This is a genomic window from Serratia sp. TMDUHS_CL, assembly GCF_037137105.1.
Taxonomy (GTDB): Bacteria; Pseudomonadota; Gammaproteobacteria; order Enterobacterales; family Enterobacteriaceae; genus Serratia; species Serratia nevei.
In genome coordinates this window covers 1-228,245 of sequence record NZ_JBBBDV010000005.1, presented here as the reverse complement: position 1 = coordinate 228,245, position 228,245 = coordinate 1, and the positions used below count along the sequence as shown (strand labels likewise).

At 60.7% G+C, this 228,245-nt stretch carries 212 protein-coding genes, 2 tRNA genes, 1 other RNA gene and 1 riboswitch (1 of these 216 running past the window's edge); of the genes, 114 read left to right on the top strand and 101 right to left on the bottom strand.

Annotated features, from left to right (window positions below; genetic code table 11):
• The 5 genes in view from proC to hemW are tightly spaced (at most 31 nt apart) and all read left to right on the top strand, a layout consistent with a single transcriptional unit that may run on beyond the window.
• Positions 1–103, top strand: the end of a protein-coding gene (proC, locus tag WCL58_RS12470; RefSeq protein WP_087762574.1) for a pyrroline-5-carboxylate reductase. 719 nt of this gene lie to the left of the window's left edge; 103 of the gene's 822 nt are visible here — the last part of the coding sequence; its start codon lies beyond the left edge, outside the window; its stop codon occupies positions 101–103.
• A 31-nt stretch (positions 104–134) separates the two neighbouring features.
• Complete coding sequence (locus WCL58_RS12465; RefSeq protein ID WP_019456092.1) at positions 135–689, top strand: YggT family protein; 555 nt, start codon at positions 135–137, stop codon at positions 687–689.
• Positions 686–976, top strand: coding sequence for a DUF167 family protein YggU (gene yggU, locus WCL58_RS12460; protein ID WP_033649585.1), 291 nt, complete (start codon positions 686–688; stop codon positions 974–976). The genes WCL58_RS12465 and yggU overlap by 4 nt, the downstream gene beginning before the upstream one ends.
• A 17-nt stretch (positions 977–993) precedes the next feature.
• A complete protein-coding gene (locus WCL58_RS12455) occupies positions 994–1,587 on the top strand; it encodes an XTP/dITP diphosphatase (protein WP_060422645.1) in 594 nt (197 codons plus the stop codon).
• On the top strand, positions 1,580–2,722 hold the full coding sequence (gene hemW, locus WCL58_RS12450) for a radical SAM family heme chaperone HemW (protein WP_033635947.1): 1,143 nt from the start codon (positions 1,580–1,582) through the stop codon (positions 2,720–2,722). The genes WCL58_RS12455 and hemW overlap by 8 nt, the downstream gene beginning before the upstream one ends.
• 37 nt (positions 2,723–2,759) lie before the next feature.
• Here hemW and WCL58_RS12445 read toward each other — a convergent pair whose 3' ends face one another.
• The 5 genes from WCL58_RS12445 to trmB form a co-directional block, all read right to left on the bottom strand.
• Positions 2,760–3,194 carry a DUF29 domain-containing protein gene (locus tag WCL58_RS12445; RefSeq protein ID WP_016930094.1) on the bottom strand — a complete coding sequence of 145 codons (435 nt, stop codon included), beginning with the start codon at positions 3,192–3,194 and terminating at the stop codon, positions 2,760–2,762.
• A gap of 100 nt (positions 3,195–3,294) precedes the next feature.
• The gene (locus WCL58_RS12440) at positions 3,295–4,017 is read right to left on the bottom strand and encodes a DUF2884 domain-containing protein (protein WP_046687803.1); all 723 of its coding nucleotides are present in this window, start codon (positions 4,015–4,017) and stop codon (positions 3,295–3,297) included.
• Between the two features lie 30 nt (positions 4,018–4,047).
• Positions 4,048–4,971 carry a glutaminase B gene (glsB, locus tag WCL58_RS12435; protein WP_033649631.1) on the bottom strand — a complete coding sequence of 308 codons (924 nt, stop codon included), beginning with the start codon at positions 4,969–4,971 and terminating at the stop codon, positions 4,048–4,050.
• Positions 4,972–5,066: 95 nt separating this feature from the next.
• Positions 5,067–5,393, bottom strand: coding sequence for a YggL family protein (locus WCL58_RS12430; protein ID WP_019456098.1), 327 nt, complete (start codon positions 5,391–5,393; stop codon positions 5,067–5,069).
• Positions 5,393–6,112 carry a tRNA (guanosine(46)-N7)-methyltransferase TrmB gene (gene trmB / locus WCL58_RS12425; RefSeq protein ID WP_033654659.1) on the bottom strand — a complete coding sequence of 240 codons (720 nt, stop codon included), beginning with the start codon at positions 6,110–6,112 and terminating at the stop codon, positions 5,393–5,395. Before trmB ends, WCL58_RS12430 begins: the two co-directional genes overlap by 1 nt.
• A gap of 177 nt (positions 6,113–6,289) precedes the next feature.
• On the opposite strand from trmB, the gene mutY reads away from it, so the two are divergent.
• From mutY to mltC, 3 genes are all read left to right on the top strand, one after another.
• Positions 6,290–7,390 carry an A/G-specific adenine glycosylase gene (gene mutY, locus WCL58_RS12420; RefSeq protein WP_336851223.1) on the top strand — a complete coding sequence of 367 codons (1,101 nt, stop codon included), beginning with the start codon at positions 6,290–6,292 and terminating at the stop codon, positions 7,388–7,390.
• On the top strand, positions 7,387–7,659 hold the full coding sequence (locus WCL58_RS12415) for an oxidative damage protection protein (protein WP_004937404.1): 273 nt from the start codon (positions 7,387–7,389) through the stop codon (positions 7,657–7,659). Before mutY ends, WCL58_RS12415 begins: the two co-directional genes overlap by 4 nt.
• A 63-nt stretch (positions 7,660–7,722) precedes the next feature.
• Positions 7,723–8,799 carry a membrane-bound lytic murein transglycosylase MltC gene (mltC, locus tag WCL58_RS12410; RefSeq protein ID WP_004937402.1) on the top strand — a complete coding sequence of 359 codons (1,077 nt, stop codon included), beginning with the start codon at positions 7,723–7,725 and terminating at the stop codon, positions 8,797–8,799.
• Positions 8,800–8,849: 50 nt separating this feature from the next.
• Here mltC and speF read toward each other — a convergent pair whose 3' ends face one another.
• Positions 8,850–11,015, bottom strand: a complete 2,166-nt coding sequence (gene speF / locus WCL58_RS12405; RefSeq protein WP_048234788.1) for an ornithine decarboxylase SpeF — start codon at positions 11,013–11,015, stop codon at positions 8,850–8,852.
• Positions 11,016–11,719: 704 nt separating this feature from the next.
• Between speF and WCL58_RS12400 the strand changes: the two genes are divergently transcribed.
• The 18 genes from WCL58_RS12400 (at position 11,720) to WCL58_RS12315 (ending at position 35,479) form a co-directional block, all read left to right on the top strand.
• Positions 11,720–11,795 (top strand) — tRNA-Phe (locus WCL58_RS12400).
• 1,772 nt (positions 11,796–13,567) lie between these two features.
• Positions 13,568–14,863: a lysine N(6)-hydroxylase/L-ornithine N(5)-oxygenase family protein gene (locus WCL58_RS12395; RefSeq protein WP_142110513.1), complete on the top strand. Its 1,296-nt coding sequence runs from the start codon at positions 13,568–13,570 to the stop codon at positions 14,861–14,863.
• 50 nt (positions 14,864–14,913) lie between these two features.
• Positions 14,914–15,798, top strand: a complete 885-nt coding sequence (locus WCL58_RS12390; protein ID WP_336851220.1) for an ATP-grasp fold amidoligase family protein — start codon at positions 14,914–14,916, stop codon at positions 15,796–15,798.
• 625 nt (positions 15,799–16,423) lie between these two features.
• Positions 16,424–17,338, top strand: a complete 915-nt coding sequence (locus WCL58_RS12385; protein WP_084827921.1) for an alpha/beta hydrolase — start codon at positions 16,424–16,426, stop codon at positions 17,336–17,338.
• A gap of 427 nt (positions 17,339–17,765) precedes the next feature.
• Entirely contained in the window at positions 17,766–18,176 is a 411-nt protein-coding gene (locus WCL58_RS12380; RefSeq protein ID WP_100395904.1) for a GNAT family N-acetyltransferase, read from the top strand.
• Positions 18,177–18,203: 27 nt separating this feature from the next.
• Positions 18,204–18,893, top strand: coding sequence for a helix-turn-helix transcriptional regulator (locus WCL58_RS12375; protein ID WP_033636032.1), 690 nt, complete (start codon positions 18,204–18,206; stop codon positions 18,891–18,893).
• A 20-nt stretch (positions 18,894–18,913) separates the two neighbouring features.
• Positions 18,914–20,215 (top strand): cytosine permease, encoded by a 1,302-nt coding sequence (locus WCL58_RS12370; RefSeq protein WP_047730842.1) that lies wholly within the window; start codon positions 18,914–18,916, stop codon positions 20,213–20,215.
• A 529-nt stretch (positions 20,216–20,744) separates the two neighbouring features.
• The gene (locus WCL58_RS12365; protein ID WP_004937341.1) at positions 20,745–21,359 is read left to right on the top strand and encodes a helix-turn-helix domain-containing protein; all 615 of its coding nucleotides are present in this window, start codon (positions 20,745–20,747) and stop codon (positions 21,357–21,359) included.
• Positions 21,360–22,256 carry a queuosine precursor transporter gene (locus WCL58_RS12360; protein ID WP_019453032.1) on the top strand — a complete coding sequence of 299 codons (897 nt, stop codon included), beginning with the start codon at positions 21,360–21,362 and terminating at the stop codon, positions 22,254–22,256. It begins immediately after the preceding gene.
• The gene (gene queF, locus WCL58_RS12355; protein ID WP_336851247.1) at positions 22,234–23,073 is read left to right on the top strand and encodes an NADPH-dependent 7-cyano-7-deazaguanine reductase QueF; all 840 of its coding nucleotides are present in this window, start codon (positions 22,234–22,236) and stop codon (positions 23,071–23,073) included. The genes WCL58_RS12360 and queF overlap by 23 nt, the downstream gene beginning before the upstream one ends.
• Positions 23,074–23,197: 124 nt before the next feature.
• Positions 23,198–25,345, top strand: a complete 2,148-nt coding sequence (locus WCL58_RS12350; RefSeq protein WP_336851218.1) for a phosphocholine-specific phospholipase C — start codon at positions 23,198–23,200, stop codon at positions 25,343–25,345.
• Between the two features lie 86 nt (positions 25,346–25,431).
• Positions 25,432–26,568, top strand: coding sequence for an ABC transporter substrate-binding protein (locus tag WCL58_RS12345; RefSeq protein ID WP_336851216.1), 1,137 nt, complete (start codon positions 25,432–25,434; stop codon positions 26,566–26,568).
• A gap of 160 nt (positions 26,569–26,728) precedes the next feature.
• On the top strand, positions 26,729–28,852 hold the full coding sequence (locus WCL58_RS12340) for a TonB-dependent receptor family protein (RefSeq protein ID WP_141960270.1): 2,124 nt from the start codon (positions 26,729–26,731) through the stop codon (positions 28,850–28,852).
• A 196-nt stretch (positions 28,853–29,048) separates the two neighbouring features.
• Positions 29,049–29,975 (top strand): aminoimidazole riboside kinase, encoded by a 927-nt coding sequence (locus WCL58_RS12335; protein ID WP_100395901.1) that lies wholly within the window; start codon positions 29,049–29,051, stop codon positions 29,973–29,975.
• A 195-nt stretch (positions 29,976–30,170) separates the two neighbouring features.
• On the top strand, positions 30,171–31,571 hold the full coding sequence (locus WCL58_RS12330; protein ID WP_336851246.1) for a carbohydrate porin: 1,401 nt from the start codon (positions 30,171–30,173) through the stop codon (positions 31,569–31,571).
• A gap of 63 nt (positions 31,572–31,634) precedes the next feature.
• The gene (locus WCL58_RS12325; RefSeq protein ID WP_049198446.1) at positions 31,635–33,005 is read left to right on the top strand and encodes a sucrose-specific PTS transporter subunit IIBC; all 1,371 of its coding nucleotides are present in this window, start codon (positions 31,635–31,637) and stop codon (positions 33,003–33,005) included.
• Entirely contained in the window at positions 33,005–34,414 is a 1,410-nt protein-coding gene (locus tag WCL58_RS12320) for a sucrose-6-phosphate hydrolase (protein WP_336851245.1), read from the top strand. The genes WCL58_RS12325 and WCL58_RS12320 overlap by 1 nt, the downstream gene beginning before the upstream one ends.
• A 21-nt stretch (positions 34,415–34,435) precedes the next feature.
• Positions 34,436–35,479: a substrate-binding domain-containing protein gene (locus tag WCL58_RS12315; RefSeq protein WP_187321766.1), complete on the top strand. Its 1,044-nt coding sequence runs from the start codon at positions 34,436–34,438 to the stop codon at positions 35,477–35,479.
• Between the two features lie 55 nt (positions 35,480–35,534).
• On the opposite strand, the gene exbD is transcribed toward WCL58_RS12315, so the two are convergent.
• Together exbD and exbB are read right to left on the bottom strand one after the other, a co-directional pair.
• Entirely contained in the window at positions 35,535–35,957 is a 423-nt protein-coding gene (gene exbD, locus WCL58_RS12310; protein WP_004937307.1) for a TonB system transport protein ExbD, read from the bottom strand.
• A gap of 3 nt (positions 35,958–35,960) precedes the next feature.
• Positions 35,961–36,941, bottom strand: a complete 981-nt coding sequence (exbB, locus tag WCL58_RS12305; protein ID WP_072265379.1) for a tol-pal system-associated acyl-CoA thioesterase — start codon at positions 36,939–36,941, stop codon at positions 35,961–35,963.
• 431 nt (positions 36,942–37,372) lie between these two features.
• On the opposite strand from exbB, the gene metC reads away from it, so the two are divergent.
• Both metC and WCL58_RS12295 read left to right on the top strand, forming a co-directional pair.
• On the top strand, positions 37,373–38,569 hold the full coding sequence (metC, locus tag WCL58_RS12300; RefSeq protein WP_193158408.1) for a cystathionine beta-lyase: 1,197 nt from the start codon (positions 37,373–37,375) through the stop codon (positions 38,567–38,569).
• Between the two features lie 145 nt (positions 38,570–38,714).
• Positions 38,715–39,374: a DedA family protein gene (locus WCL58_RS12295; protein WP_038879412.1), complete on the top strand. Its 660-nt coding sequence runs from the start codon at positions 38,715–38,717 to the stop codon at positions 39,372–39,374.
• 10 nt (positions 39,375–39,384) lie between these two features.
• On the opposite strand, the gene WCL58_RS12290 is transcribed toward WCL58_RS12295, so the two are convergent.
• Positions 39,385–40,305: a LysR family transcriptional regulator gene (locus WCL58_RS12290; protein WP_336851213.1), complete on the bottom strand. Its 921-nt coding sequence runs from the start codon at positions 40,303–40,305 to the stop codon at positions 39,385–39,387.
• A gap of 107 nt (positions 40,306–40,412) precedes the next feature.
• Here WCL58_RS12290 and WCL58_RS12285 point away from each other — a divergent pair, with 107 nt between their 5' ends.
• Positions 40,413–41,441: a zinc-dependent alcohol dehydrogenase family protein gene (locus tag WCL58_RS12285; RefSeq protein ID WP_336851211.1), complete on the top strand. Its 1,029-nt coding sequence runs from the start codon at positions 40,413–40,415 to the stop codon at positions 41,439–41,441.
• A 7-nt stretch (positions 41,442–41,448) separates the two neighbouring features.
• Here WCL58_RS12285 and WCL58_RS12280 read toward each other — a convergent pair whose 3' ends face one another.
• Positions 41,449–42,336, bottom strand: coding sequence for an AraC family transcriptional regulator (locus WCL58_RS12280; RefSeq protein ID WP_194243114.1), 888 nt, complete (start codon positions 42,334–42,336; stop codon positions 41,449–41,451).
• Between the two features lie 226 nt (positions 42,337–42,562).
• Here WCL58_RS12280 and yqhD point away from each other — a divergent pair, with 226 nt between their 5' ends.
• From yqhD to WCL58_RS12265, 3 genes are all read left to right on the top strand, one after another.
• Complete coding sequence (gene yqhD / locus WCL58_RS12275; protein ID WP_193158410.1) at positions 42,563–43,726, top strand: alcohol dehydrogenase; 1,164 nt, start codon at positions 42,563–42,565, stop codon at positions 43,724–43,726.
• Between the two features lie 287 nt (positions 43,727–44,013).
• Positions 44,014–44,838: a 2,5-didehydrogluconate reductase DkgA gene (dkgA, locus tag WCL58_RS12270; RefSeq protein WP_060424784.1), complete on the top strand. Its 825-nt coding sequence runs from the start codon at positions 44,014–44,016 to the stop codon at positions 44,836–44,838.
• Between the two features lie 143 nt (positions 44,839–44,981).
• Entirely contained in the window at positions 44,982–45,587 is a 606-nt protein-coding gene (locus tag WCL58_RS12265; protein ID WP_336851209.1) for a transglycosylase SLT domain-containing protein, read from the top strand.
• A 63-nt stretch (positions 45,588–45,650) separates the two neighbouring features.
• On the opposite strand, the gene WCL58_RS12260 is transcribed toward WCL58_RS12265, so the two are convergent.
• The gene (locus WCL58_RS12260; RefSeq protein ID WP_060424780.1) at positions 45,651–47,819 is read right to left on the bottom strand and encodes a YgiQ family radical SAM protein; all 2,169 of its coding nucleotides are present in this window, start codon (positions 47,817–47,819) and stop codon (positions 45,651–45,653) included.
• 80 nt (positions 47,820–47,899) lie between these two features.
• The gene (locus tag WCL58_RS12255; protein WP_060424777.1) at positions 47,900–48,634 is read right to left on the bottom strand and encodes a GntR family transcriptional regulator; all 735 of its coding nucleotides are present in this window, start codon (positions 48,632–48,634) and stop codon (positions 47,900–47,902) included.
• Between the two features lie 658 nt (positions 48,635–49,292).
• Between WCL58_RS12255 and WCL58_RS12250 the strand changes: the two genes are divergently transcribed.
• Positions 49,293–50,690 carry a purine-cytosine permease family protein gene (locus WCL58_RS12250; RefSeq protein WP_100395895.1) on the top strand — a complete coding sequence of 466 codons (1,398 nt, stop codon included), beginning with the start codon at positions 49,293–49,295 and terminating at the stop codon, positions 50,688–50,690.
• Positions 50,687–51,619, top strand: a complete 933-nt coding sequence (locus WCL58_RS12245) for a PfkB family carbohydrate kinase (RefSeq protein ID WP_100395894.1) — start codon at positions 50,687–50,689, stop codon at positions 51,617–51,619. The genes WCL58_RS12250 and WCL58_RS12245 overlap by 4 nt, the downstream gene beginning before the upstream one ends.
• 34 nt (positions 51,620–51,653) lie before the next feature.
• On the opposite strand, the gene WCL58_RS12240 is transcribed toward WCL58_RS12245, so the two are convergent.
• Positions 51,654–52,904 (bottom strand): nucleoside permease, encoded by a 1,251-nt coding sequence (locus WCL58_RS12240; protein ID WP_100396073.1) that lies wholly within the window; start codon positions 52,902–52,904, stop codon positions 51,654–51,656.
• 81 nt (positions 52,905–52,985) lie between these two features.
• Entirely contained in the window at positions 52,986–53,807 is an 822-nt protein-coding gene (gene xapA, locus WCL58_RS12235; protein ID WP_060441014.1) for a xanthosine phosphorylase, read from the bottom strand.
• A gap of 137 nt (positions 53,808–53,944) precedes the next feature.
• Here xapA and WCL58_RS12230 point away from each other — a divergent pair, with 137 nt between their 5' ends.
• Complete coding sequence (locus tag WCL58_RS12230; protein WP_049198459.1) at positions 53,945–54,856, top strand: LysR family transcriptional regulator; 912 nt, start codon at positions 53,945–53,947, stop codon at positions 54,854–54,856.
• 17 nt (positions 54,857–54,873) lie between these two features.
• On the opposite strand, the gene ftsP is transcribed toward WCL58_RS12230, so the two are convergent.
• From ftsP to parC, 3 genes are all read right to left on the bottom strand, one after another.
• Entirely contained in the window at positions 54,874–56,289 is a 1,416-nt protein-coding gene (gene ftsP, locus WCL58_RS12225; RefSeq protein ID WP_049198460.1) for a cell division protein FtsP, read from the bottom strand.
• 132 nt (positions 56,290–56,421) lie between these two features.
• A complete protein-coding gene (locus WCL58_RS12220; RefSeq protein ID WP_004937266.1) occupies positions 56,422–57,156 on the bottom strand; it encodes a 1-acylglycerol-3-phosphate O-acyltransferase in 735 nt (244 codons plus the stop codon).
• A gap of 246 nt (positions 57,157–57,402) precedes the next feature.
• A complete protein-coding gene (parC, locus tag WCL58_RS12215; protein ID WP_025304301.1) occupies positions 57,403–59,676 on the bottom strand; it encodes a DNA topoisomerase IV subunit A in 2,274 nt (757 codons plus the stop codon).
• A gap of 315 nt (positions 59,677–59,991) precedes the next feature.
• On the opposite strand from parC, the gene WCL58_RS12210 reads away from it, so the two are divergent.
• Both WCL58_RS12210 and WCL58_RS12205 read left to right on the top strand, forming a co-directional pair.
• A complete protein-coding gene (locus tag WCL58_RS12210) occupies positions 59,992–60,573 on the top strand; it encodes an NAD(P)H-dependent oxidoreductase (protein ID WP_038879461.1) in 582 nt (193 codons plus the stop codon).
• A gap of 33 nt (positions 60,574–60,606) precedes the next feature.
• Positions 60,607–60,915, top strand: coding sequence for a putative quinol monooxygenase (locus tag WCL58_RS12205; RefSeq protein ID WP_033638602.1), 309 nt, complete (start codon positions 60,607–60,609; stop codon positions 60,913–60,915).
• 5 nt (positions 60,916–60,920) lie between these two features.
• On the opposite strand, the gene WCL58_RS12200 is transcribed toward WCL58_RS12205, so the two are convergent.
• The 6 genes from WCL58_RS12200 to nudF all read right to left on the bottom strand — a co-directional run bounded on the left by WCL58_RS12200 (position 60,921) and on the right by nudF (position 66,357).
• Positions 60,921–61,835 carry a LysR substrate-binding domain-containing protein gene (locus tag WCL58_RS12200; protein ID WP_087763612.1) on the bottom strand — a complete coding sequence of 305 codons (915 nt, stop codon included), beginning with the start codon at positions 61,833–61,835 and terminating at the stop codon, positions 60,921–60,923.
• A gap of 83 nt (positions 61,836–61,918) precedes the next feature.
• On the bottom strand, positions 61,919–63,814 hold the full coding sequence (gene parE / locus WCL58_RS12195; RefSeq protein ID WP_025304305.1) for a DNA topoisomerase IV subunit B: 1,896 nt from the start codon (positions 63,812–63,814) through the stop codon (positions 61,919–61,921).
• Between the two features lie 46 nt (positions 63,815–63,860).
• Positions 63,861–64,445 carry an esterase YqiA gene (yqiA, locus tag WCL58_RS12190; RefSeq protein WP_038879469.1) on the bottom strand — a complete coding sequence of 195 codons (585 nt, stop codon included), beginning with the start codon at positions 64,443–64,445 and terminating at the stop codon, positions 63,861–63,863.
• Positions 64,445–65,272 carry a 3',5'-cyclic-AMP phosphodiesterase gene (cpdA, locus tag WCL58_RS12185; RefSeq protein ID WP_004937250.1) on the bottom strand — a complete coding sequence of 276 codons (828 nt, stop codon included), beginning with the start codon at positions 65,270–65,272 and terminating at the stop codon, positions 64,445–64,447. The genes yqiA and cpdA overlap by 1 nt, the downstream gene beginning before the upstream one ends.
• A 27-nt stretch (positions 65,273–65,299) precedes the next feature.
• Entirely contained in the window at positions 65,300–65,725 is a 426-nt protein-coding gene (locus WCL58_RS12180) for a DUF1249 family protein (protein ID WP_197796866.1), read from the bottom strand.
• A complete protein-coding gene (gene nudF, locus WCL58_RS12175; RefSeq protein ID WP_004937242.1) occupies positions 65,725–66,357 on the bottom strand; it encodes an ADP-ribose diphosphatase in 633 nt (210 codons plus the stop codon). Before nudF ends, WCL58_RS12180 begins: the two co-directional genes overlap by 1 nt.
• 346 nt (positions 66,358–66,703) lie before the next feature.
• Between nudF and tolC the strand changes: the two genes are divergently transcribed.
• Together tolC and dhaR are read left to right on the top strand one after the other, a co-directional pair.
• Positions 66,704–68,218, top strand: coding sequence for an outer membrane channel protein TolC (gene tolC / locus WCL58_RS12170; RefSeq protein ID WP_060424764.1), 1,515 nt, complete (start codon positions 66,704–66,706; stop codon positions 68,216–68,218).
• A gap of 150 nt (positions 68,219–68,368) precedes the next feature.
• Complete coding sequence (dhaR, locus tag WCL58_RS12165; RefSeq protein ID WP_193158416.1) at positions 68,369–70,318, top strand: dihydroxyacetone kinase operon transcriptional regulator DhaR; 1,950 nt, start codon at positions 68,369–68,371, stop codon at positions 70,316–70,318.
• Here dhaR and dhaM read toward each other — a convergent pair.
• The 4 genes from dhaM to WCL58_RS12145 are packed head-to-tail and all read right to left on the bottom strand — an operon-like array spanning position 70,315 to position 74,627.
• Positions 70,315–71,745, bottom strand: coding sequence for a dihydroxyacetone kinase phosphoryl donor subunit DhaM (gene dhaM, locus WCL58_RS12160; protein WP_193158417.1), 1,431 nt, complete (start codon positions 71,743–71,745; stop codon positions 70,315–70,317). The two genes, dhaR and dhaM, sit on opposite strands and share 4 nt — an antisense overlap.
• Before the next feature lie 17 nt (positions 71,746–71,762).
• On the bottom strand, positions 71,763–72,395 hold the full coding sequence (gene dhaL / locus WCL58_RS12155; protein ID WP_070915380.1) for a dihydroxyacetone kinase subunit DhaL: 633 nt from the start codon (positions 72,393–72,395) through the stop codon (positions 71,763–71,765).
• A gap of 9 nt (positions 72,396–72,404) precedes the next feature.
• Positions 72,405–73,475: a dihydroxyacetone kinase subunit DhaK gene (gene dhaK / locus WCL58_RS12150; protein ID WP_336851203.1), complete on the bottom strand. Its 1,071-nt coding sequence runs from the start codon at positions 73,473–73,475 to the stop codon at positions 72,405–72,407.
• A gap of 51 nt (positions 73,476–73,526) precedes the next feature.
• Complete coding sequence (locus WCL58_RS12145; RefSeq protein ID WP_336851202.1) at positions 73,527–74,627, bottom strand: glycerol dehydrogenase; 1,101 nt, start codon at positions 74,625–74,627, stop codon at positions 73,527–73,529.
• A gap of 353 nt (positions 74,628–74,980) precedes the next feature.
• Between WCL58_RS12145 and WCL58_RS12140 the strand changes: the two genes are divergently transcribed.
• Together WCL58_RS12140 and WCL58_RS12135 are read left to right on the top strand one after the other, a co-directional pair.
• Positions 74,981–75,649, top strand: a complete 669-nt coding sequence (locus tag WCL58_RS12140; RefSeq protein WP_033644601.1) for a DUF1190 family protein — start codon at positions 74,981–74,983, stop codon at positions 75,647–75,649.
• Positions 75,650–75,652: 3 nt separating this feature from the next.
• Positions 75,653–76,813 (top strand): glutathionylspermidine synthase family protein, encoded by a 1,161-nt coding sequence (locus WCL58_RS12135; RefSeq protein ID WP_087763609.1) that lies wholly within the window; start codon positions 75,653–75,655, stop codon positions 76,811–76,813.
• A gap of 47 nt (positions 76,814–76,860) precedes the next feature.
• On the opposite strand, the gene ygiD is transcribed toward WCL58_RS12135, so the two are convergent.
• Positions 76,861–77,643, bottom strand: a complete 783-nt coding sequence (ygiD, locus tag WCL58_RS12130) for a 4,5-DOPA dioxygenase extradiol (RefSeq protein WP_033636069.1) — start codon at positions 77,641–77,643, stop codon at positions 76,861–76,863.
• 322 nt (positions 77,644–77,965) lie between these two features.
• Here ygiD and WCL58_RS12125 point away from each other — a divergent pair, with 322 nt between their 5' ends.
• Positions 77,966–79,498 carry an alkaline phosphatase gene (locus WCL58_RS12125; RefSeq protein WP_102985310.1) on the top strand — a complete coding sequence of 511 codons (1,533 nt, stop codon included), beginning with the start codon at positions 77,966–77,968 and terminating at the stop codon, positions 79,496–79,498.
• A gap of 53 nt (positions 79,499–79,551) precedes the next feature.
• Here the strand turns inward: WCL58_RS12125 and ribB are convergent, their stop codons facing one another.
• Complete coding sequence (gene ribB / locus WCL58_RS12120) at positions 79,552–80,205, bottom strand: 3,4-dihydroxy-2-butanone-4-phosphate synthase (protein WP_033636071.1); 654 nt, start codon at positions 80,203–80,205, stop codon at positions 79,552–79,554.
• 109 nt (positions 80,206–80,314) lie between these two features.
• Positions 80,315–80,475, bottom strand: a riboswitch (FMN riboswitch).
• 145 nt (positions 80,476–80,620) lie between these two features.
• Here ribB and ubiK point away from each other — a divergent pair.
• Positions 80,621–80,896: a ubiquinone biosynthesis accessory factor UbiK gene (ubiK, locus tag WCL58_RS12115; protein WP_004937216.1), complete on the top strand. Its 276-nt coding sequence runs from the start codon at positions 80,621–80,623 to the stop codon at positions 80,894–80,896.
• Positions 80,897–80,948: 52 nt separating this feature from the next.
• Here ubiK and hldE read toward each other — a convergent pair whose 3' ends face one another.
• The 3 genes from hldE to WCL58_RS12100 form a co-directional block, all read right to left on the bottom strand.
• Positions 80,949–82,379: a bifunctional D-glycero-beta-D-manno-heptose-7-phosphate kinase/D-glycero-beta-D-manno-heptose 1-phosphate adenylyltransferase HldE gene (hldE, locus tag WCL58_RS12110; RefSeq protein ID WP_336851201.1), complete on the bottom strand. Its 1,431-nt coding sequence runs from the start codon at positions 82,377–82,379 to the stop codon at positions 80,949–80,951.
• A gap of 77 nt (positions 82,380–82,456) precedes the next feature.
• A complete protein-coding gene (gene glnE / locus WCL58_RS12105) occupies positions 82,457–85,294 on the bottom strand; it encodes a bifunctional [glutamate--ammonia ligase]-adenylyl-L-tyrosine phosphorylase/[glutamate--ammonia-ligase] adenylyltransferase (RefSeq protein ID WP_336851199.1) in 2,838 nt (945 codons plus the stop codon).
• Between the two features lie 45 nt (positions 85,295–85,339).
• Positions 85,340–86,647 carry a CYTH domain-containing protein gene (locus WCL58_RS12100; protein ID WP_330113078.1) on the bottom strand — a complete coding sequence of 436 codons (1,308 nt, stop codon included), beginning with the start codon at positions 86,645–86,647 and terminating at the stop codon, positions 85,340–85,342.
• Between the two features lie 278 nt (positions 86,648–86,925).
• Here WCL58_RS12100 and WCL58_RS12095 point away from each other — a divergent pair, with 278 nt between their 5' ends.
• The gene (locus WCL58_RS12095) at positions 86,926–87,546 is read left to right on the top strand and encodes a TIGR04211 family SH3 domain-containing protein (RefSeq protein WP_019453078.1); all 621 of its coding nucleotides are present in this window, start codon (positions 86,926–86,928) and stop codon (positions 87,544–87,546) included.
• Positions 87,547–87,668: 122 nt separating this feature from the next.
• Positions 87,669–88,913, top strand: coding sequence for a multifunctional CCA addition/repair protein (locus WCL58_RS12090; RefSeq protein WP_060424743.1), 1,245 nt, complete (start codon positions 87,669–87,671; stop codon positions 88,911–88,913).
• Between the two features lie 39 nt (positions 88,914–88,952).
• On the opposite strand, the gene bacA is transcribed toward WCL58_RS12090, so the two are convergent.
• Both bacA and folB read right to left on the bottom strand, forming a co-directional pair.
• Positions 88,953–89,777, bottom strand: a complete 825-nt coding sequence (gene bacA, locus WCL58_RS12085; protein WP_025160107.1) for an undecaprenyl-diphosphate phosphatase — start codon at positions 89,775–89,777, stop codon at positions 88,953–88,955.
• A gap of 132 nt (positions 89,778–89,909) precedes the next feature.
• Positions 89,910–90,269 carry a bifunctional dihydroneopterin aldolase/7,8-dihydroneopterin epimerase gene (folB, locus tag WCL58_RS12080; protein WP_019453081.1) on the bottom strand — a complete coding sequence of 120 codons (360 nt, stop codon included), beginning with the start codon at positions 90,267–90,269 and terminating at the stop codon, positions 89,910–89,912.
• Between the two features lie 107 nt (positions 90,270–90,376).
• Between folB and plsY the strand changes: the two genes are divergently transcribed.
• Positions 90,377–91,021, top strand: a complete 645-nt coding sequence (gene plsY, locus WCL58_RS12075; RefSeq protein WP_049198480.1) for a glycerol-3-phosphate 1-O-acyltransferase PlsY — start codon at positions 90,377–90,379, stop codon at positions 91,019–91,021.
• A 30-nt stretch (positions 91,022–91,051) separates the two neighbouring features.
• Here plsY and tsaD read toward each other — a convergent pair whose 3' ends face one another.
• The gene (tsaD, locus tag WCL58_RS12070) at positions 91,052–92,065 is read right to left on the bottom strand and encodes a tRNA (adenosine(37)-N6)-threonylcarbamoyltransferase complex transferase subunit TsaD (RefSeq protein ID WP_049198481.1); all 1,014 of its coding nucleotides are present in this window, start codon (positions 92,063–92,065) and stop codon (positions 91,052–91,054) included.
• A 325-nt stretch (positions 92,066–92,390) separates the two neighbouring features.
• Between tsaD and rpsU the strand changes: the two genes are divergently transcribed.
• The 3 genes from rpsU to rpoD all read left to right on the top strand — a co-directional run bounded on the left by rpsU (position 92,391) and on the right by rpoD (position 96,490).
• A complete protein-coding gene (rpsU, locus tag WCL58_RS12065) occupies positions 92,391–92,606 on the top strand; it encodes a 30S ribosomal protein S21 (RefSeq protein ID WP_001144069.1) in 216 nt (71 codons plus the stop codon).
• Between the two features lie 136 nt (positions 92,607–92,742).
• Positions 92,743–94,491, top strand: a complete 1,749-nt coding sequence (gene dnaG / locus WCL58_RS12060; protein ID WP_025304325.1) for a DNA primase — start codon at positions 92,743–92,745, stop codon at positions 94,489–94,491.
• Positions 94,492–94,648: 157 nt separating this feature from the next.
• Entirely contained in the window at positions 94,649–96,490 is a 1,842-nt protein-coding gene (gene rpoD, locus WCL58_RS12055) for an RNA polymerase sigma factor RpoD (protein WP_004937194.1), read from the top strand.
• Positions 96,491–96,564: 74 nt separating this feature from the next.
• Here the strand turns inward: rpoD and mug are convergent, their stop codons facing one another.
• Positions 96,565–97,053 (bottom strand): G/U mismatch-specific DNA glycosylase, encoded by a 489-nt coding sequence (gene mug / locus WCL58_RS12050; RefSeq protein WP_336851196.1) that lies wholly within the window; start codon positions 97,051–97,053, stop codon positions 96,565–96,567.
• Positions 97,054–97,199: 146 nt separating this feature from the next.
• Between mug and WCL58_RS12045 the strand changes: the two genes are divergently transcribed.
• Positions 97,200–97,275 (top strand) — tRNA-Ile (locus tag WCL58_RS12045).
• 122 nt (positions 97,276–97,397) lie between these two features.
• Complete coding sequence (aac(6'), locus tag WCL58_RS12040) at positions 97,398–97,838, top strand: aminoglycoside 6'-N-acetyltransferase (RefSeq protein ID WP_060422871.1); 441 nt, start codon at positions 97,398–97,400, stop codon at positions 97,836–97,838.
• On the opposite strand, the gene WCL58_RS12035 is transcribed toward aac(6'), so the two are convergent.
• Entirely contained in the window at positions 97,839–98,555 is a 717-nt protein-coding gene (locus WCL58_RS12035) for an HPP family protein (protein ID WP_060441001.1), read from the bottom strand.
• Positions 98,556–98,726: 171 nt separating this feature from the next.
• On the opposite strand from WCL58_RS12035, the gene yfcF reads away from it, so the two are divergent.
• Positions 98,727–99,362 (top strand): glutathione transferase, encoded by a 636-nt coding sequence (gene yfcF, locus WCL58_RS12030; protein ID WP_033644542.1) that lies wholly within the window; start codon positions 98,727–98,729, stop codon positions 99,360–99,362.
• A gap of 73 nt (positions 99,363–99,435) precedes the next feature.
• Here yfcF and WCL58_RS12025 read toward each other — a convergent pair whose 3' ends face one another.
• From WCL58_RS12025 to WCL58_RS12015, 3 genes are read right to left on the bottom strand one after another with little or no spacing between them, the layout of a single operon-like run.
• Entirely contained in the window at positions 99,436–100,677 is a 1,242-nt protein-coding gene (locus tag WCL58_RS12025; protein WP_043142048.1) for an aromatic amino acid transport family protein, read from the bottom strand.
• A gap of 58 nt (positions 100,678–100,735) precedes the next feature.
• Positions 100,736–102,190, bottom strand: coding sequence for an NAD-dependent succinate-semialdehyde dehydrogenase (locus WCL58_RS12020; RefSeq protein ID WP_336851192.1), 1,455 nt, complete (start codon positions 102,188–102,190; stop codon positions 100,736–100,738).
• Positions 102,191–102,202: 12 nt separating this feature from the next.
• Positions 102,203–103,468 carry a 4-aminobutyrate--2-oxoglutarate transaminase gene (locus tag WCL58_RS12015; protein WP_084827513.1) on the bottom strand — a complete coding sequence of 422 codons (1,266 nt, stop codon included), beginning with the start codon at positions 103,466–103,468 and terminating at the stop codon, positions 102,203–102,205.
• 121 nt (positions 103,469–103,589) lie between these two features.
• Here WCL58_RS12015 and pdxR point away from each other — a divergent pair, with 121 nt between their 5' ends.
• A complete protein-coding gene (gene pdxR, locus WCL58_RS12010; RefSeq protein WP_060440999.1) occupies positions 103,590–105,080 on the top strand; it encodes a MocR-like pyridoxine biosynthesis transcription factor PdxR in 1,491 nt (496 codons plus the stop codon).
• Positions 105,081–105,095: 15 nt separating this feature from the next.
• Here pdxR and WCL58_RS12005 read toward each other — a convergent pair whose 3' ends face one another.
• The gene (locus tag WCL58_RS12005; protein ID WP_141960312.1) at positions 105,096–106,715 is read right to left on the bottom strand and encodes an ABC-F family ATP-binding cassette domain-containing protein; all 1,620 of its coding nucleotides are present in this window, start codon (positions 106,713–106,715) and stop codon (positions 105,096–105,098) included.
• Between the two features lie 424 nt (positions 106,716–107,139).
• Between WCL58_RS12005 and WCL58_RS12000 the strand changes: the two genes are divergently transcribed.
• The gene (locus tag WCL58_RS12000) at positions 107,140–109,161 is read left to right on the top strand and encodes an oxidoreductase (protein WP_060424720.1); all 2,022 of its coding nucleotides are present in this window, start codon (positions 107,140–107,142) and stop codon (positions 109,159–109,161) included.
• Positions 109,162–109,195: 34 nt separating this feature from the next.
• On the opposite strand, the gene rlmG is transcribed toward WCL58_RS12000, so the two are convergent.
• Entirely contained in the window at positions 109,196–110,335 is a 1,140-nt protein-coding gene (gene rlmG / locus WCL58_RS11995; protein ID WP_084827511.1) for a 23S rRNA (guanine(1835)-N(2))-methyltransferase RlmG, read from the bottom strand.
• A 149-nt stretch (positions 110,336–110,484) separates the two neighbouring features.
• On the opposite strand from rlmG, the gene WCL58_RS11990 reads away from it, so the two are divergent.
• The 5 genes from WCL58_RS11990 to sstT all read left to right on the top strand — a co-directional run bounded on the left by WCL58_RS11990 (position 110,485) and on the right by sstT (position 115,474).
• Positions 110,485–110,991 carry a M48 metallopeptidase family protein gene (locus tag WCL58_RS11990; RefSeq protein WP_004937154.1) on the top strand — a complete coding sequence of 169 codons (507 nt, stop codon included), beginning with the start codon at positions 110,485–110,487 and terminating at the stop codon, positions 110,989–110,991.
• Positions 110,992–111,041: 50 nt separating this feature from the next.
• Positions 111,042–112,022 (top strand): Gfo/Idh/MocA family protein, encoded by a 981-nt coding sequence (locus WCL58_RS11985; protein ID WP_060424718.1) that lies wholly within the window; start codon positions 111,042–111,044, stop codon positions 112,020–112,022.
• Between the two features lies 1 nt (position 112,023).
• The gene (locus WCL58_RS11980) at positions 112,024–112,755 is read left to right on the top strand and encodes a glutamine amidotransferase (protein ID WP_060424716.1); all 732 of its coding nucleotides are present in this window, start codon (positions 112,024–112,026) and stop codon (positions 112,753–112,755) included.
• A 252-nt stretch (positions 112,756–113,007) separates the two neighbouring features.
• A complete protein-coding gene (locus tag WCL58_RS11975) occupies positions 113,008–113,976 on the top strand; it encodes a TerC family protein (protein ID WP_060424713.1) in 969 nt (322 codons plus the stop codon).
• Positions 113,977–114,238: 262 nt separating this feature from the next.
• The gene (gene sstT / locus WCL58_RS11970) at positions 114,239–115,474 is read left to right on the top strand and encodes a serine/threonine transporter SstT (protein WP_336851187.1); all 1,236 of its coding nucleotides are present in this window, start codon (positions 114,239–114,241) and stop codon (positions 115,472–115,474) included.
• A gap of 52 nt (positions 115,475–115,526) precedes the next feature.
• On the opposite strand, the gene WCL58_RS11965 is transcribed toward sstT, so the two are convergent.
• The 3 genes from WCL58_RS11965 to WCL58_RS11955 are packed head-to-tail and all read right to left on the bottom strand — an operon-like array spanning position 115,527 to position 118,670.
• Positions 115,527–117,014 (bottom strand): UxaA family hydrolase, encoded by a 1,488-nt coding sequence (locus WCL58_RS11965; RefSeq protein WP_193158428.1) that lies wholly within the window; start codon positions 117,012–117,014, stop codon positions 115,527–115,529.
• 20 nt (positions 117,015–117,034) lie between these two features.
• The gene (uxaC, locus tag WCL58_RS11960; RefSeq protein WP_060424706.1) at positions 117,035–118,447 is read right to left on the bottom strand and encodes a glucuronate isomerase; all 1,413 of its coding nucleotides are present in this window, start codon (positions 118,445–118,447) and stop codon (positions 117,035–117,037) included.
• A gap of 55 nt (positions 118,448–118,502) precedes the next feature.
• Complete coding sequence (locus tag WCL58_RS11955) at positions 118,503–118,670, bottom strand: hypothetical protein (protein ID WP_185741756.1); 168 nt, start codon at positions 118,668–118,670, stop codon at positions 118,503–118,505.
• Between the two features lie 77 nt (positions 118,671–118,747).
• On the opposite strand from WCL58_RS11955, the gene WCL58_RS11950 reads away from it, so the two are divergent.
• From WCL58_RS11950 to WCL58_RS11900, 11 genes are all read left to right on the top strand, one after another.
• Positions 118,748–120,046: an MFS transporter gene (locus tag WCL58_RS11950; protein ID WP_070915401.1), complete on the top strand. Its 1,299-nt coding sequence runs from the start codon at positions 118,748–118,750 to the stop codon at positions 120,044–120,046.
• A gap of 119 nt (positions 120,047–120,165) precedes the next feature.
• Positions 120,166–120,942: a transcriptional regulator ExuR gene (exuR, locus tag WCL58_RS11945; RefSeq protein ID WP_033636102.1), complete on the top strand. Its 777-nt coding sequence runs from the start codon at positions 120,166–120,168 to the stop codon at positions 120,940–120,942.
• 186 nt (positions 120,943–121,128) lie between these two features.
• Positions 121,129–121,575 carry a hypothetical protein gene (locus WCL58_RS11940; protein WP_060424701.1) on the top strand — a complete coding sequence of 149 codons (447 nt, stop codon included), beginning with the start codon at positions 121,129–121,131 and terminating at the stop codon, positions 121,573–121,575.
• A 136-nt stretch (positions 121,576–121,711) separates the two neighbouring features.
• The gene (locus WCL58_RS11935; RefSeq protein WP_049198505.1) at positions 121,712–122,392 is read left to right on the top strand and encodes a DedA family protein; all 681 of its coding nucleotides are present in this window, start codon (positions 121,712–121,714) and stop codon (positions 122,390–122,392) included.
• Positions 122,389–122,763: an EnvZ/OmpR regulon moderator MzrA gene (gene mzrA / locus WCL58_RS11930; protein WP_004937130.1), complete on the top strand. Its 375-nt coding sequence runs from the start codon at positions 122,389–122,391 to the stop codon at positions 122,761–122,763. The genes WCL58_RS11935 and mzrA overlap by 4 nt, the downstream gene beginning before the upstream one ends.
• Before the next feature lie 241 nt (positions 122,764–123,004).
• On the top strand, positions 123,005–123,376 hold the full coding sequence (locus WCL58_RS11925) for a DUF1090 domain-containing protein (RefSeq protein ID WP_033636105.1): 372 nt from the start codon (positions 123,005–123,007) through the stop codon (positions 123,374–123,376).
• Between the two features lie 164 nt (positions 123,377–123,540).
• Positions 123,541–123,846, top strand: coding sequence for a DUF883 family protein (locus tag WCL58_RS11920; protein WP_060424699.1), 306 nt, complete (start codon positions 123,541–123,543; stop codon positions 123,844–123,846).
• 2 nt (positions 123,847–123,848) lie between these two features.
• Entirely contained in the window at positions 123,849–124,250 is a 402-nt protein-coding gene (locus WCL58_RS11915) for a phage holin family protein (protein ID WP_015379160.1), read from the top strand.
• The gene (locus WCL58_RS11910) at positions 124,247–124,534 is read left to right on the top strand and encodes a YqjK family protein (RefSeq protein WP_197808378.1); all 288 of its coding nucleotides are present in this window, start codon (positions 124,247–124,249) and stop codon (positions 124,532–124,534) included. The genes WCL58_RS11915 and WCL58_RS11910 overlap by 4 nt, the downstream gene beginning before the upstream one ends.
• 294 nt (positions 124,535–124,828) lie before the next feature.
• The gene (locus WCL58_RS11905) at positions 124,829–125,224 is read left to right on the top strand and encodes a DoxX family protein (protein ID WP_004937119.1); all 396 of its coding nucleotides are present in this window, start codon (positions 124,829–124,831) and stop codon (positions 125,222–125,224) included.
• 70 nt (positions 125,225–125,294) lie between these two features.
• Entirely contained in the window at positions 125,295–126,281 is a 987-nt protein-coding gene (locus tag WCL58_RS11900; protein WP_180547826.1) for a glutathione S-transferase family protein, read from the top strand.
• A gap of 50 nt (positions 126,282–126,331) precedes the next feature.
• On the opposite strand, the gene WCL58_RS11895 is transcribed toward WCL58_RS11900, so the two are convergent.
• A complete protein-coding gene (locus WCL58_RS11895) occupies positions 126,332–127,228 on the bottom strand; it encodes a LysR family transcriptional regulator (protein WP_004937113.1) in 897 nt (298 codons plus the stop codon).
• Between the two features lie 107 nt (positions 127,229–127,335).
• Here WCL58_RS11895 and WCL58_RS11890 point away from each other — a divergent pair, with 107 nt between their 5' ends.
• Positions 127,336–128,037, top strand: coding sequence for a pirin family protein (locus WCL58_RS11890; protein WP_060424694.1), 702 nt, complete (start codon positions 127,336–127,338; stop codon positions 128,035–128,037).
• Between the two features lie 57 nt (positions 128,038–128,094).
• Here WCL58_RS11890 and rnpB read toward each other — a convergent pair.
• Both rnpB and rsmI read right to left on the bottom strand, forming a co-directional pair.
• Positions 128,095–128,472: RNase P RNA component class A (gene rnpB / locus WCL58_RS11885), an RNA gene on the bottom strand.
• Between the two features lie 41 nt (positions 128,473–128,513).
• Entirely contained in the window at positions 128,514–129,377 is an 864-nt protein-coding gene (rsmI, locus tag WCL58_RS11880) for a 16S rRNA (cytidine(1402)-2'-O)-methyltransferase (protein ID WP_004937108.1), read from the bottom strand.
• A gap of 62 nt (positions 129,378–129,439) precedes the next feature.
• On the opposite strand from rsmI, the gene WCL58_RS11875 reads away from it, so the two are divergent.
• Genes WCL58_RS11875 through dolP form a run of 4 tightly spaced genes read left to right on the top strand, consistent with a single transcriptional unit; the run spans position 129,440 to position 133,056 of the window.
• Entirely contained in the window at positions 129,440–131,479 is a 2,040-nt protein-coding gene (locus tag WCL58_RS11875) for a penicillin-binding protein activator (protein WP_060424690.1), read from the top strand.
• Positions 131,476–131,829: a YraN family protein gene (locus WCL58_RS11870; protein WP_094300729.1), complete on the top strand. Its 354-nt coding sequence runs from the start codon at positions 131,476–131,478 to the stop codon at positions 131,827–131,829. The genes WCL58_RS11875 and WCL58_RS11870 overlap by 4 nt, the downstream gene beginning before the upstream one ends.
• Before the next feature lie 51 nt (positions 131,830–131,880).
• Positions 131,881–132,471: a DnaA initiator-associating protein DiaA gene (gene diaA / locus WCL58_RS11865; RefSeq protein ID WP_004937103.1), complete on the top strand. Its 591-nt coding sequence runs from the start codon at positions 131,881–131,883 to the stop codon at positions 132,469–132,471.
• Between the two features lie 9 nt (positions 132,472–132,480).
• Entirely contained in the window at positions 132,481–133,056 is a 576-nt protein-coding gene (gene dolP / locus WCL58_RS11860) for a division/outer membrane stress-associated lipid-binding lipoprotein (RefSeq protein ID WP_004937101.1), read from the top strand.
• A 40-nt stretch (positions 133,057–133,096) separates the two neighbouring features.
• Here dolP and mtgA read toward each other — a convergent pair whose 3' ends face one another.
• From mtgA to WCL58_RS11840, 4 genes are all read right to left on the bottom strand, one after another.
• Positions 133,097–133,828, bottom strand: a complete 732-nt coding sequence (mtgA, locus tag WCL58_RS11855) for a monofunctional biosynthetic peptidoglycan transglycosylase (RefSeq protein WP_049198512.1) — start codon at positions 133,826–133,828, stop codon at positions 133,097–133,099.
• Complete coding sequence (elbB, locus tag WCL58_RS11850) at positions 133,825–134,478, bottom strand: isoprenoid biosynthesis glyoxalase ElbB (RefSeq protein WP_070915403.1); 654 nt, start codon at positions 134,476–134,478, stop codon at positions 133,825–133,827. The genes mtgA and elbB overlap by 4 nt, the downstream gene beginning before the upstream one ends.
• 237 nt (positions 134,479–134,715) lie before the next feature.
• Entirely contained in the window at positions 134,716–137,055 is a 2,340-nt protein-coding gene (gene arcB, locus WCL58_RS11845) for an aerobic respiration two-component sensor histidine kinase ArcB (RefSeq protein WP_087763593.1), read from the bottom strand.
• A 92-nt stretch (positions 137,056–137,147) separates the two neighbouring features.
• The gene (locus tag WCL58_RS11840; RefSeq protein WP_060424679.1) at positions 137,148–138,086 is read right to left on the bottom strand and encodes a TIGR01212 family radical SAM protein; all 939 of its coding nucleotides are present in this window, start codon (positions 138,084–138,086) and stop codon (positions 137,148–137,150) included.
• Between the two features lie 692 nt (positions 138,087–138,778).
• Here WCL58_RS11840 and gltB point away from each other — a divergent pair.
• The 3 genes from gltB to WCL58_RS11825 all read left to right on the top strand — a co-directional run bounded on the left by gltB (position 138,779) and on the right by WCL58_RS11825 (position 145,317).
• Positions 138,779–143,239 carry a glutamate synthase large subunit gene (gene gltB, locus WCL58_RS11835; RefSeq protein ID WP_084827504.1) on the top strand — a complete coding sequence of 1,487 codons (4,461 nt, stop codon included), beginning with the start codon at positions 138,779–138,781 and terminating at the stop codon, positions 143,237–143,239.
• A 14-nt stretch (positions 143,240–143,253) separates the two neighbouring features.
• On the top strand, positions 143,254–144,672 hold the full coding sequence (locus WCL58_RS11830) for a glutamate synthase small subunit (RefSeq protein WP_038879621.1): 1,419 nt from the start codon (positions 143,254–143,256) through the stop codon (positions 144,670–144,672).
• 165 nt (positions 144,673–144,837) lie between these two features.
• Positions 144,838–145,317 carry a hypothetical protein gene (locus WCL58_RS11825; RefSeq protein ID WP_084827503.1) on the top strand — a complete coding sequence of 160 codons (480 nt, stop codon included), beginning with the start codon at positions 144,838–144,840 and terminating at the stop codon, positions 145,315–145,317.
• Positions 145,318–145,381: 64 nt separating this feature from the next.
• Here the strand turns inward: WCL58_RS11825 and sspB are convergent, their stop codons facing one another.
• The 5 genes from sspB to zapE form a co-directional block, all read right to left on the bottom strand.
• Entirely contained in the window at positions 145,382–145,882 is a 501-nt protein-coding gene (gene sspB / locus WCL58_RS11820; RefSeq protein WP_336851184.1) for a ClpXP protease specificity-enhancing factor, read from the bottom strand.
• Between the two features lie 5 nt (positions 145,883–145,887).
• On the bottom strand, positions 145,888–146,529 hold the full coding sequence (sspA, locus tag WCL58_RS11815) for a stringent starvation protein SspA (protein ID WP_004937082.1): 642 nt from the start codon (positions 146,527–146,529) through the stop codon (positions 145,888–145,890).
• Positions 146,530–146,854: 325 nt separating this feature from the next.
• The gene (gene rpsI / locus WCL58_RS11810; RefSeq protein WP_004937080.1) at positions 146,855–147,247 is read right to left on the bottom strand and encodes a 30S ribosomal protein S9; all 393 of its coding nucleotides are present in this window, start codon (positions 147,245–147,247) and stop codon (positions 146,855–146,857) included.
• A 15-nt stretch (positions 147,248–147,262) separates the two neighbouring features.
• Entirely contained in the window at positions 147,263–147,691 is a 429-nt protein-coding gene (gene rplM, locus WCL58_RS11805) for a 50S ribosomal protein L13 (RefSeq protein WP_004937079.1), read from the bottom strand.
• Positions 147,692–147,955: 264 nt separating this feature from the next.
• Complete coding sequence (gene zapE / locus WCL58_RS11800) at positions 147,956–149,083, bottom strand: cell division protein ZapE (protein ID WP_060424675.1); 1,128 nt, start codon at positions 149,081–149,083, stop codon at positions 147,956–147,958.
• 231 nt (positions 149,084–149,314) lie between these two features.
• On the opposite strand from zapE, the gene zapG reads away from it, so the two are divergent.
• The 3 genes from zapG to degS all read left to right on the top strand — a co-directional run bounded on the left by zapG (position 149,315) and on the right by degS (position 152,415).
• Positions 149,315–149,716 (top strand): Z-ring associated protein ZapG, encoded by a 402-nt coding sequence (gene zapG, locus WCL58_RS11795; RefSeq protein ID WP_004937074.1) that lies wholly within the window; start codon positions 149,315–149,317, stop codon positions 149,714–149,716.
• Positions 149,717–149,897: 181 nt separating this feature from the next.
• Entirely contained in the window at positions 149,898–151,268 is a 1,371-nt protein-coding gene (gene degQ / locus WCL58_RS11790; RefSeq protein ID WP_060440980.1) for a serine endoprotease DegQ, read from the top strand.
• 88 nt (positions 151,269–151,356) lie between these two features.
• Positions 151,357–152,415, top strand: a complete 1,059-nt coding sequence (degS, locus tag WCL58_RS11785) for an outer membrane-stress sensor serine endopeptidase DegS (protein WP_019453130.1) — start codon at positions 151,357–151,359, stop codon at positions 152,413–152,415.
• Between the two features lie 72 nt (positions 152,416–152,487).
• Here the strand turns inward: degS and murA are convergent, their stop codons facing one another.
• The 7 genes from murA to mlaF all read right to left on the bottom strand — a co-directional run bounded on the left by murA (position 152,488) and on the right by mlaF (position 157,299).
• Positions 152,488–153,747: a UDP-N-acetylglucosamine 1-carboxyvinyltransferase gene (gene murA, locus WCL58_RS11780; RefSeq protein WP_004937068.1), complete on the bottom strand. Its 1,260-nt coding sequence runs from the start codon at positions 153,745–153,747 to the stop codon at positions 152,488–152,490.
• A gap of 55 nt (positions 153,748–153,802) precedes the next feature.
• Entirely contained in the window at positions 153,803–154,057 is a 255-nt protein-coding gene (gene ibaG, locus WCL58_RS11775; protein ID WP_004937066.1) for a BolA family iron metabolism protein IbaG, read from the bottom strand.
• A 140-nt stretch (positions 154,058–154,197) separates the two neighbouring features.
• Positions 154,198–154,500, bottom strand: a complete 303-nt coding sequence (mlaB, locus tag WCL58_RS11770) for a lipid asymmetry maintenance protein MlaB (RefSeq protein WP_060424671.1) — start codon at positions 154,498–154,500, stop codon at positions 154,198–154,200.
• A complete protein-coding gene (mlaC, locus tag WCL58_RS11765; RefSeq protein ID WP_038879639.1) occupies positions 154,500–155,129 on the bottom strand; it encodes a phospholipid-binding protein MlaC in 630 nt (209 codons plus the stop codon). Before mlaC ends, mlaB begins: the two co-directional genes overlap by 1 nt.
• A gap of 14 nt (positions 155,130–155,143) precedes the next feature.
• The gene (gene mlaD / locus WCL58_RS11760) at positions 155,144–155,692 is read right to left on the bottom strand and encodes an outer membrane lipid asymmetry maintenance protein MlaD (protein ID WP_102985328.1); all 549 of its coding nucleotides are present in this window, start codon (positions 155,690–155,692) and stop codon (positions 155,144–155,146) included.
• 4 nt (positions 155,693–155,696) lie between these two features.
• Entirely contained in the window at positions 155,697–156,479 is a 783-nt protein-coding gene (gene mlaE / locus WCL58_RS11755) for a lipid asymmetry maintenance ABC transporter permease subunit MlaE (protein WP_004937059.1), read from the bottom strand.
• Positions 156,480–156,483: 4 nt separating this feature from the next.
• Positions 156,484–157,299 (bottom strand): phospholipid ABC transporter ATP-binding protein MlaF, encoded by an 816-nt coding sequence (mlaF, locus tag WCL58_RS11750; RefSeq protein ID WP_060424665.1) that lies wholly within the window; start codon positions 157,297–157,299, stop codon positions 156,484–156,486.
• A 303-nt stretch (positions 157,300–157,602) separates the two neighbouring features.
• Here mlaF and WCL58_RS11745 point away from each other — a divergent pair, with 303 nt between their 5' ends.
• The 13 genes from WCL58_RS11745 (at position 157,603) to WCL58_RS11685 (ending at position 166,664) form a co-directional block, all read left to right on the top strand.
• The gene (locus WCL58_RS11745) at positions 157,603–158,580 is read left to right on the top strand and encodes a calcium/sodium antiporter (protein ID WP_197786485.1); all 978 of its coding nucleotides are present in this window, start codon (positions 157,603–157,605) and stop codon (positions 158,578–158,580) included.
• A gap of 16 nt (positions 158,581–158,596) precedes the next feature.
• Entirely contained in the window at positions 158,597–159,583 is a 987-nt protein-coding gene (gene kdsD, locus WCL58_RS11740; protein ID WP_038879650.1) for an arabinose-5-phosphate isomerase KdsD, read from the top strand.
• A gap of 17 nt (positions 159,584–159,600) precedes the next feature.
• Positions 159,601–160,155 (top strand): 3-deoxy-manno-octulosonate-8-phosphatase KdsC, encoded by a 555-nt coding sequence (kdsC, locus tag WCL58_RS11735; protein WP_021505108.1) that lies wholly within the window; start codon positions 159,601–159,603, stop codon positions 160,153–160,155.
• Positions 160,152–160,730 (top strand): LPS export ABC transporter periplasmic protein LptC, encoded by a 579-nt coding sequence (gene lptC / locus WCL58_RS11730; protein WP_038879652.1) that lies wholly within the window; start codon positions 160,152–160,154, stop codon positions 160,728–160,730. The genes kdsC and lptC overlap by 4 nt, the downstream gene beginning before the upstream one ends.
• Entirely contained in the window at positions 160,699–161,238 is a 540-nt protein-coding gene (gene lptA / locus WCL58_RS11725; protein ID WP_025304377.1) for a lipopolysaccharide ABC transporter substrate-binding protein LptA, read from the top strand. The genes lptC and lptA overlap by 32 nt, the downstream gene beginning before the upstream one ends.
• Positions 161,239–161,244: 6 nt before the next feature.
• A complete protein-coding gene (gene lptB / locus WCL58_RS11720) occupies positions 161,245–161,970 on the top strand; it encodes an LPS export ABC transporter ATP-binding protein (RefSeq protein WP_004937040.1) in 726 nt (241 codons plus the stop codon).
• Positions 161,971–162,022: 52 nt separating this feature from the next.
• Positions 162,023–163,456: an RNA polymerase factor sigma-54 gene (gene rpoN / locus WCL58_RS11715; protein ID WP_336851183.1), complete on the top strand. Its 1,434-nt coding sequence runs from the start codon at positions 162,023–162,025 to the stop codon at positions 163,454–163,456.
• 23 nt (positions 163,457–163,479) lie between these two features.
• Positions 163,480–163,767, top strand: coding sequence for a ribosome hibernation promoting factor (hpf, locus tag WCL58_RS11710; RefSeq protein WP_004937038.1), 288 nt, complete (start codon positions 163,480–163,482; stop codon positions 163,765–163,767).
• A 155-nt stretch (positions 163,768–163,922) separates the two neighbouring features.
• Positions 163,923–164,384: a PTS IIA-like nitrogen regulatory protein PtsN gene (gene ptsN / locus WCL58_RS11705; protein WP_016930212.1), complete on the top strand. Its 462-nt coding sequence runs from the start codon at positions 163,923–163,925 to the stop codon at positions 164,382–164,384.
• A 129-nt stretch (positions 164,385–164,513) separates the two neighbouring features.
• The gene (gene rapZ, locus WCL58_RS11700) at positions 164,514–165,368 is read left to right on the top strand and encodes an RNase adapter RapZ (protein WP_015379177.1); all 855 of its coding nucleotides are present in this window, start codon (positions 164,514–164,516) and stop codon (positions 165,366–165,368) included.
• On the top strand, positions 165,365–165,637 hold the full coding sequence (npr, locus tag WCL58_RS11695; RefSeq protein ID WP_004937034.1) for a PTS phosphocarrier protein NPr: 273 nt from the start codon (positions 165,365–165,367) through the stop codon (positions 165,635–165,637). Before rapZ ends, npr begins: the two co-directional genes overlap by 4 nt.
• Before the next feature lie 296 nt (positions 165,638–165,933).
• Positions 165,934–166,245, top strand: a complete 312-nt coding sequence (locus tag WCL58_RS11690) for a type II toxin-antitoxin system HigB family toxin (RefSeq protein ID WP_336851182.1) — start codon at positions 165,934–165,936, stop codon at positions 166,243–166,245.
• A complete protein-coding gene (locus tag WCL58_RS11685) occupies positions 166,242–166,664 on the top strand; it encodes a helix-turn-helix domain-containing protein (protein ID WP_060424657.1) in 423 nt (140 codons plus the stop codon). Before WCL58_RS11690 ends, WCL58_RS11685 begins: the two co-directional genes overlap by 4 nt.
• Before the next feature lie 4 nt (positions 166,665–166,668).
• On the opposite strand, the gene WCL58_RS11680 is transcribed toward WCL58_RS11685, so the two are convergent.
• The 10 genes from WCL58_RS11680 to WCL58_RS11635 form a co-directional block, all read right to left on the bottom strand.
• Positions 166,669–168,585: a BglG family transcription antiterminator gene (locus tag WCL58_RS11680; protein WP_060424654.1), complete on the bottom strand. Its 1,917-nt coding sequence runs from the start codon at positions 168,583–168,585 to the stop codon at positions 166,669–166,671.
• Positions 168,586–168,636: 51 nt separating this feature from the next.
• On the bottom strand, positions 168,637–169,851 hold the full coding sequence (locus tag WCL58_RS11675; RefSeq protein WP_336851181.1) for a lactonase family protein: 1,215 nt from the start codon (positions 169,849–169,851) through the stop codon (positions 168,637–168,639).
• A 285-nt stretch (positions 169,852–170,136) separates the two neighbouring features.
• The gene (gene dagF / locus WCL58_RS11670; protein WP_336851180.1) at positions 170,137–170,877 is read right to left on the bottom strand and encodes a 2-dehydro-3-deoxy-phosphogluconate aldolase; all 741 of its coding nucleotides are present in this window, start codon (positions 170,875–170,877) and stop codon (positions 170,137–170,139) included.
• A complete protein-coding gene (locus tag WCL58_RS11665) occupies positions 170,874–171,992 on the bottom strand; it encodes a DgaE family pyridoxal phosphate-dependent ammonia lyase (protein ID WP_049273708.1) in 1,119 nt (372 codons plus the stop codon). Before WCL58_RS11665 ends, dagF begins: the two co-directional genes overlap by 4 nt.
• Entirely contained in the window at positions 171,976–173,115 is a 1,140-nt protein-coding gene (locus tag WCL58_RS11660; protein WP_060440973.1) for an amidohydrolase/deacetylase family metallohydrolase, read from the bottom strand. Before WCL58_RS11660 ends, WCL58_RS11665 begins: the two co-directional genes overlap by 17 nt.
• A 63-nt stretch (positions 173,116–173,178) precedes the next feature.
• The gene (locus WCL58_RS11655) at positions 173,179–173,829 is read right to left on the bottom strand and encodes a DUF4310 family protein (RefSeq protein ID WP_004937013.1); all 651 of its coding nucleotides are present in this window, start codon (positions 173,827–173,829) and stop codon (positions 173,179–173,181) included.
• 11 nt (positions 173,830–173,840) lie between these two features.
• A complete protein-coding gene (locus WCL58_RS11650) occupies positions 173,841–174,617 on the bottom strand; it encodes a DUF4311 domain-containing protein (protein WP_004937006.1) in 777 nt (258 codons plus the stop codon).
• 30 nt (positions 174,618–174,647) lie between these two features.
• Entirely contained in the window at positions 174,648–174,944 is a 297-nt protein-coding gene (locus WCL58_RS11645) for a DUF4312 family protein (RefSeq protein WP_004937003.1), read from the bottom strand.
• Positions 174,944–175,309, bottom strand: a complete 366-nt coding sequence (locus WCL58_RS11640; RefSeq protein WP_019453148.1) for a glycine-rich SFCGS family protein — start codon at positions 175,307–175,309, stop codon at positions 174,944–174,946. The genes WCL58_RS11645 and WCL58_RS11640 overlap by 1 nt, the downstream gene beginning before the upstream one ends.
• Positions 175,310–175,345: 36 nt before the next feature.
• The gene (locus WCL58_RS11635) at positions 175,346–175,672 is read right to left on the bottom strand and encodes a glycine dehydrogenase (protein ID WP_369803947.1); all 327 of its coding nucleotides are present in this window, start codon (positions 175,670–175,672) and stop codon (positions 175,346–175,348) included.
• Positions 175,673–176,116: 444 nt separating this feature from the next.
• Between WCL58_RS11635 and rnk the strand changes: the two genes are divergently transcribed.
• Entirely contained in the window at positions 176,117–176,527 is a 411-nt protein-coding gene (gene rnk, locus WCL58_RS11630) for a nucleoside diphosphate kinase regulator (RefSeq protein ID WP_004936993.1), read from the top strand.
• A 37-nt stretch (positions 176,528–176,564) separates the two neighbouring features.
• Here the strand turns inward: rnk and WCL58_RS11625 are convergent, their stop codons facing one another.
• The 3 genes from WCL58_RS11625 to WCL58_RS11615 are packed head-to-tail and all read right to left on the bottom strand — an operon-like array spanning position 176,565 to position 179,678.
• Positions 176,565–177,353 carry a sulfite exporter TauE/SafE family protein gene (locus tag WCL58_RS11625; protein WP_060424644.1) on the bottom strand — a complete coding sequence of 263 codons (789 nt, stop codon included), beginning with the start codon at positions 177,351–177,353 and terminating at the stop codon, positions 176,565–176,567.
• A complete protein-coding gene (locus tag WCL58_RS11620; protein ID WP_047729780.1) occupies positions 177,346–178,227 on the bottom strand; it encodes a formyltransferase family protein in 882 nt (293 codons plus the stop codon). The genes WCL58_RS11625 and WCL58_RS11620 overlap by 8 nt, the downstream gene beginning before the upstream one ends.
• Positions 178,224–179,678, bottom strand: a complete 1,455-nt coding sequence (locus WCL58_RS11615; RefSeq protein WP_049273715.1) for an FAD/NAD(P)-binding protein — start codon at positions 179,676–179,678, stop codon at positions 178,224–178,226. Before WCL58_RS11615 ends, WCL58_RS11620 begins: the two co-directional genes overlap by 4 nt.
• Before the next feature lie 283 nt (positions 179,679–179,961).
• On the opposite strand from WCL58_RS11615, the gene WCL58_RS11610 reads away from it, so the two are divergent.
• Positions 179,962–180,744: an AraC family transcriptional regulator gene (locus WCL58_RS11610; protein WP_336851178.1), complete on the top strand. Its 783-nt coding sequence runs from the start codon at positions 179,962–179,964 to the stop codon at positions 180,742–180,744.
• Between the two features lie 4 nt (positions 180,745–180,748).
• On the opposite strand, the gene cybC is transcribed toward WCL58_RS11610, so the two are convergent.
• The 4 genes from cybC to WCL58_RS11590 form a co-directional block, all read right to left on the bottom strand.
• Positions 180,749–181,135 (bottom strand): cytochrome b562, encoded by a 387-nt coding sequence (gene cybC, locus WCL58_RS11605; RefSeq protein ID WP_060440969.1) that lies wholly within the window; start codon positions 181,133–181,135, stop codon positions 180,749–180,751.
• Positions 181,136–181,273: 138 nt separating this feature from the next.
• Positions 181,274–182,614 (bottom strand): metalloprotease PmbA, encoded by a 1,341-nt coding sequence (pmbA, locus tag WCL58_RS11600; RefSeq protein ID WP_308344844.1) that lies wholly within the window; start codon positions 182,612–182,614, stop codon positions 181,274–181,276.
• Positions 182,615–182,789: 175 nt separating this feature from the next.
• A complete protein-coding gene (locus WCL58_RS11595; RefSeq protein WP_033636158.1) occupies positions 182,790–183,128 on the bottom strand; it encodes a helix-turn-helix domain-containing protein in 339 nt (112 codons plus the stop codon).
• Entirely contained in the window at positions 183,112–183,474 is a 363-nt protein-coding gene (locus WCL58_RS11590) for a type II toxin-antitoxin system RelE/ParE family toxin (protein WP_033636159.1), read from the bottom strand. Before WCL58_RS11590 ends, WCL58_RS11595 begins: the two co-directional genes overlap by 17 nt.
• 190 nt (positions 183,475–183,664) lie before the next feature.
• Between WCL58_RS11590 and yjgA the strand changes: the two genes are divergently transcribed.
• Positions 183,665–184,213 carry a ribosome biogenesis factor YjgA gene (yjgA, locus tag WCL58_RS11585; RefSeq protein ID WP_004936968.1) on the top strand — a complete coding sequence of 183 codons (549 nt, stop codon included), beginning with the start codon at positions 183,665–183,667 and terminating at the stop codon, positions 184,211–184,213.
• 30 nt (positions 184,214–184,243) lie between these two features.
• Here yjgA and WCL58_RS11580 read toward each other — a convergent pair whose 3' ends face one another.
• The 5 genes from WCL58_RS11580 to aaeX form a co-directional block, all read right to left on the bottom strand.
• On the bottom strand, positions 184,244–184,543 hold the full coding sequence (locus tag WCL58_RS11580) for a barstar family protein (protein WP_047730838.1): 300 nt from the start codon (positions 184,541–184,543) through the stop codon (positions 184,244–184,246).
• 5 nt (positions 184,544–184,548) lie between these two features.
• Positions 184,549–185,016 carry a ribonuclease gene (locus tag WCL58_RS11575; protein WP_141960343.1) on the bottom strand — a complete coding sequence of 156 codons (468 nt, stop codon included), beginning with the start codon at positions 185,014–185,016 and terminating at the stop codon, positions 184,549–184,551.
• Between the two features lie 279 nt (positions 185,017–185,295).
• A complete protein-coding gene (gene aaeB / locus WCL58_RS11570; RefSeq protein WP_060424633.1) occupies positions 185,296–187,263 on the bottom strand; it encodes a p-hydroxybenzoic acid efflux pump subunit AaeB in 1,968 nt (655 codons plus the stop codon).
• Complete coding sequence (gene aaeA, locus WCL58_RS11565) at positions 187,263–188,198, bottom strand: p-hydroxybenzoic acid efflux pump subunit AaeA (protein ID WP_084827489.1); 936 nt, start codon at positions 188,196–188,198, stop codon at positions 187,263–187,265. The genes aaeB and aaeA overlap by 1 nt, the downstream gene beginning before the upstream one ends.
• Before the next feature lie 7 nt (positions 188,199–188,205).
• Positions 188,206–188,409: a p-hydroxybenzoic acid efflux pump operon protein AaeX gene (gene aaeX / locus WCL58_RS11560; protein ID WP_004936952.1), complete on the bottom strand. Its 204-nt coding sequence runs from the start codon at positions 188,407–188,409 to the stop codon at positions 188,206–188,208.
• A gap of 314 nt (positions 188,410–188,723) precedes the next feature.
• Here aaeX and aaeR point away from each other — a divergent pair, with 314 nt between their 5' ends.
• Positions 188,724–189,635: an HTH-type transcriptional activator AaeR gene (aaeR, locus tag WCL58_RS11555; protein ID WP_004936950.1), complete on the top strand. Its 912-nt coding sequence runs from the start codon at positions 188,724–188,726 to the stop codon at positions 189,633–189,635.
• On the opposite strand, the gene WCL58_RS11550 is transcribed toward aaeR, so the two are convergent.
• Together WCL58_RS11550 and WCL58_RS11545 are read right to left on the bottom strand one after the other, a co-directional pair.
• Complete coding sequence (locus WCL58_RS11550) at positions 189,626–189,970, bottom strand: hypothetical protein (protein ID WP_060424629.1); 345 nt, start codon at positions 189,968–189,970, stop codon at positions 189,626–189,628. The genes aaeR and WCL58_RS11550 overlap by 10 nt on opposite strands.
• Complete coding sequence (locus WCL58_RS11545; protein ID WP_048234874.1) at positions 189,967–190,242, bottom strand: zinc ribbon domain-containing protein; 276 nt, start codon at positions 190,240–190,242, stop codon at positions 189,967–189,969. Before WCL58_RS11545 ends, WCL58_RS11550 begins: the two co-directional genes overlap by 4 nt.
• Positions 190,243–190,449: 207 nt before the next feature.
• Between WCL58_RS11545 and uriH the strand changes: the two genes are divergently transcribed.
• Together uriH and WCL58_RS11535 are read left to right on the top strand one after the other, a co-directional pair.
• A complete protein-coding gene (gene uriH / locus WCL58_RS11540; RefSeq protein WP_060424624.1) occupies positions 190,450–191,391 on the top strand; it encodes a uridine-preferring nucleoside hydrolase UriH in 942 nt (313 codons plus the stop codon).
• A 684-nt stretch (positions 191,392–192,075) separates the two neighbouring features.
• Positions 192,076–193,755, top strand: a complete 1,680-nt coding sequence (locus tag WCL58_RS11535; RefSeq protein WP_336851175.1) for a PglL family O-oligosaccharyltransferase — start codon at positions 192,076–192,078, stop codon at positions 193,753–193,755.
• Between the two features lie 45 nt (positions 193,756–193,800).
• Here the strand turns inward: WCL58_RS11535 and WCL58_RS11530 are convergent, their stop codons facing one another.
• The 10 genes from WCL58_RS11530 to csrD all read right to left on the bottom strand — a co-directional run bounded on the left by WCL58_RS11530 (position 193,801) and on the right by csrD (position 207,972).
• Complete coding sequence (locus WCL58_RS11530) at positions 193,801–194,565, bottom strand: CDP-diacylglycerol diphosphatase (protein WP_336851174.1); 765 nt, start codon at positions 194,563–194,565, stop codon at positions 193,801–193,803.
• 107 nt (positions 194,566–194,672) lie between these two features.
• Positions 194,673–196,118 (bottom strand): metalloprotease TldD, encoded by a 1,446-nt coding sequence (gene tldD, locus WCL58_RS11525; RefSeq protein WP_049273727.1) that lies wholly within the window; start codon positions 196,116–196,118, stop codon positions 194,673–194,675.
• 7 nt (positions 196,119–196,125) lie between these two features.
• Entirely contained in the window at positions 196,126–196,986 is an 861-nt protein-coding gene (nit1, locus tag WCL58_RS11520) for a deaminated glutathione amidase (protein ID WP_004936930.1), read from the bottom strand.
• A complete protein-coding gene (gene yhdP / locus WCL58_RS11515) occupies positions 196,983–200,786 on the bottom strand; it encodes an AsmA2 domain-containing protein YhdP (protein WP_336851173.1) in 3,804 nt (1,267 codons plus the stop codon). The genes nit1 and yhdP overlap by 4 nt, the downstream gene beginning before the upstream one ends.
• 86 nt (positions 200,787–200,872) lie before the next feature.
• Positions 200,873–202,342 (bottom strand): ribonuclease G, encoded by a 1,470-nt coding sequence (gene rng / locus WCL58_RS11510; protein WP_025304418.1) that lies wholly within the window; start codon positions 202,340–202,342, stop codon positions 200,873–200,875.
• 38 nt (positions 202,343–202,380) lie between these two features.
• Complete coding sequence (locus WCL58_RS11505) at positions 202,381–202,965, bottom strand: Maf family protein (RefSeq protein WP_004936921.1); 585 nt, start codon at positions 202,963–202,965, stop codon at positions 202,381–202,383.
• Positions 202,966–202,975: 10 nt separating this feature from the next.
• On the bottom strand, positions 202,976–203,464 hold the full coding sequence (gene mreD / locus WCL58_RS11500; protein WP_004936918.1) for a rod shape-determining protein MreD: 489 nt from the start codon (positions 203,462–203,464) through the stop codon (positions 202,976–202,978).
• Positions 203,461–204,486, bottom strand: a complete 1,026-nt coding sequence (gene mreC, locus WCL58_RS11495; protein ID WP_060440962.1) for a rod shape-determining protein MreC — start codon at positions 204,484–204,486, stop codon at positions 203,461–203,463. Before mreC ends, mreD begins: the two co-directional genes overlap by 4 nt.
• Before the next feature lie 94 nt (positions 204,487–204,580).
• Positions 204,581–205,624 (bottom strand): rod shape-determining protein MreB, encoded by a 1,044-nt coding sequence (gene mreB / locus WCL58_RS11490; RefSeq protein WP_003855260.1) that lies wholly within the window; start codon positions 205,622–205,624, stop codon positions 204,581–204,583.
• Between the two features lie 413 nt (positions 205,625–206,037).
• The gene (gene csrD / locus WCL58_RS11485) at positions 206,038–207,972 is read right to left on the bottom strand and encodes an RNase E specificity factor CsrD (protein ID WP_060440961.1); all 1,935 of its coding nucleotides are present in this window, start codon (positions 207,970–207,972) and stop codon (positions 206,038–206,040) included.
• A 204-nt stretch (positions 207,973–208,176) separates the two neighbouring features.
• Here csrD and acuI point away from each other — a divergent pair, with 204 nt between their 5' ends.
• From acuI to fis, 11 genes are all read left to right on the top strand, one after another.
• Complete coding sequence (gene acuI / locus WCL58_RS11480) at positions 208,177–209,154, top strand: acrylyl-CoA reductase (NADPH) (protein ID WP_047729768.1); 978 nt, start codon at positions 208,177–208,179, stop codon at positions 209,152–209,154.
• A 155-nt stretch (positions 209,155–209,309) separates the two neighbouring features.
• A complete protein-coding gene (gene msrP, locus WCL58_RS11475) occupies positions 209,310–210,311 on the top strand; it encodes a protein-methionine-sulfoxide reductase catalytic subunit MsrP (protein ID WP_047729767.1) in 1,002 nt (333 codons plus the stop codon).
• Entirely contained in the window at positions 210,312–210,911 is a 600-nt protein-coding gene (msrQ, locus tag WCL58_RS11470) for a protein-methionine-sulfoxide reductase heme-binding subunit MsrQ (RefSeq protein ID WP_047729766.1), read from the top strand. It abuts the gene before it with no gap.
• A gap of 287 nt (positions 210,912–211,198) precedes the next feature.
• The gene (gene aroQ / locus WCL58_RS11465; protein ID WP_004936891.1) at positions 211,199–211,651 is read left to right on the top strand and encodes a type II 3-dehydroquinate dehydratase; all 453 of its coding nucleotides are present in this window, start codon (positions 211,199–211,201) and stop codon (positions 211,649–211,651) included.
• Positions 211,652–211,683: 32 nt separating this feature from the next.
• Positions 211,684–212,151 carry an acetyl-CoA carboxylase biotin carboxyl carrier protein gene (gene accB, locus WCL58_RS11460; RefSeq protein ID WP_038879746.1) on the top strand — a complete coding sequence of 156 codons (468 nt, stop codon included), beginning with the start codon at positions 211,684–211,686 and terminating at the stop codon, positions 212,149–212,151.
• 12 nt (positions 212,152–212,163) lie between these two features.
• Complete coding sequence (gene accC / locus WCL58_RS11455) at positions 212,164–213,513, top strand: acetyl-CoA carboxylase biotin carboxylase subunit (RefSeq protein WP_004936886.1); 1,350 nt, start codon at positions 212,164–212,166, stop codon at positions 213,511–213,513.
• 151 nt (positions 213,514–213,664) lie between these two features.
• Positions 213,665–213,907, top strand: coding sequence for a YhdT family protein (locus tag WCL58_RS11450; protein ID WP_141972330.1), 243 nt, complete (start codon positions 213,665–213,667; stop codon positions 213,905–213,907).
• Positions 213,897–215,342 (top strand): sodium/pantothenate symporter, encoded by a 1,446-nt coding sequence (gene panF / locus WCL58_RS11445; protein WP_084827484.1) that lies wholly within the window; start codon positions 213,897–213,899, stop codon positions 215,340–215,342. Before WCL58_RS11450 ends, panF begins: the two co-directional genes overlap by 11 nt.
• Before the next feature lie 11 nt (positions 215,343–215,353).
• Positions 215,354–216,235 carry a 50S ribosomal protein L11 methyltransferase gene (gene prmA, locus WCL58_RS11440; RefSeq protein ID WP_033636181.1) on the top strand — a complete coding sequence of 294 codons (882 nt, stop codon included), beginning with the start codon at positions 215,354–215,356 and terminating at the stop codon, positions 216,233–216,235.
• A gap of 393 nt (positions 216,236–216,628) precedes the next feature.
• Positions 216,629–217,633, top strand: a complete 1,005-nt coding sequence (dusB, locus tag WCL58_RS11435; RefSeq protein ID WP_025304426.1) for a tRNA dihydrouridine synthase DusB — start codon at positions 216,629–216,631, stop codon at positions 217,631–217,633.
• Positions 217,615–217,911 carry a DNA-binding transcriptional regulator Fis gene (fis, locus tag WCL58_RS11430; RefSeq protein ID WP_000462905.1) on the top strand — a complete coding sequence of 99 codons (297 nt, stop codon included), beginning with the start codon at positions 217,615–217,617 and terminating at the stop codon, positions 217,909–217,911. Before dusB ends, fis begins: the two co-directional genes overlap by 19 nt.
• 74 nt (positions 217,912–217,985) lie before the next feature.
• Here fis and WCL58_RS11425 read toward each other — a convergent pair whose 3' ends face one another.
• Positions 217,986–218,216 carry a hypothetical protein gene (locus WCL58_RS11425; protein ID WP_127554754.1) on the bottom strand — a complete coding sequence of 77 codons (231 nt, stop codon included), beginning with the start codon at positions 218,214–218,216 and terminating at the stop codon, positions 217,986–217,988.
• Positions 218,217–218,366: 150 nt separating this feature from the next.
• The gene (locus WCL58_RS11420; RefSeq protein ID WP_016930249.1) at positions 218,367–218,708 is read right to left on the bottom strand and encodes a hypothetical protein; all 342 of its coding nucleotides are present in this window, start codon (positions 218,706–218,708) and stop codon (positions 218,367–218,369) included.
• Positions 218,709–218,955: 247 nt separating this feature from the next.
• Here WCL58_RS11420 and lpxO point away from each other — a divergent pair, with 247 nt between their 5' ends.
• From lpxO to WCL58_RS11405, 3 genes are all read left to right on the top strand, one after another.
• A complete protein-coding gene (gene lpxO / locus WCL58_RS11415) occupies positions 218,956–219,861 on the top strand; it encodes a lipid A hydroxylase LpxO (RefSeq protein ID WP_060424607.1) in 906 nt (301 codons plus the stop codon).
• A gap of 296 nt (positions 219,862–220,157) precedes the next feature.
• The gene (gene lpxP / locus WCL58_RS11410; protein ID WP_141960368.1) at positions 220,158–221,078 is read left to right on the top strand and encodes a kdo(2)-lipid IV(A) palmitoleoyltransferase; all 921 of its coding nucleotides are present in this window, start codon (positions 220,158–220,160) and stop codon (positions 221,076–221,078) included.
• A gap of 117 nt (positions 221,079–221,195) precedes the next feature.
• A complete protein-coding gene (locus WCL58_RS11405; RefSeq protein WP_443005004.1) occupies positions 221,196–221,894 on the top strand; it encodes a CTP synthase C-terminal region-related (seleno)protein in 699 nt (232 codons plus the stop codon).
• Between the two features lie 50 nt (positions 221,895–221,944).
• On the opposite strand, the gene WCL58_RS11400 is transcribed toward WCL58_RS11405, so the two are convergent.
• Positions 221,945–228,245 (bottom strand): amino acid adenylation domain-containing protein (locus WCL58_RS11400; protein ID WP_336851168.1); only part of this gene is annotated, 6,301 nt, incomplete at its 5' end.

The following is a 228,245-nucleotide window of genomic DNA, read 5'->3' as shown; positions in this document are numbered from 1 at the left end:
CGAAGCGCTGCGGGTGTTCAACGAACGCCAACTGCCGGAAACCGTGGCGCAAGCGATGCAGGCCGCCGTTTCCCGTGCGCAAGAGATGGAAAAATTATTTTAAATAACCGCGAGTTAAGGAGAAGGACCACTTCATGCTAACGCTGACTTTCCTGGTCAAGACCGTTGTTGATCTGTACGTGATGGTGCTGTTGCTGCGCATTTGGATGCAGTGGGCGCGCACCGATTTTTACAACCCGTTCTCGCAGTTTGTGGTGAAGATCACCCAACCCGTGGTCGGCCCGCTGCGCCGCATCCTCCCGTCGCTGGGGCCTATCGACAGCGCTTCGCTGCTGCTGGCGTTCCTGCTGATGACTATCAAGTACCCGTTGCTGCTGCTGATCCAGGACGGCGCGATATCGCTCAGCCCCTATAACCTGCTGTTCGGCCTGATCTCGCTGGTGAAGTCCGTCGGCTACCTGATCTTCTGGGTAATGATCATTCGTGCGCTGATGAGCTGGGTAAGCCAGGGCCGCAGCCCGATCGACTACGTGATGTACCAGCTGACCGAACCCTTGATGGCGCCGATCCGTCGCATCATCCCGGCGATGGGCGGCATCGACTTTTCCGCCATGGTGGTAATCCTGATCCTCTATCTGCTCAACTACCTGGGCATGGATCTGTTCCCCCAACTTTGGTTCCTGCTGTGAGTGCAGTCACTCCGGTGCTGGACGGGCTGGCGATCAGGCTATATATTCAGCCGAAAGCCAGCCGCGACCAAATTATCGGCTTACATGGCGACGAACTGAAAGTCGCCATCACCGCCCCGCCGGTCGACGGCCAAGCCAACGCCCATTTGATCAAGTTTATCGCCAAGCAGTTCAAAGTGGCGAAAAGCAGCGTCACCATCGAGAAAGGCGAACTGGGGCGGCATAAACAGTTACGCATCGTGAATCCGCAACAGATCCCCGCCGTGGTCGCGGCGCTCATCGAATAATTTTCAAGGTAGTCATTATGCAAAAAGTCGTTCTTGCCACCGGTAACCCGGGCAAAGTGCGCGAACTTGCCGACCTGTTGGCCGATTTCGGCCTAGACGTGGTCGCGCAAACCGATCTCGGCGTGGAATCCGCCGAAGAGACCGGGCTGACGTTTATCGAAAACGCCATTCTGAAAGCGCGCCATGCGGCACAGGTCACCGGCCTGCCGGCGATCGCCGACGACTCCGGCCTGGCAGTCGACGCGCTGGGCGGCGCGCCGGGCATCTACTCCGCACGCTATGCCGGTGAAGATGCCGACGATCGGCAGAACCTCGATAAGCTGCTGGCGGCGCTGAAAGACGTAGCGCCGGGCCGGCGCGGCGCGCAATTCCACTGCGTGCTGGTCTATCTGCGCCATGCAGAAGATCCGACGCCGCTGGTGTTCCACGGCAGCTGGGCCGGTGAGATCACCGAGCAGGCCGCCGGCGAAGGCGGCTTCGGTTACGATCCTGTCTTCTACGTGCCGGAGCTGGGCCGCACCGCCGCCGAGCTGAGCCGCGACGAGAAGCGGGCGATTTCGCACCGCGGCAAGGCGCTGACGCTGATGTTGGAAGCCATGCGCAATGCTTAAGCTGCCCCCGCTGAGTCTCTACATTCACATCCCGTGGTGCGTGCAGAAATGCCCGTACTGCGACTTCAACTCCCATGCGCTGAAGGGTGACGTGCCGCATCAGGAGTACGTCGATCATCTGTTGGCGGATCTGGATGCCGATCTGCCGCTGGCCGGCGGCCGGGAGATAAGCACCATCTTCATCGGCGGCGGCACCCCCAGCCTGCTGAGCGCAGAGGCGATGCAAGCCTTGCTGGACGGCGTGCGGGCGCGCATTCGCGTCGCCGACGACGCCGAAATCACCATGGAGGCCAACCCCGGCACCGTGGAGGCCGATCGCTTCAGCGGCTACCAGCGCGCCGGCGTCAACCGCATCTCCATCGGGGTGCAAAGCTTCAGCGCCGAGAAGCTGACCCGCTTAGGGCGCATCCACGGCCCGGAAGAGGCCAAGCGCGCGGCAACGCTGGCGACCGGCCTCGGCCTGCGCAGCTTCAACCTCGATCTGATGCACGGCCTGCCGGATCAGTCGCTGGAAGAGGCGCTGGACGATCTGCGCCAGGCTATCGCCCTGAACCCGCCGCACCTGTCGTGGTATCAGCTGACCATCGAGCCGAACACCCTGTTCAGCTCGCGCCCGCCGGTTTTGCCGGACGACGACGCGCTGTGGGATATCTTCGAACGCGGCCACCAGCTGCTGAGCGCCGCCGGCTATCAGCAGTATGAAACTTCGGCCTATGCCAAACCGGGCTACCAATGCCAGCACAACCTCAACTACTGGCGCTTCGGCGACTATCTGGGGATCGGCTGCGGCGCGCACGGCAAGGTGACCTTCAGCGACGGGCGCATCCTGCGCACCGCCAAGACCAAGCACCCGCGCGGCTTTATGCGCGGCGACTACATGGACAAGCAGCATGAGGTGGCGGCGGCGGATCGGCCGTTCGAATTCTTCATGAACCGCTTCCGCCTGCTGGAAGCTGCGCCGCGCGCCGACTTCGTCAACTACACCGGGCTGGCGGAAAGCGTCATTCGCCCGCAGCTGGACGAAGCGCTGGCCAAAGGCTATCTGGAAGAAACCGCGGAGCACTGGCAAATCACCGAGAAGGGCAAACTGTTCCTCAACTCGCTGCTGGAACTGTTCCTGGCGGACGACGAGTAAAAAAAAGCGCTGAATAATCAGCGCTTTTTTATTGGTGTTAATCTGGGTAAAACGTCTGAGACAGAATCTGCTGAGTTTCCCAGATGCCGTTTTCCGGATATACATCCAGCCCAGTTTCGGCCGTAGCGAGCGCAACGGCCTTCGACCAGACGACATCCAGCCAATCAGCATCGCTCAGTTTACCTTTTAGGCTGGGCGACTCTTTCAAGCTGTAAAGCACCTCTTTGCGCTGCGCTTTAATCGTTCTCTCCCAGCTGGTTCCGCGCCTGGCCGGCTGATATTTCCATTTAAGCAAATGTGCAATCAGCACCGTCATCCGGCTAGCAAGTTCCCTTTGCTCGCTCTTCCCCACGTCCTCAATCTCCTCGGCGATCTTTTCAATATCGATCTCAGACAATTTTCCGGAGCGCAAAAGAGCGGCCTGTTCATTTGCCCAGGCAACAACATCGGTTTCGTAACGTGTATGGCTCATAGCGTCCTCCGTAAACATCCATAAGTCTGTACGTAGTTTGACCAGTCTGTCAGATAAGCTTCAGAAGGTCAAAAAACATACTGCCGAGAAGGTTCTTAAATCACTTCAACGCATTAAGCAGATCCTTGCGCTGGGTTTCCAGTGCGGTGACGCGGTTGCAAACGTCGTGACCGAAGTTCTGGAAGTCCTGCTCCTGGTTGTTCCACTCGTTCTGGATCGCCTTCTGCAAGCCGCCCAGGTTGCCCATGATCGCCTGCAGCGGGTTGCCGCCACTGTTGGCGGCCTGTTTGACGCCCATCTCGTTCAGGCTGTCCTGCAGCACGCCGCCCATGCTCTGCTGCACGATGTTGCGGCCATCCTGTTCCACCTGGTCAATCGCCTTGTGGTGGAAGGTCAGGCCGTCGCTGCGGTGCTCGATGATGCGGTTCATCTGCTGTTTCAGCTGGCCGTTGAGGGTGGTCAGCCGGTTGCGCACGTTGCTGTTGCTGCCCAGCTCTTTGACGATCACCTTATCCAGCGCTGCGCGGGCTTTCTCCAGGTGTTTCTGCGCGCCGTCGTCGATCCACGGCAGCTGCTTGCGCAGCGCGCTCTGGTAACTGAAGGCTTTCTGCCGCTGGCTGTCGCTCAGGCTCAGCGCCTGACCGTTGCGGATCACGTCACCATCCGGCGAAATTTGCAGGTCGCCGCTGGCACCTTTCACCTGCACGCTCTGCGGGCTGATGATCACATCGTCCTGGGGTTTAACGCTGCATTGGTACTCGGCGTGGGCCTGCGCGGCAGTCGCCGCCAGCAGCAGTAAGGCTAACCCGGTTTTCTTCAACATAGCTTCTCCTGACTCCCATCCAGATTGGGATTAAAAAATCGAACGACCGATACGTTGAGACAACAGTTCCAGCGCCGCAGTTCCCGCCAGCGAGTTGCCGGAAGCATCCAGCTCCGGCGACCAGACGACGATCGACAGCTCGCCCGGCACGATGGCCACGATGCCGCCGCCCACGCCGGACTTGCCCGGCATCCCCACCCGATAGGCGAATTCGCCGGCGCCGTCGTACATGCCGCTGGTCATCATCAGGGCGTTGATCTGCCGGGCCTGCAGCGGGCTGATCACCGTCTCGCCGTTGAGATCGCGGCCGTGATTGGCCAGATAGACGAAGCTGCGCGCCAGCTCCACGCAGCTCATGCGCAGCGCACAGTAGTGGAAATAGGTTTGCAGCACGGTGATCACGTCGTTCTCGAAGTTGCCGAACGACTTCATCAGATAGGCGATGGCCGCATTGCGATCGGAGTGTTCAAACTCGGAGCGCGCCACCCGCAGGTCATAGGCCAGGTCGTCTTCGCCGGCCAGCTGGCGCACCACCTCCAGCATGCGCTGTTTGGGGGCGCTGAGCCGGGTTTGCAACATGTCGCACACCACCAGCGCGCCGGGATTGATAAACGGATTGCGCGGTTTGCCCTGCTCCATCTCCAGCTGCAGCAGCGAGTTGAACGGCAGGCCGGAAGGCTCTTTGCCGACGCGCCGCCAGATCTCAGGCTCCTGATAGCGCGTCAGCGCCAGCGTCAGGCTCAGCACTTTGGAGATCGACTGAATGGAGAAGCGCTCCGCGGCGTCGCCGGCCTGGAACAGTTCGCCGTCCACCGTGCAGACGGCGATCGCCAGCCGATCGGCGGGCACTTCCGCCAACGCCGGGATGTAGTCGGCCACTTTCCCCTGACCAATCAGCGGGCGCACCTGTTGCAGGATCTCCTCCAGCAACGCGTTATCCAATGTTGTTACCACCTCGGTCACACTCCGGGCAAAACAAAGGCGCCGTTAAGGCACCTTAGATCAATAAAACGGCGCGGAGCGAAGCCGCGCTCATCGGGCAAGCGCGATCAATCCCACCAGATATCGAACAGATCGCTGACCTTAACGTCGGTCAGTTTGCGCGCTTCCAGCCAGTTTTTCACCAGCTCGCGCTGCTCGTCGGTGCAGTGGCCGATCTTCTGCAGGCAGATCAGACCTTCCCACTGCAGGTAGCCGCTGCCGTCAAATGCCAGGCCGTTCGGCTCGATCACTTCATCGATGAAGGTATCCAGCGTGCTGTCGATGTCTTCCACCGACGTGCCTTCGGCGAAGCGCCAGGCTACGGAGAAACCCAGCTCCTGAAATTCTTCAATGTGCAACTTTTTACGTAAACGACGACTGCGGTTCTTAGCCATTATTCTTTCCTCTCAAACATCAAGTCCCAAACGCCATGTCCCAGGCGCTGGCCGCGTAATTCAAATTTCGTCAGTGGGCGCGAATCCGGACGCGGCACGTAATCATTATCGCTGGAAAGATTACGGTAGCCTGCGACCCCGTTCATAACCTCTAACATATGTTCCGCATAAGGTTGCCAATCGGTGGCCATGTGGAAGACGCCGCCGGTCTTCAGCTTGCGCAGCACCAGTTCGACAAACGGCGTTTGCACGATGCGGCGCTTGTTATGGCGCGCCTTGTGCCACGGATCGGGGAAGAACAGCTGCACCATATCCAGCGAGCCGTCCGGGATCATGTTTTCCAACACCTCAACCGCGTCGTGGCACATCACGCGCAGGTTGCTCAGCTTCGCCTCGTGGGCGTCGGCCAGGCAGGCGCCCACGCCCGGCGAGTGCACTTCGATCCCTAAAAAGTTCTGCTGCGGGTTGTTGCCCGCCATGGTCACCAGCGAGGCGCCCATGCCAAAACCGATCTCCAGCACCGTCGGCGCGTCGCGGCCGAACAGCGCGGCGAGATCGACAGCGTCAGCCTGATACTCCACGCCCATCACCGGCCAATAGTTCTCCAGCGCGTGCTGCTGGCCTTTGGTCAGCCGCCCCTGGCGGCGGACAAAACTGCGGATACGGCGCATCGCGCGGCCGTTCTCATCAAATTCCGGGGAGATGACGTCATTAATCATAGTGCTTTCTGTCTGTTTGGCTGCCAATTAGGGAAACGCGCATTATGCAAAGATACATTGGTTTAGCAAGTGTTCATCTTCTGTACCCGCCGTGCGGCGTCGGAAAGTTCCGGTTTACAGCACCATGACTCTATGCTGCAATCTCGCTTCATTTTCTGCCGGATAACGACGCTGCTCATGATGCAAGCACAACAATTCGCACAGGTGGTGCTTGACTGGTATCAGCGCTACGGTCGCAAGACCCTGCCGTGGCAGCTGGAAAAAACCGCCTATCAAGTATGGCTCTCCGAGGTGATGTTGCAACAGACCCAGGTTGCCACCGTCATTCCTTATTTTCAGCGCTTTATGGCCCGTTTTCCCAACGTGCGCGCGCTGGCGGAAGCCCCACTCGATGAAGTGCTGCATCTGTGGACCGGCCTCGGCTATTACGCCCGCGCCCGCAACCTGCACAAGGCGGCGCAGACCATTGTCGCACAGCACGGCGGCGAGTTCCCGACAACCTTTGCAGAAATCGCCGATTTACCGGGCGTCGGCCGCTCTACCGCCGGCGCGGTGCTGTCGTTGGCGCTGGGCCAACACTATCCGATCCTCGACGGCAACGTGAAGCGCGTGCTGGCCCGCTGCTACGCGGTGGAGGGCTGGCCGGGCAAGAAAGAAGTCGAAAACCGGCTGTGGAAAATCAGCGAAGAGGTCACCCCGGCGCAGGGCGTCGGCCAGTTCAACCAGGCAATGATGGATCTGGGCGCCATGGTCTGCACCCGCTCCAGGCCCAAGTGCGAACTCTGCCCGCTCAACGTCGGCTGCCTGTCTTACGCCAACCACAGCTGGGCCAACTACCCCGGCAAGAAACCCAAGCAGACCCTGCCGGAAAAAACCGCCTACTTCTTATTGCTGCAGCACGGCGACCGGGTGTGGCTGGAGCAGCGCCCGGCGGTGGGCCTGTGGGGCGGCCTGTTCTGCTTCCCGCAGTTCAGCGCGCGCGTGGATTTGGAACTCTGGCTGCAGCAGCGCGGTCTGAAAGGCAAGCGCCTGGAGCAGCTGACCGCGTTTCGCCACACGTTCAGCCATTTCCATCTCGATATCGTGCCGATGTGGCTGTCGCTCGACGCGGCGGGCAGCGGCATGGATGAGGGCGCAGGTCTCTGGTATAACTTAGCGCAGCCGCCGTCGGTCGGGCTGGCAGCGCCGGTGGATCGCCTGTTGCAACAGCTGGCGAAGCAGCCCCCGATCCAACAAAACTTATATGGCGATAGCGCCATCGATGAGGAATTAGCATGAGCCGCACCATTTTTTGTACTTTCCTGCAGCGCGACGCCGAAGGCCAGGACTTCCAACTTTATCCCGGTGACGTCGGCAAGCGCATCTACAACGAGATCTCCAAGGAAGCCTGGGGCGAGTGGATGAAGAAGCAGACCATGCTGATCAACGAGAAGAAGTTGAACATGATGAACGTGGATGACCGCAAGCTGCTGGAAGAGGAAATGATCAAGTTCCTATTCGAAGGGCACGACGTGCACATCGAAGGCTATACGCCGCCGAGCGAATAACGCTGTTGGGGCCAGGCGCTGGCCCGCTTCAATCCTCTTATACTTCTTCCAAACGGCTTTAAGATGAAGAAAATTTTAGCTTTGCTCGTAATAGCGCCTTTGCTGATCTCCTGTTCCGGCAAAAAAAGTGAAGAAATCAACGAAGCCTGGATTAAAGATACCAACGGCTTCGACATTCTGATGGGCCAATTCGCCCACAACATCGAGAACATCTGGGGTCTGAACGAAGTTCTGATCGCCGGGCCGAAAGACTACGTCAAATATACCGACCAGTACCAAACCCGCAGCCACATCAACTTCGACACCGGCGCCATTACCATCGAGACCATCGCCACCACCGATCCGGCCGCGCACCTGCGCCAGGCGATCATCAGCACGCTGCTGATGGGTGACGATCCGGGGTCCATCGATCTCTATTCCGACGCCAACGATATCCAGATCAGCAAAGAACCGTTCCTGTACGGCCAGGTGCTGGATAACAAGGGCGCGCCGATCCGCTGGGAATGGCGCGCGGCGCACTTCGCCGATTACCTGCTGCAGACCAAGCTGCAAAAACGCACCTCCGGCCTGCACGTGATCTACTCGGTCACCATCCAGCTGGTGCCGAACCACCTGGACAAACGTGCGCACAAATACCTGCCGATGGTGCGCAAGGCGTCGGAAAAATACGGCGTGGACGAGTCGCTGATCCTGGCGATCATGCAGACCGAATCGAGCTTCAACCCGTATGCGGTGAGCGGTTCGGACGCGCTGGGCCTGATGCAGGTGGTGCAGCACACCGCCGGTAAGGATGTGTTCCAGATGCGCGGCAAATGGGGCACCCCGAGCCGCAGCTACCTGTTCGATCCGGAGAACAACATCGACACCGGCACCGCCTACCTGGCGATCCTGCAGAACAACTACCTGGGCGGCATTCAGAACCCGACCTCGCGCCGCTACGCGGTGATCACCGCCTACAACGGCGGCGCAGGCAGCGTGCTGCGGGTGTTCTCCAGCGACAGAACGCGCGCGGTGGGCATCATCAACGGCATGCAGCCGGGCGACGTGTACCAGACGCTGACCACCAAGCACCCGGCCGCCGAGTCGCGCCGCTATCTGGTGAAAGTGAATACCGCGCAGAAGAGCTACCGCAGAAAATAACGCGTTCCGCGTGGATAAATGAGAAGGGCCGGTGCGAACCGGCCCTTTTTCTATGGCTTGATCATATAGCCGAAGATGCGCTTCCAGCCGTGATCTTTTTTCTCGATGTAGACCCCCTGCAGCTCCGGCGAGAAGCCCGGCAGGCGGTTGATGCCCTCTTCCAGCGCCAGGAAGTAACGCTGCACCGCGCCGCCCCACACTTCGCCCGGCACCACGCACAGCACGCCCGGTGGGTACGGCAAGGCCCCTTCCGCCGCGATGCGCCCTTCCGCCTGGCCGATCGGCACCAGCTCGACGTTATCGCGGATAAACTCCACGTTGGCGTCCTGCGGGTTCATCACCACCGGCGGGAAATGATCCTGGCGGAACATCTCCTTTTGCAGCTGTTTGACGTCGAAGCTGACGTACAGATCGTGCATCTCCTGGCACAGCCGGCGAATGCTGTAGCCACGGTAGCGCTGCTCGTTCTTGCGGTACACCGTCGGCAGCACCACGCTCAGCGGCGCGTCTTCTGCAACATAGCGCTCGAACTGCGCCAGCATCTCCACCAGGTGCTCCATCTTGGCCGGGTTTTCCGCCGGGGTCAGCAGGAACAGGATCGAGTTGAGATCGCACTTCTCCGGCACGATACCGTTCTCGCGCAGGAAGTTGGCCAGAATGGTGGCCGGCACGCCGAACTCGGTGTATTGGCCGGTCGCGGCGTCGATGCCCGGCGTGGTCAGCAGCAGCTTGCACGGATCCACCAAATACTGATCCTGGGCATAGCCTTCGAAGCCGTGCCACGTTTCCCCCGGCACGAAGGTGAAGAAGCGCGCGTCGTTGGCGATAAGGTCAGTATCGTGATCCTGCCAGTCTTTGCCCGCCACCTGCTGCGGAATAAACGGTTTCAGCTGCGAGCAGCGCTTGAGCAGCTGTTTACGGGTCTCGATGCCCAGCTTGACGCAGTCCATCCACATGCGGCGCCCGGCGGGGCCGGCGTGCATCTTGGCGTTGACGTCCAGCGCGGCGAACAGCGGATAGAACGGGCTGGTCGACGCATGCAGCATGAACGCGTTGTTCAGGTGCTTGTGGTTGCAGTGGCGCTTTTGCCCTTTGATGTGGTCGTCTTTCTTGTGGATCTGCGAGGTCTGCGAGAACCCCGCCTGCTGTTTATGCACCGACTGGGTGACGAAAATGCCCGGATCGTGCTCGTCCAGCTCCAGCAGCAGCGGCGAACACTCTTTCAGCATCGGAATAAAGCCTTCGTAGCCCACCCAGGCGGAGTCGAACAGGATGTAGTCGCACAGGTGGCCGATGGTGTCGATCACCTGGCGAGCGTTGTAAATCGTGCCGTCGTAGGTGCCGAGCTGAATAATCGCCAGCCGGAACGGCCGCGCCGCCGCGGCCTTCTCAGGCGCCACCTCGCGGATCTGCTCACGCAGGTAGCGTTCGTCGAAGCAGTGCGCATCGATGCCGCCGATAAAGCCGAACGGGTTACGGGCGGTTTCCAGATAGACCGGCGTGGCCCCGGCCTGGATCAGCGCCCCGTGGTGGTTGGATTTATGGTTGTTGCGATCGAACAACACCAGATCGCCACGGGTCAGCAGCGCGTTGGTCACCACCTTGTTGGCCGCCGAGGTGCCGTTGAGCACGAAGTAGGTTTTATCGGCGTTGAACACCCGCGCCGCGTGCTTTTGCGCATCCTTGGCCGACCCTTCGTGGATCAGCAGATCGCCCAGCTTGACGTCGGCGTTGCACATATCGGAACGGAACAGGGTCTCACCGTAGAAATCGAAGAACTGCCGGCCGGCCGGGTGCTTGCGGAAGAACTCGCCGCCCTGATGCCCCGGGCAGGCGAAGGTCGAGTTTTCCATCTCGACGTAGGTCTTCAGCGTTTTGAAGAACGGCGGCAGCAGCGCCTGCTCGTAGGCGTCGGCGGCGGCCTCCAGCTGCGCCATGTAGAACGGCTTGCTGGCGCCGGCCAGCAGCGCGAAAACCCCACTGACGAACGGCAGATAGTCCGGCGAGAGATGCTCATCCCCTTCCACCGCCACGAAGGTTGGAATGTCGAACCCCGTCGCCTGCAAGCGCGCCAGAATGCCGGCGTTCACGTCGGCGACCGACACCACCACCGCCGCCACGTCGGTGTAGTCCGTCTGCTCTACGCGCACGATTTGGCGCAGCGTCTCAATGGTGGCGACCAGGCTGGCGCTGGTCGCGATTTTCAATTCTTTCATCATGCTGACTCTCAAACGGTGAAGGATGAGGGTGTGCCACCGGCACGGTAATGAGATAACGCGGTTATCCCGGTAAAGCGATACCCGGGCACGGCAGCATAAGCGGCGTGCGTGACCGGCTCATGATCGGAGATCATCAGGCGGCTATCGGGGGAACTGGTCTTGGCAGCGTCCGACAGGCATCAGTAAAATCAGGGCCATAGCGCTGGCTTTACGCATGCCTAACAGCGAGCATCAGGCGGCCTTACCGCATGGCCGGCAGGCGTATTCGGGCGGATGACGTGCAAAGGAGACAACGGCGGAACGGTGGCGGCGTCAGATGTCTGGTGCGCAGCAGCGCTTGAGCAACAAAACCAGTCATGCCAATAACCCTCTGGCTTATAAGAAGCGGGAACACCGTCAGGGAACGGAGAGTGCTAAAATTTGCGCAATGATTGCATGATTCGTTGCGGGGTTCAAGCAAGAATCGCCTTGGTTTAACGCGCATTGATTTTAAAATAACGCATTGTTATTCAATTAAAAAATCATAAAAATTCATCTTAACGACGGTATAAATACACGTTTTATATGCATATTTATTGAATGACGATACCCTCCCATTCCCCACTCCGCCAGGTTCGCTGCCTGAAAATAGAGCAACCGATCGGCTTTGTGACAGAAAGCGATTGACGCCACCCGGCCAATACGGTTTAATGCGCCCCGTTGCCCGGATAGCTCAGTCGGTAGAGCAGGGGATTGAAAATCCCCGTGTCCTTGGTTCGATTCCGAGTCCGGGCACCATATTTAGAGAACCCAGCCTATGGCTGGGTTTTTCGCTTTCTGGAGTACGGACTCTCCATCGAACTACGTTCGATTATTCGGCCCAAAGTCCTCACCCTGCGGGCCAGCGCTAAAGCGCTGTTCAACGCGGCGCAGGCGCCGGTTGTCCGAGTCCGGGCACCCTATTTAGAAGAACCCGCCTATGGCTGGGTTTTTGCTTTCTGAGATACGGACTCTCCATCGAACTACGTTCGATTATTCGGCCCAAAGTCCTCACCCTGCGGGCCAGCGCTAAAGCGCTGTTCAACCCAGCGCAGGCGCCGGTTGTCCGAGTCCGGGCACCCTATTTAGAAGAACCCGCCTATGGCGGGTTTTTCGTTTTAGGATTCACGCTACCTGACCGTACAGGTTCTGATCGATAAAACGACGTTTACATTATTAGAATATTTTTCAGCCGGTAAACAGCGTGCAAAATTTTAGCTATCTCTGCAAAGCCGGCGGCCAAAAACTGGAATATTCCAGCATTACTTTGGACAATGCATTGCCCTGCTCAGGGCAAATTTGTCGGCGTCGGGTGCTATATTAATGACACCCTTCTGACCAGAAGGGTGTTAACGAAATGCCGCGGGGAAGTCAATCAGGGCAATAAAATTAATTATTTGCAGATAAGTTTACATGCTAATAATAAAAAACAAATCCAATTACATTATCGTGTATCTCGTAATAATGAAGGGATTATGGCATTTCCTAGATTGCATGAAATTTTAGCGCTGGCAGTATAGCACGAGTTTCGATGTAATTATGCTGCGCGAGGTGTTGAATGAGACGCTGATCCTCGCCAGATCTCTGTCACCACCATAAGCATTTCGGCTTTCAAAAAAGCTATCCTATTCATTCCTGTGATTCGGCAACTGTTTCGCCCTGGCTGAAGAGTAAAATTTTTCCAAACTAACTGAGGTATTTTTTTTGTCGCGGCCGGCTAACGTGCACCAAAATGATTGCCAGATAGAGCTTGCTCACTTCGCCGTCGTGGCCAGAATCTTTCGCTCCCAGTTCAAAAAATCTTCTTTTCCTGACAAACCTCGTCCCGCGCAAGTTCAACAAACGGTAAACCAGATAGTTAACGCAAACAATTCGCGGGCATCGGTTTATGCCATTGGGGGTAAAATCTCACGGTGATGAACGGTAACAACAATGGGGAACCGTGCGGTCGCCCCGAAAGACAGGTTTAACCACCCCAGAAAAACCCAGGTAACCAATTGAATAAATTGACAAAAAACAATCTAATCAACCAATTTCATAATTTCACTTCCGATTTCATCTTTGCAAAAAGCGCCCGGCTTTTAATATCACGTTATTTCACCTTCTCAGCGCCTATTTTAGGGTTATTCTAAGCAACGAACACCCGATCCCGGAAATGCAAAACGAACGCCGGCTGGCACATACGCCAGAAAATCAGATGAGAACCCATACGATGGGTAGCCGCTTCAGGCGATCGTTTTCATGGCGTCGAGACTCAGGGATATCGGATTTTTACTTAGGAATAATCTTTAAAACCACATGCAAGCTTTCATAGGGATTTTCATGGAAAGAAATACGCCCGTAGCCTTTACCTGATGCGCTACCTAATTCTAAACGGGCATTTAAAAATTCGGTATTTCTGGCCCGTACACATTTTAATTAAATTTAATTCGTGAAGCTTACTTATAAGAAAAAGGCAGCCTGGTTGCTATAAGCGACCCTATCTGCAGCCGTATTTCTGGGTATTATTCTCATTATACTGGAGCTTATTAATGAATCAGCGTTTGGATATCATCGGCATTGGCCTTGGCCCGTCGAATCTTAGCCTGGCGGCCTTAGGAAGTGAAATAGAGGGGTTTACGGGGCAATTCCTGGAGCGCAAACCTCATTTCTCCTGGCACCCAGGGATGATCCTGGCGGATTGCAGCATGCAGACCAACTTTTTAAAAGACCTGGTGAGCGCAGTTGCCCCCACCAATCGCTACAGCTTTCTCAACTATCTGGTAAAAAACAGAAAGTTCTATCGTTTTCTGACGACGGAACAGCGCACCGCATCGCGTGAAGAGTTCGCCGATTACCTCACCTGGGCCGCCGGCGGGATGGACTCGTTGGCGTTTAACCAAGACGTTCAGCGGATCGAGTTCGACGATCGGCAGCGCCAGTTCGTGGTGACCACCTCGAATAAGGTCTTTCACGCCAAACACGTCAGCATTGGTATAGGCAAGAAAATAAAGTTGCCGGATTGCGTGACGGCGCAAAGCGATCGCTGTTTCCACGCCAGTGAAATGATGCTGCGCAACCCCGATTTGACCGGCAAACGCGTGGCGATCGTCGGCGGCGGCCAGAGCGGCGCCGATCTGTTCCTGAATATTTTTAAAGGGGAATGGGGCCAGCCGGAACAGCTCGACTGGATATCGCGCCGCAACAATTACAATGCGCTCGATGAAGCGGCCTTTGCCAACGAATACTTCACGCCCGATTACGTCGAGAGCTTTTACTCGCTGGATAGCGCGGCCAAGCGGCATATGCTGGCCGAACAGAAGATGACCTCAGACGGCATCACCAGTGAATCGCTGCTGGCGATTTATCGCGCCATGTACCACCGCTTCGATGTCCTGCGCGAGAAATTATGGGTGCGCCTGCTGCCCAGCCGTTCGCTGACGGCCGTGAAACACACGCTGGATAACGCCTACCAACTCGAAACGCGTCATCATCTCGATCACGGTGAGGAAGCCTTCAAGGCGGACGTGGTGATCTTTGCCACCGGTTATCAGACGGCCACGCCAGAGTTCCTTGAACCTTTGGCCCACCGCCTGTTGACCACTACGGATGGCGAATACCGCATCGCCCCAGACTTTACCTTTGAGTGGGAAGGCCCGGCGGAGAACTGCTTATTCGCCATGAACGCCAGTATGCACAATCACGGCATCGCCGATCCGCAGTTGAGCCTGATGGCGTGGCGATCGGCCCGGATTCTTAATCGGGCGTTAGACCGCAAGCCATTTGATCTGGGAACCACGCCGACGGCCATTCAATGGCGCAGTGAAAGCGTGCCACACGCGTTTTAAATACAAGAACGTCTTAATCATTGTCACTACGCTTTGATGGAATTACGGATATGAAAAGACAAGTCATTAAATTTATTACGAAGCAGCTGGCCGTATTGGCTCCCGAATTCAAGGCCAGATTGCTCTACAAAAAAGCATTTGGCAAACCGTTAAACTTGCAGGCGCCGTCCACCTGGAATGAAAAGATCAATCACCTGAAGTTGAATGGCTATAGTCACAATGCGTTGGTGAAGCAGTGTGCAGATAAATACGCGGTAAGACAGTACATCAAAGATCAAGGGTGCGAAGAGATCCTTAATGAATTGTACTTTGCCTGCGATTCAGTAAACGATATTCCGTGGGACGCATTACCGGATAAGTTTGTGATCAAAGGGAATCACGGTTCCGGGTATAACCTGATTTGCCAGAATAAAAAATTGCTGAATATCAAGAGCGCCAAAAAATTGATCGATGGCTGGATGAAAGACGATTATTGGAAAACCTATGTAGAGCTCAACTACAAAGGGATACAAAAAAAGATCATTGGGGAAAAATATATCGAATCGGCCAATGGTCACGGGCCTGAAGACTATAAAATCTATTGCTTCCGCGGTGTGCCTTACTGCACGTTGCTGTGTGTCGGCAGAGATAGCGGGTCGCCGAAGTATTACTTCTTTGACAAAGATTTCAAGTTTCTGTGCTACAGCGATGACTGCCTGGCCTTGAGCCAGGAAGAAATAGACGCCTTCGTGAAGCCAGAAGGCTACGATGAGCTGTTTGAGTACGCTTCACGCTTGTCCGCACCCTTCGAGTTTGTTCGCGTTGATTTCTACATCTCCAAAGGCCAGATCATTTTCGGCGAATTGACCTTTACCCCCTCCGCCGGGCTGGATACGGATATCCTGCCGCCAACCGATGTTTTGCTTGGCGAGATGTTGACGTTGCAACAGCACTGATTTTCACCTGGCCCCACGGTGAAGCTCGGCCACGCCTGAGCAGAAATACCGGCCGGCACGTTTGCCGCCTGCCGGTCGGTATTGCCTTGAGGGTTATCGGGCCGAGGCTCTCGCCCGTTCTTCCGCCGTGACGGCAACATCTCCGCCTCCCGCCCTTGGCTATCCGCACCAGCCCCAAGGGCAATACCTCAGCCAGGCTGCATAACCATTTGAAAAACAATGGTATTGAGCGATTAATAAGAATCACTTACATATTTATAATAAAATGTTCTATATGTATAGGAAGCTATAATATAAGATACCGGAAAGTTTCCCTGGTGTTGTTGTGTGTCTTTGCCCTATTTTATAGGGCTTTTTTTGCTAAACAACGTTGATAACCGTGTGTTTTCACCCTTCTTCGCCGTTTGCTCACCCACAAAAATCATAACCATTTCTAATTAATTGTAATCCTTGTTATTCCTGACTTATCAATAATAACAAGGGGTTGCTATTAACCCGGCAAAGCAACTGGCGGCCCTCTGTGGGCTGCGGCCGCACTTCGCCGTCGGAATGCCCGCCCTAAAGGTAGGTTTTGCCGGCCCCGAACGGATGCTACTATCGGCTTTTTACAAGGATGTTGATCCGCATGTTCTTGTCCAACCGGCGTTTTATCTCCGCGCTTCTGGCGCTCGCCATCGGCCTTTGGCTGCCGGGTTCCGTGCTGGCCAGGCCCGACCTGGAACGCAAGATCGGCACTACCGTTGCCGATAGCGATTCTGCAGATTACCGTTTCAGCGATCTGCGCTTCACCTCCGCCGACGGCCAACGGCATTACCGCGTTCGCATCGCCCAGCCGCGCCAGGCCCCTGCGCCTGACGGCTATCCAACGGTTTATTTCCTCGACGGCAATGCAGTGCTGATGGGATTGAATCCCGCCTTGCTGGCCAAATTGGCGGCGGCGAAGCGGCCACCGGTGCTGGTGATGATCGGCTATGACAACGATCTGCGCATCGATGCCGCCGGCCGCGCCTACGACTATACGCTCCCCCTGCCGGCGGGCCTGAAGCAACCGCCGCGGGGCGGCGGGGGCGCGGATGCGTTCCTGCAATTGATTGAAACTCGGATCAAACCGGCGATCGCCGCCAAACTGGCGGTCGATCCGCAGCGGCAAACGCTGTGGGGTCACTCCTATGGCGGGCTCTTCGTGCTGCACACATTGTTCACCCATCCCACCGCCTTCCAACGCTACATCGCCGTGGAACCCTCGCTGTGGTGGGGCAACGGCATGATCCTGCAAGAAGCGCAGCAGATGATGGCGCGACGCCCGGCGCCAGTGGCGAAGCTGCAACTGTGGGTTGGCCTGGCGGAACGCGATCGTGCGGCCCCGCCCGGCGTGAAGAGCCCCGCTCTGCCGGCGGACGCAACGCGTTTATTGGCCGAACACCTGGCGCAGCTCGACGGTCTCGCCGTCGGCTATCGGGAGTGGCCGGCCTTAGGACACGGCGCCATGCTGGATGCCGCCATCGAGCCGGCGCTGAGCAGCGTCATAACAGAGAACTAAATCAGCGGATCAGAAGGTATCGGCCACATTTTCATCTGCGGCGCATATCTTCTGATGAGAAGAGTGTTTAATATCTGAGACAGCGAGTGGCGGGCGCGGGTGGGCGCGTCAAAAAACAAAGTGGCTCCCCCGTCGGCAAGTGAGCTTGCTCTATCCGGTGGAGCCATACAGTACTGCAGTTTTCCCGGTGGGGCCCTGGTGAGGCGCAAGTAGGAAAAGATGGTGTAAGCAGGGCATTTCAGCGTTTTAATACCGCCTGTTTCACTATTTTCTTCTCCCTGTGACGCCTACTATAAGCGCCCCCTCACCCGGCGGAAAAGGGTGAAAACCACCCTTGAAATACATTAACGGAAGTGATATTAGAAGCGGTTGAGGCGAAAGTGCCTAGTTCAGTTTTGAATAATTAAATCAGGGAATTATATTAAAAATGAATATTAATATCACCGACAAACCCAACCCGCAGGATGAAGAGTTCGTTATCGACAGCCTCTGGGCTCACAACCATAAAACCCAGCCCGTAGACATTCACCCACTGTTTCTGACCGTCACCGACGACAACCAGCAGATCGTCGGCGGCCTCGTCGCACGTACCTGGTGGGGCGGCCTGGAAGTGCAGTATCTATGGGTCGGCGAGCGGTGTCGCAAGAGTGGTTACGGCCGCCAATTGATGCAACTGGCCGAAGAAGAAGCCCGCAAGCGCGGTTGCCATATGGCCTATGTCGATACCTTCGATTTCCAGGCCCGGGGCTTCTACGAAAAACTGGGCTACCGGGTCTACGGCGAGCTGGGCGACTACGCGCATCGCCACACCCGCCATTACCTGGCTAAAAGCCTGTAACGCGGCCTGAGCGGCGCAGAGGTAGGTATGGGTTCATCGCATAAAAATAATGAATCTTATTTTAAGGGCCTCATCACCATGATGGAGCACCTGAGCGAGCCCTGGGGCATCAAAGACCAGCTGTCCCGCCACCTTTATATGAATCGCGCCGCTTATCTCTATACCAATACGCCGCTGAATTTCGACGTCGCCGGCAAATATGACCACGAATTCCCCGCCGACTGGGCCGACTCCGCCGCCGACTTTATCGAGCATGACAAGATGACCGAAGCGGCGCGCGATCGGGTCACGGTCATAGAAACGCACTACTGGTACGGCAAAGACAGCCTGACGCCGTTTATCAGCGAAAAGCTGCCGGTGTACAACGATGACAAACAGGTGATTGGCGTGATCTGGAACGCCAAGCCGATGAACAGCCTGTCGCCGCTGAAATACATCAATCAGCAAAAGCCCAGCGTGTTGACCACCGAAGTCAATAACGAGCTGTTCACCCGTGCCGAACTCGATGTCATTTTTCTTATGCTTCAGCGATTTACGGTTAAAGAGATCGCAAAAATCTATAACGTCAGCAATAAGACCATCGAAAACCGCATTTATAACATTTACCAGAAGGCCAACGTGCATACTCAGCAGCAATTTGAGGAGTACTGCAAATACGCCAACCTGGATAACTACATTCCCGATCGCCTGATAACCAAAGGCATTCAGTTTATTTGAACCGCAAGGAAGATCTCACCGTGATAAAGATCGAAGATTATCCGCTCACCCGGGTGCCGCAGGATAAAAGAGTTTCGTTTTTAAGCGTGGCCATCGTGCATATGGGCATGTTGACCGCGCTGGACCAGTTCATGCTCGGCGCCGTACTCGGCAACTCCATGACGCTGATTGACGCCTTCACCGCCATTTTCGTCGGCAGCCTGATCTTCGGCGTGGTGACCTACGGCCTGGGGCTGGCGGGCATGCGCGAAGGGATTTCCGGCAGCCTGCTGGCGCGCTGGTGCGGCTTCGGCCGTCTGGGGTCGGTGCTGATCGGCGTGGTGGTGGCCGTCAGCCTGTTGGGTTGGTTCGGCATTCAGAACGCCATTTTCGCCAAGTCGCTCGACTTCGCGCTCGGCAATAAGCTGGGCTTCGGCCTGGCCGCCGGGCTCTCGGGCACGCTGTTGACCATCCTGGTGGCATTCGGCTTTAAGGCGCTGCGCATCGCCGCCCGTATCGCGGTGCCGATGTTCATCATGCTGGTGGCCTATATATCGGTGACCGCACTGACCGGGCATAACCTGCAGGAGATCATCCAGCTGGCGCCGCCGGGTGAACCGCTGACCATCAGCGCCGGCATCACCATCGTCGTCGGCGGCGCCATCGTGGCCAGCCTGATGACGCCCGACCTGACCCGTTACTCCAAAAACGGCAAGCACGTGCTCGGCGTCACGATCTTCACCATCATCGCCGGCGAGTTCGTGGTGAACGGTCTGGCAATCCTGATCGCCAAAACCCTTGGCACCGCCGATGTGGTCACCATCATGTCGCAAGCAGCCGGCGGCGCCGGTTTGCTGGTCGTGGTGTTCTCCACCCTACGCGTCAACGATCTCAACCTGTATTCCTCTTCGCTGGGCATCGTCAACGCGGTGGAAGGCATCACCGGCAAAAAGCTGAAGTACACCTACACCACTCTGGTGATCGGGATTCTGGGCACCACGCTGTCGGTGCTGGGCATTCTGGACCGCTTTGTCGACTTCCTGACGGTGCTTGGCGTAGTCTTCCCGCCGATTATCGGCATCATGCTGGTGGACTATTATCTGCTGCGCAGCCACCGCAAAATCCTGGACGAGAGCCGCCGCACGGGCCAGCTGCCAAACGAGACGCCAACCATCGGCTGGGCGGCGATCGTCGCCAGCATCGCCGGTGGCGCCGTTGGTCTGGCGACCGAATGGGGCGTACCGACCATCAACTCTCTGGTGGCCGCCAGCCTGCTGTATTGGGTGCTCAAACTGGCCTTCAGCCGGGCGCAAAAACCGCTGGCCTCACAGAAGTCGCTCTGATTTTCGCCCATGAGTTAATGCACTCCTCCGGTGACGGGGGAGTGTTTATGCTCAGGAAAGGTGGGCGTAACGGAAAAGAATGGGCCGATCGCGCGGACAAACGGCCATAGTGGTTAGGGTCCCTGGTGTCGGTAGCAAGCTATCTATTAGGCTCAGAGTGTGGCAGCGCCCCCTCTGAGTTTTTTATTATAAAATCGTTGGCTTCAGTGTTTTGATCATAAAGAAAAACTTCAGCTTGAATGAACAGTAGCTCATGAAATCGGCTTTGGTCAACATAAAAGTACACATAAAATTGGCTTTTGTGTTCACTTTTCCATAAGCAAAAGCTAATCAATTGATTTACACAGTTTTATCATCTTTGCAGGTCACCCCGATCGCCTGCGCTAATATCACTGCGCTAAACGGCTGACAAGAAACAATAATTACCACCAATAATCAGCCTGTTACCTCCCCCTCAGCGCCTTTTTATCTGGACAACGCCGACGCGTAAGATATAGTGAAGCCAGCGTAATGTTTGTAAGGACAGCCGATGAAAACCACCAACGCACAGCGCAAAATCAACATCATTAAAAATATTGAATATCTGATGCGTACCCGCGGTGAAACCAAGGCTTCCTTTTCCAACCGCAGCGGCCTGACGCGCACGACTCTCTACAAAATTCTTGACGGAAGAGTGAACAACGTTCAGCAATCCACCGTGAATCGGATTTCCGATTTCTTCGGGGTCTCCTGTGAAGAGATCGAAGACTACGATCTGGAAAAACTGGAGCTGCTCAACGAAACGCTGTCCACCGAGGGCAACAAGAACCCTTCCGCCATCCCGGTGATCCCGCAGTCGCGCTATCTGGCCGTCTCGCAGCGCAAGATCGGGCAGCTGGTCACCGAGTTTCCTCTGACTTATTTCTTCGGCGATGAGTCGAACATGTTGGCAATGAAAATAGAGACCGAAATTAAAGGGTCATTTATTCCCGGCGAAGTCATCATAATCAAACGCCCGCCGGTACTGATTTGCGATTCACCTTTGCTGTATCACTCGGGAAAAAGCGGCTTCTTTGTGGTTGACGACAAAGACAGCGAAAGCATGGATAAACGCCCTCAGGACACCGTGCAATTCCTGGGTTATATCGTTGGAGAAAGGTTATAAATGGAACCGAATCAGAAGTTCAAGCTGTTGGGCTTCACCCGACATGGCACCATCGCGGCCAATGTCATGGTATTGGCCACCGGCAAAACCATTACCATGGGGCTGAATGAGCTGGCCGACAGCGAAATATCAGAAGATCTGAGCCGGCACGAGCTGCAGGCGCTGTACCGCAAACTCTATGGCGACAACAAACAAAAAACCGCCTACGAGCTCAGCGATCGCCACGAACGCTCCTGGTACGCCTACCTGATTATTACCGTGGCGCTCAGCGTGATCTATATTTTCTCAACGCTGTGCGGCGTCAAGCCAATCCAAATCCCGGTGCTGAATCTCATCACGCCGCCGGCGATCTTCATCTACCCGCTCACGTTCATTCTGGTGGACATCCTCAACGAATTCTATGGATTACGGCTGGCCCGGCGCACGATTATCATCTCGTTTATAGCCAACCTGACCTTCGTCCTGGGGGTCTGGGTAACGACGCTGGTGCCGAGCATTCCGCAGTGGGAGTACAGCGAGACCTACAACGGCATCGTGCACAGCATCATGGCGGTGCTGGTGGCCTCGTCGGCGGCCTATCTGATCTCCGAGAACGTCAACTCCTACCTGCTTTGCAAAATCAAAGAGTTGACCAACTCCCGCTACCTGTTTGTGCGCGTGATCACCAGTACCGTTGTGGCTTCCGCCATCGACAGCGTGGTGTTCTGTACGCTGGCGTTCTACAACGTGCTGAGCTGGGACATCATCAAAACCATGATCCTGTCGCAGTTCCTGATCAAGGTGGTTTACGCCCTGCTGGGCGTTGGGCCAATCTACGCCACCCGCAGTCTGTTTAACCGCTACATCAATACCGAACAAGCAAAGGGCAATGAATATGCATATCCAAAAGCAAGATAAGATCACCCATCTTGGCGCGAACTCCGATTATCCGGATCAATATGCTCCCGCATTGCTCGAAGCCTTGCCGCGTGCGCGCGGCCGCGATCTGATCGGCGTGGACGAGCGGCAGCTGCCGTTCAGCGGCTTTGATCTGTGGACCGCCTTCGAGCTGTCCTGGCTCAACGCCAAGGGCAAGCCGGTGGTCGGCATCGGCGAATTTACCTTCCCGCATTCCTCGTCGAACCTGATCGAGTCCAAATCGTTCAAGCTGTATCTCAACAGCTTCAACCAAACGCGCTTTGACAGCGTGGAACAGGTGAGCGCCGCCATGCAGAAAGATCTGTCGCAGGCGGCCAACGGCCAGGTCACCGCCAAGCTCTATCCGGGGCTGGAAGGTTACCCGGCGCAGATCGACTGCCTGCCGGGCATCAACATCGACGATCTGGATATCGCGGTCGACGACTTCGCCTTCAAACCGGAATACCTGAGCGGCGCGGCCGAGAGAGGGGAACCGGTGTCGGAGACGCTGTCTTCCAACCTGCTGAAATCCAACTGCCTGGTCACCAACCAGCCGGACTGGGGCAGCGTCGTGATCCGCTATGAAGGCCGCAAAATCGACCGCGAAAGCCTGCTGCGCTACCTGATCTCCTTCCGCCAGCACAACGAATTCCACGAGCAGTGCGTCGAGCGTATTTTCAACGACATCAAGCAAAGCTGCCGTCCGGAAAAACTCAGCGTGTTCGCGCGCTACACCCGCCGCGGCGGCCTGGATATCAACCCCTTCCGCAGCGATTTCGAAACGGCGCCGGCGCTCGGTCGCCTGATCAGACAGTAAGCGTTATCCCCGCAATGCTCCCGCCAGGGAGCATTGTTTCCCTCGCTTTCATCTCCCTGTTATTTTTCGCCATTATCGTCGTCAGCGGCTATCTTCAAAGCACACTGACGGAGATTAACGACGCATGCCTGACCTTTCACGCAGAGACATCCTGCGGGCTGCCGCCATCGGATCGGCGTTCTCGCTGTTGCCCGCCTCGATTCGCAAAGCGCTGGCCATTCCCGCCAACAACCGCACCGGCACCCTGCGCGACGTCGAACACGTGGTGATCCTGATGCAGGAGAACCGCTCTTTCGACCACTACTTCGGCACCCTGCCGGGCGTACGCGGCTTCAGCGATCGCTTTACCATTCCCTTGCCCGGCGATCGCCATGTCTGGCAACAGCAGGGCGCCGAGCGGCTGGTGCTGCCCTACCACCTGGACAGCAAACGCGGCAACGCCCAGCGCGTCACCGGCACGCCGCATTCGTGGGTGGATGAGCAAGCCGCCTGGGATCACGGCCGCATGAGCGCCTGGCCCACCTACAAAACGCCGGCTTCGATGGGCTACTACCGCCAGCATGAGCTGCCGTTCCAGTTCGCGCTGGCCAACGCCTTTACCCTGTGCGACGCCTATCACTGCGCTATTCACGCCGGCACCAACACCAACCGGCTGTTCCACTGGACCGGCACCAACGGCCCGTCCGCCGCCGACGTGGCGGTGGTGGTCAACGAATGGGACAGCCCCGGCCCGGCGGAGATCGGCTACCAGTGGACAACCTATCCGGAACGGCTGGAGGCGAGCGGCGTCAGCTGGAAGGTGTATCAATTCCTGCCGGACAACTTTACCGACAACCCGTTGGCGGGCTTCCGCCAGTACCGCGCCGCCAGCATTCAGGTGGGCAATCCGGCGCGGCCGCCGAAAGACTTCAACGCCTTCGTGCCCTATCGCGATGCGCTCAACGAGGCCGCACCGCTGTACAAAGGCAACGGCAACACCCTGCCGGCCGCCGACGGCAACGATCTGGACGCCATGCTGGCCGGGTTCCGCGCCGACATACAGCAGGGCAAACTGCCGCAGGTCAGCTGGATCATCGCGCCGGCGGCCTATTCGGAACACCCCGATCCCTCCAGCCCGGTACAGGGCGGCTGGTTCACCCAAGAGATCCTCAACGCGCTGACCGACAACCCGGAGGTGTGGAGTAAAACCGTCCTGCTGGTCAACTACGACGAAAACGACGGCTTTTTTGACCATATGCCTTCGCCTTCCGCGCCGTCGCTGCGCGAGGACGGCAGCTTCGCCGGTAAATCGACGGTGCCGTTCGACACCGAGATCTTCCAGCACGTGGCGCCGCCCGGTTCGCAGGATCAACCGCCGCCGGACGGCCGCATCTACGGCCCCGGCCCGCGGGTGCCGATGCTGGTGCTGTCGCCCTGGAGCCGCGGCGGCTGGGTCAATTCGCAGGTCTTCGATCACACCTCGGTGCTGCAATTCCTGGAAAAGCGCTTTCAGGTGCATGAACCCAACATCAGCGCCTGGCGCCGCGCCGTGTGCGGCGATCTCACCTCGGCGTTCAACTTTGTCGACCCTAACAGCGAAGCGCTGCCGAGCCTGCCCGTCACCAGCCGCCACGCCGCCGATGGCCTGCGCCAGCGCCAGGAACAGCTGCCGCAGGTACCGCTGCCATCGCCTGCCCACCAGCGTTTGCCCCACCAACGCCGCCTGGCGCGCCCTTCCCGCGCGCTGCCCTACCAGCTGCACGTCGAGGCCACCGTCGTGGCCGAACAGCGCCGCGTGACGCTGAACCTGTTCAATACCGGCGAGCAGGGAGCGGTGTTTCACGTCTACGATCGGCGAGATCTGGCGCAGATCCCGCGCCGTTTTACCGTCGAGGCGGGCAAGGCGGTCAGCGACGACTGGCAGACGGAGGATGAGTACCATCTGTGGCTGCTCGGCCCCAACGGCTTTCATCGTGAGCTGCGCGGTGCCCTGAACCGGCCGCAGCCGGAGGTGCGTTTGCGCCCGACGGGCCGCAGCCTGCAGCTGCAGCTGAACAATCCGGGCACCGAAGCGATAGCGGTTACCCTCGAACGCTGCCCCTATACGCAGCAGGGCCCGTGGCACATCACGCTGCCGGCAGGCGGCAGCCACCAGCAAAGCTTTGATGCCCACGCCAGCGGCGGTTGGTATGACCTTACGCTGCAAAGCCCGGGAGGTTGGCTACGCCGCCTGGCGGGCCGGTTGGAGGATGGCGAGCACAGCGTCAGCGACCCGCTGATGGGCCAGGAGTAACCGCTCGGCATCAAGGGAGTTCAAAAAGCGAAAGGATATCGCTTATCATTGCGTTCTCGTTCTTCGCCGATTACCCAAGGATCTTCATGCCCGCTGTTCTTATCGCTAAAGCCGGCCGCTGGTTGGCCGCCTGTGTGTTGCTGTTGGCTGGCGCCGCTCAAGCCGCGCCGATCGTCGTCACCGATGTCGCCGGCCGCCAGGTCACCCTGCCGCAACCGGCCAAACGCGTTATTCTGGCCGACGCTCGCGCGCTGCTGGCGCTGAATATTCTGCACCCGCAGCAGCCGCTGAAAAACATCATCGCCTGGGACAACTCGCTGAAGGTCAAAGCACCGGACCTGGTTGAAGCCTATGCGAAAAAATTTCCGCAGGTCATGCAAATCCCTACCTTCGACAATCCCTATACCAGTGATTTCAGCGTGGAAAGCGCGGTGGTGCGCCAACCGGATCTGATCATTTTCGACATCGGCCTGCTGAGCAAATTGAAAGACAGCGGCGTACTGACCCAGCTGGAAAAAGTTGGCATCCCGGTGGTGATCATCGATTTTCGCCAGCAGCCGCTGACCAATACCGTCGCCAGCATGACGCTGTTGGGTAAAGTGTTTGACGAGCAGCCCAACGCCGACGCCTTTATCCGTCTCTATCAGCAGCGCCTCGAACTGGTGCGGCAGCGGGTCGCTACGCTGAAGCCGGAGCAACGCCCCAGCGTCTTTATCGAGCGCAGCGCCGGCATCAAAGGCGAACAGTGCTGCAACACCTTCGGCAAAGGCAGCTTCGGGCAGTTCATCGATACCGCCGGCGGCAACAATATCGGCAGTAAGCTGTTTTCAGACATGGGCGGTGAAGCGAATGTCGAGCAGGTGATTAGCAGCAACCAGGATTTCTATCTGCTGACCGGCGCTGACTGGAGTCGCGGGCATCGTGGCACGCTGGCGGTGCCGCTGGGTTACACCACCGATATGGCCACCAGCCAAAAGAAACTGGCGCATCTGCTGGATCGCACCGGCATTAACGTGCTGAAAGCGGTGAAAGAAAAACGCGTGATGGCGATTTACCATCAATTTTACGACACGCCACTCAACTTTATCGCCGTCGAGGCGATTGCCAAATTCCTGCACCCGGCGCTGTTTAAAGATATTGATCCGCAAGCGGATATCGAAATGGTGCACCAGAAATTCACCGCGCTGGATTACAGCGGCGTCTTCTGGCTTACGCCACAATAACCCCCGCCAGGGCCCGCCAGCCGGGCCCTGTTTCCCGCATTCATTATTTAGTTACCCGCTTAACTATCCCGTAACAATTCTATTTACTTGCCAATAATTATCATTAAGATTGTCTTTTCTAAAAAAACACATCCGGGTCTGAAACTCTTAAGGCATTATTATGTCACCTCTTTTTCGGCTTTCACTGCTGACGGCTTCCATCGCCGTCGCGTTCCCTGTCCTTGCTACTGATAATTCATCTCAAAACGATACCGACACCGTGACCGTCGTCGGCAACTGGCTGGACAACCCTGATACCAGTTCGGTGCTGCTCAACCATCCGGGCGCGCGTTCCATCGTCACCCAGCAGCAGATGCACGAGCAAGGCGACCAGACCATCGCCGATAGCCTGCGCGGCGTGCCCGGCGTGCAGGTGCGCGACAGCAACGGCACCGGCGGCAGCGACATCTCGCTCAACGTCGGTGTGCGCGGCCTGACTTCGCGTCTTTCTCCACGCTCCACCATTCTGATGGACGGCGTCCCGCTGGCGGTCGCGCCTTACGGCCAGCCGCAGCTGTCGATGGCTCCGTTGTCTATCGGTAATCTGCAATCGGTGGACGTGGTGCGCGGCGGCGGCGCAGTCCGCTACGGGCCGCAGAACGTCGGCGGCGTGATCAACTTCGTTACCCGAGACATTCCCAAAACGTTTGGCGGCACCGCCAGCGTTCAAACCCAGGGCGCCAGCCACGGCGGCCTGAAGACCCTAACCAGCGCCTCCGTGGGCGGCACCGCAGACAACGGCTTCGGCGCCGAGCTGCTCTACTCCGGCCTGCACGGCCAGGGTTACCGCGACAACAACGACAACACCGACATCGACGATTTCATGCTGAAAACGCGTTATGCGTTTACCGATCGCGACGAACTGTTGGCCAATTTCCACTACTACGACGCCAAAGCCGGCATGCCGGGCGGGCTGAGCACCGCGCAGTACGCGCAGAACCCGTTCCAGTCCACGCGGCCGTGGGACCAGTTCGAAGGCCGCCGCAAGGATATGTCGTTCAAGTACAAACATCAGGAAGACGACAAGCAGTTCGAGGTGTTGACCTACTTCACCGACAGCTACCGCGGCAGCAACATCGAATCGGAAGGCACCGGCAAAAACGCGGGCCAGCGGCGCATGGTCTCCTATCCGCGTCACTATTCAACCTGGGCTATCGAACCAAGCTATTCGCAGGTCTTCCGCTTCTGGGATATGGCGCACGAGATCACCCTCGGTTACCGTTACCTGAATGAAACCATGGATGAAAAGGCGTCGCGTTCGGCCTGGTATAATCCGGCGAATATCGACTCGACGCCGGATACCCCGGACTATTACCAGCACACCTCCGGCGGCACCGCAGCCAACGCGTTCTATATCGACGACACCATCAACGTCGGCAACTGGACGATCACACCGGGCCTGCGTTATGAAAGCATTCGCACCCACGTGGACGATTCGTTCAACAACATCAGCCGCGAGAAAAGCTACAGCGAACCGCTGCCGTCCTTGAACGTGATGTACCACCTGTCCGACGCCTGGAAACTGTTCGCCAACGCCAACACATCGTTCGGCAGCATGCAGTATTTCCAACTGACCAAAGGCGGCAACGGCAACCAACCTGCGCCGGGGCTGACGGCGGAAAAAGCTCACACCTATGAATTCGGCACCCGCTACGACGATACCGTGGTCAAAGCCGAAGCCACGCTGTTCTACATCGACTTCGATAACCAGCTGCAGTACATCAGCAACGACGTGGGCTGGACCAATATGGGCGCCACCAAGCATAAAGGCATCGAGCTGGCGCTCAGCTACGATCTCAGCGAGCTGAACCGGGCGCTCGACGGTGCCAGCGTCTACACCAGCTATACCTACACCAAAGCCAGCACCGACAAGGGCGACTTCGCCGGTAAAGATCTGCCGTTCTACTCGCGCCAGGTATATACCGTCGGCACTCGCTACGCCACCGGCAGCTGGGTATGGAATCTGGACGGTTACGCACAGTCCAAACAGCATTCGCCGGGCACCGGGCCGGAGTACGTCACGCAGGAAAGCGCCGATGGTCAGTTCGGCGATATCGCCGGTTACATGGTGTGGAATATGCGCGGGGAATATAATTTCGGGCCGCAGCTATCAAACCTGACGCTGGGCGCCGGGGTGAAAAACCTGTTCGACCAGCGCTACTTCACCCGCTCCAACGACAATAACTTCGGCAAGTACGTCGGCGAACCGCGCACTTTCTTCGTGCAGGGATCGATCGCTTTCTGACGCGCCAGCGCCCACCACAGGCGCTTCGCTCATCAAACCGCCCGACCGAATCGCGGGCGGTTTTCCCGCATCTTGCCCATCCTGTTTTTGATCTTCCTCACTGACCAAGCAACTTGGAGCATTATTTCATTGCCTTGCTAAACCGGTTCTTCTATTTTAGCACCCCATCTGACAAGGACAAAAACAGGGATTAAGCATGATGAATCGCGTATGGGTACTGGGTGACGCCGTGATCGACCTGGTGCCGGAAAATGCCAACGGTTATCTCAAATGCCCCGGCGGCGCGCCGGCTAACGTGGCGGTGGGGATCGCCCGGCTTGGTGGCGACAGCGCCTTTATCGGGCGGGTGGGGCAAGACGGCTTCGGTGCCTTTCTGCAGCAGGTGCTGAGCGATGAAGGGGTGGATATCGGCCATATGCGGCCAGACCCCGAACACCACACCTCCACGGTCGTGGTGGATCTCGATCTGCAGGGTGAGCGCTCATTCACGTTTATGGTGCAGCCCAGTGCCGATCTGTTTTTGCAGCCTGACGATCTGCCGGATTTCCAACGGGGGGAATGGCTGCACCTCTGCTCCATCGCGCTCTCGCAGGAACCCAGCCGCAGCGCGGCCTTTGCCGCGATGGAACGCATCCGGGCGGCCGGTGGCCGGGTCAGTTTCGATCCCAACATCCGCGAAGAGGTCTGGCGCCAGCCGGAAGCGCTGCGCCCCTGCCTGCAAAAGGCGCTGCTGCTGGCGGACGTGGTGAAACTGTCGCGCGAAGAGCTGGCTTTCATCAGCCATCTTGACGATCTGGAGAACGCCATTCGCTGGATGATGCAAACCTATCCGCTGCGCCTGCTGCTGGTGACGCTGGGCGGCGACGGCGTCTATGTGCATGACGGCCAACGGCTGCGTCATTTCCGCGCGGCGCCTGTCGTTCCGGTCGATACCACCGGCGCCGGCGATGCCTTCGTCGCCGGGCTGTTAGCGGCGCTGGCACGCCTTCACGAATTGCCGCAGGAAGCGCAGTGGCCGGCGGTTATCGCCCAGGCGCAGGCCTGCGGCGCGCTGGCCACCACCGCCAAAGGGGCCATGACCGCCCTGCCCCACGCCGACGAGCTGGCGGCTTTCCTCCGTTGATCCTCTGCATCCACGGCGATCCTCAGGTTCGCCGTGGTCTTTTGCCCACGATTTGCGCGCTCGATCACAATAGCTGAATCGGGTTAGCTAACTGAGTTGCCAGCTCGCCTCCCTCTCGTTATCTTTCGCCTTGAAAAACCAGTTTAGCAATTTAGCAAACAATAATAACAACCCTTACCCGGATGATAGACGATGATGAAAAAACTCAGCTATTTGGCGATAACAACAGGGCTTTTCCTCTCCGCTTCCAGCGCAGCGGCATCGGGCAGCGGCGGCATCGAGGCGCGCCTCAACGCCCTGGAACAACGTCTGGCGCAGGCGGAACGGCGCGCCGCACAGGCTGAAACCCGCGCGACGGCGGCGGAACGCCGGGCGCAACAGCTGGAACAACGCACCGCCAACACCGAACGGCAAACCGCGCAGATTGCGCAGCATGCCGCTACGCCGATTGCCCCGGCCAGCGCACTGAAATTGAGCGGATTCAATGAGCTGAAGCTGTACGGCGACGTGGAGTTCAACCTGGACGGCGCCAGCCGCAGCGGCCAACTGACGTCGCTGAAAGGCAGCGACCACAAGGACTGGAAGCCCGGCAACAAAGAGCGTTGGGATATCAACGGCCGCATTCTGGTCGGGCTGGACGGCTACCGCCGCAATCAGGACGGCAACTTCTCCGGCTTCAGCGTGCAGCCGCTGGCGGACATGACCGGCAAAATGAACCTGGACGACGCCGCCTTCTTCTTCGGCAATGAAAAGAACTGGCAAACCAAAATCGGCCGCTTTGAAGCCTACGACATGTTCCCGCTGAATCAGGACACCTTCATTCAATACTCCGGCAATACCGCCAACGATTTGTACGCCGACGGCTTCGGCTATATCTACATGATGAAAGAAGGCCGCGGCCGCAGCAGCAGCGGCGGCAACCTGATGTTGAGCAAATACGCCGGTGATGTCTATTTCGAGCTGAACACGCTGGTGGAGGACGGCACTTCGCTGTTCCAGGACAGCAGCTACCACGGCAACGCCCTGGACAATAAGAAAAACGTCGCCTATTTGCGCCCGGTGATCGCCTGGAAAAAAGACGCCTTCAGCATCGCGGCGGCAATGGAAAGCAACGTGGTGAATAACGCCTACGGCTATCAGGACAGCCTGGGCCGCTTCGTCGATCAGTCCAAGCGCAACGGCTACGGCATGACGATGAGCTGGAACAACAGCGCCGCCGATCCGGACAACGGCGTGGTGGCCAACCTGAGCACCGCCTATCTGGATGCGTCAGGCGAGCAAGACTTCACCGCCGGCGTGAACGTGCTGTGGCGGCGCTTCGAACTGGGTTATATCTATGCCCATAACAATATCAAAGAGTTCAATACCGCCGGGATCGCCGCCGATATCCACAACCCGCTCAGCGAACCGGGCAACTACGACATCCACACCGTTCATGCGTCGTATCAGATACCTAACATTATGAATATGAAGAATTTCAATTTGTATTTGGGGGCCTATGTCTCGCTGCTGGAAGCCAACGCCGACAACAAGATAGCCAACGGCGACAACGACCAACGTTACGGCATGCGCGCCAGATTCAAGTATTTCTTCTGACATCGATTCACGTCGCTGCGCCGCAAACTGCGCAGCGGCATTTTTATTTAGCAAGGGGACAACATGGACATTACCGCAACCGCCAACGCGCTGTTGCCACTGCTCGGCGGTAAAGAGAATATCGCCAGCGCCGCCCACTGCGCCACGCGCCTGCGCCTGGTACTGGTGGACGACAGCAAAGTGGATAAAGAGGCCATCGGCAAACTGGACGGCGTCAAAGGCTGCTTCAGCAACGCCGGTCAGATCCAGGTGATCTTCGGCACCGGGCTGGTCAACAAGGTGCATGCGGAATTCATCAAGGCGGCGGGCGTCAGCGAATCCAGCAAGGCCGAAGCCGCCGATATTGCGGCGAAAAAGCTCAACCCGCTGCAGCGCATCGCCCGCCTGCTGTCGAACATCTTCGTGCCGATCATCCCGGCGATCGTCGCGTCCGGCCTGTTGATGGGGCTGCTCGGTATGGTGAAAACCTACGGCTGGGCCGATGCCAACAGCGCGCTGTTCATCATGCTGGATATGTTCAGCTCGGCGGCGTTCATTATCCTGCCAATTCTGATCGGCTTCACCGCCGCACGCGAATTCGGCGGCAACCCCTACCTGGGTGCCACGCTCGGCGGCATTCTGACGCATCCGGCGCTGACCAACGCCTGGGGCGTCGCCGGAGGGTTCCACACCATGAACTTCTTCGGTCTGGACATCGCCATGATCGGCTATCAGGGCACCGTGTTCCCGGTGCTGCTGACGGTGTGGTTCATGAGCGTGCTGGAAAAGCGGCTGCGCAAGGTGATCCCCAACGCGCTCGATCTGATCCTGACGCCGTTCCTGACGGTGGTCATCTCAGGCTTTGTCGCCCTGCTGTTTATCGGCCCCGCCGGCCGGGCGCTGGGCGACGGTATCTCCTTCGTGCTCAGCACGCTGATTGCCCATGCGGGGTGGTTCGCCGGGCTGCTGTTCGGCGGCCTCTATTCCGCTATCGTCATCACCGGCATTCACCACAGTTTCCATGCGGTAGAGGCCGGGTTGCTCGGCAACCCCAATATCGGCGTCAACTTCCTGCTGCCGATCTGGTCGATGGCCAACATCGCTCAGGGCGGCGCCTGCCTGGCGGTGTATTTCAAAACCCGCGACGCCAAAATCAAAGCCATCGCGGTGCCTTCGGCCTTTTCCGCCATGCTCGGCATCACCGAGGCGGCGCTGTTCGGCATCAACCTGCGCTTCGTGAAGCCTTTCCTGGCGGCGCTGGCGGGCGGCGCGCTCGGCGGCGCCTGGGTGGTGGCCAACCATGTCGGCATGAACGCGGTCGGGCTGACGGCGATCCCCGGCATGGCGATCGTGCAGGCCAGTTCGCTGGTCAGCTATATCATCGGCCTGGCAATCGCTTTTGGCAGCGCCTTCGTGCTCTCCCTGCTGCTGAAATACAACACGGACGCGCAATGATGGAAGAACTCAGCTTAATCAAACAGGCACTGCGGGCGGTCATGAACGGCCAGCCACTCGCGCTGCGCGATCCGCACCGCCCGGCCTGGCATCTGGCGCCCAGCGTTGGCTTGCTGAACGATCCTAACGGCTTTATCCAGCACAACGGCGTTTATCACCTGTTCTATCAGTGGAATCCGCTGGGCTGCGATCATCGCAACAAGTGCTGGGGACACTGGCAGTCGATCGATTTAGTGCATTGGGAACATCAGCCGCTCGCCCTGGCACCGGGCGCCTGTTACGACAGCCACGGCTGTTACTCCGGCTCGGCGGTGGTGGCGGAAGACAAAATCACGCTGATCTATACCGGCAATGTGAAATTCCCCGACGGCTCACGCACCGCTTACCAATGCCTGGCTCAGGAAAGCGATCGGGGCGAATACCGCAAACTCGGGCCGGTGCTGCCGCTGCCGGAGGGCTACAGCGGCCACGTACGCGATCCGAAAGTGTGGCGTCATCAGGATGCCTGGTACATGGTGCTCGGCGCGCGTGACTTGCAGGATCGCGGCAAGGTGTTGCTGCTGCGTTCCAGCGATCTGCGCGACTGGCAAGCGCTGGGAGAGATCGCCGGTTCCGGCCTGAACGACCTGGGCGAATTCGGCTACATGTGGGAGTGCCCGGATCTGTTCTCGCTGGACGGCGGCGACGTGTTGATCTGCTGCCCGCAGGGGCTGGCGCCGCAGCCGGAACGCTACCTCAACCGTTATCAGGCCGGCTATCTGCTCGGCAAGCTGGATTATCGGCAGGTGGCCTTCAGCCACGGCGAATTTCACGAGCTGGACGCCGGCTTCGAGTTCTACGCGCCCCAGACAACGCTGGCGGAAGATGGCCGCCGCCTGCTGTTCGCCTGGATGGGCGTGCCCGAGCAAGATGAAGAAGCCCATCCGACGCGCCGTTATGGCTGGATCCATACCATGACCTGCCCACGCGAGCTGTCGCTGCGGCATGGCCGCCTCCACCAGCGCCCGGCGCGCGAGTTGCAACAGCTGCGCGGCGAGCGAGAAGACTGGCGAGGCCGCGCCGATGACGCCCCCGCCTATGCGCTGGGCGCCGCGGAGCTGCAGCTGACGCCGCAGGGCGCGTTCAGCGCCGCCTTTGGCGACGCGATGACGCTGAGCTGGGACGGCGAGCGGCTGCAGCTGACGCGCGCCTCTCTGGCCGACGGCCGGCCGGAGCACCGTTACTGGCGCGGCCCGGTCACGCATCTGCAGCTGCTGTTCGATCGCTCCAGCGTGGAAATCTTCATCAACCACGGCGAGGCGGTGATGAGCGCGCGCTACTTCCCGGCAGGTGAACCGCAACTGCGGCTGAACGGGAGCGCAGCGCTGGCGTTGGAATACTGGCCGCTGACGCCATGCATGCTAGAATGACGCATCCTCCGATGACTTCAGATGGCGTCAGTGAAAAAAAATAAACGCATTACCATCAGTGACATCGCCACGCTGGCCGGGGTGTCGAAATCGACCGCCAGCCTGGTGCTGAACGGCCGCAGCAAGGAATACCGGGTGTCCGACGACACCCGCGATCGCATTCTGGCGCTGGCGCACGAACACCATTATCAGCCCAGCATCCACGCCCGCTCTTTGCGCTCCAACCGCAGCCACACGCTGGGGCTGGTGGTACCGGAGATGACCAACTACGGCTTTGCGGTGATCTCACGCGAGCTGGAAACGCTGTGCCGCGAAGCCGGTCTGCAGCTGTTGATCGCCTGCACCGATGAAAACCCGGCGCAGGAGATGATGGCGGTGAACAGTCTGGTGCAACGGCAGGTCGACGGCCTGATCGTCGCCTCCAGCCAGTTGAACGACGCGGAATACCAGAAGATCAACGTCGGGCTGCCGGTGGTGCAGATGGACCGCCTGATCGCCGGTTCCGAACTGCCGCTGGTGATCACCGACTCGGTTAATGCGACCGCCGAGCTGGTGGAAAAGGTCGCGCGCCAACATCCGGATGAGATCTATTTTCTCGGCGGGCAGCCGCGCATTTCACCGACCCGCGATCGGCTGGCCGGCTTCCAGCTTGGCCTGGAGCGCGCCGGCGTAACGTGCAAACCGGAATGGATCATCAACGGCAGTTACCACCCCAGCTCGGGTTACGAGATGTTCGCTCAGCTGTGCGCACAGCTGGGGCGTCCGCCCAAAGCGCTGTTCACCGCCGCCTGTGGCCTGCTGGAAGGGGTGTTGCGTTATCTGACGCAGCATCAGCTGATGGAGAGCGACATCCACCTGTGCAGCTTCGACGATCACTACCTGTTCGATTGCATGACGCTGAAGATAGACACGGTCGCGCAAGACTGCCGGGCGCTGGCGCAGCATAGCTTCGACCAGGTTACTGCGCTCATCGACGAGCGGCCGCTGGAACAGCATGCGCTTTATCTGCCGGGCCGCATCCACTGGCGCCATGCCGGTTCCCGGGCGTTGTTGGCCGGGGAGTGATATTTCTGAATCAATAAAAAAGGGCGCCTGAGCGCCCTTTATCGTTTTGCTGCCACTACTTGGCGGCGCCTTCCATGCCCACCAGCCCCACTTTCAGGTAGCCGGCTTTACGCAGGGTGTCCATCACGCTCATCAGCGTTTCATAGTCCACGCTCTTGTCCGCCTGGAAGAAGATGGTGGTTTCTTTGTTCGCCTGAGTGCGTTGATCCAGCACCGAAGTCAGCTGATCGGCATTCACCGGCTGATCGCCAACGTAGAGCTGCTTGTCGGCCTTCACCGACAGGAACACCGGTTTTTCCGGCCGCGGCTGCGGTTTGGCGGAAGAAGCCGGTAGATCGACGCGAATATCTACCGTTGCCAACGGCGCGGCCACCATAAAGATGATCAACAGCACCAACATGACGTCGATAAACGGCGTCACGTTGATTTCATGCAGTTCGCCGCTGTCGTCCAGATCTTCATTTAAGCGCATCGCCATGACTCACCCCGCCCGCAGTTGGTGTGCGTGCTGTGAGCGCTTGGCTTCCGCCGTCGCGGCCAGATCCAGATCGCGGCCCTGCAGCAGCAAGACCTGCGCCGCCACGTCGCCCACCTGGGCACGGTGGCCGCTGATGACGCGGGCGAAGATGTTGTAGATAACGACGGCAGGGATCGCCGCGACCAGGCCCAGCGCGGTCGCCAGCAGCGCCTCTGCGATGCCCGGCGCCACGACCGCCAGGTTGGTGGTCTGCGAATGGGCGATGCCGATGAAGCTGTTCATGATGCCCCACACGGTGCCGAACAGGCCGACGAACGGCGAGATGGCGCCGATGGTAGCCAGGAAACCGTTGCCGCGGCCCATGTTGCGGCTGTAGGCCGCCACGCGGCGCTCGAGGCGGAAACCGGTGCGTTCCTTGATGCCGTTGTTGTCGTTAGATTCCGCAGACAGCTCCAGCTCATTTTGCGCATCGTTCAGCAACACCGCGCTGACGCTTTCCGAGCCGAAGTTTTGCGCCAGCTCGGAGGCTTCATCCAACGAGCGCGCTTCGGCCAGCGCCAGCTGTTCGCGGCGCAGACGGCGCTTGGCGCGCAGCAGTTCGCTGCCTTTGGAGAACAGAATGGTCCAGGTCACGATCGAGGCCAGCACCAGGCCGATCATTACCGCTTTCACCACCGCGTCGGCGTGCTGGTACATGCCCCAAACGGACAGGTCCATGCCGCGGGTTTCCGGTGGCTGGATCGTTGGCGCCGGGTTCACCGGCGTGATGCTCTCCGGCGCGGCGGCTGCAGCAGGTGCAGGCGCGGTGGTCGGCGCAACGCTTTCGGTAACGGCCGGATTGGCCGCCGGCGCTGCCTGCGCACTGCCGGCCAGCCCCACGACCAGCACCATAGAAGCCATCAGGCTGCGGCCGAAGGCCTTGCCCCACTGCGCCCGGCCCTGGCCGAACGATCCTTGATTTAAATTCTTGCCAGCCGTTTTCACGCTGTGCCTCCACCCATTACCGATCAAAATTAAGGAATAATTCAGCGTGCGATCATATCAAACCAACCGGGGATTGATAGTAGTTCTCATTATTATTTACCAAATAAACGAGAAAATTTTAGCCAGCCCCGCCGCAAAGCGCCAATCCGCGCCCGTTCACCGCCAAACGCCCCTTTTATGGGGTTATTTCGTTACTTTTCTCCCACAACGGCGCAACAACGCCGCGCTGCCGAACGGCGTCTTGACCGAGGAATGGGCTTCTCTCTCGCCCCCCGGCAGAAGGATGAGGCAAGAAAGGCGCGCCCGGCAGCCAATTATAGCCGTTTCTGTATCCAGAAGTTAAAACGTCTGGATGGCTATATTAACTCATGCTAACGTAAGGGCTATCGCAAACGGGCACGTGCAGAGCAACCAGAGGTGAGCCAGGTACCATGACGTCAAAACACATCGAAACCACGCTGATCGGCGCCGGCCGTGGCAAACGCTACACCCAGGGCTCCGTCAATCCCGTCACGCAACGCGCCTCTTCTTTGGTTTTCGACTCCGTCGCCGCCAAAAAGCATGCCACCGTGCAGCGCGCCCACGGCGAGCTGTTTTACGGCCGACGCGGCACGCTGACCCACTTCGCCCTGCAGGATGCGATGGTGGAGCTGGAGGGCGGCGCCGGCTGCGTGCTGTACCCCTGCGGCGCAGCGGCGGTGGCCAATGCGATCCTGTCGTTCGTCGGCGCCGGCGATCACCTGCTGGTCACGGGTTCGGCGTACGAACCGACCCAGGATTTCTGCACCCATATCCTCGGCCGCATGAACATCAGCACCACCTATTTCGATCCGCTGATCGGCGCCGACATCGCCACGCTGATCCAACCCAATACCCGCGTGGTGTTCCTGGAATCCCCCGGCTCCATCACCCTGGAAGTGCAGGACATTCCGGCGATGGTGCAGGCCATTCGCGCCGTGGCGCCGGAGGTGGTGATCATGATCGACAATACCTGGGCGGCGGGCGTGCTGTTCAAGGCGTTGGATTTCGACATCGACATTTCGATTCAGGCCGGCACCAAATACCTGATCGGCCATTCCGATTACATGCTCGGCACCGCCGTCGCCAACGCGCGCTGTTGGGATCGGCTGCGCGAGTACTCCTACCTGATGGGGCAAATGGTGGATGCCGACACCGCCTACATGGCGAGCCGCGGCCTGCGCACCCTGAGCGTGCGCCTGAAGCAGCACGAACGCAGCAGCATCGAAGTCGCCCACTGGCTGGCAGCACGGCCGGAAGTGGCGACGGTCAATCACCCGGCCCTGCCCAGCTGCAAGGGCCACGAGTTCTACCGCCGCGACTTCAGCGGCTGCAACGGGCTGTTCTCCTTCGTGCTGAAAGAGCGGTTGGACGATGCGCAGTTGGCCGCCTACCTGGACAACTTCAGTCACTTCAGCATGGCCTACTCCTGGGGCGGCTTCGAGTCGCTGATCCTGGCCAACCAGCCGGAAGAGCTGGAAGCGATCCGTCCGGCGGGCGGCGTCGATTTCTCCGGCACGCTGGTGCGCCTGCACATCGGCCTGGAGAACGTCGAAGACCTGATCGCCGATCTGGCGGCCGGTTTCGATCGCCTCAACGGCGTGCGCTAAGGCGGATTCCGCTAATTTTCTTCGTCTCGTTTAATGTCGGCTTAAGCTATTAGCGGTACACTATCCGGGTAACTGTCAGATACGGTAACCGCCGCACCCTGGAGAACGTGACCCCGGGCGCAACCGGCATGCAACAGGACATAAAATGGATGTATTACGAGAGATTATTCATGCGCTTTGGCAGCAGGACTTTATTGCCCTCGCCGATCCAAGCGTAATTTGGGTGGTTTACGCCGTACTTTTCACCACTCTGTTTTTGGAAAACGGACTGCTGCCCGCCTCCTTCCTCCCCGGCGACAGCCTGCTGCTGCTGTCGGGTGCGCTGATCGCCAAAGGCGTGATGGGCTTTGCCCCCACCCTGCTGATTCTGACCGCCGCCGCCGGCCTCGGCTGCTGGCTGAGCTATATCCAGGGCCGCTGGCTGGGCCACACCGGCCTGGTGAAGGGCTGGTTGCTGCAGCTGCCGGCGCAATATCACCAACGCGCGCATAACCTGTTCAACCGCCACGGGCTGACGGCGCTGCTGATCGGCCGCTTCCTCGGCTTCGTGCGCACGCTGCTGCCGACCATGGCCGGCATTTCCGGGCTCAACAGCTCACGCTTCCAGGTGTTCAACTGGCTGAGCGCGGCGATCTGGGTTTGCGCGCTGGTGGGCCTCGGCTACGCTTTCAGCCAAATCCCGCTGGTGAAGCGCTACGAAAGCCAGGTGATGACCGGCCTGATGCTGCTGCCGCTGCTGCTGCTGTTCGTCGGCCTGCTGGGCGCCATGCTGGTCATTTGGCGTAAAAAGCGCGCCTCCTCCTGAGCCCGGCGCGCTACAGCGCCTTCTCGACCAACGCCAGACTGGCGGGCAACTTGCTCACCAGCGTATCCACCGCCAGCCGCACCTTCAGCGGCAGGTGAGGCGTGTGCGGCCACACCGCATGCGCTTCAAAGGCGGCGCCCGGCCGGTCGCGCAGCAAGCGCACCAGCGCCCCGCTCAACAGCTGCTCACGCACCAGCCAGCACGGCAGCCAGGCAATGCCGAACCCCGCCGTCGCCGCATCCGCAATCGCCTGCAGATCGTCCATTTGCAGCCGGTTAGTCGGCATCACTTCCTGCGGCTTGCCGTCGCTATCCAATACCAACCAGCTGCGCCGCGCACCGGCGCGCATATAGGTCACCGCCTCATGCTGCGCCAGCTGTTGGATGCTGTGCGGCTCGCCGCACCGCTGCAGATAGGCCGGCGAGGCGCACAGCGTCATGCGATGATCGCCGATGCGACGCGCCACCAGCCCGCCGCTGTTGGCCAGCGTGCCGTTGCGGATCGCCATGTCGAAGCCGTCCTCAATCAGATCCACCACCCGATCGTTGAACGACAGCTCCAGCTCCAGGCCCGGGTGCTCGCGCGTCAGCTCGGTCAACAGCGGCGCAATGCACATGCGGCCAAACAGCACCGGCATCGATACCCGCAGCCGGCCGCTGACCTGTCGCTTGCCCGACTCCAGCAGCGTTTCCGCGCTGCGGATCTCCTCCAGCGCCCGCAGGCAGCGCTCATAGAATAACGCGCCGTCGTCGGTCAGGCTCTGGCTGCGGGTGGTGCGATGAAACAGCCGCACGCCCAGCCGCTGTTCCAGCCGGGCGATGGTTTTCCCCACCGCCGAACGCGACAGGTGCAGCCGGCTGGCCGCCAACGCAAAACTGCCCGCCTCCACGGCGGTGACAAATACCGAAATGCCGCTCAATCGATCGCTCATGATTTGTCGCCCTGAAAGAAACAATCTTCGGAAATCTTATCGCCACTGGCGAACCCCCATCAACGATATTATCGACCGGTCGTTAATCGCTGACTTTGGAGAACATCATGACCGACACGATGCAACGCTGGACGATGGACGCCCTGGGGCGTGAACACCTGCGGTTGACCGCCGACGCGATCCCGCAGCCGGGGCCACACGAAATCAGAGTGAAAGTGAAAGCGGTAGCGCTCAACTACCGCGACAAGCTGATGATCGAAAACGGCATGGGGCTGACGCTGCCGCAGCCGTTCACCCCCGCCTCGGACATGGCCGGCGAGGTCGACGCTATCGGCCCCGGCGTCAGCCGTTTCCAACCCGGCGCCAGGGTCATCTCCACCTTCAGCCCCGGCTGGCTCGACGGCCGGCAAAAACCGTACGGCGATGCACGCCAGGTGCCTTACCACACCCTCGGCGGTTTCTATCAGGGCGTGCTGGCGGAATATGTGATTTTGCATGAGGATTGGCTGGTGGCGGCGCCGGCGTCGCTGGACGACGTGCAGGCCAGCACCCTGCCGTGCGCCGGGCTAACTGCCTGGTTCGCGCTGGTGGAGCAAGGCAAGCTGCATGCCGGCGAGACGGTGCTGGTGCAAGGCACCGGCGGGGTGGCGCTGTTCGCGCTGCAAATCGCCAAAGCGCACGGCGCCGAGGTGTATGTGACCTCCGGCAGCGATGAAAAGCTGGCGCGTGCCCAGGCGCTGGGCGCCAGTCACGGCATCAACCGACTGAACGGCGATTGGGTGGAAGCAATTTATGCGCTGACGCAGGATCGCGGCATCGACCATGTGATCGACACCGTCGGCGGCCCGAATCTGGGCAACTCGGTACGCACCGTGGCGGTGGGCGGCCGCATCTCGGTGATCGGCGTGCTGGCGGGCGCCGAGATTTCCGCCCCCGCCGGCCTGCTACTGCTGAAATCGGCGGAGATCCAGGGCATCGGCGTCGGCCACCGCCGCGCGCTGGAAGATCTGGTGCGCGCCGTGGACGCCGTCAACCTGCAGCCGGTGATCGACCAGGTCTACCGTTTCGATCAACTGCCGCAGGCGTTGGATCACCTCGATCGCGGGCCGTTCGGCAAGATCGTCCTGACCCCGTAAACGCGGTTCAGCCCTCCAGCAGCAGCGGGTTGGCGTCGCGCAGCCGGGCGATTTCATCGCTCGGCGTCATGCCGAACAGGCGCTTGAATTCACGGCTGAACTGCGACGCGCTCTCGTAGCCGACGCGGATCGCCGCCGTGCTGGCCTTCAGGCCGTCATGCACCATCAACAGGCGCGCCTTATGCAGCCGGTACGACTTCACGTATTGCAGCGGCGAGGTGTTGGTCACCGCCTTGAAGTTGTGGTGGAACGCCGAGACGCTCATGTTGACCTCGCTGGCCAACTGCTCGACGTTGAGGTTGTCGGCATATTGATTTTCTATGCGCCGTAACGCCTTGGCGATCTGGCTAAAGTGGGTATGGCGGTTGACCAGCTCCTGCAGCGACGCGCCGCAGGTGCCGCGCAGCACGTAGTAGAGGATTTCGCGCACGATCTGCGGCCCCAGCACCCGGGCATCGAGCGGCTTGGCCATCACGTCCAGCAGGCGTTCGGTGGCGCACAGCAGCTCTTCCGTCAGCTCGGCCAGGTTCACCCCGTTGCTCTCCGCCCGCGGTTGCATCAGGTAGTCGTCATCGCCAATGTCGATCAGCAAGTCCTGCAGCATTTGGGTATCGATATTGACCGCCAACCCAACCAGCGGCAGTTCCGGGCTGGCGAAGGTTTCGCACTCGAACGGCAGCGGCACCGTCATCAGCAGGTAGTTGCGCGGATCGTACTGGAACATCTTGTTGCCGCAATAGCCCACCTTGTGCCCCTGAAAGACGATCACGATCCCCGGCTCGTACATCACCGGTTGGCGCGGGCTGTGGCGATCGACATACAGGATCTTGACCCGCGGCACCGGTGACGGCGTGTAGCCGTTGCCGGTGGCGATAGCCATCGCCTGGCGCGCCATGCGGCTGCGCTGCGCATCGATTTCAATCACGGAAACACCCTCTTACAGTCAGAACGATTCGGCATAAATAATAATTTAAAACTCGCCATTTCTACAGTGACTTGTAGGAATAGGCAAGAACCAAACAGGAATGTGCATTGTGCGTTGCCGCCAGGTTCCTGACAATACGGGCCAGAAACCTTTGCGCCACGTTGGCGCCCGCCTGACAGAAAGAGAGAAATCACCCATGCAAAACTTCATTCTGCATACCCCAACCAAAATCCTGTTCGGCAAGGACCAAATTGCCGAAGTGGCCGGCCAGATCCCGGCGGACGCACGCATCCTGATCACCTACGGTGGCGGCAGCGTGAGGAAGAACGGCGTGCTGGATCAGGTGTACAGCGCGCTGGCCGGCCGCGACGTGCGGGAGTTCTCCGGCATCGAGCCGAACCCGACCTACGAAACGCTGATGAAAGCGGTCGAAGTGGTGAAGGCGGAAAACATCGATTTCCTGCTGGCGGTCGGCGGCGGTTCGGTGGTTGACGGCACCAAGTTCATCGCCGCCGCCGCGCGTTACACCGCCGACGGCGACGCCTGGCATATCCTGCAGACCGTCGGCAGCCACATCGCCGACGCGGTGCCGATGGGCTGCGTGCTGACGCTGCCGGCCACCGGTTCCGAATCCAACAGCGGCGCGGTGATCACCCGTAAAAGCAGCGGCGACAAGCAGCACTTCTTCTCGCCGCTGGTGCAGCCGCGCTTCGCCGTACTGGATCCGGTGGTGACCTACTCGCTGCCGCCGCGCCAGATCGCCAACGGCGTGGTCGACGCCTTCGTGCACACCCTGGAGCAGTATCTGACCTACCCGGTCGACGCCAAGGTGCAGGATCGCTTCGCCGAAGGCCTGCTGCTGACCCTGCTGGAAGACGGCCCGCGCGCGCTGGCCGAACCGGAAAACTATGGGGTGCGCGCCAACGTGATGTGGAGCGCCACCATGGCGCTGAACGGCCTGATCGGCGCCGGGGTGCCGCAGGACTGGGCGACCCACATGCTGGGCCACGAGCTGACCGCCATGCACGATCTCGACCACGCGCAAACGCTGGCCATCGTCCTGCCGGCGCTGCTGCACGAGAAGAAAGCGCAGAAGCGCGAAAAACTGCTGCAGTACGCTGACCGCGTCTGGGGCCTGCGCGAAGGCAGCGAAGACAGCCGCATCGACGGCGCCATCGCCGCCACTCGCGCCTTCTTCGAGCAGATGGGCGTACCGACCCGCATGGCGGATTATCAGCTCGACGGCAGCAGCATTCCGGCGCTGCTCGACAAGCTGCATCAGCACGGCATGACCGCCTTGGGCGAGCATCAGGACATCACCCTGGACGTCAGCCGCCGCATTTACGAAGCGGCGCGTTAATCGCAAAACGGCGATTTTTTGCTAGGCTTTAGTCTCCGCCAGCCATTTTTCGCCGCATCCGACGCCCGGCCGATCACCGGGTGCCGTCGGGCGCCTCCGCGCGCCGCCGATCGTTTCGCACCACCCGTCTTACCGCTCATTCGCAGGGAGAGCGGGGAGAAAGTCGCCCTCCCGCCACCGCTGAAATTAGGCTGGCAAACCCGGCAACCGCCCATTTTGCCAACTAGAATTTATCTATAGCCGTTTCGGTGCCGCAGGCGCCGCAATCCGTACACAAGGAGATGCGCATGACAACGCAACAACCCATCATCAAACTCCACGATGGTAATCTGATGCCGCAGTTGGGTCTCGGCGTTTGGCAGGCGAGTATTGAAGAGACCACCCGCGCGGTGAGCAAAGCGCTGGAGATCGGTTACCGCTCCATCGACACCGCCGCGATCTACAAGAACGAGGAAGGCGTCGGCGCCGCACTGCAGTCCAGTTCGCTGCCGCGCAGCGAGCTGTTCATCACCACCAAGCTGTGGAACGACGATCAGGGCGATCCACTGGCGGCGCTGGAAACCAGTTTGGAAAAACTCAGGCTGGACTATGTGGATCTGTACCTGATCCACTGGCCGCGCCCGCAGCAAGATCAATACGTCTCCGCCTGGCGCGAACTGATCAAGCTGCGCGATCAAGGCCTGGTCAAAAGCATCGGCGTATGCAACTTCCATACGCCGCACCTGCAGCGCCTGCTGGATGAAACCAACGTGGCGCCGGTCGTCAACCAGATAGAGCTGCACCCGCTGCTGCAACAGCGCCAGCTGCGCGCCTGGAACGCCACGCACCATATCGCCACCGAATCCTGGAGCCCGCTGGCGCAGGGCGGTGAAGGGGTGTTCGACCAGCCGCTGATCAAGGCACTGGCCGAGAAATACGAGAAAACCCCGGCGCAGATCGTGGTGCGCTGGCACCTGGACAGCGGCCTTATCGTGATCCCGAAATCGGTCACGCCGTCGCGCATCCGCGAAAACTTCGAGGTGTTTGATTTCAAACTCGATAAGGACGAACTGGGCGAGATCGCCAAGCTGGACGTCGGCAACCGCCTCGGGCCGGATCCGGATACCCTGTAACCCCTCCCCAAGCCCTCTCCCGTCGGAGGGGGCTTTTCCTTCCCGCGCATTGCCCCCTTACGCCGCCTGACGTTATGATGACGACGCCGGAGGCCTCGCCCGCCGGTTAACGCCGTTAAAAAAACAGACAAGCACGGAGCACCATGAAATTCTCTTTCTCACACGGGTTACGGCTGGGCATGCTTTGCGTCATGCTGGTGCTGGCGGGTTGCGCCGGCAAGAAACAGCGCGTCAGCTACGATCGCCACGCTTTCGATAGCGCCATTAAAGACGCCGCCAGCGAATACGGCGTGGACGCCAAGCTGATCACCGCCATGATCCAGGTGGAGTCCGGCTTCAACCCCGCGGCGGTGAGCAAATCCAACGCTATCGGCCTGATGCAGCTGAAAGCCGATACCGCCGGCTGCGATGCCTACCGCTACAAAGGCAAACGCGGTTGCCCGGACGCTGACGACCTGCGGGATCCCGACACCAATATCGATCTCGGCGCCGCCTACCTGGCCACCTTGCAAAAACAGCAGCTTAAAGGGATCGCGAACCCTGTTACGCTGCGCTACGCCACCATCATCGCCTACGTCAACGGCACCGGCGCGCTGCTGCGCACCTTCTCCAGCAACCGTCAGCAGGCCATCGCGATGATCAACAACCTGTCGCCGGAAGCCTTTAACTGGCACGTGCGCAAATACCATCCCGCTCCGCAGGCGCCGCGCCATTTGATGAAAGTGGAAGCCGCCTACGATAGTTTGTGATGAGCAAAAGTAAAAAGGAGAACCCCAGGGTTCTCCTTTTTGTTTGCGCACGCGGCGTGGCCGTTACGGCTTGGCTTTGCGAATCGGTTTGCGCGGCGGCCGGTTGGACGGCGTGCGCTGCCGATTGATATCGGTATGCTTGGTCAGCGCCGGCCGGGTATGGCGCTGCAGGCGTTTCGCTTCGCGCTGCTCGTCGATGCTCGGCGCCGGCACCAGACACTCGCGGCGGCTGCCGATCAGGTGCTTCAGCCCCATCTCTTCCAGCGCGGTGCGGATCAGCGCCCAGTTGGCCGGGTCGTGGTAACGCAGCAGCGCCTTATGCAGGCGACGCTGGCGATCGCCGCGCGGCACCACCACGTCTTCGCTCTTGTACCCCACCTTGCTCAGCGGGTTTTTGCCGCTGTAATACATGGTGGTGGAGTTGGCCATCGGCGAGGGATAGAAGTTCTGCACCTGATCGAGGCGGAAACGGTTCTTCTTCAGCCATAGCGCCAGGTTCACCATGTCTTCATCACGAGTGCCCGGGTGCGACGAGATGAAGTACGGGATCAGATACTGTTCTTTGCCCGCCTGCTTCGAATAGTGATCAAACAGCTGCTTGAAGCGATCGTAGCTGCCCATGCCCGGCTTCATCATCTTCGACAGCGGCCCTTCTTCGGTGTGCTCCGGCGCGATCTTCAGGTAGCCGCCGACGTGGTGGGTCGCCAGCTCCTTGATATAACGCGGATCTTCCACCGCCAGATCGTAACGAACCCCGGAAGCGATCAGGATCTTCTTGATGCCCTCCAGCGAACGCGCACGGCGATACAGTTTGATGGTCGGCTCGTGGTTGGTGTCCATGTAGGTGCAAATCTCCGGATACACGCACGAGGCGCGGCGGCAGGTCTGCTCGGCGCGCGGGTTGGTGCAGCGCAGCATATACATGTTGGCGGTCGGGCCGCCGAGATCGGAGATCACGCCGGTAAAGCCCGGCACCTTGTCGCGGATCTCTTCGATTTCGCGAACGATCGAATCTTCCGAACGGCTCTGGATGATGCGCCCTTCGTGCTCGGTGATCGAACAGAACGAGCAGCCGCCGTAGCAACCGCGCATGATGTTCACCGAGAAACGGATCATGTCATAGGCCGGAATGCGATCCTGGCCGTAGGACGGATGCGGTACGCGCTGATAAGGCAGCGCGAAGACGCTGTCCATCTCCGGCGTGGTCAGCGGGATCGCCGGCGGGTTGATCCACACGTAGCGATCGCCGTGTTTCTGCATCAGCGCACGGGCGCAGCCCGGGTTGGTTTCATGGTGCAAAATGCGCGAGGTGTGCGCATACAGCACCTTGTCGCCCTTCACTTTCTCGAAGGACGGCAGCAGCACGTAGGTCTTCTCCCACGGCTTCGGCTTGGCGGCGCGCACGGTGACAGGCTTGGCCTCCGGCTCTTTCGGCTTGGCGCCGTCGGCGCACGGCAGATCGTCGCCGTACGGGTTCGGGATAGCTTCGATACGGCCCGGCTTGTCGAGACGGGTGGAATCCACGCCGCTCCAGCCCGGCAGCGCTTCTTTGCGCATCACCGCGGTATTGCGAATATCGTGGATGTCGCCGATCTTCTCGCCTGCGGCCAGGCGATGCGCCACTTCCACCAGCGGGCGTTCGCCGTTGCCGTAGATCAGCATGTCGGCTTTGGAATCCACCAGCACCGAGCGGCGCACGGTATCAGACCAGTAATCGTAGTGGGCGATGCGGCGCAGGCTGGCTTCGATGCCGCCCAGCACGATCGGCACGTCTTTGTAGGCTTCTTTACAACGCTGGCTGTAAACCAGGGTAGCGCGATCCGGGCGTTTGCCGCCGACGTTGCCGGCGGTGTAAGCATCGTCGTGGCGCAGTTTGCGATCGGCGGTATAGCGGTTGATCATCGAGTCCATGTTGCCGGCGGTGATGCCGAAGAACAGGTTCGGTTTCCCCAACCGCATGAAATCTTCTTTGTTGCTCCAGTCCGGCTGCGCGATGATGCCGACGCGGAAGCCCTGCGCTTCCAGCATGCGGCCGATGATCGCCATGCCGAAGCTCGGGTGATCGACATAGGCGTCGCCGCTGATGATGATCACGTCGCAGCTGTCCCAGCCCAGTTGATCCATCTCTGCTCGCGACATCGGTAAAAACGGCGCGGTGCCAAAACATTCCGCCCAATAAGGCTTATAGGAAAACAGTTCACGATCGGGTTGGATCAGGCTGGTGGTGCTCATTCTGCTGCTCTTTTTACAGGTTAATTAATCGCCGGGCGGCGATTATACGCACTAGCAGCAAAAAGAGCATGGTTATTTCGCTAACCGTTCACTTCGAATTCATAAACGTCGCTGCGACACAAAATATCGCTGAACTCCAGCGCCTCGCCCTGGGCATTGCGGCTGGTCTGGGTGATGTGCAACAACGGCGCGCCGCACGGCACGTTGAGCAGCTCGGCGACCTCGTCGCTGCAGGACACCGCCTTCAGCAGAAAGTGTTTATCTTCTGGCACGATGCCGCGCGATTGCCATAACGCATACAGCGAATGTTCCAACTGCCCCGGTTCGGGCAGGAAGCGCGGCGGAATATAGGTGGTTTCCAGCGAGACCGGGCTGCCGTTCAGCAAGCGCAAACGCCGCAGTTTGATCACCTCATCCCCCTCCGCCAGCCCCAGCGCCGCCGCGGCCTTGGCTGGCGCGCCGACCCGGGTGCGCAGCAACCATCGGTTACTGACGCTGCTGCCGTGGCGCAGCGCCTGAGCGGTGAAACCGCTGTCCTTATCGAGGGAATAGCCGATGCGCATCGCCACGCGGGTGCCAACGCCCTGCTGCCGCGAAATCAGCCCCTTCTCCTCCAGCAGCTTCATCGCCTTGCTGACGGTGACACGCGACAGCCCCAGGCCTTCCGCCATCTGCCGTTCCGGCGGCAAAAACGCCTCGGCCGCCAACACCTGCTGCCTGATTGCGGTTTCTATCGCCGTCGCCAGCTGAATATAACGCGGCGCTACCGCCCCCTGCGCCAGATGGCCACGCAGCCAGGCCATAAAATCCGTCATTCGCCCGCCCTCTTACCTATGCCATTTGTCTGGATTTCGTTTTTTATCCTATCGCCGATCCGGCGATAAGCCCCTCACCTTAACTAAAATATCGCTAATGTTTTCAGAGTGGCATCACAATTTTTGCCTAATGGACTTTCATTGGATCTAGATCGCGCGTAATCTGTGCTTATTGATGTTGATACATCAATCGCACCAACACCAGGGACCCACTTTAAAAACAATAAAAAACCCGCTGCCAGCCCTAAAGGATACCCTTGATGGCCGGCAGCGGGCATATACTGTCAGCACAAACGGCCGAGAATAAGCAACGTAGCTAATGGATAGCTTGCTCACTGCTCATAGCCGCATCACAGGATCCCTTCGCGGTGGGCGAACCGGATCGATGTCGGCAAATAGAAACGTTCCCGCTTCGCCAAACCCCGCTGCAGACCCACTCTTTGACTACACTCATTGGCGCCGTGCGGCCGACGTGCCTCACCCGATCAGGCGGATACCGCCCTCATTTTGACAGACCCGGCGGTCTCAGCCGCTACACACTGCGCGGAATCGGCGTCTTCACCGACAACGGAATAGCCGGCGTCAACCGCGCCAACGGAATCGATTTTCAGTCAACTGCGGCGGCCCTCGCGGCCCTGCGCTACAGGGATCATTTGCTATGACCGATATCAATCGCAATGAAGCATGGAAGGTAGAAAGCACCGGTATCGATCGGGTGCCGGACGCGGAACAGACCGGCAAGCCCATCGAGCTGTTTTGGATCTGGTCGGCGGCCAATATCGGCATTCTCGGCGTGGTGTACGGCGCCATTATCGTCGGCTTCGGCTTATCCTTCCTGCAATCGGTACTCGCCGCGCTGCTCGGCGTCGCCAGCTTCGTGCTGGTCGGCCTCACCAGCTTCGCCGGCAAGCGCGGGCGCACCTCTACGCTGACGCTCTCACGGGTGATTTTCGGCCTGAAGGGCAACGTGGCGCCCACCCTGTTCAGTTGGATCAACCTGATGGGCTGGGAAGCGGTCAATGTGATCACCGGCACCCTGACGCTGGCGGCGCTGTTCGAGGCCTTCGGGTTGGGTAGCAGCCACCTGCTGACCGCGCTCAGCCTGCTGCTGTTCGGCGGGCTCACTGTCGTCGTCAGCCTGCTGGGGCAAAATACCGTGGTCTGGATGCAAAGCTGGTTCAGCCGCATCTTCGGCACCATGACGCTGATCGTGGTGCTCTATATCCTGTTCAACACCGAGTGGAGCCAGGTGCTGGCGCTGCCTTCCGGCAGCTGGTTGACCGGCTTCCTGCCGGCAGTATCGGTGATCGCCGCCGGCACCGGCATCAGCTGGGCGATTGCCGGCGCCGATTACAGCCGCTATCAAAGCCCGAGCTCGTCGAGCAAAAGCATTTTCGCCGCGGTAATGGGCGGCGCCTGTTTGCCGCTGATGCTGCTGATGCTGGCCGGCATCCTGCTTTCCGTGCAGCTGCCCGATCTGGCCAGCGCCGCCAACCCCATCGCGCTGATAGGCTCCGTGCTGCCCGCCTGGATGGCGATCCCTTATCTGCTGGCCGCCACCGCCGGCATCGTCACCATCGCGGTGCTCAGCCTGTATTCCGCCAGCCTTAACCTGCTGACCATCGGCGTGCAGGTCAAACAGTGGCTGGCGGTGTCGATCGACGCGGTCGTAGTGCTGGGCATCGCCCTGTATGTGCTGTTCATCTCCGGCGATTTCATGGGGCCGTTCATCTCCTTCCTGGTGTTCTGCGGCGTCTTCCTGGCGGCCTGGGAGGCGATTTTCCTGCTCGATTACCTGTGCCTGCGCCGCCGCCACGGGTATGATGGCAACGCTTTGTACGGCCTGCATGGCCAGAACCGCGGCGTGCGCAAAGCCCCGCTGTTCTGCTGGTTCCTCGGCGCCCTGTGCGGCCTGCTGGTCACCAAAACCGGTTTTATCGACGGCCCGCTGGCCAAAGGCTTGTTCGCCGATTCCAGCCTGGGGCTGTTTGTGTCGTTCGCGGTGAGTCTGATCGCTTACGGTCTGTACCTGACCCAACGCAGAGAACATCAATGAGTGAGTGGGAAGCTGTAACACCTGTCCTGGTTATTGGGGGCGCGGTCGGCGATCTGGTGATGACGCTGCCGCGCCTGCCGACCAGCGGCGAAGATATCGAAGCCCAGCCGCAGGCGCGGCAAATCGGCGGCTGCGCGTTCAACGTGGCGCGCGCGCTGGTGCGCCTCGAAACGCCGGTGATTAACGGCATGCCGGTTGGCAACGGCGAATGGGGCGCGGCTGCCGAAGCCGCCATGGGCGAGCTGGGGCTGGAGGTGCTGTTGCGCCACGGCCAGATGGACAACGGCTGGTGCCTGGCGCTGGTGGAACCGAACGGTGAACGCACCTTCATCACGGTTTCCGGCTGCGAAAGCCAATGGAATAAAGCGCAGCTGGCGACGCTGCCGCTGACGGAGCACACCCTGATCTACGCCAGCGGCTACGAGCTGGCGGGTGAAAGCGGCGAAGCGCTGCGCGAGTGGCTGACGCGCATGCCGTTCGACCAACCGCGCCTGATCGATCCCGGCCCGCGCATCGCTCAGCTCAGCGAAGATTTCTTCGCCATGCTCAGCGACAGCCACACCCTATTGACGCTCAACCGCGACGAAGTGGCCGCGCTGTGCGGCGCCGGTGACGCCGTGGAGGCCGCGCAGCGCTATGCCGCCGCCCGCAACCTGACGCTGATCTGCCGCCTGGATCGCGACGGCGCGTGGATCTGCGACGGCCGCACGCCGCCGCTGCACGTTCCCGCCTATCCGGTAGACGTGGTCGACACCATCGGCGCGGGCGATGCCCACTGCGCCGGTTTACTGACGGGCCTGTCCGCCGGCTGGCCGCTGCCGCAGGCGGTCGATCTGGCCAACCGGGTCGCCGCTTGCGTGGTGGCCAGCCTCGGGGCCGCCAATCCGCCGGACTGGCAGCAGTTGCAACAGCGCTTCCCGCAGGCCTGACGTTTCAGGGCGCAGCCAGGCTGCGCCCCCTGCCTTACTGCGCCGCCACCGCGCTCTCCTGCGGCGAGTGGCGGTAGTTGAAGCTCAACGCGAACACGATCCCCAGCACCAGCGTATACAGCGCAAACATCAGCCAGATGCTCTGCCAGTCTTTCACGCCGTCATGGCTGAAGAAGTCCACCACCTCGCCGCTGGCGAGCGCACCCAGATAGGCGCCCAACCCGTTCACCATGGTCATGAACAGCCCCTGCGCGCTGGCGCGGATGCGGTGATCGGCCTCTTTCTCGACGAAGATGGCGCCGGAGATATTAAAGAAGTCGAACGCACAGCCGTAGACGATCATCGACAGCAGCAGCAGAACGAAACCAAAGCCGACCGGCGTGCCGTACGCCAGGAACAGGAAACGCAGCGTCCAGGCCGCCATGCTGATCAGCATCACCTGCTTGATGCCGTAACGGCGCAGGAAGAAGGGAATCGTGAGGATAAAGAACACTTCGGAGATCTGCGACAGCGACAGCAGCACCGCCGGATACCGGACGCTGAGGCTGTCCTGATACAGCGGATTGAGCGACAGATCGTGCAGGAACGGGTTGCCGAAGGTATTGGTTATCTGCAGCGCCGCCCCAAGCAACATGGCGAACAGGAAAAACAGCGTCATGCGCCGCTGGCGGAACAGCACCAGCGCATCCAGCCCCAGCACGCTCACCCAGCTCTTTGACTCGGCCGCGCGGTTGGTCGGGCAGCGCGGCAGCGTCAGCGAATAGGCCGACAGCAGCAGCGACGCCGCAGAAGCCAGGTACAGCTGCAGATTGCTGAGCTCGATTTGGCTAAAGCCGACCAGCCACATCGCCAGAATGAACCCCACCGTGCCGTACACCCGCACCGGCGGAAAGTCCTTCACCGTGTCAAAGCCGTGCTTCTCGAGGCAAAAATAGGAAATGGCGTTGGAGAGCGCGATGGTCGGCATATAGACCATGGCGTTGAACAGCATCACCCAGAACATCAGCATCGGTTGCTCGACCTGCGCCGCGCAGTACAGCGCCAGCGCCCCGAGCAGGTGGCAAAGCGCATACAGAGAGTTGGCCTTCATCCACCGATCGGCAATGATGCCCGCCAGCCCCGGCATGATCAGCGCAGCGATGCCTTTGGCGCTGTAAACCATCCCCACCTGCATGCCGCTGAAATGCAGCGTGTTGATCATGTAGGAGCCCAGCGTCACCAGCCAGGCACCCCAGATAAAGAACTGCAGGAAAATCATGACTTTCAATCGTGTTTTTATCGCCATCGCCATCACCTTGTTATTATGCTTTCAACGATGATTGATGCGGCAGGCCCCCTGCAGCCCGCCGCCGGTTTGCTTGCGCTATTACAGCGTTTTGAACAGCTCGCGGATCAGGCGCATGAAATCGTCCGCCGCCAGCGCCGCGCAGCTGAGCGTTTGTTCATGGGAGAGCGGCGTATCCGACAGCCCTTCGGCGTAGTTGGTCATCGCGGATACCACCAGCACCTTGAGGCCGCAGTGGCGCGCCGTCAGGACTTCCGGCACGATCGACATCCCCACCACGTCGCAGCCCAGGGTCTGCATCATGCGGATCTCCGCCGGCGTTTCGAAATTCGGCCCGGTGTAGGCGGCGAATACCCCTTCCGCCAGCGGGATGCCCGCGCTTTCGGCCACCGCCGCCAGCTGGGCGCGCAGATCGCGATCGTAGGCGTTTGCCAGGCTAAAGAAGCGCGGCCCGAAGCGCTCGTCGTTAACGCCGACCAGCGGCGATTCCGGCATGAAGTTGATGTGATCGGTAATGGCCACCAGGCTGCCCGGCGCCACCGAGCGGCGCAGCGAACCGGCGGCGTTGGTCGCCAGCAGGAATTCGCAGCCCAGCAGTTTGAAGGTGCGCACTGCGGTGGTCATCACCTGCATGCCGCGCCCTTCATAGAAATGACCGCGCCCTTTCATGCACAATACCGGTACGCCCTCCAGCTTGCCGGCGACCAGCTGCCCGGCATGGCCGGCGACGCCGCTCACCGGAAAGCCCGGCAGCTCCGCGTAGTCGATGGTGACGGTTTCGGTCATCACCTCCGCCAGGGCGCCGAGCCCGGAGCCGAGAATCAAGGCCGCTTTCGGCTGGAAATCCGGCAGGCGTGCGCGGACGACATCGGCGCAGGTAAAAGCATCTTCTTGATTAAACATCGTATTCTCTCTTTCAGCGGGGGATAATAATCCCCATAGTAGAGAGCGAGGCTCAGCCGAGACCAATACATTCTTGGCGGCCGATTTATTCCATTTACCTATAAGTTGAGCTGCGTCACAAGGAGACGATATCCCGGATGAATCAGCCCCATGCCCTGCCCGATCCCGGCCGGATTAACTTCCGCCTGCTGCACTATTTCCGCGTGGTGGCGGAAGAGATGAACTTCACCCAGGCGGCTCGGCGGCTGAATATGTCACAGCCGCCGCTCAGCAAGCACATCAAGGAGTTGGAGAGCCAGCTCGGCGTGGTGCTGTTCAAACGCACCACCCGCTCCATGACGCTGACGCCGGCCGGCCGCACGCTGCTGCGCAACGTCGAGCGTCTGCTGGATCAGGCCGACAGCGCGCTGCATCAGGTGCAACAGATGGGGCGCGGCGAAGGCGGCCACATGGTGGTCGGCATGGTCGGCACCTCGGCCTGGGGCGGCCTGATCGCGGCGCTGCGGCGGTTCAGCGAGCAAAGCGCCGGCGTCACCTGGTCGTTGAACGAGCTGACGCCCAGCCAGCAAATCGCCGCGCTGCAAAAGCGGCATATCGATATCGGGGTCTGGCGAGAGGCGCAGCAGCAGACGCTGCCGGGGTTGACCTGCCAACGGTTGGCAAGCGAAAGCATCGCCGTGGTGCTGCCGCTCGATCATCCGCTGGCGCAGCAGGAAAACATCCCGCTGGCGGCGCTGCAGAACGATAGCTTCATCGTGCTGCCGCCGCATGAGGCCAGCCTGGGGCTGTATCTGCACAATCTGTGTCTGCAGCAGGGATTCTTGCCGGACGTCGCTTATCAGGTCAACGAGCCGCAAACCCTGCTGGCGCTGGTGGCGGAAGGCTGCGGCATTACGCTGCTGCCGGACAGCTACGGCCGCATTCCGTGGCCCGGCGTCCGCTTTTGCTCGCTGCAACAGGCGCCGCCGGCGGATCTGTATGCGGTTTACCGCGCCGACAGCGTCACACCGGTGGTGCAGGCCTTTCTGGAGATGCTGCGGGCGCCGTAAGCGGCCCGCAGCGCAGATTACATCGTCGGCTGCACCATCAGCTGGCCGGCGGTGCCGCGATCGGCCATTTCCAGCGTCTGGCTGTAATACAGGAACGGGAAGTGTTCGGAGGTAGGTTGGTTGAAATACACCAGCAGCTCGACGTCGCCATCGACCCAGACGGTGTCCTTCCAGCCACGATCTTCCGCCATCGGCTGCGCGCCGTTGACGCGTTTGATCAGGAACTGCACGCCCTGAATATGGAACGACTGCGGCGTATCCGCATGAATGTTCCAGCGTTCCCAGGTGCCTTGCTGCGCCTGCACGTCGATGCGGTTCATGTCCCAAATCGCGCCGTTGATGCCAACGCCGCCGTCGCCCAGGCGGAAATCGCGGGTGCGGCTGGCGCTGCCGTCCAACAGCTGATCCGCCAGCAGGCGCATCGGCAGGTTGTCGGTCACCAGCGGCAGCAGGCCGGTCGGGCGCAGCGTCAGCACCTGGGTGGACACCAGAATGCTCGACGGCTCGAACAGGCCGCGCAGGCGATCCATGATGCCCGCCGCTTCACCGGCGGTGATGGTCACCTCGTCGCCCTTCGACATATCGATCAGCACTTCCCGGCGTTCGCCCGGCGCCAGCGACAGCTGCTGCACCGCGACCGGCGCGGGCAGGAAGCCCTGATCGCTGGCGATCACGTTGAATGGGCGCCCGTCGCTGAGCTGCAGAGTATAGCGGCGCGCGTTAGAGGCGTTGAGCAGGCGCAAACGCACCCAGCCGCGCGACACCTCGACATACGGGTTTTGCACGCCGTTGACCAACAGCGTATCGCCGACGAAGCCGCCCTGCGACGGCGCATCGTATTGCGGCGTGCCGAAGTTATCGAAGCGCTTGTCCTGAATGATCAGCGGGAAATCGTCGACGCCGTAGTGGTTGGGCAGCGGCAGCGCTTTGCTGACGGCATCTTCCACCAGCCACAGCCCGGCCAGCCCGTTGTAAACGTGCGGCGCCATGCGGTTCGGCGTGTTGGCGTGGTACCAGCAGGTGGCTGCCGCCTGACGAATAGGCAGCACCGGCGACCAGTCGACGTTCGGCGACATCATGCGCGGCGCGCCGCCCATCAGCGTGCCCGGCACCTGCAACCCGCTGACGGTCATCGCCACCGGCTCCTGCAGGCGGTTGCTGTAGATCAGCTTGACGTCGTCGCCGCTGTAAACCCGCACCGTCGGCCCCAAATACATGCCGTTGACGCCCCACACCGCCGCTTTGCGGTTATCCATAAACGCCCAGTGGGCGCGCTGCAGGGTCAGGAACAGCGGCTGACCGCGGCGAGACTCCAGCAGCGGCGGAATGGGTAATGGGGTCTGCGTTCCGCTCGCCTCTGCCCTCAGCGGCACGGCGCTCGCGCACAGCGCCAGGCCCGATGCCTGTAAAAACTGACGTCGACTGAGTGACATATTTTCTCCATGAAAAGCAATAACTAAACCGTGTGCAAAACCCAAACGCCCGCCAATCAAGATTAGCAGGCGCTCAGGCGTTAACGGCGCTGAACGCCAATTAAAAACGTATTCTTTGAAGCCGGTAGACTCTTATTTTTTGGCGGCGTTGCGCTGGGCGACTTCGGCGTCCAATTCGGCGATCTTCGCCTCCATCAGCTCGCGGCAATGGGCCGCCAGCTCGCGCACGTTTTCTTTACCGTATTTGCTGGTATCCACCGGCGCCAACATCTCGACGATCACATGACCGTTATTCCAGCGATTAAGATTTATATTACCGCTGGTGGTCGATACGCAGATCGGCACAATCGGCACGCCGGCGGCGATGGCCGCGTGGAACGCGCCGGTTTTAAACGGCATCAGCCCGCGACCGCGGCTGCGGGTCCCTTCCGGGAACATCCAGATCGAAATGTCTTTCTTTTTGAACTGCTCCGCCACCTGGGCGATGGTGCCGTGCGCCTTGGCGCGATTATCACGATCTATCAGCAGATTACCGGTCAGCCAATACAGCGGGCCGAAAAACGGGATCCACACCAGACTTTTTTTACCGACGGTCACGGTGCGCGGCTGCACGATATTCGAGGCCGTCACCATGTCGTAGTTATTTTGGTGGTTGGCGATATAGATGCAGTTGCCGTTGTTGGCCGCATCGGCCGGCACGCGGGTTTCAACCTTGATGCCGAACAGCGTCGACAGGCGGCCGAAAAGGTGGCCGAAGGTCGCCACATGGCGGGGATTGCGCGGGCTGAACAAGCAATAAACAGAACCGAAAATACACACCAGAATACAGAAAAGAGTGGCGAGAACGGCACGCAAAATCAATAACATAACAACCTCATTAGCACACTGCCAACGCAGTTTACTTCGCTGCGCAGATTCCTTTACTCATTATTTGCCGGCCAGGCGATAAGCACGCCGATGTCGCCTGCCTTTCTCGCTATTTTCCCGCCAGCCGGCAATACGCACAATAATTTTATGCGCAGAAATGTTAACTATTTGGAAAATAAACGCCAGCAAAAATAAATAAGGCGGCCACAGCATGCTGCGACCGCCCGTTAACGCTAGCGCCAACGCTTACTCTTCGCTGTCGCCGCCCGACGCCCGCACCGGCGCATCCACTTCAACGCGATCGATACGCTGCAGTCCGCGCGGCAGCTGGGTGCCCTTGCGACCGCGCTCTGCACGGAACTTCTGCAGATCTTCCGGCCGCAGCGTCAGCTTGCGTTTGCCGACGTGCAGCGTGACGGACGCCTGCGGCGGCAGCACGAACAGCCAGGCCAGCTTGTCTTCACCGGCCGCCGCCTGGGCTGCCGGAATGGAGACGATCTTGTTGCCTTTGCCCTTCGACAGCTGCGGCAGATCGGCAACCGGGAACATCAGCATGCGCCCGGCGGCGGTGATCGACAGCAGCATGTCGTCTGCGCCGTGGATCTCCATCGGCGGCAGCGCCCTGGCGTTGTCCGGCAGCGTGATCATCACCTTGCCGGCGCGGTTGCGCGCCACCAGATCGTTGAAGGTGCAAACGAAGCCGTAACCGGCATCGGACGCCATCAGCAGCTTCTGATCGTCGGCCGCCATCAGCACCTGCTCAATGGTGGCGCCCGGCGGCGGCGTCAGCTTGCCGGTCAGCGGCTCGCCCTGCCCGCGCGCCGAAGGCAGCGTCATCGGATCGAGCGCGTAGCTGCGCCCGGTGGAGTCGATGAACACCACCGGCTGGTTGCTCTTGCCGCGCGCCGCGCCGCGGAAGCTGTCGCCGGCCTTGTAGCTCAGGCCGGCCGGATCGATGTCGTGGCCCTTGGCGCTGCGCACCCAGCCCATTTCAGACAGCACGATGGTCACCGGCTCGGACGGCACGAAGTCGTGCTCGCTCATCGCCTTGGCTTCCGCACGCTCGGTCAGCGGCGAACGGCGATCGTCGCCGTAGGTCTGCGCGTCGGCCTGGATCTCTTTCTTAATCAGCGTGTTCAGCTTGCGCTCGGACGCCAGTAGCGCCTGCAGCTGATCGCGCTCTTTCGCCAGCTCATCCTGCTCGCCGCGGATCTTGACCTCTTCCAGCTTGGCCAGGTGACGCAGTTTCAGCTCGAGGATCGCTTCCGCCTGGGTGTCGGAGATGCCGAAACGCTGCATCAGCACCGGCTTCGGTTCATCCTCGCTGCGGATGATGTGGATCACCTCGTCGATGTTGAGGAACGCCACCAGCAAACCTTCGAGGATATGCAGGCGTTTCAGCACTTTCTCGAGGCGGTAGTTCAGGCGGCGGCGCACCGTGTCGCGACGGTAGGCCAGCCATTCGGTGAGGATCTCCACCAGCCCTTTGACCTGCGGGCGGTTATCCAGACCGATCATGTTCATGTTGATGCGGTAGCTGCGCTCCAGATCGGTGGTGGCGAACAGGTGGTTCATCACCTGTTCCAGATCGATACGGTTGGAGCGCGGCACGATCACCAGACGCGTCGGGTTTTCGTGGTCGGATTCATCGCGCAGATCTTCGACCATCGGCAGCTTCTTGGCGCGCATCTGGCTGGCGATCTGCTCCAGCACCTTGGCGCCGGACACCTGGTGCGGTAAGGCGGTGATCACCGCGCTGCCGTCTTCTTTCTTCCACACGGCGCGCATGCGCACCGAGCCGCGGCCGCTCTGGTAAATTTTGCGGATTTCATCGCGCGGGGTGATGATCTCGGCTTCAGTCGGGAAGTCCGGCCCCTGCACGAATTCGAGCAGGTCATCGAGCGAGGCGCCCGGCTTGTCGAGCAGCGCCACCGCCGCCGCCGCGACTTCGCGCACGTTGTGCGGCGGAATGTCGGTCGCCATGCCGACGGCGATGCCGGTGGTGCCGTTCAGCAGGATATTCGGCAGGCGCGCCGGCAACATCTTCGGCTCTTGCAACGTGCCGTCAAAGTTCGGGATCCAGTCGACGGTGCCCTGCCCCAGCTCGGCCAGCAGCACTTCGGCGTATTTGGAAAGGCGCGATTCGGTATAACGCATCGCCGCAAACGACTTGGGATCGTCCGGCGCCCCCCAGTTCCCCTGGCCGTCCACCAGCGGATAGCGGTACGAGAACGGCTGCGCCATCAGCACCATGGCTTCATAACACGCGCTGTCGCCGTGCGGGTGGTATTTACCCAGCACGTCGCCCACGGTACGGGCGGATTTCTTGAATTTGGCGCTGTTGTTCAGCCCCAGCTCAGACATGGCGTAGATGATGCGGCGTTGTACCGGTTTCAAGCCGTCGCCAATGTACGGCAACGCCCGATCCATGATGACGTACATGGAATAGTTCAGATAGGCGTTTTCAGTGAATGTGTGCAGCGGTAAACGCTCTACACCGTCATGAGTCAGATCACTCATTACTCAATTATCCTCAGACCGTGGCTTGGCAATCCCTGGACGACAATAAGGCATCGCTTGTCGATTCTGCCCGCGATAGTAACCCATCTGCGGGGTGGCTGTCACAGTTGGCGCAAGGATCGCCGGCCGAAGGCGCTGTCGCCGGAGCGTTTAGGCAAAATTCCACCGTGATTGTTGATTAATAATCAACACTGTTGTGCCTGCCGTCACGTTTTTACTTGCCTGGCCAACGATTACACTCTCGTTCAGCAAGCTGTTTTTGCGCACCGCAGCGGAAAACGGCATCTATCTTAACTCTGACGGGAGCCGCAAAAGATGAGCAATATCCTGATTATCAACGCTAAAAAGCAATTCGGCCATTCCAACGGCGAACTCAACCAAACCCTGAGCGACGTGGCGGAAAGCTTCCTGCGCGATCTGCAGCACGATGTGCAGGTCACGGTGGTCGACGACGGCTATGACATTGAGGCCGAGGTGCAGAAATACCTGTGGGCCGATGCGGTCATCTATCAGATGCCGGGTTGGTGGATGGGCGAGCCGTGGATCCTGAAAAAATACATCGACGAAGTGTTCACCGCCGGCCACGGCAGCCTGTACGCCAGCGATGGCCGCACCCGCTCCGACGCCGGCAAGAAGTACGGTTCCGGCGGCCTGATTCAGGGAAAAAAATACCTGCTGAGCCTGACCTGGAACGCCCCGCTCGAGGCTTTCACCGATCCGAACCAGTTCTTCCACGGCGTCGGCGTCGACGGCGTTTACCTGCACTTCCACAAGGCCAACCAGTTCCTGGGGATGGAAGCCTTGCCAACCTTTATCTGCAATGACGTGATAAAACAACCGGATATCGAAACGGACATCGCACGTTATCGCGAGCATCTGGCGGAAATTTTTGCTTAACTGGCAGCGAAGGGCTTAACCAACGAGGTAATGATGATCACCGTAATCGCAGAAATCAAAGTCAAACCCGGCCACCGCGCCACCGTGTTACAAGCCATTGAAAAACTGGTGCCACTGGTGCTGGCGGAAGAAGGCTGCGGCGAATACACGCCGATGGTAGACAGCCACACCCAGGCCCCCTGGCAGAAACTGTCGCCGGACTCGGTGTTTATGCTGGAAAAATGGCAAAGCCAGGCGCATCTGGAAAAACACCTGCAGATCGACCATATGCTCAAGCACCGCGAGACCATCAAGGACTACGTGCTGGGCACCGAGATCTACGTGCTGGAAAACGCACTGTAATCCCCTCAGAGGCCCTCTGCGGCCTCTGGCGGTTCTCCCTCAAGGCGGGCGCTGACGTAGTCGAGAAAACAGGTGAGGCGCGCCGCCAGCTGGGCGTCGTGGTAATACACCGCGTGGATCGGTTGACGCACGTCCAGCGTCTCCCGCACCAGCAGCGGCACCAGCCTGCCCGCTTCCCGATCGCGTCGCGTCATAAAGTCCGCCAGCTGGACAATGCCCGCCCCACGCAGCGCCAACTCGCGCAGCGTCTCCCCGCTGGAGGCCGAGATCGTCGGTTCGATGGCGAAATGCCGCGCCTGCCGGTGGCGTAGCGGCCACTGGTTCAGCGACTCCGGATAGGTGAATCCCAACAGGCAATGGCGGTGCAGATCTTCCACGCCGCGCGGTTCGCCATGCCGTTGCAGGTAATCCGGGCTGGCGAGAATGCGCAACCGGCTGTTGCCCAGCAGGCGCGCGTGCAGCGTAGAGTCGCGCAGCGCGCCGATGCGGATCGCGATGTCGGCGCGTTTCTCCAGCAGGTCGATATTGCGATCGTCGGTGTCCAGCTCCAGCTCAATCTGCGGATAACGGCGGCGGAACTCCGCCACCATCGGCACCAGCACGTGCGCCATGAAAGGGGCGGCGGCGTTGACCCGCAGCCGACCGGCGGGCAGCCGGCGCCGCAGCGCCATGAGTTCTTCGGCCTGATCTACCGAACGGAGGATTTCGCGCGCAGGCGCCAGGAAGCTCAGCCCTTCTTCGGTCAGGCTCAGGCGACGCGTGGTGCGGCGCAAGAGCGTAGCGTCGAGCTTCGTTTCCAGACGGCTGAGTGCGCGGCTGACGCCGGAGGTGGTTTGGCCGAGCCGATCGGCGGCGGCGGTGACCGAACCGCTGTCGACCACCGCCGTGAACGCCAGCAGCTCTTCAAGGGTGATCTTCACGCGGTTCGCCCCAGGTTGACGGGCGCCGCATGCAACGCCCTGCGGGAAAGCAGGCCCGGCGTTTCACCGGGCCAGGGTCAGGCTCAGACCGCCAGTTCGGCCATGTCGCCCTTGTCTTGCAGCCAGTTGCGGCGATCTTCCGAACGCTTCTTGGCCAACAGCATGTCCATCACCGCCAGCGTCTGATCGACGTCATCCTCTGCCACCGTCAGTTGCACCAGACGGCGAGTGTTCGGATCGAGGGTGGTTTCGCGCAGCTGCAGCGGGTTCATCTCACCCAGCCCTTTAAAGCGCTGTACGTTCGGCTTGCCCTTCTTGCGCTTCAGCTGTTCCAGCACGCCGGCTTTCTCTTCTTCATCCAGCGCGTAGAACACCTCTTTACCGAGATCGATACGGTATAGCGGCGGCATGGCGACATAGACATGGCCGCCTTTCACCAGCGAACGGAAGTGGCGCACGAACAGCGCGCACAGCAGCGTGGCGATGTGCAGGCCGTCGGAGTCCGCATCCGCCAGGATGCAGATTTTACCGTAGCGCAGCTGGCTGAGATCTTCGCTGTCCGGATCGATGCCGATCGCCACGGAAATGTCGTGCACTTCCTGCGAGGCGAGCACTTCATCCGAGGAGACTTCCCAGGTATTCAGGATCTTGCCCTTGAGCGGCATGATCGCCTGATATTCACGATCGCGCGCCTGCTTGGCCGATCCGCCCGCCGAGTCCCCTTCCACCAGGAACAGTTCGGTCATGGCCAGATCCTGCGAGGTGCAGTCCGCCAGCTTGCCCGGCAGCGCCGGCCCGCTGGTCAGCTTCTTGCGCACCACTTTCTTGGCGGCGCGCAGACGGCGCTGGGCGCTGGAGATCGCCAGCTCGGCCAGCTGTTCCGCCGCCTGAACGTTCTGGTTCAGCCACAGGCTGAAGGCGTCTTTCACCACGCCGGAAACGAAGGCCGCGCACTGACGCGACGAGAGACGCTCTTTGGTCTGCCCGGCGAACTGCGGATCCTGCATCTTCACCGACAGCACGTAGGCGCAGCGATCCCAGATATCCTCCGCCGACAGCTTCACGCCGCGCGGCAGAATATTGCGGAATTCGCAGAACTCGCGCATCGCGTCCAGCAGCCCCTGACGCAGGCCGTTGACGTGGGTGCCGCCCTGCATGGTCGGGATCAGGTTGACGTAGCTTTCGGTCAGCAGCTCGCCGCCTTCCGGCAGCCACAGCAGCGCCCAGTCCACCGCTTCGGTATCACCGGCGAAATTGCCGACGAACGGCGCTTCCGGCAGGGTAATCAGGCCGTTGACCGCTTCCATCAGGTAGTCGGTCAGACCGTCCTGGTAGCACCAGCGCTGTTCGGTGTTGTTCACCTTGTCGATGAAATAGATCTCGACGCCGGGGCACAGCACCGCTTTGGCTTTCAGCAGGTGAGTCAGGCGCGATACCGAGAAACGCGGGCTGTCGAAGAACTGTTCGTCCGGCCAGAAGTGCACGCTGGTGCCGGTGTTGCGTTTGCCGCAGGTGCCGGTCACCGTCAGATCCTGCACCTTGTCGCCGTTTTCGAAGGCGATGCCGTAGACGTTGCCGTCGCGGCGCACGTTGACTTCCACCCGTTTCGACAGGGCGTTGACTACCGAGATGCCAACGCCGTGCAGGCCGCCGGAGAACTGGTAGTTTTTATTCGAGAATTTACCGCCGGCGTGCAGCCGGCACAGGATCAACTCAACCGCCGGCACGCCCTCTTCCGGGTGGATATCCACCGGCATGCCGCGGCCGTCGTCGATCACTTCCAGCGACTGATCGGCGTGCAGAATCACGTCGATACGCTTGGCGTGACCGGCCAACGCTTCGTCGACGCTGTTATCGATCACCTCTTGGCCGAGGTGGTTTGGGCGCGTCGTGTCGGTATACATGCCGGGACGACGGCGCACTGGTTCTAGACCGCTGAGTACTTCAATGGCATCAGCGTTATAGCTGGATTGAGTCATCGTTGATTATTTTTTCGTGGTTAAAGGGAGGTGCCGGAACGGTCCGTCAGACCGCGTTTAGCCCTAAAAAATCCACAATCTGGGGGAAGTAGTGCTCGAAACCGACGAAGGCGTGGTTTCCACCCGACTCCACCGTTTGCCGACACGCGGTGTAATACGCCACTGCCTGGCCGTAATCGAGAATTTCATCGCCCGTTTGCTGCAGCAGCCAGATTAAATCCGGCGACTCCAAGGGATCGATCTGCATCACTTTCAGATCGTAAACGTGACGTGACTCTAACACATATTGCTGGCCGGTGTAGGGGTTCTCGTTGGCGCCGAGATAGTCAACCAGCAGCTCAAACGGCTTGACCGCCGGGTTGACCACCACCGCCGGCAGCGAAAAACACTGCGACAGCCAGGTGGCGTAATAGCCGCCGAGCGAAGAGCCAACCAGCCCGAGCGTTTGGCCGGCGCGCTCCAGCACCAGATTCTCCAGCATCTCGGCGGCCTCCGCCGGAAAAGCCGGCAGCTGCGGCACCAGCATCTGGATATCGGGATGGTGCTCAGCCAGCCAGGCCTTGAAGGCCACCGCCTTGGCCGACTGCGGCGAGCTGTTGAAACCGTGCAGGTAGAGCAGTGTCGAAGGCATCAGTATCCATCCGAGTCCATATCGGGGCGGAAATCGTCGTTTTCCAGGCGGAACACCTGCGTCTCGACGCGGCCATCCGGCAACAGATCGAGGTAGCGCCAGCCGGGGGAGACGTCGTCGATGGTGAAGTTCGTGCAGTGCGGCTTGAATTGCACGCAGGTCGAGGGCGTCGCCAACAGGCGCCGGCCCTGCCATTCCAGATCCAGATCCTGGTGAATGTGCCCGCACACTACGGTATTCACTTTCGGATAACGCAGCAGGATCGCACCCAGCATATGCGGGTTGCGCAGGCTGTGCTGATCGAGCCAGGTACAGCCGGAAGGCAGCGGATGATGGTGCAGCAGCAACAGCGTATAGCGCTCGGGGTGAGCCTGCAGGCAGCGCTCCATCCACTCGAGCTGGTATTCGCTCAATTCGCCGTGCGGCACGCCGAACACCTGGCTATCCAACATCAGCACCTGCCAGTTATCGCCCAGCAGCACCTGTTTGGAAGGCGCGATACCGGCGGCGGCCAACGCGTCGACCATCGCCGGTTGAAAATCGTGGTTACCCGGCAGCCACACGCAGGGGGCTGGCAGTTGTGCGATGCCGGCGGCGAAGTGGCGGTACGCCTCCTGCGAATGATCCTGCGCCAAATCTCCCGTGGCGACGATCAAGTCGACATCGCGGCGCTGCGCCTGGATGGCGTCCAGCACCGCGTGATAGCTGCGATAGGTATTGATGCCGAGCAACGTCTCGTGTTCGCCGGCAAAAAGGTGGGTATCTGTTATTTGTAGAATCCTGACCGCGGCCCCACTCGCCACGGGCAGTTTAAACAGGCTTTCCAAATGGTGTCCTTTGTTATTTCAGTCTGTCTAACAAACCGGAACCGCCATCGCTCCATGCGCCAAACAGTAGCGCAGCCAATCAGCAAGAAACTGGTTAATTTGATGCTTTTCGTCGCGTTGATGCAACTTTTTATTAGGATAATCATAACGCGCTTTAAAGCGGTAGATCTGCTGACTGGAACACACTTCCGCAACCATGGCGTCATGGTACAGCCGCACCGTCATCGCGGGCAGGCTCCAGTAGCTGACCGCCGGAAAGAGCTGCTCGATCTCCACCAGCGACGTGTAACGCGTGGACTCAACGATGGTCAAACGATAGCCGGCGCCGTTCACCTGATAAGTCACCGTTTCGCCCGCTTCGTCGTTGCGCGGCAACAAGCGGCGCAATTGCGCGAAGTTGGTTTCGCACAATCTCATCATTTCGGGGAAATCAGGGGTATAGCGCTGTTTCATTAGTTGGCCCACTCTTTTCTCAACGATTCATGGTGCAACGCCAGCCATTGCAATGCAATCACTGATGCGGCGTTATCGATCGCGCCCTCCTCCACCCAGCGGTAAGCCTGCTCGCGGCTGACCACGTGGACGCGGATATCCTCATGTTCTTCCGCCAGGCCATGGATGCCTTCGGCGGTGCCGGCGTCTACCTCGCCGACCATGATCGACAGACGTTCGCTGGTGCCCCCCGGGCTGGCCAGATAGCTCAGCACCGGCTTGCAGCGCCCGACCACCACGCCGGCCTCTTCCTGCGCTTCGCGGCGGCACACGTCTTCGACGCTTTCGCCGGTTTCGATCATACCCGCCACCATTTCCAGCAGCCAGGGAGAATTACTGGTATCGACCGCGGCGATGCGCAGTTGTTCAATCAGTACCACTTCGTCGCGCACCGGATCGTAGGGCAGCAGCACCGCCGCATGGCCGCGCTCGAAAATTTCACGCGTGATTTCAGGACTCATTTCACCATTGAACAAGCGATGGCGAAACCGGTATAAATTGAGTGAAAAAAAACCACGATACAGCGTCTCGCGTGCAATAATTTCTACATCTTTTTTATCGAAAGTGACGGGTGACGGCTGCGAACGGTTCATGTGCGAATTCTCCTGCGTAGTATGCCGATAAAATAAACGGTTTTGATGACAGAAACAGTGGGACTCTCCGCCGCGGCTTTATGTTAGGCTGTTTTTCGCCGCCGGATGCGGCACGTTTGTGCGCTCGCATGTAATAGTGGGAAACAATCCGGATTGTCAGCCATAATATCAGCTGCAGCCGACCCGGGCAGTTTGCCAAGGTAAATGGGCGGTCTGAAAGGTAAAAGTTACGCGAGATGGCACATTCAGCCACCTGATGCGTACCGCAGACTCTGCTAGAATCGGCAACTATTTCGTCTATCGTCAGCGCTAACATAGCAATATTGCTGCACAACAAGGAATGCAAATGAAGAAACTGCTCCCCCTTCTTATCGGACTGAGCCTGGGCGGCTTCAGTGCAATGAGCCAGGCAGAGAACCTGCTGCAGGTCTACAAACAGGCCAGGGAAAGTAACCCGGATCTGCGCAAAAGTGCTGCTGACCGCGACGCCGCATTCGAAAAGATCAATGAAGCGCGCAGCCCGCTGCTGCCGCAGCTCGGCCTGAGCGCCGGTTACAACTACAACAACGGTTATCGCGACAGCAACGGCGTCAACAGCAATGTCACCAGCGCTTCGCTCGGCCTGACGCAAACCATCTTCGACATGTCGAAATGGCGTGCGCTGACGTTGCAGGAAAAGACCGCCGGCATCTCCGACGTGACCTTCCAGACCGCGGAACAGCAGCTGATCCTCAACACCGCCACCGCCTATTTCAACGTGCTGAGCGCCATTGACACGCTCTCTTATACCCAGGCGAACAAACAAGCGGTTTACCGCACGCTGGATCAAACCACCCAGCGCTTCAACGTAGGCCTGGTGGCGATCACCGACGTGCAGAACGCCCGTTCCGCCTACGATACCGTGCTGGCGGCCGAAGTCACCGCCCGCAACAACCTGGACAACGCGCTGGAATCGCTGCGCCAGATCACCGGCACCTTCTATCCTGAGCTGGCCTCGCTGAATACCGATCGCTTCAATACCCAGCGCCCGGAAGCGGTGAACAACCTGCTGAAAGAAGCGGAAGCGCGCAACCTGAGCCTGCTGTCTGCCCGTCTGAGCCAGGACCTGGCGCGCGAGCAGATCCGTTCTGCGCAGACCGGTTACATGCCAACGGTCAACCTGAATGCGTCGACCGGGATCACCAATACCCGTTACAACGGTTCCGCGACTCACGACACCCTGAGTTCAAACTCCTTCAGAAACTCTGATGCCGGTCAGAACCAGGTTGGCGTTTCGATCAGCCTGCCGCTGTACAGCGGCGGCGCAACCAACTCGCAGGTGGAACAGGCGCAGTACGGCTTCGTCGGCGCCAGCGAGCAGCTGGAAAGCGCCCACCGCGGCGTAGTGCAGACCGTGCGTTCGTCGTTCAACAACGTCAACGCCTCGATCAGCAGCATCAACGCCTACAAGCAGGCAGTGATCTCCGCGCAGAGCTCGTTGGATGCGATGGAAGCCGGTTATCAGGTCGGTACCCGCACCATCGTCGACGTACTGAACGCCACCAGTACCCTGTATAACGCCAAGCAGCAGCTTTCCAGCGCGCGTTATACCTACCTGATCAACCAGCTGAACATCAAGTCGGCGCTCGGCACGCTGAACCAGAACGATCTGCTGACGCTGAACGGCGCACTGGGCAAACCGGTGTCGACCGCGCCTGACGCCGTCGCGCCGCAGAACCGCTCTCAGGACGCCTACGCGGACGGCTACCAGGACAATGCGCCGATGCAACAGGTCGCCGCGCCGGCACCAAGCGCCACACGCGCTGCGGCACCGGCCGTTAGCCAACCGGCACGCAACAGCGGCAACCCATTCCGCAACTGATGCGCGCGCGTTGATAAACACGGGGTCCGGCCTGCGCCGCGCCCCGTTTTTTTTGCCCCGATTTCCCCACTTCTGCCCGCCGCCTCACAGCCGTCGCTGCCTCAGGTGGTATCATCGTCACTCTCGTTTTCGCAGTCTGGATGAGGTTCGATGGACAACGATTCACGCTGGCAGCGCTTGATTAACGACGGCGAACTGCCGCCGCCGCTGCGCCCGGCACAGGCGATTTACGCCTCCTGGCTACGCTGCCGCAGCCTGATGCAGCCCGACGTTTGGCAGGCACCGCACCGCGCTCAGGGCGCCACCTTCGAATCGATTTGCCGCCGCAAGAACGACCTGCTGACGCTCGGCCAGGCGGCGCTGGAAGACGCCTGCGAATACATGGAGCCACGGCGTTGCCTGTTGATGATCCTCGACGAGAGCGGCTGCATGCTGTGGCGCTGCGGCGACGCCAAAACCTGGGAGCTGTTGCAGCCATTGGGGTTCGCCCCCGGCGCTTACTGGGCCGAGGGGCAGATCGGCACCAACGCCCCGGCGCTGGCGGCGGCGGAAGGCCACCCGGTGCGGGTGAGCGGCGAGGAGCACGTGCGCCGGGCGCTGCACGGCTGGTCGTTCTGCGCCACGCCGGTCTACGACAACAGCGGCCGCCAACGCGGCTCGATCGCGCTGGGCTGCCTGCTGGCCGACTGCGCCGCCGGCGATCTGTCACTGACGCTGGCCATCGCCCGCGAAATCGGCAATTCGCTGAACGCCGACGGCCTGCTGGCGGAATCCAACCGCCATCTGAATCAGCTTTACGGCCTGCTGGACGGCGTGGACGACGGCGTTATGGCCTGGGATCACCGTGGCTACCTGCAATACATCAACCAGCGCGCCGCCGGCTTGCTGAAGCTGGACGAACAGCAGAGCCAGGGCAAACCGCTGGCGCAGCTGCTGACGCTGCCCGCCCTGCTCAAGCGCGCCATCGCCGAGCGGCAGCCGCTGCAACACGTCGAAGTCACCTTCGAAAGCCAGCGGCAGTTTATCGCCGCCTTGCTGACGCTCAAGCCGATTTTCGACGGCGATCGCTGCAGTTTCATCGCCCTGCTGCACCCGCTCGAGCGGCTGCGCCAGTACGTCAGCAGTCAGCTGGGGCGAGTCAGCCACAGCTTCGAGCAGATGCCCTCCGCCTCGCTGGAGATGCGGCGGCTGATCCGTTACGGGCAGCAGGCGGCCAAGGGCCAGCATCCAATCCTGCTGCGCGGAGAGGAAGGGGTCGGCAAAGAGCGGCTCAGCCAGGCTATCCACAACGCCGGCGAACGCGCCGCCGGGCCGTATATCGCCCTCAACTGCCAGCTGCTGCCGCAGGCACAGGGGTTACGTGAGCTGCTGGGCAGCGACGCCAGCGAAGAAGAGGCGGGCCAGCTGAGCAAATTCGAATTGGCCAACGGCGGTACGCTGTATCTCGAACAGATCGAATACCTGCCGGCGGAGATGCAGTCGGCGTTGCTGCAGGTGCTGAAAACCGGCGTGGTGATCCGCCTCAATTCCAGCCGGGTGATCCCGGTCGATGTGCGGGTGATCGCCGGCAGCGCCGCCGATCTGCCGCTGCTGGTGCAGCAAAACCGCTTCCGCCGCCAGCTGTTTTACAGCCTGCAAGCCTTCGAGATCCAGATCCCGCCGCTGCGCCAGCGGCTGAGCGATATTCCGCTGCTGGTCAAACACCATCTGCGCGCGCTGGAGCAACACTTTCAGTGTCGCTTTCGGGTGGATGACGAAGTGATGGCCCAGCTGGCGCTCTACCTGTGGCCCGGCAACGATTTGGAACTGAAAGGAGTGGTGGAGCGCGCGGCGATGATCTGCCACGGCCACCACATCCAGTTAGCAGATTTGCCGGCGCACCTGCTCGGCCAGCCGTCGCTGCTGGAGAGCGATCCGCAGCCCGGCGCGCCGCTGTTGACGCTGACGGACATGGAGCGCCAGGCGATCCTCCGCGCGGCGACCGTCAGCCGGGGTCAGCTGACGGAGATGGCGCAGCTGCTGGGCATCGGCCGCACCACCCTGTGGCGGAAGATCAAACAGCACGGGATCGATATCCGCCAGTTCAAGCTGCGCGCCTAGTGGCTGAGCTGCAACACCCCGCGCGCGGCGTCCAGCATCGCCTTCTGCCCACTGCGGGTTTTGCTCAGGCAATCCTGCATGCCGACCACCATCGGAATGCCCATCGCCTTCGCCAGAATGGCGCTGTGCGACAGGGCATTGCCACCGCTGAGGCAGATGCCGAGCACCAGCCGCCTGTCGAGCATCACCACCTCTGAAGGCATCAGCTCGTCCATCACCAGTATCGATGGCTCTGCCAGCGCGATGGCCGGCAGCGGCAGCCCCTGCAGATGGCACAGCGTGCGGCGCAGCATGTCGCGCACGTCCAGTTCACGCGCCCGCATGTAGTCGTCATCCAGTTCGCGGTACTCTTCGGCGATCGCTTCCAGCACCTGCCGCCAGGCCTGTTCGGCGCAGCACAGCTGTTGCGCAATGCGGGTGTAAGCCGCCTGCTGCAGATCCGGATCGTCCAACAGCATGCTGTGGGCGCCGAAGATCGCCGCCTGCGGCTTGCCGATCAGCGTACCGGTACGTTCCGCCAGCCGGTTCAGATCGCTCAGAGTGTGCTGCAGCGCCTCCCGCAGGCGTTGCTGTTCGCCCAACACCTCGTCCGCGCCGATCCGTCGATCGACGGTTGGCGGCCGGAAGCTGGGGGCCTGGAACACCGGCCCGCTGGTGACGCTTTCCGCCACCGGGATACCGTGCAGCGAAGGCTGCTGCCGCTCGGAAACCGTCTCGCCGAAATGTTGCTCCGCCAGCGCTTTGAACGCCGCCAGCGCTTCGTCCGCCTGCGCGCCGTCGGCGATCAGGCGAATGGTGTCGCCGTGGCGCACCTGCAGCAGCGCCAGCTGATTGAGGCTGCGCGGATCGACGCACTGCCCCTGCTTTTCCAGCACCAGCTCGGCCTTGAACGGCGCCAGCGCCTCTACCAGCCGCGCCGCCGGGCGCGCATGCAGCCCATGCGGGTTTTGCACCGTCCAGGTTGCGCTTTTGCCCTGCGCCAGCGGCAAAGCCGCGCTTTTCGCCGTAGATGTGGCCTCGCCCAGCTGCGCCTGTTTAGCCTGCAGCGCACCCTGCGCCTCCGCCACTACCTGCTCCAGCGAGGCGCCGGAGTTGGCGGCGACCACCGCCGCCAGCGTGCCTTCGACCAGCGGCGCCGCACACAGCCGCACTTTGGCGGCCAGGTCCGGATCCAGCAAATCGAGCGCGGTTTCCGCGCTGAGCAGCGCGCTGCCCAGGTCCATCAGCACCAGAACGCCGTCGCCGTCGGCAACCGCTTCGATCGCCTCCATCACTTTGACCGCGTCGGTGCCGATCGGGTGCTGCTCGTCATCCACGCCCGCCGCCAGCGCCAGCTTGCAGCCATCGCCGCGCATCATCTGCCGCGCCAACTGCTCAACGCCGCGCGCCAGCAACGCACTGTGCGAAACCACCACGATATTAATCATCTCGCCTCCTGCTACAGCTAACTACTGGCGACCTCGGCCAGCGTTTTCATCATCAGCATCACCGAAGTGGCGCCGGGATCCTGGTGGCCGATGCTGCGCTCGCCCAGGTAACTGGCCCGCCCCTTGCGCGCCTGCATCGTGATGGTGCTCTCCACCGCCCGCTCGGCGCTGTCGGCGGCGCGCTGCAGCGCCTCCGCCACGCTCAGATTCTGCTGCGCGGACTGGCCGAGGCTGTCCACCACCGGCCACCAGACGTCGCACATGGTTTTGTCGCCCGGCTCCGCCTTACCGCGCATCACCACGCCTTCCACCCCCTCCTGCATCATCTGCTGCAGCTCCGCCAGATCCAGGCTTTGCTTGGCGTTCGCCGCCTGCGCCGCGCGGATGAAGAAGGTGCCGAACAGCGGGCCGCTGGCGCCGCCCACGCTCGACAGCAGCGTCATGCCGGTATTTTTCAGAATGAAGCCGATATCTTTGTCTGCCACCGACGGCAGTTTTTCTACCACCTTGTTAAAACCGCGATTCATGTTCAAACCGTGGTCGGCATCGCCGATCTCGGTGTCCAACCGGGTCAGAAAATCGCGCTCCCGGCTGAACACCTCGCCGCAACGCATCAGCCAATCGACAACCTGTTGTTTGGTCAACGCCATGATTCCTCCTCAGCAACCCCAACGCAGCGCAGGCGTTTTCACCGGCGTATCCCACAAGGACAACAGCTCGTCGTCCACGTTCAACAGCGTGATGGACACGCCCTGCATATCGAGCGAGGTGCAATAAGAGCCCACCAGGTTGCGTTCGATAATGATGCCAGCCTCGGCGCAGCGTTCCGCCAATCGATGGTACACGCCATACAGCTCGGACAGCGGCGTGGCGCCCAGGTTGTTGACCAGCGCGATCGCCCGATCGCCGCGCCTCAGCGGCTGCTTGGTTTGCATCTCGTCGCGCCACTCGCCCTGCTGACGATCCCAGACGCGGATCGTGCGCTGATAGTGGCCGTGGTCGATCAGCGTATGGAACATGTCGTCCACCGCCGCGTTGAGCGTGGTGAACGGGCGGCGCGCAATGCCCGGCTCGCCGTGAATGCCGACGCCGAACTCCATTTCGTTCTCCGCCAGGGTGAACGACGGCTTGCCGGCGGCCGGAACGGTGCAAGCCCCCAGCGCGATGCCGATCGAATGCCCGTGGTTATTGATGCGATGCCCCAGCGTCACCACGCTGTCCAGATCGTCGCCGCGCGCCGCGGCGGCGCCCAGCAACTTCTCCATCAGCACGGTGTTGGCCACCCCGCGCCGCCCGGCGGTAAACAAGCTGTCTTTGACCGCCACGTCGTCATCCACCAGCACCGTCGCCACCGCGACGCCGCTGTCGTGCAGCAGCTCGGTGGCGGTTTCGAAGTTGAGCACGTCGCCGGTATAGTTCTTGATCAGCAGCAACACCCCGGCGCCGCCGTCGATCGCCTGGCCGCACTCGTACATTTTATCCGGCGTCGGCGAGGTAAAAATCTCGCCCGGACAGGCGCCATCGAGCATCCCTTCGCCGACGAAACCGCAGTGCATCGGCTCATGGCCGCTGCCGCCGCCGGACAGGATCGCCACCTTGCCCGCCACCGGCGCGTCGGCGCGGGTCACGAACACCGGATCCGCGTGCACCAGCAGCTCGGGATGGGCCTCCGCCAGCCCCTGTAACTGCTCTTCCAACACCGACTCGACCTGATTAATCAGTTTTTTCACGATGGTTTCCTCTGTAAGAACAGGGGCGCGGCGCACCGCGCCCCAAGGGTATCAATGACGCTGCAGCCAGGCGGCGCCCAGCCTATCCGCCGTCAGGATCGCCGCCTGCACGCCCGCTGGGGTGACCTTGAACGGCATGTTGTGAATGGTTTCGCCGGCGGCGCAGCTGGCCTCGGCCACCGCCATGATCTTCGCCGTCGCATCGCCGGTGACGCCCATCTGCGCCAGCGTGATCGGCAGGCCGATGCCATGGCAAAACGCCAGCACGGTTTCAATCTGCGCCATCGGGCTGTTCTGCAGCACCAGCTGCGCCAGGGTGCCGAACGCCACTTTCTCGCCGTGATACAGGTGGTGGCACTCTTCCAGCACGGTAAAACCGTTGTGAATGGCATGCGCTGCCGCCAGCCCGCTGCTCTCGAAGCCGATGCCGCTCAGATAGGTATTGGCCTCAATGATGCGCTCCAACGCTTCCGTCACCACGCCGGCCTCGACCGCCAGTTTGGCTTTCACCCCTTCCGCCAGCAGCGTGTCATAACACAGCCGCGCCAGGCTGAGCGCCGCCAGCGTCGATTTGCCGCCGGCCATGCTGGTGGCCTGGGCGTCGAAACAGGCCTGGGCTTCGAAATAGGTAGAGAGCGCGTCGCCCATGCCAGCTACCAGCAGGCGCACCGGCGCTTTGGCGATGATGGCGCTGTCCATCACCACCATGTCCGGGTTGCGCGGATAAATCAGGTATTCGGCGAATTCGCCCTGTTCAGTGTAGAGGACCGACAGCGCGCTGGTCGGCGCATCGGTGGAGGCGATGGTGGGAATAAGCACCACCGGCAGCTGTTGGTAGTGCGCCACGGCCTTGGCGGTGTCGAGCGTCTTGCCGCCGCCGACGCCGATCACGCCGCGGCAGCCGTGAGCCTGCAGCTCATGGCCGAGCCGGTCTATCTCTTTGCGGCAGCATTCGCCGTTGAAGCGGGCCGCGTGATGTTTCACGCCGTGCTGCTGCAGGCTGCCCATCAGGGTGTCGCCCGCCAGCTGCATCACGAAGTCGTCAGCGATCACCAGGTAGTGCTCGGCGAGGGATTTGGCGTATTCGCCGACGGCGGCCAGCGCATTGGCGCCCTGAATATATTTGCCTGGTGACTGGATGATTCTCAACATAACCGGATCCTTGTAGGGAGTTGGCGATGGTAACGTTCAGATATCAGGTGATGACGCGCCGACTTCGCCGCCGGCTTGTTGTTGTGCTTCGACTATGAGCGCCCGCCGCCCGCCTGGCGAGCCTCGCGATTTTTGTTCCATTATGGAACATCATCATAGCGACAACGTTTCATGATGAAACACCAACGCGCGTTTTTTCGCCGCGAAAGCGAACTGGCGCACACCCCAACGTATAACTGCGTAAAGAGTCGATTCTGCGGGCGTTTCAGCTTTAATTTTGACCATGTTTCCCCTATCCTTAGCGCCACTACTGGGAAAGGGCGAAAACAGCCCGCATGATGGGATTGATAACGATGAAACGGACAAAAAACATCAACCAAGAGACGTTCCGCAAATCCTGGCGCAGCTACCGTGTCGCGCCCGTGGCTTTGGCGATCAGCGCTGTCTTTATGCTGGCCGGCTGCGAGAAGAGCGATGAAACGGTCTCCCTGTATCAGAATGCCGATGACTGTTCGCGCGCCAATCCTTCGATGAGCGAGCAGTGCACCACCGCCTACAACAACGCCTTGAAAGAAGCGGCGAAAACCGCGCCGAAATACGCTACCCGCGAAGACTGCGTCGCCGAGTTCGGCGAAGCGCAGTGCACCCAGGCGCCGGCTCCGGCGCAGGCCGGCATGGCGGCGGAATCGCAAAGCAGCGGCAGCTTCTGGATGCCGCTGATGGCGGGCTACATGATGGGTCGCCTGATGGGCGGCTCCGGCTTCGCACAGCAGCCGCTGTTCACCTCCAAGAACGCCGCCAGCCCGGCGAACGGCAAGTTTGTCGACGCCAGCGGCAAGAGCTACGGCCCGGCCACCGCCGGCGGCCGCACCATGACGGTGCCGAAAACCGCCATGGCGCCGAAGCCTGCGGTCACCAACACCGTGACCCGCGGCGGCTTCGGCGAGACCGTGGCCAAGCAGACCAGCATGCAGCGCAGCAGCGCCACCTCCAACTCCGGCTCTCGCAGCATGGGCGGTTGATGCATGAAACGTATTGCTATTACCGAGCGCCCGGACTGGCGTGAAAAAGCGACCGAGTTCGGGTTCCGTTTCCACACCATGTACGGCGAGCCCTACTGGTGTGAAGACGCCTATTACCAGTTCACGCTGGCGCAGATTGAAGAGATCGAAAGCGCCACCGCGGAGCTGCACCAGATGTGCCTGCAGGTGGTAGAAAAAGTGGTCGGCAGCGACGAGCTGATGGCCAAGTTCTGCATCCCGAAACACACCTGGGAGTTCGTGCGCAGCTCCTGGCGCACCCACCAGCCGTCGCTGTACTCGCGTCTCGATCTGGCCTACGACGGCGTCAACCCGCCGAAGCTGCTGGAAAACAACGCCGATACGCCAACCTCGCTGTATGAGGCGGCCTTCTTCCAGTGGCTGTGGCTGGAAGACCAGATCAACGCCGGCAAGCTGGATCCGGAGTCGGATCAGTACAACAGCCTGCAGGAGAAGCTGATCGAGCGTTTCGCCGAGCTGAAAGCACATCACGGCTTCGGCCTGTTGCACCTGGCCTGCTGCCAGGACAGCGAAGAAGATCGCGGCACGGTGCAATATCTGCAGGACTGCGCGCAGGAAGCCGGTCTGCCGACCGAGTTCCTGTTCATGGAAGAGATTGGCCTCGGCGAGAAAGGCCAGTTTACCGATCTGCAGGATCAGGTGATCGGCAACCTGTTCAAGCTCTACCCGTGGGAATTCATGCTGCGCGAGATGTTCTCCACCAAGCTCGAAGACGCCGGCGTGCGCTGGCTGGAGCCGGCCTGGAAGAGCATCATCTCCAACAAGGCGCTGCTGCCGCTGCTGTGGGAAATGTTCCCGAACCACCCGAATCTGTTGCCGGCTTATTTCGCGCAAGACGATCATCCGCCGATGGATCATTACGTCACCAAACCGCTGTTCTCACGCGAAGGCGCCAATATCCAGATCGTCGAAAACGGTCAGGAAGTGGCGCGCGTCGATGGGCCATACGGCGAAGAGGGCATGATCGTGCAGCAGTTCCATCCGCTGCCGAAGTTCGAAGACAGCTACACGTTGATCGGCAGCTGGCTGGTGAACGATCAACCTTGCGGCATCGGTCTGCGCGAAGATCGCGAACTGATCACGCAGGATCTGTCGCGCTTCTACCCGCACACCATTCTCGGCTGATCGCCCCGCCGAAGACAAAAACGCCAGTCTCTGACTGGCGTTTTTCTTTACCCCACCTGCACCGACAGCATGCTCAGCGCCCCCATTTCGATACCGTCGATCGGCACGCTGATGGCCTCTTTTCCATCCCAACCGCCAAGCACGTACAGCAACGGCAGATAGTGTTCCGGCGTCGGATTCGACAGCGCCGCCCCCTCATGGCGCATGAAATCCACCAGCGGATGGTTATCACCCCGATAACGCAGGTTATCCCGGACAAAGTTATTGAACGATTCCGCCCACGGGTAGGCGCTGGTATCGCCCTGCCATTTCACCATGCGCAGGTTGTGCACCACGTTGCCGCTGGCGACAATCATCACCCCCTCATCGCGCAGCGCAGCGAGTTTGCGGCCCAGTTCATAGTGATAGGCCGCCGGCTGCGTGCCGTCGACGCTGAGCTGCACCACCGGGATGTCGGCATTGGGATACATCTTGATCAAGACGCCCCAGGTGCCGTGATCCAGCCCCCACTCGCCCAGATCGGCCGTTACCGGCACCGGCGCCAGCATTTGCTGCAGCTGCGCAGCCAGCGCGGGAGAGCCCGGCGCCGGATAACGGGTATCGAACAGCGCCTGCGGGAACCCGCCGAAGTCGTGAATGGTTTTGGGTTTTTCCATCGCGGTAACCGCAGTGCCGCGGGTATACCAATGTGCGGAAACCGCCACGATCGCCTTCGGGCGCGGCAATGACTCACCCAACGCACGCCATGCCCGGGTGTAACGATTGTCTTCCAGCACGTTCATCGGGCTACCGTGGCCAAGAAACAGTGCAGGCATACGAGAGGTGTTCATAGGGAGATCCTTAGTTCAAATTGTGCTATGCCGCTACATTACGCGCTTTGCCGCACCAACACAGCCGGATAACCGTGATGAAGATATTCAATAAATTTGAATTAAAAACGGAGGAATGCGCCGGCAGACAGAAAGATAAAAAATTTATATATTTCAATAGATTAATAACAAACATGAATGTCATGGCATTACTGCCACACAGATCCAATTTGTGAACAATTTATGTATTTTTTGTTAACACAATCTATACACTCCTCCTCTGCCGACGGGTGCCGACAGCCCCGCCGCGCAATGGGAATTACGTCTCACCAAGGAGGAATTCATGTTCAGACTCACACTGGCAACCCGCCTGGCGCTTTCCATGTCCTTATTCGCCGGCTGGACGGCAACCGCCGGCACAGCGGACAACGCGCAGCTGACGCAGCGCGAAGACCCTTACTTCCTTCAGGCGCAAGCTCAGCTGCAACAGCGGCTGAAACAGACGCCAAACACCAACCGCGCCAAAAACGTCATTCTGGTGGTCGGCGACGGCATGGGGTTTTCCACCGTGACCGCCGCCCGCATTTTTGAAGGGCAGCAGCGCGGCGTGGACGGCGAATCCAACGTGCTGGCCTGGGAGGCCTTCCCCTATCTGGCGGCGGCCAAAACCTACTCCGCCGACGCCCAAATCACCGACTCCGCGCCCAGCGCTGTGGCGATGACTACCGGCGTCAAAACCATCAACGATCTGATGGGCCTCAACCATACGGCGACCCTCAACAATTGCGAGGACCAGCAAACCAAGGCCGTCACCACGCTGTGGGAGATGGCCGCAACGCTCGGCATGTCCACCGGCGCCGTGACGACCGCGACCATCACCCACGCCACGCCGGGCGCGACCTATGCCCATATCGCCAACCGCGATTGGGAATCCGACGCAAAAATGCCGGCAGCGGCCCTGGCCGCAGGCTGCCGCGACATCGCGCGCCAACTGGTGGAAATGAAGTACGGCAACGGCCTCAACGTGGCAATGGGCGGCGGGCGCGCCAACTTCCTGCCCGACAGCGTGAGCGATCCGGAATACCCCGGCAAGACAGGCGCCAGAAAGGATGGCCGCGATCTGACGCAGGCCTGGCTACAACGCTATGGCGAGCGAGGGCAATACGTATGGAATCAGGCGCAGTTCGACAAAATCGAGCCGGGTAAGATCGACCACCTGTTGGCCCTGTTTGAGCCGTCGCACATGAACTTCGAGCACGATCGGCGGCAAGACGCGGCGGGAGAACCTTCGCTGGCGGAAATGACCGGCAAGGCCATCGATATTCTGGCCAAGAATCCCGAGGGCTACCTGCTGTTGGTGGAGGGTGGACGCATCGATCACGGCAGCCATAGCGGTAACGCCTACCGCACGCTGAGCGACGCGGTCGCCCTGAACGAAGCGGTGAAAACCATCGTCAATAAAGTCGATCTGAACGACACGCTGGTGGTGGTGACCGGCGATCACAGCCACACACTCACCATCGCCGGCTATGCCAAGCGGGGTAATCCTATCCTCGGTATTTCCGTGGGGGTCAACGGCAAACCGCTGCTGGGCAGCGACGGCAAGCCTTACACCACCGTCGGCTTCGCCAATGGCCCCGGCGGCACGATCCCACTGGCCGAACGCCCGGCATTGACCATGGAGCAGGCCACCGCGCCCGACTTTATTCAGCCGGCGCTGGTCCCGCTGAAAAGCGAGACCCACGGCGGGGAAGATCTCGGCATCTACGCCATCGGCCCCTGGGCCCATCTGTTCCAGGGCACGGTGGAGGAGAACTACACCTTCCACGTGATGAATTACGCCAGCCGCATCGGCGAGCGCCTGTCAAAACGGTAGCCACAAAAAAAGCCGCGTTACGCGGCTTTTTTATCGTTGAAAGCGGCCGGCTATCAGCTGGCTTTTTTCTCGTGCGCCTGGCGGTAGGCCACCAGATCTTCGATGGTCAGCACCACCATGTCGTGCTGTTTGGCGAAGGCGATCACTTCCGGCGCGTGCGCCATGCTGCCATCGTCATTGGTCAGTTCACACAGCACGCCGGCAGGTTTGAAACCGGCCATGGAAACCAGATCGATGGTCGCTTCGGTGTGGCCGCGACGGCTCAGCACGCCGCCCGGCTGCGCGCGCAGCGGGAACACGTGGCCCGGACGGTTCAGGTCGCTCGGCTTGGCGCTGTCTGCCACCGCCGCACGGATGGTGGTCAGGCGATCGGAAGCGGAAACCCCGGTGGTCACGCCCTGCGCCGCTTCAATGGTCACGGTGAAGGCGGTCTGGAATTGGCTGGAGTTGTTGGTCACCATCATCGGCAGCTCAAGCTGCTGACGGCGTTCTTCGGTGATGCACAGGCACACGATACCGCTGCCGTGGCGAATGGTCAGCGCCATCTGCTCAACAGTCATGGTTTCCGCGGCGAAGATCATGTCACCTTCGTTTTCACGGTTTTCATCATCGAGCACCATTACGCCGCGCCCGTTGCGCAGTGCGTCAATCGCGCGTTCAACGCGTTCTGTCGGCGTGCCGAAGTCTGAAAGTAGCGTCTGATTCATGGTAAAAAACCTCATTAAAAATTATGGATTACCAGAACCAGGGCGATCTTGAGGAGTAGCTAGCAATAGCTAAAAAAATAACGCAAGCGGGCGCAAGCCCGGCAGATACCGTTACTCTCTCCCATCCGGACTATAACCGTCGGCCCCGGAATTACACCGGATCTGCTGACCTCTAACCGGCCCTGACAGGCTGGCTGAGCGCTCGCGGGCTTTCACCGTAGAAGGTGATTTACCGCCGGTGGGGACTTTCACCCCGCCCTGAGAATAAGCAGGATGACTATAACGCTAATGGGTAGGCAGGGCAATTGGCAAAAGCACAATTCGGCCACGCACGGCGAATGCGCTTAATGGTTTATCCGGCGGGCAACTCGCATTACACTAAGCGGCAGCTATTAAACTCTGAAAGGGATACGCCATGATTGACCCGAAAAAAATCGAACAAATCGCACGCCAGGTTCATGAGTCCATGCCTAAAGGCGTTCGTGAATTCGGGGAAGACGTTGAGAAAAAAATCCGTCAGGTCCTGCAGTCGCAACTGACCCGCCTGGATTTGGTTAACCGCGAAGAGTTCGACGTACAGACTCAGGTGCTGTTGCGCACCCGCGAGAAGCTGGCGCTGTTGGAACAGCGCATGGCCGAGCTGGAAAGCAAACTGAGCGCGGCACCGGCCGCCAAGCAGGAAGACGAATAAATTCCCGCCAAGGGCGCGCACCGCGCGCCCTTGTTCTTTAGGTCGCCCGGCGTTAGCCGCGCCCGTCTTTGATCGCTTTGATGATGTTGGTGGTCGACAGCCCGTCTTCAAAGTTCAGCACTTTGACATCGCCGCCGTTGGCCCACACTTCCGCACTGCCGGCAATCTCTTCCGGTTTGTAATCACCGCCTTTCACCAGCAGATCCGGCAGAATGTCGGCGATCAAGCGCTGCGGCGTATCCTCTTCGAACGGCACTACCCAATCCACCGCTTCCAGCGCGCCCAGCACGATCATGCGGTTCTCCAGCGCGTTGACCGGGCGTGTTTCCCCTTTCAGGCGCTTGGTCGAGGCGTCGCTGTTCACCGCCACGATCAGGCGATCGCCCAGCTTGCGGGCGTTGGCCAGATAAGAGACGTGGCCGGCATGCAGAATGTCGAAGATGCCGTTGGTCATCACCACTTTCTCGCCGCGCTGGCGCGCCTGCGCCACGGCGTGTTTCAACTGCGCTTCGGTCATCACGCCAAAGCCGGTTTCGGCCCGGCCGCGCACCGCGTTTTCCAGCTCGATGGGCGACACGGTGGAAGTACCGAGCTTGCCCACCACCACGCCGGCGGCGGCGTTGGCCAGGAAACAGGACTCTTCCAGCGAATTGCCGGCGGCCAGCGAGGCGGCCAGCACGCCGATCACAGTGTCGCCGGCGCCGGTCACATCAAACACTTCCTGCGCCTGGGTCGGCAGGTGCAGCGGCTCAACGCCCGGCTGCAGCAGCGTCATACCGTGTTCTGAACGGGTGACCAGCAGCGCCGACAGCTCGAAATCCGCCACCAGCTTCATGCCGCGTTCCACCAGTTCCGCCTCATCCTTGCAGTGGCCCACCACCGCTTCGAACTCGGACAGGTTCGGCGTCAGCAGCGTCGCGCCGCGATAGCGCTCGAAGTCAGAGCCTTTCGGATCGATCAGCACCGGTACCTTGGCGGCGCGCGCCAGTTGGATCATGCCCTGCACCTGGCTGAGTGCGCCCTTGGCGTAATCGGACAGCACCAGCGCGCCGATCTGCGGCAGCGCCTGCTGAATGCGCTCCAGCATCGGCTGCGGATCGACGTTGGAGAAGCCTTCTTCGAAGTCGAGACGGATCAGCTGCTGGTTGCGCGACAGCACGCGCAGCTTGGTGATGGTCGGATGGGTCGGCACCGAGACGAAGTCGCAGCGCACGTTGACTTCATTCAGCTTGGCGCTCAGCGCCCGCGCCGCATCGTCGATGCCGGTCAGGCCCACCAGACGGGAAGTGGCGCCCAGCGAAGCGATGTTCATCGCCACGTTAGCCGCGCCGCCGGGACGCTCTTCGATGGCATCGACCTTGACCACCGGCACCGGGGCTTCCGGTGAAATGCGGCTGGTCGGCCCGTACCAATAGCGATCCAACATGACGTCACCGACCACCAGCACACCGGCGCGGCGAAAATCAGGCAGCGTAACTTTCATCCGATAACTCCAAAAAAGTACAAAATTTTAGTGGCGCAGATATTACCACAGACCGCCGGAATACCCGCAAAAAGGTATTAATCCAGCCATTTGGCCCAGCTGGCGTGCACCTGCTCGCGCTCGGCGGCGAACAGCCCGCTGCCGACCTTGCCGGAATGCTCCTGCAGCGCCAGATGGTGGATCTCGTCGCGCATGGTGACATAGGCCTGGGTCAGCGCGCGCGCCTCCTCTTCCGGCATGATGTCGTAATTGGCCATCAGCTCGAAGATGCGCACGTTGTCCGACCAACGCGTCAGCCGCGGTTCACCCGGCGCATAGCGTAAGACCAGATATTGGGCGATAAATTCGATGTCGGTAATGCCGCCCTCATCGGTTTTGATATCAAACAGATCGCGCTGCTTGTTGCCGAGATGGTTGCGCATCTTTTCACGCATCTCGCGCACTCCGCGCTTCAGGATCTCCGCATCACGCGTTTTGCACAGGATCTCGCGCCGGATCGCATCGAACTGCTGATGCAGCGCCGGGTCGCCATGCACGATGCGCGCGCGCACCAGGGCCTGATGTTCCCAGGTCCAGGCTTCGTTTTGCTGGTAATCGGCGAACGCCTCGACGGTGCTGACCAGCATCCCCGCAGCGCCGGAAGGCCGCAGGCGCGCGTCCACCTCATACAGAATGCCGGAGGAGGTGCGGGTGCTGAACAGATGCATCACCCGCTGCGCCAGCCGCAGGTAGAACTGACGGCCGTCGATGCAGCGATCGCCGTCGGTCATCACCTCCGGCGGGCAATCCAGCAGGAATACCAGATCGAGATCGGAACTGTAACCCAGCTCCCAGCCGCCCAGCTTGCCGTAGCCGATCACCGCAAAGCCGCGCCCTTCGCGCTCCTGCAGGTGGGTCGGTTGGCCGTAGCGCGCCACCATGTCGCTCCAGGCCTGCTGCACCACCGCGTCGATGATCGCCTCCGCCAGATAAGTCAGGTGGTCGCTCACTTTCATCACCGGCAGCGCGCCGGCGATATCCGCCGCGGCGATGCGCAGCTGCTGCGCCTGCTTGAACTGGCGCAGCGCCTCCAGCTTTTGCTCTTCGTCGTCTTCCGGCACCCGCAGCAGGTACTGGCGCAGCTCGCTGCGGTAGGCGTCCAGCACCACCGGCTGATACAGCGTGGCCGGATCCAGCAGTTCGTCCAGCAACAGCGGGTAGCGCGACAGCTGGTTGGCAACCATCGGCGACGCGGCGCACAGGCGGATCAGATGGCTGAGCGCCGCGTGATACTCCACCAGCAGCTCGAGGTAGGTGGTGCGGGTGACGATGCTGAGCAGCAGCTGCGCCAGCCGCACCAGCGCGGTCGGCGCATCCTGGCGCGGGCACACCTCAGCCAGCAGACGCGGCATCAGTTGATCGAGCACGTCGCGGCCACGCGGGCCGATGGTGCGTTTGTCGACGTCGTGGCGGAAATCGGCGATGGTGCGCAGCATCTGTCGGCGCCCCTCTTCGTCCAGGTGCGGCGTCAGCGGCGCCAGCTCGTTTTCCTCCAGCGCGTCCTGCCACAGGCTGTGGTAGTGCTGATAGTCGGGATCTTCGCCGACATCCGGGCTATCGTCGCCGATCAGGTCATCGAACACCGCCCGCACCGCCTGCATGTGCAACTCCAGCGTCGCCATCAGCGCCGGCCAATCCGCCAGCCCCATGCCGTAGGCCAGCCGCGCCTGATCGAGCGCATCCTGCGGCAGCGTCTGGGTTTGCTGATCGCCGATCGCCTGCAGCAGATTCTCCAGCCGCCGCAGGAACAGGTAGGCGGCGCTCAGCGCCCGCACCTGCTCGGCCTCCAGCAGCCCCAGTTCACCCACCGCCTGCAGCGTCGGCAGCAGCGAACGCCCCTGCAGCGCCGGCTCGCGGCCGCCGCGGATCAGCTGGAATACCTGGGTGATGAATTCGATTTCGCGAATGCCGCCGGCACCCAGCTTGATGTTGTCCTTCAGGCCGCGACGCCGCACTTCACGGGCGATCATGCCCTTCATGTTGCGCAGCGACTGGATGACGCTGAAATCGATATAGCGGCGGAACACGAACGGCCGCAGCGTTTTGCGCAGCTCCTGGCTGTAGGCGTCTTCCGCGCCGCCCATCAGGCGCGCCTTCACCATCGCATAGCGCTCCCAGTCGCGCCCCTGCTCCTGATAGTAATCTTCCAGCGCCGCAAAGCTCATCACCAATGGGCCGCTGTCACCGAACGGCCGCAGCCGCATGTCGACGCGATAGACGAAGCCGTCAATAGTCTGCTGATCCAGCGCCTTGATCAGCCGCTGGCCAAGGCGGGTGAAGAACTGGGCATTGTCCAGCTCGCGCCGCCCGCCCTGAGTCTGGCCGTTTTCCGGGTAGGCGAAGATCAGATCGATATCCGACGAGAAATTCAGCTCGCCGCCGCCCAGCTTGCCCATGCCGAGGATCAGCAGCGGCTGCGGTTCACCGGCGGCGTTGCACGGCGTGCCCCACTCGCGGCAACAGGTTTGGTACAGCCAGTCGCGCGCGCTGACGATCAGCGTTTCCGCCAATCCGCTCAGCTGCAGCAGCGTTTCTTCGGTCGAACACAGCCCCTGAGCCTGCGCCCAGGCAATGCGCACCAGCGTTTCACGGCGAAACAGACGCAGCGTGCGCATCAGCTGCGCCTCATCGCGCACCTCTTCCAGCTCGTCCTGCAGCCAGGCGGCATAGTGTTGCCACTCGCCGGGCGCCGGTGGTTGTTCGCGCAGCGTCGCCAGCCAGGCCGGCTGGGCAAGCAGCGCGTCGCTGACGAAGTCGCTCGACGCCAGCACCCACTGCTCCTGTTCGCTAAAGGCGCTGTCCGCGCCGTGAACTTCCTGAAAACGCTGCACAACCTGCTGTGCCTGAGCCTGTAACGCGGCTGAAAGTGGCGACATAGTGTATGACCCGTTCTGCGGCCCACGGCTGGCGGGCCGGCTTGATTAACGAAGCGCGCCGTTTAACCAGAATGGCGCATGCGATAAGGCCTGTTTGCGGCTGGCTTCATACCAGCCCTGACGGCGCTCGCTCAGCGCCGCCTGCAGTTCGCGCCAGGCCTCGATATAAGGGCCGGTCTGCTCGTCGGGGTAGGCACCCGACAGCAGGACCAGCGCCGAAATCTGACGCGTCAGGCGCGGCAATTGTTCCTGATATTCATCTTCGTTCAGCGTACGGCTGAAGGCTTCTTTCAGCTCCGCACCGCTGCGCCCCAGCATGATGTCGCTGAAGCGTTTGAAAGAACCGTCCAGCTTGGCCTGCGCTTTGGCATCGATAAACGGCCGCCAGGCGCCGCTCACCAGCCATGATGTGAGCGCCAACTTACATTGCAGGTAGGTGGCGCTGTAGCACAGGGCCTCTGGTTGCGCGGCTTTGTCCGCCAACAGCGGCTCGAGCTCGGTCAGACGGGCGCGCAGATCGGCGCTGGCCTTGCGCGGCACCAAACCGCCGAAGATCACCAGCGCCTGGCGAATCGTTCCGATCGCCTCAATCACCGAAGCGCGCGCCTGCGCGTCGCCGCGCAGCCACAGCTCTTCGTGGTACTGCCAGTGGCCCAGCGCCAGCTCGAAGGCGGCGATCATCCCCTGTTCCACGGTCGCCTTCGCCGCCGGCTTCAACACCCGCAGCGGGCGCACCTCGCGCGGCGGATTGCCCTGCGCCAGGTGGTAACCGCGCGCCGCCTTGCTCAGGCTGCCCTGACGCAGCCCGCCGTGCGCCGCCAGCTCACCGGCCAACGCCAGCAGATCGGCGGTATTGCCGTTCAGCAGCTCCAGCTCTACCTCGCTCAGGGCTTCGCTGAGGTCACCGGCGCACACCTCGCCCTGGTCCAGACCAATCTCGATCTCGCTTTGGCCGTAAGTAACCACCCACTTCTCTCGCACGAAATCGGTACGGAACAGCGGCTGCAACGCCTGCTGCAGCGCCGTGATATCGCAATCCTGCGGCCAGATGTCGGCAGGGAACTGCGCCAACGCCAGCTGCGGCTCGGCGATAGCGACATTGTATTCCGGGCGCTGGTGCAGGCCGCCCACCACTTTACCGGCGGTTTTGATGGTCATCTCATAGCGATCGTCGAAACCGCGAATGCGCAGCCCCATGTCGTGACGGCGCAGGACGTTGTCGGCCGTTTCGAAGTAAATGTTGGTCAGCTTTTGCGGCGCGGAATGCTGATGCGGCCAGGCGGCGAGCCATTGTGGCAGAGCGGCCACCGCTTGCGGCGCGGCGATGAATTTCAGTTCAATTTCAACGGTCATAATTCTTTAACACCAATAAGTTACGCATTCGCGTCGGTTTCAGCGCGGCGCGTTCGGCCCGCCGTATGCTGCCCAATGACGCACAGTTGCCATTATCTTACCGCGATTCCCGGCGCCTTAACCCTGCTAACTGTAGAAAAAACCTGTTACGTTATAAAACGCTGCGCAACTCACAGAATCAGCCACAGTAAGATAGTTCTCATTCCGGTTTTGGCGTTGCGTCGTCAGACTGAACGCTCTACTATCGTTCCATAAATTCACCCAGAAACGATGAACTAATGCAGAAATTACGCCTGATTTGCCTTGCCGCGCTGAGCTTCAGCATCACTTGGGCCGCACATGCCGAAGATAAACGCTATATCTCCGATGAGTTAAGCACTTACGTCCATAGCGGCCCAGGTAATCAGTACCGTATTGTCGGCACTCTGAACGCCGGTGAAGAAGTCACCCTGCTGAGCGTCAACGACAGCACCAACTACGGCCAGATCCGCGATCCGAAAGGCCGCACCACCTGGATCCCGCTCGACCAGCTCAGCCAGACGCCAAGCCTGCGCACTCGCGTGCCCGAGCTGGAACAGCAGGTGAAAACCCTGACCGACAAGCTGGCCAACATCGACAACACCTGGAACCAGCGCACCTCGGAAATGCAGGAGAAAGTCGCGGGCAGCGACAGCACCATCAGCAGCCTGCAGAAGGAAAACCAGGATCTGAAAAACCAGCTGGTGGTCGCGCAGAAGAAGGTCAACGCCGTTAACCTGCAGCTCGACGACAAGCAGCGCACCATTATCCTGCAGTGGTTCATGTACGGCGGCGGCGTCGCCGGCGTCGGTTTGCTGCTGGGCCTGCTGTTGCCGCACCTGATCCCGCGCCGCAAGAACAACAACCGCTGGATGAACTGATCTCAGTATCGTTCAGTTTGAGTATGGGCGCCTGCGGGCGCCCTTTTCATTGGTGCCGACATCCCGCGGCCAATTCATGTAATCTGATAGACAGAGCCTTACACGATATTCAGGAGTCAACAGTGCAGATTTATCTGGTCGGCGGCGCCGTTCGCGACAGCCTGCTCAACATCCCGGTGGTCGATCATGATTGGGTGGTGGTGGGCGCTACGCCGGCGGAGCTGCTGGCATTGGGTTATCAGCAGGTCGGCAAAGATTTCCCGGTGTTCCTCAACCCCGATTCTCATGAGGAGTACGCGCTGGCGCGCACCGAGCGCAAATCCGGCCAGGGGTATACCGGTTTTACCTGCTATGCCGCGCCGGACGTGACGCTGGAAGAAGATCTGCTGCGGCGCGATCTGACCATCAACGCCATCGCCCGCTCCGCCGAAGGGGAACTGATTGATCCTTACGGCGGCGTGGCCGATCTGCAGGCGCGCGTGCTGCGCCACGTTTCCGACGCGTTCGGCGAAGATCCGCTGCGCGTGCTGCGCGTGGCCCGCTTCGCCGCTCGCTTCGCCCATCTGGGTTTTCACATCGCCGACGAAACGCTCGCGCTGATGCGCCAAATGGCGCACGGCGGTGAACTGGCTGCGCTGACCGCCGAACGTGTCTGGAAGGAAACCGAAAAGGCGCTGCAAAGCCAGAGCCCGCAGGTCTATTTTCAGGTGTTGCGCGACTGCGATGCGCTGGCAGTGCTGTTCCCGGAAATCGACGCGCTGTTCGGCGTACCGGCCCCCGCCAAGTGGCACCCGGAGATCGACACCGGCGTGCACACGCTGATGGCGCTGGCGATTGCCGCCCGCCTCACGCCGGAGGTGGACGTGCGCTTCGCCACCCTGTGCCATGATCTCGGCAAAGGATTGACGCCGAAAGAATTCTGGCCGCATCACCACGGCCACGGCCCGGCGGGCGTGCGGCTGGTCGAAGCCCTGTGCCAGCGGCTGCGGGTGCCCAACCCGGTGCGCGATCTGAGCAAGCTGGTGGCCGAGTACCATGACCTGATCCACACCGTGAACAAGCTGCGGCCGGAAACCCTGCTGAAGCTGTTCGACGCCATCGACGTCTGGCGCAAGCCCCAGAGGCTGGAGCAGATGATCCTGACCAGCGAAGCGGACGCGCGCGGCCGCACCGGCTTTGAGGAGAACCCTTATCCACAGGGTGACTATCTGCGCCAGGCGTATCAGGTGGCGAACGCGGTATCTATCAAAGAAGTGGTGGCCAGCGGGCTGCAGGGCACCGCGATCCGCGACGAGCTCAAACGCCGCCGCCAGCAGGCGCTGGCCGACTGGAAACTCAGCCAAACGATTATCAACGATCAGGCATAAAAAAACCCCGCAGAGCGGGGTTTTTTCTTGGCGTCGGGCTTACAGGAATACCATGTAAACCACGGCTGCCACGATAAAGCGGTAGATGGCGAACGGCACGAACGAGATGCGTTTGATCAGCGACAGGAAGGTCTTGATCGCAATCAGCGCCACCACGAAGGCCGTAATGAAACCGACGGCAAACATCGGCAGATCGCCCCAGGTCAGGAAGTGCAGGCTCTTGTACAGATCCAGGCCGCTGGCGCCAATCATCATCGGCACCGCCAGGATGAAGGAGAACTCGGACGCCGCATAGCGGTTCACGCCCACCAGCATACCGCCGGCGATAGTGGAACCCGAACGGGAGAAGCCCGGCCACAGCGCCAGGCACTGGAAGCAGCCGATCATGAACGCCTGGCGGTAGGTGATGTCATCCAGCCCTTCCGCGCTCGGTTTCTTCGGCTTCAGCCATTCCGCCGCCAGCAGCAGCAGGCCGCCGACCACCAACGCGTACATCACGTTTTTCGGCGCGAACAGCGACTTGATGAAATCATGGAAGGCCAGGCCCAGCACCACCGCCGGGATCATCGCCAGCAGGATGTGCCCCAGCTTCAGCTGGCCACTGGTTTTGCCCTCGTGCTCCACCGGCTTGCCGCCGAAATGGATGCCGATCAGGCCGAACAGCCGGCGCCAGAACATCACGACTACGGCCAGGATCGACCCCAGCTGGATAATGACTTCAAAGGTTTTGGCTTTGTCGCCGGTAAAGCCCAGCCACTCGCCGACGATGATCATATGCCCGGTGGAAGAAACCGGCAGAAATTCGGTTAATCCCTCGACAACCCCAAGAACAAACGCAATAAACAGTGAATGCATGTCTGCCATGTGCTTCGCTCACCCCATAAAATAACGGCTATCACATAAAAAAGCGGCAATGCTTAAAGACAATGCCGCTAAAACAATTCTCAGGATTAAGACCAGGTTAACGGTCTTTCGTTGCAAGCAGATGACATAAAATCATGCGGGACGAGTGCCGCGCTCAATGATCACGCCGACCCGACTGGCATGTGCTACAGCGCCCGGTTTGCTGACCTTAATACGGACCCAGGGGGAATTGAAGCGCTGAAGCAAAATTTCAGATATTTCCTCTGCCACTCGCTCCACCAGCGCAAAACGGTTCGACTCCACGTGCTGGATCACGGCGTCGCTGACGTCGGCATAGCTCAGACAGTCAGTTACGTCGTCGCTGGCGGCGGCCGGCCGGTTATCCCAGCCCATTTCGATATCGAACACCAGCTTCTGACGAATGCCCTGTTCCCACTCATAAACGCCAATGGTGGTAATTACGGTAAGCTCTTCAATAAATACGATATCCATCACGTCATTCTCTGTTTTTGGCCTTGCCGGATACCACTTCCAGCGGAATGTGCGTATTATCCATAGATGTTGCGAGTAAAACGACCATTATTAAACGGAACCGCGTTATGAGTGCTACCGCGCTTGGCATGATTATCTTCGCGTATCTGTGCGGCTCGATTTCCAGCGCGATCCTGGTTTGCCGGATCGCCAGGCTGCCGGATCCGCGTGAACATGGCTCAGGAAATCCCGGGGCGACCAACGTCCTGCGCATCGGCGGCCGGCTGGCGGCAGCGGCGGTGCTGGTATTCGATATTCTGAAAGGGATGTTGCCGGTCTGGCTGGCCTACAAACTCGATGTGCCGCCGCTGTACCTCGGTCTGACGGCGATCGCCGCCTGCCTGGGGCACATCTATCCGGTGTTCTTCCACTTCCGCGGCGGTAAGGGCGTAGCGACGGCGTTTGGCGCCATCGCGCCTATCGGTTGGGATCTGACCGGCCTGATGACCGGCACCTGGCTGCTGACGGTGCTGCTCAGCGGCTACTCTTCGCTCGGCGCCATCGTCAGCGCGCTGATCGCCCCGTTCTACGTCTGGTGGTTCAAACCGCAGTTCACCTTCCCGGTGGCGATGCTCTCCTGCCTGATCCTGATGCGGCATCACGACAATATTCAGCGCCTGTGGCGCGGCCAGGAAGGCAAGATCTGGGGCAAGTTCCGCAAGAAGAAAAACCAGGCAGATGCGGATAACGGCGATCGGCCGAAAGACGAATAACAGAAGGGCCGGATTATCCGGCCCTTTGCTTTATACCGCAGGCAGTTCCGCCAGCGGCCAGCGCGGCCGCACCGAAACGCTCAGTTCCGGGCTGGCGCCGCTCTTCAGGCGCACCATGCCGGCATAGGCGATCATCGCGCCGTTGTCGGTGCAAAATTCCGGGCGGGCATAGAATACTTCCCCACCGCGCTTGTGCATCATCTCCGCCAGCTTGGCGCGCAACGTGCGGTTGGCGCTCACGCCGCCGGCCATCACCAAGCGTTTGAAACCGGTCTGCTCCAGCGCGCGTTTGCACTTGATTGCCAGCGTGTCCACCACCGCATCCTCGAAGGCGCGGGCGATGTCGGCACGCGTCTGATCGTCGTTGCCGTTGGAGCGAATGGTGTTGGCGGCGAAGGTTTTCAGCCCGGAGAAGCTGAAGTCCAGGCCCGGACGATCGGTCATCGGCCGCGGGAAAGTGAAACGCCCCGCCGTGCCCTGCTGCGCCATCTTCGACAGCATCGGCCCGCCGGGGTAATCCAGGCCGAGCAGCTTGGCGGTTTTGTCGAACGCTTCGCCGGCGGCATCGTCGATCGATTCGCCCAGCAGTTCATACTCACCGATGCCGGTGACGCTGATCAGCTGAGTATGGCCGCCGGAGACCAGCAGCGCGACGAACGGGAACGCCGGCGGGTTATCTTCCAGCATCGGCGCCAGCAGGTGGCCTTCCATATGGTGCACCGGCACCGCCGGCACGTTCCAGGCGAACGCCAGCGCGCGCCCCACGGTAGCGCCGACCAGCAGCGCCCCCACCAGGCCCGGCCCGGCGGTGTAGGCCACGCCGTCGATGTCGGCCGGAGTCAGGTTGGCCTCTTTCAGCGCCGCCTGAATCAGCGGCACGGTTTTGCGCACGTGATCGCGCGAGGCCAGTTCCGGCACCACGCCGCCGTAGTCGGCGTGCAGCTTCACCTGGCTGTATAATTGGTTGGCCAACAAACCGGTTTGATCGTCATACACTGCAATTCCGGTTTCATCGCAGGACGTTTCTATACCCAGTACTCGCATTACATTTCCCATCATTCACGTGCGGCCGCCAGTCTACCACATTCCGCCGCATTTACCGCCAGCGCGGCGCATCTTGTCACCGGCTCGCACCTATGTCGATGATTCATCCAGAAAATGCCCAGGCGATTAAACACGAGCATTTTTTTCTGATTAGTCTATAATCAGCGCCCGGTGCAAAATTGCGCACGTTGCGGCAGAGCGACGCGGGTTTCAATTTGCGGTGATGCTTTACAAAGCAGCATCCATTGGAGTAAAATTCCGCACCATTTTGAAAAGGCTGGCGCTTGGCCAGCAACAAACCGAATTTTATTGAGGTGAGAGGCACATGCCGGTAATTAAAGTACGTGAAAACGAGCCATTTGACGTTGCTCTGCGTCGTTTCAAACGCTCTTGCGAAAAAGCAGGTGTTTTAGCTGAAGTTCGTCGTCGTGAGTTTTATGAAAAACCAACTACCGAACGTAAACGCGCTAAAGCTTCTGCTGTGAAACGTCACGCGAAGAAACTGGCTCGCGAAAACGCACGCCGCACTCGTCTGTATTAATTCTTCGGGGGCAACCCCACCGCGTGAATTTCTGATTTTCAAAATCGCGCAGACCGAGTAGTTGCATACGAAGGCCGTGCTTTCCGAAAGGAATGCGCGGCTTGTTCTCGTTTATAGGCTAATGAAGTAAGGGCTTATGGCTGGACGAATTCCGCGCGTATTTATCAATGACTTGCTGGCTCGCACCGACATCGTCGACTTGATCGACGCTCGCGTGAAGCTCAAGAAGCAAGGCAAGAACTACCACGCGTGCTGTCCGTTCCACCACGAAAAGACGCCTTCCTTTACCGTTAATGGCGAAAAGCAGTTTTATCACTGTTTTGGGTGTGGTGCGCACGGCAACGCCGTCGATTTTTTGATGAATTACGACCGACTCGAGTTTGTCGAAACCATCGAAGAGCTGGCGACCATGCACGGGCTGGAAGTGCCTTACGAAGCGGGCACCGGGCCAACCCAGATCGAACGCCATCAGCGCCAGAGCCTGTACCAACTGATGGAGCAGCTCAGCGCGTTCTATCAACAGTCACTGCAGCAGTCCTCCGGGGCACCGGCGCGCAGCTATTTGCAGCAGCGCGGATTAAGTGACGACGTTATTCGCCATTTCGCCATCGGCTTCGCGCCGGCGGGATGGGACAACGCCCTGAAGCGTTTCGGCCGCGACGCCGACTCGCGCCGCGCATTGAACGATGCCGGCATGCTGGTGACTAACGATCAGGGGCGTTCGTACGACCGTTTCCGTGAACGGGTGATGTTCCCCATCCGCGACAAGCGCGGGCGCGTGATCGCCTTCGGCGGCCGCGTATTGGGTGACGGTATGCCGAAGTACCTGAACTCGCCGGAAACCGAAGTTTTCCATAAGGGCCGCCAACTGTACGGCCTGTATGAAGCACAGCAGAACCACCCTACCCTCCAGCGGCTGCTGGTGGTGGAAGGGTATATGGACGTGGTGGCGTTGGCGCAATTCGGCATCGATTATGCCGTCGCCTCGCTCGGAACCTCGACGACGGCTGAACACATTCAGCTGCTGTTCCGCGCCACCGACAACGTCGTCTGCTGTTACGACGGCGACCGCGCCGGCCGCGAGGCGGCATGGCGGGCGCTGGAAACCGCGCTGCCGTACCTGAACGACGGGCGCCAGCTGCGGTTCATGTTTTTGCCCGACGGCGAAGATCCAGACACCCTGGTGCGCAAGGAAGGCAAAGAAGCCTTCGAACAGCGAATGGAGCAGGCGCAGCCGCTGTCCACGTTCCTGTTCGAAAGCCTGCTGCCGCAGGTGGATCTGAGCAGCCCGGACGGGCGCGCCAAGCTGAGCACGCTGGCGCTGCCGCTGATTACTCAGGTGCCGGGCGAAACGTTGCGCTTGTACCTGCGTCAGGAGCTCGGCAACAAGCTGGGGCTGCTGGACGACAGCCAGCTCGACAAGCTGATGCCCAAGCAGGCGGAAAATGCGAATCCTTATCAGGCGCCCCAGCTAAAACGCACAACCATGCGTATACTGATAGGGTTACTGGTGCAAAATCCGCAGTTGGCTACACTTATCCCTTCGCTTGAAGGGCTGGAGCAGACCAAACAGGCGGGATTGCCGCTGTTCGTCGAACTGGTGCAGACCTGTTTGGCGCAGCCGGGCCTGACGACCGGGCAATTGCTGGAGCTGTATCGCGACAACAAATTCAGCCAGCAGCTTGAAACCTTGGCGACATGGAACCATATGATCGTTGAGGACATGGTCGAACAGACCTTTTTGGATACGTTGGCCAGCCTGTACGACTCGGTGCTCGAGCAACGGCTGGAAACGCTGATCGCCCAGGCCAGAACGCGCGGCCTGAGCCCGGAGGAACGTGAAGAAGTCCGTTCTCTCAACCAGGTTTTAGCGAAGAAAAACTGAATACCAAACGGCTTAAGTGCCGATAATTGCGAGGGCAGAGCCCTGCACAGTGCCGCCATAGTGGGCCGCGGCGATAACGAAAACGCCCCAAATGCTATTGTTGGCGGTTTCGCCGACCGACACCAACCTAAATACTCTGAAGTGTGGATACCGTCTTATGGAGCAAAACCCGCAGTCACAGCTGAAGCTACTTGTCACCCGTGGTAAGGAGCAAGGCTATCTGACCTATGCTGAGGTCAATGACCATCTGCCGGAAGATATCGTCGACTCCGATCAGATCGAAGACATCATCCAGATGATTAACGACATGGGCATCCAGGTGATGGAAGAAGCACCGGACGCCGATGACCTGCTGCTCGCCGAAAACTCGAACAGCACGGACGAAGATGCGGAAGAAGCCGCCGCACAGGTTCTGTCCAGCGTGGAATCCGAAATCGGCCGCACCACCGACCCGGTGCGCATGTACATGCGCGAAATGGGTACCGTCGAACTGCTGACGCGCGAAGGCGAAATCGACATCGCCAAACGCATCGAAGACGGCATCAACCAGGTGCAGTGCTCGGTTGCCGAATACCCGGAAGCCATTACCTACCTGCTTGAGCAGTACGATCGCGTCGAAGCGGGCGAAGCGCGCCTGTCCGATCTGATCACCGGCTTCGTCGATCCTAACGCGGAAGAGGACATCGCCCCAACCGCCACCCACATCGGTTCTGAACTGTCGAGCGAAGAGCAAGACGACGACGAAGAAGATGAAGACGACGAAGACGACGATACCGAAGACGACAACAGCATCGATCCTGAGCTGGCGCGTCAGAAGTTCGCCGAGCTGCGCGATCAGTATGAAGCGACGCGTCTGGTGATCAAGAAGAACGGCCGCAGCCACGCCAGCGCCGCGGACGAGATCCTGAAGCTGTCTGAAGTGTTCAAGCAGTTCCGCCTGGTGCCGAAGCAGTTCGACTTCCTGGTCAACAGCATGCGCACCATGATGGACCGGGTTCGCACCCAGGAACGCATCATCATGAAGCTGTGCGTTGAACAGTGCAAAATGCCGAAGAAAAACTTCGTCACCCTGTTCGCCGGCAACGAAACCAGCGATTCCTGGTTCGAAGCCGCGCTGGCGATGGCCAAGCCATGGTCGGAAAAGCTGAAAGACGTGGCTGAAGACGTGCAGCGCAGCCTGCAGAAACTGCGTCAGATCGAAGAAGAAACCGGCCTGACCATCGAGCAGGTCAAAGACATCAACCGTCGCATGTCGATCGGTGAAGCGAAAGCCCGCCGCGCGAAGAAAGAGATGGTTGAGGCCAACCTGCGTCTGGTTATTTCTATCGCCAAGAAATACACCAACCGCGGCCTGCAGTTCCTGGATCTGATCCAGGAAGGCAACATCGGCCTGATGAAAGCGGTAGACAAGTTCGAATACCGCCGCGGCTACAAGTTCTCGACGTACGCCACCTGGTGGATCCGTCAGGCTATCACCCGCTCCATCGCCGACCAGGCGCGCACCATCCGTATTCCGGTGCATATGATTGAGACCATCAACAAGCTCAACCGTATTTCGCGCCAGATGCTGCAAGAGATGGGCCGCGAGCCGACGCCGGAAGAGTTGGCCGAGCGCATGCTGATGCCGGAAGACAAGATCCGCAAGGTGCTGAAGATCGCCAAAGAGCCAATCTCGATGGAAACGCCGATCGGCGACGACGAAGATTCGCATCTGGGCGACTTCATCGAGGATACCACCCTCGAGCTGCCGCTGGACTCCGCGACCTCGGAAAGCCTGCGTTCCGCCACCCACGACGTACTGGCCGGCCTGACCGCGCGCGAAGCGAAAGTGCTGCGCATGCGTTTCGGCATCGACATGAACACCGATCACACGCTGGAAGAGGTCGGCAAGCAGTTTGACGTTACCCGTGAGCGTATTCGTCAGATCGAAGCCAAGGCGCTGCGCAAGCTGCGTCACCCAAGCCGCTCTGAAGTGCTGCGCAGCTTCCTGGACGACTAAGTCCGGCTGCCGTACCCAAAACAAAAACCCCGGCCTGCCGGGGTTTTTTTATGCCCTGAATACGCCCCGCCGCATCATTGCAGCGCCAGGAACAGCTCGCGATAGCTGGCGGTAAGCTGCTCCAGCGTGGCGCGGTTCAATCCGCTGGGGTTGGGCAATACCCATACCTCGGTTTCCCCCAACGTCAGCGTCTGCTTGCCCCAGGGCGCGTTTTTCACCCCGAAGGCGGTGGTGAACGCCTGCTTACCCAAAATCGCCAGCGCGCACGGCTGATAGCGCAAGATTTTCTCTTGCAACACCTCGCCACCGCTGCGCAGCTCGTCGCGCGACAGCTCGCTGGCCGCCACCGTCGGGCGCGCCACCAGCGCGGTAATGCCGCAGCCATTATCCTTCAGCTGCTGCCACTGCTCCGGCGCCAGCTGGCGCTCGGTAAAGCCGGCCTGATGGATCACCTTCCAGAAGCGATTGCTGCCGTTGGCGAAAGGGTAGCCCTGATGGGCGGAAGAAAGGCCGGGGTTGATGCCGCAAAACACCACCCGCAGGTCAGGCGCCAGAAGTTCCATGAGTGTCGTGAGTCCATTGCAGGGATTTACTGCGGTTATCGCAAAATCCGCCAGCAATTACAACAGGCTAGAACTGTGCAGAAAAGCAACATACGGGCGGGTAACAGTAGACCGCCGCTTAAGGATTCCCTATAATCTCGCGGCTTGGCCCCTTAGCTCAGTGGTTAGAGCAGGCGACTCATAATCGCTTGGTCGTTGGTTCAAACCCAACAGGGGCCACCAAATTTTAGCTGTTTTCACAGCCTTAGAAGCCATCCTGTCCGGGGTGGCTTTTTTGTTTTCCGCCGCCGTGCCACACTTCTCTTTCGGCATTCCTGATTTATTCCGACTCATAAGGCCCCTGCATGATCGTCAACTGCGACCACGACAACCTCGACGCCTGGCTGGCGCTGCGCACCGCGCTGTGGCCCTCCAGCTCGCCTGAAGATCACCGCGCGGAAATGCGCGAGATATTGGCTTCGCCGCACCACACCGCGTTTATGGCGCGGGGGCTGGACGGCGCTTTCGTTGGCTTTGCCGAGGTCGCGCTGCGCTACGATTACGTCAACGGCTGCGAATCGTCGCCGGTGGCGTTTCTGGAAGGGATTTATACCGTCGAGCGCGCCCGCCGCCAGGGCTGGGCCGCGCGCTTGATCGCGCAGGTGCAGGAGTGGGCAAAGCAGCAGGGGTGCAGCGAGCTGGCGTCGGATACCGACATCGCCAATCTGGACTCCCAGCGCCTGCATGCGGCGCTGGGCTTTGCCGAAACGGAGCGGGTGGTGTTTTACCGCAAAACGCTGGGCTGATCAGGCGGTCTTGCTTTGCCGCTGATGCGCCAGCTGCTCGGCGCGCAGCAGAAGCTCCTGCAGATCGTCCTCGTCAATATCGAACAGATCCCCCTCCATCAGTGCCTCGTGCAGATCGGCGCGGGTGATGGCAACGGCATCGATCGGTAGATTGGCCGGTTTGGCCTCCGCTGGCGCCAGCGCGTGCGGGTAGCGTCGCCCGGCCAGGTTATTGAACAGAATGGCCAGCGCCGCCAGCAGCACCGAGTTCAGCAGCACCGGGTACAGCACGAAGTGGTAGCCCATCTGGTGAATGCCGGGGCCGCCGAGGATAGCGGTCAGCGCCACCGCGCCACCCGGAGGATGCAGGCAGCGCAGCTTGAACATCAGGCCGATGGCCACCGCCGCCGCAACGCCGCAGGCCAGGCCCGGATCGGGGATCAGCAGACCGGCGCTGACACCCACCGTCGCCGCCAGCGCATTGCCGCCGACGATCGACCAGGGCTGCGCCAGCGGGCTGTTGGGCACGCCGAACAGCAGCACCGCCGAGGCGCCCATCGGCGCGATAAACCACAGGTTCACCTCGCCCAAAATAAAATGGCTGATCCAGCCGGCGAGCATCAGCCCCAAACCGGCGCCGACGCTGGAAATCAGCATCTCTCGCTTCCCCACCGCCAGCGGGTGCGGCCACAGGCGCGCGCATCCCACTTTTACTCGTTCTATCCACTGCGTCTTCATGTTACCCAATACGGCTCAATTCACGTGTTGGCAACAAATATATCACATCACCCTGAAGGAACTCACGGCGCCGTAAACCGCGCCGCCCAAGAACTTTTAGGCTAACAGATTGATTTTTAGCCTCCCCTCGTCAATGATGAATGTTCCCCCCTTAACCCCGAGGAACCGCCGATGTCTCAACCGATCATCGAGCTTTATACCGACAGTGAATTTTTCAGCCCGTACGCCATGTCCGCCTTTGTCGTGCTGACGGAAAAAGGCATTCCGTTCACCGTGAAGCCGGTGGATCTGGCGAAAGAAGAGAACAAAGAGGCGGCCTACGCGGCGCTGTCGCTCACCCGCCGGGTGCCGACGCTGGCGATCGGCGAGTTTCAGCTCTCGGAGTCTTCGGCGATCGCCGAATACCTGGAAGACATCCACCCGGCCCACGCCGTTTATCCGCGCGACGTGAAGCTGCGCGCCAAGGCGCGCGAGATCCAGGCCTGGCTGCGCAGCGATCTGTTGCCGATCCGCGCCGAGCGCTCGACCGAGGTGGTGTTCAACAACGGCAAGTTCCCGCCGCTGTCCGAAGCCGCGCAGGAGGCCGCGCGCAAGCTGATCGCCGCCGTGGAAAAGCTGCTGAGCCACGGGCAGGACAATCTGTTCAGGGAGTGGTGCATCGCCGACACCGATCTGGCGCTGATGCTCAACCGGCTGGTGATGCACGGCGACCCGGTGCCGGAGCGCGTGCGCCACTATGCGCACAAGCAGTGGCAGCGCCCGTCGGTGCAGGCCTGGCTGGCGTTGTCGGAAAAACGGCGCGCCTGAGAAAAAAATCGGCGGCTACGACGCCGCCGTTCTCAATGCCGAGAAACAACATCACTGCTTGAGGGAAGGCAAATCACCATCCAGAGGGCAGATAGCCTAACAATGAAGCGATGGCGTACACCGCGCTGGCCAGGTACAGCAGCACAATGCTGACCTGCAGCAGCGGGTGCGTGATCCAGTTGCACTGCCAGCGCGGGGTCTGGTCGCCCTGTTTGCGCGCGCCGCGCAGGATCAGCATCGGCATGATCGACAGGATCACCCCGCTGAACACCCCGGCGAAGTAGAGCGCGTTGACGAACGACACCAGCCCGCTGTAGGCCAGCACGAACGGCGGCACTACCACCAGCAGCAGCACGCCGAAGCGGCGCAGCGGCAGCTCGTCGTTGCCCAGCCTAAACTTGTCGAAAATATTGGTCAGGAAGCTGCCGCCCAATCCCCAGTACGAGGTCAGCATCGCGCACAGCGCGAAGATGTTGGCGGAGAAGAACGCCCACTGCCCCAGCGCCTGGCCCCAGGAGATGGTGGCCACGTCGGAGATGTCATCCAGCCCGCTGAGCGCGATCACCGACATCGGCACCGCCGCCAGCAAAATGAAGGTCACCACCATACCGACGATGATCGCCTTCGGCAGTTGCTCAGGCTTGTCGGCAAAGCCGCGCGCCATTTCCGGCACGATGTACTGCGCCGAGAAGCAGAACACCACCACGTTGAACACCGGCACCATATAGCGCCAGTCACCGTCCAGCAGGTTGCGCATCTGGGTGGTGTCTTTCAGCAGCGTTGCCGCCACCAGCGCGGTCAACATCACCACCATGCCGATGCTGATGAACTTCTCGCCGCGGCCGATCGCTTTCAAACCGAGGTACAGCACGCCGGCGGCGGGCACGAAGAACAGCAGGCTGCCCAGCGCCGGCGAGATGCCGAACAGCGATTGCAGCAGCTTGCCGCTGCCGGTCATGTAGGCGGTAAGCGCCCCAACGCTGTTGACGCACACCGAAGCGAACATCAGCCAGGCGCCCAGGCCGCCGACGTAGCGCTTCGCCAGCCCGCTCAGCTGCAGATGTGCGCGGGTGCGCAGCGTGGATTCGGCGACGTACAGCATAGTGATGGTGGTCAGGCTCCCCACCAGCACCAGCCAGAACAGCAGCGGCAGGAAACCGGCCTTGCTGGAGGCGTAGGCGATGGAGAGCACCCCGGCGCCGATGTTGGTGCCGACGATCATCGCCACCCCTTCGAGGAAACTTAACGATTTGGCGGGTGCAGGTGCTCGCACCCCGGCGGCAAGCGCCGGAGAAACAGAGATATTATCAGACATGCATCATCCTTTATCGCCCGGCGACGCTGGCCGCCGGGATGGGTTAACGTCCTGACGCTCAACAGCTCACATCGATACACAGGTATTTCAGCTCCAGATATTCTTCTATCCCGTAGCGCGATCCTTCACGCCCGAGCCCTGACTGTTTCACGCCGCCGAACGGCGCCACTTCGTTGGAAATCAGCCCGGTGTTGATGCCGACCATGCCGTACTCCAGCGCTTCCGGCACGCGCCACTGGCGCGCGGCGTTCTGCGTGAACAGGTAGGCGGCCAGGCCGAATTCGGTGTCGTTGGCCATGGCGATGGCTTCCGCCTCGTCATGGAAGCGGAACAGCGGCGCCACCGGCCCGAAGGTCTCTTCTTTGGCGAAGCGCATCTTCTGCGTTACGCCGGTCACCACCGTCGGCTGGAAGAAAGTGCCGCCGAGCGCGTGCGGCTGGCCGCCGGTGGCGATCTGCGCCCCTTTGATCAACGCGTCGTCGATATGGCTCTGTACCTTCGCTACCGCATCGCTGTCGATCAGCGGCCCCTGGGTGGTGCCTTCCTGGCTGCCGTCGCCGACTTTCAGCTGCTCGACCGCCGCCACCAGTTTCTCCGCCAGCCGCTCGTAGATGCCGTCCTGCACGTAGATGCGGTTGGCGCAGACGCAGGTCTGGCCGCTGTTGCGGAACTTGGAGGCCATGATGCCCGCCACTGCCGCGTCCAGATTGGCGTCGTCGAACACGATGACCGGCGCGTTACCGCCCAGCTCCAGCGACAGTTTTTTGATGCTCGGCGCGCACTGCGCCATCAGGATGCGGCCGACCTCGGTCGAACCGGTAAAGCTCAGCTTGCGCACCACCGGGCTGTCGCACAGCACCTTGCCCACCTGCGCCGCTTCCCCGGTCACCACCTGCAAAACGCCGGCGGGAATACCGGCGTCCTGCGCCAGCTTGGCCAGCGCCAACGCGGTCAACGGCGTTTGCTCAGCCGGTTTGACGATGATGGCGCAACCGGCCGCCAGCGCCGGCGCCACCTTGCGGGTGATCATCGCCGCCGGGAAGTTCCACGGGGTGATGGCCGCACACACACCGATCGGCTGTTTCACCACCACCAGGCGCTGCGAAGCCTGCGGCGCCTGCAATACCGCGCCGTCCACCCGCTTGGCCTCTTCGGCGAACCAGGTGATGAACGACGCGGCGTACGCCACTTCGCCGCGCGCTTCCGCCAGCGATTTGCCCTGCTCGGCGGTCATCAGCTGCGCCAGATCTTCCTGTGCGGCCAGCACCTTGTCGGCCCAGGCCAGCAGCAGCGCGGAACGCTGCTTGGCGGTCTGCTGTTTCCACTCGTTTTGCGCCCGCTGCGCCGCCGCGATCGCCTGCAGGGTTTCCTCTTCGCTGACCAGCGGAATGCTGGCCAGTTCGGCGCCGGTGGCCGGGTTGATCACCGCTTCGCGCTTGCCGCTCAGGGCATCGCACCATTCGCCGTTGATCAGACACTGGCTGCGCAGCAGCTCGGGATTGTTCAATTTCATGCCGTTCGCTCCTTAGTGGGCCAGCGCGCGAGACAGGATGCCCATCGCCTTGGTGAACTGATCGTCCGGGATGGTCAGCGGGTACAGGAAGCGGATCACGTTGCCGTTCACGCCGCAGCTCAGCAGCAACAGCCCTTCCTCCATCGCCTTCTGCTGCACCTGACGGGTGATCTCCGCCGAAGGCTTGCCGGTAGCCGGATCGTTGAACTCCACCGCCACCATCGAGCCTTGCGCGCGCACATCGGCGATCGCCGGGCTGGTTTTGCGCGCCTGCTGCAACACTTCCACCAGGTGCTGCCCCAGGCGCTGAGCGCGCTGGCACAGCTGCTCTTCGTCAATCACATCCAGCACCGCATGCGCCGCGGCCACCGCCAACGGGTTACCGGCATAGGTACCACCCAGCCCGCCCGGCGCCGGCGCGTCCATCACCTCGGCGCGGCCCGCCACCGCCGACAGCGGCATGCCGCCCGCCAGGCTTTTCGCCATGGTGATCAGATCCGGTTTAACGCTGTAGTGCTCCATGGCGAACAGCTTGCCGGTACGGGCAAAGCCGGTCTGCACTTCGTCGGCGATCAGCAGGATGCCGTGCTGGTCGCACAGCGCGCGCAGCGCCTGCATGAACTCGGCCGGCGCCACGTTGAAGCCGCCTTCGCCCTGCACCGGCTCCAGCACGATCGCCGCCACCTGCTTGGGATCGATATCCGCTTTAAACAGGCGATCCAGGCTGTTCATCGCGTCTTCGGTGGTCACGCCGTACAGCGCGTTCGGGTACTGGCCGTGGAACACCGAGCCGGGGAATGGGCCAAAGCCCAGTTTGTAAGGCGCCACTTTGCCGGTCAGCGCCATGGTCATATAGGTGCGGCCGTGGAAACCGCCGCCGAAGGTGATCAACCCCGGCCGGCCGGTGTAAGCGCGGGCGATCTTCACCGCGTTTTCCACCGCTTCCGCGCCGGTGGTGAAGAAGGCGGTTTTACACGGGCCGGCGATCGGCGCACGCTGGTTGATGCGCTCCGCCAACGAAACATAGCTTTCGTAAGGAACGATCTGATAGGCGGTGTGGGTGAAGGCCTGCAGCTGCTTTTCAATCGCGGCGATCACCTTCGGGTGGCGGTGGCCGGTGTTCAGCACGGCGATCCCCGAGGCGAAATCGATCACTTCTTTGCCTTCCACATCCCACAGCGTGGCGTTCTCTGCGCGCTCGGCGTAAAAACCACACATCACGCCCACTCCGCGCGGGGTGGCGTCCTGACGGCGTTGGTTCAATTCTGCGTTTTTCATGCTGTTTTCTCCGGTCGGTGCCAGTTACACGTTTCGTTCACATTCGTGAAACAATGCCGTTTATTTACACAGGATGTGGCCCTATAATCGAGTGCCAGTTACGAATAATTGAGGGATCCAATTGCGCTCATTGAGTGGTGATCTGTTGCTGCAGCGCCTCGGCGAGCAGCCCGATGACAAGCTGCACAAGCGGCTTTACAACGCGATCCGCACCAGCATTCTCGACGGCAGCCTGCCGCCCTCCAGCCGCCTGCCCGCCTCGCGCGATCTGGCGCAGGAACTCAGCCTGTCCCGCAACACCGTGTTAACCGTTTATGAACAACTATTGGCGGAAGGTTACGTGTTGGCGCGCGCCGGCAGCGGCACCTTCGTCGCCGACACGGTGCCGGACAGCTGCCTCTCCACCGGCAGCGCCCCGGCGGACGGCAGCGGGCAACCGCGCCGCGTCGAACTGTCGGAGCGCGGCGCCACGCTGCTGCACCACGCCAGCGCCAGCCCCAAACAGTGGGGGGCATTCATTCCCGGCGTGCCCGACGTCAACGCCTTCCCCCATCAGCTGTTCAGCAAGATCCAGGCGCGCCTCAGCCGCCGCCCGGCGCCGCAGCGGCTGACCTACAGCAATCAGGGCGGTAGCCCGGAGCTGCAGCATGCGCTGGTGGAGTATTTACGGGTGGCGCGCTCGGTGCGCTGCTCGCCGGAACAGATCCTGATCACCGAGGGCATCCATCAGGCGATCGATCTGGTGACGCGCATGCTGTGCAATCCAGGGGATGACGCCTGGATCGAAGAGCCGGGCTATTGGGGGATCCGCAATATCCTGCGCATCAATGCGCTGAACATCTGCCCGCTGGCGGTGGACGAAGCCGGGCTGGTGCCGCCGGAGCAGCCGACCAACCCACCGCGGCTGATCTTCGTGACCCCGTCGCACCAGTATCCGCTCGGCTCGGTGATGAGCCTGGCGCGCCGCCAACGGCTGCTGGCGCTGGCGCGCAACGCCGGCGGCTGGATCGTCGAGGACGACTACGACAGCGAATTCCGCTTTTCCGGCCAACCGATCCCGGCGCTGCAAGGGCTGGAGGCCGACGCGCCGGTGATTTACATCGGCACCTTCAGCAAAACGCTCTACCCGGCGCTGCGCCTCGGCTATGTGGTGTTGCCGCCGCCGCTGGTGCAGGCGCTGAAAACCGCCCACGCCGAGCTGTACCGCGGCGGGCACCTCCTGATCCAGAGCGCGCTGGCGGAGTTTATTCAGGCAGGACACTACACCGCACATATCCGCCGCATGCGGTTGCTGTACGCCCGGCGGCGTGCCTTCCTGACCGGATTGATCGAACAGCACCTCGGCAAACAGGCGCTCAGCGAATTCAACAGCAACGCCGGATTGCACCTGATCCTCAACCTGCCGGACGAGGCCGACGACGTGGCGATCGCCGCCGCCGCCGGCGCGCAGGGCGTGCTGGTGCGGCCGCTGTCGCGCTACTACATGCTGCCCAACCGCCGGCGCGGCCTGCTGATGGGGTTTGCCTGCGTGCCGGAAGAGCAGATGGCCGCGGCCTTCACCCAACTGCTGGCCTGCATTAACGCGCCCGAGATGAAAAAGGCGGCCCCCTAGGGCCGCCTTTGCGCGTTACCAGGCCTGAAGCCGCCAGCCGTCCGCCTGCCGGTTCAGGCGGTGCGTCGGCCGCAGCGCCTGCAGGAAGTCTTCGTCGTGCGATACCACCAGCATCGCGCCAGGGAAATCCGCCAGGGCGGTTTCGATCGCCAGCGACGACGCCAGATCCAGGTGGTTGGTCGGTTCGTCCAGCAACAGCAGCTGCGCCGGTTGTCGCCGCCACAGCGCGCAGGCCAGCGCCGCCTTGAGCCGTTCGCCGCCGCTCAGCGAGCCCAGCGGCAGCGCGATGCGATCCGCACCAAGCTGCAGCTGCGCCAGCCGGGTGCGCAACGCGCCTTCCGCCAGCGGCGAATCCTGCAGCCCCAGATGGTCCATCACCGACAGACTCGGGTCGAACTGCGACAAGGTTTGATCGAGGTAGGCCGTCGACAGCGGGCAATGACAATGGCCGGAAAGCGCCGTCAGCTGACCGAGAACGGTTTTCAGCAAGGTGGATTTGCCGCAGCCGTTGGGGCCGGTCAACGCCACGCGCATCGGGCCGTCGATACGCAGATCCAGCGGCGGCGCGCTGACGAACGGCAGCTGCAGCTGCTCGAGCACCAGCACCTGCTTGTTCGCGCTCACCTCGCTGCCCGGCAGCGCCAGCAACACCGGTTGCTCGTCCTCCACCCGCTGATAGGCCTCGCGCACCGCCGCATCGAGGCTGTCGCGCTGGTCCTGATGCTGTTTGCGCAGCGTGCCGAGGCTCTCCTTCGCCGCCGATTTGTAGGCCACCCGTTCGAAGGAGGCGATGTTCAGCGTATCGACGACGCGCAGCGTTTGCGCCGAGCGCCGCTGGCTCATGTCGTGCTCTTTCTGCTGACGGGCGCGGGTGCGGCGGCGCTCCTCGCGCGCATGTTCCAGATCGGCGCGCGCCGCCTGCTGCTCCGCGTCGCGCTGGCGCCGGTAGTCGTCGTAGTTGCCGCCGTAGCTGCGCAGCGCGCCGGGCGTCAGTTCGACGATGCGCTCCATACGCCCCAGCAGCTGCCGGTCATGGCTGGCGATAAGCAGCCCGCCGCGCCACTGATCCAACTGCTGATACAGCCAGGCGCGCCCGGCGCTGTCGAGGTGGTTGGTCGGTTCGTCCAGCAGCAGATAATCCGTCTCCCCCAGAAAAGCACCGCACAGCGCCGCGCGCATCCGTTCGCCACCGCTCAGTGAACTTGCGGCTCGCAGCGGATCGAAGGCCGGCAACCCGGCGGCGGCGAAGGCGCTTTGCAGGCGATCGTTGAGATCCCAGCGCCCTTCCAGACGATCGATGTCGTCCGCCAACGGCCGCCCCTGCTCGATGCGCGCCAGCGCGGCGAAGACCTCGCCGTAGCCCAGCAGCTGCGCCAGCGTGGTGTTCGCCGCGATCTCCGGCTGCTGCGCAACGTAAGCCAATGCGGCATGGGATTCGACATGCCCGTTGCCCGGCCGATCCCGCCCGGCGATCAGGCGCAGCAGCTGGGTTTTGCCGGCGCCGTTGCGCCCCACCAGGCCGCAGCGCGACCGATCGAAAGCGAGATCCAGCGGGCCGAACAGCGTTTCGCCGTCAGCAAATTGGCAGGTCAGTTGATGTAAAACGAAATAAGGGGACTGCGCAAAATGAGCCATAAGCACTCCTGAATGAGATCAAAACATCCCCACAGGGCGCGGGTGCGCACAGCGTGGGACCCGATATCAGCAGGTGTGGTTGTTCATTTTCGGTTATGGCTCCGCAGAGAGAAGGAATTTACAACGCGCAAAGGTTAACCGATCTTTTGTTCGTTATGCAAACGGTGCCTGAGATTCATGACGTCTATCACATTCGGCACAACGCAGATTCCCAAGCGGCGCGACAACGGCTAGATTTATCTCATCCGACCACTTGTGTTCACATAATAATAACAGATGCTCATCCCCAATCGCTTTCAACCTGCAGCTAGGCGGCAAGTTCGGGCGTTCCCAGGAGCTTACTCAAGTAAGTGACTGGGGCGAGCGAACGCAGGCAACAACGCTGCAGGTTGAAAGAGGCGGGGGATGAACGATGGAGAGTGCAATGAGCAATTACCCTCACCTGCTGGCACCGCTGGATCTCGGCTTCACCACCCTGAAAAACCGGGTGCTGATGGGATCGATGCATACCGGCCTGGAAGAGCTGCCTGACGGCCCGCAGCGCCTGGCCGCGTTCTATGCCGAGCGCGCCGCCGCCGGCGTGGCCCTGATCGTCACCGGCGGCATCGCGCCCAACGACAAAGGCGTGGTGTATCGCGGCGGCTCCACCCTCAACAGCGAGGCGCAGTTGCCTCACCATCGGCCGGTCACCGAGGCCGTTCATCGCGCGGGCGGCAAGATAGCGCTGCAGATCCTGCATGCCGGCCGCTACAGCTATCAGCCGCACCCGGTGGGCCCTTCCGCGCTGCAGGCGCCGATCAATCCCTTCGCGCCAAGCGCGCTGAATGAAGCGGAGATCGAGCAGACCATCGCCGACTTCGCCCGCTGCGCGGCGCTGGCGCAACAGGCCGGCTACGACGGCGTTGAGGTGATGGGTTCCGAAGGCTACCTGATCAACCAATTTTTGGCGGCGCGCACCAACCAGCGCGACGATCGCTGGGGCGGCAGCTTCACCAACCGCATGCGCTTCGCCGTCGAGATCGTGCGGGCGGTGCGCCAGGCGGTGGGCGCGGAATTCATTCTGATCTACCGGCTGTCGATGCTCGATCTGGTGGAAGACGGCTCCAGCTGGCAGGAGATTGAACAGCTGGCGCTGGCGGTCGAACAGGCGGGCGCCACGATCATCAATACCGGCATCGGCTGGCACGAGGCGCGCATCCCGACCATCGCCACCATGGTGCCGCGCGCCGGGTTCAGCTGGGTGACCCGCAAGCTGATGGGCAAGGTGGGTATTCCGCTGATCACCACTAACCGCATCAACGATCCGGCGGTGGCCGAGCAGGTGCTGGCGGACGGCTGTGCCGACATGGTGTCGATGGCGCGCCCGTTCCTCGCCGACGCCGCCTTTGTGCAGAAAGCCGCCGAGGGACGCGCCGACGAGATCAATACCTGCATCGGTTGCAACCAGGCCTGTCTCGACCAGATTTTTGAAGGCAAGCTGACGTCTTGCCTGGTCAACCCGCGCGCCTGCCGCGAAACCGAAATGCCGTTGACGATGGCGGAGAAACCGAAAAAGCTGGCGGTGATCGGCGCCGGCCCCGCCGGGCTGGCCTTCGCCACCACTGCCGCCAGCCGCGGCCATCAGGTGACGCTGTTCGACGCGGCCGATCAGATCGGCGGCCAGTTCAACATCGCCAAGCAGATCCCCGGCAAGGAAGAATTCCATGAAACCCTGCGTTACTTCCGCCGCCAGCTGGCGCTGCGCGAAGTGACGGTCAGGCTGGGCGTCAAGGTCGAGGCGGCGGATTTAAGCGAATTCGACGAAGTGATCCTCGCCTGCGGCATCTTGCCGCGCACCCCGGACATCCCCGGCATCGGCCACGCCAAGGTGCTGAGCTATCTGGACGTGCTGCGCGATAAAAAACCGGTCGGCCAGCGGGTGGCGATCGTCGGCGCCGGCGGCATCGGCTTCGACACCGCCGAGTACCTCAGCCAGCACGGCGTGTCCAGCAGCCAGGATCAGGCGGAATTCAACCGCGAATGGGGCATTGACGGCCGCCTTGAGCAGCGCGGCGGGCTGGCGGCGCAAGGCCCTCAGGCGCCACGCGCCGCGCGGCAAATCTATCTGCTGCAGCGCAAAACCAGCAAAGTGGGCGAAGGCCTGGGGAAAACCACTGGTTGGATCCACCGCGCCAGCCTGGCGATGCGCGGCGTGAAAATGCTCAACAGCGTCAGCTATCGGCTGATCGACGACGAAGGGCTGCACATCACCCGCGCCGAGCAGGACAGCTGCCTGCCGGTAGACACGGTGGTCATCTGCGCCGGGCAGGAACCACGCCGCGAGCTGCAGCAGCCGCTGCAGGCGATGGGGAAAATCGTGCATCTGATCGGCGGCGCCGACGTGGCCGCCGAGCTGGACGCCCGCCGCGCGATCGATCAGGGTACGCGGCTGGCGATGGCGCTGTAAAAAAGGGGCGCACAGCGCCCCTTGGTCATCACGCTCAGCGACGCGCGCCGGATTTAACCGCTCTCAAGATCACGAACTTCTTGTTCGAGGCCACCAGCGTGCAGTTGCCGAACAGACGCTTGAGCTTCTGATGATAGTCGAGGTGGCGGTTGCCGACGATGCGTAACTCGCCGCCTACCTGCAGGCAGCGCTTGGCGTCGCAGAACATCTGCCAGGCGGTGTGATCGGTAATGGCATGCTGCTGGTGGAACGGCGGGTTACACAGCACCGCCTGCACGCTTTCGCGCTCGATGCCCGCCAGCGCGTTGTTCACCTCAAACTGACAGCGATCCAGCTCTTGCGGCAGGTTGTGCTCCACGTTCAGCTCGCTGGAAGCCACCGCCATGTAAGATTCATCGACGAAGGTCATCTGCGCTTCCGGGTTTTGCGCCAGCGCCGCCAGGCCAATCACGCCGTTGCCGCAGCCCAGATCGATGATATGGCCGTTCAGGCCACGCGGCAGATGATCCAGGAACAGGCGCGCGCCGATATCCAGGCTGCCACGCGAGAAGACGTTGGCGTGGTTGTGGATCAGCCAATCGGTGCCGTCCAGCGTCCAGTTGGTGGTTTCCGCCGCCGCCGGTGGGACGATGTCCGCCGCCTGGCAGAAGATCAGGCGCGCTTTCTTCCACGCCAGGCTGGTGCGCGTCGGGCCCAGCACCTTTTCAAACAGCTGCATCGTCGAGGTATGCACGTCGCGCGCCTTGGCGCCGGCGACGATCAGCGTGTCTTCGGTCACAACGTGGCGCAGCGCGCGCAGCTGCTGCTCCAGCAGAGCCAGCGCCTTCGGCACGCGAATCAGCACCACCGCCGGCGCCGCCGGCAGCTCGGCCAGGCTGTCCAACAGCGTGACCTGCTCGGGATCCAGACCGTTGAGCTTCAGGTTGTGGCGCGTCGCCAGCTGGCTCATGTACGAGTCGCTGACGCTGTAAGGACGATGCGCGTGCAGCGCACAGGCCAGGGTGCCGAAGTTATCGTTGAAAATCAGCACCGGACGGCCGCCGATATCTACGTTTTCAAGCTGTTGCAGCAGATATTCGTCCGCTGCTTCCCACGCCTGCAGTTGGGTGGATTCTTCCTGTTGGGGATAACGCTCCAGCTCAAGTTGCTGTGTTCCCAGATCGAGTTGGCTCATTGCCCCTCCTGACTGATAAAATTTGGGCTGTTTATCCCCTAAAAACGCCCGTCAGTAAAATGTTTTTTCGGATAAATTGCGTATGTCAGGATTTGAGCGAAAAAACAGCATAGAATGACCGGCTGAATGGCCGTTGATACGGAACAAGAATGTCTGAATTGACCTACCTGCAAGGCTACCCAACGCATCTGCAAAGCCAGGTGCAGCAACTGATCCATCAGAATCGGCTGGGAGACGTGCTGCTGCAGCGCTATCCGCAGGTGCACGACTGTACTACCGACAAGTCGCTGTATCAGTTTACCGTCGATCTGAAAAACCAGTATCTGCGCAACGCCCAGCCGCTGAGCAAGGTGGCCTACGACAGCAAGATCCACGTCATGAAGCACGCGCTTGGCCTGCATACCGCCATCTCGCGCGTGCAGGGCGGCAAGCTGAAGGCCAAGGCGGAAATCCGCGTGGCGACGGTGTTCAAGGTGGCGCCCGAACCCTTCCTGCGCATGATCGTGGTGCATGAGCTGGCGCACCTGAAAGAGAAAGATCACAACAAGGCGTTCTACAGCCTGTGCTGCCATATGGAGCCGGATTACCACCAGCTGGAGTTCGATACCCGGCTGTATCTGACGCACCTTTCGCTGTTCGGCGAGCTGTATGCATAGCGAGTGAGGGCGTGATAATCTGCGGTTTTAGGCCTGGACCGGAGCTCGCCATGATTCGCTTTGCCGTCGTCGGCACCAACTGGATTACGGAACGTTTTATCGATGCCGCCCATGAAAGCGGCAAACTCAAGCTGAGCGCCGTGTATTCACGCTCGCTGGACCAGGCGCAGGCATTTGGCGCCAACTATCAGGTCACGCAGTTTTTCGACTCGCTCGAGGCGATGGCACAGTCTGACGCCATAGACGCGGTGTATATCGCCAGCCCCAATTCCCTGCACTGCCCGCAATCGCTGCTGTTCCTGCGCCATAAAAAACACGTGATCTGCGAAAAGCCGCTGGCCTCCAACCAGCGCGAAGCGGAACAGCTGGTAGCCTGCGCGCGGGAAAATCAGGTGGTGCTGTTCGAAGCGTTCAAAAGCGCCTACTTGCCGAATTTCCTGGCGCTGCAGCAGGCATTGCCGAAAGTCGGCCGGCTGCGCAAAGCCTTTATCAACTACTGCCAATACTCTTCGCGCTACCCGCGCTATCTCGCCGGCGAGAACCCCAACACCTTTAACCCCCAGTTCTCCAACGGCTCGATCATGGACATCGGCTACTACTGCCTGGCCAGCGCGGTAGCGCTGTTCGGCGCGCCGCAGTCGGTGCTGGCCAGCGCCACGCTGCTGGATACCGGCGTGGATGCCCACGGCACCGTCTGTCTGAACTACGGCGATTTCGACGTCACGCTTTCCCATTCCAAGGTCAGCGACTCGGCAATCCCCAGCGAGATCCAGGGGGAAGAAGGCACGCTGATTATCGACAAGATTTCCGAGTGTCAGGGCGTGGCGCTGACGCCGCGCGGCGGCAACCGCCAGGATCTGAGCCAGACACAGCACATCAATACCATGCTGTATGAAGCGCTGGCCTTCGCCGAGCTGATTGAGAAGCATCAGGTGGAACACCCGGGGCTGGAGAATTCGCTGATCGTCGCCCGCCTGCTGACCGACATCCGCCGCCAGACCGGCGTCGTCTTCCCCGCCGACGGAGCATGAGATGAAACCGCTGCTCGTGATGCAAACCGGCGACGCGCCGCAGGCCATTCGCCAGGAACTGGCCAACTTTGAAGGTATGTTCCTGCAACAGGGCAACATCGACGCCGAACGCGCGCACATCGTGCATCTTCCCGCCGGCGAACGGCCGTTGCCGCCGGCCGCCTATTGCGGCGTAGTCATCACCGGATCGCCGGCGATGGTGACCGAACAGCTGCCGTGGAGCGAGGAAGCCGCCGAATGGCTGCGTCAGGCGATGGCGATCAAACTGCCGCTGTTCGGCGTCTGCTACGGCCACCAGCTGCTGGCCTACGCGCTCGGCGGCGAAGTGGGCTATCACCCGCAGGGCATGGAGGTGGGTACGCTGGAGATCGAACTGCTGCCCGCCGCAGCCGAAGACCGGCGCCTCACCCTGCTGCCGCCGCGTTTCAAGGCCAACCTTATCCATTCGCAGAGCGTGCTGACGCCGCCCGCCGGCGCGCAGACGCTGGCGCGTTCGCAGCAGGACGCGCACCAGATCCTGCGCTATGGCGATCACGCCCTGACCACCCAGTTCCATCCGGAATTCAACGGCGCGGTGATGAGCCAGTATCTGCAGTGGCTCGGCGAACTGCATCCCGAGCAGCAAGCCCGCTATCAACAGCAACAACAACAGGTTAGCGACACGCCGTTCAGCCGCCTGCTGCTGCAGGGATTCGTCGTCAGTCTCGGCGCGCAAAAAGCGATGGCCGGCTAACGCGATTCACGTTGACCGCCGACACATTTTGCATTACTTTCTGCTCTGCAAAGGGGAGTAACTTCATTGCCGGTCAATCGTCATTACGATGCGCAAGCATCCGGTTACCGGGCAACCTGATGTCAAAGGTGTAACCACCTTCATCAACGTTGTAAGTGAGACCTTGCCGGAAGGCGAGGTTTGCTTGCAGCGTTCACAGAGCGGCTGGCGTCTTCCGACGTTGGCCGTTTTTGTTTTTGAAGGATACCTCTGATGATGAATTCCGTTGGCACACCGTGGTTATGGGGCAGCTTCGCCGCCGTCATAGTCGTGATGCTCGCAATCGACCTCCTGTTGCAGGGCCGTAAAGGCGCGCACACCATGACCCTGAAGCAGGCCGCCAGCTGGTCGCTGGTGTGGGTCAGCCTCTCCCTGCTGTTCAATTTCGGTTTCTGGTACTACCTGAATGAAACCGCCGGGCGCGCCGTCGCCGATACCCAGGCGCTGGCCTTCCTGACCGGCTACCTGATCGAAAAAGCGCTGGCGGTGGATAACGTGTTCGTCTGGCTGATGCTGTTCAGCTACTTCGCCGTGCCGGCCAACCTGCAGCGGCGGGTGCTGATCTACGGCGTACTGGGCGCGATCGTGCTGCGTACCATCATGATCTTCGCCGGCAGCTGGCTGGTCAGCCAGTTCCAGTGGCTGCTGTATCTGTTCGGCGCCTTCCTGCTGTTCACCGGTATCAAGATGGCGCTGGCGAAGGAAGATGACTCGGCGATCGGCGACAAGCCGCTGGTGAAATGGCTGCGCAGCCACCTGCGCATGACCGACAGCCTGGAAGGCGAGCGCTTCTTCGTGCGCCGCAACGGCATCCTGTTCGCCACCCCGCTGGTGCTGGTGCTGATCCTGGTCGAGCTGAGCGACGTGATCTTCGCGGTGGACAGCATTCCGGCGATCTTCGCCGTGACCACCGATCCGTTCATTGTCCTGACCTCTAACCTGTTCGCCATCATGGGCCTGCGCGCCATGTACTTCCTGCTGGCCAACGTGGCGGAGCGTTTCTCGATGCTGAAATATGGCCTGTCGGTGATTCTGGTGTTTATCGGCATCAAGATGCTGATTATCGACTTCTTCCACATCCCGATCGGCGTGTCGCTCGGCGTGGTGGCAGGCATCCTGACGCTTACCTTGCTGATCAACGCCTGGGTCAATCGCCGTAACGATCGCCTGGCGAAGAAATAACCACAATCTGTTATCCGGGGCGCTAGTCGCCCCGCGATTGTTTGGCAATTCCCCCAAAACGCCAAACGTTATTGCGATCACACAAATGTAACCAGTATGTTATCAAGTGTTGATCCGCGCTCAGAATTTCATCCCCGCCTCTTTCCAACATCATTCGATTGCTGAATACTGATTCGGCAAACACACTTAGTTACAGAATCATATAAAGCTACCCGGCGTCGTTCCCGCCGCGGCGGCCAGATAACATCAGGAAGAAAGCACTATGCAAAAACTATTACAAAGGATCACGCAGGGTAGCCTGGTCAAACAAATCATGGTCGGCCTGGTGGCCGGCATTCTGGTGGCCCTGGTTTCGCCGGCGGCGGCTTCCGCCGTCGGCCTGCTCGGTACCCTGTTCGTCGGCGCGCTGAAAGCGGTGGCGCCGGTGCTGGTGCTGATTCTGGTGATGGCCTCGATCGCCAACCATAAACAGGGGCAGAAGACCAACATTCGCCCGATCCTGTTCCTCTACCTGCTGGGCACCTTTGCCGCCGCGCTGGTGGCGGTCGTCGTCAGCTTTATCTTCCCTTCCACGCTGGCGCTGACCACCGGCGCGACGGACATTACCCCGCCGGGCGGCATTGTGGAGGTGATGAAGGGTCTGTTGATGAGCGTGGTGGCCAACCCGTTCCATGCGCTGATTAACGCCAACTACATCGGTATTCTGGCGTGGGCCGTCGGGCTGGGGCTGGCGCTGCGCCACGCTTCCGAAACCACTAAAGGGCTGATCAACGACATGTCCCATGCGGTTACGCTGGTGGTGCGCGCGGTGATCCGCTGTGCGCCGCTCGGCATCTTCGGCCTGGTGGCTTCCACGCTGGCGGAAACCGGCTTCGGCGTGCTGTGGGGCTACGCCCAGTTGCTGATGGTGCTGCTCGGCTGCATGCTGCTGGTGGCGCTGGTGCTCAACCCGCTGATCGTTTACTGGAAAATCCGCCGCAACCCGTATCCGTTGGTGTTCGCCTGCCTGCGCGAGAGCGGCGTGACCGCCTTCTTCACCCGCAGCTCCGCCGCCAACATCCCGGTGAACATGGAGCTGTGCAAGAAGCTGAATCTGAATGAGGACACCTACTCGGTTTCCATTCCGCTGGGCGCCACCATCAACATGGCCGGCGCGGCGATCACCATCACCGTGCTGACGCTGGCGGCGGTGAACACGCTGGGCATCGCGGTGGACGTCCCGACCGCTCTGCTGCTGAGCGTGGTGGCCGCCCTGTGCGCCTGCGGGGCCTCCGGCGTGGCCGGCGGCTCGCTGCTGCTGATCCCGTTGGCGTGCAACATGTTCGGCATTCCGAACGACGTGGCGATGCAGGTGGTGGCGGTCGGCTTTATTATCGGCGTGCTGCAGGATTCGGCGGAAACCGCCCTCAACTCCTCCACCGACGTGCTGTTCACCGCCGCGGCCTGCCAGGCGGAAGATCAACGGCTGGCGAACGAAGACCCGCTGAAGGTGCGTTAAGCGCAAGTTGCTTCATAAAAAGGCGCTCCCTCGAGCGCTTTTTTTGTCAGCGTTAGAGCGTCACCCCGCTTTTAAAGATCGCCAGCTCGCGGAAATCGTTGGCTTCATTGCGCGCCGGGCGGCCGTTGGCGATCTCGACGATCAGATCGACGAAGCGGCCGAGCAAGGTCTCCATCGCCACGCCGTGGATCAGGCCGCCGGCGTCGAAATCGATCCAATGCGGTTTCTTCGCCGCCAGCTCGCTGTTGGTGGCCAGCTTCACCGTCGGCACAAAGCCGCCGTATGGCGTGCCGCGCCCGGTGCTGAACAGCACCATATGGCAGCCGGCACCGGCCAGCGCGCTGGTCGCCACCGCATCGTTGCCCGGCGCGCTGAGCAGATTCAGCCCCGGCACGCGCAGCCGCTCACCGTACTTCAGCACGTCCACCACCTGGCTCAGGCCCGCTTTTTGGGTGCAGCCGAGCGATTTCTCTTCCAGCGTGGTAATGCCGCCGGCCTTATTGCCCGGCGATGGGTTCTCGTATATCGGCTGTTGATGGGCGATGAAATAGCGTTTGAAATCGTTGATCATGTCGACGGTTTTGTCGAAGGTCTCCCCGTCGCGGCAACGGCTCATCAGAATGCGCTCGGCGCCGAACATCTCCGGCACTTCGGTCAGCACCGTGGTGCCGCCGTTGGCGATCACATAATCGGAAAAGCGCCCCAGCAACGGGTTGGCGGTGATGCCCGACAATCCGTCCGAACCGCCGCACTCCAGGCCGAACTTCAGCTCGCTCAGGCGGCCCGGCTCGCGGCGATCGTGGCGCATCTCCCGGTACAGCTCGTGCAACAGCGCCAGCCCGGCCTCCACCTCGTCGTCCTGCTGTTGGCACACCATAAAGCGCAGCCGCCGCTCGTCCGCCATCCCCAGCGTGGCGCGAAAAGCATCCACCTGATTGTTCTCGCACCCCAGCCCGATCACCAGCACCGCGCCGGCGTTGGGATGGCGCGCCATGTTCTGCAGCATGATGCGGGTGTTGGCATGATCCTGCCCCAGCTGCGAGCAGCCGAACGGATGGCTGAACAGATGCACGCCGTCGATCCCCTCCGCCTGCGTTTGCTGCAAAAAGCGCTGCTGGATCTGGCGGGCGATGCCGTTGACGCAGCCGACGGTCGGCACGATCCACAGTTCGTTACGGATCCCCACGTCGCCGCCGGCCCGGCGGTACAGCTGCACCTCGCGATCCGCCGCCTGCGGCGGCAACGTCGGGAACTGCGGCTGGTAACGGTAGCTGTCCAGATCGCTCAGGTTGGTTTTGGCGTTTTGCGAATGAATATGCTCACCAGGGCCGATGGCCACGAGCGCGTGGCCGATCGGCTGGCCATATTTGATGATGTCCTCGCCCTCGGCGATCGGGCCGAGCGCAAACTTGTGCCCGCGCGCCACCGGCTGCACCAGCGGAACGGCTACGCCTGCCAGCTCAACCGTGTCTCCGGCGGCCAGGTCGCGCAGCGCTACCGCCACGTTATCCTGCTCGTGAATCTTTATCGTACTTTGCATAAACCGGTCCCGGATAACGGCTACGCCAGGTCAATGGCGAAATAGTCTTTGGCGTTGTCGAAGCAGATGTTTTTCACCATCCCGCCCAGCAGCGCGATATCGGCCGGCGCTTCGCCGTCCGTCACCCAGCGGCCGATCATCTGGCAAAGGATGCGGCGGAAGTATTCATGGCGCGTATACGACAGGAAGCTGCGACTGTCGGTCAGCATGCCGACGAAGCGGCTCAGCAGCCCGAGTTGCGCCAGCTGCGTCATTTGGCGCTGCATGCCGTCCTTCTGATCGTTGAACCACCAGCCGGAGCCAAACTGCATCTTGCCCGGCGTGCCTTCCCCCTGGAAATTGCCGATCATGGTACCGATCACTTCGTTATCGCGCGGGTTGAGGCAATAGAGAATGGTTTTCGGCAGGCCGCCCTGCCGCGCCTGGGCATCCAGCAGCCGCGACAGCGGCTCCGCCAGCGGCCGATCGTTGATCGAGTCGAAGCCGATATCCGGCCCGACGGCGGCCAACATGCGGCTGTTGTTATTGCGCAGCGCGCCGATGTGATATTGCTGCACCCAGCCGCGGCGCCGGTATTCGCCGGCCAGGAACAGCAGCACCGCGCTTTTGAACTGCGCGCTCTGTTCCGGCGTCGGTAGCTCGCCGTTCAGGCGACGCAGCAGGATCGCATCCAGCGTCGCTTCATCGGCCTCGCCGAACACCACCACGTCCAGCGCATGGTCGGCCACCTTGCAACCGTGGGCGGCGAAGTGATCCATACGCTTGTGCAGGGCGTCGCACAGCATGCTGAAACGGCCGATGGCGGTGTCCGCCGCCGCCTCCAGCTGCCGCAGATAGTCATTGAAGCCGGGCGCATCGATGGCGAAGGCCTTGTCTGGCCGCCAGCTCGGCAACACCTTGATATCGAAGCTGTGATCGTCGGCGATCGCCCGATGGTGGCGCAGATCGTCAATCGGATCGTCAGTGGTACCGACCATTTTCACGTTCATCTGCCGCATGATGCCGCGCGCGCGAAACTCATCCTGCGCCAGCAGCGCATTGCCGCGCTGCCAGATCTCATCCGCCGTGCTCGGCGACAGCAGCGTCCCGGTGATGCCGAACGGCCGGCGCAGCTCCAGGTGCGTCCAGTGATAGAGCGGGTTGCCGATGGTGTGCGGCACCGTGGCGGCCCAGGCGTCGAATTTCTCGCGATCGCCCGCATCGCCGGTGCACAGCCGCTCTGCCACGCCGTTGGTGCGCATCGCCCGCCATTTGTAGTGATCGCCCCGCAGCCAGATATCGTACAGGTTGCTGAAGCGGGTATTCTCCGCAATCTGCTGCGGCGGCAAATGGCAGTGGTAGTCGAAAATCGGCTGCTGCGCCGCGTAGTCATGGTACAAACGCCGGGCAAATTCGCTGTCCAGCAGGAAATCTTCGCTCAAAAACGTCGCCATCTCGGGCTCCTTACCTTACTTGCCGTGCGGCACAGGGATCGAATCACAAAAGTTATCACACCAATTTTAGCAAGCGTCCAGCAAATTTTTCCCGCCATCTGCCGTTTTGCTGTCCTCCAATCCCTTTTTCGCTCGTTTTTACGGCAAGCGTGCGGCATAAACGCCCTATTTCACCGGCGACAGTATCGCTCAGGCGAATAATTCCTTTTGTGATATCACTCAACTTTTAAACCTGTATGACAGGTTATTGTCTCGCCAGCCGCATCGCCGGCCATACCTTCAAACGGGGAGACATTTCGGATGCGTAAAATTAAAGGGTTACGCTGGTACATGATCGGGCTGGTGACCGTCGGCACCGTGCTGGGTTACCTGACCCGCAACGCCATCGCCGTGGCGGCGCCGACGCTGGAAGATACGCTGCACATCACCACCCAACAGTATTCCTATATCGTCGCCGCCTATTCCGCCTGCTACACCGTGATGCAGCCGGTGGCGGGCTATGTGTTGGACGTGCTCGGCACCAAGGTCGGTTACGCCATGTTCGCCATTCTTTGGGCGGTGTTCTGTATGGGCACCGCGCTGGCCAACAGCTGGGGCGGGCTGGCGTTGGCGCGCGGCGCGGTCGGCATGGCCGAGGCGGCGATGATCCCCGCCGGGCTGAAGGCCAGCAGCGAGTGGTTTCCGGCCAAAGAGCGTTCGATCGCCGTCGGCTATTTCAACGTCGGTTCGTCGATCGGCGGCATGATCGCCCCGCCGCTGGTGGTCTGGGCCATCGTGGCGCACAGCTGGGAGATGGCGTTCATCATCACCGGCGTGCTGAGCCTGATCTGGGCCATCTGCTGGCTGCTGTTCTACAAGCACCCGAAAGATCAGAAGAAACTGAGCCAGGAAGAGCGACGTTACATCCTCGAAGGCCAGGAAGCGCAGCACCAGACCTCAAACGCCAAAAAGATGTCCGCCTGGCAGATCGTGCGCAACCGCCAGTTCTGGGGCATCGCGCTGCCGCGCTTTCTGGCGGAACCGGCCTGGGGCACCTTCAACGCCTGGATCCCGCTGTTCATGTTCAAGGCCTACGGCTTTAATCTGAAAGAGATCGCCATGTTCGCCTGGATGCCGATGCTGTTCGCCGATCTCGGCTGCATCGTCGGCGGCTACCTGCCGCCGCTGTTCCAGAAGTATTTCAAGGTCAATCTGATCGTCTCGCGCAAGCTGGTGGTGACGATGGGGGCGGTGTTGATGATCGGCCCCGGCATGATCGGCCTGTTCACCAGCCCTTACGCGGCTATCGCGCTGCTGTGCGTCGGCGGCTTCGCCCATCAGGCGCTGTCCGGCGCGCTGATCACCCTCTCTTCCGACGTGTTCGGCCGCAATGAGGTGGCGACCGCCAACGGCCTGACCGGCATGGCGGCCTGGACCGCCAGCACGCTGTTCGCCCTGGTGGTCGGCGCCCTGGCGGACACCCTCGGCTTCAGTCCGCTGTTCGCCGCGCTGTCGGTCTTCGACATTCTCGGCGCCATCGTCATCTGGACGGTGTTGCAAAACCGCCCGGCCGCCGAACCTCAACCCGCCACGCTGCAACCGTCCCCGGCGCGCAGCTGATCCCGCCGCCCGGCCGCCGGGCCGGGCCTTTTGCTCCTCTGGCAGCGGTGCCGAATAAGTGGTATAACAAATCCGATGGCCACGCGCCCCCTCCCACCGCACCGTATAGAGCATTCACTATGGAATTCACCGAAACCAGACGCCTGTATCAGCAACTGGCCGCCGAGCTTAAGCAACGTATCGAAAGCGGCCGCTACCCGGTAGGCGACAAGCTGCCGGCCGAGCGATACATCGCCGAAGAGATGAATGTCAGCCGCACCGTGGTGCGCGAAGCGATCATCATGCTGGAAGTGGAAGGCTATGTGGACGTGCGCAAGGGATCCGGGATCCACGTGGTGTCCAACCAGCAAAAACACCTGGTGGTGCCGGGCGACAGCATCGAGTTCGCCACCGCGGGCCCGTTTGAGCTGCTGCAGGCGCGCCAGCTGATCGAAAGCAACATCGCCGAATTCGCCGCCACCCAGGTGACCAAACAAGATATCGTGCAGCTGATGGAGATCCAGGAGCACGCCCGCAAAGAGGATCGCTTCCGCGACTCGCAGTGGGATCTGAAGTTCCACGTGCAGGTGGCGCTGGCCACCCAGAACACCGCCATGGCCACCATCGTAGAAAAAATGTGGGTGCAGCGGGTCAACAACCCTTACTGGAAGAAACTGCACGAGCATATCGACGAACGTTCGATCGCCAGCTGGTGCGACGATCACGATCAGATCCTCAAGGCACTGATGCGCAAAGATCCTTACGCCGCTAAACTGGCGATGTGGCAGCACCTGGAAAACACCAAGCAGATGCTGTTTAACGCCACCAGCGACGACTTCGAATACAACGCCGACCGCTACCTGTTCGCCGAGAATCCGGTGGTGCATCTGGATGGCGTGAGCCACGAGCCGAAATAGCCCCGGCGGTCAAAAACCGTCGGCTTATGTCAGGTAATGTAAAATCCGCTGAATCGATGCCGGAACCGCCGTTTGCCGTGTACTATTTCACCGTCGGCAACGTAGATTTCCCTGTTGCCAATCGTGCTATTTTGGTAGAGTTAGCCCACTTTTTTACCCATTGCTGCGGGGGCGGGACGCGAATAAATGCGCTGGTTGTTTGCCATGCTGATTGCTGTTTTCTGCTGGACCGGTTCGGTCTCCGGCCAACAGCTATGCGTGGCGTCACCCAAGCCAACCCCCAGCGCGCTGAGCAGCCTGCCGCTGCTGGCGGAGCCGGCGCTTTCCCCCTATGATCATGTGTATCGGGCGCCGGCCGAAGCGCGCCGCAAAGCCCCCGGCAAGTTGCCGCTGCTGCTGCCCAGAGCGCACTCTTTCCCCGGTTCGCTGCTCGCGTCCTCCCTGACGGCACCGGTCTATACCCTGGCCGCAGAGCCGGGCTACCGAATTCGTTTCCCCCGCCAGGACACCCCGGCCCCCAACCGGCTTGCCCAGGTCGACTGGACGCTGGACGCCTCCAGGCAACAGAGCCGGCAGGCCGGCTGGAAAGAAAGCAACATGCAGTACCGTGGCACGCTGACTTACCACCTATGACCGGTGTCGCACCGCTTAGAAACCTTAAAGCAACGCCGTTTCATCGTTATCAGCATTCAGGATCGCCGCGCGCTTTCAGCCCACGCCCGCTCCGCCGCTGAGATAAAAATAAACAATGACGTTTTAGGAACACCGGATGGATATCATTAAAGAACTGATACATGCCTTGTGGCAGCAGGATTTTGAGACGCTGGCGAACCCTTCGTTGGTGTGGACCCTCTACATTCTGCTGTTCATGATCCTGTTTTTGGAAAACGGCCTGCTGCCGGCCGCTTTCCTGCCGGGCGACAGCCTGCTGATCCTGGTTGGCGTGCTGATCGCCAAAGGCACCATGGGCTTCCCGCTGACCATCGTCATCCTGACCGTCGCCGCCAGCCTGGGGTGCTGGGTCAGCTATATACAGGGCCGATGGCTCGGCAATACGCGAACGGTGCAAGGCTGGCTTTCGCACCTGCCGGCCCACTACCATCAGCGCGCTCACAACCTGTTCCACCGTCACGGGCTTTCCGCCCTGCTGGTCGGCCGCTTCCTGGCCTTCGTGCGCACCCTGCTGCCGACCATCGCCGGCCTGTCCGGCCTGAGCAACGCGCGCTTCCAGTTCTTCAACTGGATGAGCGGCCTGCTGTGGGTCTTGATCCTGACGACGCTGGGCTTCGCGCTGGGGAAAACCCCGGTGTTCCGCAAGTATGAAGATCAGCTGATGTTCTGCCTGATGATGTTGCCGCTGGTGTTGCTGGTGGTCGGGCTGGTCGGCTCGCTGATCGTGCTGTGGCGCAAAAAACGCGCCGGCAGCCAGAACCCGGGGAAAGGGGCGTGACAGCAAAGCGCCCGCGCTGGCAATACGTCTTGATGATCGCGCTCGCCCTGCTGGCGTTGGCGACGCTGTTGGTGCCCTGCATGGTGCGCACCGAGAGCGAGCTGCGCATTCGCGCCAGCCAGCAAGGGCTGTCGCTGCCCGATGGTTTTTACGTCTATCAGCGCCTGGATGAGCGCGGCATCCGCATCAAAAGCATTACGCCGGAAGGCGATGGCCTGGTCATCCGTCTGGATTCGCCGGAGCAGCAATTGCTGGCGCGCGAAGCGCTGCAAACCATCCTGCCGCCCGGTTACCACATCGCGTTGAGCGAGTCCCCCGTGCCGTCGCACTGGGTACGCGAATTTGCGCGTTCCCCACTCAATCTGGGATAATCCCCTTCATATGAAGGGGTTTCCTTTCATTGCCATTATCTTCATTTTCATTCGCATCGATTAGCTCAAGAATTAATCAGTCGGCACTGAGTCACGGCTGATTCTTTGGGGGCACGCCGGTTTCATGACTATGCTGAAGGGTAACTTCAGCCGGCGATGAACGCCCTCCTCTCGCGCTGCCGCCTTCGGCAGTCAGGAAAGCGGATGCCTGTTCAGGCATCCCATGAAAAGGAACTGAAAGATGAAATTACGCCACTCACTGTTACTGCTGTTGCCACTCTGCACGCTGCCGGCGCTCGCTTCGGCCGCTGAGGGCGGCTGCGCCGCCAAAGCGCAAGACATCCAGCAGCAAATCGACTACGCCACCCAACACGGCAACACCCACCGCGTGGACGGGCTGAAAAAAGCGCTGAGCGAAGTACAGACTCACTGTACCGAAGCCGGCCTGCAGGCCGAACGCCAGAAAAATATCGCGGAGAAGCAGCGCAAGGTCGACGAGCGCCGACAGGAACTGAAAGAAGCGCAGCAAACCGGCAAGCTGGACAAGGTCGCCAAGAAGCAGCAAAAGCTGGCGGAAGCGCAGGCTGAGCTGAAACGCGCCCAGGCGGAATAATTTTTTTACACCAGCGGATTTATCGATGAGAGCCCCATCACACGGGATTTCTTAAGCATATGGAATTGATGCCTGGTGTTATCTGCTGGCCATCACCCCTTTGCTCCGGCGAAAAAATCCGCTATGTTAAAAGTCTGTCGAAATAAACGTTAAGGAATAATCACATGGCACATGATTCAAATGCAGAAAACTTACGCGCTGAACTGAAGTCCTTAGCCGATACGCTGGAGGAAGTGCTGAACTCCTCCACCGATAAGCCGAAAGCCGAGCTGGAGAAGCTGCGTTCGAAAGCGGAAGGCGCGCTGAAAGAGAGCCGCGCTCGCCTGAGCGACGCCGGTGACAAGCTGGCTTCGCAAACCAAACAGATCGCCGGTCAGGCCGACGACTACGTGCGCGACAACCCGTGGACCGGCATCGGTATCGGCGCGGCGGTCGGCGTCGTGCTGGGCGTGCTGCTCGCGCGTCGTTAATCATGGCTGAACAACCGCAAGTGCGCGCGCAGGGCCCCGCTAAAGGGGTCCTGGATATCGGTCAGCGCATCATCACGATCCTGGTCGGCATGGTGGAAACCCGTGTCCGGCTGGCGGTGGTCGAGCTGGAAGAGGAGAAAGCCAACCTCATTCAGCTGCTGATCATGGCCGGTATGACGCTGCTGTTCACCGCCTTCGGTTTGATGAGCCTGCTGATCCTGATCTTCTGGGCCATCGATCCGGTCTACCGGCTGGTGGCGCTGGGCGCCACGACCGGCGTGCTGCTGTTCCTGGCCGTGGTCGGCACCATCTGGACGCTGGTCAAGGCCCGTCGCACCACGCTGCTCGGCGCCACGCGCAAGCAGCTGGAACTCGACCGCGCCGAACTGGAGCGCGAGCCATGAGCCGCCGCCGCTACCTGGAATGGAAAAAAGAGAGGCTGATTCGCCAGATCCAGCAGCAACGCCTGGATCTGGCCGAACACAAGTCTCTGTGGTTGGAGAGAACCGAACGCATCGACCGCGGCTGGCAGACGGTGTTTGGCCTGCGCCGCTATCTGGTGCTCGGTTCCAGCGTCATGGCGCTGTACGGCATTCGCCACCCCAGCAAGATGATCCGCTGGTCGCGCCGCGCTTTCGGTGCCTGGAGCGCTATCCGCCTGTTTAAAAAAACCTTCTCCGCCAAGTAAGCCCCACGCCTTTCCTTCAAACATCCTGTTGCTCCGCCCTCGTTTTCCCCCTAAAACAGCGCTGCTTATCCCGAGGGCCGGGCAACCTGCTGACAAGCGTCAGTTTATTAGCACGCTAAAGATTCAGATTTTTTGAAAAATTACGACAGTTTTACTTGCTAACAACCTGAGCACTTCCCGCTTAACATTCACTCCATCAATACGATATGGGCCGGACAGGGTGAGAGACCCGATATACCGCCCGTTGATATGACTACCGCCGAACAGGCGCACAAAAACACTTTGGAGTAGATGATGAAAAAATTAGAAGATACAGGTTTGCTGGTTGCTCGTATTCTGATGCCAATCCTGTTTATCGTGGCAGGCTACGGCAAAATGGGTGACGCTTATGCCGGTACCCAACAGTACATGCAATCGATGGGCGTGCCTGGCTTCTTGCTGCCGCTGACCATCCTGCTGGAATTTGGCGGCGGTCTGGCGATCCTGTTCGGTTTCCTGACCCGCACCGTAGCGCTGTTCACTGCCGGCTTCACCATTCTGACCGCGCTGCTGTTCCACACTGACTTTGCGGAAGGCGTAAACCAGCTGATGTTCATGAAAAACCTGACCATCGCCGGCGGCTTCATCGTGTTGGCAGTTGCAGGCCCGGGTGGCTTCAGCATCGACCGTCTTCTGAACAAGAAATGGTAATCTAAACTGTCATTCAGGGCCCGGCATGCCGGGCCCTGTCGCTTTTCACTCGGACACCAAGGAGATTCCCATGGGACAACTCGTCGATGGCGTTTGGCAAGACATCTGGTATGACACGAAATCTACCGGCGGCCGTTTCAAACGTTCAACCGCTCAGTTTCGCAATTGGGTGACCGCCGACGGTCAGCCGGGCGAACACGGCGCAGGCGGCTTCCAGGCCGAAGCGGGCCGTTATCACCTGTATGTTTCTCTCGCCTGCCCCTGGGCGCACCGCACGCTGCTGATGCGCAAACTGAAGGGGCTGGAGCAGATCATTCCGGTCTCGGTGGTGCACCCGCTGATGCTGGAAAACGGCTGGACCTTCGGCCAGGATTTTCCTGAAACCACCGGCGATCCGTTGTATCACGCCGACTTCCTGTATCAGATCTACCTGCAGGCCGATCCGCACTACAGCGGGCGCGTGACCGTGCCGGTACTGTGGGATAAACAGCGGCAAACCATCGTCAGCAACGAATCCGCCGACATCATCCGCATGTTCAACAGCGCGTTTGACGGCGTGGGCGCCCGCGCGGGCGATTACTACCCGGCCGAGCTGCGCGGCAAAATCGATGAGCTGAACGGTTGGATTTACGATCAGGTGAACAACGGCGTGTACAAGGCCGGTTTCGCCACCAGCCAGGACGCGTATGACGAAGCGGTCAACGGGGTCTTCAACGCGCTGGAGCGCCTGGAGCAGATCCTGGGGCAGCACCGCTACCTGACCGGCGATCGGCTGACCGAAGCCGACCTGCGTCTGTGGACCACGCTGGTGCGCTTCGATCCGGTGTACGTCACCCACTTCAAGTGCGATAAACACCGTATCAGCGACTACCTGAACCTGTACGGTTTCCTGCGCGACATCTACCAGATGCCGGGCATCGCCGACACGGTCAGCCTGCCGCACATTCGCAACCACTACTACCGCAGCCACGCCACCATCAACCCGCACGGCATCATTTCCATCGGGCCGGCGCAGGATCTGGACGAGCCGCACGGCCGCGATCGGCTCTTCGGCTAAGACAAAAAAATCCCCTTGCCGCCCGGCAAGGGGATGTCATCCCACCGACGTTAGCGCTGCGCGAACAGGCGCGGAATTTCGCGCAGGAACCAGGCTTTCGCCTCCCCCATGCTGTCGCGCCGCCAGGCCATGATGATATCGGCTTCGCGGCTGTATTCCGGCCCCACCACGCGCAGCCGCCCGGCCTCGATGTCTTTCTCCACCATCGGATATGGCATGGTCGCCACCCCCAGCCCGGCCAGCAGCGCCAGACGCTTGTCTTCGATGGTGCTCACCGTCAGACGCTGCTGCTTATCCAGCAGCTGCACGGTCAACACCGGGCGCTCGCGGGCGGTATCCGCCACCGCGATGCCGCGGTACTTCACGCGGGTCACCTCGGACAACGGCTCCGGCTCCTGGTGGATAGGATGATCCGGCGCGGCGACATAAACGCTCATTACCTTGTACAGTTTGCGGGTGTTGATCTCCGACGACGCGCGAAAATGCATGTCCGGCGCGATCACGATGTCGGCGCGGCCCTGCTCCAACCGCTCCCAGGCGCCCGCCAGCACCTCGGTGAAAATCGACACCTGGGTATTGGCCTTCAGCGCCAGCTTGTCCACCAGCGGAAACAGCAGGCTCGGCGGCGACAGCGCTTCGCTGACGATGGTCAGGTGGGTTTCCCAACCGCGCGCCAGCGCCTCGGCGTCGGTGGTCAGCTTGTCGGCCGCTTCCAGCAGCACCCGCCCGCGCTCCAGCAACATGCGCCCCACGTTGGTGAACTTGGTGCGGTGGCCCGAACGGTCGAACAGCACCACGTCCAATTCTTCTTCCAATTTTTGCATGGTGTAGCTGAGCGCCGACGGCACCCGGCCCAATTCGTCGGCGGCCGCGGCGAAGCTACCGCGCCGGTCGATCGCGTCCATCACTCTCAGCGCCTCAAGCGTGAGCGCCCGATCTCTGGCCATCACATCCCTCTGTCAGGAAATTTGAATATGCCGACCAGATTAACTGGCTAACAATCCGACGTCCAGATGCTTACCATTTGGATAATGAATTTAGAGAGCCGATTGCCATGATTACATGCAGAACAGCACAACAATGCGGGCAAGCTGACTTTGGTTGGCTGCAGGCTCGCTACACCTTTTCCTTTGGTCACTACTTCGATCCCAAACTGATGGGCTATGCGTCGCTGCGGGTGCTGAATCAGGAGGTGCTGGCGCCGGGCGCGTCGTTCCAGCCGCGCACCTATCCCAGCGTGGATATCCTGAACCTGATCCTGCAGGGCGAGGCGGAATACCGCGACAGCGACGGCAACGCCGCGCGCGCCAAAGCCGGCGAAGCGCTGCTGCTGGCCACCCAGCCGGGCCTGAGCTACAGCGAACAGAACGTCAGCAGCGATACGCCGCTGACCCGCCTGCAGCTGTGGCTGGACGCCTGCCCGGAACGCAACAACGAGCGGGTGCAGCGCCTGACGCTGCCGGCGGCGGGCAACCTGCTGCTGGCCTCACCGGACGGCGCGCAGGGCAGCCTGCAGCTGCGCCAGCAGGTCTGGATCCACCATCTCGATCTGCAGCCGGGCGAAGAACAAACGCTGACGATTAACGGGCCGCGCGCCTATTTGCAGTCGATTCACGGCACCATCGCCGCCACCGGCGAACGCCACGAAGCGCAGCGCCTGACCTGCGGCGACGGTGCCTTCGTGCGCGAGGAGAATCGCCTGACGATCCGCGCCGAGACGCCGCTGCGCGCGCTGCTGATAGACCTGCCGGTGTAAGCCGGCCGGAAAACGAAAAACCCCGCGCAACTGACGTTGCGCGGGGTTTTCTTTTGTCGAGGGAGTTGACCGGTAAGCCGGGTTCTGTCGTGGACAGTCATTCCTCTAGGCCAGCAATCGCTCACTGGCTCAAGCAGCCTACCCGGGTTCAGTACGGGCCGTACCATGTGAACCCCTATTTGGCCTTGCTCCGGGTGGAGTTTACCGTGCCACGAACTGTTGCCAGCCGCGCGGTGCGCTCTTACCGCACCCTTTCACCCTTACCTGATCCCACTTGCGCGGGCCATCGGCGGTTTGCTCTCTGTTGCACTAGTCGTAGGCTTGCGCCTCCCAGGCGTTACCTGGCACCCTGCCCTATGGAGCCCGGACTTTCCTCCCCTCCATCTGTCTCCCCGAAGAGGACGGCAATGAAGCGGCGACTGTCTGGTCAACTCCGGCGCGGATAGTAGCGTCGCGGCGGCGGCAGGTCAACCGCTTTACGGCTGTTGTTGCTCCAGCGCGTGCTTATACAGCGCATTTTTCTTCACGCCGTGGATTTCCGCCGCCAGCGCCGCCGCCTTTTTCAGCGGCAGCTCTTTTTGCAGCAGCGCCAGCGTGCGCAGCGCCTCGAGCGGCAGCGCATCCTCCTGCGCTTTGTGGCCTTCGACGATCAGCACCATCTCGCCGCGGCGGCGCACTTCATCTTCCTGCACCCACGCCAGCAGTTCGCCCACCGGTGCGCCGTGGATAGATTCCCAGGTTTTGGTCAGCTCGCGCGCCAGCACCACATAGCGCTGCGGGCCCCAGACGGTGACCATGTCCTGCAGGCTTTCCAGCAGGCGGTGAGTGGATTCGTAGAAAATCAGCGTGCGCGGTTCCTCCGCCAGCGCCATCAGCGTATCCTTGCGCCCCTTGGTTTTCGCCGGCAGGAAGCCTTCGTAGCAGAAGCGGTCAGAAGCGACGCCCGCTGCGCACAGCGCGGTGGTAGCGGCGCAGGCGCCCGGCAGCGGCACCACGCGAATGCCGGCCTCGCGGCAGCGGCGCACCAGGTGATAACCGGGATCGTTGATCAGCGGCGTGCCGGCGTCGGACACCAGCGCGATGCTCTGGCCTTCCTGCAGTTTCGCCAGCAGCTGATCGGCTTTTTGCTGTTCGTTGTGGTCATGCAGCGCGAACAGACGCGCGTTGATCGCGAAGTGTTGCAGCAGCAATCCGGTATGGCGCGTGTCTTCCGCCGCGATCAGATCAACGCTTTTCAGTACCTCTAACGCCCGGTGAGTGATATCGCCCAAATTGCCGATGGGGGTGGGCACCACATACAGCGTTGATGCAGAAATGACTGATTGTTGGTGTTGATTCATTGTTTCATCCGGGTTGCCGATTTAATATTGAGCATCTTGAAAAAAACATCACTGGATACAGTATGCTTTCCTCAACATTCGTTCGTACCAAAGCAGGGCGTTCCAAGCCTGTCCGACTTACCGCAGTCATCGCGGCCGCCCTTTTCCTGGCAGGCTGTCCAAGTCGGGCCCCGCAAACGCCGCCCGCCAATATACAGGACGAAGCGAGCGCCAGCTCCGATTACTACCTGCAGCAGTTGCAGCAAAGCAGCGATGATAACAAGGCTGACTGGCAATTACTTGCTATTCGCGCCTTGCTGCGTGAAGGAAAACTGCCGCAGGCCGGCGACCAGTTGAATCAACTGCCGAAAAACCTCAGCGGTGCGCAGCAGACTGAACGCCAGTTGCTGACCGCCGAACTGCAGATCGCCAACAAGAGCTACGTCAGCGCCCGCAGCACGCTGGGCCATCTGGACAGCGCTTCGCTGTCGCCGAATCAGAAGGTGCGCTACTACCAGGCGCAGATTGCCGCCAATCAGGGCAAAGCGTCGCTGCCCTTGATCCGCGCCTATATCGCTCAGGAGCCGTTGCTGACCGGCAAACCGCACCAGGACAACCTGGATCAGACCTGGCAGGCGCTGCTGCAGCTGACGCCGCAGGAGATGAACAGCCTGGTGATCAACGCCGACGAGAACGTGCTGCAAGGCTGGCTGGATCTGCTGCGCGTCTATCAGGACAACAAGCAGGATCCCGATCTGCTGAAGGCCGGCATCAAAGACTGGCAGAACCGTTATCCGAAGAACCCGGCGGCCAAAACGCTGCCCGCTCGCCTGAACCAGGTGCTGAACTTCACCCAGGCCTCCACCTCGAAAATCGCCCTGCTGCTGCCGTTGAACGGCCAGGCGAAAGTGTTCGCCGACGCCATCCAGCAAGGCTTCGAAGCGGCGAAAAACGGCGGTTCCATGCCGGCGCCGCAGCCTCAAGCCGCGCAACCGGCCAGCGCACCGGCCCCAACGGCGCCGGCCGATCAGGCCGCCACGGGTGACATCAACGCCAACGGCGCGGTCAGCCCTTCGGCGCAAGAGAGCCAGCCTGCCGTGACCGCCGCGCAACCGGCGGCGCCGTCCAGTGCGCCGATAACGCCGCTGCAGGCCGCTAACGCACAGGTCAAAGTGTACGATACCACCAGCCAGCCGCTGGCCGCCTTGCTGAGCCAGGCGCAGCAGGATGGCGCCACCCTGGTGGTCGGGCCGCTGCTGAAAGAGAACGTCGATCAGTTGTCCGCCAGCACCACCACGCTGAACGTGCTGGCGCTCAACCAGCCGGAAACGCCGAAGGACAACCTGAACATCTGTTACTTCGCCCTGTCGCCGGAAGATGAAGCGCGCGACGCCGCCCGCCACATCTGGGAACAGCAGAAGCGTCAACCGCTGCTGCTGGTGCCGCGCGGCGCCTTCGGCGATCGCGTCGCCAAGGCCTTTAACCAGGAATGGCAGAAGCAGGGCGGGCAAACCGTGCTGCGTCAGGACATCGGCTCTGCCGGCGAACTGCGCCAGATGGTCAACAGCGGCGGCATCCGCATGACCGGTACGCCGATATCGAGCGCCCCGGCGCCGCAGAGCGTGACCATCGCCGGGCTGACTATTCCTGCGCCGCCGAGCGACGTGCCCGCCGCGACCGGCGGCAGCGTCGACGCGGTGTATATCGTCGCCACCCAGTCTCAGCTGACGCTGATCAAACCGATGATCGACATGGCCACCAGCTCGCGCGGCAAGCCGGCGATGTACGCCAGCTCGCGCAGCTATCAGGCCGGTGCCGGCCCGGACTTCCGCCTGGAAATGGAAGGCCTGCAGTTCAGCGACATCCCGCTGCTGGCCGGTTCAAACCCTCAGCTGTTGCAGCAGGCCAGCGCGCGCTTCCGCAACGACTACTCGCTGGTGCGCCTGTATGCGATGGGGATGGATGCCTGGACATTGGCCAACCACTTTGCTGAAATGCGCCAGCTGCCGGGCTTCCAGGTTTCCGGCACCACCGGTACGCTGAGCGCGTCGCCGAACTGCGTGATCAACCGCAAACTGCCTTGGCTGCAATACCGTCAGGGTACGGTCGTTCCGGTCTCTTGAACCCACGCGCCTCAGGGGCGGGCTATGAGTTACTGGCCCGCCGTCACCTGGAACACGCCGGGCTCACCTTCTGCGCCGCCAACGTCGCGGTGCGCGGCGGTGAGCTCGACCTCATCATGCGCGACGGCGCCACCTGGGTGTTCGTCGAAGTGCGCTACCGCCGTAACGACGCCTTCGGCGGCGCGGCCGCCAGCGTCACCTTTCGCAAACAACAGCGGTTGCTGCATGCCGCCGCCGTCTGGCTGGCGGGGCGCGGAGCCAGTTTTGACACATCATCTTGCCGTTTTGATGTTTTGGCCATTACCGGTAGCCAGTTAGAATGGATACCCAACGCCTTCAATGCGGATTAATCGGGGTTTTGCGGCGCAGACCGGCCCTTTGACTTAGTGGATTAATACAACGTGCTGGATAGAATTAAAGTCTGTTTTACCGAAAGCATCCAAACCCAGATCGCGGCGGCGGAAGCATTGCCGGACGCCATTTCCCGCGCTGCGATGACGCTGGTTCAATCCTTACTCAACGGCAACAAAATCCTGTGCTGCGGCAACGGCACCTCGGCGGCCAACGCGCAGCACTTCGCCGCCAGCATGATCAACCGTTTTGAAACCGAGCGCCCCAGCCTGCCGGCCATCGCCCTCAACGCCGACAACGTGGTGCTGACGGCGATCAGCAACGATCGGCTGCACGACGAAGTGTACGCCAAGCAGGTGCGCGCGCTCGGGCACACCGGCGACGTGCTGCTGGCGATTTCCACCCGCGGCAACAGCCGTGATATTGTGAAAGCGGTCGAGGCGGCCGTCACGCGCGATATGACCATCGTCGCGCTCACCGGCTACGACGGCGGCGAGCTGGCCGGGCTGCTCGGCCAGCAGGATGTCGAGATCCGCATCCCGTCGCACCGCAGCTCGCGCATTCAGGAAATGCATATGCTGACCGTAAACTGCCTGTGCGATCTGATAGACAATACGTTATTCCCCCACCAGGACGATTAAGGAACTGAGATGAAGCTAAAAGCCACATTTGCAGTGCTGTCCAGCGCCCTGCTGTTGCAAGGCTGTATCGCCGGCGTCGTCGTCGGCAGTGCGGCCGTCGCGACCAAAACCGCCACCGACCCGCGCAGCGTAGGGACCCAGGTGGATGACGGCACGCTGGAAGCCAGGGTCGAAAGCGCTCTGAGCAAAGACCAGCAGTTGAAGAAAGACGCCCGTGTGGTCGCCACCGCCTATCAGGGCAAAGTGCTGTTGACCGGCCAGTCGCCTAACGCCGATCTCACCGCGCGCGCCAAGCAGATCGCCATGGGCGTGGAAGGCACGACCGAAGTGTACAACGAAATCCGTCAGGGCACGCCGGTCAGCCTGAGCACCGCGTCCTCCGACACCTGGATCACCACCAAGGTGCGTTCGCAGCTGCTCACCAGCGATACGGTGAAATCATCCAACGTGAAGGTCACCACCGAAAACGGCGAAGTGTTCTTGCTGGGCCTGGTCACCCAACAGGAAGGGCAGTCGGCGGCGCAGATCGCCAGCCAGGTGAGCGGCGTGAAGCACGTCACCACCGCCTTTACCTATGTGAAGTAATCCGTTCTGGCGGGAGCGGCACCGTGCTGCTCCCGCCCGTTTAATCCAGCTTGTTCTCGCTTAAAAACGCTTCCCCGCCCAGCTGCCGCATCTGGCGCATGATCCACTGCTGTCGCTGTATCACATAGCCGGAAGGCGCATCGGCCCTGAAGCGATGCGGATTCGGCAATACCGCCGCCAACAGCGCCGCTTCCGCCGCGCTTAGCCGTTTGGCCGGCTTATGGAAAAAGCGTTGTGAAGCCTCTTCAACGCCAAACACCCCGTCGCCGAACTCGACGATGTTCAGATACACCGTCAGAATGCGCCGCTTGGTCCACACCAGCTCGATGCCCGACGTCAATCCGGCCTCCAGCCCTTTGCGTAGCCAGCTGCGGCCATCCCACAGAAACAGGTTCTTGGCGGTTTGCTGCGACAGCGTGGACGCGCCGCGGATGCGCGTCGGGCGCTTCTCGTTGTGGCTGAGCGCCTTTTCAATGGCCGCCACGTCGAAGCCCCAATGGTCTGGAAACTTCTGATCCTCCGCCGCCATCACCGCCAGCGCCATCTGCGGCGAGATGTCGTCCATCGACACCCAATCCGAATGGGCGACGTAGCCAAAGTCGCCGCTCAGCCAGGCGCTGACTTGCCGCTCCACCATCACGGCGGAAAACGGCACCGGCAGGAAGGCAAAGGCCACAATGCCCAACACCCACAGGCCGAGAATCGCGATGACCCCGCGCTTCAGCCAATACCACGGGCGCAGTCGCCGCCATCCGCCGAGCGATTTTCTCATTCAGCCATTTCCAGTACCCGCGCCACCAGCTTATCGATACCGAGGGCCGCCTGCGCGATCGACGGCGCCAGCATATAGGCCGGCGTGGTCACGACTTTGTGTTCGCTGTCCACCACGATATCGTCTACCGGACAAATCACCGGCTCGCCGCCCATGGCGTCAATCACTTCTCCCAGGTCCGGATCGTTGCCAATGGTCAGCCGCGCTTGTTGATCCAGCAGTTTCGGCAACAGCGCTGGCGCGATGCACATCAGGCCAATTGGTTTGCCGGCCTTATGCATCTCGCGCGTCAGACGCGCCAAATCCTCATCGACCCAACATTCCGCGCCGGCTTCGGCGAAATTGCTGAGGTTCTTGGCGGCGCCGAAGCCGCCGGGCACGATCAGCGCATCCAGCTGCGCGGCCTCCGCCAGCGCCAGCGGCTGCACCGCGCCGCGGGCAATGCGCGCCGACTCAATCAGAACATTGCGCGACTCCGCCATCTCCTCACCTGATAAGTGATTAATAACATGGCATTGTGGTTTATCGGGCGCAAAGCACACCGCCTGCGCGCCGGCACGGTCCAACGCCAGCAGCGTCAGCACCGCTTCATGGATCTCCGTACCGTCATAAACACCGCTGCCGCTGAGGACGACACCCACCTTTTTCATCACTCTTACTCCTGTCGCTGCTGTCAACTGGTTCGTGCTCGGAGTTGACAAACACTAATCTACATCACACATTTTAATGAATCTTCTAACAAGAGCGCTTACATTTGCTATGTTGTTGGCTGTATGATGTTTAGGAATTCGCTACAACCTGCTCGACCAGAACACTGAAACCAATACGCAGGTTCACAATTTCCCTGGTGTTGGCGCAATATTCGCGCACCCCGGCTTAGGTCGGGGTCATTTTTTTTCAGCGTTCTCAACCCAAGCCCGCAGTACCTGCACGTCGTTGCGCCACTCTTGTTTCAACTCATCCACCCAATCCTGCACGTTATCCCACCAGGCCGGCAGCGTCGGCGTTTGAATCTGTTGCGCCAGCTGCTGCAGGTGACGCAGACCGACCGAACCGGCGGCGCCTTTGATCTTGTGCCCTTCTTCGGTGATGCCTTTCTGATCGCGCGCCGTCATGTTGGAGTCCAGCACCGCCAGGTAGCCCGGCATCATCTGTTCGAACATCTCCAGGCTTTGGTGGATCAGCTGCGGGCCAACCAGGTCCATGTACTGCTCCAGCATCGCGGTATCGAGTAACGACTCATTAATCTGCATCGCCTTGTGCTCCGTTTTCTTTGAAGTGTGAGAAGGTTGATGATCCCAATAGTGTTTGATGACCTGGGTCAACGCCGGCACCGACAGCGGCTTGCTCAGCACATCGTCCATGCCCGCCTCGAGGTACTCTTTTTTGTCTTTCAGCACGTTAGCGGTCAGGGCCACCAGCGGCGGCAGCGCCTGCCCGGCGTAGCGTTCGCGCAGCACCCGGGCGATGTCCAGCCCGGTCATGTCCGGCAGCTGGATGTCCAGCAGCACCAGATCGAACTCGTCCGGATCGAACATCGCCAGCGCGTCGTGGCCGTTCATCGCCACCTCGACGCTGTTGCCCAGTTTCTCCAGCACCGAGCGCGCCACGATCACGTTCAGCTCGATATCCTCCACCAGCAGGATGTGCAGCGCCGGCAACGGCAGTTCCTCTTCCTCCGGCGCCGCGCTGGCGGCTTCCTGCACCGCCGGCGCCTGGATGGTCAGAGTGAAGCAAGAACCGTGCCCCTGTTCGCTGCGCACGGTGATGTCGCCGCCCATGCTCTGCGCCAGTCGCTTGGAGACCGCCAGCCCGATGCCGGTGCCGGTGGCCGGGCGGCCGCCGCGCTGATCTTTCACCTGGTAATACATGGCGAAGATCTTGTCCTGCTCGTCCTGCGGGATGCCCATGCCCGAGTCTTCCACCTCGAACACCAGCTTCTCCTGCGCCTCACGCCGCACGCGCACCACGATTTGCCCCTGCTGGGTGAATTTCACCGCGTTGCCGATCAGGTTCCACAAAATCTGCCGCAGGCGCGTACCGTCGGTCACGATCTGCTGCGGCAGCGGCGTCTGCGGCTCCATGATGAACTGCAGCCCTTTCGGCTGCGCCAACAGGCCGGAGAGGTTCTCCAGATCCGCCAGGAAGCCGGTGAAGTCCACCGGCTGGTTGTCGAGTTGCACCTTGCGCCGCTCGAGCTTATCCATTTCGATAATGTCGTTGAAGATATTGCCGAGGGTGATGGCGCTGACGTGAATGGTCTTCAGGTATTTCAGCTGCTCGTCGTTCAGCTCGGTATCGAGCAGGATACGGCTCAGGCCAACGATGCCGTTAAGCGGCGTACGCAGCTCGTGGCTGATCGTGGAGATAAAGGTGGTCTTCTCCCTGCTGGCGTTCTCCAGCGCGTCCTGGTAGCGCTTACGCTCGGTAATATCGCGGCCGAAGCCCATCAGCCCGTGGCGTTTGCCCACCCGGTCATAAAACGGGACCTTGCGCAGCTCGAAACAGGCCTTGCGACCGTCGGGATACACCAGCCACTGTTCGTAGGTCAGCGAGACGTTGTGGCGGAACACCTTCTCGTCGGTCTCAATGACCTTTTCGGCGATCTCCTGGCCGTAGACGTCGAACGGCGTCAGGCCGATCAGCTGCTTCTCGCTCTTGCCGGTCAGCAGCTCCATCGCGCGGTTGCAGCCGGAAAATTCTTTGTCTTCGTTGCGGTAGTAGACCAGATCCGGCGAGGCATCGAGGAAGGAACGCAGCAGCGCCGATTGCTGGCCCAGCTCAATCTGCGCCAGTTCACGCTGTTCCATCTCTTCCGTCAGCTTGTCCATCACCTGCAGGCGCTCTTCTTCCGCCTTGATGCGGTCGGCGATCTCTTGGTTCAGCTGGCTGATATTGTCCTTAAGCTGCTGATTGAGCTCCAGATCGCGGTGGCGCATTTCCTCCAGCTTGTCCACCAGCCGCGCCAGCCGCTGGCGCGACTCCTCCAGCTGCTCCACCACCACCGAGAGGAAGTAGACCGCCCACGGGGTGATCAACAGGCCGAAGAAGATCGAACGCACCACGTCGATGCTTTCCACTTCGCCGCGCAGCAGCATGGTCACCGCCATCTGCACCACCATCGCCAGCACCACCAGCGCCGAGGCCAGCAGCAGCGAGAAGCGCACCAACCCCAGTTTCACCATTAAATCGACGTAGTACTGGGCCAACACCCGGATTTGCTTCATAGCGGCTCCCATCAGACACAATCTTTTGAATCATACCGTAAAACAGCGGTGAGATAAGGCGGCAAACGCCGAAGTGTGGCAAAGATTGCACTTCAGAGCGGCATTCCAGGGCGGTAGCGCCGCTTTTCATCCAGCGCGCTGCCCTGCCCGCCGTATTGCTGCAGATAAGCGCCCACCGCCTGCATGCCGCTCCAGCGGTTTTCGCACCACAGCGGCGCCAGCAGCGTGGGCCGACGGGCGCTGGCGGACAGGCGGTGATACACCACCTCGCCAGGCGTGTGGCGGATCATCTCCCCGGCGCTGACGGCGTAGTCCTCCAGCGCCAGTTCGGGCAAACGCCCGGCTCGCCACGCGCGGGCCAGGGTACTGCCGGTCACGACGTGCAGCGGATGCAGCTTAATGCCATCCACGCCGGACTCCACCACCCGCTGCAGCGTGAGCAGATGATCGCGCTGGGTTTCTCCCGGCAGCCCGACGATCAGATGGCAGCACACCTTCAGCCCGCGCTGCCGGGCCCGTTGCGCGGTCTGCTGATAGCAGCGGAAATCATGGCCGCGGTTGATGCGTTTGAGCGTTTTATCGTGCGCCGTCTGCAGCCCCAGCTCCAGCCACACTTCATAACCCTCCTCGCGATACCCCGTCAGCAGATCCAATGCGGCGGGCGGCACGCAGTCCGGCCGGGTGCCGACGCACAGGCCGACCATCTCACTCTGCGCCAACGCCTGCCGATACATCGACGCCAACAATTCGACCTCCGCATAGGTGCTGGTATAGGCCTGGAAATAGGCCAGATAGCGCCGCGCCCGGTTGACCCGCGCGGCCTGCTGCGCCAGCTGTTCGGCGATACTTTGCCGCTGCATCGCCTCATCGGCAAACGAAGCGACGTTGCAAAACGTACAGCCGCCGCGCCCCAACGTGCCGTCGCGGTTAGGGCAGCTGAATCCGCCGTGCAGCGTGAGTTTATGGATCTTTTCGCCATAGCGGCGCTGGAGATCTGCGCCAAACATATTGACTAATTGCGGCAACTGCATAATCTTGGTGATTCTCTGTGTTCAAAGCCGCGATGCTAATAAGAAACGGCTTTTCCCGCGATGACAGAGATCAACGCTTTCCCCGCAAGGCGCCACCAGGCATAACTATTCATCATAAATGCAAATCAATTCACTATAATTCTGATGAATTATTCTAATCGTCGCGCAACCGTTAACGGCAATATGACAATGCGGTGAAAAACAGTGACAAACATCAACAAAGAAATATCTTATAGAATAAAATTCTGCCATTAACCCCCGCACTAGCATGGTGCAGAGATTAAGGGGTTGCACTATAGTGAGACAGCTCACACTTCTGTGGGGATCGGCGTTGCCCCACGATAGTGCAAAAACACATTAAAATACTTATTTTTCAAATAAATAAACATCATCAATTCGATAAGAATCTATCTTAAGCCCACATTTGACCTGCGAATTCTTTCTCGCTAAGTTGGAAGTCCGCTGGAAGCTTTCTGGACGGGCAAACGTCTCGTCATATTTATGCAGTAATTGAAGACTCCCTCTTAAAACAAGTCCTATACCACTTGTGAGACCGTCACGAGAGGCCATTGATGGAGGGCGGAAAAGCAGATTAGCGGGGTTAACTTGCTGATTGGACTTCTGCCTGAAATTGGGAAGCCCCCTCGCAGTAGGTTGTGAGAGTCACGCAGAGCCTGGGGAGGTTCACTGATATGTTGTACGATAAATCCCAAGAGAGGGACAACTGTGGTTTCGGCCTGATCGCCCACATAGAAGGCGAACCTAGCCACAAGGTGGTTCGCACCGCCATTCACGCGCTGGCCCGCATGCAACACCGCGGCGCAATCCTGGCCGACGGCAAGACCGGCGACGGCTGCGGCCTGTTGCTGCAAAAACCCGATCGCTTCTTCCGCATGGTGGCGGAAGAGCGCGGCTGGCGTTTGGCCAAGAACTACGCCGTCGGCATGATGTTCCTCAGCCAGAATGAAGAGGAAGCGCGCCTCAGCCGCCGCATCGTGGAAGAAGAGCTGCAAAACGAAACGCTGTCGATCGTCGGCTGGCGTGAAGTGCCGACCAACCCGGACGTGCTGGGTGAAATCGCCCTCTCCTCCCTGCCGCGCATCGAGCAAATCTTCGTTAACGCCCCGGCCGGCTGGCGCCCGCGCGATATGGAGCGCCGCCTGTTCGTGGCGCGCCGCCGCATCGAGAAACGCGTGCAGGACAACAGCTTCTACGTCTGCAGCTTCTCCAACCTGGTGACGATCTATAAAGGCCTTTGCATGCCTGCGGATCTGCCGCGCTTCTATCTCGATCTGGCGGACCTGCGCCTGGAGTCGGCCATTTGCCTGTTCCACCAGCGCTTCTCCACCAACACCGTGCCGCGCTGGCCGCTGGCGCAGCCGTTCCGCTACCTGGCGCACAACGGCGAAATCAACACCATCACCGGCAACCGCCAGTGGGCGCGTGCCCGTACCTACAAATTCCAAACGCCGCTAATCCCGGATCTGCAGGCCGCCGCGCCGTTCGTCAACGAAACCGGCTCCGACTCCAGCTCGCTGGACAACATGCTGGAGCTGCTGCTGGCGGGCGGGATGGATCTCATTCGCGCCATGCGTTTGCTGGTGCCGCCGGCCTGGCAGAATAACCCGGACATGGACGGCGATCTGCGCGCCTTCTTCGACTTCAACTCGATGCACATGGAGCCGTGGGACGGCCCGGCCGGCATCGTGATGTCCGACGGCCGCTACGCCGCCTGTAACCTCGATCGCAACGGCCTGCGCCCGGCGCGCTATGTGATCACCAAAGACAAGCTGATCACCTGCGCCTCCGAAGTCGGCATCTGGGATTACCAGCCGGACGAAGTGGTGGAAAAAGGCCGCGTCGGCCCCGGCGAGCTGATGGTGATCGACACCCGCAGCGGCCGCATCCTGCACTCGGCGGAAACCGACAACGATCTGAAAAGCCGCCATCCGTATAAAGAGTGGATGGAGAAAAACGTCAAACGTCTGGTGCCGTTCGAAGATCTGCCGGACGATCAGGTCGGCAGCCGCGAGCTCGACGACGCGCAGCTCGAAACCTACCAGAAACAATTCGGCTACAGCAGCGAAGAGCTGGATCAGGTGATCCGCGTGCTGGGCGAGATTGGCCAGGAAGCCACCGGCTCGATGGGCGACGATACCCCGTTCGCCGTGCTCTCCAGCCGGCCGCGCATCGTTTACGACTATTTCCGCCAGCAGTTCGCGCAGGTCACCAACCCGCCGATCGATCCGCTGCGCGAAGCGCACGTCATGTCGCTGGCCACCAGCATCGGCCGTGAAATGAACGTGTTCTGCGAAGCCGAAGGCCAGGCGCACCGCCTGAGCTTCAAATCGCCGATCCTGCTGTACTCCGATTTCAAACAGCTCACCACGCTGGAAGGCGAATACTATCGCGCCGAGACCCTCGATCTGACCTTCGATCCGCAGCAGCAGGATCTGGAGCAGACCATTCGCGCCCTGTGCGACGAAGCGGAACGCAAGGTGCGCGAAGGTGCGGTGCTGTTGGTGCTGTCCGACCGCGCCATCGCGCCCGGCCGCCTGCCGGTACCGGCTCCGATGGCGGTGGGCGCCGTGCAAACCCGCCTGGTGGAGAAAAGCCTGCGCTGCGACGCCAACCTGATCGTTGAAACCGCCAGCGCCCGCGATCCGCACCACTTCGCCGTGCTGCTCGGCTTCGGCGCGACCGCCATCTACCCGTACCTGGCCTATGAAACCCTGGCCAAGCTGGTGGACAGCCAGGCGATCGACAAGAAATACCGCGACGTGATGCTGAACTACCGCAACGGCATCAACAAAGGCCTGTACAAGATCATGTCCAAAATGGGCATCTCGACCATCGCCTCTTACCGCTGCTCCAAGCTGTTCGAAGCGGTCGGCCTGCACCGCGATCTGGCGGATCTGTGCTTCCAGGGCGTGGTCAGCCGCATCGGCGGCGCCAGCTTCAGCGATTTCCAGCAGGATCTGCAGAACCTTTCCAAGCGCGCCTGGCTGAAACGCAAGCCGCTGGAGCAAGGCGGCCTGCTGAAGTTCGTGCACGGCGGCGAATACCACGCCTACAACCCGGACGTGGTGAACTCGCTGCAAAAAGCGGTGCACAGCGGGGAATACAGTGACTATCAGGCCTACGCCAAGCTGGTGAACGAGCGGCCGGTCGCCATGCTGCGCGATCTGCTGGCCATCACGCCGAAAGGCGAACCGATCCCGGTCGATCAGGTTGAACCGGCGGAGTCGCTGTTCAAACGCTTCGACACCGCGGCGATGTCGATCGGCGCACTGAGCCCGGAAGCGCACGAGTCGCTGGCGATCGCCATGAACGGCCTCGGCGGCTTCTCCAACTCCGGCGAAGGCGGCGAAGATCCGGCGCGCTACCGCACCAACAAGGTGTCGCGCATCAAACAGGTGGCCTCCGGCCGCTTCGGCGTGACGCCGGCCTACCTGGTGAACGCCGACGTGATCCAGATTAAGGTGGCGCAGGGCGCCAAGCCGGGTGAAGGCGGCCAGCTGCCGGGCGACAAAGTCACCCCGTACATCGCCAGACTGCGTTACTCGGTGCCGGGCGTGACCCTAATCTCCCCGCCGCCGCACCACGACATCTACTCGATCGAAGATCTGGCGCAGCTGATCTTCGACCTGAAGCAGGTCAACCCGAAGGCGGTGATTTCGGTGAAACTGGTGTCCGAACCGGGCGTCGGCACCATCGCCACCGGCGTGGCGAAAGCCTATGCCGATCTCATCACCATCGCCGGTTACGACGGCGGCACCGGCGCCAGCCCGCTGTCCTCGGTGAAATACGCCGGCTGTCCGTGGGAGCTGGGCCTGGTGGAAACCCAGCAGGCACTGGTGGCCAACGGCCTGCGCCACAAGATCCGCCTGCAGGTGGACGGCGGCCTGAAAACCGGCGTGGACATCGTCAAAGCGGCGATCCTGGGCGCGGAAAGCTTCGGCTTCGGCACCGGACCGATGGTGGCGCTGGGCTGTAAATACCTGCGCATCTGCCACCTCAACAACTGCGCGACCGGCGTCGCGACTCAGGACGACAAGCTGCGCCGCGATCACTACCACGGCCTGCCGGAACGCGTGACGAATTACTTCCAGTTTATCGCGCGTGAAACCCGCGAGATCATGGCGCAGCTGGGCGTGAGTCAACTGGTGGATCTGATCGGCCGCACCGAGTTCCTGACCGAGCTGGACGGCATCTCTGCCAAGCAGAACAAGCTGGATCTGTCGCCGCTGCTGAAAACCGCCACGCCGCATCCGGGTAAAGCGGTGTACTGCACCGAAAGCAGCAACCCGGCGTTCGACAAGGGCCTGCTGAACAAAGAACTGCTGGCGCAGGCGCAACCGTACATCGAAGCGAAGCAGGGTAAAACCTTCTACTTCGACATTCGCAACACCGACCGCTCCGTGGGCGCCATGCTGTCCGGCGCTATCGCCGACGTGCACGGCGATCAGGGCATGGCGGCCGATCCGATCAAGGCGCACTTCTCCGGCACCGCCGGGCAGAGCTTCGGCGTCTGGAACGCCGGCGGGGTCGAGCTGACCCTGACCGGCGACGCCAACGACTATGTCGGCAAAGGCATGGCCGGCGGCAGCATCGCGGTGCGTCCGCCGATCGGCTCCGCCTTCCGCAGCCATGAAGCCAGCATCGTCGGCAACACCTGCCTGTACGGCGCTACCGGCGGCAAGCTGTTCGCCGCCGGCCGCGCGGGCGAACGCTTCGCGGTGCGCAACTCCGGCGCCATCACCGTGGTGGAAGGCATCGGCGACAACGGCTGCGAATACATGACCGGCGGCATCGTCTGCGTGCTGGGTAAAACCGGCATCAACTTCGGTGCGGGCATGACCGGCGGTTTCGCCTACGTGCTGGACGAAGACGGCGAGTTCCGCAAGCGCGTGAACCCGGAGCTGGTGGAAGTGCTGGATGTCGATCAGCTGGCGATCCATGAGGAGCACCTGCGCGGCCTGATCACCGAACACGTGCAGGCGACCGGCTCTTCCCGCGCGGAAGAGATCCTGGCCAACTGGCCGGAGTGGGCACCGAAGTTCGCCCTGGTCAAACCGAAGTCCAGCGATGTCAAAGCGCTGTTGGGTCACCGTAGCCGTTCCGCAGCCGAGCTGCGGGTGCAGGCGCAGTAAGAGGTAGGTCATTAATGAGCCAGAACGTTTACCAATTTATCGACCTGCAGCGTGTTGATCCGCCAAAGAAACCGCTGAAGATCCGCAAAATCGAGTTCGTCGAGATCTACGAACCGTTTTCGGAAACCCAGGCCAAGGCCCAGGCGGACCGCTGTCTGTCCTGCGGCAACCCGTATTGCGAGTGGAAGTGCCCGGTGCACAACTACATCCCGAACTGGCTGAAGCTGGCCAACGAAGGCCGCATCATGGAAGCGGCGGACCTGGCGCATCAGACCAACAGCCTGCCGGAAGTGTGCGGCCGCGTGTGCCCGCAGGATCGCCTGTGCGAAGGCTCCTGCACCCTGAACGACGAGTTCGGTGCGGTCACCATCGGCAATATCGAACGCTACATCAGCGATAAGGCCATCGAAATGGGCTGGAAGCCGGACATGTCGCACGTGCAGCCGACCGGCAAGCGCGTGGCGATCGTCGGTGCCGGCCCTGCCGGGCTGGCCTGCGCCGACGTATTGACCCGCAACGGCGTCAAGGCGGTGGTATATGACCGTCATCCGGAGATCGGCGGCCTGCTGACCTTCGGCATCCCGGCCTTCAAGCTGGAAAAGGAAGTGATGGTCAAACGCCGCGGTATTTTCAGCGAGATGGGCATCGAGTTCCAGCTGAACACCGAAGTGGGCAAAGACATCAGCATGGAGACCTTGCTGAGCGAGTACGATGCGGTATTCCTCGGCGTCGGTACCTATCAGTCGATGCGCGGCGGCCTGGAGAACGAGGAAGCGCAGGGCGTGTACGATGCGCTGCCGTTCCTGATCGCCAACACCAAGCAGCTGATGGGGTATGAAACCGAGCAGCACGAGCCTTACGTCAGCATGGAAGGCAAGCGCGTGGTGGTGCTGGGCGGCGGCGATACCGCCATGGACTGCGTGCGTACCTCGGTGCGCCAGGGCGCGACGCAGGTCACCTGCGCCTACCGCCGCGACGAAGCCAACATGCCGGGTTCCAAGCGCGAAGTGAAGAACGCCCGGGAAGAAGGGGTAGATTTCCAGTTTAACCTGCAGCCGCTGAGCATCGAGCTGAACAGCGCCGGCCGCGTGGCCGGGGTGAAGATGGTACGCACCCAGCTGGGCGCACCGGATGCCAACGGCCGTCAGGCGGCGGAGCAGGTGCCGGGTTCTGAACACGTGATCGACGCCGACGCGGTGGTGATGGCATTCGGCTTCCGCCCACACCGTATGGACTGGCTGGCGGCGCACGACGTGCAGCTCGATAAACAGGGCCGCATCCTGGCGCCGGAAGGCAGCGACAACGCGTTCCAGACCAGCAACCCGAAAATCTTCGCCGGCGGCGACGCGGTGCGCGGTTCCGACCTGGTGGTGACGGCGATCGCCGAAGGCCGCAAGGCGGCAGACGGCATCATGAACTACCTGGAAGTGTAAACCTTCCGTACCGCCAGAGGCCCGGCACATTGCCGGGCCTCTGTTTTTAGCCTGCCACGCTTTGTAACAACCTCCCCTCACCTCACCGCGTCAACGCGCTATAGTATTGAGTTAGCACCATTGCGGGGCGCGGCTGCGCCTGACACCGAGATAAGGATAGCGAACATGAAATGCTCCATTTCCCTGTTGGCCGGCGCAGTGCTGGCCGTCAGTTTCAGCGCTTCAGCCATGGCGCTGGATTCGCAGGAGGTCGGTTACAATATCGAAGCGCGCGGCGCGCGGCCGGTCGTGGCACAGTTGGGCAAGGCCGGGCAGTTCAGCGCCGTGGAAAACAGCATCCGGCTGGGGGACGACAGCTGGATTGCCCTGGCGCCCAAGCTGGCCGGCGGCGGCAATGCCGGCTTCACCGCCGGCATCAAATCGGCGCTCTCCGCCGCCCTGATTTACAATCCGGCGGCGGTGTTGCAGGCGCTCAACAAAGGCAACGATCTGCCGCTCAATGACATTTGCACCGCGCCGCCGGAAGTGCAAGGCGACACCGCCATCACCAGTTTCCGCCAGCGCGCAACCCGCGCCTTGTCCACCGTGCGCGTAGGCGATCTCAGCGCACCGCGCGATGCCTGCATTGCCGCCTTGAAAGGCTGATCCGCTTCTGCCGGGCAAAAAAAAAGCACCCCATAGGGTGCTTTTTCGTTTGTTCGCGCAGGGATTACTTCACCACGCGCAGCGCCGGGCGGCCACCGCGCCGCGGCTGCGGCGGCTCGTCGTCCGGGCCGTTGTCTTCCGCGGTATCCGGGCGATCGCCGTCGATCACCGACATCAGGGTTTCCGAAGGGATCGTCTCATTGTCCAGGCCTTCGAACACGCCTTCGCTCTCGTCGTAGGCGGCTTCCGGTTCGAACATCGTGCCGGCGCCGTTTTCACGCGCATAGATCGCCAGCACGGCGGCCATCGGCACCGAAACCTGACGCGGCACGCCGCCGAAGCGCGCGTTGAACTGCACGTCTTCATTGCCCAACGCCAGGTTGCCTACCGCGCGCGGCGCGATATTCAGCACGATCTGGCCGTCACGCGCGAACTCCATCGGCACCTGCACGTCCGGGCGAGTCACGTCGACCACCAGGTGCGGCGTCAGCTGGTTATCCAGCAGCCAGTCATAGAACGCCCGCAGCAGATACGGGCGACGCGGCGTCATCTGAGACATGTCCATCGCGCTTAGCCCCGGGTTTGCAGGCGCATTTCACGCTCGGCTTCGGTCAGGGAAGCCAGGAAAGCGTCGCGTTCGAAGACGCGGGTCATGTAGCCTTTCAGCTCTTTGGAGCCGGCACCGCTCAATTCAATGCCCAGCTGCGGCAGACGCCACAACAGCGGCGCCAGATAGCAATCCACCAGGCTGAACTCTTCGCTCATGAAATACGGCGCCTGGCCGAAGATCGGTGCGATCGCCAGCAGCTCCTCGCGCAGTTGGCGACGGGCGGATTCCGCTTCCTGACCGCTGCTCTTCTCGATCTTGTCCATCAGCGAGTACCAGTTCTTCTCGATGCGCAGCATCATCAGACGGCTCTCGCCACGGGCAACCGGGTAAACCGGCATCAGCGGCGGGTGTGGGAAACGCTCATCCAGGTATTCCATGATGATGCGGGATTCATACAGGGTCAGTTCGCGATCGACCAGCGTAGGCACCGTCTGGTAAGGGTTGAGGTCAATCAGATCTTGCGGCAGGTTATCCATTTCGACCTGCTCGATCTCGACGCTGACACCTTTCTCCGCCAGTACGATACGTACTTGATGGCTAAAAATGTCGGTCGGGCCAGAGAACAGCGTCATTACCGAACGTTTGTTGGCAGCGACAGCCATGAAAACCTCCAAGTTATCTAGAAAATACTGCGAATAGCCAACTGACAGGCTGCTATCCTGAATAATCTTGCCGCAGGCCGGCAGCACTCAGCGCGACCCGAGCCCATGAAAAACCGGCCCAGGAGGTCAACTGCACGGCGAACAGGCGCAAAAGTGGGTGATAGTTTACCAGATTTTGCTTGTTTTGTGGGGACGGTGCGGTGAATTCATGTTGAATTGTCTGATCTGCCACAGATTTTAGTCGGGGACGGCGGATTTCAGGCATAAAAAAACCCGGTGAAGCACCGGGTTTTTTGCGTAAATCGCACTGCCGAAGCAGCGAAAATTAACGCTTGGAGAACTGCGGACGACGACGTGCTTTACGCAGGCCGACTTTCTTACGTTCAACCTGACGAGCGTCACGGGTGACGAAGCCAGCTTTACGCAGTTCAGAACGCAGAGTCTCATCGTACTCCATCAGTGCACGGGTGATACCGTGACGGATAGCGCCAGCTTGACCGGAGATACCACCACCTTTAACGGTGATGTACAGGTCCAGTTTGCCAACCATGTCGACCAGCTCCAGCGGCTGACGAACTACCATGCGGGCAGTTTCGCGACCGAAGTACTGTTCCAGGCTGCGCTGGTTGATAACGATGTTACCGTTGCCCGGCTTGATGAAGACGCGAGCGGCGGAGCTTTTGCGGCGACCAGTGCCGTAGTATTGATTTTCAGCCATTGCCATTAATCCCGATTAAATGTCCAGAACTTGCGGTTGCTGTGCCGCGTGATTGTGCTCGGTGCCCGCGTAAACTTTCAGTTTACGGAACATAGCACGACCCAGCGGGCCCTTTGGCAGCATGCCTTTAACCGCGATTTCAATCACGCGCTCAGGACGGCGGGCAATCATCTCTTCAAAGGTCGCTTGCTTGATACCACCGATGTGGCCGGTGTGGTGGTAGTACACTTTGTCTGTACGCTTGTTGCCGGTTACAGCAACTTTGTCAGCGTTCAGAACGATGATGTAATCACCGGTATCCACGTGCGGGGTGTATTCCGCTTTATGCTTGCCGCGCAGGCGACGAGCCAGTTCAGTAGCGAGACGGCCTAAAGTTTTACCATCTGCATCAACAACGTACCAGTCGCGTTTTACGGTTTCTGGTTTAGCTGTAAAAGTTTTCATTAGAAAGCTTACCCAATAATTAGTTACACGTTGGTGAACACCCAAACGCTCGAAAACAGTTGAGGCTCACACGACCATACAAGTCCAGCAAACCTACCCCTTCGAATAGCCATTGCCGGCACTATAAAGTTTTTGGGAAAAAAAACTTTGTTGTAACGTGGGGTCGCAAGATTATAGAGAAGTCGCTCACAAAGATCGAACGGTTTTTGAATGGAAAATAAATTTATCGCCGGCGGCAGGCAACCGGCGATAGGCCCGGCGGACTCAGGGCAGATGCGGCAGCTTGAGGTACTCTTCACTCTGCATTTCCTGCAGGCGCGACAGGCAGCGCTGGTACTCGAACTTCAGCCTCTCCCCCTGGTAGATCTCGAACATCGACGCCTCGGCGCCGATCACCAGCTTGACGTGTCGCTCGTAAAATTCGTCCACCAGCGCCAGGAAGCGGCGCGCGGTATTCTCTTTCAGCGGCCCCATCACCTGCACATTATACAGGATCACGCTGTGATACAGCCGCGACAGCGCAATGTAGTCCAGCTGGCTGCGCGCCTCTTCGCACAGCGTGTGGAAATCCACCGCCAGCACGCCGTCCACCGAACGGATCGCCTGCAGCGGCCGATGGTTGATCTGCAGCACCGGCGCGTCCTCCCCCGCCTTGCCCGCCAGCTTGACGAACATCCGATCCAGGGTCGCGCGCGTCTGGTCGTTCAGCGGCGTCAGGTAGAGGTGCGCCTGGGTCAGGGTGCGCAGACGATAGTCGATGCCGGCATCGACGTTCATCACGTCGCAGTACTCATTGATCAGATCGATGGCCGGCAGGAAACGCGCCCGCTGCAGGCCGTTGCGGTACAGATCGTCCGGCGGGATGTTCGACGTGGCCACCAGCGTGATGCCGCGGGCGAACAGCGCCTGCAGCAGCGTGGCCAGCAGCATGGCGTCGGTGATGTCGGACACGAAGAATTCGTCGAAGCACAGTACGTCGGTCTCGGCCTTGAAGCCGTCGGCGACGATTTCCAGCGGATTTTCCCGCCCCTGCAGTTCGGTCAGCTCTTCATGCACCCGCAGCATGAAGCGGTGGAAGTGCAGACGCATTTTGCGATCGCCCGGCAGGCTGTGGAAGAACATGTCCATCAGCCAGGTTTTGCCGCGCCCGACGCCGCCCCACATATACAGCCCCTGCACCGGACGCTGCGGCGCCGTTTCGCCGCCCTTGCCCAACAAACGGCTGAGCTTGCCGCGCAGCCCGCCCGCAGGCGCGCTCGCCGCGGGCTTTTGCAGCAGAGCCTGATAAATGCGATCCAGTTGAGCGACGGCCCGGCGTTGAACCTCATCGGCCTGATATTCCCCTGCGTCCAGCGCCTGCTGGTAGCGAGATAACGGTGATAATGCCTGCATCTGTTCGATGTTCCCTAAGAACGCTTAGAAATTATTTAGCCAACGTTGGCGGCAAGTTGATGCCGATTCGCACCGTTATCGCCACAAATGCCCGCTGCGGGCGCCGTTGAAAACCCTGTAAACACTGGGTGGAAGCGCATCAGGATTCCACTCGGACAAGGTTAACGGTTATAGTGGATATTATTAAGTGAAAAATCCCTGCGGAACAACGAAGTCAAAATAGGAGTCATCATGACCTGGGAGTATGCGCTGATTGGTTTGGTCGTCGGTATCGTGATTGGTGCGGTGGCGATGCGTTTTGGCAACCGTAAATTACGTCAACAACAAGTCCTGCAGAACGAGCTGGACAAGAGCAAAACCGAGCTGGAAGAGTACCGCCAGGAGCTGGTCGGCCACTTCGCCCGCAGCGCCGAGCTGCTGGACAACATGGCTCGCGATTATCGCCAGCTGTATCAGCATATGGCGAAAAGCTCCAACAACCTGCTGCCGGATCTGCCGATGCAGGAGAACCCGTTCCGCTATCGCCTGACCGAAGCGGAAGCGGACAACGATCAGGCGCCGGTGGAAATGCCGCGCGACTATTCTGAAGGGGCCTCCGGCCTGCTGCGCGGCCAAAGCGCACGCCGCGACTGATATTCCTTCTTCGCCCGCGGGGCCACCCGCGGGTTTATTCCCCCTTTGTGCCTTATTGACCTTCCTTCGCATTACCTTTACTGAACTTTGCACGCAAATTCACGGTCTTACCCTTCACTATGACAAGGTGATTGCCTTATCATCAAATTTTCATCGGCAGGTATTGAGAGAGTTATCATCAATGAAGAAAAAGTCTTTAATTCTTAGTGCATTGGCAATGAGCCTCGGCCTGACGTTCAGCGCCGTACCGGTGGCCAACGCGGCCCTGCCCGTTGCCGTTCAGGGGCAGCCGCTGCCGAGCCTGGCGCCGATGCTGGAAAAAGTCTTGCCCGCCGTAGTGAGCGTGCATGTCGCAGGCACCCAGGTGCAGCGTCAACAGCTGCCGGAAGAGTTCAGACGCTTCTTCGGCCCCAATTTCCCCGGCCAACAGCAGAGCTCCCGCCCGTTTGAAGGGCTGGGTTCCGGCGTCATCATCGACGCCGCCAAAGGCTACGTGCTGACCAACAATCACGTCATCAACAACGCCGATAAAATCCGCGTGCAGTTGAACGACGGGCGCGAACTGGACGCCAAGCTGGTCGGCCGCGATGAGCAATCCGACATCGCCCTGCTGCAGCTCAGCGACACCAAAAACCTGACCGCCATCAAGATGGCCGATTCCGACCAGCTGCGCGTCGGCGACTTCGCCGTGGCGGTCGGCAACCCGTTTGGCCTGGGCCAAACCGCCACTTCAGGCATCATCTCGGCGCTGGGCCGCACCGGCCTGAATCTGGAAGGGCTGGAAAACTTCATTCAGACCGACGCCTCGATCAACCGCGGCAACTCCGGCGGCGCGTTGGTTAACCTGAACGGCGAGCTGATCGGCATCAATACCGCCATTCTGGCGCCGAGCGGCGGCAACGTCGGCATCGGTTTCGCCATTCCGAGCAATATGGCGCAGAACCTGAGCCAGCAGCTGATCGAATTCGGCGAAGTGAAACGCGGCCTGCTCGGCATCAAGGGCAGCGAAATGACCCCTGACATGGCCAAAGCCTTCAACACCGACGCGCAGCGCGGCGCCTTCGTCAGCGAAGTGCTGCCGAAATCCGCCGCCGCCAAGGCCGGCATCAAAGCCGGGGATATTCTGGTTTCCGTCGACGGCAAGCCGGTGAACAGCTTCGCCGAGCTGCGCGCCAAGGTCGGTACCACTGCGCCGGGCAAAACCCTCAAAGTGGGCCTGCTGCGCGACGGCAAACCGCAGGAAGTCTCGGTCACGCTGGACAACAGCGAGAGCGCCTCGACCAATGCCGAAACCCTGTCGCCGGCGCTGCAGGGCGTTTCCCTCAGCAACGGTGCGCTGCCGAGCGGCGACAAGGGCGTGAAGGTAGAGAACGTGGATAAAGGCTCGACGGCGGCGCAAATCGGCCTGCAAAAAGGCGACGTGATCATCGGCGTCAACCGCCAGCGTGTGGACAGCATCACCGCGCTGCGCAAGGTGCTGGAAGCCAAGCCACCGGTGATGGCGCTCAATATCGTGCGCGGTACCGAAACCATTTATCTGCTGCTGCGTTAATTTGTGCAAAAACCGGGCTCGGTGACATACTGCGCCCGGTTAACTCATGCTATCCTCCGAACATCGTTCATCACACCACGAAAACTCCATGTTTGCTAAGCTCTTGCGTTCTGTCGTTATCGGTCTCATCGTTGCCGGCCTGCTGTTGGCTGCCCTGCCCATGCTGCGCTCTTCCAACGGCCTGTTTGCAGAGAAAACCGAGAATACCAGCGACGAAACGCCGGTGAGCTACAACAAGGCAGTGCGCCGCGCCGCACCCGCCGTGGTGAACATCTACAACCGCAACCTGAACGGCGCCGCCAACGTGCTGTCGCTCGGTTCCGGCGTGATCATGAACGAACGCGGCTATATCATCACCAACCGCCACGTGATCAAAGACGCCCAGCAGATCACCGTGGTGTTGCAGGACGGCCGCCGCTACGAAGCGCTGCTGGTCGGCTCCGACGGCCTGACCGATTTGGCGGTGCTGAAGATCGATCCCGGCAACCTGCCGGTGATCCCGACCAACAAAAACCGCGTTGCCCACGTCGGCGACGTGGTGCTGGCTATCGGCAACCCGTATAACTTGGGGCAGACCGTCACTCAGGGCATTCTCAGCGCCACCGGGCGCATCAGTATGAGCACCACCGGCCGGCAGACATTCCTGCAGACCGACGCTTCAATCAACCGCGGCAACTCCGGCGGCGCGCTGGTCAACTCGCTGGGCGAGCTGATCGGCATCAACACCCTGACCTATGACAAAATCACCGACGGTGAAACGCCGGAGGGTCTCGGCTTCGCCATTCCAATTGAATTGGCCACCAAAATCATGGACAAGCTGATCCGCGACGGCCGCGTGATCCGTGGCTATTTCGGCATTCAGGGTAAGGAGATCATTCCGCTGCGCTCCTCCAATTCCGGCATCGATCGCCTGCAGGGCATCATCGTGACCGAAATTACGCCGAACGGCCCGGCGAGCAGCGCCGGTTTCCAGATCAACGACATCATCATCAACGTGGATAACAAACCGGCGGTATCCGTGCTGGAGACCATGGATCAGGTCGCGGAGATCAGGCCGGGCACCGAGATACCGGTTATCGTACTGCGCGACGGCAAACGCATTACGTTGAAAATGACGGTGGGTGAATTCCCGGAAGACAGCAATTAAAAAAAGGGCCGGCATTGATAGCCGGCCCTTTGATTTTCATCCTGCCGACGCAGCCGCGCCGGCGCTAATCACTTACTCGCCTTTCACGCGCTCGATGTTCGCACCCAGCGCGCGCAGCTTGTCTTCAATACGCTCATAGCCGCGATCGATGTGGTAGATACGATCGACGACGGTCACGCCGTCGGCGATGCAGCCGGCGATCACCAGGCTGGCGGAAGCGCGCAGATCGGTCGCCATTACCTGAGCGCCGGACAGCTGCTCAACGCCGTGGCAGATCACGGTGTTGCTCTCGATTTCCGCGTGCGCGCCCATGCGGATCAGTTCCGGCACGTGCATGAAGCGGTTTTCGAAGATGGTCTCGGTGATGACACCGGTACCTTCCGCCACCAGGTTCAGCAGGCTGAACTGGGCCTGCATGTCAGTCGGGAAGCCCGGGTGCGGCGCGGTGCGCACGGTGACTGCTTTCGGGCGTTTGCCGTGCATGTCCAGGCTGATCCAGTCTTCACCCACTTCGATATCGGCACCGGCTTCGCGCAGCTTGGCCAGCACCGCATCCAGCGTGTCCGGACGGGTGTTGCGGCACATCACTTTGCCGCCGGAAACCGCGGCGGCGATCAGGAAGGTGCCGGTCTCGATGCGGTCAGGCAGCACGCGGTACACGCCGCCGCCAAGACGCTCGACGCCCTCGATGGTAATTTTGTCACTGCCGGCGCCGCTGATCTTCGCGCCCAACGTGTTGAGGAAGTTGGCGGTATCGACAATTTCCGGCTCACGCGCGGCGTTTTCGATAACGGTGGTGCCGGTCGCCAGGGTCGCGGCGCTCATGATGGTCACGGTCGCGCCCACGCTCACCTTGTCCATGACGATGTGCGCGCCCTTCAGGCGGCCCTCGACGGACGCCTTGACGTAACCTTCTTCCAGCTTGATCTCGGCACCCAACTGCTCCAGGCCGGTGATGTGCAGATCGACCGGACGCGCGCCGATCGCGCAGCCGCCCGGCAGGGAAACCTGGCCGCGGCCGAAGCGCGCCACCAGTGGCCCCAGCGCCCAGATGGATGCGCGCATGGTTTTCACCAGATCGTAAGGGGCACAGAACTCGTTCACCCCGCTGGCGTCCACGAAGACCGAACCGTTGCGCTCAATCTTGGTACCCAACTGGTTGAGTAGTTTAATGGTGGTGTCGATGTCCTTCAGCTTAGGGACATTCTGCAGCTCGACCGGCTCTTCCGCCAACAGGGCGGCGAACAGGATCGGCAGGGCGGCGTTTTTGGCCCCGGAAATAGACACTTCACCGCTCAGGCGAGTCCGACCCTGCACACGAAATTTATCCATCTGACTACTCTCTGTTATCTAATCTGAAGCTGCCCGCCCGGCAGGGCAAACAGCCTTAAAATCCGTTGAGTTTGCGGTCTCGCTGCCACTCTTCAGGGGTGTACGCCTTGATAGACAAGGCATGAATGCGGTTGTCCGCAATGTATTCCATCAGCGGTGCGTAAACCGTCTGCTGTTTTTTGACGCGGCTCATACCGGCGAACAGTTCACCGACCACGATCGCCTGAAAATGGCTGCCGTCGCCCGTCACATGTACTTCATCCAGTGCCAATGCCTGCATCAGCACGTCTTTAATCTCGTTGGTTTCCATAGTATCCAGTTCTGCCGCTAAAGGATCATAAACAGCCTAGTATCTTAGTGGAATACGATGTTTTCTTAAACTAAAGAAAAAGCCCCTGCGTAACAGGGGCTTTGTATCGTTTTACCACGCAAGGGCGGCGTAAAACGCCGCTAACCGGCGGTATCGACAGGCATTATCGCCTGCAGGTTGTAGAGCGCGATCAGCGTTTTCAGGCGCTCGGTGGCGCCGAAAATTTTTAGCGCTACGCCGCGCTCGCGCTGCTCTTCCTGCAGATGCAGCAACAGCGCCAGCCCGGCGGAGTCCACCCGCTCCAGTTGCGCCACGTCGATCGCGGTTTTATCCGCCATCAGCGCATCGCGCTGCCGCCACAGCGGCTGCAGCGTTTCCCGGTCCAGTTCACCGCGCAGGATCAGCGTCTGCTGCTGTGATTCGAAGCTGAGCGCTGCCGACATCAGTTTTTCTTGTCCAGCGTAATAGGCTGCGCGGCGGCGGCCTGCAGCTGTTTGGTCAGGCCATCGATGCCCTGAGTACGCAGCGTGGACGCCCACTCGTTCTGCTTGGTGGTGATCATGCTGACGCCTTCGGCGATCATGTCATACGCCTGCCAATAGCCGGTTTTGCTGTTCTTGCGCCATTGGAAATCCAGACGTACCGGCGGACGGCCGCCGTTGTCGATGATGGTGACGCGAATGGCCACGATGTCGGCATTGCCCAGCGGCTGTTCAGGCGCGATCTGGTAAGTCTGGCCGTGGTACATCGCCAGCGCCTGGCCGTAAGCCTGCTCCAGGTAAGCCTGGAAGGCGGTGAAGTAGGCTTCGCGCTGCGCAGGCGTCGCGTCTTTGTAGTAACGGCCCAGCACCAACGCGCCGGCGTATTTCACCTGCACGAACGGCATCAGTTCCTGATGCACGATGGAGCGCAGGTAGTTCGGGTCCTGCTTGATCTTCGGCTGTTCGTTCTTCAAACGGCTGAAGGTCTTCTGCGCCGCGTCTTGCATCATGCTGTAAGGATTGGTTTGGTCGGCTGCGCTCGCCAGCGGTGCAACCACCAGCAGAGCCACCATCAGTAAACGTTTAAACATGCAGGTATCCTCTCTTAATGATTTGGAACAGCGGGTTGCGGTGCGGCGCCGGCAGCCGGCTCAGCGGCCGTGTCTCCCGATTTGGCGCTGTCCTGACCGCCGCTTTTATACAGGAACTGGCCGATCAGATCTTCCAGAACCATGGCTGACTTGGTGTCCTGGATGGTGCCGCCGTCTTTCAGAATGGTGGTGCCCATGTCAGGATCTTCGAAGCCCACGTTAAGCGCCAGATATTGCTCGCCCAGCAGGCCGGAGGTGCGGATCGCCAGCGAGCTGGTATCCGGGATTTGGTCGTACTTTTTCTGGATATCCAGCGCCACGCGCGGCGTGTAGGTTTTCGGATCGAGTTCGATGTCCGCCACGCGGCCGATCACCACGCCACCAATCTTCACCGGCGAACGTGGTTTCAGGCCGCCGATGTTGTCGAACGTCGCGTAAATGCGGTAGGTCGGCTCGCTGCCGATCGATTTAAGGTTCGCCACCTGCAGGCAGATAAACACGATGGCGCACAGCGCGATCAGCATAAATGCCCCAACCCAGATTTCACTCTTCTTCGTTTGCATCGAATCAATTCCCAAACATCAGTGCTGTCAGCACGAAATCCAATCCCAACACCGCCAGTGACGAATGCACCACGGTACGCGTCGTCGCCCGGCTAATCCCTTCAGAGGTAGGCACGGCGTCGTACCCGTTGAAAATGGCAATCCAGGTTACGGTAATGGCGAATACCACGCTTTTGATCAGGCAGTTGAGCAGATCTTTTTTCCACTCCACGGCGCCCTGCATCGCCGACCAGAAGAAGCCGCTGTCGATGCCCTTCCAGTCCACGCCGACCACCGAGCCGCCCCAGATGCCGATCGCCACGAAAATGATGGTCAACAGCGGCATGCTGATGAGCCCCGCCCAGAAGCGCGGCGCCACGATGCGCCGCAGCGGATCGACCGCCATCATTTCCAGGCTGGAGATCTGCTCCGTCGCCTTCATCAGGCCGATTTCCGCCGTGAGCGCGGAACCAGCGCGGCCGGCGAACAGCAGCGCCGTCACCACCGGCCCCAGTTCGCGCAGCAGCGACAGCGCCACCATCATGCCGAGGCTGGCCTCGGCGCTGTAGGTGGTGAGCACGATATAGCCCTGCAGGCCCAGCACCATGCCGATGAACAGCCCGGAGACCATGATGATCAGCAGCGACTGCACGCCGACGCTGTAGAGCTGTTTCAACAACAGCGGCCACTGCTTGCCGGGTTCCGGCCGGCCAATCAACGCGTTGAACAGCATCAACCCGGCGCGGCCGAAGCTGGCGCTGGTGTTGATGCCACTGCGCCCCAAGGACGCTAACGCTCTTAATAACATGAGCTTATTTACTCCCTAAGCCTAGCAGTTCGGTCTGATAATCCCCGGCCGGGTAACGGAACGGCACCGGCCCATCCGCTATACCATCCAGGAACTGGCGCACGCGCGCATCAGGATTGTTCTGCAATTGCTGCGTGGTGCCTTCGGCGATCACCCGGTGATCGGCCACGATGTAGGCGTAGTCGGCGATGCTCAGCACCTCCGGCACGTCGTGCGACACCACGATGCAGGTAATGCCCAGCGCATGGTTCAGCTCATCGATCAGCTTGACCAGCACCCCCATGGTGATCGGATCCTGGCCGACGAAGGGTTCGTCGAACATGATCATATCAGGGTCCAGCGCGATCGCGCGCGCCAACGCCGCCCGACGCGCCATGCCGCCAGAAAGCTCATTGGGCATCAGCTGGGCCGCACCGCGCAGCCCTACCGCCTCCAGCTTCATCAGCACCGTGCTGCGCAGCAGGGGTTCAGGCAGGTTGCTGTGCTCGCGCAGCGGGTAGGCCACGTTTTCGAATACGGTCAAATCGGTGAACAGCGCGCCCGACTGGAACAGCATGCTCATCTTTTTGCGCGCGTCGTATAACTGACGGCGGGACAACGCGGGAATGTTGTCGCCGTCGAACCAAATCTCCCCGCTGTCCGGCGTCAGCTGGCCGCCAATCAGGCGCAGCAGCGTGGTTTTGCCGATGCCCGATGGCCCCATGATTGCCGTGACCTTGCCTCGGGGCACCGTCAGGTTGATGTCTTCAAATATCCGCCGGTCGCCGCGCGAGAAGCTCATGTCGCGCACTTCGACCAAATTATCTGCCTTATGGAGCATGTTAATGGACCCTTTACGACTCATCTGTTGCTGAATCTACCCGTGATGTTAAAGCAATGGGCGCAATCCGTCTCATCTTTACAAAAACTTACTGCCATTTCGCGACCAATGGTGCCATTGGTTTTACTTTTCCGCGCCACCCGGTCAAAATTGGCGCCATAACGAAAAAAAACGAAACTGTTCAACTATTAGCCGGGAAAAACCGTTGCTGTAGCTCTAGCGCGCGCAACGGAGGGCAAGCAATACCGCCGCATTGACGGCTTTAACCAACGAACCGGGATAATACCCGACAAAGGACCCTGCATGTTTCTCGCGATAGCATTATTAATCGTTGGTTTATTTCTACTGGTGTATGGTGCAGACCGCTTAGTTTATGGTGCTGCCGTGATTTCCCGCTCGCTCGGCGTCCCGCCGTTGATCATCGGCATGACCATCGTCGGCATCGGCACTTCGCTGCCGGAGCTGATCGTGTCCACCACCGCCGCGCTGAACGGGCAGATAGATATGGCCGTTGGCAACGTATTAGGTTCCAACATTACCAACATTTTATTGATCCTGGGCGTGGCGGCGCTGATTCACCCGCTGGCCGCGCGCTCCGAGATACTGCGGCGCGAACTGCCGCTGATGTTAGCGGTCACAGTATTGTGCGGTTTCGTGTTGATGGACGGCACCCTGAGCAGGCTGGACGGCGTGCTGCTGCTGGCCGCCGCCGCCGGCTTCATCCTGCTGATGCTGAAAATCGCCCGGCTGGCGCAGCGCGAGGGCAGCGACAGCCTGACCATGGAACAGATCGCCGAGCTGCCGCAGGACAGCAGCAACACCGTGGCGGTGCTGTGGCTGGTGTTGGCGTTTATCATTCTGCCGCTCTCTTCCAGGATGGTGGTCGATAACGCGACGGTGATTGCGCACTATTTCGGCCTGAGCGAACTGGTGGTCGGGTTGACCATTATCGCCATCGGCACCAGCCTGCCCGAACTGGCCACCTCCATCGCCGGGGCGCTGAAGGGCGAGGATGATATGGCGATTGGTAATATCATCGGCTCCAATATTTTCAACACGGTGATCGTGCTGGGCATCCCCGCCCTGCTATCGCCGGGTAGCGTGGACACCGCCGCCTTCCAGCGCGATTACTGGGTGATGCTGGCGGCCAGCGTGCTGCTGAGCGTGCTGTGCATCGGCCGCAAGCACCGCATCGGCCACCTGGCGGGCGCGCTGTTATTATGCGGCTTTATTGCGTATCTTGCGGTGCTGTTCTTTAACCCTTTCAGTACTTTCGGCTAAACCGACGGGAATGAGTATGTCGAACATTGAGTTGCAACCGGGCTTCGATTTTCAGCAGGCCGGCAAAGAAGTGCTTCAGATAGAGCGCGAAGGGCTGGCTCAGCTCGACAGCTACATCAACGCAGACTTCACCCGCGCCTGCGAAACGATCGCCGCCTGCGGCGGCAAAGTGGTGGTGATGGGCATGGGCAAATCCGGCCATATCGGCTGCAAGATCGCCGCGACCTTCGCCAGCACCGGCACCCCCTCATTCTTCGTTCACCCGGCGGAGGCCAGCCATGGCGATTTGGGCATGGTCACCCCGCAGGACATCGTGCTCGCCATCTCCAACTCCGGCGAGTCCAGCGAGATCCTGGCGCTGATCCCAGTATTGAAACGCCAGCAGATCACCCTCATCTGTATGACTAACAATCCGGAAAGCTCGATGGGCAAAGCGGCGGATATCCACCTGTGCATCAAGGTGCCGCAGGAAGCCTGCCCGCTGGGGCTCGCACCGACCACCAGCACCACCGCCACGCTGGTGATGGGCGATGCGCTGGCCGTCGCGCTGCTGAAAGCGCGCGGTTTCACGCCGGAAGATTTCGCGCTGTCGCATCCGGGTGGCGCACTCGGCCGCAAACTGCTGCTGCGGGTTAGCGATATCATGCACAGCGGCGACGAAATGCCCCACGTCAGCGCCGACGCCTCGTTGCGCGACGCGCTGCTGGAAATTACCCGAAAAAATCTGGGCCTGACGGTGATTTGCGACGATCTGATGAAAATCGCCGGCATCTTCACCGATGGCGACTTGCGCCGGGTGTTCGACATGGGCATCAACCTGCACGAGGCGAAGATCGCCGATGTCATGACGCCGGGCGGCGTGCGGGTGCGCCCCAATATTCTGGCGGTCGATGCATTGAACCTGATGCAACAACGCCACATCACCGCGCTGCTGGTTGCCGATGGCGACCAGTTGCTGGGTGTGGTACATATGCATGACATGCTGCGCGCCGGCGTCGTTTAATTAAGGAATAGAACGGAATGGGTATGGTAGAAACCTGCTACGGGCCGGTAGAACAAGAGGTTATGGCGCGTGCCGGGAACATCCGCCTGTTGATTTGCGACGTTGACGGCGTGCTGTCGGACGGCCTGATCTTCATGGGCAACAACGGTGAAGAACTGAAGGCGTTCAACGTGCGCGACGGTTACGGCATCCGCTGCTTGAAAACCTCGGACATCGAAGTGGCGATCATCACCGGCCGCTCCGCCAAGCTGCTGGAAGACCGCGCGCAGACGCTCGGTATCACCCATCTGTATCAGGGGCAATCCGATAAGCTTTTGGCCTTCCGCGAACTGTTGGATAAACTGTCGTTAACGGCGGATCAGGTCGCCTATATCGGCGATGACCTGATCGACTGGCCGGTGATGGCGCAGGTCGGCCTGGCGGTCGCGGTGGCGGACGCCCACCCGCTGTTGACGCCGCGCGCCCACTACGTCACCCGCATTGCCGGCGGCCGCGGCGCGGTGCGCGAACTGTGCGACATCATTCTTTTGGCTCAAAATAAGCTGGAGGACGCCAAAGGGCTGTCGATATGAGTAAAACCAAACTGTGGATCACCATCCTGTTGACGGTGATCGTTCTGGCGCTGATCGGCTGGAACATGACGGACTTCAGCGACGAGACGGCCCCTGGCCCGGTCAACGATCAGGATCCGACTTACCAGAGCCAGCACACGGTCACCGTGGTGTACAACCCGGCCGGCAAGCTGAATTACAAACTGGTGGCGGAAGACGCGAAGTATTACACCGCCGGCGAGCTGAGCTGGTTCACCCAGCCGGTGATGACGCTGTTCGATGAGAATGCGGTGGCCACCTGGTCAGTTCGCGCCGATCGCGCCAAACTGACTAAAGACCGGATGCTGTATCTGTATGGTCACGTCGAGGTAAACAGCCTGACCACCACCTCGCAGCTGGAAAAAATTAAGACGGACAACGCTCAGGTAAACCTGGTCACCCAGGACGTCACCTCCGATGACGAAGTCACGCTTTACGGGACCAATTTTACCTCTAACGGCATGAAAATGCGTGGGAACCTGCGGACCAAAACCGCTGAGCTGATTGATAAGGTTAAGACCAACTATGAAATTCAGAACCAAAAACCAACTCCGTAACCTGTTGCTCGGCAGCTTAGTTTTGGCCGCCAGCGCCCCCGCACTGGCGCTGAAATCCGACTCCAGCCAGCCGGTGAGCATCGACTCGCTCAAGCAGTCGTTGGACATGCAAAGCAACGTCAGTACCTTCACCGACAACGTGGTGATCAAGCAAGGCACCATCGATATTCGCGCCGATAAGGTGGTGGTCACCCGTCCGGGCGGAGATCAGAATAAGACCTATATTGAAGCGTTCGGCAACCCGGTAACCTTCTACCAGATGCAGGACAGCGGCAAGCCGGTCAAAGGCCACGCGCAGAAAGTGCGTTACGACGTGGCGACCCAGCTGGTGACCCTGACGGGCAACGCCTATCTGGAGCAGCTCGACAGCAACGTGAAAGGCGATCGCATCACCTATCTGGTGCAACAGCAGCAAATGCAGGCGTTCAGCGATAAAGGCAAACGCGTGACAACGGTTCTGGTACCGTCGCAGTTGCAAGACAAAAACGGGCAAAAAAAGAGTAACTAATCACTTATGGCAACACTCATCGCAGAAAACCTGGCGAAAGCCTACAAGGGCCGTAAAGTTGTCGAAGACGTCAGCCTGAAAGTGAAATCCGGCGAGATCGTCGGCCTGCTCGGGCCGAACGGTGCCGGTAAAACCACCACCTTCTACATGGTGGTCGGCATCGTGCCGCGCGATGCCGGGCGCATCGTGATCGACGAAGAAGACATCAGCCTGCTGCCGCTGCACGCCCGCGCGCGCCGCGGCATCGGATACCTGCCGCAGGAAGCGTCGATCTTCCGCCGCCTGAGCGTGTACGACAACCTGATGGCGGTGCTGGAGATTCGCCCCGACCTCACCAGCGAACAACGCGAAGACCGCGCCAAAGAGCTGATGGAAGAGTTCCACATCTCCCATCTGCGCGACAGCCTCGGCCAGGCGCTGTCCGGCGGTGAACGCCGCCGCGTCGAAATCGCCCGCGCGCTGGCGGCCAACCCGAAATTCATTCTGCTGGACGAACCCTTCGCCGGGGTGGATCCGATTTCCGTTATCGACATCAAAAAAATCATCGAGCACCTGCGTGACAGCGGCCTGGGCGTGCTGATCACCGACCACAACGTGCGCGAGACGCTGGACGTATGTGAACGCGCCTACATCGTCAGCCAGGGCAAACTGATTGCCCACGGCACGCCGGATGCTATTCTGGCCGACGAGCAGGTAAAACGCGTTTATCTGGGCGAAGAGTTCCGCCTCTGAGCGCCGGCGCGCCCTGCGGGGCGACACCGTTAACGGAAGTAGACAGAAAACTATGAAGCAAGGTTTGCAACTCAGGCTCAGCCAACAGCTGGCCATGACTCCTCAGCTCCAGCAGGCGATCCGCCTGCTGCAGTTGTCCACGCTTGAGCTTCAGCAAGAGATCCAGCTGGCGCTGGAGAGCAATCCGCTGCTTGAACAGACCGATCTGCACGACGAAATCGACGCCAAAGAAATCCAGGAGACCGAGGGGCTCGATACCCGCGAGGCGCTGGAACAGAAAGACATGCCGGAAGAGCTGCCGCTGGACGCCACCTGGGATGAGATCTACACCGCCGGCACGCCGTCCGGCACCGGCACCGACTACAGCGACGACGAGCTACCGGTCTATCAGGGCGAGACTACCCAAACGCTGCAGGATTACCTGATGTGGCAGGTGGATCTGACGCCGTTCTCCGATACCGACGCCGCCATCGCCACCTCCATCGTCGACGCGGTGGACGACACCGGTTATCTCACCGTGCCGCTGGAAGACATTCTGGAAAGCCTGGGCGATGAGAACGTGACCCTCGAAGAAGTCGAGGCAGTGTTGAAGCGCGTGCAGCGTTTCGATCCGATCGGCGTCGCCGCGCGCGATCTGCGCGATTGCCTGCTGGTGCAGCTCTCCCAATACGCCAAAGACACCCCTTATCTGGCCGAAGCGCGGCTGATCATCAGCGAGCATCTGGATCTGTTGGCCAACCACGACTTTCGCAGCCTGATGCGATCAACCCGGCTAAAAGAAGATACACTGAAAGAAGCGATGCTGCTGATTCAGTCGCTCGATCCGCGCCCGGGGCAGTCGATCAATACCGGCGAATCGGAGTACGTAATTCCGGACGTGCTGGTGCGCAAAACGCAGAACACGTGGACGGTCGAGCTTAACGGCGACAGCATACCGCGTTTGAAGATCAATCAGCAGTACGCCGCGCTGGGCAACAGCGCCCGCAGCGAAGCCGACGGCCAGTTCATCCGCAGCAACCTGCAGGAAGCCAAGTGGCTGATTAAAAGCCTGGAGAGCCGAAACGAGACGCTGCTGAAGGTCACCCGCTGCATCGTCAGCCAACAGCAGGCGTTCTTCGAGCAAGGCGAAGAGTTTATGAAACCCATGGTGTTGGCGGATATCGCCCAGGCCGTGGAGATGCATGAATCGACAATCTCGCGCGTCACCACGCAAAAGTTTCTGCACAGCCCGCGCGGCATTTTCGAATTGAAATATTTCTTCTCCAGCCACGTGAATACCGACAGCGGCGGCGAAGCCTCCTCGACGGCGATCCGCGCGTTGGTGAAGAAATTGATTGCGGCGGAAAACCCCGCCAAACCACTCAGCGACAGCAAGCTGGCCACCCTGCTCTCCGATCAGGGGATCATCGTGGCGAGGCGCACCGTCGCCAAGTACCGAGAGTCTTTGTCCATCCCGCCGTCGAACCAGCGTAAACAGTTGGTTTGACCTCTATTGAGAAGGAAGACACTATGCAGCTCAACATTACCGGACACCACATCGAAATCACCGATCCGTTGCGCGAGTTCGTGAACAACAAGTTCGCCAAACTCGAACAGTATTTTGATCGCATCAATCAGGTGTATGTTGTATTAAGTGTGGAAAAAGTGCAGCAAATTGCGGAAGCAACGGTGCACGTGAATGGAGGCGAGTTGCACGCCACCTCGGAAGACGAGAATATGTATGCAGCAATTGATACGCTGATCGACAAATTGGCACGTCAATTGAACAAACATAAAGACAAATTGAAGCAACACTGACACCCTAACCCATTCCGTGAGGTTGCCTCCGTCGCAGCCTCGCCCTTCGGCGCGTGACCCGCATGGGTGACGCGCCGAACGGTAATCAGGGTTAAAACCGACGAAAAACCGCCTTGCCGGGTGCGCCCGGCGGCGCGGTTTTAAGTGAAGATGAGATGAACAACGAATATATGCAATTAAGCTCGGTGTTAAACATCGAGTGCACCAAAAGCTCGGTACACTGCACCAGCAAGAAGCGGGCTTTGGAAATTATCAGCGAACTGGCCGCCAAACAGCTCAATCTGCCTTCACAGGTGGTGTTTGACGCGGTTCTCACCCGGGAGCGCATGGGCAGCACCGGTATCGGCAACGGTATCGCCATTCCCCACGGCAAACTGGAAGAGGACACACTGCGGGCCGTTGGCGTGTTTATCCGTCTCGACCAACCCATCGCTTTCGACGCTATCGACAACCAGCCGGTCGACCTGCTGTTCGCGCTGCTGGTGCCTGCCGATCAGTGCAAAACCCATTTGCATACCCTGTCGCTGGTCGCCAAACGCCTGGCCGACAAAACCGTATGCCGCCGCCTGCGCGCCGCGCAGAGCGACGAAGAGCTTTACCAAATCATCACCGAGTGAGGCCCGGCCGGCGTGACTTCCAGCCCGGATAACGCTACTGTTTCACGATGATGGATCCGGCTGCGGCCGGAATAACAAAGTTTCCACCGGTGGCGATGAACGCCACCGCGATGCCAGGGGAGTTGCCACATGGTGCTGATGATTGTCAGCGGCCGTTCCGGTTCCGGAAAATCCGTCGCCTTGCGGGCGCTGGAAGACATGGGTTTTTACTGCGTTGACAACCTGCCGGTGGTGCTGCTGCCGCAGCTCGCCAACACGCTGGCGGAACGCAATATCTCCGCGGCGGTCAGTATCGACGTGCGCAACATGCCGGAATCGCCGGAAGTGTTCGAATACGCGATGACTCAGCTGCCGGACAGCTTCTCGCCGCAGCTGCTGTTCCTCGACGCCGATCGCAACACGCTGATCCGCCGTTACAGCGACACCCGCCGCCTGCATCCGCTCTCCAGCAAGAACCTGTCACTGGAAAGCGCCATCGACGAAGAGAGCGATCTGCTCGAACCGCTGCGCTCGCGGGCTGACCTGATTATCGACACCTCGGAAATGTCGGTGCACGAACTGGCCGAAATGCTGCGCACCCGCCTGCTGGGCAAGCGCGAGCGCGAGCTGACCATGGTGTTCGAATCCTTCGGCTTCAAGCACGGCATTCCGATCGATGCCGACTACGTGTTCGACGTGCGCTTCCTGCCCAACCCGCACTGGGATCCGAAGCTGCGGCCGATGACCGGTCTGGACAAGCCGGTTGCGTCGTTCCTCGATCGCCATACCGAAGTGCACAACTTCATCTACCAGACCCGCAGCTACCTGGAGCAATGGCTGCCGATGCTGGAAACCAACAACCGCAGCTACCTGACGGTCGCCATCGGCTGTACCGGCGGTAAACACCGCTCGGTGTACGTGGCGGAACAGCTGGCCGATTACTTCCGCTCGCGCGGCAAGAACGTGCAGTCGCGCCACCGCACGCTGGAAAAGCGCAAACAATGACGGTCAAACAGACGGTTGAAATCAAAAACAAGCTGGGCATGCACGCGCGCCCGGCGATGAAACTGTTCGAGCTGGTGCAAAGCTTCGACGCCGAGGTGATGCTGCGCAACGAAAGCGGCACCGAAGCCGAAGCCAGCAGCGTCATCGCGCTGCTGATGCTGGACTCCGCCCAGGGCCGGCATATCGAAGTCGAAGCGACCGGCCCCGACGAAGTCAACGCGCTGGCGGCGGTGGTCGAGCTGTTCAACTCCGGGTTTGATGAAGATTAGCCGCTGAAGCCCTCTCACGAATGCGTCGGACCGGCGCGTTCGTTCCCTTTGCCTCTTATCCCTGACACAACCTCCCGCTTTTCACTTTGCGTACCCGCTTCCAAAATCAGCAGTAACAGCCTGTAAATGCGAGGCATGGATTTACCCGCACGGCGCTAACCGCAATAGTGTGCAACGACAGAAACGGGCTGCAGCCGGGTATTTCCCTCTCACTGCGAGCGGGGATGATAAGTTTACAATTTGTGAACACCTAAGGCAGCCGCTATAATGTTCACCAGGCAGGAATCGAGGGAACGATGCATATCATTTCCAGGGAACCGTTCAATAACGCAACGAAGCAATACCCTAATGAAGCCGCTGCTCTCGAGGCCATTTATAAAACGTTGCGACGCGGCGAGTTCCGCACGCCGGACGAGTTAAAAGCGCTTGTTCCTTCGCTCGATCGTATGAAATACAAAGAGAAATGGTGGGTCATTGACGTCGGCGGCAACCACCTGCGAATTTTGTTCTTTGCCAGCTTTGAGACACAGAAAGTATTCATAAAGCACATTGTTAGCCACGCCGAGTACGACAAGCTGATGCAGCACTATCGAAGGAGTTCATCATGATTACAGATGCCATTAAGGCCGCCGATGCGCTGCTGCGCGCCGTGCCCTTATTGCAGGGCAGCGGCTCTCAGCAAGACTACCGGGAAGCGCTCGAATTGGTGGAATATCTGCTGGAAAACGATGAACACCATCCGCTGATTGACATGCTGGCAAAAAAGATCGCCGAATATGAAGATAACAGCGCCGAGTTTACCGCATTCAACCAGCGTATCGCCCAACTCCCGCAGGGGGTGGCCGCGCTTCGCGTATTGATGGAACAGCACCAACTCAGCCAAAGTGATTTTGAACATGAGATCGGCAAAAAGTCGTTGGTCAACCAAATCCTAAGCGGCAAAAGATCGCTGACCATTCCGCACATTATGGCGCTGGCCAAACGCTTCAATCTGCCCCCGGCCCTCTTTCTGCCGGAAGCAGATTAGCCCCTCAACTCCGGCTCAGGCAGTCCAGCGCCACCGCTTTAAAGCTGTCGAAGCTGTCGCTGCCCAACAGGCGGCTCATTGAGCGTTCACGCACGAAGGTGACGAACAGCTCGTAGATCGCCATCGCCTCTTCATAGTCGCTCTTGCTGATCGCCAGCAGGAAAATCACGTGCGCGACCTCGCCTTCTCCCCAGGCGACCCCCTGCGGCGCCAGCAGCGTCACCACCACGGTCTTTTTGGCCAGCAGCCCCAGCGAGTGCGGCAGCGCGATGCCCTCGCCCAGCAGCGTGGAAACGATCGCTTCGCGTTCGACCAGCGACGGATAAAAGTCCGCGCCGACGTACCCTTCCCGCTCCAGCTGGCCGCACACCCGGCTGAACAGCTCCGCCTGCGTCAACGGCTCGTTGAGCACCATGAAATGCTCGGCGTCGAAGAACTTCTCCAGCATGTACGGTCGGGTGCGATCCACCAGCACCAGCTTGCCCAGTTGCTCCAGTTGGTAATCGGTCGGGAACGGTGACATCACCACCACCGGCTTGTTCTTTTCGCCGATGCGGGCGTTGGAAATCACGAAGTCTTCGTCGATATGTGCAAGCATCTCGTAATCGCGCAGTGAGACGATGCGCGTCATCACCAGCTGCGGATATTTGCGCGCAATCTGCGCCTGGATCATGCGCACCGTCGAGTTGCCGGTATCGCATACCAGCATCACCTGCGGGTGGCGTTCATAACCGATGTTGTAATGCCGCTCCAGCCCCACGCCGATGTGCAGCACCAGATAGCCGATTTCGTTCTCACTCAGGGTATAGGGGGTGTATTTACCCCAGCTGGAGACCGCCGCCAGGGTCACGTCGTAAGCCATCGGATAGTGCTGCTTGATGTTGGCCAGCAGCGGATTGGGGATATTGATCTGGTATTTCACCCGCGTAATCATGGTCTTGATATGGGTGAGCAGATCGGCCCGCAGCTGCTCGTCGCCCTGCAGGTTGTAGTTATAGTGTGCGTTGATGTAGGACAGGATGTAGTCCACCAGCGCTTCTTCATCGTCGGCGTTGATCTCGGTCGGCTGCACGTCCTGCACGCGCCGCGCGGCAATATTCACCCGCAGATAGGCCTCTTCGGCCATCGAGATCTCTTTGCCGGAGGCCGAACGCAGCTCCGCCGCCAGGCGGGTCGACACCTGACGCACCGCGTCGTCGCCGTCTTCCACCTCGAAGTCCGGCAGCGGATAGCCGTCATTGATGCGCCGCAGCGCCACCGCGCAGTAGAAGATCAGGTACTGCTCGCCCTCGTCGGTCAGGCGAATGGCATATTGCGACAGCAGCGGGTGCAGCAACCCGGCGAACGCCGCTACCTGCGGCTGCAGCAGGATCTCGTTGTTGAGCAGCGGGTTCTCGGCGTCGGCCAGCTGTAGCTGGAACAGCAGATCGGTGAGGCAGGCGCGGATCGCCATCTCGGCGCCGAACAGCTTCATGCCGTAGCGCGGCTTGGTTTCGATCGTCAATTGATAGTGCGCCAGACGCTCTCTCACCTCAGCCATGTCGTTTTGCAACGTACCGCGGCTGACGAACCACTCGTCGGCCAAATCTTCCAGTTTGAGGGAGAAGGCTGAGGTCAAAAAACGCACCAGCAGATAATGCACACGCTCCTGCGCGCTGCGCGGGGTGGCGTGCTTGCGGCGCTCCTGATGCTGCAGGGCGCTGAACAGCGCGGCGTTATCGACCTGCAGGCGATAGCCGGCCCCGCGGCTATGCACGAAACGCGCGCCGTATTTGTCCAGGATCTCGTTCAGCGCGGTGATGTCCGCCCGCACCGTGCGGGTGGACACGGCGAAACGCTTCGCCAGCTCATCCTGCGGCAAAGTCTCGGTTTGCAAAGCATCGAACAAGTAAGCCAAACGCGGGTAAGGAAATCGCACCATTCTGTGTCCGTCAATCAGGCAACCCGCCCGGTGAACCGGGCGGGCCACGGGTTACTTCGGCGGCGGCAGGAACGCCATTTGCGAGGGGTTGCCGATCGGCAGATAGCCGCCCACAAAGCTGAGTTTGCCGTCCGTCGGGTTTACGCTGAAACGGGTGACGTTATCGCTGCGCTGGTTCAACGCATACAGATAGCGGCCATCCGGGCTCAGCGCCAGCGAACGCGGGTAATCGCCACGCGTCCAGGTTTCCGCCACCGGCTTCAACTCACCGCCGGCGCCCACGCTGAACTGGGCAATGCTGTTATGCAGCCGGTTGGCGACGTACAGCGTGTCGCCGTTCTTGCTGAGCGCCAGCCCCGAAGCGAAGCTGGTGCCCTGATAGTCGGCGGGCAGTGCAGAAACCGCATGCAATTGTTTCAGAGTACCTTTTTGGCGATCAAAACGGTAGCTGGTCAACGTCGAGGCCTCTTCGTTCACCAGCAGCACGGTTTCGCCGTCGGGATGGAACACAAAGTGACGCGGCCCCGCGCCGGCGGAAGAGGCGGCGATCCACGGCGGATCGTTCGGCGTCAGCCGGCCGCTCGCGGCGTCAAAGCGCCATTGGTAGATGCGATCTAACCCCAGATCGGTGGAGAACACGAACTTGCCGCTCGGATCGCTGGCGATCATATGGGCATGCGGGCCGTTGTGATCGCTGATGGCGAAGCTGCCGTTCACCGCCGCCGCCGGTTTGGCCGCGCCCGCCGGGCCCTGCTGTTGCTGCACCGAGCTGACGGCGCCCAGGCTGCCGTCCGCTTCGATCGGGAAAGCCGCCACGCTGCCGCTGACGTAGTTGGCCACCAGCAGATGGCGCCCGTCCGGCGTCGATGAGAGATACACCGGCCCCGCTCCCTGCGAATCCACCTGGTTGAGCTGCGTCAGGCCGCCGTCGGCCGGATTGACCCGGTAAGCGGTGATGCCGCCGTGTTTGCCGCCGTTGAAATCGGCCACTTCGCTGGCGACATACAGCGTCTTGCCATCGGCGCCCAGCGTCAGCTGCGCCGGATTCGGCACTTTGCTGACCAGCGTAGTGTGGCTCAGCGCGCCGCTGGCCGGATCGACCTGCACCCGGTAAACACCTTCGCCGTTGGGATTGTAGGTGCCGATATAGGCGAAATGAGATGACGTGGAATTCATTGCATCCTCAGCATGCAGCGCCGGGCCGGTCACGGCCAGCAGCGCCAGGAACAACGCGGTGCGTCGGGTTGGAGCCTGCCAGTTTCGCATAGTAATCCTCAGTATATATCCGTCATCTTTCAAGCCGCAGCGTTGTTGGCTACGCAGTTACTCGGCCCATCCATGGGCCTCACCCCTTCGGGGCCGCTGCAAGCAGCGTTTAAATCTGCTCCCGGCAGATTTTTCACCCCAGTCACTTACTTAAGTAAGCTCCTGGGGCTCCTGCGCTTGCCGCCTGGCTGCAACTTGAAAGCTATAGGCTATAGGTAACGGCGCGGCATGCCACGCCACGGGAAAACCTTCGCCTCCCAGCGTTTACCTCATCCCACTGCGCGTTCAGCCCACCAGCTTTTTGGTTATCGCCAGCAGGGTTTTCACGTCCTGCGGACGCGTGTCGCCGCTGGCGGCGTCGATGATCGAGCTGTAGATATGCGGGATCACGCGCTTCACGCCGGCCGCCAGCGCGATCTCGACGATCGGCTCGTAGTTCTCCAGATCGATGCCGCCGGTCGGCTCCAGCATAAAGTCATGCTCGGCGCAGGCCTTGGCTACGTACTGGTATTCGTCCTTGCACTGCAGGCCGCCCATCGGGAAATACTTGATCGAGCTGCCGCCCATGTCCTTCAGCAAAGCGATGGCGGTTTCCACCGGCACGATGCCGTCAGGCGCTGCGGCGCTCAAGGGGCCGGTAGAAATCTTCACCCAGCCGACGCGGCCGGTCGGCGACACCAGGCCGTTGACCACGCTGTCGTTCTGGCCCAGCAGCGCGCGGCTGGCGCCGACGCCGGTAAACACCTGGTTAACGTGCTGCGGCTGCACCTGCTGAGCGATCAGGCTGACCATCGCCGATTGCTTCGGATCGCCGGCGCCCAGGCCGACCGACAGCGCATTTTCAATCAGGCGCGCATAGCGCAGCATGTCGGTTACCGCGCTATCGACGTCCGGGTAGTTCTTGGAGAGCACGCCCACCAGCACATGGCCTTCCGCCGCGGCGTAAATGTCCTGCGCGTTGGCTTTGGAGCCGGCCAGCACGTTCAGGCAGACGCGGTCGCGATAGTAGTTAGGCTGCAGCTTCATGCTTGTTTCTCCGTAAACAGATTTTTGATACAGCTAAAGACGGTCATCAGCTGTTGCTCGTCGACGCTGCGCACGTCGACCTCAATCTTGCCCTCGTTGGCCTTGTAGCCGCGGAAGTAGATGGCAATATCGCCGGTTTTCAGCGCCTGAACGATGTCATAGGTCGACCGCCCCAGCACCGCTTCGTCGAAAGTGATCTCGGCGCGGGCGATATCGCGGCCGGCGCTGTCCCAGACGGTTTTGGCGCTGACGCCGGTCAGGGTGTTGAGGCTATCGAGGAACGGCGTCATCCGCGCCACCATCTGTTGCCCGGTGGTTTTCTCAAGCGTCAGATAGCTTTCAATCGCCTGCGTCAGCCCGAGGATGCCCTCTTTGCCGACCTTCATCGCCCGGCCGATACCGCCGGACTGCAGCTTCACCCACTCGACGTACTGTTTCTTGCCGATAACCAGGCCGCTGGTCGGCCCTTCGATGGCTTTGGCGCCGCTGTAGATCACCAGATCGGCCCCCATCTGGTAGTAACACATCAGATCTTCTTCCGCCGCGGCGTCGACGATCAGCGGCAGGTTATGCTTGCGCGCCACTACCGCCGCCTGTTCGACGGACAAAATGCTTTTCTGCACGCAGTGGTGCGATTTGACGTACAGGATCGCCGCCGTCTGCGGCGTGATGCAGGCTTCAATCTGCTCCGGCGAACATTCGTTGGCGTAGCCCGCCTCCACCACCTTGCCGCCGCCCAGCGCCACCATGGTGTCCACCGGCGCGCCGAAGTTGACGTTGTGACCACGCGGCAACACGATCTCGCGCGGCACGGCGATCGGCGCCGAGTGCAGGTTCACCAGCAGATTGGCGTTATCTTTGACGATCGCTGCCGCCACCGACTGGGCGATGCCCGCCGAGGCGCAGGAAACGATCACCGCGTCCTCCACATTGAGCAGATCGGCGATGTAGGCGCCGGTCTTGTTGACCAGATCCTTGATTTCGAAATAGTGATTCAGGCCGTAGTCAACGGCGTCAATCACGTCCTGGCGCGGCGTGGAAACGCCGAGAATGGTCATGCGGCCGGAGGTGTTGATCACCTGCTTCAAACCGTATTTTTCATAAATCGAAGACATGGGCTGCCTCCCCTTGTTCGGTTAATAGGATTTCCCCGGCCACCACCGCGGCCAGCGGCACCAACAGCTGTTCGCCCTCGGCGGTTTGCCCTTCGGCGTCGGCGAACACCTGCGGTTCGCGGCGCAGTTCAAACAGTGTGAAATCGGCGTCATAGCCAGGCTCCAGCCGCCCTTTGCCGCTCAGCTGCAGCGCCGACGCGGCGTTCTCCGTCACGCAGGCGATCACCTGCGGCAGCGTCAGGCCGACGCTGAAGAATTTGGACATCACCGTCGCCAGGCTGTGCACCGGCCCGTTCATGCGGTTGCGGCAGTAAATATCGGAGCTGATGGTATGCGGCAAAATGCCCAGCGAGATCGCCTGGCGCGCCACCTCGAAGCTGAAGCTGGCGGTGCCGTGCCCCACGTCGAGCAACACGCCGCGCCGCAGCGCGCGCTGGATCGACTCGCGCAGCGTGCCCGCCGGCGTCAGAATGCGGTTCGGTTTGCCGTTGTAGCAGTGGGTGATGATGTCGCCACGGGTCAGCAGATCGGCGATCTCGTCCAGATTCGGCGGGTTGTTGCCGATATGCACCATCAGCGGCAGCTGGCGGTTTTCTCGCTGGATCTCTTTGGCCAACACCAGCGGGCGGGTGCCGTTCTTGCCCACCACGCTGCTGCTCATGCGCGCCTTGATGCCGATGATAAAGCCGGGATGGTTGGCGATGGCCTGGCCGGCCTCGTGCTTGTCGATGTCCGTCAACTCCGCCAGCTCGTTCTGCCGCAGCAGGCCGATGCGCGAGATGTTGAGGAAGGCGAAAACGTTGGTTTTGGCGCTGCGCGTCAGCTGATAAAAGGCGTCGATATCGTCGGCGCCGGTGCTGCCGGCATCGACCACGCTGGTAACGCCGCTGGCGACGCCGACCCGATCCGGCTCGTCATGGTAAATCGGCGAGTCGGGATAGCAGTGTACGTGCGCATCGATCCAACCGGCGCTCAGGCGGCAGTTGCCCGCCAGATCCAGTTGGCGAACGGCGCTGACGTCCGCCGCCAACCGCCCGACCGAGGCTATTTTGCCGTCTTTCACCGCCAGATCGATCAGCGTGTCGTCCGCCAGTCTGGCACCTCTGATTACTAAGTCATACATACCGCATTGCTCCTGTTAGCCCGGGCGCCGCCGCAGCATCGGGCGGCGCCTGGCGCAGGCCTCTTAAGAAATGGCTACCGGGAAGATCGCCCCCAGGATCATCGCGCCGAGGATCGCTCCGCCGGTGATCGGTTTACCCCAGATATAGAACAGCAGCGCGCCGAGCAGCGAACCGATGCCGATCGGGATCGAGGCGGTCATCGCCGACAGGATGATCAACGGCCCGAGGAAGCGGCCCGACGAGTTGCCCGCGCCCATCATCACGTCCGCCCCGTAGGTGGAGTTGCTCTGATTGATGGTGAATTTGCGCGCCAGGATGATCACGTAACCGATCGCCAGGCCGATGATCAGGCCGGTGGCCAGCGAAGCGGCGAAGTTGGCGACCGGGAACACGATGCCGGCCCCCAGCAGCAGCGCCGGTACGCCCAGCCCGACGCCGGTCTGGATCGCGCCACCGATGTCCAGGATACCCACCAGCGAGCCTTCGATGATACGCGCGAACAGGAAGCTGGCGCCGAACGCCGCCACCGCGCCATACACGCCGGTGTCCATCCCCGCCCGCAGCATGGAAACGAACGCCACTTCGTTAAAGGCACCGATGCCGTACAGGTAGTACATGTGCGTCCCGGCGAACACGCCGGAGGACAGCAGGCCAACAAAAATCGGGAATGACCAGTCGGCGTACCAGAAGCCTTTTTGGGTTTGCTCTTCCATCATCCCGCTCCTTATTTACCGCTCAGGGTGTTGTGAATGGCGTCCAGCCAGCCCGGCACGCCGAGGCTGAAGGACTCGAGAACTTTCATGTCGAAGCCGCGGAAGAAGCCGCTCAGCACGAACAGCAGTACGATCACCGCCATCATGATCTTGGTGATCTTGTTCCAGCCGCTCTCTTCCACGCCTTTGCCGATCAGAATGCCCAGCACCAGGCCCGGTACGGCGTTGCCCATGATCAGCTGCGCCAGGCCGCCGAAGATGGTGCCCCAGAAGCCGGAACGGCGCCCGGCGTCGATCGCCGCCAGCCAGAAGATCACCGGCATCACGGTGTTCACCAGCAGGTTGGCCGCCGGCACCAGCACCTTGATCGCGGTGACCTGCAGCGCGGCAGGCACGGCGGAAGCGGTGGTATTGAGGAACGCCACCACCAGCATGCCGATGATGCCGCAGGCAATGGCCATTTTTTTCGGATCGTGCAGCGTTTGCGCCAGATTTCGGTTCTTGACCATCAGGGCCGCCGCGCCCCAGTGCGGGATGATGCGGTGGTCGACGTCCTGCGTGAAGGAGCCCGCCGCCACGGAAGACGCCCAGGCGTTGAAGAAAAAGCCCAGACCGAATGAGAAGTGGGAAGCCGGATCGCCCTCGCAGGAATTCAGCTCGCCCAGGGTGCGAAACGCCCCCATGCCCTGTGTTGTCGGTGCGTGGAACATGCGCGCGGCGCCGGCCCCTACGCCGACCCCCACCAGCCCACCGATAATAATCGATTTAAATAAGATGATTAAAAACATCAGTATACCCTTTCATTTATGCTAACGTTTTTATTTCGTGACGAAGACAACCTTCTCGGTATTGATAATGGTTACGTTCACGGTTATTTCCAGAGAAACGGCATAGCTCTTTCTTTCACGCGGCAAAAAGAAGAAAAGAAATTTCTCTTTAGTTATTTTCTCTTCCGCTTTCACTACGCTGACGTCCTGCGGCTCGATACGCAGCAGAATATTGTTGGTGGACTTTAATACCGCGCCCTGCACATTAGCCAAGGCGGAAGCAAAAGCTTTCGCTTTGCTGTCGCCTTTACCCTCCACCTTTACCGATGTGGTATATTGCTCTTTCATTATGGATTGCCATGTTTTTTGACGTAAGCTTCCACCAGTTTCTGGCCCAGCTCTTCTTTATCCATAAAGCCGAAGCCCAGCACGTTGTAGCCTTCGTTAATTGCCGTCACGCCCTCTTCCACCGAACGCATGCCATATTTAGCCTTGTAGCCGTGTTTGGTTTGCGCGGTAATCGCGCCGGCGCCGCCGCTGCCGCAAAAAGAGATGCCCAGCTGCGCGTTTTCCGCTTTCATGACGTCGCCCAGCTTCATGTCCGCCGCGACGCCGGGGATGACCACCGCTTTTCCGCCTGCGCTTTCAACGCCTTGGCCAACTTTTTGCCCTTTGCCCAGACGATCGCCGATCACTACGGTAATTTGACCCATGGTATATTCTCCTGATTGAAATCGATGCGTTAACCGCTATGCGTTATTATCTTTCGCCACTTCGAAGTGCACTGACAGCAAATAGGCTTCTTCGATAGGCAATGTGCCAAACTGATTCACCACGCGCTCCGCCATTTGCATGGATTCGGCAGAGATTTCGTCGAACAACGATTTATCCACCTCCGGCAACGGCTCACCGGTTATTGAACGCAGCACCATGGCGCGAATATGCGATTCCAGCATCTGTTGCTGCACCGCATTGGTATAAATATTTTCAGCATTCAGCATCGCGGTAATATCCGCCAACACCCGAGCAGCGATCGCTCCGGCTTCGCTGACATCGGATTGTTCAATTTCTTTTATCGAAGCAGATCCATCATTCACTTTTCAGTACCCCTAGATCCTACATTAATCAGTAAGCCGTAAAGCGCATCACCTGAATAACCCGCTTTCTATGATGTCTTTACCCTACCCCCGGTAGGATTTTCTGTGTAGACCGGTTTTTTCCAGTTCGAAGTGGAAATCGAATGACGCGCGGGGATCCATTTCGCAAAACGGCGCGGCGGTGAAAAAGTCAATGAGATAACAAATAGATAACCGGGCTAACCGTTTCTTTTGCCACGATTGACGATAAAAGCCTTCGTGATCGGGATCTCTTTCTTTTCTCGCCCCAACCGCCTACTATCAATAGGACAAATCGACATTACCCACACCCCCGCTCCTCTGGCGCGGGGGTGTTGCTTTGTGTTGTTTTTCCGAATTTATGGGTGCACAGACTGGCACCCTTTGATTTGACTGGAGAGTGGAATGACCAAACCCATCATTACTATTAATGAGCTGGATGCGGAACGCCTGGATGCGCTATTGGAACAACCGGCCTTTGCCAACACCGACGTCGCCGCCGCGCTGAACGACGAGTTGGATCGCGCGGAAATCCTGCCGCCGGAGAAAATGCCGGCCAACGTGGTGACCATGAACAGCCGCGTGCGTTTTCGCGATCTGCACACCGATGAAGAGCACGTGCGCACGCTGGTTTACCCGGCATCGCTGAAAGACAGCCACGATCAGCTGTCGGTAATGGCGCCGCTGGGCGCAGCGCTGCTCGGCATGCACGTCGGCAAGCAGATCTCCTGGCAATTGCCGAACGGTGAAGAAGCGCGGATTGAAGTGCTGGAATTGCTGTACCAGCCGGAAGCGGCGGGCGAATACCACCGTTAAGCGGTTCTCAGGGCGGCATCCGGCCGCCCTTTCTGTTTCAGAGGCAGATAGCGATCAGCACGGCGATCAGCAGCAGCACGTAGATTTTGGCATGCAGCGCATCGCTCACCTTAGGCAAACAGCGCCTGGCAAACACGATCCCCGCAATTCCCGCGACCACCAGCAACCCCAGAATGTTCAGATTGACGTAGCCCAGATACTGCGGCCCGCTCATCTCGTGCCACCCCAACACGATATACATCAGCGCCCCGATCACCGCCACCGGGATCGACAGCGGGTTGGCGGCACTGACGCAATACTTCATGTCGTAACCATGGCGACGCAGCAGCGGCACGGTCATCACGCTGCCGCCCACCCCCAGCAGGGTGGCGATGCCGCCGATCAGCGGCCCACCGCCCCACAGCGTAACGGGGGACAGTTCGGCGCGCGCCGGTTTGATCAAAAAACCCCGGCGGAACAGGCAGTCGGCGATGGTCACTGCCATATAGACCACAAACAGCCCGCGGATCACGCCGTCCGCCAGCAGTGAAGAGGCGAACGCGCCCAGCGCCGCGCCGATGCCGATGAAAAAGATCAGCGGCACGATGGTTTCACGCAGCAGGTTGCCGCTGCGCCAGTTGGTCAGCGTGGCGTAACTCGCGTTGAGGATCATCACCGCCGTCGAGGTCGCCACCGCGATATGCATCGCCTGGCCGGGCTGCTCGCCCGAGGCGGAGATCAGGTGATAGACGAAAGGCACCACCACAAAGCCGCCGCCGAAGCCGAACAGAATGGTGGTGATGCCGGTCAGAAAACCGGCACCCAGTACAATCAAGGTTTCAATCATGGCCGTGCGCCCGCACGAAGTCGTCGAACCCGGCGCAGAACTGCCCCGCCAGCGGGTGGAAACGATCGCCGACGAACAGCCCCAGATATTGCTCGCGCACGGCGTCATGGTCCACCAGCTCAATGCCCGCCTGCTCTGCCTGCGCCAGCGTCTGCGCGTCCGGGAAGCCCCAGTAGCGCGAATCGCCCTGCTTTTCCGCCGCTATCGCTTCGCTATGCTCCGCCCGCATCAGCTGGCGCGCCAGGAAAGTGCCGCTCTGCACGCCCAACAGCATCATGTTTTCCAGGAACGACAGATCGTGACGCAGCTCGGCGGGCAGGCGGGCGATCACCGGGCCGGCGTCCCAGTGCTCATCCATTTCATGCAGCGTTACCGCACAGTCCCTGTCACCGTTCATCATCGCGCGGAACAGCGTCATCACCCCGCGATAGCGCGGCAAATCCCCCGGATGCAGGTTCCAGAGCAGCTTGCCGCGTCGGCTGAAGGCGCGCACATAGTCGGCGGAGAATTTCTGATAACAGCGCAGGGAGATCACCCCATCCATATGCCCCAGGCTGCTGATAAACGCGGTGTCGTTGATGTCGAGAACGCGATGCGCTTTGACCCCGGCGGCGGCCAGGAACAGCGCCGGCGGCTGATAGGCGCCCTCGCAGGCGGCGGCGTTGCGGCCCACGAACGGGAACACGAAATCGTTCAGCACTTCGCGCTCATACAGCCCCAGGCGGCGAACCGCCGGCTCCTGCGTGCGCCCGGCGCTTTTCGCCAGGGGGAAATACACCGTAAAGGCACACTCGCCTTTCAGGGCGGCGATCAGATCCTGACACACCAGCCAGGAGAAAATGTCGTTGCCGACAAAGAGCGCTACGTTTTTCATACTTCAGCCTTCTTTGCGTTGAAAATAGGGTTGTTAAACACGATCTTGCTGATATCCCGCGTGATGGACTCCATCGCCGAGGTGTAAAACAGATCGCCCTTGGCGGGCGCGCCGAGCGAGTAGAGATGCTGCTCGCGGCCGCGCCGGTCGGCGATTTTCAGCGTGTGCGGGTTGCACTTCACGCCGCCGAACAGGTTCTCTTGCACCAGCCCGTCTTGCAGCAGCTGATGGCTCAGGCGGTTGGGCGGCAGTTGATAGGAAGGCGTGGTGCAGTTGAACAGATACTGCGCGTGCACCCGCGTCTCATGGCAACGGAGGGTAAACCCGTCCGCTCCCTTGCTGATATCCGCCAGGCCGCCGCAGGCGCGCAGGCGTTGGCTCTCCAGCGCCGCCACGATCTTGTTGGCGTTCTTGATCGGCATGGCGTGCCGATTGCGCATCCAGGAGGAGTTGTAAAAACGCATGAAGACCTGCCGGTTGTTGGCATCCATCTTGACCCAGGCGGCGCACACCGCCGGGTGGATCGCCGCCAGATAGCTGCAAATATGCTCCCGGGCAAAACGCGCGCGATCGAGGCTGTCCGCCAGATCGCGGTAACAATCGCGCCTTTCCCCCAGCGCCGAGAGCACCGTCAACCGCTCCGGCCCCGGATAGTGGCGCGCCAGCGCGGCATTGATCGCATGCACCAGCTGATGCGCGTCAATGAAATCGCTGCCGGCGACAAAGCGCCGCACCCCCTCCACAAACGCCTCCGGCGGCGGACGCATCAGCGCCGGCTGCACGCTGGGGAACAGGCCCGAGCGCGATAAAGCGCAGATGTCGGTCGCCCCCAGGCGCTCCATCAGCTCTACGATGGCGTCAATCGCCGTCAGGCTGCAGCCGATCACGCCGATGGTCGAATAAGGGTTGATCGGCGGCAGATCCTGGTGGGCCTGATAAGCGATCACCCCGTCCACCGGATAGAGACATTCCGGCGGGTTGTGCCCTGAGCACAGCACCAGCGCGTTCATCTGCTCGGCGCCGCCGCAGGCGGTGGTCAGCCGATAGCCGGCTTCGTGCGGCGCGATGGCATTCACTTCGGCGGTCACGAAATTCAGCGTCACATTACTGTCCGCCGCCATATAAATCGTCATGTCGCGAATAAAATCGAGATATTCCCGATACAGCCAGCGCGGCGGATAACGATCCTGGCAAAACTGCGGGAAATGCATGGCAATCCAATCAACAAAGTGCGCATCGTCGAAAATATCCGCCGACATGTTTTCCGGCGTCATATTTAATATATGGCTGTCAAAATCGCTGCTGTATGCCATACCGCCTTTGAAGCCCTGCTTGTCGAAAACCTTCAGGGAAAGCGGTCTTTTGCAATGATTAACCGACTTATTTTTTATAAAGTTATACGCAAAAGAGATCCCGGCGGCTCCGCCGCCAATCACACCGAACTTATACATGAAATATCACCTTATAGTCATTGAACTGCACTAAGAACTATTGCTTCAGGTGTTGGAATAAAATGACGCTTTATTCCTTATTAACTTCTTGTATTGCGAGAACGAGAACGTTCGTCCCACCCCGGTGTGAAAACTTGCATGGGTTGCCTGGCCGATAAAATAGCGGCGCCCCGAACAAGCGTTATTTTTCTGCCCCGATAGTAGGGCGACGGCCGTTGGCTTGCTTTATATGAAGGGCCAACTATCATTGCGTTTCGGCCAATCTGCCCGCCAAAGAGGACACATGCGCAATGTCCGCATTGATGACATCGACCACGTAACGCGCGCGGTGATCGCCATCGGCACCGACTACCCACCGGGGCATCTGTTGCCGATGCACAGCCACCGGCGCGCGCAGTTGCTGTACGGCGCCACCGGCGTCATGCACGTTTTCACCCAGCAAGGCAATTGGGTCGTCCCGCCGCAGCACGCGGTGTGGCTGCCGCCGCAGATGCCGCACGCGGTGAGAATGGTCGGCGTCACCACCCGCAGCCTGTATCTCGAACCCGGCGCGTTGCCCGCCGAACGGCCGCAGGTCTGTCAGGTGGTCAGCGTTACCCCGCTGATGCGCCAGCTGTTGATGGCGGCGGTGGATATGCCGCTGGAGTATGAGCGAGACGGACGCGACGGAGCGCTGGCGGCGCTGCTGCAGCATGAACTGGCCCGGCTGCAACCCTTGCCGTTGCACATCCCGCTGCCCGCCGATCCTCGGCTGGGCGAGCTGTGCCACGCCTTTTTGCAACACCCCGACGCTCACGACTCCGCGCAGCGGTGGGCCCCTCGTCTGTACATGAGCATTCGTACCTTCAGCCGCTTCTTTCGCGCGCAGACCGGCCTGCCGTTTTCGCAATGGCGCCAACGCGCCTGCGTGGTGCTGGCGCTGGCGCTGCTGGCCGAAGGGCGCAGCGTAACGCAGGTGGCGATGGAAATGGGATATGACAGCAGCGCGGCGTTTTCAACCATGTTTCGCCGCGTGCTGGGGCAGGCGCCCTCCTCCTATCTGACGGAAGACGGGCGCGACGGTTGACGGGTTAGCGGAATTTCTTGTGGTTGGCGTCGCGGGTCTGTTTGAACCCCTGCGCCAGCTGCTTCGCTTCGGCGACTTTGCCCTGGTTGGCCAGCGCCAGCGCCTGATCGATCTGGCCGATCAGGGTATCCAGCCCGTGGCGGAAATCTTTCATTTCCGGACTGTCGGCGGCTTTGTCCTCCAGCTTCGGCGGAGTGCCCTGTTTGGCGTCCTGCGCGGCGGCGCGCATGTTTTGCAGGCTCTGTTTAAGGGTAGCGGCGGAATCGGTATTCAGCACCGTTTTATAGTTTTCCGCCAGGGTGTCCATATCGTCGCCCAGATCGGCGGCGGCCGCCAGCGAACTGGCCGCCAGCAGCGTCAACGCCGCCAACGCTTTCAGGGTATTCTGCATGTTTGCTCACCTTCCAGTTATTGTTTTAATAAACCCACCGTTACCATAGGCAAGGCCGGGCAAAACCGAAACCGGAGATTTGTAAGCAAGGTTGAGGCGGGATAACGCGCAGCCGGCAGGCACCGGCCGCGCAGAGGATCACTGACCGGCGATCTTCATTTCCGGCAGCAGCACCGAACCGCACTGGATATTGCTGCGGGTTTCGATATCGCTGCCGACGCTGACGATATTGCGCAGCATGTCTTTCAGGTTGCCGGCGATGGTGATCTCGCTGACCGGGTATTGGATCTCGCCGTTTTCGACCCAGAAGCCGGCGGCGCCGCGCGAGTAATCGCCGGTAACGCCGCTGACGCCCTGGCCCATCAGCTCGGTCACCACCAGGCCGGTGCCAAGTTGTTTCAACATGCCGGCGAAGTCCGCACCCTGCCCGGCAATGCGCCAGTTATGGATACCGCCGGCGTGGCCGGTGCTGTGCAGGCCCAGTTTGCGCGCCGAGTAGCTGGTCATCAGCCAGGTTTGCAGCACGCCGTCCTTGACGATATCGCGCCGCTGGGTGCGCACGCCCTCACTGTCGAACGGCGTCGACGCCAGCCCTTTCAGCAGGTGCGGATGCTCCTCGACGGTCAGCCACGCCGGCAGGATCTGCTTGCCGAGCGAGTCCAGCAGGAAGGTCGACTTGCGGTAAACGCTGCTGCCGCTGATGGCGCCCACCAGATGGCCGAACAGCCCGGTGGCCACCTCGGAGGCAAACAGCACCGGCGCCTTCATGGTCGACAGTTTACGCGGCGCGAGGCGCGCCAGCGTGCGGCGGGCGCACTCCTGACCCACCCACTCGGGGCTGTGCAAATCGCCCATCGCACGGCCGATGGTGTAAGCGTAATCTCGCTCCATATCGCCGTCCTGCTCAGCAATGACGCAGCTGGACAGCGAGTGGCGGCTGGAACAGTAGCTTTGCAGCATGCCGTGGCTGTTGCCGAACACCTTGATGCCGTAGTGGCTGTTGAAGCTGCCGCCTTCGGTGTTGGTGATGCGCTTGTCCGCCGCCAGCGAAGCCTGCTCGGCGCGCGCCGCCAGCTCGATGCCGCGATCGGCGTCCAGTTCGATCGGGTGGAACAGATCGAGATCCGGCGCCTCGAACGCCAGCAGATCTTTCTCCGCCGGGCCGGCGCAGGGATCTTCAGAGGTGTAGCGCGCAATATCCAACGCCGCCTGCACGGTGCGGGCGATGGCGTCCGGGCTGAGATCGGTGGAAGAGGCGCTGCCTTTGCGCTGACGGTGATACACGGTGATGCCCAGCGCGCCATCGCTGTTGAACTCGACGTTTTCCACCTCGCCGAAGCGGGTGCTGACGCTGATGCCGGTCGATTTGGTGACCGCGACTTCCGCCGCGTCGGAACCGGCGCGGGCCAGCTCCAGCGCCTGAGAAACGGCCTGTTCCAGCGCCTTGCGCTGTTCTGCAACTTGAGTGACTACTTTCATCAATCTGCCATAATTAATCAGAAAATCGTTGAGAAAAGTGCCGGAGCGGCGTAGTGGTGCACGCGGGGCGGCGCGCAAAAATCCTGAGATCTCTGCCGTTGAGTCTAACAGGAACCGCGTTGAATTTCGCATAAAGCCGAACGGCAAAGCCGGGATAACATGCAAAAGCAGCGCATTACTCGACGATCAGTTTTACCGACTTGCCGATATTCGCCATCATGTTGACCAACGCGTCCAGCGTGAACTTCTCGGTTTTCTGATTCACCACGTCGGACACGCGCGGCCGGGAAGTGTGCAGATAACGCGCCGCCTCCTCCTGGCGATAACCTTCTTCCTCAATCCACGCGCTAATCTCACCCATCAGCTGTTTTTTCAGTGCGATAAGCTGCGCAATTTCCGCATTGGACTGCGCTTGCAATTGCCGAGCCTCGTCGGCGGAAAATCCCAGATCAGCAAACACATTGCCGCCTGCGGGCGTAACGTGGCGTGAACCGGTATCAATCGGTTTGGTCATGACCTTTACTCCGCTCATTAATAACCGCGTCATAACGCGCTTTGATTATCTGAATATCGTGGCGGCTGGTTTTCTCCGTCTTCTTCTGAAAGCTGTGCAAGACATAGATCGCTTCGCTGAACTTTGCCACATAGACCACCCTGAACGCGCCGCCGGTGGCATATAAACGGATTTCGATAACGCCGCTTCCGCAGCTGACCATCGGTTTCCAATTACCGGGTTCCAGACCTCTTTGCACTTTACTCAGTTCAAATCCTGCCGCTTTTCGCGCATCGATTGGAAAGGCCAGCAAATCCGCTAACGATGAACCGCGCCAATCAATGGCTTTCTCGATGCCATCATCCATGAATACCACCTCCTTTTGTATAAAATTTTATACAAACATGATGATAAAAACAACAGCATGAATTCAGAGGACAGGTGCCAAGACATGATTGTGCCCCAGCGCGGCAGCTATACTCAGTTTGCTCAAGGCACGCAATTGGCGGGTTGCCGGACAACCTGTTAGGATTAGCCTCTTTTTAACGGAGCCTACCATGAACAAACAGCCTGAAGACTGGCTCGACGATGTCCCGGAGAATGAAAACGAGGACGATGACGAGATTATCTGGGTCAGTAAAAGTGAGATTAAACGTGATGCCGAAGCGCTGAAAGACCTGGGGGCCGAAATGGTCGATCTGGGCAAAAACGCGCTGGACCGCATTCCGTTGGACGAAGATCTGCGTGCCGCCATCGAGCTGGCGCAAAAGATCAAGAAAGAGGGCCGTCGCCGTCAGCTGCAGCTGATCGGCAAGATGCTGCGCGCCCGCGATATCGAGCCGATCCAGACCGCGCTCGACAAGCTGAAAAACCGCCACAACCAGCAGGTTTCGCTGTTCCATAAACTGGAAGCGCTGCGCGACCGCCTGGTGGAAGAAGGCGATGACGTCATTCCGTCGATCCTGGATCTGTATCCGGCCGCCGATCGCCAACAGCTGCGTTCACTGGTGCGCAACGCGCAGAAAGAGAAGGCTGCCAACAAGCCGCCTAAGGCTTACCGCCAGATCTTCCAATACCTGCGCGAGCTGGCCGAAGCGGCCGACTAAGCGCCGCCGCCATCCCGGGATGAAGCCGTTTCATCCCCGGTGATGGGCCGGCTCGCCGCTGCTTTCGCGGATATTGAAGCGCAGGCTGCCTTCCAGCTCTTCTTCCGCCTCTTCAAACAGCAGAATGATCGCGCCGAAACGACGCTTGCTGCGGGCATTCAGGTGAGTGAACTCGATTTCCACCGGCAGGCCGATATCGCCGGTCACCACGTCCCACAGCGCGTCGAGGTTGGCGCCGAACCCCTCGTCCAGCGCAAACTTGCGCGCGAAATCGCGGTAGAAGGCCGGCACATCCTGGATCTGTTCAAAATCAAACTCTACTTTTGCCATCAAACTCACTCCACACGAATGAAGTTTTTGTAATGGTCGCGCGTGACGAAGATCAGACCGTCGCTCGAATACAGCAGGCGATCGGCGCCGCGCCGGCCACACTGGTAATTGATGTCCGCTTCGCGCCAGACCCGGCCGCCGGCGGTCGGCAATTGCCCTTCACGGTTAGAGAATCGATCGCCGCCAATCGCCTTGCCCGGCAATACCGCACAGAGGTTGCCTGAACGCGGATCCCAGCCCTGCTCGCGCGCCTGCTTCTTGGTGACGTAATAATCCGGCAGCCGCTGATGCTGCTGCAGGTAACTCACCACCGTTTGCTGCTGCGTGAGCCGATCGATGCTCTGCTGCTGCCCCGCCGGGGCCTGGACCACCGCCGGATTGCCGCCGATCGCACGGTGCTCGTTGCCGCGCAGCGCGCTGAAGACGGCGATAACCACGGCGATGACAATCGCCACCAGAATCCGCTTGTTCATGACATTCCCTGAAATTATGCCGCCGAAGGCGCCGCAGCTCCCCCAGGCTAGTTAGGTATATAGTCGACCTGGATGAAACTAAGATGACCGGCAAGTAACGTTTTCGCGGCGGCTAAGGTTTCATCCATTCATGACAATGATGCCACTTTCCAGCCGTTCTGGCACTCGGAGTCTCTCTGAAAACGGGCCGCCTCTTATGAGACGGCCGCCGTACCAGGCGCTGCTTTCAGTATAGTCAGGGAAGGCGCCGCACAACGCGGCGCAAAAGGCGGGAACGCATCAATCGATCAAGGCGTGGCGATAGCGATGCAGCATGTCGGCCAGGCGTTTCACCGGCCCGGTGACGCTGAGCGGCGCCTGGTTGTCCACCAATTTTTGCTGGTACTCGTTCATTTCACCCAGCAAGCGATCGTAGTAATAGGCGCGCTTGACGTCGTTCTTGGCCGAGACCACCCGATCGGCGGTGCTGCGGATCTGGCGGTGGAAGGCCGACAGCTCTTCGCTGACCGGAATTTCCGCCCGCTGCATACGCTGGTGGGCGATGATCAGGTTCAGCGCCAGACGATACTTGGCGATATCGTTCGGGAACATCATCAGCAGCTGGTTGAGCTGTTGATACAGCGCTGGCAGGTGGTTCTGCCGACGGCGCGCCGCCTTGGTGGTCAGCGCCGACACCGCGCTGCTGACGAACTGGTTGAGCAACGTGCGGCCGGTGCGCTCGCGCGAATTGTCGCGGATCAGCAGCAGCACCATCAGCCCCACGCAGCTACCGAGGAACTGGCCGAGCGCCCCATCGAGAAACTGGGTGACGTTGAACTCCATCGGGTTGCTCAGCACCAGAATGTTGATCGTCCCCGCCAGCAGCCCCAGCGAACCGAGCCGCCGCTTCTGCACCTCGATGCCGATGAAAAACGCCAGCAGGCCGAGGCTGAGGCACAGCAGCAAGATGCTCTGCTGCGTCGCCGGCAGGATCACCATGAAGAACAGGGAACCGACCGGGATCGCCGCCAGCATGCCCAGCACGAAATCCATCGCCACCATGCGCGGCGCCGGGGTGCGCATCGCCAGCGAGGTGATTACCGCGATGATCACCATAAAACCGCTGCCGGACGTCCAACCGGTCCACAGCCACAGCAGGCTGCCGAACGCCGTGGCCACAAAGGTGCGCAGGCCGTTGATCATCGCGTGATGCCCTTCCGCCGAGGTCGGCTTGACCACGGTTTCATTGCTCAACACACCCTCTTCCACCGCGCTGATGCTGCCGTTGGTGTGTACGCCCTTCGACAGCAGCAGGTAGCGCGTCGCCGCGCCGACCCAGCCGGTGAGGGTCGGCAGCGTTTCATCGGAGCGATGCGTGGTCAGCACCTGGCGCAACAGCTTCATGCGCTTGTGGATCTCCTGCGGGGTTTCCGCCGGCACCATCAGTTGCTCCCGCAGGCTCGCTTGCAGCGCGTTCGGGTGATTCAGCAGGATCAGATAGGTTTCGCAAGCCTGGGTGATCAGCGTCAGCGACAGGGTATGCAGCGCCTTCACCCGACGGTTGACCTTCTGCCAGCGCGAGGACTCCATCATCAGGTTGTTGCGCATGCCATCCAGCGCCGTGGTGCTCTTGACCAGATTGCTCCAGGCACGGTCAATGTCTTCTTTGTCGGCGTTGCTGATGCACATCTGCATCAGGCGATATTGATCCACCAACAGCTGATCCACCGCCCGATCGATGTCCTGCTTGATCGAACGCGGCGAGAACAGCAGATCCGCCAATACGGCGCTGACGATGCCCAGCACGATCTCGCTGCAACGCTCGATGGCGAACTGCGGCGCTTCCAGCAGATGGGCCTCGCTGGTGGCGACCGTCACGATGATGATCAGCGCGGTATAGCCGGCCAGGCCCCAGGCGTAGGAGTTCTCGACCTTGATCAGCGAAGAGAGCCAGGTGCAGAAGCCGGCCCAGATGCAGCACAGCAGCAGCATCACCACCGGCGCACGGGCGGTGGTGATGATAATGATCAGGCCGACAAAGCAGCCGATAAAGGTGCCGATGATGCGCAGCCAGCCGCGGTGGCGGATGGCGCCGGAAAAGGGTTCACCGCCGGCGGCAAAGGCCGGGCCGGCGGCGACGATGGCGGCGGTCATCGCCGACCAGCGCGGGGTTTCCAGGTTGAGATGGAAACCGACGAACAGCGCAAACACAATCGCGAAGCTGAGTTTGAAGGCAAACCTCAGCCGGATAAAGGTTGGGCTGTTCATTAGCCGAACTCACGCAGCCGGTGCATCAGGCGCACAAAGGGCGAGCCGCTGTCGGCATTGCGATCGTTCTTGCCGACGATCACCACGGTGGCGGTGGTGCCGGCCGGGTACGGATGCTGTTGGTCCTTGGCGTCCAGCAGGATCTTCACCGGCACGCGCTGCGCCAGGCGCACCCACTCCAGGTTGCTGTCGATCGAGGCCAGCCCTTTGCTGTTGACCGTGCTGCTGCTGTTGTTTACCGCCGCCGCCACGCTGTCGACGGTGCCGTGCATGATGCGATTGCTGCCGAGCGGGGTGATCTCCGCGCGGTCCCCCTTATTCAGGCCGGTCAGCTTGGTTTCTTCCAGGTACGCCAGGATGTAGAAGGAGTCTTTCTTCACCAGTGCCACCGCCACCGAGCCGCGGGTGATGTATTCGCCGGCGTGGACGTTGAGGTTGGTGATCCAGCCATCGGCCGGGGCGCGCACCGTGGTACGCTCCAGATCCAGCTGCGCCAGCTCGCGCGCCGCCACGGCCTTCGCCAGCTGGTGTTGCACGGTCTGCAGCGAGTTGTTCGACTGGTCGATTTCTTCCTGCGACATCGCCTGCACGCCCAACTTCACGCGGCGGCCGGCTTCGCGCCGTTTTTCCGCCGCCAGCGTTTGATAGTAGGCGACGTCGGCACCGGCCTCCGCCAGCGCCTGCTCATAGCGCGGCCGATCGACCACGAACAGCACCTGGCCTTTCTTCACCAGCTGGTTGTCCACCACCGGCACTTCGGTCAGCAGGCCGCTGACGTCCGGCGCGATCGCCACCACGTCGGCGGTGAACTTGGCGTCACGTGTCCACGGCGACTCGGTGTAGAACACCCAGGCCTTGAACACCGCAACGATACCCAGCAGCACAAGAATCAAAGTGATCGCGATTCGGGTTATTTTTATCGAAAAATTTTTCACAGCGACCTCAAACAAAAAGACATGAAATCAGATAAAACAAGCAGCAATACAGCGCGGTGTTAAACAGCGCCGGATGCCAGACAAAATCGTAAATCCCCGTCGGCTGCAGCAGGCGGCGCAAGAGAAAAAACAGCGCCAGCGACACCAGCAGCTCGAAAAACACCGGCGGAAACGACAGTCCGAAGATGACCATAACCGGAAGCAAACTCATCACTTTTTCCTTATTGTTCACTACGCCGGGGAAAGACACATCTCGCCATTCACATTCTCTTTACATTTTAGCGTGCGCGCGCCACAAATCTTGACCGGACAGCTTGTCCAGGTCACGAACCCGAAAAAAGGTTAAACTTTGGGGCAGACATCCACGACAGGGATTGCGAGGGTGCCGGAGGAGCGGCAGGATTGCGTCGCCGCTCGCTCTCGCACGTTGGTAAGGTCTATTCACCCGACCACGTTATATTAGCCTGCTTACTATCAAGGCATCAACAATCTGTGATCTAAATCACTTTTAAGCCAGAGTGAATAATGGAAAGATTAAAACGGATGTCGGTATTCGCCAAAGTGGTTGAGTTCGGGTCGTTTACCGCGGCCGCACGCCAACTCGACATGAGCGTTTCATCGATCAGTCAAACCGTCTCGAAACTGGAAAATGAGCTGCAGGTCAAGCTGTTGAACCGCAGCACGCGCAGCATCGGCCTGACCGAGGCCGGCAAAATCTACTATCAGGGCTGCCGACGCATGCTGCAGGAAGTCAGCGAAGTGCATGAGCAGCTGTACGCGTTTAACAATACGCCTGCCGGCACGCTGCGCATCGGCAGCTCATCCACCATGGCGCAAAACGTGCTGGCGAACATGACCGCCGAGATGATGAAAGAGTACCCGGGCCTGACGGTCAACCTGGTGACCGGCATTCCGGCACCGGATCTGATCACCGATGGATTGGATCTGGTGATCCGCACCGGCGCGCTGCAGGACTCCAGCCTGTTCTCCCGCCGCCTGGGGCAGATGCCGATGGTGGTGTGCGCGGCCAAAAGCTACCTCAGCCAGCACGGCACACCGCAGAAGCCGAGCGACATGGTCAACTTTTCCTGGCTGGAGTACAGCGTGCGCCCCGACAGCGAATTTGAACTGATGTCGCCGGAGGGCATCACCACGCGCATTTCACCGCAGGGGCGCTTCGTCACCAACGACTCCTCCACCATGATCCGTTGGCTGAAAAACGGCGCCGGCATCGCCTACGCCCCGCTGATGTGGGTGATCGAAGAGATCAAGCGCGGCGAGATCGAGATCCTGTTCAAAAGCTACCATTCGGATCCGCGACCGATCTACGCGCTCTATACCGAGAAGGACAAACTGCCGCTGAAGGTGCAGGTGTGTATCAACTACCTAACCGACTATTTCGAACGCGTGGCGGCGGTCTATCAGGGCTATCGCTGAGCGGCGCTCAAATAGCGGTGCGCCAGCGCGCCCAGCAGCATCAGCGCCAGCATGCCGAGGCCCCATAGCAGCCAGACGGCGTAGCCGGCCCAGTTCAGCAGCAGAGGAAAATAGCTCGCCAGCCCGCTGCCCAGCTGTTTCAGCCACGGCAGCCAGGCATCCAGCACCGTCTGCGGCACCAGACTCAGCGCACCGCTCACCGGCAGCGATGCGCCGCCGGCCGCTTCCGCCAACGCCGGGAGCCAGGTCAGCACGCCGGCCACGCCCCAGGCCAACAGCGTCCATAGCGCCATGGCGCCCAGCAGCAGCGCGGCTGTCCAACCGCCCCGGTTCACGGCACACCGCCGCCGCACTGCGGGCAAAAGCGGCTGCCCGGCGGCAACGGCGCGGCGCACTGGCCGCAGGTGGCGCTCACTGCGGCAAATGGCTGACCGCAGCGATGGCAATAACGTGCGCCCGGTTTATTCACCGCCTGGCATTCCGGACACTGCGGCCCCGGCTCGCCATGCTGGTTATAGCGGTTGCCATGATGCCCGCCGCGGTGACCCGCGCGCTGATGACCGCCGTTAATACCGCCTTGCCCCAATAACCTTTTCAGTAAGCTCATCCCGCCTCTCCTCTGTACATTGACGCTGAAGCTCACTGTAAACCCTGGAGTAAACTCCAGGGTAAAGCCCGGCGATGAGGATTTACGTTTCATTACATCGAAAAAGTGGCAAGGCTTTGATGCCGTTAACAAAAGCACCATCGGTATTATCCCACGCCGCCGCGCTGCGTTATGCTGCGGGAACCTCTCCCTGCATCAGGAATAACCATGAAAAAAATCATACTGGACTGTGACCCGGGGCATGACGACGCCATCGCCCTGCTGCTGGCCTGGGGCAATCCGCAGATCGACCTGCTGGCAGTCACCACCGTGGTGGGCAATCAGACGCTGGACAAAGTGACGCGCAACGCACTGGCGGTGGCGCGCATCGCCAATATCACCGGCGTGCCCTTCGCCGCCGGCTGCCCGCGCCCGCTGGTGCGCAATATCGAAGTGGCACCCGACATTCACGGCGATTCCGGCCTCGATGGCCCGGTGCTGCCGGAACCCCACCTGCAGCTGGACTCGCGCCATGCGGTGGATCTGATCATTGATACCGTGATGGCTCACCCGCCCGGCAGCGTGACGCTGGTGCCGACCGGCGGCCTGACCAATATCGCCATGGCAGTGCGCAAAGAGCCGCGCATTGCCGAGCGGGTCAAGGAAGTGGTGCTGATGGGCGGCGGCTACCACGTGGGCAACTGGAGCGCGGTGGCGGAGTTCAATATCAAAATCGATCCTGAGGCGGCGCACATCGTGTTTAACGAAAAATGGCCGCTGACCATGGTCGGGCTGGATCTCACCCACCAGGCTTTGGCCACGCCGGCAGTCTGCGAGCGCATCGCCGCCCTCGGTACCCGGCCGGCCGCCTTCGTCGGCGAACTGCTGGCCTTCTTTGGCCACATGTATCGGCAGGCGCAGGGCTTCAGCGCCCCGCCGGTACACGATCCTTGCGCGGTGGCTTACGTGATCGATCCGAGCGTGATGACGGTGCGCAAAGCGCCGGTGGATATCGAACTCACCGGCACCCTGACGCTGGGCATGACGGTCGCGGACTTCCGCGCGCCGCCGCCGCCGGACTGCCACACCCAGGTGGCGGTCAAGCTGGATCAGGATAAATTCTGGGATCTGGTGGTGGATGCGCTGGAACGGATTGGCGAAGTGGAGTGAGATCTGTGAAACATGGATTAACGCGCTTTTACAGGCGCGTTGGTCCGTCTGGCATGATGGCAACAGGGATAGGCAGACCATCTCTCCGTTATTTACAAGAGCACAGAACAATCTTAAAAAAATTTACTTTAATAAAATTCAAAAAAAACCATAAGAACAAGAATAGTCTTAACAAAAATAAAAAATGGCGTGATAAAGAAAATGTGAAATAAGATAATGAACAGCGATAAATAAAATAACGCCCACCGCACCGCCATTAGCAACAACGATTTAACAAGAAAATGCTTATCTCATTGGCTCCGTCAGCTGTTTGCCCAGACACTCGTTGCCGCTCACACGGCGTTTTATTACGCACAAAACAATCACAAACAATTGATTTAAATATAAAAATAAAACAATAGATTAAAAATTGACTGGAGCGAGATAAATTTGAGAAAATGACAACCCTGTTTTAAAATAAAGAAAAAACCTTTTTTCAAGCAACTGAATACGGCTTCCCCTTTTTATACAAGCAGTCCCCGCGCTCACAGGGGGAAATTATTTATCACTTCGACATGAAGTCTTTTCAATTCCTATAAAGCATTTTAGGCATTGACGCTTCAGCGAATTTAACCATCAGGATAAGGATAGGAAATCCTCAAAACATGCATTCAATGAACGATATCGAGACATGGCGGGTTAACCATGACCGATAAAGCCCCCGTTAACGCACCGGCTATCGCCGTGTTGCCCCTGCTGCTGATCTGGATGGCGGTGATCCTGCCGGTCTATCACCCCAACATGGGCGGCGGCGGCCTGGCGCTGCCGCAAAATATTCTGGCCTGGAGCGTCATGGCACTGACCACGCTGATCGTGACCTTCACCGTTTGCCTTGGCCGTACCCGTCTTTCGCTTACCCCCACGGCACGCCTGTTGCTGCTCGGCATCGCCGTGCTGGCGCTGCCGCTGCTGTATACCCGCCCCGAGTGGCGCGAAGATGCCCTGTGGCGCTGCGCCGGTTTGCTCGGCGGTTGGCTGTTCTATGTCGCCTGTCTGCAGCTGCGCCTGACAGCCCGGCAGCGCAACCTGTTGCTGTACGGCCTGCTGTTCGCCGTCAGCGTTCAGGCGTTGCTAGCGGCGCTACAGCTGTTCGCCCCTGCTCTGGCCTGGGTATCTCCTAACGGCAGCCGGGTCTACGGCGTCTTTCAGCAACCGAACGTGCTGGGCAGCTTCATCGCCACCGGGCTGGCTTTGGCGCTCTGGCTGCTGCTTGCCCCTCTCTCTGCGCCGACGCGGCGGCAGCTCCCGCTGCTCGTGTTGCTGGCCGCTTTCTCCGCCCTGCTGGTGCTGATCCAGTCGCGCGCCGCCTGGCTGGGCGGTGCCCTGGCAGCGGCGTTGCTGCTGTGGCGTTTTGCCCGCCAGCACCCGGCCGTGAGCCGCTGGGCCGGCGGTGCGCTGTTGCTGGGCATCGCCCTTGGCCTGATGGTACTGTTCACCGGCTTTGGCCTGGATGGCCGCTCAGGTCTTATCGCACGCGAAGGCTCCAATTATTCACGTCTGACAATGCTGCAAGATACCCTAAGTATGATCCTGGCCAAACCGCTGCTGGGCTGGGGCTACGGCGGCTTTGAATACAGCTTCGCGCACTTCCGTCTGCAGACAATGCCCTGGCGAGAAGTGTTGGAAGTCGCCGGGCACCCGCACAATGAAATCCTGCTGTGGTGGGTTGAGGGCGGCCTGCCGGCGCTGGCGGGTATCGTTATCGTCCTCGTCGCCGGCGCGCTGCTGTTGAAACGCGCCTGGCAACGGGATCGCGAGCAGCCGGCCGGTGCGCGCGTCGGGCTGTTTCTGGTGCTGCTGCCAATGCTGGTACACACCCAGCTGGAATACCCTTTCTATCTGTCTACGCCGCATTGGCTGGCGTTTCTGCTGCTGCTGGCGCTGCTGGACGGCCAAACCGGCGAGCCGCGCCCGCTGCCGTTCGCTAAAGCCCTGAGCCTGCCGGTGGCGACGGCGGCGGTCGGCGTGTTGGTGATGGCCGTCTTCGCCTGGCAAGGGCGCATGGCGCTCACCCAATCTGAACGCACCATGCTGGCTACCATCGACAGCATCGAGCAGATGCCGGCGCCGGCCGCCTGGCTCTACCGGGAGCGCAAAACCTTCGACGAGCAATCTCACGCGCTGCTGGTCTATAACCAAACGCGTGATGATGCCCTGTTGACCGGCTATCGGCAGTGGGCCAATGCCTATCTGCAGCGCCGTATCGACGCCAACGTCTACGCCACGCTGATCATTATATTGCGTTATCAGGGCGCTCAGGCGGAAGCCGACGCTCGCCAGCGGGAAGCCGCTTTTCTGTTTGCGCGGGATGCGCGGTTCAGGTAGGAAAAGTGAGGTGAGAGCGTGTTGCTCTCACCTGCCGTCTTGAGATTAACGCGGCAAAATCGCGCACGTTTTATCCAGCAGCGATTCTACCGAGGCGCGGTTGCCAACGTCCCAGCCGCGCTTCGAGGCCAGCAAGATAAACCCCCGTTGGCCGGCAAACGTGGTCGGAACGACGGCCACGCCATACTCCGCCAGCTGCTGCGGCGAGAGATGAAAATAATCCGCAAGATCCTTAATCGGGTAGATGCCCATCGCGGTCGGTTGCATCACGCGGCGGGCATAGTAGGTGTGGCGCAACAGCTTATCCGGCAAAGGTCGCCATTGTTCCTGAATATAGGGGCGTTCTGCCTGTAATTGGCGCCGTACATCTTCGCGCAGACAGGTCAGGTGAATATGCAATTGGTTCTGGCTGCGGCCATAAGCGGAGTTGATCGCCATGCCCAGCCTGTCGTCCGGCACCGGCCCGCCATACTCGGCGGCCAGCCGGTAACGCATCAGCCATGCATAGCCAAAATAGTCCGTCCGCTCCCCGGCCAGCAGCAGCGGGCTTTCAATGCCGGAAAGCGGCGCCGTCGGCACCAGAATAAAGTGATAGGGATAACGCGGGTTTTGCAGCACGCTAAAGCCCTGCGCTTTCCCCTGCGGCATATAAATCTGCTCACACGGGGCCGGATCGCGCTTTTGCTGATAGTTGGCCATGCAGAGCTTATCGACCACGCCCCACAGCGCATCGGAACGGGCGCAGCCCGTCAGGGAAAGAACGCCCAGCAACAGCAACCAACGCCGGGTAGACACACCAAAGCACGCCATCGTCATCTTTCTCGGCATCATCGCCGCACAGCACTCTTTGCGTGGGCGAGAAAAAACTCAAAATGGGGAATGAACAAGGGGCCAGTGCATGGCCCCTTGAGGAAAGATTACGCCGTGCCGCCGACGGTCAGCGTATCCAGTTTCAGCGTCGGTTGGCCGACGCCCACCGGCACGCTCTGGCCTTCCTTGCCACACACGCCCACGCCTTTATCGAGCGCCAGATCGTTGCCGACCATCGAGATCTGCTGCATCGCCTCGATGCCGGAGCCGATCAGCGTCGCCCCTTTCACCGGTTTGGTGATGCGGCCCTTCTCGATCAGGTAGGCTTCGGTGGTGGAGAACACGAACTTGCCGGAGGTGATGTCCACCTGGCCGCCGCCAAAGTTCGGCGCGTACAGGCCGTATTCGACACTGGCGATGATCTCTTCCGGCGTCGATTGGCCCGCCAGCATATAGGTGTTGGTCATGCGCGGCATCGGCAGATGCGCGTAGGACTCGCGGCGGCCGTTGCCGGTCGGCGCGACGCCCATCAACCGCGCGTTGAGCTTGTCCTGCATGTAGCCTTTCAGCACGCCGTTTTCGATCAGCACGTTGTACTGGCCCGGTACGCCTTCGTCGTCGATCGCCAGCGAACCGCGCCGCCCTTGCAGGGTGCCGTCATCCACCACGGTGCACAGCTCGGAAGCCACCAGCTCGCCCATATGGCCGCTGAACACCGAGGTGCCACGCCGATTGAAGTCGCCTTCCAGGCCGTGGCCCACCGCCTCGTGTAGTAGCACGCCCGGCCAGCCGGCCCCCAGCACCACCGGCATATTGCCGGCCGGCGCCGCCACCGCGCCAAGGTTGACCAGTGCCATGCGCACCGCTTCTTTGGCGTAAGCGTCGGCGCGCACGTCGCCGTCGACGGTTTCCAGGAAGTAGTCATAGCCGAAACGGCCGCCGCCGCCGCTGGAGCCGCGCTCACGCTTGCCATCCTGCTCCACCAACACGCTGACGGAGAGGCGTACCAGCGGGCGAACGTCCGCCGCCAGCGTGCCGTCGGTGGCAGCCACCAACACCTGCTCGTAAACGCCGGTGATGCTGGCATTCACTTCCTGCACCCGTGCATCGGCGGCACGCGCCACCTTGTCGACGCGGTGCAGCAGGGCAATTTTCTCTTCGCGCGGCAGGCTTTGCAGCGGATCGAGCAGCGGGTACAGCGCCCGATAACCGATCTCGCCCAGGGTGTGCGCCCGCCCATCGCCCTGCTCACGCACGATGCTGCGCGCCGCCTGGGCGCTCTGCTGCAGCGCATTCAGGGTGATCTGATCGGCATAGGCGAAGCCGGTCTTCTCGCCGCTGACGGCGCGCACGCCAACGCCCTGGTCGATATTGTAAGAGCCATCCTTGATGATGCCGTCCTCGATCACCCAGGCTTCGTGATAGCTGGACTGGAAATAGAGATCGGCGTAATCGATACGGCGTTCTGCCAGTTGACCCAGTACCTTGTACAGGTCTTGATGACTCAGCTTGTTGGTAGCGAGTAACTGCTCACTGACAAACGTCAGGCTCATAATGGTTTCACTCTTGATTGGAGGATAACTTGTCAGACGGCGCCGTCAGCGACGTCTGGAATCGGTTGTGCTGCAGCACCGGCATCTGCGCACGAATATTTTTCAGGCTTGCGGTGTCCACGCGCACCTTCAGCGCCGCCACGGCGTCCGCGTTCTCGGCCAGCACCTTGCCCCAGCCGTCGACAGCCAGCGTGTGGCCCCAGGTGCGGCGGGTCGGCCCGTGGCGCCCCACCTGCGCCGGCGCCAGGATCATGCACTGGTTCTCGATCGCCCGGGCGCGCAGCAGAATTTCCCAATGCGCCTCGCCGGTGACCCGGGTAAAGGCCGCCGGCACCGAAATCAGTTCGGCCCCCTGTGCCCGCAGCGCCTGGAACAGCGCGGGAAAGCGCAGATCGTAGCATATGGTCATACCCAAACGCCCGACCGGCGTATCCACTACCGTCAGGTGCTGCCCGTGCTGGTAGGTATCCGACTCGCGGTAGTGGCCGTGCGCATCGTTGATGTCCACATCGAACATGTGCAGCTTGTCGTAGCGGGCGCGGATTTCGCCCTGCTCGTCGAACAACAGGCTGCTGGTGGTGATAAGCTCCGGGTTTTCGCGGCTGATCAAGGGCATCGAGCCCACCAGCAACCACACGCCATAGCGGCGCGCCAGCTCGCGCACCGCGTTTTGCAGCGGACCGTCGCCCTGTTTTTCCGCCTGTTGGCGGTAAGCCGCGGAGTTGGCGAACAGCAACGCGTTCTCCGGCGTCATGACCAGTTTTACCCCGGCATTGAGCTGTTTGATCTGCTGTTCAATCTGGGCCAGGTTATCGCGCACCTGATCGCCACTGCACAACTGCAACAACGCAACGTTAGCATTCCTCATGACGCCTTATCCTCCTTTGCCTTACGAAGTACCTCATTGATCTTCGGCTGGTCGAGATCGCCGCCGATATGGTAGCGAATCAGCGAAATCTTGCTCCACAGCGGCCCCAGCACCTGCGAGGCGGCAAATACCGCCGCGCCGACGATCGGGTTCACCACAAACGCCGTGGCCACGCCGACGGTCGCCGAAATCGCCGGCGCCACCACCGCCTCCATATCAATACGGCGGCGCGCCAGATCGATCTGGCCACTCATGGCGATATCCGCCGCCAAGCCGTCGATCAATAGATTATCAGTATGCATTATGCCATCTTTCAGCCAGGCGGTGCTGCGGATGGAGTCAAAGTAGAAGCCTTTGCCGAAGGTATCGCTGAAATCGAACTGCAGCTTGCGCAGCAAGGCGTCGAAGCTGACCAATCGCAGCAGCTGACCGGCGCGGCCGCCGCCCATGCTGTCGATCTCGCCCTTGCCCATCTTGACCTGCAGCGCGCCGCTCAGCGTATTGACCTGCGGCTGCCACGGCGCGCCGTGCCAGTACAGATCGAAGTCCACGTCGTAAGGCGCGCCTTTCAGCGGGATAGTGATGCCGAAGAAGGCGGCGGTTTCATCGATTTTGCCGCCGAGCAGCTTGCCTTTCAGCGAGCTGCGCTCTTCCTGCGCATTTTGCTTCCACAGGCCGGTGGCGCTCATACGCCCTTTGCCGGTGTCGACCAGGCCGTGATCCAGCGTCAGGGTATCCCCTCGATTGCTCAGATCCGCCTCGACCCTGCCGAAGTTCTGCCCCAGCACCCAGCACGACTTGCAGCGCAGCATCAGCGAAGGCCAGTCGCGGAAGGAAACTTTCTCCGCCGGCGGCGTCGGCGTGCCCGCCGCGTTTTTCGTCTCGGCGAACTGCGGGTTGTAATACAGGTAGTTGATATCGGCGCGCCACGGCCCGCGATCGGCCACCCGCAGGCTGCCGTCCACTTCATCGCTCTTAGCGCTCACCACGGTGGCACCCAGCTGTTTTTCGGCCGACAGCGTCAGCTTATGCCAGGCCTGGCCGCCCAACAGCAGCTGCGGCGTGGTCAGCGCCACGGTGGTGGGGAAGCTGAAGCCGCCCACCTGACCGCTGCCGCCCCCCTGTTTCAGCGCCGGCGCCAGCAGCACCAGCCACTGCTCGCCGTCCAGCGCCGGCAGGTTCAGCGTCAACGACTTGCCGGCCGGCAGCGGTGGCGTGCTGCCACCGTTGGTTTGCCAGGCGGCGCGCGCCAGATTCACCTGTTTTTTGTCGAAGCGCCATTCGCTGTTGAAGCGGTTTTGCTTGCCCGCGCTGCCGGTCAACATGAAGCCGTTCAGACCGCCTTTGACCTTAACGTTCACCGGCAACGCCTCGCCCGGCGGTTTGTCCAGTGGTGAAGGTAAGTGACTGCTCACTTTTTTCAAATCCGCGTCGATGCCGATATCGTAGCTGGCCGAGCCCTGATGTGGGAGCGTGATGGCCACCTGGCTCTGCCAGGGCGCACTGCCGCTGAGCGCATCGGCAGCCTCTTTCGGCAGACCGGGGAACTTGCCCGGCTGCCAATCGCCCTTCAGGCCGACGTCAATCTTGTAGTCGCGAGCGCCTTCCTGCGTGGAGAAGTTGACCGCCACCGGTTGCCCGAACCAGTTGGCCGACAGGGTATCGCTCTCCAGATTGCCGTTATCGAAGCGGAACTTGCCGCTGAGCTTCTGCAACTCGCTATCCAGCGGCTTGATCAGCAACGAGTTGTTGTTCAGCGCCACTTCACCGGTGGCTTTGACCAGCTCGCCGTCCAGGGGAATATCGAGATGTAAGCGCCCACTGACATCACCGCCAATCTGCAGCTGCTCCAGCGCCGCCCCCAGCGAATCGTGCAGCGGCGTCTGCATGAAGTAGTCGTGCACGTCGCTGCCCGCGCCTGCGACTTCGGCGTCGATCAGCAGCCGCTCTTTCAGGTAATCCGGGATCACCGCGCTGATATTTTTGCCCGCCACCTTGCCCAACCGGGTTTGCGGCGCATGCATCCACAGCCCCTCGTTGGCGAAGTCGAGGTCGATCGCCAAATCGGTCAGCGCCGGCCAGCCCGGTTGGAACTGGAAGGTGGCGTGGCGCAGCGGCACGAAGACTTCGAACTGCCCTTCGTTTTTACGGTACGGGAAGTGCTGCGGATCGCCGGAATAAATCAGCGTGGCGTTATCCACCTGGCCGCCCTGAATGGCGCCGCTCAGGTAGTCCACCAGATGCTTGCCCATCAGCGGTTCAGGGAAATAGCGCCAGGCGTCGGCGCCGTCATACAGGCGGATGCCCGCCAGAATGTTCAGCCACGGATCGCCCTTGGCCGGCTGCTGATAGCGGAAATCGCCGTTGACCCACAGCGACTTCGCCTTGACGTCCAGCCCCTGGCTCGCCAGCTCCCAACCCCGATCGTTGTAACGCCAGGTCAGCGCGCCGCGCGCGCTGCTGACTTCAAGCGGCGCACGGAACATATCGCCGTAAGGCAAGGTGCTGCCTGCCAGCCCCAGCGTCAGGCGGCCGTTCTCCACCCCGCCGCTCAACGCCCCGGAGAAGTGGTTGACGCCCGGCAGCAGTTCCCAACGCTGCCAGCTGACATCGCGCCACAGCGCCTGGAAACGGCTCTTTTCCGGCTGCTTCAGCGGAATGTCCAACGCCAGGGCCTCCATCGTCCCCTGCGGCTGCAGATCGTTCCAGCGATCGAGCACGTCCGGGCTGAGGAACGAGAAGGTCGGCAGCAGCGCCGACAGGCGCTCCAGCTGAAGGTGAGTCGCACGCACCCGCAGCTCTTCATTCTGCGCCGGCCCCATGAACTCGGTGTTTTCCGGCAGCCACAGCGCGGAAAGCGCGCCCTGCGGCCAGGCCTGGCCGTCGGTGCTCAACCGCAGCTGCGGCACGTCGAGCTGCCAACCGGTGCCCTGGCGGCGCAGCGACAGCGCCAGATTGTCCACGTCCAGCCGGTGCTGCGCGGCGCCGGTATCCCAGTTGGCCGCCCCCTGCTTGAGCAACGCGTGGCCGCCGGCAATCTCGCCGTTCTGCACCTGCAGCCAGGCCGCCAGGCTGAAGTCGGCGCTTTCCAGCCCGGTGTTGGCGCGCAGCCAGCGGGTAAACCAGGGTTTCATGTCGATGTTATCGGCCTGCAGGTAGACCGTGCCGGTGTCCAACAGGCCCTGATTATCGCGCAGGTCCATGCGCAGCTGCACCACGCCGTGTTGGCCGTTCAGCGTCGACAGGCTGATCTGCCCCTCGGCGCGGTGACGATCGCGGCCGTTGAGCCAGGTCAGCTGAGGAATGTCGAATTCGGCGCGCGCGCCGGCGGGCGTCAGGAACGAGATACGGCTGTCGCGCAAATCAAAGTGATCGAGCTGGCGTAGCATCAGATCGCTGATTTTACCCGGTTCAAGGCCTTCGCCCTGCCGGTCGCCGCCCAGCGTGGCGTTCAGATCGAGCCGGAATTGATAGAAGGTCAGATCGCGGAACTGCCAGCGCCAGTGCAGCAGCGATTGCCACACGTCCAGCGCCAGCGTCACGCGTTCGATATGCACATCGCTTTTGGGCAGCGTAACGCTCAGGTTACGCACTTCAAGCTGTGGGCCGAACGTTTCCCAACTGCCCTGCAGGAAATCCATCTGCACGGGCACGCCGGACAGCTTCTCCACCTGCGCCAGCAGTTGGGGACGGTAGTCGTTCAGCTTCGGCAGCATCAGGCGCAGCCCGCTGATCAGCAGCGCCACAATCACGATTAGGGTGGCGCCTGTTGCTAACAGAATCCCAGGCAGTCGCCTCACGCAGTTCTCCTTGCTCCGCTGCCTGGCAACGGGAATATCTATGCACTGACGGGCCCGGCATGCGGGCCCTTACGATGTCGGACGGGCTACATCATGACGACGTCGAACTGCTCCTGGCTGTACAACGGTTCGATCTGCACCTTCACCTGTTTGCCGACGAAGATCTCCACTTCGGCCAGCGCATGCGACTCTTCGCTCTTCAGCGCTTCGCCGACCGCCGCCGAAGCGTACACCAGGAAGCGATCGGAATCGTAAGCATGGTGCACGCGCACAATCTCGCGCAGGATCTCGTAGCACACGGTTTCCACCGTTTTCACGGTGCCGCGCCCATTGCAAGTAGGACAATCGTGACAGAGCACATGTTCAATGCTTTCACGCGTTCGTTTACGCGTCATTTCAACTAAGCCTAGTTGAGAGAAGCCGTTGATCGTGGTTTTTACCCGATCTTTACTCAACGCCTGCTCCAGCGAGTGCAGCACCCGGCGGCGATGCTCTTCGTTGTTCATATCGATAAAGTCGATGATGATGATACCGCCCAGGTTACGCAGCCGCAGCTGGCGCGCGATGGCCTGTGTCGCCTCGATGTTGGTATTGAAGATGGTTTCGTCGAGGTTGCGGTGGCCGACGAAGGCGCCGGTGTTGATGTCGACCGTGGTCATCGCCTCGGTCTGATCGATGATCAGATAGCCGCCGGACTTCAGCTCTACCTTGCGTTCCAGCGCACGCTGGATCTCGTTTTCCACATCGTACAGATCGAAAATCGGCTGGCTGCCGGTATAGAGTTCGAGCTTGTTGGTAATGTCCGGGATGTACTCGCCGGTAAACTCCACCAGCAGATCGTGCGTTAGCCGCGAATCGACGCGGATGCGATCCAGCGCCGCGCCGGCGAAATCGCGCAAGATGCGCTGCGCCAACGCCAGCTCGCCGTACAGCTTGTATTTGGTCTGGTTGCGCTTCTTGCGCTCCATTACCTTGGTCCACAGGCGTTTAAGGAACGCGGCATCCTGCGCCAGCTCTTCCTCGCCGATGCCTTCCGCCGCGGTGCGGATGATAAAACCGCCCAGCTCGTCGCAGTGCGGCGCAACGATGGATTTCAGGCGCTCACGCTCGGCTTCGCTGTCGATACGCTGTGAAACGCCGACGTGCGCCGCGCCCGGCATGAAGACCAGATAGCGCGATGGCAGCGTGATGTCGGTGGTCAGGCGCGCGCCCTTGGTGCCGAGCGGATCTTTCACCACCTGCACCATCAGGTCTTGCCCCTGGCGCACCAGCTCGGCGATGTCGCGCACGTGGAAGTTTTTCCGCTCGTCGCCGGCGACGCATTCGGTATGCGGCATGATGTCGGAGGCGTGCAGGAAGGCGGCCTTGTCCAGGCCGATGTCGACGAACGCCGCCTGCATCCCCGGCAGGACGCGGCTGACGCGCCCTTTATAGATATTGCCGACGATGCCGCGTTTGGACTCGCGTTCGATATGGATCTCTTGCAGAATGCCGCCATCGATATAGGCGACCCGCGTTTCAGACGGTGTGATATTAACCAGTAGCTCAGCTGTCATGCCTTCTCCTCAGAGCCGGTCGATAATGGCAGCGCCCATCAACCGGTTCTTACATCACGTAATGCGACAAAATTACTGAGCAGCTCATGTGTTTCGACCAGCGGCAGACCGACCACCGCGTGATAACTCCCGGTTATCGTTCTGACGAAACAACCACCCTTTCCTTGAATTCCATAGGCGCCCGCTTTATCCATCGGTTCGCCCGTAGCAATATAGTCGCGGATATCCTGTTGTGACAGGCTGCGGAACGTCACGTCGGTCACCACCAACTGGCAGCGCACGTCGTGGCGATCGGCGATCGCCACCGCCGTCATCACCTGATGCTGTTTGCCGGACAGGGCCGCCAGCATATCCGCCGCATGGGCTTCGTCGCGCGGCTTCTCCAGCACCCGGCCGTTGAGCACCACGATGGTGTCGGCGCCCAGCACCGGCCGATCTTCCTGCGCCAACGCTACACCCGCTTTGGCCTTGTCCTGCGCCAGGCGGCGCACATAGGCTTCGGCGGCTTCGCCTTCCCGGCGCTGCTCTTCGGTATGCGTCAGCAGAATGTCGAACGACACGCCCAACAGGGTCAGCAGTTCACGTCGACGTGGGGAGCCGGAGGCCAGATAAAGCGAAGTCATTGAGATACCCTTACTGTACGGCGAACTGACGGCGGATTTTGCGCATCAACAGGAACAACCACGGCCACAAAATGCCGTTTACCACACTACTCCAGAACACCTCTGGGCGGAAAGAGACGTTGATCACTAAAAACTCAGCCCAGAACACCACCACGTCCATCGACAGCGACAGCAGCACGACGATCAGCGCCTGTTGCCACAGCGCCATATTGCGGAACAGTTGGAATTTGAACGCCACCAGGTAGGCGATGATACCCAGCGCCAGCGCGCGCACGCCCAGCGTGGAGCCGAGGATCAGATCCATGATCAACCCCAGCACGAAGCCGGTGCCGACGTTGACCCGGTGCGGCAAGGCCATTACCCAGTAGATCAGGATCAACACCAGCCAGGAAGGCCGGAACATGTAGATTTGCTCCGGCCACGGCATGATTTGCAGCACCAACGCCACCAGGAACGACAGCCAGATTATCCAGCGCCCGTGGCTGCGGTAGCTGTTCATTGCACCACTCCCGCCGCGGCAGGCTGAGCTTGAGGCTGGGCAGACGCCGGAGCGGCGGTTTGCGGCGCCACGCCGGTAGCCGGAGCCGGCAGCTGAGGCCCGACCGAACCGGCAGGCGGCAGCACCTGCGGCATCATCTGCATCAGGCGTTCATTGGCCACGCGGTGCACTTCGTCCGGCGGCAGCGGCATGTCGCCGTTGCGATCGGCGCCCCACAGCAGCAGCAGGTAGCGCAAGCGCTGCAGACCGGCGGTCGGCCGCGCCTGAATCACGGTGTAAGCGCGCTGGTTGTCGACCTTGACCGAGGAGACCACCGCCACCGGATAGCCTTCCGGGAAGCGGCCGCCGAGGCCGGAGGTCACCAGCACGTCGCCAACGCGGATATCGGTATTGTTCGGCAGGTGCTCCAGCTGCAGATCGTCGGCGCAGCCGCTGCCTGCGGCGATCACCCGAATATCGTTGCGCAGCACCTGGATCGGCAGCGCGTGCGAGGCATCGCAGATCAGCAGCACGCGGCTGGTGACTTTCGCCACCGCCACCACCTGACCGACCACGCCCTTGTCGCTGATCACCGGCTGGCCTTCATAGACGCCGTTGTCCGACCCTTTGTCGATCACCACCTGATCGCTGTACGGATCGGAACCGGTGGAGATGACCTGGGTCACCATCTTGTGTTCGTCCTGGCGCAGCGGGGAACCCAGCAGCTCGCGCAAGCGGGCGTTTTCCTGCTTGAATTGGCCAAGAAGAAGAATATCGCTGTTTTTCAGCAGCAGTTCCTGCCGCAGAGCTCGGTTTTCCAGCTCCAGCTGTTGGCGGGTAGCCAGCGTTTCTGACACGCTGTCCAAAACTTTACGCGGCCCGTTGGCCAGAAAATAGAAAGGGCTGACTGCGGTGTCCATGTAGTTGCGTATCTTCACGAACGTGCCGAGCCGGCTGTCAGCAACGATCAGGCCAATGGCCGCGATCACCGCCAAAAAAAGTCGCAGTTGCAGGGAAGGCCCCCTGCTAAAAATCGGCTTCATAAATTATGCGAGTTCCTCGACAACAGAAAGAGGAACCGTACCCGATTTTCGCTGTGCGCATTCATCCGATACGATTCCTCCTTCCAGGGGCTGACTATTCTTCGCTGAACAAATCGCCGCCGTGCATGTCGATCATTTCCAACGCCTTGCCGCCACCGCGCGCCACGCAGGTCAACGGATCTTCCGCCACCACGACCGGAATGCCGGTTTCTTCCATCAGCAGGCGATCGAGGTTGCGCAGCAGCGCGCCGCCACCGGTCAAGACCATGCCACGTTCGGAAATGTCGGAGGCCAATTCTGGCGGGCACTGCTCCAGCGCAACCATCACCGCGCTGACGATGCCGGTCAGCGGCTCTTGCAGGGCTTCGAGGATTTCATTGGAGTTCAGGGTAAAGCCGCGCGGTACGCCTTCGGCCAGGTTACGGCCGCGGACTTCGATTTCGCGCACTTCGTCGCCCGGATAGGCAGAACCGATTTCGTGCTTGATGCGCTCGGCGGTCGCTTCGCCGATCAGCGAGCCGTAGTTACGGCGCACATAATTGATGATGGCTTCATCGAAGCGGTCGCCGCCGATGCGCACGGAAGAGGAGTACACCACGCCGTTCAGCGAGATCACCGCCACTTCCGTGGTACCGCCACCGATATCCACCACCATGGAACCGGTCGCTTCGGAAACCGGCAGACCTGCGCCGATCGCCGCCGCCATCGGCTCTTCAATCAGGAACACTTCACGCGCGCCGGCCCCTTGGGCGGACTCGCGGATAGCGCGGCGTTCAACCTGGGTTGCGCCGACCGGCACACAGACCAGCACACGCGGGCTTGGGCGCATGAAGCTGTTGCTGTGAACCTGTTTGATAAAGTGCTGCAGCATTTTTTCGGTCACGAAGAAGTCGGCGATTACGCCGTCTTTCATCGGGCGAATAGCCGCGATGTTGCCGGGGGTGCGGCCCAGCATCTGTTTGGCGTCATGACCGACGGCCGCTACGCTCTTTGGGGAGCCGGCACGATCCTGGCGAATGGCAACCACCGAAGGTTCATTCAGTACGATGCCTTGCCCTTTAACATAAATCAGGGTATTGGCGGTACCCAAGTCGATGGACAAGTCGTTGGAAAACATGCCACGAAATTTCTTAAACATAACGAAAGGATAATCCTGCAAGCTGGGGGCGGAAAATAAAATCCGCCTACTTTACCAACCACACGAAGCAGCGACAAGGCGCAAAAACGTTCTACTTCGGTGAAAAATAGTCTGTATTGTTTCTGCTCGAATGCACGGAAATTGGATGAGGCCTGAATTCCCTGAACAAAGGCTCAGTTTACCACCCTGTCAACGCACGAAACGGCGTAACACAGCTCATAAAATCTAACATATTCCCTGATTGCCGCCGATGGTAAGCACCTACCAACGTCAACCAGATAAAAGCTGACAAGAGCCTATCTCAAATAGGCGTCGTTGTCGCAGGCAGATTGGAGAAAACTCCAAAATGACGGGTGACATGGCCCAGATGGATCCGGCGCTCATTCTACGTCAATTTTTGTCCGGCAATCAGCTTAAACACGATAACGACGTGAATATTTTTTACGCCCCACGTCGATCGGTTCCGGCGACGCGAAAAAGTCGCCCTGCCCGCCGTGAATACCACGCTCTTTCAGCGTCTGCCACTCGTTGCGCGTGCGTACGCTGGCGGCGAACACCTGCGCGTGCGTGCCCGCGCAGGCGCCGGTGAGGCTCTGCACGAACAGCTGATTCTCGTCCCGCTTATCGATACTCCGCACCAGCCCCGGGTGGAGCTTGACGATCTCCACCTGCAACGACTTGATATAGGACGTACTGACCACGGTTAAACCCGCTTTGGACACCGCGAGGCGGCAGCCCAGCCCTGACAGCAACTTCAGTACCGGACGCAAACGGTCGATATGTTGACACACATCTGCCTCCGCAAGTTCAATCAGAATTCGTCGACGCTGACTTTTTTCGCACTGCAACAGCGTATCGCGCAGCCAGCGCTGGAAAGAACGCTGCAAAATCGAGTCGACGCACAGCGGAAACGCCAGCGTTTCCTCAGGCCATTGCGCCAGCAAGGGGATGATGCGGCTCACCTGTTGGCGATCGTAACTCTCCGCCAACCCCAGCTGCTGCACCAGCGGCATATATTCCGCCGGCAGCAACTCCTGGGAGCCGTCATAAATCCGGCTCATGATCTCAAGATGGTGTACCTCGCCTGCCACGGTCACCGCCGGTTTCTGATACAGCCGCGGGCCGCCGCGCGCCAGTACCTGTTCCAGCAACGTGCGCCACTTGACGCTGCCGCGCCCCTTTTCCGGCACCTGGCTGTCGTACACATACCAGCCGTTTTCTCCCTGCAGCGTCGCGTGGCGCGTCGCCTGCTCCGCGTAATCGATCACCTGCTCCGTGGTTTGGCCGCTGCGGTACGCCACGATGCCGATGTGCAGGAAGGCCTCACGATCGATCAGCGCCGTGGAAGGCAAGGCATCGATGGCGTTGACCAGCTGTGACGCGATGCCGTCGGCCTCCTTCAGGGTTCGATGCGGCAACAGCACGGTAAAATCGCTGTGGAAATAGCGCGCCAGCAGCGCCGAGGGGTAGCGCATCACAAAGGTAGACAGCAGGTTAACCAGCGAATACATCAGCTCCTGGACCGCCACGCTGCCGTGCGTGTCGCGCAGGGTCTCGAAATCGGGCAGCCGCACCATCATCACGATGCCGTGCGAACCTTCGTCTTCCAGCTGAGTGGTCAATTGATTATCGAAGAACAGGCGATTATTCAGCCCGGTTTTGGCGTCCTGCGCGGCGAAGGCGCGGATCAGCGTATCGACCCGGCTGCGCTCTTCCCGCGCTTCCGCCAGATCGGCCAGCAGGCGGTCGAGCGCGCCGCTGACGTTGGCCGGCCACTCACGCACGTCGCCCTGCATGACGTTTTCACGCTCGCCGTTCAGAATGCGCCGCGCGCGTCGTTCCAGGCGATCTTCACCGTCGGCCTGCTCACGCAGCCAGCGCAGGCTGAACAGCAAAACCACCACCATGACGACGATCGACAGCGTGACGGCGGCGGTGGACTGCAACGTGCGCACGTCGCTGGCGAAGGGATCGAGGTAAGTGATGTACAGCGTGCTGCCCGGATGTTGCAACAGGGGGCGCGAGACCTGACGATAGCCGTTCAGCGTATCCCAGGGCTCTTTTTTCAGCGTCGGCAATTTATAGTTGAGAAACTGGCTGGTGCCGGCCTCTACGCGGATCGACACGATGCCGAGCGGGCGCATGACGATCGGCAACCATTTCTCCTGATCGCGCGGCGATTCGTGCAACATGGCCTGATCGAGAGAGGTAACCAGCGAATCAAAGCGACGCTCCTGGCGATCCTGGGTAACGTAAAAGAAGCTGTATGAGCATCCCATCAGCATCAAAAACATCGCCAGCGCGACCAACAGAGTGATCAATGCAGAGAGTTTGGTGGTAAATCGCATCCCTGTGCCTTGTCCGCTATGGTTAAGTGAGTGTTCACCCTTTAGCTAAAAGGGGCCGTCCAACCCTAACAAGCCTTGCTGAAGAATTAAACCTGCAAGCGCCGTTTTTGTCCTTTATCAGGACTTGGGCCGCTTATTATGCATATAGTCAAATAAATGTGATTCAGCCATTGATAGAAAAGTGTAAACGAGAGGAAGAGTGACATGCGTGCACTGTTATTGGAACAACAAGACGACCAAACTCTGGCTCAAATCAAAGATATCGGCAGCGATCGGTTGCCGGAAGGCGATGTCACCGTCGACATCAACTGGTCCAGCCTAAATTATAAGGATGCGCTGGCGATCACCGGCAAAGGCAAGATCGTGCGCAACTTCCCGATGGTGCCGGGCATCGACTTCGCCGGCACCGTGCGCCACAGCCGCGACGATCGCTTCAAAGAGGGGCAAAGCGTGGTGCTCACCGGCTGGGGCGTGGGTGAACATCACTGGGGCGGCCTGGCCGAGCAGGCGCGCGTCTCGGGCGAATGGCTGGTACCGCTGCCGAACGGCCTAGATGAGCGCAAGGCGATGATCATCGGCACCGCCGGCTTTACCGCCATGCTGTGCGTCATGGCGCTGGAGGAAGGCGGCGTGCACCCGGACGACGGCGATATTCTGGTTACCGGCGCCAGCGGCGGCGTGGGCAGCACCGCCATCGCCCTGCTGGCGGCGTTGGGCTATCGGGTGACCGCCATCAGCGGCCGCGATAGCAATACCGACTACCTGAAAGCGCTCGGCGCCAAAGAGGTGATGTCGCGCGATGGCTATATCGACACGCCGCGCCCGCTGGAGAAACAGCTGTGGGCCGGCGCGGTGGACACCGTCGGCGACAAACTGCTGGCGCGGGTGCTGGCGCAGATGAACTATAACGGCACCGTCGCCGCCTGCGGCCTGGCGGGCGGTTATCAGCTGCCGACCACCGTGATGCCGTTCATTCTGCGCAACGTGCGTCTGCAGGGCGTGGATTCGGTACATACGCCGCTGCACCGCCGCCAAACCGCCTGGGAGCGGCTGGCCGGTATTCTGCCGGACAGCTTCTATCAGCAGGCCACGCATGAAATCACCCTCGAGCAGGCGCCGGCCACCGCCGCCGCGCTGCTGAACAACCAAATCACCGGCCGCACCCTGGTGAAAATCCGCTGATCTTCTCCCCCCGGCAACGGGGGTTCACCCGCTTCTGCGAAATTTCATATTTTCCCGCGTCCCCTCGCTTCCTGCCGGCTTTAGCGCCATGCTTATTTCATGGAGACCCATTAGCCGCTCGCAGGCGGCGGGAATCAGTCGCGGAGAACATAAGCATGAACAAACACCCGAAATTGACCGAGGCCGACGTCACGCCGGAGAGCGTGTTCCACCAGCGGCGCAAAGTGCTGCAGGCGCTCGGCATCACCGCCGCTACGCTGGCGCTGCCTACCGGCGCACGGGCGGACCTGCTGTCGTGGTTCAAAGGCAACGATCGCCCCAAGGCGCCGCCGGGCAAAGCGCTGGAATTCAGCAAGCCGGCCGCCTGGCAGGCGCAGCTGGCAATGACGCCGGAAGACAAGGTCACCGGCTACAACAACTTCTATGAATTCGGCCTCGACAAAGCCGATCCGGCCGCCAACGCCGGCGGGCTGAAAACCGAAGGCTGGAAAGTGCGCATCGACGGCGAAGTGGCGAAGCCGATAACGCTGGATATCGACGATCTGATGAAGCGTTTCCCGCTGGAACAGCGCATTTACCGCATGCGCTGCGTCGAGGCCTGGTCGATGGTGGTGCCGTGGATCGGTTTCGAACTGGGCAAACTTCTCAAGCTGGCCGAGCCGAACAGCAACGCGCGCTACGTGGCCTTCCAGACACTGTACGATCCGGAGCAGATGCCCGGCCAGAAAGATCGCTTTATCGGTGGCGGCCTGAAATACCCCTACGTCGAAGGGCTGCGGCTGGACGAGGCGATGCATCCGCTGGCGCTGCTGACCGTCGGCGTGTACGGCAAAACCCTGCCGCCGCAAAACGGCGCGCCGCTGCGGCTGATCACGCCGTGGAAATACGGCTTCAAAGGCATCAAATCGATCGTGCATATCCGTCTGGTGCGCGATCAGCCGCCGACCACCTGGAACCAATCCGCGCCGAACGAGTACGGTTTTTATGCCAACGTGAACCCGCACGTCGATCATCCGCGCTGGTCGCAGGCCACCGAGCGCTTCATCGGCTCCGGCGGCATTCTCGACGTCAAACGCCAACCGACGCTGCTGTTCAACGGCTATGCCGATCAGGTGGCGTCGCTGTATCGCGGCATGGATTTGCGGGAGAATTTCTAAGTGCGCCTGACGCCTGTTCATATCAAATGGCTGAAAGCCGCCCTGCATCTGGCGGCGTTTTTGCCCTTTCTGTGGTTGGTGCTGGCAGTGGATCAAGGCTGGTTCAGCGCCGATCCGTCCAAGGACATCCAACATTTTACCGGCAGGATGACGCTGAAACTGCTGCTGGCCACGCTGATGATCGCCCCGCTGGCGCGCTACGCCCGCCAGCCACTGCTGATCCGCTGCCGCCGTCTGGTGGGGCTGTGGTGCTTTGCCTGGGGCACGCTGCACCTGATAAGCTACTCCACGCTGGAGCTAGGGCTGAGCAACCTCGGCCTGCTGGGCAGCGAGCTGGTGAACCGACCTTACCTGACGCTCGGCATCCTCACCTGGCTGATCCTGCTGGCGCTGGCGGCCACCTCGACGCTGTGGGCGATGCGCAAACTGGGCGCCAAATGGCAAATGTTGCACAACTTCGTCTATCTGGCAGCGATCCTCGCCCCCATCCACTACCTGTGGTCGGTCAAAACGTTTTCCCCCCAGCCGTTCATCTACGCGCTGCTGGCGGTGGCGCTGTTGGGCCTGCGTTACAAGAAATTCCGCGCCTGGTGGCGCTGAATCACGCGGCGGCACGCGTTATTGTCGTTGAAAAACACGCGCCGCCGGCCGGAACTTTTTCTGTGTTCCAGCGCTCATATTCCTGTCACGGATCCCCGAGTTCGTCGATTTGGGGTTGAATATCTTCGCTGATAAGACCAGTATTTAGCTGCGAATTGCTACGATATCGTTATAATGCCCGACCTTGTTTCTGTTCTCAGGGTGAATTGGCCCCTTAACAGGTGACAAATCGATAACATCGGGTTATTTTCTACGATGATGGTTTTATTGCCGGAGATACCAGCACAATGGCGGATAAGTTTCACATTTTGCTTCTGAACGGCCCCAATCTCAATCTGCTGGGGACGCGTGAGCCGGAGAAGTACGGCAGCACGACGCTGACAGAGATTGTTAACGGATTGGAAAACCAGGCATCCGCATTGGATATTACCCTGAGCCATCTGCAATCCAACGCCGAGCATCAGCTGATCGATCGCATTCATCAGGCGCGCGGCAACACCGATTTCATTCTGATAAACCCGGCGGCGTTCACGCATACCAGCGTGGCGCTGCGCGATGCGCTGCTGGCGGTGCAGATCCCGTTCATCGAGATCCACCTGTCCAACGTGCACGCCCGCGAACCTTTCCGCCATCACTCCTATCTCTCAGACGTGGCGGTAGGCGTGATTTGCGGCCTCGGCGCGGATGGCTACGCTTTCGCTTTACAGGCAGCGGTTAACCGTCTGTCAAAAACCCACTAATTGCTCCACAAAAAGAGTACGGAATCACACTCATGGATATTCGTAAAATCAAGAAACTGATCGAACTGGTTGAAGAATCAGGCATTTCTGAACTGGAAATCTCTGAAGGCGAAGAATCGGTTCGCATCAGCCGTGCCGCACCGGCGCAGGCTTACCCTGTCATGCAACAGGCCTATGCGATGCCGGCACAGCAGCAGCCGGCCCTGGCTGCCGCCGTTGCTACCGCACCTGCGGCAGAAACCCCGGCGGCACCGGCGGCCATGAGTGGCCACGTCGTTCGTTCGCCAATGGTAGGCACCTTCTACCGCACCCCAAGCCCGGACGCGAAAGCCTTCGTGGAAGTGGGCCAGAAAGTGAACGCCGGCGATACCCTGTGCATCGTTGAAGCCATGAAAATGATGAACCAGATCGAAGCGGACAAGTCCGGCGTCGTGAAAGCCATCCTGGTGGAAAACGGCCAGCCGGTCGAATATGACGAGCCGCTGGTCGTCATCGAATAACGAGGCGCCCCCATGCTTGATAAAATTGTTATCGCCAACCGCGGCGAGATCGCGCTTCGCATCCTGCGTGCCTGTAAAGAACTGGGCATCAAGACCGTTGCGGTTCACTCCGCGGCCGACCGCGATCTGAAACACGTGCTGCTGGCCGACGAGACCGTCTGCATCGGTCCTGCGCCATCGGTAAAAAGCTACCTGAACATCCCGGCCATCATCTCGGCGGCGGAAATCACCGGCGCCGTGGCGATCCACCCGGGCTACGGCTTCCTGTCCGAGAACGCCGACTTCGCCGAGCAGGTTGAACGCTCCGGCTTCATCTTCATCGGCCCGAAAGCCGAAACCATCCGCCTGATGGGCGACAAGGTTTCCGCGATCAACGCCATGAAGAAAGCCGGCGTGCCTTGCGTACCGGGCTCCGACGGCCCGCTGACCGACGACATGGATAAAAACCGTGCCTTCGCCAAGCGCATCGGTTATCCGGTGATCATCAAGGCGTCCGGCGGCGGCGGCGGTCGCGGCATGCGCGTCGTGCGCAGCGACAAAGACCTTGAGCAGTCCATCAACATGACGAAAGCGGAAGCCAAAGCGGCTTTCAACAACGACATGGTGTACATGGAAAAATACCTGGAGAATCCGCGCCACATCGAGATTCAGGTATTGGCCGACGGCCAGGGCAACGCCATCTATCTGGCTGAGCGCGACTGCTCCATGCAGCGCCGCCACCAGAAAGTGGTCGAAGAAGCGCCGGCACCGGGCATCACCAGCGAAATGCGCCGTTACATCGGCGAGCGCTGCTCGAAAGCCTGCGTGGAAATCGGCTACCGCGGTGCGGGTACCTTCGAGTTCCTGTATGAAAACGGCGAGTTCTATTTCATCGAAATGAACACCCGTATTCAGGTCGAGCACCCGGTTACCGAAATGATCACCGGCGTGGATCTGATCAAAGAGCAGCTGCGCATCGCTGCCGGTCAGCCGCTGTCGATCAAACAGGAAGAAGTGAAGATCCACGGCCACGCGGTAGAATGCCGTATCAACGCCGAAGATCCGAACACCTTCCTGCCGAGCCCGGGCAAGATTACCCGCTTCCACGCGCCAGGCGGTTTCGGCGTGCGTTGGGAATCTCATATCTACGCCGGTTATACCGTACCGCCGTACTATGACTCCATGATCGGCAAACTGATCACCTTCGGCGAAAACCGTGACGTGGCGATTGCCCGCATGAAAAACGCCCTGGCTGAACTGATCATCGACGGCATCAAAACCAACGTTGAGCTGCAGCAGAAGATCATGAACGACGAAAACTTCCAGCACGGTGGCACCAACATCCACTATCTGGAGAAGAAGCTGGGCCTGCAGGAAACCTAAGCAGGCATGCAGCATCGTCTGACGAAAGGCCGGTTAATCACCGGCCTTTTTCTTTGGCGCTACCGCCAGTAACGGCTTGGCAAAACGCCGTCATGCCGTAAAATTCCCTACCTTTGATGAATCCATCACCGTAAACCTATGGGAGACACGGATGGACAAACGTTTTATTCAGGCGCACCGCGAAGCGCGTTGGGCGCTGGGGCTGACGCTGCTCTACCTGCTGGCCTGGGGGCTGGCGGCCTACCTGCCGGACAGCGCTATCGGCGTCACCGGCCTGCCGCACTGGTTCGAAATGGCCTGCCTGCTGGTGCCGCTGCTGTTCATCGGCCTGTGCTGGCTGATGGTGCGCACGGTGTTCCGCGACATTTCGCTGGAGGACCGCAATGCAAACTGAAGTGATCCTGCCGCTGGTCGCCTACCTGTTGCTGGTATTCGGCCTGTCGGTGTACGCCTACAGCCGCCGCCAGAGCGGGAATTTCCTCAGCGAATACTTCCTCGGCAACCGCTCGATGGGCGGCTTTGTGCTGGCGATGACCCTGACCGCCACCTACATCAGCGCCAGTTCGTTTATCGGCGGCCCCGGCGCCGCCTACAAATACGGCCTGGGCTGGGTGCTGCTGGCGATGATTCAGCTGCCGGCGGTGTGGCTGTCGCTCGGCGTGCTGGGCAAGAAATTCGCCATCCTGGCGCGGCGCTACAACGCCATCACCCTCAATGACATGCTGTATGGCCGCTACCAAAGCCGCCTGCTGGTGTGGCTGGCCAGCCTCAGCCTGCTGGTGGCGTTCCTCGGCGCCATGACGGTGCAGTTTATCGGTGGCGCCCGCCTGCTGGAGACCGCCGCCGGCATTCCCTACGACACCGGCCTGCTGATCTTCGGCATCAGCATCGCGCTGTACACCGCCTTCGGCGGCTTCCGCGCCAGCGTGCTGAACGACGCCATGCAGGGGCTGGTGATGCTGCTCGGCACCGTGTTGCTGCTGGTGGCGGTGATCCACGCCGCCGGCGGACTGGACAGCGCGGTGAACAAGCTGCAGCAGATCGATCCGGCGCTGGTGTCGCCGCAGGGCGGCGATCAGATCCTCAGCCTGCCGTTTATGGCGTCGTTCTGGATCCTGGTGTGCTTCGGGGTGATCGGCCTGCCGCACACCGCCGTGCGCTGTATCTCCTACAAGGACAGCAAGGCGGTGCATCGCGGCATTCTGCTCGGCACCGTGGTGGTGGCGGTGCTGATGTTCGGCATGCACCTGGCCGGCGCGCTCGGCCGCGCGGTGTTGCCGGATCTCAAGATCCCCGATCAGGTGATCCCGACGCTGATGATCACCGTGCTGCCGCCGTATGCCGCCGGGATCTTTTTGGCGGCGCCGATGGCGGCGATCATGTCGACCATCAACGCCCAGCTGCTGCAATCCTCCGCCACCATCATCAAGGATCTCTACCTGGGCGTGCGGCCGCAGCAGATCCACAACGAGCGGTTGATCAAGCGCTTCTCCAGCCTGACCACGCTGATCCTCGGCCTGCTGGTGCTGCTGGCGGCCTGGCGACCGCCGGAGATGATCATCTGGCTCAACCTGCTGGCTTTCGGCGGGCTGGAGGCGGTGTTCCTGTGGCCGTTGGTGCTGGGCCTGTATTGGGAACGCGCCAATGCTCAGGGAGCGCTTAGCTCAATGGTGTCGGGTGCGGTATGCTATACGCTATTGGCCAGCTTCAACCTGCAGCCGGCGGGGCTGCACCCTATCGTGCCTTCGCTGTTGCTCAGCCTGTTGGCGTTTTATCTCGGTAACGTCGTCGGCGAAAAGCGCCGGGCGGCGTCATCATTACCCTCTTGAAGAGAATTGCTATGCCTTGGATCCAACTCAAACTGAACACCACCGGTAGCCAGGCGGAAGACCTGAGCGACGCGCTGGTGGAAAGCGGCGCCGTGTCGGTGACCTTCCAGGACACCCACGACAACCCGGTGTTCGAACCCTTGCCGGGTGAAACCCTGCTGTGGGGCGATACCGACGTGATCGGCCTGTACGACGCGGAAACCGATATGGCCGAGGTGGTGGCGATGCTGGAACAGCACCCGCTGCTGGGCGCCGGTTTCCGTCACAAGATAGAACAGCTGGAAGACAAGGACTGGGAGCGCGAGTGGATGGACAACTTCCACCCGATGCGCTTCGGCGAGCGCTTGTGGATCTGCCCGAGCTGGCGTGACGTGCCGGATCCCGACGCGGTCAACGTGATGCTCGATCCGGGCCTGGCGTTCGGCACCGGCACCCACCCGACCACGGCGCTGTGCCTGCAGTGGCTGGACGGCCTCGATCTGGCCGGCAAAACCGTTATCGACTTCGGCTGTGGCTCCGGCATCCTGGCAATCGCAGCCCTGAAGCTGGGTGCAGCGCGCGCTATCGGCATCGACATCGATCCCCAGGCCATTCAGGCCAGCCGCGACAACGCGCAGCGTAACGGCGTTTCTGAGCGTCTGGAGCTGTATCTGCCGAAAGACCAGCCGGCGGACCTGCTGGCTGACGTGGTGGTCGCCAACATCCTCGCTGGCCCGCTGCGCGAGCTGGCGCCCCTGATCGGCTGCCTGCCGAAGGCCGGTGGTCATCTGGGGCTGTCCGGCGTGCTGGCCAGCCAGGCGAGCAGCGTTGCGCAAGCCTACGAAGAGAAGTTCACGCTTGACCCGGTCGCCGAGCGCGAAGAGTGGTGCCGCATCACCGGCCGCCGCAAGTAAGCGTCACGACCTATTGCCCCCTCATCCGCCGGCCCTGCGCCGGTGGATTTTTTTTGTCCGGCGATCGGCCTGCGGGCGAGACAAAATTTTATGCAATTTTTCGCCGCTCAACGATGGATCGCCCTGACAATGCGCCTTCCAGACAGGCTATCTCGGCAAAAAACGCGGGTGAATGCAGATAATATTCTGCACAAAGGCGAATATTTTGCCGCACACAAAATAAGCACTTTTCGTCAACTTATTGTAAAATATATATAATATTTTCATAGATCACCGCGTAGCGCATTTTTCGTCCTAATATCGGGCCAATTGGTTAAAGTTTGGCCTTTCATCTCGACGCAAAAATGCGTAATATACGCGCCCTTGCGGACACAGTATGGTCACTCTTTGTCTATGCGCATTGGACACCACCAGCTTACTAATTGCCTGATTGCGGCCCCGATGGCCGGTATTACAGATCGCCCGTTCAGAACCCTCTGTCATGCAATGGGTGCTGGGATGGCTGTATCCGAAATGCTCTCCTCCAACCCGGAGGTGTGGCGGACGGATAAGTCGCGTCTGCGTATGGTGCATAGCGATGAACCAGGGATCCGCTCCGTGCAGATTGCCGGATGCGATCCTGATGATATGGCCGCCGCCGCGCGTATCAACGTGGCCAGCGGCGCGCAGATCATCGACATCAATATGGGATGCCCTGCCAAAAAAGTGAACCGGAAGCTTGCCGGGTCCGCCTTGTTGCAGTACCCGGATCTGGTAAAACGGATCCTCCACGCGGTGGTTGACGCGGTGGATGTGCCGGTAACGCTGAAGATTCGCACCGGCTGGGCGCCAGAGCATCGTAACTGTGTAGAGATTGCCCAACTGGCCGAAGACTGTGGTATTCAGGCCCTGACGATTCACGGCCGAACCCGCGCCTGTCTGTTTAACGGCAACGCGGAATACGACAGCATTCGGGCAGTTAAGCAGAGTGTTTCCATTCCGATTATCGCGAATGGGGATATTACTGACCCGCATAAAGCCAGAGCAGTGCTCGACTACACCGGGGCCGACGCCCTGATGATAGGCCGCGCTGCTCAGGGGAGACCCTGGATCTTCCGGGAAATCCAGCATTATCTGGACACTGGGGAGCTGCTGCCGCCGCTGCCGCTTGGCGAGGTGAAGCGCTTGTTGATTGGGCACATTCGGGAATTGCACGGCTTCTATGGCCAAGGCAAGGGATTCCGGATTGCTCGTAAGCACGTGTCCTGGTATCTCCAGGAACACGCTCCGAATGACCAGTTTCGGCGCACATTCAACGCCATAGAGGATGCCAGCGAACAGCTGGAGGCGTTGGAGGCATATTTCGAAAATCTTAGCGTAAAAAAAGAGCTGACAGAACTATGTTCGAACAACGCGTAAATTCTGACGTACTGACCGTTTCTACCGTTAACTCACAAGATCAGGTGACTCAAAAGCCTCTGCGTGACTCGGTTAAACAAGCACTGAAGAACTATTTTGCTCAACTGAACGGTCAAGACGTAAATGACCTGTATGAGCTGGTACTGGCTGAAGTTGAACAGCCACTGTTGGACATGGTGATGCAATACACCCGTGGCAACCAGACCCGCGCAGCCCTGATGATGGGCATCAACCGCGGCACGCTGCGCAAGAAGCTGAAAAAATACGGCATGAACTGATACTAGTCAGTTAACGTGTTGAAAAGGCGCTTTATCTCATTTGATAAGCGCCTTTTTCTTTTTCTGGCCTGTGCCTACATTGGCGGGGCTTTGCGCGGAATGCGCTTATCAATATATCCGGCAATGAAATAGCAAATACCCGCCACGCCCGCGATCATCACGTAGCGCTTCCACCCGTCCAACTCCACGCTCAGGCTATCCAGCCCGCTCAACACCACAAACACCAGCAGACCCAAAATAACCGATGCTCTGCCTGTCCAGGTGGGTGAGGGTGTCAATAAACGCCTTATCCAACGGGGTCTCATAGGGCTTCCTTCTTGCTTGCGATTGAGTCGCCAATCGATGAAGGATACTCTCACGTTTTAATCAGGGCGACAAAGCACGACATCGGCACGGTGGATTGCAACCATAAAAAAAGGCCGGAAACCCGGCCCTCTTGATGTGATGATAGCAAATTATTCGGTCGCTTTGTTCTTGAGGCTTTCCGCCCCTTGCTTGGTCTTATCCCAAGCCTTCTCCGTACCCTGTTTGGTGGAGTGCCAGGCCTTTTGCGAACCTTCGCTCACTTTGCTGCCGACGCTGTCGCTCTTGCCTTCGGCGGCGTGCTTGGCTTTCAGCTTCAGCTCTTCACCCTTGTCCTGAGACTGGTGCAGCTTTTCTTTGGCGGTATCCGCCCCTTTATGCGCCTCAGCGACAACCTCGTTGCTGGCGTGAGCGGCGGTGTCGGTCGCGGTCTCAGCGGCGAACACCGGGGAAGCGAGCAGCAGTGCAGACAAGGCAATGATTGATTTCTTCATAAGTCCCTCTTTTCTCAGATACGTGCCATTCGTCATGAAACAAGATGGCATGAAACGCCCCTTGAACGATTTAAGAATAGGACTAAAACCAAAAAAATCGATATAAAATTTTATTAAAAATAAATTTCTCATTTTTTTATGCCGTTCGAGCGAATCCCGGTCAAAAAGCACGAAAACGTTAAATTTTTCCTGTCACAAAACTATAATTTGTATGAATTTTTAACAAGCATTAACAGGGATGGATTCTATGGTTGCCGCGATCATTATCGGCATTTTCATCGTCAGCTTCTTCTACGCGCACTCCCGCGGCAAAGAGAAACAAAAGGTTACCCGCCAACTGTTCGATCACTCCACCTTTATGGGGCCGATCAACATGTTTATGACCGGTTTCTCCCGTTTGCCCGCCAAACAGCCCTATTTCGACGAAAAAGGCTTCCCGGAGCTGCAGACGCTGACCGACAACTGGCAGGTGATCCGCGAAGAAGCGGTGCGCCTGCAGGATCACATCAAAAAGGCGCAGTCGCACAACGATGCCGGCTTCAACACCTTCTTCAAACGCGGCTGGAAACGTTTCTATCTGAAATGGTACAGCGACAGTCACCCTTCGGCGCAGACGCTGTGCCCGCAAACCGTCGAGCTGCTCAACCGCATCCCGTCGGTCAAGGCGGCGATGTTCGCCGAGCTGCCGCCCGGCAGCCATTTGGGTAAACACCGCGACCCTTACGCCGGCTCGGTGCGCTATCACCTGGGGCTGATGACGCCCAACGACGATCGCTGCTTCATCGAAGTGGATGGCGAACAGCACAGCTGGCGTGACGGCGAGGCGGTGATCTTCGACGAAACCTACGTGCACTGGGCGCAGAACGACACCGACCAGACGCGCATCATTCTGTTTTGCGACGTCGAGCGGCCGATGAAGTGGCGCTGGGCGCAGGCGGTCAACCACTGGGTCGGCTCTACGCTGATGTCGGCGGCCAGCTCGCCGAACGACGACCAGGACCGCACCGGCGGCATCAACCGCATCTTCAAATACGTCAACGCGGTGCGCGATGCCGGTCAGCGCCTGAAAGCACGCAACCGCCGCGGTTACTACCTGCTGAAATGGCTGGTGATCGCTGCAATCTTCGCCGCGATTATCATTCCCAGCCTATAAAACGCGCCAATCTTCAACTTAGGGGCAACGCGAATGAGAATATTCGCATGCCCCTATTCCGCTATCCCCCTTACTCTGTGGTAACATAAGCATTCCTAGAGCCGCCTCCGCTGGCCAACAGCTATCCCTCCGAAGCCTGATAGCAGCGCAAACCGCCCTTCGAATGTAAAGATTTAGTCAATTATGGAATCTGACTAAACCCTGGCCGTCCCCGGGTGTCTGAGTAGTTGTATCGCTATCGAGTGGATCCTTTATGCGCTACAGGTTGCTACCCCCTAACGCATAAACGAGCTGCTATGAAACGCCAAAAGAGATTTCAACTTTCCTTGCTACACCCGCGCTACTGGCTGACCTGGTTCGGCCTCGCTCTGCTGTTCCTGCTGGTACAGCTCCCCTATCCGCTGCTTTACCGTTTGGGGGTATGGATGGGGCGCACCTCGATGCGTTTTCTCAAGCGTCGCGTCACCATTACCCGTCGCAACCTCGAACTGTGCTTCCCCGAGATGGACGAAGCGCAGCGCGAGCGCAAAGTGGTGGGCAACTTCGAGTCCCTCGGCATGGGCCTGCTGGAAACCGGCATCGCCTGGTTCTGGTCGGATAAACGCGTCAAACGCTGGTTTAACGTCTCCGGCATCAACCACCTCAAAATGGCGCAGCGTGACGATCGCGGCGTGCTGGTGATCGGCGTGCACTTTATGTCGCTGGAGCTGGGCGGCCGGGCCATGGGCCTGTGCCAACCGATGATGGCGATGTACCGTCCGCACAACAACAAGGCGATGGAGTGGGCGCAGACCAAGGGCCGCATGCGTTCCAACAAGGCGATGATCGATCGCAAGGACTTGCGCGGCATGGTGCATGCGCTCAAGCGCGGTGAGGCAGTATGGTTCGCGCCGGATCAGGACTACGGCCCGCGCGGCAGCGTATTCGCGCCGCTGTTCGCCGTCGATCAGGCCGCCACCACCAGCGGCACCTTCATGCTGGCGCGCATGGCCAACCCGGCGCTGGTGCCGGTGGTGCTGATCCGCCGCGAAGGCGGCCGCGGCTACGACCTGCTGATCCAGCCGGCTCTGGAAGATTATCCGCTCAGCGATGAACAGGCGGCGGCGGCTTACATGAACAAAGTGATCGAGAAAGAGATCATGCGGGCGCCGGAGCAATATCTGTGGCTGCACCGCCGTTTCAAAACCCGACCGGTCGGCGCACCGTCGCTGTACTGAACCTCTTCCTTTCCGGCCCGGCTGACGCCGGGCTTTTTTGTGCGCAGCGTTTAAAAAATCTGCGGTTCACGATCCCGCTTTCCTGTAATCTCCTTTTTTACCCGCACAGGAAAGGAAATGATGAAAGCTCAAGTCCGCATTGCTCTGGTCGGTGATTACACCCCGCAAGCCGTGGCCCATCAGGCCATCCCCGTAGCGCTCCGGCTCACCGCCGCCCACCTCGATATCGACGTGCAGCCCCAGTGGCTACCGACCGAAACGTTGACCTCCCCCGACGTCCTGCAAGATTTCGACGCCATCTGGGTGGTGCCGGGCAGCCCGTATCGTCACGACGACGGTGCCTTTATGGCGATCCGTCATGCGCGGGAAAACGACGTGCCGTTCCTCGGCTCCTGCGGCGGTTTTCAATACGCGATCGTCGAGTACGCCCGCAACGTGATGGGCTGGCACGACGCCGGTCATGCGGAAACCGACAGCGGGGGCCGGCTGGTGATCGCTCCGCTTAGCTGCTCGCTGGTGGAAAAAACCGGCGACATCGTTTTTCAGCCTGACACCCGCGTCGCACGGGCCTACCGCAGCCTGAACACCCATGAAGGCTACCACTGCAACTTCGGCGTCAATCCGGAATTCGTCGCCGATCTGCAACGCTTCCCGCTGATCATTAGCGGCCACGACAGCGAAGGCGACGTGCGCGCCATCGAACTGCCGGGCCGGCGTTTTTACGTCGCCACGCTGTTCCAGTCGGAACGCGCCGCGCTGCGCGGCGAGCTATCGCCGCTGGTGGTGGAGCTCGTCAAAACCGCCGCCAACGGGTAAAAAAAAAAGCCCTCTTGCGAGGGCTTTCTCATCGAAGACATCCCACCGGCTTACGCCTGTCCGAGCTCGCGCAACGCCAGATTGAAGTGTTGCCCCAGCTCACGCCGATGAACCGGATGCTCCATCATCGACACATGGTCGCCGTTGACCTGGCTGACGCGGACGGTCGCCGGCGGCAGCAGCTTATCCCATCCCAACGCGGAAGCGTCTTCGCGGCAATATCCCGCCTGCTTGATCTTCTGCCAATACGCCTGGAACTGTGCGTTCTGCGAATTGACGGAAACCTGCTCCTGCTTCGCCTTGAACAGATGGATTTTCAGCGATGCGGGCTGCACCAGGGTCGCTTCCACCAGTTTGGCGTAGTGGTGCCGCTGCTGCCAGAGCGCCGCCTCGTCGGCCACTTCCTCACGCTGAGTCTTGATCCCGGCGCGTTGCACGGCCGCAATCGCCTCCGGCAACGGCAGCTCAGCCAACTGCTGACAGAACTGCGGATCCGGCCTTTCCTGCGTTGACTCCACCCAGTTCAGCAACAGCTGGACCGGGCTGTGCATCGCCGCCACCGGCCGCAACGTGTCGATCAACCCCAGGAAAGCGACCGCTTCCCCGGCCGATTGCAGCTGCTCGGCGATGGCATAGGCCAACACCCCGCCGGAAGAGTACCCCGCCAGATGGTATGGCCCCTGCGGCTGCACTTCGCGAATCAACGCCACGGCGCTGGCGGCCATATCGGACATGGTGGCCGGCTTCTCCTCCACCGCCGGCCACGGCACGGCGTAGACCGGGAAGGTCTCGTCGATCTCCTTGGCCAATTCAAACACGTAGGAGTGGTCACCAAAGCCGGTCGGGACGAAGAACAGCGGCGGCCGGCTGCCGCTGCTGCGAGCCGGCACCGCTTTACGCAGCGGAGCCTCGGCGGTGCGACGATCTATCCGCTCGGCCAGCTCGGCCAATATCGGATGGTTGAAGATCGCCTGTACCGGCAAGGTGATGCCTTGCTGACGCAGCTGGCTGGAAAGACGCACCGCCAGCAGCGAATGGCCACCGAGCTCGAAGAAATTGTCGTGACGCCCTATCTGGCCAATCTCGAGCAGCTCACACCATACCCGCGCCAGCGTCGTTTCGGTCTCCCCCTGAGGCGCCGCATACTCCCGAGTGCCGACTGCCGCGCGCTCCGGCTCCGGCAAGGCGCGCCGATCCAGCTTGCCGTTGGCGGTCAACGGCAGCGCATCCAGCCAGACATAAGCCGACGGCACCATGTACTCCGGCAAACGTTCGCTCAGATAGGCCCGTAGCTGTCCCTGCAACGCGCTGCGGTCAACGTCGGCCGTCGGTACGATCCAGGCGACCAGGCGCGGATGATGTTCCGTCGAACAAACCTGCACCACCGCTTCCCGCACCCACGGGCTCGCCGCCAGCTGCACCTCAATCTCGCCCGGTTCGATGCGGAACCCGCGCAGCTTGATCTGCTGATCGCATCGCCCCTGGTATTCAAGACTGCCGTCCGGCAAATAACGCGCCAGATCGCCGGTGCGATACATGCGGCCGCCACCGAGCGGATTGAACGGATCGCTCAGGAAGCGCTGTGCCGTCAGTTCCGGTCGGTTCAGGTAGCCCAACGCCACCCCCACGCCGCCGATGTGCAATTCCCCCACCGCCCCCATCGGCACCGGGCGCCCGCGGGCGTCCAGCAAGTAAGCGCGGGTATTGCCGATCGGTTTCCCAATCGGCAAGCGCGCCTCCCCTTCAGCCCGCTCGATACGTGCCGTTGTCGCAAAGGTGGTGGTCTCCGTCGGCCCATAGGCATGGATCAGGTGCACCGGCCCCCGCTCTTGCAACAGCCGCGCATAAGCGCCCGGATCCTCTTTCTCCCCTCCGCTAATCAGATATTTCAACTGCGCCAGTGCGCCGCTGATGCTGTGCACATACTGATTGAACAGCGCGGTAGTCAAGAACAGCGTGGTGATGCGATGGCGTTGCAGTTCGGCCGCCAGACGCTCGGCCTCCATCATCACCTCCGGCGCGATCACCACCAGCGCACCGCCATTCAACAGGGCGGCCCAAACCTCCATCGTGCTGGCATCAAATGCCGGGTTGGCGGCAAAGGCGATGCGGTCGTCGGCGTCAAAGGCGGCGTAGCGGTTGTTGCGCACCAGACGCGTGATCCCCTGGTGCGGCGTCATGACGCCTTTCGGCGTACCGGTCGAGCCGGAGGTATACATGATGTAGGCCGTCGCGCCGCTCGACACGCGCAACGCCGGGTTACCGACATGACCTTCAGCTTCGCGATCCTCGACCGTCAGCTGCGGAATGCCTTCGTCGCCGACGGCGTCCGTCAGCATCAGGCAGGCGCCGCTGTCATCGGCGATCCACGCCTGGCGCGCGGCCGGCAGTTGCGGATCGATAGGGACATACGCCGCCCCGGCCTTGATTACCGCCAATTGGGCGCAGACCAGTTCGATGCTGCGCGCCAGCCGCACCGCGACCCGGTCGCCCGGTTGTACGCCGCGCTCAATCAGCCGATGCGCCAACCGGTTGGCGCGCGCATTCAACTGTGCGTAGCTGAGCCGTTGCGCATCCTGAATCAAAGCGATGGCCTGCGGCGTCTGCCGCGCCTGCTGTTCAAACAGTTCGTGCACGCAGGTATCCGCCGGGTAAGCTTCCGCCGTATGATTCCAGCGGCACAGCTGCAGCGCATACTCTTCATCCGGCATCACCTCCAGTTCGCAGACCGGTGTCTGAGGCGCCTGCTCCAATGCCTGCGCCAATGCGCTCAACGCCTGCGCCATATAGCCGCACACGCGCTGCGCTTCAATCGGCTGCCTGACCTGCGCCGTCAGGCCCAGCGAATCACCGCCATCCTCGACCGACAGCACGAACGGATAGTTGGTACGTTCCTGGCTATCGAGCAGCGTCACGCCGGTCGGCAATGCGGTGTCCTCGCCGCTGTTATGCCGGTAGTTCAGCAGGGCACTGAACAGCGGCGTGCCTGCGGCGACGCCGCTGCAGCGCTGCGCCAACGCCAGCGGCGCATGCTCATGGGCCAGCAGCCCGCTCAGCCGGATGTGCGCCTGCAACACCGCCGATTCCGCGCCGACCTCGTTGACATCCAGCCGTAGCGGCAGAGTATTGATAAACAATCCGAGCGCCCGTTCCGCCCCGTCTCCGGCCTGCATGCGGCCCAACAATACGGTGCCGAACACCACCTCATCGCGGCCGGTAGCGCGCGCCAACACCTGCGCCCAGGCCAGGTGGCACAGGCTGGCCAGGCTGACGCCCAGCCGCCGCGCCTGCCGCCGCAGCTGTTGGTTGAGCGTATGCGGTAAGGCCAGGTGCGCCGTCGAGATATCCCGCCCTTCGCCATGCACGTCGCTCAGGCCGAACGGCAACGACGGTTCATCGATATCCGCCAGCATAGTGCGGAAGAACTGTTCGTGTTCGGCCTTGCTGACGCCGAGCCTTGCCTGCGCCACCGCGTTGCGGAACGGCGGCGCCTTGGCCAGTTCGTCCCCGCGCCCGGCCAGGATCAGGTTGATCTCCTCCTGCATCACCGCCAGGGTCGAGTGGTCGCCGATCAGGTGATGCCACTGCTGGAGCACGCACCAACTGCCTTCTTCCCCCTGTGCGGCGACAAAGTTCAGCAACGGGGCGCGCGTCAGGTCAGGCCGCACGCGGCGCGGATCAAACAACGCCGTCAGCCGCGAACCGATCTCGCCCTCCGCCGGATTGAGCCGCAGTTCGCGCAGCGACAACTCGGCCTTGCGCCACACCACCTGCACCGGCGATGACACGCCCTGCGTGATGAACGCGGTGCGCAGAATGTCATGGCGATCGATCACCTGCTGCATCGCCGCCAGCCAGGCGTCCAGGCGCGCACGGCTGTCGAAACGCAGCACCGCGGACAGCTGGTACGGGTCGCCCCGTTCCGCCAGCAGATGGTGGAACAAAATCCCCTCCTGCAGCGGCGACAAGGCGTAGATGTCCTGTACGTTGGCCACGCCGCCCGGCACCTGCGCTACCACCGCGTCGATCTCCGGCTGGCTCAGCGTCGCCAGCGGCAACATCTCCGGCGTAATGGCTACGCAGCCCGGTAGGATACCGTTGGCCGGCACGCTCACTTCTTGCTGCGTGACCAACGTCTGCGCCAGCGTTGACAGCGTCGGCGCGGTGAACAGCGTTTGCACCCCGGCGCTCAGCCCGACACGGCGCAGCTGCGCCATCAACTTCACCGCCAGCAGCGAGTGGCCGCCCAATTCGAAGAAGTTATCGTGGCGCCCGACCCGCTCAAGGCCCAGCAGCTCGCGCCAGATCCCCGCCAGCAGCGTTTCCAGTTCGCCTTCAGGTTCGGCGTAAACCTCACGCACGTAGGCGTCCTCCTGCGGCTCAGGCAGCGCGCGCCGATCCAGTTTGCCGTTCGGCGTCAGCGGTAGCGTATCCAGCGCCACCCAGGCCGCCGGCAGCATAAACTCCGGCAACATCCCCGCCAGATACTGTCGCAGCGTCACCGCCAACGTCTGGCGATCCGCGTCAGCCTCCGGCACCACCCAGGCCACCAACCGCTTAGTGTCCGCTTCGCCGAGGACATCCACCACCGCTTCGCGCACCGCCGGGTGACCGGCCACTCGCGCCTCGATCTCACCGCATTCGATGCGGAAGCCGCGAATTTTCACCTGCCGATCGTTGCGTCCCAGGTAGTCGATATTGCCGTCCGGCAGATAGCGCGCCAGATCGCCGGTGCGGTACATCCGCTCGCCTGGGTTAAACGGATCCGCCAGGAATCGCTCTGCCGTTAACTCTGCGCGGTTGAGATAACCCAGCGCCACTCCGGGGCCGGCGATGTAGATCTCGCCGGTCGCGCCGAGCGGCACCGGTTGCCCGTGCTCATCCAGCAGATAAATCCGGGTATTGCCGATCGGCCGCCCGATAGGCAAGCGCTGCCAGGGATCCACCCGCTCGATCGTGGCCGTCGTGGCGAACACCGTACACTCGGTCGGCCCATAACCGTTGATCAGCCGTACCGGCCCGGCCTCTTTCAGCATGCGGGCAAAGGCGTGCGGATCCGCCGCTTCACCGCCGCTCAGCAGATATTTCAACTGCGCCAGCGTCGCGGCGATGCTATGGACATATTGGTTAAACAACGAGGTGGTCAGGAACAAGACGTTAATCCCTTGCCGCACCAGCGCCGCCGCCAACGCCTCGGCCTCCGTCAATACTTCCGGCGCAATGATCGCCAGACTGGCGCCATTCAACAGGGCTCCCCACATTTCCAGCGTACTGGCGTCAAACGCCGGATTGGCGGCGAAAGCGAAGCGATCGCCGCGTTCAAACGACGCAAAACGGTTGTTGATCGCCAGCCGGAGGATGCCTTGATGCGTCACCATGACGCCTTTAGGCGTACCGGTCGAGCCCGAGGTATACATGATGTAGGCCGGCGCGTCGCCGGCGCGAGGCACCGCCGGATCGTGGGTCGGATTCTGCCGCAGTCGATCGATACGCAGGCATGCGATCTCGCCGGCTATCTCGCGGTCGAGATCGCGATCGCACAGGATCAACGACGCCCCGCTGTCGCCGATGATCCACGCCTGCCGCGCAACGGGCAGGTGCGGATCGAGCGGCACATAAGCAGCCCCCGCCTTGAGGATCGCCAGCTGAGCGATGACCAGAGAAACGCTGCGTTCAAGCGACGTGGCCACGCGATCGCCTGGGCGCACGCCCTGTGCGATGAGTTGGTGCGCCAGTTGGTTGGCGTGGGCGTTCAATTGGGCATAGCTCAGGCTGTCCCGATCGTTCACCACCGCAACGGCGTCCGGCGTGCGCTGCGCCCACTGTTCAAACAGGACGTGGGCACTGCTCTGCGCCGGATAAACTTCCGCGGTTCGGTTCCAGCCGTACAACAACAGTTCGCGCTCGGCAGCCGGCAGCAGATCGAGATGCGACGCAGGCTGCGTAGCATTTGTCGCCATCGCCCGCAACACCTGCACCAGGTAAACGCCGTAACGCTCGGCGGTAGCGCGGTCGAACAGCGCGGTGGCGAAGTTCAGCGTCCCGCTGATTTGCTCATCGCGCTCCGCCAGATCGAGCGTCAAATCATACTTGGCGATCTGATAGCCCAACTCGGCACTCTCGGCCTGCAGCCCAGGCAGCGAGATATCGCGCACCGAGCCGTCCTGCCAGGCCAGCATCACCTGGAACAGCGGGGTATAGCCCAGGTGGCGCGGCGGATTGACCAGCTCCACCACCTGCTCGAACGGCAGATCGCGATTTTCCCGTGCCGCCAGCACCGCATGGCGGATCCGCGCGATCAGCGTCGGCAGATCCGGATCGTCGCGAAGATCGATGCGCAGCGCCAGCGTG

What these genes read in the sequence shown, in the direction of transcription:
- WCL58_RS12465 (WP_019456092.1), top strand. Translation starts at nt 135, where the DNA reads ATGCTAACGCTGACTTTCCTGGTCAAGACCGTTGTTGATCTGTACGTG.
- WCL58_RS12455 (WP_060422645.1), top strand. Translation starts at nt 994, where the DNA reads ATGCAAAAAGTCGTTCTTGCCACCGGTAACCCGGGCAAAGTGCGCGAA.
- hemW (WP_033635947.1), top strand. Translation starts at nt 1,580, where the DNA reads ATGCTTAAGCTGCCCCCGCTGAGTCTCTACATTCACATCCCGTGGTGC.
- WCL58_RS12445 (WP_016930094.1), bottom strand. Translation starts at nt 3,194, where the DNA reads ATGAGCCATACACGTTACGAAACCGATGTTGTTGCCTGGGCAAATGAA.
- WCL58_RS12440 (WP_046687803.1), bottom strand. Translation starts at nt 4,017, where the DNA reads ATGTTGAAGAAAACCGGGTTAGCCTTACTGCTGCTGGCGGCGACTGCC.
- WCL58_RS12430 (WP_019456098.1), bottom strand. Translation starts at nt 5,393, where the DNA reads ATGGCTAAGAACCGCAGTCGTCGTTTACGTAAAAAGTTGCACATTGAA.
- trmB (WP_033654659.1), bottom strand. Translation starts at nt 6,112, where the DNA reads ATGATTAATGACGTCATCTCCCCGGAATTTGATGAGAACGGCCGCGCG.
- mutY (WP_336851223.1), top strand. Translation starts at nt 6,290, where the DNA reads ATGATGCAAGCACAACAATTCGCACAGGTGGTGCTTGACTGGTATCAG.
- WCL58_RS12415 (WP_004937404.1), top strand. Translation starts at nt 7,387, where the DNA reads ATGAGCCGCACCATTTTTTGTACTTTCCTGCAGCGCGACGCCGAAGGC.
- mltC (WP_004937402.1), top strand. Translation starts at nt 7,723, where the DNA reads ATGAAGAAAATTTTAGCTTTGCTCGTAATAGCGCCTTTGCTGATCTCC.
- speF (WP_048234788.1), bottom strand. Translation starts at nt 11,015, where the DNA reads ATGAAAGAATTGAAAATCGCGACCAGCGCCAGCCTGGTCGCCACCATT.
- WCL58_RS12395 (WP_142110513.1), top strand. Translation starts at nt 13,568, where the DNA reads ATGAATCAGCGTTTGGATATCATCGGCATTGGCCTTGGCCCGTCGAAT.
- WCL58_RS12390 (WP_336851220.1), top strand. Translation starts at nt 14,914, where the DNA reads ATGAAAAGACAAGTCATTAAATTTATTACGAAGCAGCTGGCCGTATTG.
- WCL58_RS12385 (WP_084827921.1), top strand. Translation starts at nt 16,424, where the DNA reads ATGTTCTTGTCCAACCGGCGTTTTATCTCCGCGCTTCTGGCGCTCGCC.
- WCL58_RS12380 (WP_100395904.1), top strand. Translation starts at nt 17,766, where the DNA reads ATGAATATTAATATCACCGACAAACCCAACCCGCAGGATGAAGAGTTC.
- WCL58_RS12375 (WP_033636032.1), top strand. Translation starts at nt 18,204, where the DNA reads ATGGGTTCATCGCATAAAAATAATGAATCTTATTTTAAGGGCCTCATC.
- WCL58_RS12365 (WP_004937341.1), top strand. Translation starts at nt 20,745, where the DNA reads ATGAAAACCACCAACGCACAGCGCAAAATCAACATCATTAAAAATATT.
- WCL58_RS12360 (WP_019453032.1), top strand. Translation starts at nt 21,360, where the DNA reads ATGGAACCGAATCAGAAGTTCAAGCTGTTGGGCTTCACCCGACATGGC.
- queF (WP_336851247.1), top strand. Translation starts at nt 22,234, where the DNA reads ATGCATATCCAAAAGCAAGATAAGATCACCCATCTTGGCGCGAACTCC.
- WCL58_RS12350 (WP_336851218.1), top strand. Translation starts at nt 23,198, where the DNA reads ATGCCTGACCTTTCACGCAGAGACATCCTGCGGGCTGCCGCCATCGGA.
- WCL58_RS12345 (WP_336851216.1), top strand. Translation starts at nt 25,432, where the DNA reads ATGCCCGCTGTTCTTATCGCTAAAGCCGGCCGCTGGTTGGCCGCCTGT.
- WCL58_RS12340 (WP_141960270.1), top strand. Translation starts at nt 26,729, where the DNA reads ATGTCACCTCTTTTTCGGCTTTCACTGCTGACGGCTTCCATCGCCGTC.
- WCL58_RS12335 (WP_100395901.1), top strand. Translation starts at nt 29,049, where the DNA reads ATGATGAATCGCGTATGGGTACTGGGTGACGCCGTGATCGACCTGGTG.
- WCL58_RS12330 (WP_336851246.1), top strand. Translation starts at nt 30,171, where the DNA reads ATGAAAAAACTCAGCTATTTGGCGATAACAACAGGGCTTTTCCTCTCC.
- WCL58_RS12325 (WP_049198446.1), top strand. Translation starts at nt 31,635, where the DNA reads ATGGACATTACCGCAACCGCCAACGCGCTGTTGCCACTGCTCGGCGGT.
- WCL58_RS12320 (WP_336851245.1), top strand. Translation starts at nt 33,005, where the DNA reads ATGGAAGAACTCAGCTTAATCAAACAGGCACTGCGGGCGGTCATGAAC.
- WCL58_RS12315 (WP_187321766.1), top strand. Translation starts at nt 34,436, where the DNA reads ATGGCGTCAGTGAAAAAAAATAAACGCATTACCATCAGTGACATCGCC.
- exbD (WP_004937307.1), bottom strand. Translation starts at nt 35,957, where the DNA reads ATGGCGATGCGCTTAAATGAAGATCTGGACGACAGCGGCGAACTGCAT.
- metC (WP_193158408.1), top strand. Translation starts at nt 37,373, where the DNA reads ATGACGTCAAAACACATCGAAACCACGCTGATCGGCGCCGGCCGTGGC.
- WCL58_RS12295 (WP_038879412.1), top strand. Translation starts at nt 38,715, where the DNA reads ATGGATGTATTACGAGAGATTATTCATGCGCTTTGGCAGCAGGACTTT.
- WCL58_RS12290 (WP_336851213.1), bottom strand. Translation starts at nt 40,305, where the DNA reads ATGAGCGATCGATTGAGCGGCATTTCGGTATTTGTCACCGCCGTGGAG.
- WCL58_RS12285 (WP_336851211.1), top strand. Translation starts at nt 40,413, where the DNA reads ATGACCGACACGATGCAACGCTGGACGATGGACGCCCTGGGGCGTGAA.
- WCL58_RS12280 (WP_194243114.1), bottom strand. Translation starts at nt 42,336, where the DNA reads ATGGCGCGCCAGGCGATGGCTATCGCCACCGGCAACGGCTACACGCCG.
- yqhD (WP_193158410.1), top strand. Translation starts at nt 42,563, where the DNA reads ATGCAAAACTTCATTCTGCATACCCCAACCAAAATCCTGTTCGGCAAG.
- dkgA (WP_060424784.1), top strand. Translation starts at nt 44,014, where the DNA reads ATGACAACGCAACAACCCATCATCAAACTCCACGATGGTAATCTGATG.
- WCL58_RS12265 (WP_336851209.1), top strand. Translation starts at nt 44,982, where the DNA reads ATGAAATTCTCTTTCTCACACGGGTTACGGCTGGGCATGCTTTGCGTC.
- WCL58_RS12260 (WP_060424780.1), bottom strand. Translation starts at nt 47,819, where the DNA reads ATGAGCACCACCAGCCTGATCCAACCCGATCGTGAACTGTTTTCCTAT.
- WCL58_RS12255 (WP_060424777.1), bottom strand. Translation starts at nt 48,634, where the DNA reads ATGACGGATTTTATGGCCTGGCTGCGTGGCCATCTGGCGCAGGGGGCG.
- WCL58_RS12250 (WP_100395895.1), top strand. Translation starts at nt 49,293, where the DNA reads ATGACCGATATCAATCGCAATGAAGCATGGAAGGTAGAAAGCACCGGT.
- WCL58_RS12245 (WP_100395894.1), top strand. Translation starts at nt 50,687, where the DNA reads ATGAGTGAGTGGGAAGCTGTAACACCTGTCCTGGTTATTGGGGGCGCG.
- WCL58_RS12240 (WP_100396073.1), bottom strand. Translation starts at nt 52,904, where the DNA reads ATGGCGATAAAAACACGATTGAAAGTCATGATTTTCCTGCAGTTCTTT.
- xapA (WP_060441014.1), bottom strand. Translation starts at nt 53,807, where the DNA reads ATGTTTAATCAAGAAGATGCTTTTACCTGCGCCGATGTCGTCCGCGCA.
- WCL58_RS12230 (WP_049198459.1), top strand. Translation starts at nt 53,945, where the DNA reads ATGAATCAGCCCCATGCCCTGCCCGATCCCGGCCGGATTAACTTCCGC.
- ftsP (WP_049198460.1), bottom strand. Translation starts at nt 56,289, where the DNA reads ATGTCACTCAGTCGACGTCAGTTTTTACAGGCATCGGGCCTGGCGCTG.
- WCL58_RS12220 (WP_004937266.1), bottom strand. Translation starts at nt 57,156, where the DNA reads ATGTTATTGATTTTGCGTGCCGTTCTCGCCACTCTTTTCTGTATTCTG.
- parC (WP_025304301.1), bottom strand. Translation starts at nt 59,676, where the DNA reads ATGAGTGATCTGACTCATGACGGTGTAGAGCGTTTACCGCTGCACACA.
- WCL58_RS12210 (WP_038879461.1), top strand. Translation starts at nt 59,992, where the DNA reads ATGAGCAATATCCTGATTATCAACGCTAAAAAGCAATTCGGCCATTCC.
- WCL58_RS12205 (WP_033638602.1), top strand. Translation starts at nt 60,607, where the DNA reads ATGATCACCGTAATCGCAGAAATCAAAGTCAAACCCGGCCACCGCGCC.
- parE (WP_025304305.1), bottom strand. Translation starts at nt 63,814, where the DNA reads ATGACTCAATCCAGCTATAACGCTGATGCCATTGAAGTACTCAGCGGT.
- yqiA (WP_038879469.1), bottom strand. Translation starts at nt 64,445, where the DNA reads ATGCCTTCGACACTGCTCTACCTGCACGGTTTCAACAGCTCGCCGCAG.
- WCL58_RS12180 (WP_197796866.1), bottom strand. Translation starts at nt 65,725, where the DNA reads ATGAAACAGCGCTATACCCCTGATTTCCCCGAAATGATGAGATTGTGC.
- nudF (WP_004937242.1), bottom strand. Translation starts at nt 66,357, where the DNA reads ATGAACCGTTCGCAGCCGTCACCCGTCACTTTCGATAAAAAAGATGTA.
- tolC (WP_060424764.1), top strand. Translation starts at nt 66,704, where the DNA reads ATGAAGAAACTGCTCCCCCTTCTTATCGGACTGAGCCTGGGCGGCTTC.
- dhaR (WP_193158416.1), top strand. Translation starts at nt 68,369, where the DNA reads ATGGACAACGATTCACGCTGGCAGCGCTTGATTAACGACGGCGAACTG.
- dhaM (WP_193158417.1), bottom strand. Translation starts at nt 71,745, where the DNA reads ATGATTAATATCGTGGTGGTTTCGCACAGTGCGTTGCTGGCGCGCGGC.
- dhaL (WP_070915380.1), bottom strand. Translation starts at nt 72,395, where the DNA reads ATGGCGTTGACCAAACAACAGGTTGTCGATTGGCTGATGCGTTGCGGC.
- WCL58_RS12145 (WP_336851202.1), bottom strand. Translation starts at nt 74,627, where the DNA reads ATGTTGAGAATCATCCAGTCACCAGGCAAATATATTCAGGGCGCCAAT.
- WCL58_RS12140 (WP_033644601.1), top strand. Translation starts at nt 74,981, where the DNA reads ATGAAACGGACAAAAAACATCAACCAAGAGACGTTCCGCAAATCCTGG.
- WCL58_RS12135 (WP_087763609.1), top strand. Translation starts at nt 75,653, where the DNA reads ATGAAACGTATTGCTATTACCGAGCGCCCGGACTGGCGTGAAAAAGCG.
- ygiD (WP_033636069.1), bottom strand. Translation starts at nt 77,643, where the DNA reads ATGAACACCTCTCGTATGCCTGCACTGTTTCTTGGCCACGGTAGCCCG.
- WCL58_RS12125 (WP_102985310.1), top strand. Translation starts at nt 77,966, where the DNA reads ATGTTCAGACTCACACTGGCAACCCGCCTGGCGCTTTCCATGTCCTTA.
- ribB (WP_033636071.1), bottom strand. Translation starts at nt 80,205, where the DNA reads ATGAATCAGACGCTACTTTCAGACTTCGGCACGCCGACAGAACGCGTT.
- ubiK (WP_004937216.1), top strand. Translation starts at nt 80,621, where the DNA reads ATGATTGACCCGAAAAAAATCGAACAAATCGCACGCCAGGTTCATGAG.
- hldE (WP_336851201.1), bottom strand. Translation starts at nt 82,379, where the DNA reads ATGAAAGTTACGCTGCCTGATTTTCGCCGCGCCGGTGTGCTGGTGGTC.
- glnE (WP_336851199.1), bottom strand. Translation starts at nt 85,294, where the DNA reads ATGTCGCCACTTTCAGCCGCGTTACAGGCTCAGGCACAGCAGGTTGTG.
- WCL58_RS12100 (WP_330113078.1), bottom strand. Translation starts at nt 86,647, where the DNA reads ATGACCGTTGAAATTGAACTGAAATTCATCGCCGCGCCGCAAGCGGTG.
- WCL58_RS12095 (WP_019453078.1), top strand. Translation starts at nt 86,926, where the DNA reads ATGCAGAAATTACGCCTGATTTGCCTTGCCGCGCTGAGCTTCAGCATC.
- bacA (WP_025160107.1), bottom strand. Translation starts at nt 89,777, where the DNA reads ATGGCAGACATGCATTCACTGTTTATTGCGTTTGTTCTTGGGGTTGTC.
- folB (WP_019453081.1), bottom strand. Translation starts at nt 90,269, where the DNA reads ATGGATATCGTATTTATTGAAGAGCTTACCGTAATTACCACCATTGGC.
- plsY (WP_049198480.1), top strand. Translation starts at nt 90,377, where the DNA reads ATGAGTGCTACCGCGCTTGGCATGATTATCTTCGCGTATCTGTGCGGC.
- tsaD (WP_049198481.1), bottom strand. Translation starts at nt 92,065, where the DNA reads ATGCGAGTACTGGGTATAGAAACGTCCTGCGATGAAACCGGAATTGCA.
- rpsU (WP_001144069.1), top strand. Translation starts at nt 92,391, where the DNA reads ATGCCGGTAATTAAAGTACGTGAAAACGAGCCATTTGACGTTGCTCTG.
- dnaG (WP_025304325.1), top strand. Translation starts at nt 92,743, where the DNA reads ATGGCTGGACGAATTCCGCGCGTATTTATCAATGACTTGCTGGCTCGC.
- rpoD (WP_004937194.1), top strand. Translation starts at nt 94,649, where the DNA reads ATGGAGCAAAACCCGCAGTCACAGCTGAAGCTACTTGTCACCCGTGGT.
- mug (WP_336851196.1), bottom strand. Translation starts at nt 97,053, where the DNA reads ATGGAACTTCTGGCGCCTGACCTGCGGGTGGTGTTTTGCGGCATCAAC.
- WCL58_RS12035 (WP_060441001.1), bottom strand. Translation starts at nt 98,555, where the DNA reads ATGAAGACGCAGTGGATAGAACGAGTAAAAGTGGGATGCGCGCGCCTG.
- yfcF (WP_033644542.1), top strand. Translation starts at nt 98,727, where the DNA reads ATGTCTCAACCGATCATCGAGCTTTATACCGACAGTGAATTTTTCAGC.
- WCL58_RS12025 (WP_043142048.1), bottom strand. Translation starts at nt 100,677, where the DNA reads ATGTCTGATAATATCTCTGTTTCTCCGGCGCTTGCCGCCGGGGTGCGA.
- WCL58_RS12020 (WP_336851192.1), bottom strand. Translation starts at nt 102,190, where the DNA reads ATGAAATTGAACAATCCCGAGCTGCTGCGCAGCCAGTGTCTGATCAAC.
- WCL58_RS12015 (WP_084827513.1), bottom strand. Translation starts at nt 103,468, where the DNA reads ATGAAAAACGCAGAATTGAACCAACGCCGTCAGGACGCCACCCCGCGC.
- WCL58_RS12005 (WP_141960312.1), bottom strand. Translation starts at nt 106,715, where the DNA reads ATGGCTCATTTTGCGCAGTCCCCTTATTTCGTTTTACATCAACTGACC.
- WCL58_RS12000 (WP_060424720.1), top strand. Translation starts at nt 107,140, where the DNA reads ATGAGCAATTACCCTCACCTGCTGGCACCGCTGGATCTCGGCTTCACC.
- rlmG (WP_084827511.1), bottom strand. Translation starts at nt 110,335, where the DNA reads ATGAGCCAACTCGATCTGGGAACACAGCAACTTGAGCTGGAGCGTTAT.
- WCL58_RS11990 (WP_004937154.1), top strand. Translation starts at nt 110,485, where the DNA reads ATGTCTGAATTGACCTACCTGCAAGGCTACCCAACGCATCTGCAAAGC.
- WCL58_RS11985 (WP_060424718.1), top strand. Translation starts at nt 111,042, where the DNA reads ATGATTCGCTTTGCCGTCGTCGGCACCAACTGGATTACGGAACGTTTT.
- WCL58_RS11980 (WP_060424716.1), top strand. Translation starts at nt 112,024, where the DNA reads ATGAAACCGCTGCTCGTGATGCAAACCGGCGACGCGCCGCAGGCCATT.
- WCL58_RS11975 (WP_060424713.1), top strand. Translation starts at nt 113,008, where the DNA reads ATGATGAATTCCGTTGGCACACCGTGGTTATGGGGCAGCTTCGCCGCC.
- sstT (WP_336851187.1), top strand. Translation starts at nt 114,239, where the DNA reads ATGCAAAAACTATTACAAAGGATCACGCAGGGTAGCCTGGTCAAACAA.
- WCL58_RS11965 (WP_193158428.1), bottom strand. Translation starts at nt 117,014, where the DNA reads ATGCAAAGTACGATAAAGATTCACGAGCAGGATAACGTGGCGGTAGCG.
- uxaC (WP_060424706.1), bottom strand. Translation starts at nt 118,447, where the DNA reads ATGGCGACGTTTTTGAGCGAAGATTTCCTGCTGGACAGCGAATTTGCC.
- WCL58_RS11950 (WP_070915401.1), top strand. Translation starts at nt 118,748, where the DNA reads ATGCGTAAAATTAAAGGGTTACGCTGGTACATGATCGGGCTGGTGACC.
- exuR (WP_033636102.1), top strand. Translation starts at nt 120,166, where the DNA reads ATGGAATTCACCGAAACCAGACGCCTGTATCAGCAACTGGCCGCCGAG.
- WCL58_RS11940 (WP_060424701.1), top strand. Translation starts at nt 121,129, where the DNA reads ATGCGCTGGTTGTTTGCCATGCTGATTGCTGTTTTCTGCTGGACCGGT.
- WCL58_RS11935 (WP_049198505.1), top strand. Translation starts at nt 121,712, where the DNA reads ATGGATATCATTAAAGAACTGATACATGCCTTGTGGCAGCAGGATTTT.
- WCL58_RS11925 (WP_033636105.1), top strand. Translation starts at nt 123,005, where the DNA reads ATGAAATTACGCCACTCACTGTTACTGCTGTTGCCACTCTGCACGCTG.
- WCL58_RS11920 (WP_060424699.1), top strand. Translation starts at nt 123,541, where the DNA reads ATGGCACATGATTCAAATGCAGAAAACTTACGCGCTGAACTGAAGTCC.
- WCL58_RS11915 (WP_015379160.1), top strand. Translation starts at nt 123,849, where the DNA reads ATGGCTGAACAACCGCAAGTGCGCGCGCAGGGCCCCGCTAAAGGGGTC.
- WCL58_RS11910 (WP_197808378.1), top strand. Translation starts at nt 124,247, where the DNA reads ATGAGCCGCCGCCGCTACCTGGAATGGAAAAAAGAGAGGCTGATTCGC.
- WCL58_RS11905 (WP_004937119.1), top strand. Translation starts at nt 124,829, where the DNA reads ATGAAAAAATTAGAAGATACAGGTTTGCTGGTTGCTCGTATTCTGATG.
- WCL58_RS11900 (WP_180547826.1), top strand. Translation starts at nt 125,295, where the DNA reads ATGGGACAACTCGTCGATGGCGTTTGGCAAGACATCTGGTATGACACG.
- WCL58_RS11895 (WP_004937113.1), bottom strand. Translation starts at nt 127,228, where the DNA reads ATGGCCAGAGATCGGGCGCTCACGCTTGAGGCGCTGAGAGTGATGGAC.
- WCL58_RS11890 (WP_060424694.1), top strand. Translation starts at nt 127,336, where the DNA reads ATGATTACATGCAGAACAGCACAACAATGCGGGCAAGCTGACTTTGGT.
- rsmI (WP_004937108.1), bottom strand. Translation starts at nt 129,377, where the DNA reads ATGAATCAACACCAACAATCAGTCATTTCTGCATCAACGCTGTATGTG.
- WCL58_RS11875 (WP_060424690.1), top strand. Translation starts at nt 129,440, where the DNA reads ATGCTTTCCTCAACATTCGTTCGTACCAAAGCAGGGCGTTCCAAGCCT.
- dolP (WP_004937101.1), top strand. Translation starts at nt 132,481, where the DNA reads ATGAAGCTAAAAGCCACATTTGCAGTGCTGTCCAGCGCCCTGCTGTTG.
- mtgA (WP_049198512.1), bottom strand. Translation starts at nt 133,828, where the DNA reads ATGAGAAAATCGCTCGGCGGATGGCGGCGACTGCGCCCGTGGTATTGG.
- elbB (WP_070915403.1), bottom strand. Translation starts at nt 134,478, where the DNA reads ATGAAAAAGGTGGGTGTCGTCCTCAGCGGCAGCGGTGTTTATGACGGT.
- arcB (WP_087763593.1), bottom strand. Translation starts at nt 137,055, where the DNA reads ATGAAGCAAATCCGGGTGTTGGCCCAGTACTACGTCGATTTAATGGTG.
- WCL58_RS11840 (WP_060424679.1), bottom strand. Translation starts at nt 138,086, where the DNA reads ATGCAGTTGCCGCAATTAGTCAATATGTTTGGCGCAGATCTCCAGCGC.
- gltB (WP_084827504.1), top strand. Translation starts at nt 138,779, where the DNA reads ATGTTGTACGATAAATCCCAAGAGAGGGACAACTGTGGTTTCGGCCTG.
- WCL58_RS11830 (WP_038879621.1), top strand. Translation starts at nt 143,254, where the DNA reads ATGAGCCAGAACGTTTACCAATTTATCGACCTGCAGCGTGTTGATCCG.
- WCL58_RS11825 (WP_084827503.1), top strand. Translation starts at nt 144,838, where the DNA reads ATGAAATGCTCCATTTCCCTGTTGGCCGGCGCAGTGCTGGCCGTCAGT.
- sspB (WP_336851184.1), bottom strand. Translation starts at nt 145,882, where the DNA reads ATGGACATGTCTCAGATGACGCCGCGTCGCCCGTATCTGCTGCGGGCG.
- sspA (WP_004937082.1), bottom strand. Translation starts at nt 146,529, where the DNA reads ATGGCTGTCGCTGCCAACAAACGTTCGGTAATGACGCTGTTCTCTGGC.
- rpsI (WP_004937080.1), bottom strand. Translation starts at nt 147,247, where the DNA reads ATGGCTGAAAATCAATACTACGGCACTGGTCGCCGCAAAAGCTCCGCC.
- rplM (WP_004937079.1), bottom strand. Translation starts at nt 147,691, where the DNA reads ATGAAAACTTTTACAGCTAAACCAGAAACCGTAAAACGCGACTGGTAC.
- zapE (WP_060424675.1), bottom strand. Translation starts at nt 149,083, where the DNA reads ATGCAGGCATTATCACCGTTATCTCGCTACCAGCAGGCGCTGGACGCA.
- zapG (WP_004937074.1), top strand. Translation starts at nt 149,315, where the DNA reads ATGACCTGGGAGTATGCGCTGATTGGTTTGGTCGTCGGTATCGTGATT.
- degQ (WP_060440980.1), top strand. Translation starts at nt 149,898, where the DNA reads ATGAAGAAAAAGTCTTTAATTCTTAGTGCATTGGCAATGAGCCTCGGC.
- degS (WP_019453130.1), top strand. Translation starts at nt 151,357, where the DNA reads ATGTTTGCTAAGCTCTTGCGTTCTGTCGTTATCGGTCTCATCGTTGCC.
- murA (WP_004937068.1), bottom strand. Translation starts at nt 153,747, where the DNA reads ATGGATAAATTTCGTGTGCAGGGTCGGACTCGCCTGAGCGGTGAAGTG.
- ibaG (WP_004937066.1), bottom strand. Translation starts at nt 154,057, where the DNA reads ATGGAAACCAACGAGATTAAAGACGTGCTGATGCAGGCATTGGCACTG.
- mlaB (WP_060424671.1), bottom strand. Translation starts at nt 154,500, where the DNA reads ATGTCGGCAGCGCTCAGCTTCGAATCACAGCAGCAGACGCTGATCCTG.
- mlaC (WP_038879639.1), bottom strand. Translation starts at nt 155,129, where the DNA reads ATGTTTAAACGTTTACTGATGGTGGCTCTGCTGGTGGTTGCACCGCTG.
- mlaD (WP_102985328.1), bottom strand. Translation starts at nt 155,692, where the DNA reads ATGCAAACGAAGAAGAGTGAAATCTGGGTTGGGGCATTTATGCTGATC.
- mlaE (WP_004937059.1), bottom strand. Translation starts at nt 156,479, where the DNA reads ATGTTATTAAGAGCGTTAGCGTCCTTGGGGCGCAGTGGCATCAACACC.
- mlaF (WP_060424665.1), bottom strand. Translation starts at nt 157,299, where the DNA reads ATGCTCCATAAGGCAGATAATTTGGTCGAAGTGCGCGACATGAGCTTC.
- WCL58_RS11745 (WP_197786485.1), top strand. Translation starts at nt 157,603, where the DNA reads ATGTTTCTCGCGATAGCATTATTAATCGTTGGTTTATTTCTACTGGTG.
- kdsD (WP_038879650.1), top strand. Translation starts at nt 158,597, where the DNA reads ATGTCGAACATTGAGTTGCAACCGGGCTTCGATTTTCAGCAGGCCGGC.
- kdsC (WP_021505108.1), top strand. Translation starts at nt 159,601, where the DNA reads ATGGGTATGGTAGAAACCTGCTACGGGCCGGTAGAACAAGAGGTTATG.
- lptC (WP_038879652.1), top strand. Translation starts at nt 160,152, where the DNA reads ATGAGTAAAACCAAACTGTGGATCACCATCCTGTTGACGGTGATCGTT.
- lptA (WP_025304377.1), top strand. Translation starts at nt 160,699, where the DNA reads ATGAAATTCAGAACCAAAAACCAACTCCGTAACCTGTTGCTCGGCAGC.
- lptB (WP_004937040.1), top strand. Translation starts at nt 161,245, where the DNA reads ATGGCAACACTCATCGCAGAAAACCTGGCGAAAGCCTACAAGGGCCGT.
- rpoN (WP_336851183.1), top strand. Translation starts at nt 162,023, where the DNA reads ATGAAGCAAGGTTTGCAACTCAGGCTCAGCCAACAGCTGGCCATGACT.
- hpf (WP_004937038.1), top strand. Translation starts at nt 163,480, where the DNA reads ATGCAGCTCAACATTACCGGACACCACATCGAAATCACCGATCCGTTG.
- ptsN (WP_016930212.1), top strand. Translation starts at nt 163,923, where the DNA reads ATGAACAACGAATATATGCAATTAAGCTCGGTGTTAAACATCGAGTGC.
- rapZ (WP_015379177.1), top strand. Translation starts at nt 164,514, where the DNA reads ATGGTGCTGATGATTGTCAGCGGCCGTTCCGGTTCCGGAAAATCCGTC.
- npr (WP_004937034.1), top strand. Translation starts at nt 165,365, where the DNA reads ATGACGGTCAAACAGACGGTTGAAATCAAAAACAAGCTGGGCATGCAC.
- WCL58_RS11690 (WP_336851182.1), top strand. Translation starts at nt 165,934, where the DNA reads ATGCATATCATTTCCAGGGAACCGTTCAATAACGCAACGAAGCAATAC.
- WCL58_RS11685 (WP_060424657.1), top strand. Translation starts at nt 166,242, where the DNA reads ATGATTACAGATGCCATTAAGGCCGCCGATGCGCTGCTGCGCGCCGTG.
- WCL58_RS11680 (WP_060424654.1), bottom strand. Translation starts at nt 168,585, where the DNA reads ATGGTGCGATTTCCTTACCCGCGTTTGGCTTACTTGTTCGATGCTTTG.
- WCL58_RS11675 (WP_336851181.1), bottom strand. Translation starts at nt 169,851, where the DNA reads ATGCGAAACTGGCAGGCTCCAACCCGACGCACCGCGTTGTTCCTGGCG.
- dagF (WP_336851180.1), bottom strand. Translation starts at nt 170,877, where the DNA reads ATGAAGCTGCAGCCTAACTACTATCGCGACCGCGTCTGCCTGAACGTG.
- WCL58_RS11665 (WP_049273708.1), bottom strand. Translation starts at nt 171,992, where the DNA reads ATGTCTTCGATTTATGAAAAATACGGTTTGAAGCAGGTGATCAACACC.
- WCL58_RS11660 (WP_060440973.1), bottom strand. Translation starts at nt 173,115, where the DNA reads ATGTATGACTTAGTAATCAGAGGTGCCAGACTGGCGGACGACACGCTG.
- WCL58_RS11655 (WP_004937013.1), bottom strand. Translation starts at nt 173,829, where the DNA reads ATGGAAGAGCAAACCCAAAAAGGCTTCTGGTACGCCGACTGGTCATTC.
- WCL58_RS11650 (WP_004937006.1), bottom strand. Translation starts at nt 174,617, where the DNA reads ATGTTTTTAATCATCTTATTTAAATCGATTATTATCGGTGGGCTGGTG.
- WCL58_RS11645 (WP_004937003.1), bottom strand. Translation starts at nt 174,944, where the DNA reads ATGAAAGAGCAATATACCACATCGGTAAAGGTGGAGGGTAAAGGCGAC.
- WCL58_RS11640 (WP_019453148.1), bottom strand. Translation starts at nt 175,309, where the DNA reads ATGGGTCAAATTACCGTAGTGATCGGCGATCGTCTGGGCAAAGGGCAA.
- rnk (WP_004936993.1), top strand. Translation starts at nt 176,117, where the DNA reads ATGACCAAACCCATCATTACTATTAATGAGCTGGATGCGGAACGCCTG.
- WCL58_RS11625 (WP_060424644.1), bottom strand. Translation starts at nt 177,353, where the DNA reads ATGATTGAAACCTTGATTGTACTGGGTGCCGGTTTTCTGACCGGCATC.
- WCL58_RS11620 (WP_047729780.1), bottom strand. Translation starts at nt 178,227, where the DNA reads ATGAAAAACGTAGCGCTCTTTGTCGGCAACGACATTTTCTCCTGGCTG.
- WCL58_RS11615 (WP_049273715.1), bottom strand. Translation starts at nt 179,678, where the DNA reads ATGTATAAGTTCGGTGTGATTGGCGGCGGAGCCGCCGGGATCTCTTTT.
- WCL58_RS11610 (WP_336851178.1), top strand. Translation starts at nt 179,962, where the DNA reads ATGCGCAATGTCCGCATTGATGACATCGACCACGTAACGCGCGCGGTG.
- cybC (WP_060440969.1), bottom strand. Translation starts at nt 181,135, where the DNA reads ATGCAGAATACCCTGAAAGCGTTGGCGGCGTTGACGCTGCTGGCGGCC.
- pmbA (WP_308344844.1), bottom strand. Translation starts at nt 182,614, where the DNA reads ATGAAAGTAGTCACTCAAGTTGCAGAACAGCGCAAGGCGCTGGAACAG.
- WCL58_RS11595 (WP_033636158.1), bottom strand. Translation starts at nt 183,128, where the DNA reads ATGACCAAACCGATTGATACCGGTTCACGCCACGTTACGCCCGCAGGC.
- WCL58_RS11590 (WP_033636159.1), bottom strand. Translation starts at nt 183,474, where the DNA reads ATGGATGATGGCATCGAGAAAGCCATTGATTGGCGCGGTTCATCGTTA.
- yjgA (WP_004936968.1), top strand. Translation starts at nt 183,665, where the DNA reads ATGAACAAACAGCCTGAAGACTGGCTCGACGATGTCCCGGAGAATGAA.
- WCL58_RS11580 (WP_047730838.1), bottom strand. Translation starts at nt 184,543, where the DNA reads ATGGCAAAAGTAGAGTTTGATTTTGAACAGATCCAGGATGTGCCGGCC.
- WCL58_RS11575 (WP_141960343.1), bottom strand. Translation starts at nt 185,016, where the DNA reads ATGAACAAGCGGATTCTGGTGGCGATTGTCATCGCCGTGGTTATCGCC.
- aaeB (WP_060424633.1), bottom strand. Translation starts at nt 187,263, where the DNA reads ATGAACAGCCCAACCTTTATCCGGCTGAGGTTTGCCTTCAAACTCAGC.
- aaeX (WP_004936952.1), bottom strand. Translation starts at nt 188,409, where the DNA reads ATGAGTTTGCTTCCGGTTATGGTCATCTTCGGACTGTCGTTTCCGCCG.
- aaeR (WP_004936950.1), top strand. Translation starts at nt 188,724, where the DNA reads ATGGAAAGATTAAAACGGATGTCGGTATTCGCCAAAGTGGTTGAGTTC.
- WCL58_RS11545 (WP_048234874.1), bottom strand. Translation starts at nt 190,242, where the DNA reads ATGAGCTTACTGAAAAGGTTATTGGGGCAAGGCGGTATTAACGGCGGT.
- uriH (WP_060424624.1), top strand. Translation starts at nt 190,450, where the DNA reads ATGAAAAAAATCATACTGGACTGTGACCCGGGGCATGACGACGCCATC.
- WCL58_RS11535 (WP_336851175.1), top strand. Translation starts at nt 192,076, where the DNA reads ATGACCGATAAAGCCCCCGTTAACGCACCGGCTATCGCCGTGTTGCCC.
- WCL58_RS11530 (WP_336851174.1), bottom strand. Translation starts at nt 194,565, where the DNA reads ATGGCGTGCTTTGGTGTGTCTACCCGGCGTTGGTTGCTGTTGCTGGGC.
- tldD (WP_049273727.1), bottom strand. Translation starts at nt 196,118, where the DNA reads ATGAGCCTGACGTTTGTCAGTGAGCAGTTACTCGCTACCAACAAGCTG.
- nit1 (WP_004936930.1), bottom strand. Translation starts at nt 196,986, where the DNA reads ATGAGGAATGCTAACGTTGCGTTGTTGCAGTTGTGCAGTGGCGATCAG.
- rng (WP_025304418.1), bottom strand. Translation starts at nt 202,342, where the DNA reads ATGACAGCTGAGCTACTGGTTAATATCACACCGTCTGAAACGCGGGTC.
- WCL58_RS11505 (WP_004936921.1), bottom strand. Translation starts at nt 202,965, where the DNA reads ATGACTTCGCTTTATCTGGCCTCCGGCTCCCCACGTCGACGTGAACTG.
- mreD (WP_004936918.1), bottom strand. Translation starts at nt 203,464, where the DNA reads ATGAACAGCTACCGCAGCCACGGGCGCTGGATAATCTGGCTGTCGTTC.
- mreC (WP_060440962.1), bottom strand. Translation starts at nt 204,486, where the DNA reads ATGAAGCCGATTTTTAGCAGGGGGCCTTCCCTGCAACTGCGACTTTTT.
- mreB (WP_003855260.1), bottom strand. Translation starts at nt 205,624, where the DNA reads ATGTTTAAGAAATTTCGTGGCATGTTTTCCAACGACTTGTCCATCGAC.
- csrD (WP_060440961.1), bottom strand. Translation starts at nt 207,972, where the DNA reads ATGCGATTTACCACCAAACTCTCTGCATTGATCACTCTGTTGGTCGCG.
- acuI (WP_047729768.1), top strand. Translation starts at nt 208,177, where the DNA reads ATGCGTGCACTGTTATTGGAACAACAAGACGACCAAACTCTGGCTCAA.
- msrP (WP_047729767.1), top strand. Translation starts at nt 209,310, where the DNA reads ATGAACAAACACCCGAAATTGACCGAGGCCGACGTCACGCCGGAGAGC.
- aroQ (WP_004936891.1), top strand. Translation starts at nt 211,199, where the DNA reads ATGGCGGATAAGTTTCACATTTTGCTTCTGAACGGCCCCAATCTCAAT.
- accB (WP_038879746.1), top strand. Translation starts at nt 211,684, where the DNA reads ATGGATATTCGTAAAATCAAGAAACTGATCGAACTGGTTGAAGAATCA.
- accC (WP_004936886.1), top strand. Translation starts at nt 212,164, where the DNA reads ATGCTTGATAAAATTGTTATCGCCAACCGCGGCGAGATCGCGCTTCGC.
- WCL58_RS11450 (WP_141972330.1), top strand. Translation starts at nt 213,665, where the DNA reads ATGGACAAACGTTTTATTCAGGCGCACCGCGAAGCGCGTTGGGCGCTG.
- panF (WP_084827484.1), top strand. Translation starts at nt 213,897, where the DNA reads ATGCAAACTGAAGTGATCCTGCCGCTGGTCGCCTACCTGTTGCTGGTA.
- prmA (WP_033636181.1), top strand. Translation starts at nt 215,354, where the DNA reads ATGCCTTGGATCCAACTCAAACTGAACACCACCGGTAGCCAGGCGGAA.
- dusB (WP_025304426.1), top strand. Translation starts at nt 216,629, where the DNA reads ATGCGCATTGGACACCACCAGCTTACTAATTGCCTGATTGCGGCCCCG.
- fis (WP_000462905.1), top strand. Translation starts at nt 217,615, where the DNA reads ATGTTCGAACAACGCGTAAATTCTGACGTACTGACCGTTTCTACCGTT.
- WCL58_RS11425 (WP_127554754.1), bottom strand. Translation starts at nt 218,216, where the DNA reads ATGAGACCCCGTTGGATAAGGCGTTTATTGACACCCTCACCCACCTGG.
- WCL58_RS11420 (WP_016930249.1), bottom strand. Translation starts at nt 218,708, where the DNA reads ATGAAGAAATCAATCATTGCCTTGTCTGCACTGCTGCTCGCTTCCCCG.
- lpxO (WP_060424607.1), top strand. Translation starts at nt 218,956, where the DNA reads ATGGTTGCCGCGATCATTATCGGCATTTTCATCGTCAGCTTCTTCTAC.
- lpxP (WP_141960368.1), top strand. Translation starts at nt 220,158, where the DNA reads ATGAAACGCCAAAAGAGATTTCAACTTTCCTTGCTACACCCGCGCTAC.
- WCL58_RS11405 (WP_443005004.1), top strand. Translation starts at nt 221,196, where the DNA reads ATGATGAAAGCTCAAGTCCGCATTGCTCTGGTCGGTGATTACACCCCG.